The sequence below is a fragment of the Gemmatimonadota bacterium genome (assembly GCA_040388535.1).
Taxonomy (GTDB): Bacteria; Gemmatimonadota; Gemmatimonadetes; order Gemmatimonadales; family GWC2-71-9; genus Palsa-1233.
The window spans coordinates 516156-746841 of the sequence record JAZKBR010000002.1 but is presented as its reverse complement, the minus strand read 5'-3'; the positions used below and the strand labels follow the sequence as shown (position 1 = coordinate 746841).

The following is a 230686-nucleotide window of genomic DNA, read 5'->3' as shown; positions in this document are numbered from 1 at the left end:
ACGCCAACGGCGACTTCTCGGGTGAACTGGTCGACGTGGGTGCCGGTCGCGCGGCCGACTTCGAAGGGAAGGATGTCAAGGGAAAGTTCGTGCTCTCATCCGGCTCGACCTCCGCCACCTACGCGCAGGCGATCCAGCGCGGCGCGGTCGGCGTGCTCGGGATCAGCGCGATCGGCTTCCAGCGCACCGTCGATTTCCCGACGCAGATTGTCTCGTCCACGGTGAATGCCCAGCCCAACACCGTGGCCTGGTCGGTCACGCCCGAGGTGCGGAACAACCTTGCGGCAATGCTGTTGCGCGGCGACAAGATCACCATCCGCTCTGTCGTCAAGAGCGTGCAGGTTTCCTACCAGGCCGAGTACGTCCACGCCGAGATTCCCGGCGATGGCAGCACGACACAGGAAGTCGGGATCAGCGGGCATCTCTACGAGGGGCTGATCAAGCAGGGGGCCAACGATGACGCCAGCGGCTGCGCACTGACGCTCGAGATCGGTCGCGCCTACCTCAAGCTGATCGCCGAAGGGAAACTCCCGCGCCCCAGGCGCACGATCAACTTCCAGTGGGTCCCGGAGATTTCGGGCACCAACGCCTACCTCACCGCCCATCCCGAGAAGGAAAAGAGCATCATCGGGACGCTGAACTTCGACATGGAAGCGATTCGCGTTGCCGACAGTCGCAGCTACTGGGTGCTGCAGCGCACGCCGGACACCTTCCCGTCGTATCTCAACGACATCGGCCAGTCGATGATGGAGTACATCGCCGACATCTCGCGCGAGCGCGTCCGTTTCCGTCGCTCGGGCTACGCACCGTCGCAACCGGTCGAGTCGCCGCGCGGCAGCAAGGATGCCTTCTACATCAAGATCGACAAGCACTACGGCTCGAGCGATCACGTGACCTACATGCAGCACGGCATCCCCGCGCTGATGTTCATCACCTGGCCCGACATGTGGTACCACTCATCGGAAGACACCCCCGACAAGCAGGATCCGACGCAGTACAAGCGCGCCGGCGCTGTGGGCCTCGGTGGACTGGCCGTGCTCGCGACCGGCACCGATGAAGTCGCCGCGCGCGTTCTGGCCGACAACCTCGGTCGCGGCCTCTCGCGCATGGGCGAGTCGCATACCAAGGGTCTCGGCTACCTGGCGGACGCCACGACTGAAACGTTGCCCCGGGCCTATCAGGAGGCGCGCAACGCCATTCAGCATCAGGCCGAAGTCGAGAAAGGCGTGATCCGGTCGGCGAGTGTGCTCTGGACCAATGTCGACGATGGCAAGAAGAAGACGGCGGCGTTCCTGCCGCTGGTCGACCAGCGCGCGAATGCGTTGCTCAACGAAGTGAAGGCCGCGTATCAACTCGCGGCGATGCAGCGCGGCGTTGCGGCAGCTGAGCCGGTAATGACTGCCGAGGAAAAGGAAGCCGCCGGCTTGATGATCGAACCGGTGGCGCGCACGGCCGCCGCGCCCGGTGCCGCCGGCGCTCGCCCGCCCGCAGCTGGTGGTGCGCGCGGAGCGGCAGGCCCGGCGCTTCCAGAGGAGTACGGTGCCGAATTTTCGCTGCTGCTGAACAAGGGAATGACAGCGCTCGAAGTGCGCGATTTCCTCTCGGGTGAGTTCACGCCGCTCCCGCTCGCCGATGTCATGACCGTGCTTCGTGCCCGTGAAACGGCCGGGTCGCTCAAGCTGGTGCCACGGCCGACCACCACGAAGAAGTCCAAGGGGAAGTAACGTGATCGAACGGATTCGTGCGGCACTCGCCGACCGGTACACCATCGAGCGCGAGCTTGGGCAAGGCGGGATGGCCACCGTCTATCTCGCCGAAGACCTCAAGCATCATCGCCAGGTGGCGATCAAGGTGATGCGGCCCGAACTCGCCGAGTCGGTTGGTGGAGAGCGATTCCTGCGCGAAGTGGAGATCGCGGCCAAGCTGTCGCACCCCAACATTCTCCCGGTGTTCGATTCGGGCGAGGCATCGGGTTTCCTCTACTACGTGATGCCACTGGTGGAGGGCGAATCGCTGCCTGATCGTCTCAAGCGCGAGCGGCAGTTGCCGGTAGGGGAAGCGCTGCGCATCGCACGCGAGGTGGCCGAGGCGCTGGCCTATGCGCATCAGCGCGGCATCGTGCACCGCGACATCAAGCCCGCGAACATCCTGCTCAATGAAGGGCACGCGATGGTGGCCGATTTCGGCATCGCGCGCGCGGCCAGCACGGGTGGTCAGGCACTGACGCAGACCGGCCTCGCCATCGGCACACCGCAGTACATGAGCCCCGAACAGGCCAGTGGCGATCCGAACATCGATGGCCGCACGGATATCTATGCCCTCGGCTGCGTGCTCTATGAAATGCTCGCCGGCGAGCCGCCATTCACGGGGCCCACGGCGCAAGCCATCATCGCGCGTTCACTCACCGAAACGCCCCGCCCGTTGCAGCAGACCCGCGCGACGCTGGCGCCAGTCATCAGCACCGCGGTGTTCACCGCGATGGCGAAGGCCCCGGCCGATCGCTTCGCGAATGCGCGCGATATGGCCACGGCCCTTACAACTGCCGAAGATCAGTCGCGATTCAACAGCGGCTCGGCGGTGGCGAGCACCGCAACGAGCGGCTCGAAGTGGAAGATCGGCATCGCGGCCGTAGCAGTGCTCGCGCTCTCCGCGGCCGGATGGAAGTTCCTGGGCAACAGAACAGCGAGCGGCGGGCCCAAGAGCGTTGCCGTGCTGCCCTTCGAGAATCAGGGACCCGCCGATCAGGCCTATCTCGCTGACGGCATCGTCGACGAAGTGCGGGACAAGCTCTCGCGGCTGCCGTTGCTCACGGTCACGGCCTCGGCCAGCGCGAACCAGTACCGTGGCAGCACCAAGACCGGCAAGGAGATTGCCGACGAACTGCACGTCGACCAGGTCCTGATGGGGAAAGTGAGCTGGGGCCAGGGCGCCGACGGCAAGCGGCAGATGCGCGTCATCACGGAAATGGTCGACGGCAAGACCGGCAACGTGAGCTGGCGCGACAAGTTCGACGCCGACAGCGCCGGTGCGTTCTCGATCCAGGGGCGCATCGCAACCAGCGTGGCGGTGGCCCTCGGCACCGTGCTCGGAAAAAATGATGCAACCAACCTCGCCGGTCGCCCGACCCAGAACGCCGAGGCGTACGACCTCTTCCTCAAGGCGAACGCCGTGCGCAGCAACTCGGCGACCGAGATGCGCGTCTCTGCGAACTACCTCGAACAGGCGGTGGCCCTCGATTCCAATTTCGCCCGGGCATGGGGTGGGCTGGCAGGCTCATTGTCCGTCCTCTTCTTCAACGGCACCCGAGATCCGGCGGTGGCCCGCCGCGCCAAGGAGGCCCTCGGTCGCCTCCTCCGGCTCGCCAACGATTCGGCGATCGCGCACGTGGTGGCAGCCAACTATTACACCAACGTCGAAAACGATCCGATTGCCGCTCGTCGCGAAATCGAAAAGGCGATTGCGCTCGATTCCAACAACGTCTCGGCGTTGGTCAGCGCAGCCAACTCCGACTTCGCGGCTGGGCTCTACCAGCCAGCACTCGACCGCATCTCACGCGCCCGGAAGCTTGACCCTCGCTCGAGGGGGGCGCTCGTCACGCTGATCCAGTCGCAGATCTACCTCGGCCGCTACGATGACGCAGTGGCTTCTGCCGAAGAATTGATGGCGATGCCTGAGCTCGGCTACGGTGCGATGGAATGGGTCGCGGTCGCACACCTGGCGCGCGGCGACACCGCTTCCGCGAGACGCGCGGTCGTCGAACTCCTCAAGCGGGCACCGGTCACGGAGATCGTGACCTACTTCGCCGGATATCAGGAACTTGCCTTCGTACTGCCACCCGCCGAACGCGACCTCCTCTTCCGGATGACGCCGGCCGCCTTCGACAACGACCGCGCCTGGTGGGCACAGAGCCTTGCGACGGCAGCCAGGCAGCAAGGCGACCTGAAGCGCGCTCGGGCGTACGCCGATTCGTCGTTGGCCACCTCGAAGCAGCAGGTCGATGCCGCGCCGAAGGATCCCCAGTTGCGGGTGATCTATGCCGTGATGCTCGCCTACGCCGGCAAGGCCGCCGACGCGACCCGCGAAGCGGAGCAGGCGATGTCGGATGCGGTCGCCGCCAATCCCAAGGACCCGAACATCCCCTACTTCCGAACCCAGGCGGTGCGGGTGCATCTCGCCAACGGCGACAAGGAGAGGGCGATCGACGAGATCGAGAAGTTGCTGAAGAGTCAGTATTTCGTATCGCCGGGCTACCTCAAGACTGACCCGACCTTCGCGCCGCTCCGCGGCAATCCGCGTTTCGAGAAGCTGCTGCTGCCGGGCGTGAAGGTGCCGACGGGATGACCGCTCCCGGCGCCACGCTCGGGCGATATCGTCTCGTCGACCGACTCGGCGCCGGTGGGATGGGCGAGGTCTGGCGCGCCCACGATGCCAACCTCGATCGCGAAGTCGCCATCAAGGTGCTTGCTCCCGGCGCTATTGGTGATTCCGACACCCAGGCGCGTTTTCGACGAGAGGCGCTGGCCCTGTCGCGGCTGTCGCACCCCGGGATCGCCACCATCTTCGATTTCGACGCACACGCGGGGATCTCTTACCTCGTGATGGAGCTGGTCGCCGGCGGCTCGCTCGAATCGCGAATCGCGGCTGGCCCGATGCCCGAAGACGAGGTCCGCCGCATCGGGGCAGCGATCGCCGATGCGCTCGACAACGCTCACCGCAACGACATCGTCCATCGCGATCTCAAGCCTGGCAACGTGGTGCTCACCCCGGCCGGCCAGCCGAAGATCCTCGACTTCGGCATCGCGATGTTGCTCAGTGACAAGGGCTCGGCCAAGCTCACGCAAACGGGGATGATCCTCGGATCACTCCCGTACATGGCGCCCGAGCAACTCACTGGCGATGCCGATTCGCCGCGCACCGACATCTATGCCCTGGGCGTGCTGCTCTTCGAGATGCTCACCGGCCGCAGACCCTTCCAGAAGGAACGGGCCGAGGCGTTGATGTTCGAGATCTTCGGCAGTGCGCCGCCCACGGTGGCCTCACTCCGGCCGGACGCGCCAACCGACCTCGATGCGTTGGTGATGGCGTGTTTGGCCAAGGACCCTGCCCTCCGGCCGGCGACAGCCGCCGACGTTGCCACCCTGCTCCGCAGCGGCAGCAGCATGGTCTCCGGGCCCACCGCGCTTGCAGTGCCTTCGGTGCAACCGATTCGGTCGATCGCCGTCCTGCCGCTGCGCAACACCTCGGGCGATCCCACCCAGGAATACTTCGTCGACGGCATGACCGAGGCGATCATCGGCGACCTGGCGCGCATCAAGGCGCTCCGCATCATCTCGCGCACCTCCGCCATGCAGTACAAGGGGTCGACCAAGCCACTGCCGGAGATTGCGCGGGAGTTGAACGTCGACGCCGTGATCGAAGGGTCCGCGCATCTGGTCGGCAATCGCGTGCGCGTGAGCGTGCAGCTGATCGCTGCGCGCACCGACCAGACACTCTGGTTCGACCGGTACGACCGCGATCTCGGCGACGTGCTCGCCCTGCAGAGCGACGTGGCGGAGACTGTCGCGCGCGAGATCGCGGTGCAGCTCACCCCGGCAGAAGCGGGACACCTGGCCAAGCGGGCCGTGGTGAATCCCGAGGCACACCTCGAGGTGCTCAAGAGTCGCCACTCGATGTTTGCGGGCACCAAGGATGCGCTCGAGGTTGCGCTGCGTCACATCAGGCGCGCTCTCGAACTCGACCCCACCTATGCCCAGGCGTGGTCGGCCCTGGCCGACTGCCAGTTCATTCGCATCACTCGTGGCATGGCTTCGTCGGCCGAGGCAGGCCCGGAGGCTTACGCCGCAGCAGAACGGGCACGGGAGCTCGAACCGGATCTCGCTGAAGCGTGGTGTTCGATGGGCGTTATCGCCACCAATATGAGCGACATCGCCGGCGGACTTCGCCTGCTCAGGAAGGCCGTAGAACTGAACCCTGGCCTCGCCTTCAGTCACAACATGTATTCGCGCGTGTTGAGCGCCCTCGATCGTCAGGATGAGGCCGTGGCCGCCGCAGAGCGTTCGATCGAGCTCGACCCACTCTCATCGATCATTCGCACCGTGCTCGGTGACGCGCTCTACTACGCGCGGGATTTCCAGAAGTCAGTCTTCCACTACCGGATGGCCATCGAGCTCGACCCTCGCTTCGATGGCGCGCACACCGATCTCGCGCGTTCCCTCGAAGCCCTCGGGCGCATCGACGAGGCCCGCGCGGAGTATGAGGAAGGGCGTCGGCTCGGGGGTGGTATTGCCGGGCCGTCGTTCGGGCTCGCACATCTCGCGGTGGCTGCCGGGAACGAGGCCGAAGCACGCAGCATCCTCGCCGAACTGACGGCGGCGCGCTCATCGCGCTTCGTCTCCGCCTGGGGCATCGCAGCACTCCACGCCTCGCTCGGCGATGTTGACGACGCCTTCACCTGGCTCGAGACCGCGATCCAGGAAAAGGCCTCGGGGCTGATGTGGCTGCGAGTGCATCCGCGGCTTGATCCGATTCGGAAGGACGCGCGCTACTGGCCGATGGTGGAGCGGGTTGGATTGGCGCTGGCCCCAGGAGATACATGAGCACGCCATCGCTCGCGGCTGAAGCCGCGGCTCGGCTACCGCGGCTGAAGCCGCATCGAGACCCTCTGAACGGGGCGAGGAGCCGCCGCTTTAGCGGCAGTAGCCGAGCCGTGACTTTAGTCACGAGCTCGGGCGCGATTGCTTCCGTCACGAGCTCGCCACCCGGGTATCGCCTCGTCAGGATGTCGGCGATCCTGACTACAGACGTAATCCATGACGAGAGCGAGGGCGCGCGGGCTCACCGATGTGATACTGTAGCCCTTGGCCCAGCGCAGGTGATGCAAATTCGAGGCGGGCCCGCCATTGATCATGCGCGCAGTGCGTCCCTTCAACCGCTGCAAGAGTCGGGGCAACGGTGTGGAAGGGTGAATCGCAAGGAGAAGGTGGACATGGGTCGACACGATTCCCAGTGCCAGCATCCGGCATCGCTCGTAGTTCGCGATCAATGGCAACTGCTGTGCGAGCTGCATTGCGCGATTGTGGTCGAGACTCGGTGCCCGATCACGGGTGGTCCAGACAATGTGCACAATGAGTCGATGGTACATCCCGAAGAAAGGGCTCGGATCGCTCGTAGGACCGTACCAAACGAACGCACGTCGCGTCCTCTTCACGACATCGCGGCTGAAGCCGCGGCTCGGCTACCACGGTTGAAGCCGCATCGAGACCCTCTGAACGGGGAGAGCAGCCGCCGCTTTAGCGGCAGTGGCCGAGCCGTGACTTTAGTCACGAGCTCGGGCGCGATTGCTTCCGTCACGAGCTCGGGCGCGATTGCCTCGGCGACGAGCGCTCAATGACCATCGATCGCCTCACCGCCGCCCTCTCCGACCGTTACCGCCTCGACCGCGAGCTCGGCGCCGGCGGGATGGCCACGGTCTATCTCGCGCACGACGTCAAGCACGACCGCAAGGTCGCCATCAAGGTGTTGCGCCCCGAGCTCGCGGCGGTCATCGGCGCCGAGCGCTTCCTCGCCGAGATCAAGACCACGGCCAACTTGCAGCATCCGCATATCCTGCCGCTCTTCGATTCGGGTGTGGCCGATTCGTTCCTCTTCTATGTGATGCCGTACGTCGAGGGGATTTCGCTCCGCGACCGGATGACCCGCGAGAAGCAGCTCCCGATCGGCGAGGCGGTCCGCATCGCCAGCGAGATCGCCGCCGCGCTCGATTATGCGCATCGTCACGGCGTGATCCACCGCGACATCAAGCCCGAAAACATCCTGCTGCACGATGGTTCTGCCCTGGTGGCCGACTTCGGCATTGCGCTCGCCGCCAGCAAGGCCGGCACCCGGATGACCGAGACCGGGATGTCCCTCGGCACGCCGCAGTACATGAGTCCCGAGCAGGCGATGGGCGAGCGCGAACTCGATGCGCGCAGTGATGTCTACGCCCTCGGCTGCGTGACCTACGAGATGCTCACCGGTGAGCCGCCGTTCAGCGGACCGACCGCCCAGGCGATTGTGGCCAAGGTGATGACGGCCGAGCCGGCGACGGTCACTTCGCTGCGGAAGACGATCCCCGAGCACGTGGCGGATGCGGTGCACACCGCACTGCAGAAGTTGCCGGCCGATCGCTTCGCCAGTGCGGCGGAGTTTTCGATGGCGCTCAATGACAAGGTCGACGCGACGCGCAGTGCGACGCGCACCCGTGCCGTCCGCAGCGCGCCCGCCGCGACTTCCCGCTCCGTGCTGGCGGCTGGGTTCGCCCTGGTCGCGATCTCGCTTGCCGCGGGCTGGCTGATCCGCGGTGGCACATCGAAGGCCACGTCCGCTCCGCCGGTTGAATTCGCCTTCCGTCTCGGCGATGGCGGGCGGGACCGACCTTATGTGGCGATCTCCCCCGATGGTCAGCGCGTGGTGCAGGCGGTCCAGGACTCGAGCGGCGTCGACCACCTGGTGATGCGGACTCTGGGCTCCACTGCGCTCCGCGTGATCGCTGGCACGGAGAGCGGGGAGAACGCCGAGTTCTCTCACGACGGCAACTGGATCGCGTTCGCGAGGAACGGCAAGCTCTTCAAGGTGCCGACATCGGGCGGCCCTCCGACGGAACTGGTCGATTCGACCAATGCAGGATCGGCGTGGAGTCTCGACGACGCCTCACTGATCTACGCCAAGTCCGGCATCGGCCTCTGGCGCGTGGCGGCGACTGGTGGCACACCTACCCGGCTCACGACACTCGACACGGCACGCCGGGAGTTCAATCACTGGTACCCGCAGTCGCTCCCCGGTGGCAAGGCAGCGATCTTCACGAGCTACGCCACCCCGCTGGCGAGGGCGCGGATCGAGGCCGTGGAATTCGCAACCGGGAAGCGAACCGTGCTGGTCGAGGGTGCCGTGTTCGGCCGCTATGCCACCAGTGGCCACCTCCTGTACGCGCGCGATGGTGCCGTCTTCGCGGTCCACTTCGATCCCGCGAGTCTCAAGGTCATCGGCGCGGCAGTGCCGGTCGTCGAAGATGTCGCCTGGTTACCAACCGATGGTCAGGCGGGATTCGCCATCGCGGAGAACGGGACGCTGGTCTATCTCAAGGCCTCCGAGTGGGCCGTCAAGCGCCGGGTGGTGTGGGCGGACCGGGCCGGCAATCTGGAGCCGGCACTACGAGACAGCGGCTCGTGGGCGCAGCCCCGGCTCTCGCCCGACGGCAAATGGTTTGCACTGACCCAGACGGAGCCGAAGCGGGATCTCTGGCTCGTCGAGCGGAGCCGGAGTGTTGCGCGGCAGCTCACCCGCGCACAGGGCGCTGCCTTCAATGCGGTCTGGACGCCGGACAGTCGCGCCATCGTCTACACCTTCGAGGACCCCGTCTACGACCTGCATCGGCTTGCGATCGACGGTAGCGCGCCGGACGCCGTCGTATTCGCGACTCCGTTCGACAAGCGTGCTGCGTCGATTACGCCAGACGGTCAGACGTTGGCCTACACAGAAATTCCAAGCAATGACCGCCTCTTCCTGAGGCCGGTGGCCGGAGGCTCCTCCACCCCGGTTGATGACCAGCCGGGGTCACAGCGTGCCGCAGCGTTCTCGCCAGACGGTCGCTGGATTGCGTATGAGGTAACCAACGAAAACGAACAACCCCAGATCTACGTTCGCGCCGTCGACGGCCACGCCGGACGGATCCAGATCTCCACCGACGGGGGCAGTCAGCCGCTCTGGACCAAGGGTGGACGCGAGATCGTCTATCGGAAAGGCAACGCGCTGCTGGCGATTCCCTTCCAGCCAGCGACAGGTGAAGTCGGAACCGCCGTGTCGCTCTTCGGGATCGCGACGGCCGGTCGCCTCGACAGCCGCGCGACAGGATATGACGTCACGCCCGACGGCGCTCGTTTCCTGATGGTCATCCCGATTGTGAAAGCAGACGCGCTTCCGACGCACGTGATCCTGAACTGGTCCGACGTTCTCAAGCAAAAGGTGCCGAAGTGAGCGTCGAGCGCCTGACAATCAATCATTCATCTTCCTGCGCCGCCGGATGCTGGGCGCCACGACGGCGCCGAGTCACGCCGTCCTGGTCGAGAACTGGTTCGCGACCCTGCACGCATCGGCGAAGCAGTGACCCGGCATATGCGCGTCAGGGCAACCAGGTCGTGAGCTCCGTGGCAGGGCGGCGCGCCTTTGCCTCCGGCATCGCAGCCGGCTCGCCGACTTGAATGGTCGCGATGATGCGTTCTCCGTCGGGGATGCCGAGCGATGCCCGGACTCGGGGGTCATCCATCACGGCCCCGGTGCGGATATGAGTGCCGAGGCCGCTCGCGTGTGCCGCGAGCATCAGGTTCTGCACCGCCATCATCGTCGCGGCGTAATCCTCTTCACGAGTTTCCGGATTCTCGTTGACGGTGGTACTCACGGCCAGCATCGCCGGCAGCGCGACCTCGCCCGCGACCACCTTGTCGATCAGCGTCTGTGCGGCCGCCGGGTCCTCGATCTTCTTCGCCTTTCGGGCGCCGAGGGTCTCGCCATAGGCGCGACGCGCCGCCGGCCCGAGGACGTAGAAGCGCCACGGCTGGGTCAGCCGGTGGTTCGGGGCGGCAACGGCCGCCTCGAGGATGCGCTCCATCTCGTCGCGCGTGACGGGGCGGTCGGTGAACTGCCGGATCGAGCGGCGGTGGTGGATCGCGTCGAAGACATCCATTCAGCTGACTCACAGAGTTCGAGGAATCGAGACTCCCGAATCTGCACCGGCGAAGGCCGGGGAGCGAGGGGCCCACTGAAAAAGGTAACTTCGGGGTGCCGGCATGCTGCGCCTCTTCTCACCATTGAGGGACCCGCGTGACCGAGACGCTTGCTCGCCTCACCGCCGCCCTCTCCGACCGCTACCGCATCGAACGCGAACTTGGCGCCGGTGGTATGGCCACCGTCTACTTGGCCCACGACATCAAGCACGATCGGGATGTCGCCATCAAGGTCCTCCACCCGGATCTTGGTGCCGCGCTCGGCAGCGAACGTTTCCTGAGCGAGATCCGCACCACGGCGCGGCTGCAGCACCCGCACATCCTGCCACTGCTCGACTCGGGCGAAGCCGATGGCCTCCTGTATTACGTGATGCCGCTGGTCACGGGCGAGACGCTACGATCGCGGCTTGAGCGTGATCGACAACTTCCGCTCGATGTGGCGCTGCGTATCGCCCGCGAAGTAGCGGATGCGCTGGGGTATGCGCATGGCCACGGCGTCATCCATCGCGACATCAAGCCCGAGAACATCCTGCTGCAGGATGGCCACGCCCTCGTTGCCGACTTCGGCATCGCGCTCGCCGTCCAGAGCGCCGGTGGCTCGCGGATGACCCAGACCGGACTCTCCCTCGGCACGCCGCAATACATGAGTCCCGAACAGGCGATGGGGGAGCGCGCGATCGACGCTCGCAGCGACATCTACGCGCTCGGGGCAGTGACCTACGAGATGCTGGCCGGTGATCCGCCATTCGCCGGCTCGAGTGTGCAGGCCATCGTCGCGAAGGTGATGACGGAGCGGCCCTCGCCCATTCGCACGGTACGTGACACCGTGCCGGAGGACGTCGAGGACGCGGTGCTGACCGCACTCGCGAAGCTTCCTGCCGACCGTTGGCCGACCACCGCGGAGTTCGTCGCCGCGCTCGCAGGTCACGGCACGGTGACGCGGCAGCGTGGGACCGCGGCAGCACGCCCGGCCGCAAAACCTGCGAGCCTGGCTGCGAGAGTGGCGTGGCCCTTCGCGTTCGGGCTCGCCCTGGCGGCTGCGGTCTGGGGCTGGTCGACCCGGCCGCGCGCCGAGGCTGCGCCCGTCGTCCGGCTCGAATTGCAGCCGGTGATGGGCACCCGGATCGCGTACCCCGTCACCGGTGTCGCGACGCAGCTCGCCATTTCCCCGGAGGGCAGTCAGGTGATCTATGCCGCGACAGCGGCCACTGATGGCTGGATGCTTTACCTCCGGAGCCTGGATCAGCTGGTGTCGCGCGCCATTCCGGGAACCGGCGGTGCCTTCAATCCGGAATTCTCTCCCGATGGGAAGTGGATCGCCTTCCGGTCGGCCGACGGAAAGCTCAAGAAGATTGCGCTCGACGGCAGCGCGTTGACCACCCTCTGCGCAATCGACAACGGTGGCAGCGTCGGGGCGGGAATCAGCTGGATCTCCAACCAGGAGATCATCTTTGCCCGAGGCACCTACTCCGAAGGCCGCGGCCTCTGGCGCGTGTCGGCAGATGGTGGTGAGCCGGTGCAATTCTCGAAATTTGACAGCGCATCAAATGAACGACTGCAGCTCGCTCCGCATGCCATCGAGAACGGCCGGCTGATCCTCTACAGCAGCACCATTGCCAGCAACGCCGATCTTGCCATTGCGGTGATCGAAACCGCCACCGGCAAGTCGACGGTATTGAAGGCGCTCCGCGGCGCGCGCGCCATCGGCTTTGTCGACGGCCTGATTCTCTATGTGCGCAACGATGGCGCGCTGATGGCGGCGCCGTTCGACCCGAAGGCGCTGGTCGCGGGTGCGCCGATCCAGATTTCCGACAGTATCGCGGTGCCACCGTCTGCGTGGAGCACGCCGGTGGCCTTGTCGGCGAATGGTTCGCTCTTCTACCAGAAAGGCGGCATTGTCGGCCAGCTGGTGATGGTGGGCAAAGACAGCACACGCGTGCTGGTCGATTCGGCGCAGAGCTATCTCCATCCCCGCCTCTCACCCGACGGCCGGCGGCTTGCCGTTGAAGTCCAGGGCGCGACCGGAGCCGACATCTGGATCACCGATCTGGTGAACCATACGTCCGAGCGGCTCACGCGTCAGGGCTTCAATAACCGCCCCGAGTGGAGCCCGGACGGACGGGAAGTGCTCTTCACGTCGTCGCGCGCGCCCGCGAACGCTCTCTGGCTGCAGCCGGCCGATGGCAGCGCCGAGGCGCGGATGGTCGTCCGCGACTCCAACCCGATCCGCGAAGGCGTGATCACGCCGGACGGCAAGTCGGTCGTCTACCGGGTCGACACGCCGATCAACAATCGTGACATTCTCAGCAGGGAGCTCGTCGGCGACCATCGGGTGGTGCCGCTCCTGACCGGCATCAACGACGACAAGGAGCCGCGCGTCTCGCCCGATGGAAAGTGGCTCGCCTATGTCTCGAACGAAACCGGTCGAGAAGAGGTCTATGTCCGGGCGCTCTCGGCGGAAGGTGGTCGCGTGCCGGTGTCGGCGGGAGGGGGCGGTGAGCCACTCTGGTCGCGCGATGGCCATCAATTGATCTACCGGAGCGGCAATGCATTGATGGGGGCGACGATCGCGACCACACCGACGTTGGCGGTCACGACCCGCGAACAGCTCCTCAGCGGACCGTACGCCACCGAAGTGTATCACCCCAATTACGATGTGACCCTGGACGGAAGAAATTTCGTGATGGTGCGCCCGGTCGATCAGAATCGCCAGCTGGTGCTGGTCGTCAACTGGCTGCAGGAATTGCGATCCCGCACTGGAATGCAAAAGTGAGTCCCCTCGAACGACTCACCGCCGCCCTCGCCGACCGCTACCGCCTCGACCGCGAACTTGGGCAGGGCGGCATGGCCACTGTCTATCTCGCGCACGATCTCAAGCACGATCGTGATGTCGCCATCAAGGTGCTGCATCCCGACCTGGGCGCGGCACTCGGCAGTGAGCGCTTTCTCAGCGAGATCCGCACCACAGCCCGGCTGCAGCACCCGCACATCCTGCCGCTGCTCGACTCGGGCGAAGCCGATGGACTGCTCTACTACGTGATGCCGCTCGTGACCGGCGAAACATTGCGCGCCCGACTCGACCGCGAGCAACAGCTTCCGATCAATGATGCCATCGTGATTGCCCGCGAGGTCGCCGACGCCCTCGGTTACGCCCACGGCCTCGGCGTGATCCACCGCGACATCAAACCCGAGAACATCCTGTTGCAAGGCGGCCATGCGCTTGTCGCGGACTTCGGCATCGCCCTCGCCGTGCAATCGGCCGGTGGCGCCCGAATGACCCAGACCGGCCTCTCCCTCGGCACGCCGCAGTACATGAGCCCCGAACAGGCGATGGGCGAGCGCGCCATTGATGCGCGGAGCGACATCTACGCCCTTGGCGCGGTCTGCTACGAGATGCTCGTAGGTGAGCCACCGTTCACGGGGCCGAGTGTCCAGGCCATCGTCGCGCGATTGATTACCGAAGAGCCCCGCGCGATCGCCGCGCAACGCAAGGCGGTGCCGGAACAGATCGATGCCACCGTGATGCGGGCCCTGGAGAAGCTTCCCGCCGATCGTTTCGCGAGTGCCGCAGAATTCATCGCCTCCCTCGCGGGCGCAGTGGGAACGAGCAGCGTGACGCGCTCTACCCGGGCAGTGGTCGCACACGCCGGGCCGTGGCGTCGCATCAGCGCGCTCCTCGCTGTAGTCAGTGTAGCGGCGCTCGCAGTGGCGGCGTGGACGCTGACGCGAGGGTCAGGTGCGCAGGCCCCGCTGGTTTTCGATGCCGCGATGCCCGATACGGCCGCCATCAGCTTCGCCGCGAGTACCAACACCACCACGTTCGGCACGGGGAACACCAACCTCACCCTCTCGCCCGATGGGCGATTCGTGGTGTACCCGGTGGCGCGCGGCGACTCCACCGTGCTCTGGCACCGCGATCTGCGCGATGGCTCAGGTCACGCCATCCCTGGCACCGAGGGCGCCGGCGCGCCACGTCTGTCACCCGATGGGAAATGGATCGCCTTCGTCGTGAACGGCAAGGTGATGCTCATCCCGACCGCAGGCGGTCAGGCGCGGCGGCTGGTCGAGGAACTTGCGCCGGTCACGCTGGAGTGGATCTCCGCCACGCGCCTGATGATGATCCACAACCAGGGCTACCTGCTCAGCTGGGTGGACATCGATGCCGGCGCCTCGAAGAGTGTACAGATTCCCCGCTGCCTCTACGGCCGCTGGCTCGCCGATGAGAAGCTCATCCTCTGCAGCCAGAATGAGTCGGGGTCGCTGCTCGATCCGGCCACCGGGCAGCAATGGCCGATCCGGCGAGAGGCCTCGGACACAGGCGGCGGGGCGTTGTTCGGAGCGGCATTCCAGATCATCGACGGACGCTATCTGATCTATCTCTCCGCCGATGGCGACCTGCGTGCGGCGCCATACCAGCCGAAGAGCCACCTCGTGGGTCGATCGGTCACGCTCGCGACGGGAGTGCGCCGCGATCTCGTCGGTTCGGGTCAGCTCGATATCAGCGCTACGGGGATGCTGGGATATGTCTCCGGGAGCAACTCGCAGATCCGTCGGTTGATGACACTCTACGAAGGGAAGGCGCCGACGCCGCTTCCGGTGACCGCCGCGCCATTCCTCCGATTCGACCTGAGTCCCGATCGACGCTGGCTCGCCGCAGTGGTCCAGGCCACCGATCACCAGGAACTCCTGATCTACGACCTCCGCAATGGTCAGTCGTTCAAGTGGCTGCAGAGCGACCAGGTCCGGCACGCCCTCTGGAGCCCCGACGGCAAGCAACTGGTGACCCGGGTCCAGCGGGGGACTCGCGCCGCCCTGCTCATCGGCTCGCCATTCGCGACCACACCGATTGATACCCTCTTCGCTGCGGATAGCGCGGTTCGAGTCCCTGATCCCATGGACTTCACGCTCCCTGACGTGCTGATCGCGAACCAGCCAGGCAGCTGGCTCACCTTCCGGATCGATATCTCGACCCGTCCGATCCATATCGATACCCTCGCGAGCAGTGCGGCATTCGCGAGCGTCTCGCCCGATGGGCGCAGGCTGGTGTTCATGTCGGGAATGCTCGAGCGGGTGATGACCTCCTCCTTTCCGCCCGGCACGGCGCAGACGCAGGTCACCGTTGGCGGTGTCGAGCCGATGTGGCTCTCGGCCACCGAAGTGATCTATCGTCTGGGGATCGCCTGGTATCTGGTGCGCATCGATCCAGTCACCGGCGAAGTGATCGGAGCACCGACACTCTGGGGGCGTGATGTCCTCTTTGCCGATACCCCTGGCTGGTCCAACCGACTTTCACACGACCGCGGCGTCATCTATGTGCAGGGAAGCGATCCCGATCACGCCAACTCCATCCGCCTGGTCCCCAACTGGGTCTCGCAGATGAAGCGCGCGGTGGACGCGGCAAACAAGTGACAGCACCATCGTTCGTGGAGCTCGCGGCTGAAGCCGCGGCTCGGCCACAGCGGCTAAAGCCGCACAGCGATCTCACCTCATCGCGTGGCCGCCGCTTTAGCGGCAGTGGCCGAGCCGTGACTTTAGTCACGAGCTCGGACGCGACGACCTCAGCGACGAGCACCCAATGACCATCGACCGCCTCAACGCCGCCCTCTCCGACCGCTACCGACTCGAACGCGAGCTCGGCGCCGGCGGCATGGCCACCGTGTATCTCGCCCACGACATCAAGCACGACCGCAAGGTCGCGATCAAAGTGCTCCGCCCCGAACTCGCCGCGGTCATCGGCGCCGAGCGGTTCCTGAGCGAGATCCGTACTACCGCGAACCTGCAACACCCCCACATCCTGCCGCTGTTCGATTCCGGTGTCGCCGATTCGTTCCTCTTCTACGTGATGCCGTATGTCGAAGGCGTCTCGCTCCGCGACCGGATCACCCGCGAGCATCAGCTCCCGGTCGATGATGCGGTGCGGCTCGCGCGAGAAATCGCCGGTGCGCTCGACTACGCCCATCGTCACGGCGTGATCCATCGCGACATCAAGCCCGAGAATATCCTGCTGCACGATGGCCAGGCGCTGGTCGCTGATTTCGGCATCGCACTCGCCGTCAGCACGGCCGGCACCCGGATGACCGAAACCGGCATGTCCCTCGGCACGCCACACTACATGAGCCCGGAACAGGCGATGGGCGAGCGGGAGATCACCGCGCGCTCCGATGTCTACGCGCTCGGCTGCATCACCTACGAAATGCTCGTGGGCGAGCCACCGTTCACCGGCCCGACGGCACAGGCCATCATCGCGCGGGTGATGACCGAGGAGCCACGCGCGCTCACCGGCCAGCGGAAGAGTATTCCGCCACACGTCGAGGCTGCCGTCTTCACTGCGCTCGAGAAGCTGCCGGCCGATCGCTATGCCAGCGCCGCTGAGTTCGCGGCAGCGCTCACCAACCCCGGCGCCACGCTCGCGCGCACGGCCGCGCGGCCGGCGCCAGCGACCCGGCGCAACGGCCTGGTCATCGCCGGGGTCGGCGCGGTGATGCTCGCCGCGGGACTCCTCGTCGGTCGCACACTGTCGCGACCCGCCGCTGGCTATGCCGCACCGCTGGTGCGCGCGACCCTCGACCTCGGCGACAGCACCTCGATCCGCCCCGTCGGCAACATCCGGCTCGCGGTTGATCCAACCGGTCGGCGCGTCGCCTTCATCGGCAACGATGGCACCGACGCCGTCATCTGGATCCGCGACCTTGACCAGGACACCGCGAAGCCGCTCGCCGACACCAAGGGCGCCTTTGCGCCGTTCTTCGCGCCGGATGGCGAATCGGTCGGTTTCTTCAGTAATGCCGGCGGCCACACCTCGCTTCGCGTCATCCCGGTCGCTGGTGGAGTGGCACGCACGGTCGTGGAAGATTCAGTGTCGTCCTTCGGCGGCGCCGACTGGGGCGATGATGGCCAGATCTACTTCACCAACAGCCGTCGCGCGCTGGCCCGCGTGCTGGCGGCCGGTGGCGTCGCGACCCAGATCTCGCACCCCGATTCGGCCGCGGGTATCAAGGAGCACGATTACCCCGATGTCCTCCCCGGGAGCAAGCTCGCCTTCGTGATGCTCTGGAAGGGATCGATCGGCTCGAACGCCATCGGCGTCATCGACCTCAAGAGCGGAGAGACTACGGAGCTGGGTCCCGGCTCCTATGCCCGCTACCTCGCCCCGGGTCACATCGCCATCGGTGTCTCGAACGGCCGGATCCTGGTCTCACGCTTCGACGAAGCGGCCAGGAAACTGGTCGGTGCCGCCATTCCGACCGTGTCGGATGTGCAGGACGAGATCTCGAACGGCACCGTGCAATTCGGGATCACGGACAATGGGACGCTGATCTATCAGCAGCGGCACGGCGGGGACGTCAATGTCGTCTGGGTCGACCGGACCGGAAAATCTGTTCCGGTCGATACCACGCTCACGGGTGGTTTTTCCGGCGTCTCGCTGTCACCTGACGGGACGCGCATCGCCCTGGCGCAGAACGTCTCCGGCGGCAGCCAGATCTGGGTCAAGGACCTGATCAGTGGCGCGTACAGCCGGATCTCGCTCGACCTCGCTGATGCCGATCGCCCGGTCTGGACGCCGGACGGCCTGGATATCGGATTTCTCGCCACACGAAACACGCACCGCACTGCCTGGCTGCGCCGGGCCGATGGCAGCGACAGCGCGCGCGCGCTCGGCGGGGCTTCCCGGGACTTCGACGAAGTCGCCTTCGCGAAGGATGGGCGCTTCACCCTCTTCCGCTCGGAAGGATCGGCGCAAGGCACCCGGCACCTGCTGGTGATGGAGCGGGGGGTCGATACGGTTCCGCGCTCGCTGCTGCAGTCGCGCTATGACAATTTTGCGATGACGCTCTCACCCGATGGCCGCTGGCTCGCGTATGTTTCTGACGAGTCCGGGCACGCTGAGGTCTATGTGCGGCCTTTCCCGAACGTGGACTCCGCGAAGGTTGCCATTTCGTCGGCGGGGGGCGTGGAGCCGGTCTGGCGGCGCGACGGCAAGGAACTCTTCTATCGCAATCCCCGTGGTGACATCTATGCCACGACGATTACCGGAGGAGTCCGGTTTGAGCACACCGCACCCCAGCTACTGTTCAGTCGGCCCGAAATGGCTTTGCAGGAGTTCTACCGCAGCTATGACGTGCACCCCGATGGCAAACGCTTCCTGATGCTGAGCACCGGGGGCACGGAATCGCGGTCGCTCCGCGTAGTCCTCAACTGGGGGCAGTCGGTGACGCAAGGAAAAGCGAGATGATTCCGGAGCGGCTACTCGCAGCACTTGCCAGCCACTACCGCATCGAACGCGAACTGGGTCAGGGCGGGATGGCCACCGTCTACCTCGCCCACGATCTCAAGCACGACCGCAAGGTCGCGATCAAGGTGCTCCGCGAGGATCTCGCGGCCTCGATGGGCTCGGCACGCTTCCTCCGTGAAATCCAGATCGCGGCACAGCTTTCACATCCCAACATTCTCCCGTTGCTCGACTCCGGCGATGCGGACGGCTTCCTCTATTATGTGATGCCGTATGTGCCGGGGCCGTCGTTGCGTGAACGACTCGCTCGCGAAGGTGAATTGCCGGTGCACGAAGCAGTGCGGCTCCTCTGTGAAGTCACCGATGCCCTCGCCGAGTCGCACAAGCACGGCGTGGTGCACCGAGACATCAAACCCGACAACGTGATGCTCTCAGGCCGGCATGCGCTGGTCACGGATTTCGGCGTCGCCAAGGCCATCAGCGAGGCCACCGGTCGCAACACCGTCACCACGCTGGGAGTCGCGGTCGGCACACCCACGTACATGTCGCCGGAGCAGGCCGCGGCCGATCCGCACATCGATCACCGCTCCGACATCTATGCCGTCGGCGTGATGGCCTACGAGATGCTCTCCGGTCGTCCGCCCTTTACCGGCGCCACGCCGCAACAAGTGCTCGCGGCCCACGTGACCGAAGCACCCGATCCGGTGTCGAAGCGCCGACCCGCGATTCCTGCCGCACTCGAGCAGATCGTGATGCGCTGCCTCGCCAAGCGTCCGGCCGATCGCTACCAGACCGCCGAGGAATTGCTGCAGCTGCTTGAGGCGCAGGCGACACCGAGCACCGGCATCACACCCACGCAGACGCGGCCCGTCACGGCATGGAGTGACCCCGCGACCCGGCGAAGCTGGTTGGTACCCGCCGTGGCCGTGGCGGTGATTGCGATCGGAGGAGCCATTGCGTGGCGCGTGGCCCACCGGACCGGGAGTTCCCTCGCGGCGATCGCGACACAGCGTCAGGTGACCACCGCAGGCACCGTCGAAATCGCCGCACTCTCGCCCGATGGGCAGCGTGTTGCCTACGGGGAACGCGAATGCTCGGCCGCCTCGCGCTGCACCTACGCCCTCATCGTCCAGGACGTCGCAGGCCAGGGTCGACTGCGCGCGGCAGAGCAATTGCAGAGCATCTACGATGTCGAGTGGAGCGGCGATGGCCGGTCCCTTCGGTTCACCGGAACATCCAACGCTGGCTTGTTCGGCGACTTCCTGGTGCCGGCGCTCGGCGGCGCTGCGCCGCGATACCTGAGCGGGAGCACGACAAAGTTCCTGGGCAGCGGCGATTCCGTGATGATCGCCATGCTGGCGAACCCGACGCACCTGACGCTCCGCGCCGCCGGTGCGCTCGACCTGCGAAACGGCCAGAGCATCGTCATCGATCGACCCGGGCTCGCGCAGGTCACCTGGACGCCATCGCCCGACCGCCGCTGGATCGCCGTCGCGGCCCGAAGTGCGACGAACGGGCGCGGCTACCTGGTCATCTTCGATCGGACGGGCCGTGCCGTGGACTCGATTCCCTCGGAGAAGGCAGTGGGAGGAGGGTGGACCGATCCGCAGCATTTTCTGATCGCATCGGTGGATACACTGAGCCCAGGATCGCTGACCATCGTGGAGCATGCCCTGGGCACCGACGGCAAGGTGACCGGCCAGGTGCGCACCATCGTGGCCTCGCAACCGATGTTCCGGCCGATGGTTTCGGCCGGCGGCGTGGCCTTCCTCGCGGGCCAGCTCAACTCGGCGGCCTACGGCATGACCCGGCGCACACTCACGGACACCGTGCCGGTCACCACAGAACTCACCGGGTCCACCGCAGGATTGGGGCAGCTGATCACCGGCGACGGGGCGGCATTTGTCATCACTCGGACCAGCCCAGGCGCCGGCGGCAAGGACGTGCAACGCATCTCGCTGGTTCCATTCGGTGGTGGCCCGGAGCGCCTGCTCGCCGATGGGCTTCGCGATGTGCTCGACCGCTCACGCACCGTAGCGGGAGACGCACTGGTAGTCCTGCATCGCGAGGGGATCGCGACCCGGATCACCCGGCTCGACTTCGCGACAGCCGCCGTCGCGGAACTCGGCTCGATTCCCGACACCTCCGAGATCACCGGCCTCGAAGTCCTCCGGGACGGCACTCTCGCCTGGCGACGCGACGACGTCATGATGTCAATTCAGCTGCGCGACCCGGCCGGGGCAAGGCGTGAGATCAACACCCCGGGATTCACAGCAGAGCAGCTCGAGGATTCTCCCTCCGGCGACGGCATCGCCGGCTGGGGCTGGACCTACCCGGCAGGGGATTCCCTCATTGTCTTCCACGTTGCTCCCGGGGCATCAACTGCCCGTCGCGTCGTGACCATTGTCGTTGAAGGTGCCCCAGGGTTGCACTGGCTGACGGACGGCAGCATCGAAATCGGCTTGGCGGAGACCGCGGCGACCGTGGCGCTCTACCGGCTCGACATGAAAAGCGGCGCGATGCGTCGGCTGATGACACTTCCCAGGCCATTCATCACCGGCCTCTCCTTCTCTCTCGACGGATTGCGCATGGGAGCCCGTACGAACGAGCCGCGTCGGGATGCGTTCGTGGTACGGTGGTAGCCGTGTCCGGATGTAGATTTGCCTCACGACTGTTCCCGGCAAGGGCGTACATCTTTTTCGGAGTGAGCATGCGCAGGATTCTGTTTGGCTTGATGTTGCTCTGCGGTGCGGCCGCGTCGGCCAAGGCCCAGTCGGTGGCCGGCACCTGGGACGCCGGGATGAACACGCCCGGCGGCTCCTCCTCCTTCAAGCTGCTACTCCGCGTGAGGGGCGACACCGTTTCCGGCACGGTCTACCGTCCCAATGGCGAAGTCACCCTGACCGGCGCGGTACGGGGTGATACCCTCCGCTTCGGCTATACCATCATGTACAATGAATCGCCCTTCCCGTTGTCGGTCACGGCACGGGTATTCGGCGATTCGTTGGCCGGCGCAGTAGACTTTGATGGCAAGGGGTCGGCCCCATTCTGGGCCAAGCGCACCAAGCCAAACAAGTAGGAGCCTGCCATGGCTGTGATCGACATGCACACCGCCTCGGTCCCCGTCGCGCCCGGCCAGCGCCCGCGCGATGACGAGCTCGACCTCTTCGGGCTGACGCACGTCGGCAAGGTTCGCAAGACCAATCAGGATCACTTTCTGCTCTGCACCGTGCATCCGCAGGTGCTGGTGCACAACACGTCCCTGCCGAACCCTGAGTCGCTTCCCCTGCGCGGCGATCGCCTCGCGACCATCATGCTCGTCGCCGATGGTGTCGGCGGCCGTGCCGCAGGCGCCGATGCGTCGCAACTCGCGGTCGAGACGATCACCCGGTACGTCTCGTCGACGCTGCGCTGCTACCACGCCGCGGGGTCGGCCAATGAAGGTGAGTTCGAGGAGGCGCTGCGCACCGCCGCGATCAGTGCCCACGCTGCCGTTCGCGCCGAAGCGGCCACGGTCACCGAACACGACGGCATGGCCACCACACTCACGCTCTGCATCGTGATCTGGCCCTGGGTGTATGTCGTGCAGGTGGGCGACAGCCGCTGCTATCGATTCCTCAACGGCCGGCTACGTCAGGTGACGCGCGACCAGACGATGGCGCAAGCCTTGGTCGACCAGGGCGTCCTCCCTGCCGACAAGGCCGCGCAGACACCGTTCAGTAATGTGCTGGTGAGCGCCATCGGTGGCGAAGCCGCCACGCCGGAAGTCTCGCGCTTCGATATCCGCGATCGCGATTCGGTGCTGCTGATCTGCAGCGACGGACTCACCAAGCACGTCTCCGACGACGAGCTCGCCACGCACCTGGGTGCGATGACATCCTCGGAGCAACTCTGCCGTACGCTGCTGGATCTCGCCATGGATCGCGGTGGCACCGACAACATCACCATCCTGGCGGGTCGCGCGCCGAAGTAGCGCGCCCGACCTCTAGATCACGAGTTCCACCGGATCACCCACGCGCACGACCCCTTCCTTCAATACCTCGGCGTTCAGAGCCAGGCGCCCGCCGAAGCGATGCCCGATGTCCTTGAGCACCATCGGATCACGAACCAGCGTATCGGGGTCGACGGTCGTCATCGGGCAACGCGCTCGCAGCGAATCGAGCCTGATCACGGCGTCACCGATAAGCAGTTCGGCTTCTTCCCAGCCGCGCTCGGCCATGCCGATCACACCACCGATCAGGATGTTCGGGCGGAGCCGTCGAATGTCGCGGCCAAACTCCTGCACTGCGCCGTCGGTGGCGACCAGCAGCGGCAGGACATCAAAGCGCTCGACCCCCTCGTATGCCATCAGGCTCGCGTCGTCACCTGCGGCTTCACGGACGAGTGCCAGCGCCTCCGCGCTATCCCAGGGCAGACCATTGACCTTCGGCAGCCCATCTTCGCCAAGGGTCCCCCGGAGGCCGAGCATCCGATACTGCCGCCGCGACGTGCGGACTCCTTCCGGCCCCCGGACGTGGACAACCCGATCGCCAGGAATGCCGGTGGACGTCAGCGTTGCGACGTCCAGCGGCTCACCCGCCAACGACTTCACTGGGTACCGCCACAAGCCCGCGACTCGTAGTGGCGAGATCACCGCGGTTACCGCTTCACCGGCGCGAGCAGTTCGCCCGGCAACTGGCGCAACATCCGTCCGAAGACCGCGGTATCCGCCAGGGCGCCCGCCAGCACGAGGCCTCCCTCGATCCGGACGACTGCGTCCTCGGCCCGCATCCGTGCGGTCGATCGTGAGAGCCCCGCATCACGCAGCGGAGCGGCGACGGCCTCGATCCACTCCTCGAAGATCGCCCGCAGTTCGACGTGGAATTGCTCCCTGGTCTCTCCCACCACGAGGTTGCCGAGCAGGCACGCCTCGCGACCACCGCGGTAGAATGCGTCGAGCGTCTCGACCATGTCAGTCAGCCGGCGCTTCGGAGAGCCGGACTGACGCAGCGGCTCGAACAAGGCCCCACGCAACTCCACGCGGAGCCGCTCGAGTACCGCGCGTGTCATCTCGTCTTTGCCGTTCGGGAAGTAGTGGTAAAGACTCGACTTCCCGAGCCCCGTCGCCTTGGAGAGCTCGGTGATCGATGCCCCGGGGTATCCCAGGCGCCGCAGTGCACGCATCAGGCGGTCGATGACTTCGTCGCGCGAAAGCAGAGCCGGCGGCACGAGCAACTCCTGTTATTGTACCGATCGGTACAATATGACCGTTCCTCTTCATCAAGTCAACGCGGCCCGCTCCCCCAGCCCGAATCTCTCGACCGACAACCACGCTGTGACTTCCCTTCCCTGCTCGGGCGCCGCTATGCTTGGCGGATGCCCTTCATCTCCCGTCGTTTCGCAACGTTTGCCATGCTCCTGCTCCCCGTAACGGCCCTCGCCGCTCAGGAGCTCCCTCGCACGCTCGACACCCTCATCGCCGTGGCGTCGCGGGCACACGCCGGCGATGCCGCCCGCGCAGTCACCATCATCAGCCGCGATGATATTGCACGTTCTTCAGCGAGAAATGTGGCCGATCTGCTCGGTGTTCAACTTGGTGTCGATGTCTATGGCCGCTCTGCCGCCCAGGCCGACATCTCGCTGCGCGGCAGCACGGCCGAGCAGACGCTGATTCTCGTCGACGGGATCCGGATGAGCGATGCCCAGTCATCCCACTATGCCCTCGATCTCGGCGTCCCGCTCGCGAGCATCGAGCGCATCGAGATCCTTCACGGCGCGGGTTCTGCGCTCTATGGCTCGGACGCCATCGGTGGCGTGATCAACATCGTGACCAGGCGCGGCGCGCCGTCACTCTCGGGGCACGCGCGCGGCGGAGCCTTCGGGACCTACGGCGCCGGTCTCGCGGGCGGAAGCCACGCGGGCCGAGTGGCGCTCGCCAGTGCAGCCGAGTACGAACAGAGCAGTGGCTATCGCCCTGGCACCGACTATCGCATCGGACAGGCACGCCTCTCCGCCACCACGGGCGCCAGCGCCAACCGGCTCGAGGCAAACGTTGCCCTCGGCATTCGCGATTTCGGCGCGAACACCTTCTACGCGCCCTACAACTCGAGCGAGCGCACCGGAACATTCACCGCTGATGCCCGCTGGCGCACGCTCGCTGGCGGGTGGTCGTTCGCCACCACGGCCAGCACCCGGCGGCATTCCGACCGCTTCACCCTCGTGAAGGAGAATCCGGCGCTCTACCAGAACGAGCACACCAACTGGCAGAGTACCGGCGAAGTGGTCGCACGAACGACCGTGGTGGGGGCGCTGGTGGCGCTCGGGGCCGAGGCCAGCCGCGCGACGCTCACCAGCAACCGCCTTGGCGATCGCTCAGAGTCGCGTGGCGCCCTCTTCGCCGAGGTTGCCATCACTCCGACGCCGGCATCGCTCGTCTCCTTCGGAGTCCGAGGCGATCGCACGTCAACCTACGGTGGCTTCGTGTCGCCGTCGCTCGCCGTGGCACTGCCACTCACCCGGCGACTCGCGCTCCACGGCAGTGCTGGTCGCGGCTTCCGGGCGCCCTCCTGGACCGAGCGCTACTACAGTGACCCGACCAGCGTCGGGAATGCCGACCTCCTTCCTGAGGAGTTCTGGAGCGGCGACCTCGGCATCCGGCTCGCGAGCGAAAGGGCCGCAGGGTTCGACCTCACGGGCTTCGTGCGCAAGGCCGACAACCTGATCGATTGGGTCAAGGGAGCGAGCGCCCCGAACGGGTCGCCCTGGGTCGCTACCAACGTCGGCGAAGCACACTACCGTGGCGTGGAAGCGAGCATCTCCTATCCGCTCGCCGCAACGCTTCAGGCCTCGGTGAGTGGCAGTCTGCTGCACTTCCAGGATTCACAGGGCGACGGACTCGTGGGCAAGTACGCCCTCCGGCCGATCACCCGGCGCGCGACGGCTCAGCTGAGCTACGCACCGCGCGGCGCAATCCGGGCGTCCGTCGAGCTGGTCGGTGCCCGTCGTGCGACAGAAACCGGCTATCTCACCGCCAACACGCGGGTCGAGTATCGACCCGGTCGGATCGGATTCACACTGGACGTGACCAACCTCGGCAACGCCGAGTGGCTCGACGCCTCGGGCCGGTTTGTGGCTGGGCGAGCACTCTATCTCGGAGCGATCTGGCGATGACATCACGAATTTTTCATGTGGAATCGGAGGACGAATTCAGCCGTGCCTTCCCGGTGATCGTTCAACTGCGCCCGCGACTCGACCTCGCGATGTTTCGCGATCAGGTCCGCAAGCAGATGACCCAGGGCTACCGGCTCGTCGCGCTCGAGGAGGCTGGCGAGATCCGGGCGCTCGGTGGCTATCGCCTGCTCGACTACCTCTGGGTGGGGCGCGCGATGTACGTCGACGACCTCATCACCGATGAGCGAGTTCGCTCACACGGTCACGGCGAGCAGCTTTTCGGATGGTTGCGCGATCTGGCCACGGCCGAAGGCTGCCTCCAGCTGCATCTCGACTCGGGACTGCACCGTGCGCGGGCGCATCGCTTCTATTTCCGGCAGGGGATGATCATCGACGATTTCCACTTCGTCCTGCCTCTGGGCTGATCAGCGCACGACGAGCCGGATGGCAAGCAGTACCAGCACGGCTCCGGTGACAAGCGCGATGCGTTGACGGACAACGGCGCTCGCGAGCGATTCGGTGATGTGGGCGATTCCCCCCACGAGCACCAGCATCCAGGTGGCCGCAATGGTGAGATGGACCGCAGCGAGGAGCAAGGTCCGCCGCAGGAGATTGTCGCCGGGCGCCACGAATTGCGGGATCACGGTGAGATAGAAGACGGCCAGCATGGGATTCAGCAGCGAAGTCGTGAGTCCGGTGCGATAGACGCTCGTGGCTGGCGGCGGAATGGCGCCGCTGCCGCCATCGATCCGCCACGCCGAGCGCAGCGTCGTGAGCCCAAGCCACCCGACATAACCGGCGCCCAGCAGCTGCACCGCGCGGAGCACTCGCGGAAAGGTGAGCAGCAGGGCGGCCAGTCCGAGCGCCGTACTGACGGCATAGAGCATCGACCCGGTCAGCAGCCCGGCGATCACCCGCAACCCTCCCTCCTTGCCGCGCTCGACCACAGTTCTCGTGATCACCGCGGTTCCGACGCCTGGCGTAATCACGAACATGGTCGCGACCGACGCGAAGCCGAGGGTGCGGGCATCGAGCAGCATCAGGGGAGGTCGCGGATCGCCGCGGCGATCGGCGAGTCAGCGTATTCGCCTGTGGCGCCGGCCCCAGTCATGACCTGTGCGACATAGAGTTCGCGCTCGCGCCAGAGGACCTCGAGATCCCAGACGCAGACCGATTCGCTGCCCTGCGCCGGTCGCCAGTCATGGCCTCCGTGTTCGGACACGAAGACCCGCAGCGGCAATTCGTTCTCGCGATCCCACCAGGCGAGAATCACGTAGTCGACGCCCTGGCCCTGATGAAAGATCGTGATCGCAACCCCGGGCCGCCCCGGTGCCATCGCCGGAGCTGGCAACGCGCCGAGGAGCAACGGAAACGCCGCGGTGAAGCGCTCCTTCTCGATCGGCTCCCGCCGCACATTGATCGAATACATCTTGATCGCGAAGCCGAGCATCTCGCCGCGACCGAGCCAGCGAATTTCCCGCGGTGCGAATGGCTCCACCCACCCTCCCACTGATTCGTATATCCATTATCCATCATCTGTCATCTGTCATCCATCATCCCCCGCACCCTCGCCGCGTACTGCCGACTCGCCCGCACCTTCGCCCCGCCCCGCAACTCGATCGCGTAGCCACCACTCTCGAGCGCGCGCACAGAGCCCACCTGATCGACGGCCACGATGATGGAACGGTGAACTCGCACGAATCGTTTCGAGTCGAGATCCGTCTCCGCTTCCTTCATCGTGCCGCGCCAGAAATACACCTGGGTTCCCACGTGCAGCCGGACGTAGTTGTGTGCCACATCGAGCCACTCGACTGCGGCAACGGGTACGAACTGATGGACGTTTCCCTGACGCACCACGAATCGGGTCCGCGTGCCACGCTCGCGTTCGGCACGAGCGGCATTGGCCAGCAGCACGAGTCGCTCCGCGGCAGAGCGCTGTCCGATGCGCTCGCGGGCGCGATCGGCCGCAGCTGCGAAGCGAGCGGGCGTGACCGGCTTCTGGAGATAGTCGATCGCACCGACCTCGAACGCCTGCACCGCGTATTGCTCATACGCCGTGATGAAGACCACGCCGGGGAGTTCGGTCGCGTCGAGCGATGCGACGACACCAAATCCGCTCAGTTCGGGCATCTCGACATCAATGAAGAGGAGATCAGGAGTCTGCGCGGCGATCAGATCGAGCGCCTCCAGCCCGTTGGCGGCTTCGCCCACCAGTTCGAAATCCTCGTGCGCCCGGACCAATGCACTCACCCGTTCCCGCGCGAGCGGCTCGTCGTCCACGACCACCACGCGGAGGACGCTCACTCCCGTCCCACCAGCAACGGCAGGTAGGGAATGTCGATGGCGACACTGGTGCCGCCACCAGCGTGCGCGCCGACGACAAGCCGCTGGTCGCTCCCGAAAGCCGCCTCGAGCCGGGCCCGCGTGTTGCGCAAACCGATCCCCTCGACAAGGGCACGGTCCGCCGGCAATCCGACACCGTCGTCGGCCACTTCGAGCCGCAGCCGCTCCCCATTGCGGCGCACGGTGAGTGTGACGCGACCGCCACGAATCTGCCCACCAATCCCGTGAGTGAGCGCATTCTCGACCAGTGGTTGCAGCAGGAAGAGGGGAACGCGTGCCCCGGCGAGCTCGTGCGGGGCCTCGATCACCACCTGCAGCCGATCGCCGAAGCGGAGCTGCGAAATCTCGAGGTAGGTGCGCGCGTAGCGCAGCTCATCGCCGAGCGATACCAGGACCTGGTCGCGATGTCGCAGCAGATCACGCAGAAGATCACTCAACTTCAAGAGCATCTCGTCTGCCGCGACAGGGTCACGATGAATCAGCGTCGAAATTCCCTGCAGCGTGTTGAAAAGAAAGTGCGGCTGCAACTGTCCCGTGAGTGCGATCAATCGCTGCTCGGCAACCAGTGCGCGCAGCCGTTCCCGCTCCACCGTGAATCGCTGGCTGCGTCGGCGACCTTCGAGTCCAGCTACGATACCGGCTACCGCAATCCACGGGAGCAGCGTCTGCCGCAGCGCGACGGGGAAATATTCGCGCAGCCCCGGCCCCATCCCGGTGCCACCATAGATCACCTCGTATTGCATGATTGCCGTGCTGACGACGAGCAGGAGCATCACGGCGACGCTGATCGCTGCCGCGCGAAGTTGCCGATCGGTGTCGAGGCGTCGCGCGAACCAGAGCAGCAGGGGCACGGCGAGCGCTGCGGCATACCAGACGGTCGAGCCCACCCCGAGGAAGTAGAGCAACGCCGGGAGGTCCGGTGGCGCCGCCGGGACGCGTGGCAGGGAGAGGCCGTGGTTGCCGAACGGCAACTCGGGCGCCTTCGCCAGCAGACCGAGGCCGAGGGCAACGAGGCCAAACGCGGCCCATCGCAGCGCCGATCGAAGTCGTTCGGACGCGGGCTCGGGCAAGGTGGGCATCGTCACGCTGGAAGGTGGGGTCGGTGGCTGGTCCGGGGCAACCGCACGCATCACGGTTCACCCCCGACTTCCGTTCACCTGTCCCCGGCCCGCTGGAATGGGAAACCCTGTCCAGCCATCCTGCGCACAGTGCTCGACGCCGCCGCTTTCCCTCGCGACCAGGAATCGCTTCCATGCTGGTAACTCGCCTCGTGGCCACCCTCTCCCTCCTGACGGTCGCCTCGCTCTCAGCGCAAGCGACTGCGCTCGGTCGACCCACGGGCCGGCTTGCCGAGGAATTTTCGGACATCCGCGGCGCGCGCGAACTCAAGGATGGCCGACTCATCGTGAGCGACTACATCGATCAGCGCGTCGTCCTGGTCGATTTCGACAAAGGGACCGTGACTTCGCGGATCACCAGGGGTGGCGGGCCGCGGGAGGTACGTCTCCCGACTCGATTGACCGCACTCCCGGGCGACAGCACGATGGTCGCCGACCTCGGGAACAATCGCCTGCTGATTGTCGACGGGGAGGGGCGCGGTGTGCGCACCATTCCGGTAACGCAGGAAGGGGTCCTCGGCACCCGCGGCGTGGACGCGTCGGGCGCCTTCTATTTCGCCATCCCTGGCTGGGCCGAGCGCGACAAGGAGTTGCCCAACGACTCCGTGCGCATCGTCCGCTGGAACCCGCGCACAGGTGCGATGACCAACATTGCCGTGGTACAGGGCGAACGGATGCGCTCGGACATTCGCTCCCCCGCGATGACACCGCGCATTCCAACGGTGGGTTACGCCGCGCAGGACAACTGGATCGTTACCGATGCCGGCGTGCTGCGCATCGTGCGCGGCGGCAACTATCAGGTCGAATCGCGCGCGCCAGGTGCCAAACCGGTGATTGGTCCCTCGTATGCCTACCCCACTCGGCCGGTGACCGCTGCCGAACGCGCTGACTACGTGCACGATTTCATCGCCGGCTCCCCGACCAGCGGGAAGGGCGAGAATGGCGGGATGGGACAGACGCCCATGCCAAGCGACGCTGAACTGGCTCAGCTCACGAAAGGCACCGAATTCGCAACCCATCATCCGATGTTCGACCCTGGCGCACTGAAGGCCACACCGAGCGGCGAACTCTGGGTCGGCCGTCGGGCCGGGTCGGGCAACACGATGCAATACGACATTTTCGACCCCGCCGGCCGCCGCACCGCGACCGTGATTCTCCCGCCCGACCGTCGCGTGGTTTCGATTGGTCGGCAAGGTGTGTATGTCATCGCCGACGTAGACGGGATCCAGCGGCTGGAGCGTTATGGCAGGCCACAGTAGGAGAGCGCTGGAACGAATTCATCCTCAACACTTACATCCGGGCAGCCACCTCGAGCCCGGCGACGGCTAACTTCTCCGGATGAACTTGCCCACCCCTGGAGGAGCGATGGACCCCACGATACCCGAGCGACTCCACGCCTGGCGCGATGCCACCCCCGGCACCCGGGCCGTGACGCACCTCAATTCGGCGGGGGCATCCCTGATGCCGCAGCCGGTCATCGATGCGATGGCGGCACAGCTTCATCACGAGGTGACGATGGGCGGTTATGAGGCCGAGGCCGCTGCTGCTGCCGACATCGCGACCACGTACGCGACGCTCGGCGAGCTGGTCGGTGCCGAGGCCCGTAACATCGCACTGGCGCCGAGTTCGTCGCAGGCATTCCTCAATGCGATCGCTTCGGTGGACTGGTCGCCGGGTGAAGTCCTGCTCACCTCCCGACTGGATTACACCTCGCAGCAGATCCTCTACCTCTCGCTCGCGCTCCGGCTGGGCGTTCGCGTCGTCACCGCGCCTGACCTTCCCGAGGGTGGTGTCGACCCCCAGGGCGTCATCGAATTGCTCGACGATGAACGACCGCGACTGGTCGCGATGTCCTGGGTCCCCACGCACGCAGGCACCGTGCAGGATCTGCCCGCGGTTGGTCGCGCCTGCCAGGCCGCAGGCGTCCCCTTCATCGTGGATGCCTGTCAGGCAGTTGGGCAGTTTCCGCTGGATGTCGCCGAACTCCATTGTGACTATCTCTCGAGCACCGGTCGTAAATGGCTGCGCGGTCCGCGCGGCATCGGCTTTCTCTATGTCTCCGATGCAGCGCTCGCCCGGGGAGATGCGCCACTTCACATTGACATGCGTGGTGCGACCTGGGCGACGGCGAATGCGATGACGCTTGCGCCGGATGCGCGGCGCTTCGAAGAGTGGGAACACTCGTGGATCAACGTCCTCGGTCTGGGCGCTGCGGCGCGCTATGCCCTCGACGTCGGGCTCGATGTCGCCCGCGATCGCGCCCGCGGCTTTGCCCGTGAGCTGCGGAGTTGGGCCAGCGAGATTGATGGCCTGCGTCCCATCGATCGCGGCAGCGACCTGAGCGCGATTGTCACCATCGAGGTCGCCGGACGCGAGGCGGCGCCGATCGTCCTGCAGCTGCGCAAGGAAGGCATCAACACCAGCGCAACGCTGCAGTGGTTCGGGCTCGCCGACCTGGGGCCCCGCGGAATCGAAAGCGCCATCCGGGTATCGCCGCACTATTTCAACACCGAAGCCGAAGTCAGCCAGTTCAAGGAGGGATTGCTGGCGGTGATGGGTGGTGGGTGATGGAGAAGGGGGAAGGGGGAAGGGGGAAGGGAGAAACCCTACCGTGTCGGGCGAAGAAACCCCGGCGTGCTCGCGCCGTATCAGATGCATTGCCTCCCGGAGATTGAGCCATCGTGGTGCACTTCATTCCGCTGGTCGTAGCTCTGACTGCCGCCGTTGCTCCCTGCACCGCCACCGCCACGCGCTCAGGCTACGCCATGACCTGGGATGCCGATCACAAACAGGTGGTGATCTTCGGCGGCGAAGCGCCTGGCGACGTCCTCTCGGCAGACACCTGGGGCTGGAACGGCACGGCCTGGACCTGCATCGCCGGGACAACGCCGTCGGGGCCGCGGCCGCGCAACGCCGCGATGCTCGCCTATGATGCGCGGCGCCACGTCCTCGTCCTTTATGGTGGGCGACTCGGTGGTCGAGAGGGTCTGCGCGATACCTGGGAACTCGGCCCCACCGGCTGGACGCAGCGCGATTCGCTGGGCCCGACGCCTGATCCGCACGGCGTCATCGCCTGGGATGAAGCCAGTGGGAGCGTCCTCCTCTACCACAGCAAGGGCGATGATGGGCCGGGTCGCGCGACCTGGCGCTGGAGCGGCAATGAATGGACCAAGGTGATCGACGGGCCCGACGAGGAATTCCCCAACGCGCTCTTCGCGAGCACATCTATCAGCCCGGCAACGCTCATCACGGCGAAGCGCACCGGCACAAGAGACTCGTTCGAAGCGGTGCTCTATCAGTGGCAGGGGAATCGTTGGGTGCTGACGCCGGCGACCGGCACGGTCCCGCTCTTCTCGCCCCAGGCCCCCGCCGCACGCACGGCGAGCGGTGCCATTCTCTATGCCGGCTTCGAACCCGACCGGACCGCAAAGAGCTGGGTACTCGAAGGAGTCCAGTGGCGCAGTGTCAGTGGCGCGCAGCCACCGCGTCGCAAGGGCGCGCAGATGGTCTTCGATCCGGTACGCCGTGTCGCGATCCTTCACGCTGGCGACGACGGTCAGCAGCTACTGAGCGATACGTGGGAGTGGAATGGATCGGCGTGGCGGCAGGTGCGCTGAAAAACAGGATGATGGATGACGGATGATGGATGGCGGATACGCCCGATCATTTGCTCGGAGCTAAACGGCGACACCTCTGTCATCTGTCATCCATCATCCATCATCCATTACTTCACCACCGCCTTCTGCAATCTTTCCATCGTCTTCCGCAGCGGAATCGATCCCTTCCCCGGCAGGATGTTCCAGCCGTTGAAGACCACCAGCAGGTCCTGCGACGGGAAATACATCGGCAGCTGTCCGCCGAAGCCGGAGCCACTCCAGACCAGCTTGGTAGCGTCGATCTGATCGGGATAGAGCCACCACTTGAGACCGTACTTCGGCGACGTCGGGCCGGAGCCGACGGCAATCTGTGGCGAGGTCGAAGCGGTGATCCATTCGTGTGACACCACCCGCGTGCCATTCCACATACCGTCGAGCGCGAACAGCTGCCAGACCCGCGCAAGATCGCGCGCTTCGAGATAGAGCCCACCCTCTGTGTCGGCGATCCCATTCGGCGTCCGCTTCCAGTACCAGCGCTCGATGCCGATCGGCGCGAAGAGATACTTCGCGGCGTATTCCTCGATGTCGACGCCGGTGGCCTGGCGGAAGATGTGCGCCAGCAGCGCGCTCTCGCCGCTGCTGTAGTTCCAGGTGGCACCGGGCTCGCGCGCCATCGGTCGATCAATGACGTACTGAATCCAGTCGTGGCTCCCTTCCATCACCACGGCCGTGTTGCGCGGATCGACGTAGGGCAGGTTCTCGTTCCAGTCGAATCCCCCGGTCATCGTCAGCAAATGCTTGACTGTCATTCGTCGCTTGCGTGCATCGATGTTCGCGACGTGCGTGGTGTCGAAGAAGTTGAGCACCGGCGTGTCGATCGAAGGAAAATCACCGCGCGCAATCGCCGCGCCGATGATCACGGACGTCACGGTCTTGGTCACCGACTGCAGCGTGTGCAGGTCACCGCGCCGGTAGGTCGGGTGCCACCAGGGGGCGTAGTAGTTGTAGGGTCCCGTGGGGTCGCCAGGGTTCAGTGCCGACTTCACTCGAGCCGAATCACCGTAGGCCTTGTCGTAGTCGTGCGGATAGCTCGCATCGAAGGCGATCTTGCCATGACGGATCACCAGCATCCGGTCGACGTATCCGTAGCGGCCAGCCTTGATCTCGCTATCCAGCGAGTCGAGCACCGCGCGATTGAGGCCGAGGGCCGCTGGAGTTGCGATGGGCCAGCTCTTGCCCGGTGCGGTACCCTGCGCGCCAAGCGAGAGAGCCGTTGTAGCGACCAGCGTGATCAGGACAGCAAGGCGTGAAACCCGCACGGGAAGCTCCTGGTAATTTGTCCACCATCTGCCATCTGCCATCTGTCATCCGTCATCTGTCACCCGTCACTTCCGTATCCGATACACCCTGATCACCGGCACATCATCGGCCTCGGCAACGACATACACCCGGTCACGCGCCCAGTAGGTACTCTCGACCTCCCTGAACGGCGCTGGCACCTTGCCAAGAAGCGCCCCACTCGCGGCGAAGACATCAAAGAATTCGCCATCACCACTTGGACCGGCGCGAAGCACCCAGAGATTGTTCTCTCCGTCGGCAATGAGATTGGTCCAGACCGGAAACGTGGTGGGAATGTCCTCGAGTTTCGCGATGGAGAGGAGCCATTTGGCATCCTTCACGGACTCGGCGAGGGTTGCACGACGCAGAGAGTCGGAAATCGGCAGCGCCTGCGCGATCCCTTCGACGATCAGCGATGTGTCCTTTCCGTTCCGCGAGAAGATCAGCCGGTAGCGTCCCTGATTCCCGGAGACCATTCTGCCGGCGCGATCGGTGATGGCGACCTGATCGGGCACGAACGGCACCAGCATTCCCAGGTCCTGCGTCTTCGTTTTCAGGCTCCACGTCTTCGGCTCCGGTGCCGAAGGATACCAGAGCGAATCGGCCACGGTGCCATCGGCGTGGAACCGAATCAACCCTTGTCCGCTGTTGATTCCACCTTCACCGAGTCGCACCCCGGTCGGCACCCGGCCACTATCGTCGGCGACTTGATCGTTGGCGTAGCGCGACAGCCCCGGCCAGCTCCGGATGAACGCGCCGGCAGCCGTGAATGCACTCATCCTTCCCTGTGAGGGGTCGAGGTGCACCAGCGTGTCGTTCACGATGTAGAGCCAGCCGTAGTCCTGATACTCACCGGGCCCACCGCCCGCCCGGCCGATCAATCCACCAAATGAGCCGTCGGCGTTGAACCACTTGATCTGGCCCGGTTTGCGGTCGAGCACAAAGACACGACCCGAATCATCGGCGACGATGGCGCGGGGTCCGCTGAGTGCACCAGGCGAGCCCTCGGCCGGATGAATCGTCCGCTCGAGCACCAGCTTCCAGCCACTGGTATCGGTCCAGGCAGTGGGGCCGAGATTCTTCACTACCCGCATGCCGCCCGGGAGCGTTTCCATGGTCGGCGATGCCAGGTGAGCATACGGATCGGAAGGTGTGCAGGCCGCAACCAGCAGGAGTCCGAGCATCGCGGCATGGAACACGGGTTGGATCTCCGTGATGTGACTCATGTGATACGGTGGTCGTTGCGGCCCGGCCCCACTTCCCCCCGGATTCGCGCGAGCAGCGGCGCTTCCCGCCGCCCGAAGAATGAGCCCCGGGGATGAAAGAGCTTCGCCTCAACACCGAGTTCCTCCAGCAACGATGGCTCGGCGCCTTTCGCGATGGCGCTACGGTACCAGATCGTCAGCAGTCGATAGTGGAATCGCCAGCACCAGCGGAACACCAGCGCATAGAGCGGCAGCACGACCAGCAACCAGATCGGCGACCGGAACGAACTCGCGAGGATGATCCCAAGGAGAAGGCTTCCAGCAATGCTTCCTGCGAGCGCGAGGAGGACGGGTGTGACCACGGCCCGCTTTCCCGCTTCGATATGTCGACGGTGGGCGACGAGCAGTGCTTCGAAGTCAGGATCCACTTCCGCCGGTGCATGCATCGCTTGGCCTCGCCTCATCCCTTCTCCATCATCCATCATCCATCATCCATGGCCCATCGCTGTATGATTAATATCTACTTTCCCTTTCCGCTCCCGGAGTCCTGCCATGCGTCGTGTCGCACCCTTCGTGCTGCTTGCGGGCCTGGTGGCCTGTTCTCCTGCCGAGAAGGCGGCGCCGGCCAGCGACCCCGTCAAGGCACCGGTGCCGGCCGAGCTGCTTGCTGCGGTCGATACCGCGACCATCATGAACCACATTCGGGTGCTCAGTGCCGACTCGCTGATGGGGCGGATGCCAGGGAGCGCGGGCGAGGAGAAGAGCGTGACGTATCTGGAGGGCCAGTTCAAGGCGATGGGGCTCAAGCCGGGCAACACCGATGGCACCTATATCCAGAAGGTCCCGCTGGTCGGCATCACGGTGCAAGGCGCGCCAACGTTGACCTTCACCAAGGGCGGCAAGACGACCACCCTCAAGTGGCGCGACGACTATGTCGCCTGGACCAAACATGTCGCGCCGGGCGCTGCGCTGAACAACTCCGAGCTGGTCTTCGTGGGATACGGCACCGAGGCACCCGAATTCGGCTGGGATGATTTCAAGGGTGCCGACGTGGCGGGCAAGACGCTGGTGATGCTCGTGAATGATCCGCCGCTCACCGACACCGCCCAATTCGGCGGCAACCGGATGACCTACTACGGCCGCTGGACCTACAAGTACGAGCAGGGGATGCGTCACAAGGCCGCCGGCGTGTTGCTGATCCACCAGACCGACCGCGCGGGCTATCCCTTTACCGTGGTGCAGGGCAAGACCGCCGAGCAGTTCGACCTGGTCACCCCCGACAAGAACATGAGTCGCGTCGCCGTCGAGGGGTGGATCAGCCAGGATCAGGCCAAGGCGCTCTTCGCGATGGCCGGGCAGGATTTCGACACCCTCTCTGCCCACGCAGCCACCAAGGAATTCAAGCCGGTACCGCTCGGCGTCACGGCCAGCGTGACCCTCACCAATGCGTTGCGCACGATCGATTCACGCAACGTGCTGGCGAAGCTCGAGGGAAGTGACCCGGCACTCAAGGATCAGTACCTCATCTACACCGCGCACTGGGATCATTTCGGCATCGGCACCAAGGTCAACGGCGACTCGATTTACAACGGCGCCTCCGACAACGCGAGCGGCACCGCCGGACTGCTCACCGTAGCGAAGGGGTTCGCGGCTCTCAAGACGCCGCCGAAGCGCTCAATTCTGTTCATCGCGGTCACTGCCGAGGAACAGGGCCTGCTCGGCTCCAACTACTACGCTGTTACGCCGGTGTATCCGCTGGCGAAGACCGTGGCAAACATCAACATGGATGGGCTCAATACCTGGGGCGTCTCGAAGGATCTCGCGGTGATCGGTCTCGGTGCGTCAGAGCTCGATGACTACGCGACCGCCGCCGCTACCGAGCAGGGCCGTGTGCTCATTGGCGATGCCGAGCCGGAGAAGGGCTTCTACTATCGCTCGGATCACTTCTCCTTCGCGAAGCAGGGCGTTCCGGCGTTCGATCCCGAGTCGGGCAGCGACTACATCGGCAAGCCAGCGGGCTACGGCAAGCAGAAGCGGGATGAATACACCGCTCACGACTACCACCAGCCGCAGGACGAGATCAAGCCGGACTGGGACCTCAGCGGCGCGGTGCAGGACCTGCAGCTCTACCTGATGATGGGGTACCGCATCGCCGAAGCGCCGAAGAAGCCCGAGTGGCGCGCGGGGAATGAGTTCCGGGCCACCCGGGAGAAGTCGCTCACGGCGCCGTGATGGCCTGAAACCTTGTGAGGGCGCTCGTCATACGGATGGCTCGTGATTCAAGTCACACCAACCCATTCCTGTGCCCGAGCGCCCGATGCGACCTGTACCAGCTTTTTGTTGGACCACGTTGTTTGCCTGTCTCACCACCCAGGCGGCAGTGCTCACCGGACAGCAGCCTGCAGCGCCGGTGATATTTGCGGAGGGGATCGTCTCGACGGGCCACGAGTTCACGGTGACGTTCACCCGTGATGGCCGCACCGTCTACTTCACGCGCAGCGACACGGTCGCGCGACGCAATCACCTGATGCAATCGGTGCGAGGTGCTGGTGGATGGGAAGCCGCGACACCACTCCCATTCGCCAACGGCGCGTGGTCGGATCTCGATCCGGCACTCTCGCCCGATGGTAGGCAGCTCTACTTCATCTCGACACGGCCGCGCCCGAATGCCCCGGCAGACACCTCGGCCAATATGGATCTCTGGGTGGCGGTGCGAAGCGAAAAGGGTTGGGGAGAACCGGTCTGGATCGAAGCGCTGGCATCAAAGGGAAAGGAAGGCGCGCCGACCGTCGACCGACGTGGCACACTGTGTTTTTTCTCCGACCGTGGCGGCGTGGCCAACCAGAATACGATCTATTGCTCACGCCCTGCCGCGCGTGGCTACACCGCGCCGGAGAAACAGGGGCCTGAGATCAACGCCGGGCCGTCCGACACATCGCCCTGGCTGGCACCCGATGGCAAGACGATGCTCTTCTATTCGACCCGCCCAGGTGGTCGGGGTGCGGCTGATCTCTACCTGAGCCGCAAGCACGACAACACCTGGCTCCCCGCGGTCAACCTCGGTCCGATCGTGAACACACCGGAGTTCGAATACAACCCATCGGTCTCCCCCGACGGGAAGACACTCTATTTCGGGCGGAAGGGACGCGTCTGGGAAGTACCCGTGAAGGCCCTTGACCCGCAGCTCATCAACAGCCGGTGGTTCCGGTAGCGACCACGACTGGCTTGCCGTGATGATGCCAGTCGCGCGGGAATCCTGATCCGTGACGATCGCTGCTGGAACTCAACGTATTCCGGACCGGTGCATCTAACCCCGAGAGGTGCACCTCAAGGGCATCGGCCCGCAGGAGGTGCGGCAATCGACATCTCCGCGGACACCGTCCGGATCGCACCGGGCGGCACGGTACTCGACGCCAGCCGACTCCCGCGCGGGGCGTGGGTCTATGATTTCTCGGTCGTACGCGGCGATGGCAGTACGTCGATGGGGAGCCAGGTGCGCGTCGGCATCCGTGACACGACACTTCCCGAGGGTCCGGGCCTCGTCATCCGGCGGTTCTCAGAGACTAGCCGAGGACCAGTTTCGATCGTCTCGTTGCTGCTGGTCGCGGGGATGCGTCCCCTCCGCGAAGCCTATCAAGGGCCCGACGGTGAGGTGAACGCTTCGTGGATCGGCTCGACGACGGCGGGTCAGTTCTCGCCAGATTCCGCGGCATTCTCCGACATGCAGCTGGTCACGCTCTTTGGCTCCGCGACCGGCGGTGCGGCGAACTTCACCACGACGCGGGCGGTACTGAACCCGGGCCGTACCAGTAGCGGCTCTGCGACCGTGACGAGCAAGATGGAGAGCGGCAAGCGCATAATGACACTGAAGTCCGGCGAGCTGGAGTACGTCCTGACCTACCGTGCCGACGGATTGCTGTTCAGCCGGACCACACGGATGTTCGACGGCGGGACCATCACCGAGCAGCTGGTGGGCGGATAGCGCTGATGTCGCGCGCTTCAATCCCGACGTGGCAATCCCTCTGGCAGCGGACGTTGGAGGCTGGATCGCGCTGCGACAGCGCGACTAGCCCCGACGCCACGCCCGTCGGGCGGCTAGGATCGGGACGACCACTACACTCAACCATCCCAGTGCGAGCACCACGACCTCGCCGCGCGCGGGGAGCAATCCTGCGTGCGGGCCTGCCAGGATCATCACGACCCCGAACGCCAGAGCCGCCACCACGATCAAGGTCAGGAGATAAACCAGCAGGGTCCGCAAGGATCGCATTGCCTTCCCCACCAGTTGCAGGGTGTGCCAGATCGCCATTCTCGCAGTAGAATATCCGCGATCACCAACCCGACACCACCGACACTCATCCGGACCACGGCATCCTCCGCGATGCTGCGGCACGCCCGAGGCCATCGCGAATGACCTGGCTCACCTCGTTCCTTGTCGGAGTCCTCACCGCCGTCGTGGCGCTTTTTGTCACCGGGTTCGTCGCCTCCCTCGCGGTCGACTGGTACCGGATCTCCTCGTTTGAGGGGGGCGCGGGCTATTTCGTGGTCTTCCTCGCGCTCGGCGGGATGATCGCAGGCTTCATCGTCGGCATCGTGACGGCGAGGATGGTGGCGGCCGGCGCGCACCCTGGCTTCCTGCGTGCCCAAGGGTTTTCTCTGCTCGTCGTTGGAGTGCTGGCGCTCACCATTGGCGGCGTCGCGCGGCTGCTGGCCGACGTGCCACCCACCATCGACGGTGAAGAGGTGATGCTGGTGGTCGAGGCGCGCTGGCCTGCCGATCAGGGTGAATCGCCCGCCACCGTGCCGGGGCTCGCCTACCTCGAACTCGGCTCCGTCAATTCCTCACACGTGCAGCGACTCTCCAGACGCGGAGCGCTGTGGAAGGAAGATGCCCGTCTCATCGATGGTCGCTGGACCGTGACCGGCGCGATTCCCCTGTTCACGTCACGGGGAACGCCATCGCTCGATATCGCACTGAACGACTCGCTGCGCGCGGGATTCATCCTGCCGTTTACAGGGTCACCCTCGAAGAAGGCGATGGCGTGGTCGGAATGGCTCCCGCGTGAAGGCCGCGGCGGCCCGCCACGCGCGACCGGAGTCAATTACCGGTACCGGGTGCAGAAGATCTCGGAGCCGGTCCGGACGGAGAACTTCGGGCCCTTCGCAGTGAGCGCGATCATCAGCAGCTTCAGCTACGACGCGGCACCGGGCACCACCACCCTCGACGCCGACGCCACCTTCCGGCTCGCCTTTCAGGGCAAGCCGGCCCGCTTCGCGAGCGACTCCGCAGCAAGTGACACGCCGCGAGTCGACATGGTCGCCGCACTCGCCGGGGCACAACCAGCGCTGCTCGCTCTCGTCGCGCCCGAGAGCGCTACGGCGCATTGCAGCATCCTCCTCGGTGGCAGTGATGCCATGCGTGAAGTGCGCATCGGTGAGTGCAGTCAGGGCTTCGTGCCGGAGGAAATCACCAATGACAACGCCCGCTTCCTGACCGCCCGCGCACCGAAGGTGCCGCGCGGTCGCCTCGACCGGCAGACCTGGTCGAGCGCGACCTGGCTGCTCTTCCCGAATGACGTGCTCGATACCCGCAGCATGACGCTGCATCACTTCACGGCCACGACCGACGCCTCGATCATCCCCGCGGTGCCTCCCCTCGGCATCTCGCCCGACGAGCGCAGTTTCGTTCGGTATACCCTCGGCTACACCGGCGGCGAATCGGAGCCCCTGCTCCGGGTCACCGATGTCGTGGCGGATCGCGCCTACCAGGTGCGGGTGGACCCGATCCGGATGCGCTACCCCAACCTCGAATCGCTCGACCCGAACTGGCTGGCGCACCACTTCCGCTGGCAGCGCGGCCACGACGGCGTCGATTCGCTGGTGGCGCGCACCGATTTCGTCCCGATCCCGTACCATGGCGTCGTGACCACCGACACCGCCGGCCTCCACGACTACCGCATCGAGAAGGCCGGACCCGCGGTGAGGCAGGTGCTGGTGGAGTTTCTTGAGAAGTCGTTCAAGGGCGAGCGCCAGCCGGCGGACAGCGGCGCGTACGAATTCCCGATGAAGATCGATGGGCAGACGGTCAACATCGCCAACAGCGGTGACTTCGATTACGTGCTCGTGTCACTCGCGAGGGAGGAGAAGCCCTCCGACCTGGTGCTGCGGATCGCCAAGGCGTTCGACGCCGCGCTCGCTACCGGCCGGTACGACGCCGCGTTCGTTCCGAAGTCCTCCTCACCGTGACGCCGCCGTGGCGAAGTAGGCCATGAGTCCGCCGACAACGACAACTGTGATCAGCAACATCGCCATCCGGCGGCGCATGGCGCGCACCGCCTCCCAGCTCAGCTCGTCGAGATACCAGCCGCCGCTGCTGGCTTGCCGTACCACGGCGCGCTGCTGCAAACGCCGGAAGGCGAAACTCTCCTGATTCACCTGCATCGACGAGAGACTCCGCGCCGTCTCGGCACTCGTGGCCCCGACTTCTCGCAGATGTGCGACCAGCTCCTTCTCTTTGCGGACGATGACGGCTGCGGCAGCGGCGCCCATAGGGTGCTCCTGGGTGCGGGTAGCGAACAAAAGAGGTGCATGTCAGCGCCCTGAGTCAGGGTCGCGGAGAACGGCAGACATTGTTCTGGCACTGCGACGCCCACCAGGGCCCGGGCGTAGACTGCTCTGGAGCCGAGCCTCCGGCGAGGCGGTAACTCACGGCTTGATTTACAACCTGGGCCGCAGGAATGCCATTGAGCGTCGCCGGGGAAAAAACCGACTCCTCGATTGCCCGGATGGAAGGTTGCACAAACGCCGGATCGCTGAAACTGGTGATGAGAATCGAACTGGGCTCAACTCGGCCGTCGCAGCGTACCACGAACAGCATCGCGACCCTTCCGGAAATCATGCGACGCTTCAGCTGTGGTGGGTAGGTCGGTGCGCTGCCACGTAGATACTGCACCGGTGTCACTCCCGGCGGAGGCACTCGTTGCGCGCTGTCGTAGGGAATGAGAGGACAGCCCGGCACACTGTAGTTCAGCAGGCTGTCCGCCTGCGCCAGCGATACCGCCGTGCCATCGCGCGTGTGATACCCGGCAGCCGCAAAGGTGACGCGCTGCAACACGCGCATCGCGACCTTCTTGCCATTGGAAGTTGCCGGGACAAATTCCGTCTTCGCCATCGCAAGCAGCGCTGGTGCGATGAAAGCGCTATCGGACGCGCTGTTCACCACGATCGAGGCCGAGTCAACCCTGCCGTCGCACCCAACCACGAAGCTCAGCTCGACCTTTCCGCCGACAGCCCGGAGCCTGCCATTCTGCGGCATCGCGGGCACTGGTCCCTGCAGGTACGTCGGCGGCTTCGCGCTCGCCGACTCGGTCGTAACGCTGTCGTCCTGATTGATGAGGCGGCACGACGTCGATTGCGCCGCGAGCGGAACCGCCACACCGACGAAGCAGAGTGTCAACCATCCAGGAGCGAACCTCATGGGCGGACGCACCCGCCCGGCGGGCACTGCGGTGTCCACCACGGCAGCGCACGCCCACCCAGCGACCCGATCGCGGTCTTGAAACTGATGCGTTGCTCGATCCGCATCGCGACGCGCTGGCCATCGACCGTCGCCGGAGCAAACCGGGTACCGAGGGTTGACGCGACGGCCGGCGCAGCGAACAGGGAGTCGGTGGCACCAAGCACCACCACCGAGGCCGAATCGACCTGGCCACTGCAATTCACGACGAATTGAAGCAGGGCATATCCCGGGGTGTTCTTGTTGAGCATGCCGGCGGGATACCGGGGCATCGGGCCACGGATATACCGAGGAGCGACAACACTGGAGCCCGACGCCGACGTGTCCGGGGTGAAGCTCCGGCACCCGGAAGCCTGGGCGGCCAACCTTGGAGCCACGATGAGCAGCCCGGCCGTAGCAAGCAGATGGATACGAGTCAGAAAATCACCCCCGGGGGTCAGGGTCCTGAAGTGGCGCAGTATGACGAGTGAGCCGGGAATCTAGCGCGGGCCCATCCCCCCGGCCCCATCCTCTCCCTTCTCGGTACTGGTACAGTTTGGGCAATCGGCCTGTAATGCCGTGGCACGGTGGGGGTTAGGTAATTGCGATGCTCCGAAATGTTATGGCGCAATAAAGCGATTCAACATTGAATCACTTTCCTAGCGGGATTTATTCAATTCTTTGGTTTTCCAATTTCCAGCCGAAAGTTACTATTCGTGACGAATAAACAATTAGTCACGTAACGTCACGTCGGCGTGTGTCACTAGGAACGTTGCCCACTCGTCACCCGTTAGGAGTGACGTGACAAAGAATTGATCAATTTTCTCAGAATTCGGGGAATATTCGCCCAATTCTTGCGAGTCAGTTTTTCAGGATATGGAAAAGTCAAAACTGGTAATTGCCTAAGTCCCTGTAACGCAAGGGTTTAGCTAGTTACGCGTACTGTGCTAGCAGGCCGCTAGCGTGTCGCTAGCACAACACTTTGTGACACAGGTCAACAAAACGACACACGTAGTATTTCGGGGATTATTCGGTTTCCCCGCGCTGGACTTAGAAAGGAGAACGATATGGCAAAGCCACTGACGCCTACCCCAGCGGTTAAGGGGAAGCAGGCCACAAAAATCCAGAATGAACTGCGGCGGGGCACGCCGGACACCGAACAGCGTATTCGGCAGATTGACCGCGCCGACCGTCTTTTCAAGCTGATTAACGACCGCAATTCGTCCAAGCGGGTCTAGTCTGGCGATCGACTTCGATCGGCTGGATATTCAATTATTGCCCTCCGGGTTTGTTGTCCCGGAGGGCTTTGCTTGTGAAAAAGCCGATATGAACGAATATCTCGCCGAAGATGCTGAGCGGGATATGAGGGCCAATGTGACCCAGACCTACCTGGTCTGGTACGAGGGCCGCCTCGTTGGGTACTTCTCCCTGCTGGCCGACTCGATCAGACTCCAATTCAAGGAACGACCCAAAGACGTTCACTACCCCTCCGCGCCTGCCCTGAAACTGGCTCGGTTGGCCGTCTGCGCATCCCAGGTTCGGCAGGGTATCGGGGAGGCGCTTCTCGACTACGTCGTGGGGATCGGGCGAAATATCGCGGGCAGTGTGGGGTGTCGGTACATCACCCTAGACTCGCACGTTGATAAGGTTCAGTGGTATATGAAATACAAGTTTGTCGCGAACAAAGGGGAGCGGCAGGCGCAAAAAGTCATTCGGAAATACGTCCAGAACCAGGAAGAACCACCCGAAAACCTCAGTATGCGATACGACATATTCAAGCAAACCGAAATTGGGGTGGCCGAAGAGTTCGACGAAGCCCTGCCGCTGGGACCGATCCTAAAAGAGAAGGGGAAGAAACGGTCCAAGAAAGACTAGGCGGTTACCCCAGCAAACCCACCACCTCTTCCAGCTTCCATACGTGATCTGCAACGCCAGCCGCCATCGCTGGCGTTGTGTGTATCCCGCCCTTGGCCTTGGTCAGTGTCTCATGCTTCCGGCAGAAGTTGTAGTACATGTAGTGTAGGGCGATAGCGTGGCCGTGGTTCTCGATCTTCTTGCTATGGCCGTTGGTGAGGCGCGTCAGCCGACGCACGTTCATCCGCATGGTCAGATTCTGGCGCTCAACATGGCTAGTGCTGACGAGTTCCGCGTCGGGGTTTCCCATGATGCGCTCCGCACGGGCGCCGACAACCGCCGCCGGTGAGTAGCGGTGAGTGCCGGTGATAGCGGGGCCGTAGATCTTTTGGAGCATCGCGTAGTCGATCTGGCCCCAACCGAACGCGCCTTCGACAGCCCGGAGATACTTCCGGAAACCATCGGTCGTCAGCTGAACCCGATGCGACAAGCGCGACGCAAGGTCCTCCATGAAATAGGCGGCCGCCGCCGCATCCCGCGCTCCGATGTGCCAGCACGGCACCAGCTTCGACTCGGAGTCCAACGCCACCCAGATCCACGCATCGCCACGGCCACGACCCTTCTCGTCATCTGGCACGTTCGCCTGCTTGCAGTGAACGAACGACCAGATCTCGTCACACTGAATCACCTTGCAATTCAGGTTGACGAACGTTGCCCGCTGGTACTCCAGGCACGCCTCTCCGATCTCGGCCAAGAGCTTCAAAATCGTGACCTTGCTCGCGCCGGTCTGACGGGCAGTCGCATTGACTGACGCCCCTTCGCAGAGGGCGGCAAGGATCTGGGTTCGGCGGGCAGTGGACAGGCGGTTCATGGTCTCGCTCAGTTATTGTAACTGAACTAATATGCTTGATGGTTTACCCAAAGTCAATGGACCACTTGGGGGCGGTTTGGGGGCGGTCGAAGACGGGGGACTTGCGGCGATGGGGGCGCTTCGCTTGATTGGTACTCAAGGGTACAACGCACGAAGGCTCCGGGGCGTCTTTTCGAGGGAAGCCCAGAGCCTTCGTGAAATCAGAGAGGAGGGTACTGATATGAAACCGTAGGCGGCGCTGGTTTGCCGCTCTCCTCGTCGCTGCCATCTCTGGCAACGGCAGTAAGCTAACCACGTTTGGCCCGAGGGAGTAGATCACCATGAACCACGATGATCTGGCCGAGAATCTGGCGCAGTGGCGCGACCAGTACGCCAAGATCGGGAAACTGATCGCTGCCGCCGAGGCCATCCTTGGCGAAGGCGATGGGTTTGAGGACGACGACGAGTTCGGGGAGCCTGCCGGACCCGTAAAGCGGTCCTCCTCCGGAGGCGGGAGCAAGAAGATCGCCCCAGATGAGTTCGTCGGCATGAGTGCAACCGACGCGGTCCGGGCCTACCTCGACAAGATGGGCAAGGGCAACCCGCAGGGGCCTCAGGACATGGCCCGCGCCTTTGTTGAAGGTGGCCGTGAACATGACGCGGCCAAGGCTTACAACAACGTGCGCGAGGCCCTGAAGCGCCTCAGCAAGAATCGGCAGATCAAGCAGGTGCGGCGGGGGATGTGGGGTCTGATGTCCTGGTATCCCAATTCCGGATCGGCGGCGGCGCCCAAGAAGGCCCCGGCCCCGTCGAAGCCGGTCACCGGGAAGAAGGCCACCGTACCACTTCCCGGCAAGCCGAAGAAGGCGAAGCCAACCTTGAGCGAGGTGCTGGGCGACGACGAATAGACGAACGGCCAGAGGGAGACCCGTGGAAAGGTCCTCTGGCCGTTCGGGAACCCCAACAGAGCGGGAAGCCCCGTGGGAGGTGGTACATGCAAAAAGTAGTTAGCTAGCGCCCTTAGCGCCTCGGGCGCCTCCTCGCGGGGGCGCCCTTGGTGTTTCTAGCCTTTATCGTGCCATCGGGCGTCAGCGGCCTTCTTGGCGATGGCTTTCCGCTCCTCCGGCGTCAGCTTGGCCGACCGCGCCTCCCCCCGCTTGACGGCCTTCTGGTCCACCGTTGGCGACTCGTCCGACTCCTCGCCGGTCGAGATCGCTACGATGCGACGGGCTAGCTCATTTACGTCGGTCGGGCGGGCTGGCGTTGTACGACGTTTGGGCATGACAGAACATAGCACCACGCGAATCGTCAGCAACGGCGCCATTTCGTCAAACTGTACCAGTACCCCCTTCTCCCTTCTCCCTTCCCCCTTCCCGCTTCCCCCTTCTCGCTTCTCGCTTCTCGTCCGCCGCTTATCTTCCCCATCTATACGACTCTGACTGACTTTTCTCGCTTCAAGGATCCTTCCCTGCCGTTCTCGAACCTCAAGCTCAACCCGTCCCTCCTCAAGGGGCTGAAAGAGCTCGGATTTACTCGCCCCACGCCGATCCAGGCCGAAGCCATCCCGCAAGCGATGGCCGGCCGTGACGTCCTCGCCTGTGCCATGACCGGCTCCGGCAAGACCGCTGCCTTCCTGCTCCCGATCCTGCACCAGCTCATCGACAAGCCCCGGCGCACCACCCGGGCCCTGGTCCTGACGCCCACGCGTGAGCTCGCTGCCCAGATCCTTGAGGATCTCAACTCGTTCGCGGTCCACACCCCCATCACTGCCGCCGCCGTCTACGGTGGTGTCGGCATGGGTCCGCAGGAACATGCGTTTCGTGCCGGAGTCGACGTCATCATTGCCACACCGGGACGCCTCCTCGACCACTTCCGCGCCTCCTACGCCAAGCTTCCGGGGATTGAATATCTGGTCCTCGACGAAGCCGACCGGATGCTCGACATGGGCTTCCTGCCCGATATCCGGCGCGTGCTGAAGCACATCCCGGCCAAGCGGCAGACCCTCTTCTTCTCCGCCACGATGCCGCCGCCGATCGCGCAACTGACGCGCGAGATGCTGATCAACCCGGCGACCATCAACCTGCAGCGCGTGTCGACGCCAGCCGTCGGCATCACCCAGGCGCTCTACCCGGTGCCGCAGGACCTCAAGTCACTGCTCTTCCTCGAGCTGCTCAAGCGCGGCGAGATGGACGAGGCGCTGGTCTTCACGCGCACCAAGCATCGTGCCGACCGGCTCTCCAAGTTCCTTGTCAAGAACGGGATCGAGGCCGACCGCATTCACGGCAATCGTTCGCAGGCGCAGCGCACTGCCGCGCTTGCGGCCTTCAAGAACGGCAAGACGCGTGTCCTCGTCGCCACCGATATCGTCGCGCGCGGCATCGACATCTCCGAGCTCGGCCACGTCGTGAACTTCGATGTCCCCGTGGCGCCGGAGGATTACATCCATCGCGTCGGCCGCACCGCGCGAGCCGAGGCCACTGGTGATGCCTTCACCTTCGTCGCACCGGAGGAGGAGGAGGATCTGCGGCGGATCGAGAAGGCCGTCGGCAAGCGGCTGCCGCGCGTGACGCTTCCCGATTTCGATTACAAGGCGAAGGTGGAAGGGAAGCTCGAGGTGCCGTTGGCCGAACGGATCGCCAAGATCCGCGCCGAAAAGGCCGAGGCGCGTGCGCGCACCAAGGCCAAGGAAGCGCGGCGGCAGCAGGCCGGGCAGCCGTCGGCGCCTCGGCCCAACACGCCCCGGCCAAGTGGCGGCGGCGCGTCGAGCGGTGGTACCAGCAGCGGTGGCTCGTCTCGTGGCGGGACCGGTGGCAGCTCACGTGGTGGTGGTGGTCGCGGCCGCGGGCGCGGACCGGCGCGACCAGGCTGAATCGCACACGAAAAGACCCCGGCCACGCGTGAGCCGGGGTCTTTCGCTGATTCTATCGTGCAATGGCGTCCCCCGGTTCGGGTGGCGCCATTTTGGCGTATTACAACGTGAAGTTGAGTCCTGCTGCGAGCGCTGCGGTGGAACCGTCACCGACGGTGAAGCGCATCTCGCCGAACGGATGCACCTTCCCCTTCAGCGATTCGGCGCCGAGGAAGAGGTTCAAGCCGGCATCACTGTGCGAACTGCCGTTGAAGCTGCGCCGGGCGATGTTGAGTCCGGTGCCGATGTAGAGCCACGAGATGTCGGCCTTGCCGATGCGGTACTTGAGGTCGGCGTTGATGCCGAGCAGCGAGCCGGCATCCACGAAGAAGACATCGACCGATGGATAGAACTCGAGGTGGTGCGCGACCGGCAGGCTGAGCTGCGCCCCGAGCCCGGCCGCTTTGGCGTCGAAGTTGTATGAGAGTCGGGGACCGAAATGGCTGCTGTGCGTCTGCGCCTGCGCAGTGGCGGTACTGCCCACGACCAGTATGGCAGCAACGAGCGCGGCACGAATGCGTTTGGTCATCTGTCTGTCCCTCCGATGTGCGGCCAGGCGGAAGCGCCGGACCGTTCGAGCGGGGGGACGACACGGACCGGATGGCTCACACACCGGAGTGAAACGTCGCCTGCAGGCACTCCACCCTTGGGACCAGGGATACCTTTTCCGTTTCCCGCAGCCGGACCGACTTCATGACGCTCGACCAGTTTACCGTGCAGTCCGCCGATGGCACGGCCGTGCCGCTCGACCACTATCGTGGTCAGGTGGTACTCGTGGTGAACGTGGCATCTGCGTGCGGCTTTACCCCGCAGTACGCCGGCCTCGAACAGTTGCAACGCAAGTATCAGGAGCGTGGCTTCTCGGTGCTCGCGTTTCCCTGCAATCAATTTGGCGAGCAGGAACCCGGCAGCGCCGAGGAGATCGCCCGGTTCTGCGAAACCAACTATCAGGTCTCGTTTCCGATCTTCGACAAGGTCGACGTCAACGGGCCCGATGCTTCGCCCCTCTGGACCTGGCTCAAGGAGGAACGCCCCGGCATTCTCGGCACGACCGCCATCAAGTGGAATTTCACCAAGTTCCTGGTGTCGCGACGCGGGGTGGTCTGCAAGCGCTTTGGCTCGCAAACCACCCCGGAAGAGATCGAACCCGAAATCGTCGCGCGACTTACGGACGATTCTTGAACGTGTCGTAGAGCTGGGTGTGCTTGGTCTCGAGGGGCACCGGCCGCCCGTCGATGAAGAGATACTTGGTATCGCTCCGGGCCTCGAGCATGTCGCCGTTGAGCACGACGAGGTTGGCGATCTTGCCCACCTCAATAGTGCCCAGCTTGTCGCCGAGTCCGGTGATCTGCGCCGGCCAGAGCGTCACGGCCTTGAGCGCATCCGCCTTCGACAGCCCGAATGATGCCGCCATCCCCGCCACGTACGGCAGGTTCCGGATGTCGGGATTCGGCTCACCCGAAATGATCGCGAAGCGCACGCCCGCGGCCGCGAGCTTCGCCGGCGCCGAGTAGTTCGCGTCGTAGGGATCGTCCTCGCGACTCGGCAGGTCCATCGTCGCACTGAAGAGCACCGGCACATCGTGCTGCTTCAGGAAGTCGGTGATCTTCGGTGCATCCCGCCCACCGATGATGATCGGCTTGATCTTCATCTCCTCCGCAAACGCGACCGCTTCCTTGATCTCGGCCGACGTGGCCGCATTGAAGAGCGCCGGCATTTCACCGCGCACCACCGGGAGCAGTGACGCCAGCACCAAGTCACTCTTCGGCCGCGGAAGCGTCTTGTCCTTGGCGTAGGCGTCGAGAGTCTTGCCGTAGACCTCGGCATCACGCAACAGCTGCTTGATCGAATCGGTTGGCGTCATCCGGCCCGGTGTGGCAGCTGCAGTGGCGGCCGGGGCACCGAAGCCGCCACCCTGCCCCCGTCCACCGCCGCGTGCGCTCGGCAGGTTGAACACCATGCCGGCCCGCGGCACCAGCGCCATCTCCGGCACCGTATAGCCCGCCATGTTGATGATGGCGGCCTGACCGGAGATCAGCCCACCGCTCGGCCGCGACATCACGTGAGTGATGCCGACCACGCGCGACACACCGATGTGGGCGCTGTGCGGATCGATCCCGAAGAAGGCCTGCACATTCGGATTGAAGCGACCAACCTCGGCATCATCGACCGTGGCATTGGCGCCTTCGGTGATTTCGGCGAGTCCGATCGCGGTGCCGGCCTCCATCATCCCCGGGAAGACCGAGAGGCCGGTGCCATCGATGATTTTCGCGTCGGCGGGCACGGCCACATTCGCTCCGACCGCCGCGATCTTGCCATCGACTCCGATCACGATCGTGCCATTGGCGATTTCGGGACCGGCCACCGGGACAATGTGCGCATTACGAATCACGTAGACGCCACGCGCGCCAGGTGCCGGATTGTAGCTGCCCAGCTGCGCCGAGAGCGGCGGGACTGCCGCGGTGGCGAACAGGGCAGCGAGACAGAACGTGCGGTTCATCACCGGTCCTCCTGAGGCGGGGTAGTGGCGGGCGGGCCAGTGCGTCCGGGACCACCACCACGCGCGGGCAGCTGGTTCGGTTCGGCCTTCTCGAGTTCGGCGCGTTCGAGCGCCAGCGCCTCGCGCATCGCCTTGTCCTTCGCCTTGTCGAAGAAGATCTCGCCATCGATGAAGGTCGTCTCGACCGAGGAGTACACCGACAGCGGATGACCATTCCAGATCACCACATCGGCGTCCTTGCCGACTTCGATCGACCCCACTTTATCCTGGATGCCGAGCTGCACAGCCCCGTTGTAGGTGATGGTCTTGAGTGCCTCGTCATCGGTGAGGCCGCCATACCGGATCAGCTTGGCGGCGTCGATGTTGAGGCGACGCGCCCGGCCATCGTCGTCCGAATTGATCGTGGTCACGACGCCGTGCCGCATGGCGATCGCGACGTTGTATGGGATCGCGTCGTATGCCTCGATCTTGTAGCCCCACATGTCGGCGAAGGTCGAGAGCCCGGTGCCGTGCTTCGCGATTTCCGAGGCGATCTTGTAGCCCTCGAGGCCGTGCTGCAGCGTCTGGACGTGGAACTTGAATTCGTCGGAGAGCTCGAGCAGCATCAGCATTTCATCGGCACGATAGGAATGCGCGTGCACCAGCCGCTTCCCTTCGAGCACTTCCACCAGCGGCTCGAGTTCGAGATCGCGGCGCGGTGCCACGAGATTCGGCTCCTTCTTCGCCACCCGGGCGCGGTACTCGTCCCAGTCGGCCTTGTAGTCACGAGCGCGCGTGAAGGCATCACGGAGCACTTCCTCCTGCCCCATGCGCGTGGTCGGATACCGGCGTGCAGCCTGCGGCTGCCCCACCACCACGACGTTCGCGCTGTTCTTGCGCGTGACGTTTTCGCCAAGGGCGAACTTGATCCCCGGCAAGGCTCCCGGGAAGACCATCTCTTCGCCTGTGCGGCCCCACTTGAGCTTCACGACGGTGTTCTGGCCGCCAATGGTATTGGCCGAGCCATGGAGGAGGTTGAGCGTCGTCGTGCCGCCGGCCAGCGCGCGATAGATGTTCGGTGCCGTGGGATTGAGGACATCACGGATCCGGACCATCGAAGTGACCGAAAGGGTCCCTTCGTTCAAGGCATCGATCATCATGTGCGAGTGCGGATCAATGATGCCGGGCATCACGAACTTGCCGGTAGCGTCGATGATCGTGGCGTTCGCCGGGGCCGTGAGGTTCTTGCCGATCTGCGCGATCTTGCCGTTGACCAGCAGCACGTCGGTGTTCGGCAGCGTCCCCTTCGTGACCGTGAGGACGGTGGCATTCCGGATCAGCACCGGACCCGGCGCGGCGGCAGGTAGGCGCCGCGCTTGCGCGGCGCGGTTCTCGCCGACGCGGAGAATCGGCGTCGCGCTCGACGCGACGCCAGCGGTCGCGAGGGCGAGTACCGCGAAAAGAGCGGAGTTCATGGCGTCCTCGAATTCGGCGTGCCGGTGGTCGGCGCCGGAATGGTGATCTGCTTGCCATCAACGAAGAGTTGCGTCACGCGCGCACTCTTGTCGAGCAGGTCGCCGCGGGTGATGGTGAGATTCGCGATCTTCCCCGCTTCGATGGTGCCGATGCGATCGCTCACACCGAACAGCTCGGCCGGGCCCAGCGTCATCGCCCGGAGCGCCTGATCGGCCGGCAACCCGGCGTCGACCGCGCGACGGACATTCGCGAGATATTCGGTGAAATTGGCCGACGACTGGAACGCGAAACGCACCCCGGCCGTGGCGAGACGCCCTGGCGACTTGGGCGCTTCCACGCGCTCCCGCAGCGTGCGCATCAGCTCCGGCTCGTCATCGGCCGGGGCACCACCGCGCCCGCCTCCGAATCCGCCGCCCGCGGCACCACCGCCTGCAGCGGTGCGTCTCGGAAAGTTCACCGAGAGCAGCACCGGCACGTTCTCCGCCTTGAGCCGATCGGTGACTTTGTACGCCTCGCTGCCGCCCGCGATCAGGACGCGGAGGTTGAACTCCTTGGCGAGGTCGAGGGCGCGGATGATTTCCCGTTCCGTGTTGGCGAACATCACCACCTGCTGCTGCCGCGCGAGCACGGGCTGCAGGGCTTCCAGCGACGGATCCCACGCTGGGCGCTGCAGCCCTCGCGGATTCCTGTCGTAGGCTGCCTTGAGGTCGTGATAGCGCTGGGCATCGAGCAGTTCCTGGCGCAGCGCCGCGAAGACAGCGAAGAGCGAGCCGGGAAAACCGCCGCCGCCACCGCCGCCCCCGAAGCCGCCGCCACCACGCGAAAAGCCGATGGACTGCGCCACGCTCGGCTTGAGGATCATCGCCGAGACGTCGGTGCCGTCGAGGTTGATGATCGCCGCCGTGCCCCGGAAGACACCGGTCGCGGTTGCCGTGAACGCAGCCGTGATTCCTGCGGCGTGCGCGGCAGTGAACGAGGACTCATCGGGGTCGAGCGCCTCGACCACCGTGACCTCGGGTTGCAGCCCGACCGCGTTGGTGGAATTGGGAGCCCCGGCCGGGCGGGCTGCAGTCGTCGCCGCAGCGGCACGGCCCGCAGCCCCGCCACCAGCGGCATTGCCCGCCGTCGCCGTGGGCAGGCCGAGAGAGCCGTAGGCATCGATGAAGCCGGGATAGACCGTGAGGCCATTGCCGTCGATGATCCGGGCATCGGCCGGAACGACGACGGTGGCGCCGACAGCGGCAATCAGTCCGTCGCGAATCACCACGGTCCCCGACGCGATGGTCGGGGCACCCACCGGGACGATCCGGGCATTGGTGATGGCGTAGGTCGCCGGGACATTGCGTTGCGCGGCCATGGGCACGGCAAAGAGGACGCCGACCACGACCGCCCACGCGGGGCGGAGCGAAAGTGCCATGAGAGATCTCCTGAGGGGTCGGACACGGTGGAAGCAGCGCGTCCGGTACGGATACGATAACCTCCCGCGATTCGTTGGGCGGGGCGTCCTCCTGCCGCTACAATTATCGGCATCCTTCCCACCCCGCCCCGGGGCGCAAATCGATGAGCCTGATCTTCCCGTTCAACCCCGACATTCATCGGGCCGCCACCATCCCGGCGCGGCTCTATGTCGATCCGGTGTACCTCGCCCTCGAGGAGGAGAAGATCTTCGGCCGCACCTGGCAGCTGGTCGGCCGCACCGCCCAGGTGACGGAGAGTGGCCAGTTCGCGACGGCGTCGATCGCCCAGGAGGCGATCGTGATCCTGCGCGACAAGGCGGCGCTGCGGGGATTTCACAATATCTGCCTGCACCGCGCCGGTCCGGTGGCGCAGGGATGCGGCACCCGCCAGACCCTCCAGTGCAAGTACCACGGCTGGACCTATCGTCTCAACGGCGAGCTGCTCCGCGCCCCCGAGATGGAATCCGCCGAGGGATTCCGGCCGGAGGAGATGCGACTGATGCCGGTGCAGGTCGCCAGCTGGGGCCCGCTCGTCTTCGCCAATCTCGACCTCAAGGCGCCACCACTCGAGCACTTCCTGGAAGACATCCCGGCCCGCACCGAACGCTTCCACCCCGACGCGATGCAGTTCGTGATGCGCAAGACCTGGACGATTGCGTGTAACTGGAAGGTGTACGTCGACAATTATCTCGAGGGATACCACCTGCCGATGGTACACCCGGGGCTCCACAAGGAACTCGACTACGACCAGTATCGCGTGGAGCCGCATCGCTACTGGTCACTCCAGCACGCGCCGCTGCGCCCCGTCACCAGCGCCGATCGTCGCTATCTCCCGAGCGAGGGCGACAGCGACGCGCAGTACTACTGGCTCTTCCCGAACGTGATGCTCAACGTCTACCAAGGGCAGATGCAGACCAACGTGGTCATTCCGCGTGGCACCGACCACTGCGAAGTGGTGTTCGAGTGGTATTCCACGCAGCCACCAGACGATGCGACGAACGATGCCAATTGGACCAGACTGGTCGCCTTCAGCGACGAGATCCAGGCCGAAGACATCGAGATCTGCGAGCAGGTGCAGCAGAATCTCCGGTCGCGTTCCTATGACCGCGGACGCTACGCCCCGACTCGCGAGAACGGCGTGCACCATTTCCATTCGCTGCTGCACGAGTTCCTGACCTGAGGACCTGGCAATGAGCTTCGATGTCGCGGCGCTGCAGCAACGCCTCGTGGCCGCCTATGCCGGCGAACTCGAGATCATCGAGTTGCTCGGCGTCGGCGGCTTCGCGGCCGTCTTCCGGGCCCATGACCCGGTGCTGCAGCGCGATGTCGCCATCAAGGTGATCGATGCTTCCTCGGCGCCGCACGCCGACAAGCAGGAGGAATTTCTCCGGGAAGCGCGGGTGGTTGCCACCGTGGAGGATCCGCACATCGTCCCGCTCTATGCGGCCGAGGTGCGACACGGACTGCTCTGTCTCACAATGCGGCTCGTCCCCGGCCAGTCGCTGGCCGAGCGGATCACGCGCGACGGCCCGCTCCCGGCAGCGGACGCAGCGCAGATCGCGCGCGAGGTGGCACAGGCATTGGCGAGCGCCCATGCGCACGGCGTGGTGCACCGCGACATCAAGCCCGAAAACATTCTACTCGATGGCCAGGGACACGCGATCGTAACCGATTTCGGAATCTCGCTCGTCACGGGACGAGCGAGTGAGCGTACCACGGGAATGGTGATCGGGACGCCGCAGTATCTCTCGCCCGAGCAGGCCCTCGGCGAGGAGGTCGATGGCCGTGCCGACATCTACTCACTGGGCGTCGTGCTCTACGAGATGCTGGTCGGTCGCCTGCCGTTCGAATCACCGACCACGGCCGGGATGCTGGCGAAGCAGATCCTGGAAACTCCGCCGCCGTTGCATCGGCTGCGTGCGGATATCCCCGATCCCCTTGTTGCGTTAACGACTCGTGCGCTCAGCAAGGCGCGCAACGAGCGGCCCGACGCCGAGACATTGGTCCGCGAACTCACGGCGGCCAGCACGCCGGAGGCGCTGCTCTCACCAGCGCTGGTCCGCCGACGCAAGCGCTGGCGTCGCGCCCGACGCATCGCACTTGCCGTGGTGGTCCTGGTTGCCGCGCTGGGCCTGGCGGTGTGGGCGGGCTACTGGGGCGCGATGACCTTCACCGGTGGGCGGCTGCCCGCCCTCAGCGCCACCCGCGACAATGTCCCTCCGGCACTGATCGCCGAGGCCCAGGCCGACGGCACGCTGCTCCCGGGAGAGGTGGTCGAGTACGCCTTCATCCCGGGGAATCTGAGCTGGAAGGAAGCGATGCTCGTGACCAATCGCGGCATCATCCGACGGACACCGACCGGGGCGCGCCGCTTCGATATCTGGCTTCACGAGGGCAATTCACTGACCTCGTTCCGCCGGGGCAGTGCCCGCGGATTCATCGTCATCGATCATCCCGGTGCCGTGCCCGATACTATTTACAGTGCCCTGTCGGGCGGAGAGCTGGGTGCGCTCTCCTCCGCGATTGGCGTAATCGCCGACGCACACCGCACCACTCCAGCCACTGCACCGGCACCTGCCGCACCCGCTCCGAGGACGCCATGATCCGATCCGCCCCACTCGTGCTCCTGCTCGCCGCCACGCTCGCCGTGACCGGTGCAGCACAGACCAATCCCAACCCGGTGCCGAAGGATCCGAGTGAATGGAAGCAGCACTCGCTCACGCGCCCGAAGCCGCCAGTCATCACACCGGGCGCGATGGGTTCGACCGGAGCTCCCTCGGACGCGATCGTCCTCTTCGACGGAACATCCCTCGATGCGTGGCGCGTCGCCGATACCGCGCTCAAGCCGGCACGGTGGACCATTGTCGATGGCGCGATGGAGGTCGCCCCCGGCACGGGCTCGATTCAAACGCGCCGTTCGTTCGGCGACGTCCAGCTGCACATCGAATGGATGACTCCCACGCCGCCGAAGGGCGAAAGCCAGGAGCGCGGCAACAGCGGTGTCTTCCTGATGAATCGCTACGAAGTCCAGGTGCTCGACTCCTACAACAACCCCACCTACGCCGATGGCCAGGCCGGTTCGATCTACGGGCAGTTTCCGCCCAAGGTCAATGCCACGCGCCCGCCGGGTGAGTGGCAGTCGTATGACATCGTCTTCCATCGCCCGCACTTCGACACCGACGGGCGACTCACCGTGCCAGCACGCCTTACCGTATTTCACAACGGCGTGCTCGTGCAGGAAGACCAGATGCTCCTCGGGCCGACATCGAACTCGGTTCGCTCTGCCTATCTCGCACATCCCGACGCCTTGCCGTTGCAGTTGCAGGATCACGGCGTGAAGGTGCGCTTCCGCAACATCTGGATCCGCGAGCTCGGCGATGGCTAAGATGGGAGTCGTCGTCATCGTGACCACCATCACCGGCGGCATCGGCTGGTATCTCGGCTCCCTCGTGGGCTTCATGACAGCGTGGATGCTGAGCTGCGTCGGGACGGCGATCGGGATCTACTACGCACGCAAGTGGGTGGCCGAATACCTCCCCTGAATCCCGTCCTCACCGAGGTCACCACTGGCGCCACCGGAGCTCTGCTCGGCGCGGTGGTGATCGCGGGAGTCCGTTCGTTGCGCCGCGCTGTGCCCCCCTCCCCTCGACTCGCCGTCTGGACCGCCGCCTTCTCCGCCTTCGCGGCGGCGGCCTTTCTTGGCACCATCGTCCACGCCCTCGACCTCGATCCGGCCCTGACCGACCTCCTCTGGCAGCCCCTCTATCTGCTGCTGGGTGTGGCGCTCGCGCTCTTTACTGTGGGGGCCCAGGCCGATTGGCGGGGGTGGCCGAGCGCCCGGCGCTGGCTCCCCTGGGCACTCCTGGCGGCCCTCGGCTTCTACCTGATGACCCGGCTGCAGCACGGGAATTACCTGGTATTTGTGCTGTTCGAGGGGGTCGCCCTCCTCTGGGCACTGGGGGTCTATGCCGCCCTGGCCAGGCGCCGTTGGCCCGGTGCGACAATGGTGGCACTAGGCTTGCTACTCAGTATTGTTGCGGGCGGGCTACAGGCGACGACTCTCGGATTCATCCTCGTCTGGCCGTTCGATCACAACAGCCTCTATCACCTCGGCCAGGTGGTCGGCGTTCTGGCCCTCATTCGCGGGCTGAAGCGGCTGTTGCGCACGTCACCCTGAGCTGGAGCTACCGACGCGATGCCCTGGTACCAGACCGCTGAACGGGCACCGACCTCGTGGCTGGTCATCAAGACCGTCGTCCACCTCACCGTGGTCTGGACCATCGGCCTCTACCTGCTGCCGCACCTGATCATCTCGTGGCAAAGCGCGATGGAACTTCACGAACTCTTCTTCGAACCGGAGCAGAGCCTCGCCGTGGCCGTGATGGTGCTCGCGAGCGTTGTCTCGCTCTGGAGTGCACTGCTGCTGGCGGTGAAAGGGCGCGGGACGCCGGCACGCGTGGATGCACCGCGACACCTCGTCATCGATGGCCCCTACGCCTGGGTCCGCAATCCGATGGTGGTGGCCGGGTTGGCGCAGGGTATTGCGGTGTCACTCTACACGGGCTCCGCCCTCATCCTCATCGTGCTCGGAGCGGCCGCCCTCTTCTGGCACCTGGTACGCCGCCGCGACGAGGAGCACGACCTGCAGCGTGTCTTCGGGCGCAGCTATGAGTTGTATCGTCGGAGTGTGCGATGCTGGATGCCGCGCCGTCGGCGCTGGGCACCAGCAGAACCCGAGGCCTCGATCGCGGCCCAGACGCTGCGCGTCGCGTCATCGGGCCGCCGGCGCAGTCGCTCGCGCTAGCGTCCTAGCGAGACTTCAGGATAGAGGGTTCGCACCACGTCGTAGCCCTGGTGCGATGACGCGAAGGCATCCCGGAAGAATTGCGACGTCAGGTCAATAGCGAGGGCCAGTCCGCGTGCGCCATCGATGCTGCCGAAGCGCGGGCGCCGGCGATCCGGCGACATGGCCGTGCGCGGAACCAGGGCCGCATCAAGAAAATTCCACTGGTGCATCCCGGGAAGGCGAACGCGCTCCGGGCGCCGCGAACCGCCCGACAGTTCGTCCCACTGTTCCCCACGCCGCCGCTCGCTCCGATCCTCACTCCAGCGATCCACCGGCACCCGCGCCATGGCGAGTGGTTCCGTCGTCGCGAAGAGGATGGGCTGCCCGATCACCGTCTTCTCGAAGCCGAGCAGCAGGTCACCATCGAGATTCGCAACCGCGGTAAGCGTGGTGTCGCGCGCTGCCGCGCGGACGGCCGCGGCGCCACCGACTCCGTGCCCGAAGACACCCACCGAGCCGAGCGCGAGCCGTTGATGGAATCGCGAGTCGCGGTCGTTGTTGAGCACTGCCACCTGCTGATGCAGGAAGGCCAGATCCGTCGACAGCCGTGACACGGTGCCATCGTCAGGAATGCGCGGCCGCACGATCTCGCCGTTGGGCAGGCGCAGTGTGCCTGACTCGCCTGGCGCTGCGACCGCGATGACGACGAAGCCGTGGCTCGCAATCCCTTCGAGGAGGCTCGAATAGTCTCCTGGAAGCCAGCCCGCCGCGGGCGCGAAGAGCAGCACCGGAAAACGTTCATCCCACGGCGCGACCGGGGCATCGGCGCCGGCGCGCGTGTGCAGCGCGACCAGCCCGCTCGCGGCCGCGGGTCCAAGCTTGCGACCCAGTTCGTCGCGATGCAGGATCGCGTCAATCGAATCGCCCGCCACGACCTCACGGCGCGTGGTATCGAGCATGAGTGCCGGGTAGTACGTGGTGACCAGCAGCGTCCGGCCCCGGCTCGAATCCGTCCACGCCGCGCGCTCGCGACCGACATCGAATCCGCCGCGCCACGCGGGGAGCGTGAGTGCAGGGACCACGAACGGTGGCGAGGAGTCAACCTCGGGCGTGTCGCATCCGGTGGTGACACACAACAGGGACAGCAACAACGACCAGCGCACCGCCACGCGGAGAGGCTCCATTCATCTGTGGATCCTCTCCGGGGGCAACATCCGGACCAGCGACGCGAAGCCGCGCCAGATCAGGAGTCCTGATATCGGTGGCCTCGCCGGCGTGTTGCGACGAGGCCACACGATGGCGGCTCAGCGCCCTACTTTCGCGCCTCGAGTGTTTCACCGATGCGCGCGATGGCATCTGCCAGGTGGCGCCGGGTCGCCTCATCGCCACCACGCGCAAGTCGGGCCTGGATCGCGGTGCGCAGCGCCGCGAGCTCGCCACGCGCGAGCGGGCGCGCATCGGAGGTCTTCGGATCCGGGCCTCGGGTAGCGGGGGCACCGTCAGCGATCGCGAGGGTCCGCAACCGCTCCAGGTGAACCCGCTGCAGCTGCCGGCGCCACGGGTCGATCGATCCGCTGCCACCGAGTTCCTTCCAGATCGCGCTCCGGACATCGGCGAGCATCGCGATCGGCGTGTAGACACCTGCCCCGCCGAAGACGCTGTTCTCGTTCATCCGGCCGAGGCGCGAGGCATCGAGCAACTGGTTCACCACGAAGCTCTGCTGTGTGCGCACGCGCTCCATCGCACCGCCACCTTCGATCCGCGAGAGAATCGCCGGGTCGACCAGCCAGATCGGCGTGGTGAACACCATCTGGTCGAAGAACCGGATGGCGTCGCGCTGCTTTGCGGCCGGCACCGGTTCGAACACCGGACCGGCCTGGTCCGTCATCTTGGTGGTGCGGTAGACACCGCCGACCAGGGTGACCACGTGCCCGAGGTAGCGCGTGTAGCTCTGCACCAGTTCGCCGTAGAGTTCGCTGAGGTCGCTGTAGTCCTCTCCCGCCGTCGCTGTCCAGGTCGGCAGCATCGGCAGCACCCGCTTGAGGTTCGCGATTCCGAACGTCGAAGCGCGCACCGGATCGTCGCCGATGTCTTCCGTCTGCGCTCGCGGATCGATCCCGTCACCGCCGGCAAAGCGATACATCGGGTCACCGGCCTTCTCGCGAATCCAGCGGTCGAGGGTCGGCTTCTCTGCCTCGGAGGTCGGCGCGTTCGGCAGGACGCGGTAGCCCCAGTTGATGGCGTAGAAATCGTAGGGCCCCATCATCCGCACAAAGCGCGTCACCCCGTCGCCTGGCTGGGCGACGTAGTTCTGGCGCGCATAGTCCATGATCGACGGGCTCACACCGTGAGCCGATGTGAAGCTCGGACTGCGCAACGAGTCCACGGGAAACGACGACGAGCCGATCATGTTGTGCGGCAGGCCGAGCGCGTGGCCGATCTCGTGCGCGATCACCTCTCGCACCGTCTCACCGATCAGGGTGGCACCGGTGTGCAGCGAGCGTGCGTCCGCATTGGCCGCACCGGTTTCGACCATCAACCGGTTGCGGTACGACCGCAGATGGTTGTGATACCAGATGATGTCGCTCTCGATGATCTCTCCCGTGCGCGGATCGGCCACGCTCGGTCCCATCGCATTGCGGGTCATGTTGGCGACATAGCGAATTGACGAGTAGCGGACATCGTCCGGATCGAAATCGGGATCCTCCGCCTTGCTCGGTGGATCTCTGGCGATGATCGCATTCTTGAAGCCGGCGACCTCGAACGCCTTCTGCCAGTCCTGCACGCCCTGCTTGATGAAGGGGCGCCACTCGGTCGGCGTTCCCGGATCAAGGTAGAACACAATCGGCTTGACCGGTTCCACCAGTTCCCCGCGGGCATACGCCGCCGGATCCTTCGGCTCGAGCCGCCAGCGGTTGATCAGCGAGCGCGAGGCGGCCTTCAGTTCTTTCGAACCGAAATCGATCTGGTCGGTGGTGAACCAGCCCACCCGATCATCGGCCGCGCGCGGCCGCATCGGCTCCTTCGGCAGCAGCACCAGCGATTGCGCCACCTGGATCGACACCGTCGCGGAGGCACCCTGTGATGGCGGCTCCGCGGCATCGAAGGTCTGGACCTGGCGGACTTCGATGTTCAGTGGGAAGGACTTCACCGACTCCACGAACGAGCGGGCCGGATCCATGCGCCGCACCTTGAACTGCGTGCGCATGCCCGGGCCCATGCCGCTGATCGCGGCCACATCGTCGTCGAAGAACGACGTGACATCGATAACCACGGCGTGCGAATCCTTGGCGAAGGCCTCGATCTTGAAGCTCCGCAGGATCGGCGCAAAGGTGTTGGCCGCGACCGACTTCGCGATCGGCAGGCTGCTGTCGGCGACATAGCGGAAGGAGTAGCTGCGCAGCAGGATCCGGTCGCCTTCGCGCGACCAGCGCACCAGCTGCTCGTTGACGTTGGACCCGGCGTTCATGAACGGCGAGAGGTCCTCCGCAGCGGCGGCCAGCCGCGTGAGCCAGAGCATGTCGCGATCGAGCAGCGAATCGGGAAGCTCGAACAGCGTCTTCGCCTCCACCTTGTGCACCAGGAAGAGCCCCGGATCGCTCTTCGCTCCCTTCACCACCACCTTCTCGTAGGGCTGCGGCCCCGTCGGTGGGCGCGGTGGAGTGATCGCTGCGCCGGGCGCAGGCGTGGTTCCGGCCGGAGCGGCGGCAGGGAGTTGTGCCGGGGCCGGGGCAGCGACCGGCTTCGCCTTGGCACAACTGGCGAGCAGCAGCCCGGGAACGAGGACGTACGCGAGAAGGCGCATGGGAGGTCCGGAGCGGATGGAGAGTGAGGGAGAACGCGCGGCGCGAAATCTAAAAGGACGCCTTGCCTCTTCCCCAACGGGTGGCAAGCCGCCATCGTTTCAGCGCTCCCCCGCTGTGATTCCCGTCTGGAGTTCCCATTGAAAGACCCGGTCGGCCGTCTTCTCGCTGCCTGGCAACGACTCGCACCACTCCCCGGCGGGAAGTGGCTCTTCTCTCGACTGCTCGGGTTTGTGGCGCCGTACACCGGTTCGATCGGTGCCCGGGTCGAGTCACTCGAACCCGGGCACGTGCGCGTCTCCCTCCGTGACCGGCGCGCCGTCCGGCAGCACCTCGGATCCATTCATGCGGTCGCGCTCGTGAATCTCGCGGAGGTCACCAGCGGACTCGCGATGCTGAGCGCCGTCGGTAGCGGAGCCCGTGGTATCGTCACGGCATTGGGAATCGAATACCGGAAGAAGGCGCGGGGGACTCTTCTGGCCGAGAGTCGGGTGTCGCCGCCGCCGGTGCACGAACCCGTCGACGCCGAAGTGACGGCGACGATCACCGATGCGTCCGGCGACATTGTCGCGGTGGCCACCGTGACCTGGCGCCTCGCTCCCCTGTGACCGAGACTGCGTTCACTCGAGCGGTCGGCATTCGCGTCCCGCTCATCTGCGGGCCGATGTATCCCTGCTCCAATCCGGAATTGGTGGCTGCCGTGTCGGAAGCGGGCGGGATCGGTGTCGTGCAGCCCATTTCGCTCACCTATGTGCACGGCTACGACTTTCGTGAGGGGCTCCGCTTCATCCGCTCACGCACCGACAAGCCCATCGGCATGAACGCGCTGATCGAGCAATCGTCGCGCACCTATCGTGACCGCATGGAGAAGTGGCTCGGCATCGCCCTTGAAGAAGGCGTTCGCTTCTTCATCACGTCGCTCGGCAATCCACGCTGGGTGGTGGATCTTGTGGCGCCCCACGGCGGCGTGGTCTATCACGACGTGACCGAAGTGAAGTGGGCCGAGAAGGCGGTAGTCGGCGGCGTGCATGGGCTGATCGCCGTCAATCGCCGCGCGGGAGGCCATGCCGGGCGACTCGACGCCGCCGCACTGCTGACCGAGTTGGCCCACTTCAACCTGCCGGTCGTTGCGGCAGGCGGGGTCGGTGATGCGCCGGCCTTTCGCGAAATGATCGACCTCGGTTACGCGGCGGTGCAGTGTGGGACTCGCTTCATTGCCACCACCGAATGCACCGCGAGTGCACCCTACAAGGCGGCGATTCTGGCCGCCGATGCAGATGACATCGTCCTCTCCGAACGAATTACGGGCGTCCCGGTCGCCATTATCAATACGCCTTACGTTGCCCGGATGGGATTGCACGCGGGGCCCCTCGCCCGCGCGCTCTTGCGGGGCAGGCGCACCAAGCACTGGATGCGCACCCTCTACGCCCTCAAGTCGCTCTGGCAACTGAAACGATCATCGCTCGAGAGCTCCGGCAGCACCGAATTCTGGCAGGCGGGAAAGAGCGTGGCCGGGATCACTTCGCTGGAAGGGGCGGGGGATGTGGTCCGACGTTTCGAGGCCGCACTTCGGGGGTGACTCTTTCCTCATTCGCGATTCGTCCCCATCTTTTATCCAGTACCGGGGTTCCCCCGGGCATCTCCCCCGCTCCGCAGCTCCCTCTTTCTGAGGATCCACGCATGTTCCTGAGGAACGTTCGGGTCCACGGCCTCGCCTTGTTCGCATTCGCTGCGATCGGGGTCAATGCCGCGGCAGCGCAGTCCATGGGCACGGTTCGTGGCACGGTCACTCGCACTGGTGACAACGCGGCCCTGGCCGGCGTCCAGGTCACGGTTCGCGGGGTCGGTGTCGCCACAGTGACCAACGCCAATGGCAAGTACATCCTGCAGCGTATTCCCTCCGGTGCGCAGACCATCGTCTTCCGATGGCTCGGCTATGCCCCGGTGGAGAAGACCATCACCGTGAACGGCGAGTCCACCGTCGACGCGGCACTCGAACCGAAGCCGGTTAGTCTCGCTGACCTCACCGTTTCGGCCGTCTCTCGTGAGCCCGAGCGCAGCGTCGAAGCGCCGGCGGCCTCGACCTCGATCGAACCGCGGGTCCTGCAAAACACCGGTGCCACCGGTCAGGTGCCGCTCGCGCTGGCCCAGGCACCCGGCGTTGACCTCGTGCAGAGTGGTGTCAACGACTTCAACATCAACGCCCGCGGCTTCAATTCGTCGCTGAATCGTCGGGTACTGACACTGCTCGATGGTCGTGACCTCGCGATCGCCTTCCTCGGGTCGCAGGAATGGAGCTCGATCCCGACTTCCACCGAAGACCTCCGCGGCATGGAACTGGTGCGCGGACCGGGTTCGGCGCTCTACGGCGCCAATGCGTTCGCCGGCGTCATCAACATGACCACTCTCTCGCCGCGCGAAGCCGAAGGCGCGAAGATCTCGGTCAGCGGTGGTGAGCTGAATTCCTTCAAGGTCGACGGCCGTGCAGCCAAGACCTTCGGCGAGGGCCGCTGGGGCATTCGTGTCGGCGGTGGCTACGGCCGCAGCGACAGCTGGAGCCGTGCACGGACGCAGGTGGACTCGGTGGGCGCCGGTGGTGCCTTCACCTTCTCGATGCGTAACGAATACAAGGACGCCGTGAAGGCTGCCGATGACTTTGTCGTCAAGGCTGCCGGCGTCGAAGCGCTGCCGCTCCACGGGCAGACGCTGGCGGCCGGGACCCGCGCCCCGCTGGGCGACCCCGACCCCCTCAAGTCGGCGTACGGCAGCGCCAGGCTCGATCGCTACTTCACGTCGGGATCGGTGGTCACGCTGGAAGGCGGGGCCTCGCAGTCTGAAAACGAAACTCTGGTGACGGGCATTGGCCGGGTGCAGGTGCGCAAGGGATTCAAGCCGTATGCCCGCGCGGCCTTCAACAGCGAGCACCTCAATGTCTTTGCCTACGCCAACCGCCGGACATCCAAAGACACCACCGCGCAGTATTCACTCGCCAGCGGTGCGCAGCTGATCGAGCGCGCCACGATCACGCACGTAGAGGCGCAGGGCAACACTGCCTTCCTCACCAACGGCAAGGCGATCGTCGGCGCATCGTTCCGGCAGTACAACGTCAATACCGACGGCACGCTGATGCGCCCGGTCGACGATGACCGTCACGACAAGGTCTACTCGGCATACACGCAGCTCGAGTACAAGCTCTCGCCGAAGCTTCGCCTCGTCGGCGCGGCGCGTTACGACAAGGGTGATCTCTTCGAAGGGCAGTTCTCGCCTAAGGCGGCGCTGGTCTTCTCGCCCAGCCAGAACCACTCGTTCCGCGCCACCTTCAACAAGGCGTTCCAGACGCCGAACTATTCGGAGTTCTTCCTCCGCGCAGCAGCGGGCGTGCCAGCCAACTTCACCAACCTCGAGGCCGGACTCCGTGCGTCGGCGCTCGGGCCCGCCCTCGCTGGTGTGCCGGTCGGCACGCTCTTCACCACGTCGGCGGCCGTGCCGATCGTCGCCCGCGGCAACGCCGACCTCACGGTGGAGAAGACCAACGGTTACGAACTCGGCTACAAGGGCAGCCTGACGTCGAAGTTGTATGTCACGGTCGATGCGTACCAGAACAACATCCGTGACTTCGTCACCGACCTGCTCCCGGGCGTCAACCCGACCTTCGGCGCGTGGACCTCGCCGGCGGCTGTGCCGGCGCAGTTCCGCCCCACACTCGAAGCGACCGTGAAGTCGAACCTGGCCGCGGCCGGGCAGTCACTCGCAGCAGCCGGCCTCACGCGTCAGGAAGATGGCAACACGGCGATCGTGGTTTCGTACACCAACGCCGGCAAGGTTGACCAGAAGGGCATCGATGTCGGACTCGGCTATCAGCTGACCAACGAGTTCCGCATCGACGGCAGCTACTCGTGGTTCGACTTCAAGGTGAAGGAAGCATCGGCGGCAGGGGATCAACTCCTTCCCAACACGCCGAAGAAGAAGGGCACCCTCACCCTGGCCTATGAAGGCGCCCACAACGGCCTCGACGCCTCGATCTCGGGCCGCTTCGTTGCCTCGTATGACTGGGCCGCTGGCGTCTTCGTCGGCAAGGTCCCTTCGTCCGAGTCGGTCAGCGCCAACGCCGGCTGGCAGATGACCCAGCGCTACCGGGTCTTCGTCGTCGGCACCAACATCTTCGACCAGCAGCGCTACCAGCTCTACGGCGGCGCGGTGATTGGTCGTCGCGTGCTGGCGGGGCTGACGGCCGCCTTCTGAACTGAGGCAATCGGCAGTTGAGGCGGGGGCGGCTCCTTCGGGGCCGCCCCCGGTTCGTTTCCCCGATTATCCTTGCCCCGCGTGAGCACGCCACTTCCGTTACCGCTTCCCGTCGATCTCGGCGCTGGACCCACCCCCACACTTTGGCGCCTCGCCCAGGTACCGGGACCGGGCACCGCCGTGCGCGATATCCTGGTAGCACTCCCCCCAGGATATGCCGAGGGATCGAGTCGTTATCCGGTGGTCTATCTCCAGGATGGCCAGAACTGCTTCGACCCGGCCACCTCCTTCGCCGGGCACTGGCAGCTGCTCGAGACCCTCTCGCTCCTTGGCGCGCGTCGACCCGTGATTCTCGTGGCGATTCCGAATCTCGGCGTCGAGCGGCTGCACGAGTATTCACCGTTCGACGACATCATTCGCGGCCCCGGTGAAGGCGCGGCGTACCTCGCCTTTCTGTCGCAAACGGTGAAGCCGCTGGTGGATGCCTCCTTTCGTACCCTGCCCGATCGCGAATCGACCGGCATCGCTGGTTCATCGATGGGCGGACTGATCGCGCTCTACGGCGTCATCGCCGGCGCGGCAACGTTCGGTGTCGCCTGGTCGCTTTCACCGGCGCTCTGGTATGCCGACGCAGCGATCTTCGGATGGATCGCCGAGCAGCCCGCGCCGGTCGGGCGGATCTGGCTTGATGCCGGCGCGCTCGAGGGCGACGACGAGATCGCCGACGTGCGACGGATGCGTCAGCTCCTGGTTCGGCGCGGCTGGCGGCTCGACGATTCCCTGCGGGTCCTCGAGGATCCCGACGGTGATCACGACGAAGCGTCATGGGCGCGCCGGGTCCGGGCCCACTGGTCGACATTGGTGGGGATGCTGGCGGAGCGCCGTCCGATACGGTAGATCTGGGGCTCCCATTCTCTCCGCTGGAGCACCCCCATGACGACCCGATCTCTCCTCGCCTCCATCGCCTTTGCCGTCGTGGCGGCGTGTTCTCCTGCACCAGCCGCGGTAGGCTCGGCAGCCGATGAAACTGCGATCAAGGCGCTGGGCGCCGCATACGCAGATCTCTGGAACAAGCACGATGCCGCCGGTGTCGCGGCCCTCGTCGCCGATGACTACCACACCATCGACGCGACCGGCGCCGACATCCAGGGGCGCGCGGCCTTCCAGAAGGCCGCCGCCGATCAGTTCGCGATGAGCCCGGCGGGCCAGACGCTCACCATCAACACCGGCTTCATCACCTGGATCAACGCCAATGCCGCGACGGCTGGTGGTACCTGGAGTGCACCGGGTGGCCCTGCCGGCAGTCCCGACAAGGGCGCCTGGTCGAGCACGGTGATCAAGAGCGGCGGCAAGTGGCTCATTGCCAACTCGCTCTCCGCCAACGCACCTGACGCTCCGGCCCCACCGATGGCCTCTGATACGGCGAAAGTCGGCAAGTAGCACCTTGCTGCTCGACGCAACGACGCCCCGCGACCGAAAGGCCGCGGGGCGTCGTTGTACGAGAGACCAGTGCGAGGCTAGTGCGATGAGGGCGCCGGATCGACCGCCGGATGCTCGGCCGTCTTGGAGCGCCACGATTCGGTGTTGCCGACCCAGCGACTCGCGAACGTCGCGAAACGATTCCGCATCCCGTCCACGATTTCATAGAAGGTCGGGATCACCAGCAGGGTGAGCACCGTTGAGGTGATCACGCCGCCAATGACGGCGCGACCCACCGGCGCGTAGAAGTCGGCACCTTCACCACCGCCGATCGCCACGGGCAACATGCCGGCGATCAGCGCGAAGGTCGTCATCAGGATTGGCCGCAAGCGGATCCGGCCTGCCTCGATCAGTGCTTCACGCAGCGGGGTGCCCCGCTCCTCGCGCGACCACTTGGCGAAGTCGATCAGCAGGATCGAGTTCTTCGCCACGATCCCCATCAGCAGCATCACGCCCATCAGCGACATGATGTTCAGCGTGTCACCCGTCACGATCAGCGCGATCACCACGCCGATGAGCGAAAGCGGCAGCGAGATCAGGATCGCGATCGGATCGAGGAAGGATCCGAACTGCACCACAAGGATCAGGTACATCAGCAGCACGGCGATGCCGAGCGCCGTGAAGATGCTCGAGAAAGTGTCGTTCTGCTGCTGGTTCCAGCCGCCCTCGGTGACCTGGTAGCCGGGCGGAAAGGTGATCCCGGCGAGCTTCGCCTTCATCGCCTTGGTGACTTCGTCGAGCGGCCGCCCGTCTGTGTTGGCTTCGAGGGTGATCACCCTGCTGCGGTCGAGGTGGTCGATCTGGGCCGGCGCGCGCTCCAGCGTGATCCGCGCGACCTGGCCGAGCGGCACCGTGCGCTGGCGACCATCGGTGCCAATCACGGTGAGTGGCAACCGCTCGAGATCGGAGGGACTGCGCCGCGCATCGGGCGCGAGCCGGATGCGCACGTCGCGCGTCTTGCCAGTGCGATCGACCCAGTCGCCGGCATCGATGCCGGCAAACGCCACGCGCATTGCCTGACCCACCTGACCGACCGTGAGTCCGAGCGAGCCGGCGAGTCCGCGATCGATATCGACGGTGAGTTCCTCACGCGGACCACGCGCCGAGAGGCTCACGTCCACGGCCCCAGGAACGGTGCGCGTCGCGGCAAGCGCCTGCTCGCCGAGCTGCGCCAGTACAGTGGCGTCGGGTCCGCGCAGCTGGAGCTGCAACTCCTTGAACGCCCCGCCGAAGCCGCCGCTGAACACCGACACGTTCACGCCGCCGATTTGCTTGAACTCCTCGCGCAACTTCACGCCCATCGCCGCCGCCGAAATCTTCCGCTCCTTGGCGGGCGAGAGCTTCATGTAGATGTGCGCCTGGTCCACCCCCGGCGTCCGCAACGGCAGCGGCGTGCCCGCGGTGACATAGGTATAGAGCACTTCGGGATGCTTCCGCGCAATCGCGGCCACCGCCTCGGTACGCTCCATCGTGTAAGCGAGGTTCGCGCTTGCCGGCGCCTCGACAATGACTTCGAGCTCCGCGCGGTCGGAGAGCGGCACGAAGCCGGCTCCGCCGGCGACCGTTTGCAGCGCAATCGCCCCGACAAAACTCAGGAGGGCGAGCCCCACCATCGACCAGCGGTGATCGAGCGCCCAGGCGATGATCTTGCCGTACCGATCGGTCATCTTGTGGAACCAGACATCGAACTTGTCGAGTGCCCGGGTGACGAAGCTCTTCTGGTGCTCTTCGAGATGCGGATCGGTCCAGTAGGCCGAGAGCATCGGGTCGAGCGAGAACGAGACGAAGAGAGAGGCGATCACGGCGCCGGTGATGCTGAGCGCGAACGGCGCCAGCCACTGCCCCGACTGCCCCGATACGAACGCGATCGGCACGAACACCGCCACAATGGAGAACGTGGTCGCCGCCACCGCGAGCCCGATCTCGGCGGTCCCCTCGCGTGATGCGTCGTAGTGACTCTTTCCCATCTTGATATGGCGCACGATGTTCTCTCGCACCACGATGGCGTCATCGATCAGGATACCGATCGCGAGCGAGAGGCCGAGCAGCGACATCGAGTTCAACGTGAAGCCGAAGACCCAGACGCCGATGAAGCCCGCGAGCACCGAGACCGGTAGTGCGAGGCCGGTGATGACGGTCGAGCGCCACGAGTTGAGGAAGAGGAAGACCACCAGCACGGTGAGCAGTGCTCCCTCGACCAGCGTCTCCTTCACGTTGTTGACCGAGCCGGTGACCCGGACACCGGCGTCCTGGACGATCTCGAGCTTGGTGTTGGCCGGCAATGTCGCCTGCAGACGCTTGATCTCGTCACGCAGCTTGAACACCACTTCGTTGGTCGAGTAGCCCTTGGCCTTGAGGATGTTGATGCCAACTGCGCGCTTGCCGTTGAACGCGGCGCCAGTGCGCGACTCCTCGACGCCCTCGGTCACATCGGCCACATCGGCGAGGCGTACGATGGTGCCGCCACGCTCTGCCACCACCAGCTTCCGGAATTCGGTCGCCCCTTCGAGCCGGCCCTTGAGCCGGATCGCGTGCTCCTCGAGTCCGGAGTTCACCCGGCCCACCGGCGCGGCAAGATTCTGGCTCCCGACTGCGCGCACGATCTCATCGACGCCGACTCCAGCCGCCTGCATTGCCTCAGGGCGGAGCTGCACGGTGAGTTCCGGGTAGCTGCCACCCACCACGGCGGCCTGCGCAACACCAGGAATGGAGCGGAGTGAACTCACCAGGCTCGGGTCGGTGATCGTCGTCAGCGTCCGGGTATCGAGCGTCGTGGAGCTCACCGTGAGCGCCATGATCGGCTGGGCGCCCCAGTCGAAGCGCGTGATGATCGGCTCTTCGATTTCCTGCGGCAGGTCGCCACGAATCGTCGCGATTGCATCGCGCACATCCTGCGATGCCTCGGCCACCGGCTTGGTGTAGGCGAAGGTCACCGTGAACTGCGCGAAGCCGTCAACGGCGTTCGACGTGGTCAGCCGTCGCTCGACTCCGGAGAGGCCGAAGATCGCTTCTTCGATCGGCTCGACGACTTCACGCTCGACCGCGTCTGGCGATGCGCCCGGATAGGCGATCTGCACCATCACGACCGGCTGATCGAGGTCGGGGAACTCGTCGACCTTCAGGTTCATCAGGGCAGCGAGCCCGAACGCCACCACCGCCAGCATCACCGTAATGGTGATGATCGGGCGGCGGATCGCAAAATCCGAAATCCACATGGGTCAGTTCCTCAGCGGTCGCGGCGCGTGATGCGCAGCATCACCCCCGCAGGCGTTCCGAGCACGCCACCAATCAGCAGCGTGTCACCCTTCGACAATCCACTCAACACCTGCACCTGTTCGGCGAGCTCGTCCCGCAGGCCGAGGGTCACCGGCACCGACTCGACCTTGCCGCCGCGCACGCGCTTGACCGATGGTGTTGTCGCCGCCTGATCGATCGCCGTGAACGGAATCGCCAGTCCGTGGAGCGACTTCAGCGCCACACGTCCCTCGGCGAAGAGCCCCGAGACCAGTGCGTGGTCGGCGTTCGAGACGCTCACATAGACGCGCACCTGCCGAGTGGCCGGATCGACCGCCGGATTGATTCGCGAAATCTTGCCGGTGAAGGTCTTGTCGGCGCTTCCCTGGATCGTGAACTCGACCTTCGAACCAGCCTTGAGCGCGGCGATATCTTCGGCCGGCACCGATGCCTCGAGCTTCAGCAGTGACGGGTCGACCACGGTGAGCACCGGGCTCCCCGGCTGCAGCACATCACCCACGCTCGCTGGCCGCTCGCTCACCACACCGCTGAACGGCGCGCGTACCGTGGCGTTCGCGAGCATCTTCTCGGCCGACGCGAGCCGGCTGCGGGCATCGGCGAGGTTGGCATCCGCCGCCACCGCGCTGCTCTTCGCGGCCTCAAGATCGCGATCGGCGATGGCACCGGCCTGATGCAGTGCGTCGGAACGCTCGGCATTACGCTTCGCCACGTCGGCCGATGCCTGCGCACTCCGCAGCGCCGAGCGTGCCGACCGTGCCGATTCGGCAATTGCTGATGTGTCGATGAGCGCGAGTGCCTGGCCCGCGTGGACCGCGGCGCCCTGATCGACATAGAGCGCGAGCACTGCGCCACCGATCTGTGCCCGCAGCTGCGCGGCACGTTCAGCCTCGAGTGAACCCGAGAGTGCGGGGCCGCTTTCAAGGCGGCTGCTGTCCACCACGGTCACGTTGTCGGAAGAGACCTGCACCGGCAGCACTTCGGCCGGAGCGCCGCTCTTTGCCTTGCCGCCGCATGCAGCAAGCAGGAGGAGCACGGGGGCAGCGCGCAGCGCCGCACGAATGGTCGGACGATTCATCGTCATGGCTCGGTCGCTGCCCGTCGGAGTAAGGGTCGAGGTGGTCATCATCAATTGCCTCCCGAGCCGGCAATCCCGGTCCCGAAGGGGAGATCGCGCAACAGCGCGGCGCGCACGCGGGCAACCTGCAGGTCACGAGCCGCCTGCGCCCGGTTGGCCTGGGCCTGCTCGAGCTGGATCCGGCTGTCGCCGAGTTCGGTGAGCGTGGAGAGGCCGTTGCGATAGCGGACATCGGCAATGCCGTAGGCCCGCACGGCGAGTTCCGCCGTCCCACTGCTTGCTTCCCACGTCGCTTCGGCTGCGGACAGATCGCTCTGCATGTCGGCCGCTTCGCGCGCGGCATCTTCGCGCGCCTGCTGCAGCCGCAACTCCGAGGCATCGCGCGATGCCAAGGCGCCCATCTTGTCGGCGCGGAGCCGGCCGCCGGTGTAGAACGGCACGTCCATCCGCAGCACCACACTCCAGTCGGTCACGAACTTGTCGAGCCCGAAGACACGAGCCGGGAACGCGATCTTGGCGTACGTGCTCGAGAGCGAGAGCGATGGCAGCTTCGATCCGTTGGCGGCGCGAACCAGCGCCTCGCTCGCCGCAAGAGCGGCGGCGGCCTGGCGCACCGGAGCCCGTGCTGCCGTGCTGGTGTCGCTCGCGCCGCCCGCTACCGACGATGGCAGTGCTGTCCGGGTGGTGTCGCCGAGTGGTGTCGTGAGCGTGAGCGCACTTCCCGCAGGAAGGTCGAGCAACTGGCGCAACTTCAGCAGCGTGCGGTCGCGGGCCGCGCGTCGCTGAATCACGATCGGCCGCTGGTTGTCACGCGATACCGTGGCGCGCAGCAGGTCGAACTCGGCGGCGTTGCCGACATTCTTTTCCAGGCGCGTCTGGTTGAACGCCCGCTCGGCCTGCGCGAGCGTCGAGTCGGCAATGTCGAGCAGTCGCTGCGCGAGCTGGGCATCGAAATAGGCCTTCGCGACATCGAGCACCGACTTGGTGCGTTCGGCGACCAGCGCCACTTCGGCTGCTTCACGCGCCGATGCCGTCGCGGCGAATTGGCCGCGCAATGTCGAGTTGAAGAGCGACTGCGACGCCGAGAGGCCGAAGTTGTACGTGTTGGCCCGGCCGAACGGCAGATTCGAAAAGTCGACCCCCCCGCCGCCGTTCGCGGAACAGTCGAGTCCGCGCTCCAGCGAATCGAGCCGTTCGCCCAGCGGCAGCGTCGGGTTCGGTGTGAAGTGCCCGCAGTTGACCGGCGCCGGGAAGGTGTCGCTCGAGCTGCTGGCGAAACCGGCGAACTGGCTCTTGATCGTCCGGCTGTAGGTCGCGGAGCCGTTCAGCTGCGGCAGCAAACCCGATCGCGCCCGCAGGCGATCGGATTCGGCCTTGGCGACGTTGGCGCGCGCAATGCCCACCGATTCGCTCGCGGAGTCGGCGCGATTCAGGGCGTCGCTCAACGAGAGCGGTAGGGGCGCAGGTAGGGGCGCAGCATGCTGCGCCCCAACGACGGGCACCTGCTGCGCGCGAAGGCTGGTGAACGAGGCCATCATCACGAGAGCGGCCAATCTCAACCTCACGCCCCCTCCACTGCGCCCAGGGCGCGCAGGACAAGATCCACGAACATTTCCACGACCTCGGGTACGGTATGGGGTGGCGACAAGGGTCCCACGTCGCGCGTCATTGCATCCATGAAAACGGCATTCATCAGCATCACTGTTGCGGCCTCGAGTGAACCTTCGGCTCCGAGGAGTCCACCAGCGCGTGCTGCGGCGAGGTAGCGGGTGGTATCGGCAAAGGCCTTCATCCCGCCCTCACACACCACCGGGGCGAGCTCCGGATGCTCTTCCCACTCGGCCAGGCAGTTCCGGATGATCTGGCGTTTGGAACTGATTTCCGTGTGATGCGCCAGCGCCCACGCGACCAGTTCGCGACGTAACGCCTGCGGCACCTCGGGCAGGTGGTTGGTGCTCTCCTCGCGGGAGGCCGACTGGATCGACTCCAGGAGCAGTGCCTCCTTGGAGCCGAACTGCCGGAAGATCGTGACTTCGTTCACACCGGCCGCTTCCGCGATCCGGCGGGTGGTGGTCCCCCGCCAGCCGAACTCCGAATAGATGCGGGCGGTGACATCGAGCAGGGAGCTTCGAGTAGACATGAAGGAAACCTTAGCGTAGAAACACGGAGGAAGCAAGTAGGTACTTACAACGACTTCGGGCCATGGGTGATGGGGTCATGGCATTGGGGGATGGAGCCTGTCGCGTCTGGCCCCGCCGCCTATCGTTCCCATGACCCATCACCCATCACCCATGATTCTTTCGTCCCGCTTGACTCCTCGTCTCGGCTAACATAGTCTCTCTATGTAATGACTCCTTCCCGCGACCCCATCCCCCCCGGCACCCTCGACATGCTGATCCTCCAGACCTTGGCCCAGCGTGGCGAGGCACACGGATTCGAGATCGCCGAATCGATCCAGCGCCACTCGGCCGACGTCCTCCAGGTCGAAGAGGGCTCGCTCTACCCCGCCCTGCAGCGGATGCTGATCAAGGGATGGCTCGTGGGCGAGTGGGGCCGCACCGCGGAGAATCGTCGGGCGCGCTACTACCGACTCACCGCCGATGGCGAGCGCCGACTCGAACAGGAAGTCACCTCCTACCGCCGGGTCGCTCACGCGATCGGGCGCATCCTCCTTCCGGCCTGACCCATGATCATCGGCGAGTGGTGGCGGCGCGTCCGTCTCTTTCTCTTGCGCGATCGTACCGCCGATGAACTCGCCGAAGAAATGCGATTCCATCAGGAGCTGCGCGCCGAGCAATTGCGCCGCGACGGCGTGCCGCCAGATGAGGCGTTAGCCGCCGCCCATCGCCAGTTCGGTCACAACATCACCCTCCAGGAAGCGAGTCGAGCGATGTGGGGATTCGGCAGCATCGACGAAATCCGACAGGATCTGCGCTACGCCTCACGCCGTCTCCGGCAGCGGCCAGGGTTCGCCCTCAGTGTGGTTGGCGTGCTCGCGCTCGGCATTGGTGCCACCACCGCGATGTTCAGCGCGGTCGATGCGGCGATGTTGCGTCCGCTGCCGTTCCACCAGCCGGCACGACTCGCGGTCCTTCCCAACGTGCAGATCGGCTCGGACATGCGCGACGTGCGCTTCCCCGCCGACAAGCATCTGGTCTACATCGACGACGTGCGCGCGATGCGCGACCTCTTTTCCGACGTCGCGGCATTCGCGTCCGGCGGGCTCAATCTCTCCGACCCCGAGCGGCCCGTCCGCGTAAAGGTCGGCGTCGTGACCGCGAATCTCTTCAGCACACTCGGCGTCACACCAGTTCGCGGCCGTGCCTTCAACCCGGCCGAGGGCGCCCCCGACGGACAATCCGCAGTCATGCTGTCGTGGCGAATCTGGCAACAGCAGTACGGCGCCGCGCGAATGGAAGGGAAAACCATTCAGTTGAATGGGAAGCCCTACACCGTGGTCGGGGTGATGCCTGAAGGGTTCTCCTTCCCTTCGGAGAGCGATCTCTGGATTCCGCTCACGGTTCCCACCACGAGTTCCACGTATGAGCCGTTCCGCGGCTACTTGCCATCCGCCATCATCGCGCGGGTCATGCCAGCGATCGCCATGCAAGATGCGTCCGCCCGCCTGACGACACGCTGGGAACAGGCTGCCTTCGGTGCCTCGACATCGGGCCGCCGCAGCATCGCTGAAGACGTGGTCAAGGAGGTGAAGTCGACTGGTGCGGTCCTTCCCTTGCAGCGCGAACTGGTCGGCGATCGCCGTAATGCGTTGCTTATGCTCCTCGGCGCCACCGGGCTGCTGCTGCTGATTGCGTGCGCCAATGTCACCAACCTGCTGCTATCACAATCGGCAGCGCGCGGCCGAGAGATGGCCGTACGCGAGGTCCTTGGTGCGTCACGCGGGCGCGTCGTGCGCCAGTTGCTCACCGAGAGCGTGCTGCTCGCGCTCGGCGGTGCCCTGCTCGGGATCGGCGTCGCGCCGCTGGCGCTCGAGTTGATCGGCTCGATTACTCCCACTCAACTGGCCGGGCTCGCGCCGGCACGCCTTGATCTCCGCGTGCTCGCATTCGCCACGATCCTCGGTCTCACCACCGGGATCGCCTTCGGCATCTGGCCGGCCTTCGGCTCGACCCGCCGCGCTCCGGGAGAAATCATCAAGGCCGGGAGCCGCAATGCGACGGCCGCCGCCGCGGGGCGGCTTCGTCGCGTGCTCGTCGGTGCTGAAATCGCGCTGACGTTGATTCTGCTGGTGGGTGCCGGTTTGATGCTCCGCAGTTTCGGAGCGGTCATGCAGATCAACACCGGCATGCACGCGGAGCAAGTCGCCACCGTGCAACTCTCCTTCGCACGAAGCGAGGGCGGGCGGGCCGATCGACTCGGCCGAATCGAGCAGATGCTCCAGAACCTCGGCGCCACGCCGGGCGTTTCGCACGCCGCCGTGGTCAATGATCTCCCGCTCCGTGACAACGGCGGGATCTCGCTGAGTGTCGTGATTGATGGTGTCGTCCCCGCGAAGGGGAAGGAGATGCTCTTCGCGCGCTGGCTGCAGGTGTCGAACGGCTATTTCGCGACGCTCGGCATTCCGATGTTGCGGGGTCGCGACTTCACTGCCCTCGACGATTCGCTGGCACCGCGCGTGGCCATCATCAACAACGCGATGGCCAGCGAGTTCTGGCGCGGAGTCGATCCGATCGGTCGCACCTTTCACATGCCGGGCGACTCGGTGCCAGTGACGGTGGTCGGTATCGTCGCGGACGTGCGTGAGTCAGGCCTCGAAGACTCGCCGCGGCCGCAGATGTACCGGCCGGTCACCGAAACCACGCCCAGCAACCTCGCGCTCATCGCGCGCGGCAGCCTCGAGCCCGCCCAGCTGCTGGCGCAACTCACCGCAGCGGTGCGCGCCGTCGACCCGGCACAAGCCACCTACGATCTGCGGATGATGGATGAGGTGGTCGGTCGCTCCAAGGCGACCCGCCGCACCGGCACCCTCCTGATCACCGCCTTTGCCGGCCTCGCGCTGATCCTCGCCGCACTCGGCGTCTATGCCGTGGTGAGCTACGGTGTCTCGCAACGGATGCGTGAACTCGGCATCCGTGCGGCACTCGGCGCCACCGGCTACGATCTGCTGGGGCTCCTGATGCGCGAGATGGCGTGGGTCACTGCGATCGGTATCGCCGCGGGCCTGGCCGGCGCCTGGCTCCTGACCCGGGTGATCGCGTCGCAGCTCTACGGCGTCGAAGTCCACGACCCGGCCACCTTTGCCGTCGTGCCACTCGTCCTCGCCCTCGCCAGCGCTGCCGCAACCCTCGTCCCCGCTCGCCGCACCTTCCGGGTCAACCCGGCGGAGATCATCCGGAGCGATTGAGCGCACGAGCAAGGAGAAAGGAGAAGGGAGAAGGGAGAAGCGAGAGGGGAACCAGCCTGTCACCCTGAGCGAAGCGAGGGGGCGGAACTCCGGCTCCCTCGACTTCGCAGCCCTTTGGGCTGCTTCGCTCAGGATGACAGCTTCGGCAGCGCTTCTCCCTTCTCCCTTCTCCCTTCTCCCTTGAATCAGTAGCTTCACGAGTACCTCCTCCCGCCTCCTCCGGACGTCCCTCGATGTGGCAACGCTCGCAACACACCTGGGAAAGCCCAAGTCTCCTCGGTCGCCCGATGGAGATCGTGGTCATTGGCCACGCCGGGGCGCGGATGATGGTTTTCCCGACTTCGATGGGGAGCTGTACCGAGTGGGAAGACCGGCGAATGCCCGAGATGGTCGGGGAGTCGATCCGCCAGGGCTTGCTGCAGCTGTACTGCGTCACCAGTGCTGCAGATCAGGGGTGGTACGACGACCACGCGCCGATGCCCCAACGGGCAGTGTGGCAGGACCGGTACGACCAGTACCTCCATCGCGAAGTGCTGCCCTTCATGAAGCAGCAGAACGACAACCCCTTCCTGATCACTGCGGGTGCGTCGTTTGGTGGCTACCACGCACTCAACTTCGCCCTGCGGCACCCCGAGGAAGTCGGGCGCGTGCTCGCCATGAGCTCGATGATCGACGTCAAGCGTCTTACATACGGCTGGTCAGACGAGTTGACCTACCGGCATAACCCGATGGATTTCATGCGGAACGAGCACGATCCCGCACGGCTCGAGGCGTTCCGGCGCATGGATATCATCCTCGCCATTGGTGAGGACGATCCGCTCTGTCCGAGCAACCGCGAGTTCTCCGCCCTGCTATGGCAGCGGGGCATCGGCAACGCGCTGCGGATCTGGAAGGGCTGGGCCCACGACTGGCCGTACTGGGAAGATATGGTACGGCTTTACACCGCTGGACATGACTGAGGTCCCAATGAGCAACAGCAACGCTGCAGCAGGCGCCCCGAAGCGTATCGGCATTCTCGTCGGTCGCGAGTGGTCGTGGCCGCCCGCCTTCATCGAAGAAGTCAATCGCCGCAATGCCGGCGTGATCGCCGAGCACGTCTCACTCGGTGCCACCGGGCTCGACGACCACATTCCCTGGGACGTGGTCATCGATCGCATCTCCCACGAAGTGCCCTTCTACCGCACCTGGCTCAAGCACGCCGTGGTACGCGGGGTGAAGGTGGTGAACTCGCCGCTGATGTGGACCGCCGACGACAAGTTTTTCGGTGCGACGCTCGCCGAGGCCAACGGGATTCGCTCCCCCAAGACCATCGTGCTGCCCAACAAGGACTACGTCCCCGGGATCAAGCACGATGAGTCGCTGCGCAACCTCAAGTACCCGCTCGACTGGCAGGCGGTCATCGAGCACGTCGGCCTCCCCTGCGTGCTCAAGGACGCGCACGGCGGCGGCTGGCGCGACGTGTATGTCTGTCACACCATCGAGGAACTGCTCTACCACTACGATCGGTCGGGGCTGCTCACGATGATCGTGCAGGAGTTCATCGAGTGGGAAGAGTTCGTCCGCTGCGTCTGCATCGGACAGGAACACATTCTCCCGATCAAGTACGACCCGAAGGAACGGAAGTATCACGTGACCGATACCTTCCTCGCCCCGGCACTGCGCGAGAAGATCATTGCCCAGTCCCGCACGCTGGTGCGCGCGCTCGGCTATGACATGAACTCGGTGGAGTGGGCCATTCGCGATGGCGTTCCCTACGCCATCGACTTCATGAATCCCGCCCCCGATTTCGATATCAACTCGCTGACCGCGACGTACTTCGACTGGGCGATCCGGACGATGGCCGACTTCACCATCGGGCTCGCCCTCAAGGGCCGCGAAGCACCCGCACCCAATGCGCCAAGCCTGATGCAGAGCACCGGGAAGCGCAGCACGTGACCCTGGATCCGGTCGCGGCCTGGCACGACGGTCTCGATGAGGCGCTGGCGCAGGAATCGGCCGATTGGCTCGATCGGCGTCAGCGCGCCCGCGGGCTGGCCTTCGGCGAGCGCACCCTCTGCACCGTGCTCCGTCCGCGCTTCGTGCGGGCCGCGGAGTACGATGCCCTGCGCGCGATGTCGGCCGAACTGCTCGGTGCCTTCCGCGCGATCGGCGCGGCGGCGCTGGCCGACCCCACGCTCCGAGCCCAGTTCCGTCTCACCGACTGGGAAGAGTCGCTGCTCGCCTCGGCCCCGCGCCTCGATGTGCTGGCCCCGCTCTCCCGGATCGATGCCTTCATCGACCCCACCGACGGCGTCGCGAGGATCACCGAATACAACGGCGAGACGCCTGCCGGTGGCGGCTACGGCGATGCGCTCACCGACATCTTCCAGGCGCTTCCCGCGATGCGCCCCTTTGCCGAACACTGGGTGGTCCGTCCGCTGCCGAACCGGCCGAACATTCTCAACGTGCTGCTCGAGACCTGGCATCGCTTCCGTGGCATTCGCACGCTTCCCACCATCGCGATTGTCGACTGGGACGATGTGCCGACCACCAGCGAGTTTCTCCTCTGCCAGGAGTATTTCCAGGCGATGGGCGTCACCTGCGTGATCACCACGCCGGATGCCCTCCGCTACGAGGGCGGCAAGCTGCTCGATGAGCACGGCACCGCCATCGACCTGATCTACAAGCGCGTGCTGATCCACGAACTGGTCGAGCACGGCGGGCTGCAGCATCCGCTGGTGCGCGCCGTGGTCGATGGCGCGACCTGTCTCGTGAATCCCTTCTCCTGCAAGCCGCTGCACAAGAAGGCCTCACTCGCAGTCCTCTCCGATGAGCGGAATGCCAGGTACTTCACGCCGTCGCAGCGTGCGGCGATCGTGAAGCACGTTCCCTGGACCCGGGTAATCGAGGAGCGCGAGACCGCGGTCGACGGCGTCACGGTCGACCTGCTCCCGTGGATTCTCGATCATCGCGCCGAGCTGGTCTTCAAGCCCAACGACGATTACGGCGGCGCCGGCATCGTCCTCGGCTGGGAAGTCGGCGACGACGCCTGGCGCGCGGCAGTCACCCGCGGCCTGACGGCGCCGTCCATTGTGCAGCGCAAGATCGCATTGCCCAGCGAGCCCTTTCCCGCGATGATCGACGGCCGCTTGCAGTTCGATGACCGGATCGTCGACACCGCGCCGTTCTGCTATCACGGCGCGTGGATGGATGGCCTGCTCTCGCGAATCTCGACCTCGACCCTTGTGAATGTCACTGCCGGCGGCGGCTCGACCGTCCCGACTTTCGTTGTGGAGCCCAGATGAAAGCACCGTCACTCACCATCGGGATCGAGGAGGAGTACCAGATCATCGATCCCGAGACCCGGGAACTCCGCAGCTACATCACCGAGATCCTCCAGGAAGACTCGGTGCTGCTCGGCGAGATCAAGCCGGAGCTGCATCAGTCGATGGTCGAGGTCGGCACCCAGATCTGTCACACGCCGGCCGAGGTCCGGTCGGAGCTGGTGCGCCTGCGCGGCATGGTGATGGATCTCGCGGCCCGCAACGGGCTGGTGATCGCCGCCGCCGGCACGCATCCGTTCTCCTCCTGGATCGATCAGGAGATCACGCCGCTCGAGCGCTACATCGGCGTGAAGGAAGACCTGCAGGAGCTGGCGCAGTCGCTGCTGATCTTCGGCACCCACGTGCACATCGGCATCGAGGACCCGGAGTTCCGCATCGATGCGATGAATGCCTGCCGCTACTTCCTGCCGCACGTGCTCTCGCTCAGCACGTCATCGCCGTTCTGGATGGGGCGCAACACCGGACTCAAGTCGTATCGCAGCGTGGTCTTCCGTTCGTTCCCGCGCACCGGCATTCCGCGGACGCTCGCTTCGTGGGCTGACTACCAGCAGACCGTCGACGTGATGGTCGCCACTGGCTCGATCCCCAACGCCTCGAAGCTCTGGTGGGATGTCCGGCCGCACCACCTCTTTCCGACGCTCGAGTTCCGCATCTGCGATGTATGCACCAGGGTCGACGAGGCCGTCTGCATCGGGGCGATCTTCCAGGCCATCATTGCGAAGCTCTGGAAGCTGCGGCGTGACAATATGTCGTTTCGTCAGTATCTCCCCGCCCTCATCGAGGAGAACAAGTGGCGCGCAACGCGCTACGGCCTCGAGGGGCAGCTCATCGATTTCGGGCGCGAGAAACAGCTGCCCGCCCGCGAGCTGATCAAGGAGCTGATCGAGTGGTTCATCGGTGATGTGGTCGACGAACTCGGCTCCCGCAAGGAGATCGAGTACGCCTACCGGATTCTCTCGGAAGGGACCTCGGCCGACCGGCAACTGGCGACCTACCGGGAAACCGGCGATCTTCGCGCAGTGGTCGATCGACTGGTCGCGGAAACGGCGGAGGGTGTTCGCTAATGGTACGGAAGAGGCCCCTGATCGGGGTGACAACCCAGACACTGCACGCGATCGAGGGGATCCCCAGCGAGCTCCCGGTGTCGTGGGTCATGAACCAGCGCTATGTCCACGCCGTGATGGCCTCGGGCGGCGTGCCGGTGCTGGTCCCGCTGCTGGCCGAAGACCCTGCGACCCTGCGCGAGATCTACGAGCGGCTCGACGGGGTCCTGGTCCCGGGTGGGGTCGACATCGACCCCTCCTATTACAAGTCGGCTCGACACGACAAGCTCGGCCGGCTCGACCCCGCCCGCGACACCGCCGAAATCGTGATGGCGCGTTGGGCCGTGAAGGACGCCAAGCCCTTCCTCGGCCTCTGCCGCGGACTCCAGGTGCTCAACGTCGCTCTCGGTGGTTCGCTCTGGCAGGATCTCGCCGAGGAACGCCCGGATTCGCTCAAGCACGACTACTTCCCCAACGCCGGCTATGAGCGCGACCACCTCGCCCACGTGGTCGAGGTGCGCGCCGACTCCCGCCTCGGCGACGCAATGGGTGGCGGCCCCGTCCCGGTGAACTCGATGCATCATCAGGGCATCAAGCAGCTCGGCTATGGTCTCGTAACTACCGCCGTTGCGCCCGATGGACTCATCGAAGCCGCCGAAGTCCAGGATGGCTTCGCCGTGGGCGTGCAGTGGCACCCCGAAATGTTCGCCACCGGTGATCGCTCGGTGGGCCGCCTCTTCGATGCGTTTGTCGATGCGGCGGGCGGGGCGAGCAGACTTGCATAGAGACTAGAGACTAGAGATCAGAGACTAGAGGTGAAATGAAGGCCGGCATCGCAGGAGGATGTCGGCCTTCGTGTTTTCTCTAGTCTCTAGTCTCTAGTCTCTTCTGTCTATCCCCGCATTCGGAACAAGTAGCTCAGCTTCATGAAAAATCCATCGTTCACCCGATCGAACTTGAGCCGCCCGCGCTCGCCTGGTTCGTGGTAGCCACCACCGTAGCCGAGGTAGACCACGGTGCCAGGATTCGGGAAGTAGGAGAAGAGCAGGTCGGTGCGCAGGTTGCCGTCCCGGAACGCCGCCGCGCGCGAGAGTGAGCCATCGCTGCCGGCGTAGTAGATCGGCAGGTTGGTCCGCCCTTCATCGCGCAACGAGTCACGCGTCTCGAGCACATACTGCGACACCAGTCGCACCTGGAAGGCGCGTGACAGCTGGTACTCGACGCGTGCACGCGGCACGATCTGCAGCGAGACGCGCGATCCGTCGCTGATCCGGTTCACCGTCTGGTGGTTGTACGACAGGTTGATCCGCAACTGGTCGCTGGGACGGATCGTGGCGCCGCCGGTGATGAAGATGATGTTCCCCGACTGCCACTCGAAGAAATTCTCGTCCTTCCCCCAGAGAATGAAGCCGTTCATCTGGAAATACTTGGACTGCGGCGTGTTGCCTGATACCAGATAGTCGCGATTCGGCAGCCGCGGCTGCTCGGGGAAGGCGGTGTAGCTGCCGTCGTTCTGCTTGATCCGGTAGCTGCCGTAGATGCTCGGATCGTAGCCGAAATTCTCATCGAGCAGCGATGCACCGAGACCCCAGCCGCCCTTGAAGCGGGCGTTGAAGTTGAAATGCATCTTGCGATCCTGGATCGGCCCGCCGTCGATCAGGTCCTGGTAGCGCCAGGTGCCGTCGAGGACCACTTCACCGGTGAGCGATTCGAGGGTCTTCGCCGGGCGGAGAATCGAGTAGCTGTTGGAGATGTTGCCGTGCGCGATGCCCGGGCGCGAGATGAACCCCGAGCTGGTACGGAAATCTTCGTCGATGCCACTCATCTGCCAGCTCGACCGGAAGGCACGCCCGTTGAAGCGATACCCCGCGCTCCAGAGCGGCGCCGTCTTCACGACACCGAGACGCTCGTTGCGCGCCATCGCCCCCGAGAAGGTGAACGAGTGCACCTTGTTGAGCACAACGCGCCCGTCGATGTCGAGCACCCGGTTCTGGTCGTCGCCGTCGTGCTGTTCGGTCCAGAGGAAGCCGAGCCGGGAGCCGGGGCCGAGGTCGCGCGAGAGCCGCACGATCCCGAAGAGCGGATTCGTCCCGTTGCGCGATGCAGCTTCGTCATCGACCGCCGCAAGCACGCCGACCTGCGTCCCCGACACCTTGCCGGTGACCTTGGTGGCAAACACCGGCTGCACGATCCGGCGGGTGTAGATCAGGTTCGATGGCGCATCGAACTGCTCGATGCCGTCGAGGAAGAACGGCCGTCGCTCGGGAAAGCCGATCGCCTGGCGCGGGTCGAAGGAGAACTGCCCCACATCGCTTTCGACCTGCGAGAAGTCAGGATTCGCCGTGGCATTGAGGGTGAGGTTCGAGGTAATGCCGTAGCGGATGTTGCCGCCGATCTCCGGCTTTCCGCCGGTGTAGTCCCACTTGCCACTCGCCCCGGTCGGCCCGCCATCGACCCGCGAGGTCAGCGTGGGGATGATGTCCAGCGCCCGGCCGGCATTCAGCTCGCTCAGCCCTTCGAGCTTCCCCGACTGCGACAGGAACGACGACGCGCCGCGCTTGGTCATCGTCCAGGTCTGTTCCTGTCCCGAGCGCTGCACCACCCGCACGACGTTGATGCCCCAGGTCTGCGTCTTCGCCTGCTGGAAGCGGATGCTCTTGAACGGAATCCGCAGCTCCACCTCATAGCCATCAGGCGTGAGTCGTCCCTTCGATTCCCAGACAAAGTCCTGCGAGAGGTCGGTGCCCTCGCGTGTCTGCGTCGCGCAGTTGAATCCGCTGCACGAGGCGCCGCGACCACTCTCGTTCATCGCCCCGTCGCCCTGAATGCCAAAGGGGTTCACCGCGAAGACGCTCGCCTGGCGGCCATCATTGAAGGTCGAGAGCAGCACCTGCAGGTTGTCGTCGCTGAAGATCTGGTCGCGCTGTGCCAGCGTGGCTCGCACGGTGCCGCTCGGCGCGAAGGCCCGAATCCCGATATGCAGGTGCGTCGGGGAGTACCAGATCAGGACTTCAGTCGAGTCGGCCGCTGCCACGCCGTCCACGGGCGAGTACTGCGAGAAGCCGGTGAGGATCGAGGCCTGCTTCCACTGCGCCTCATCGAGGTTGCCGTCGACCACAATGGCGCCAGCCAGCCGGGGTGGTCGAACCTGCACCTGGCCCGCTCGACCGGAGTGAATGCCGGGATCATCGGGACCGAGCAGTGTGGCGAGCAATAACGAGGCGAGAATCACGGGATGTCCTGCGTTCGGGTTGGGGGACGGGTCTCGGTACGCGCCGAGGGGTGACCGGGTTTCGACTCGGATTCACCAGCGCAGAGGTGAATTACCTTCAATCCATTCTCTGACAACTCCGGGTCAATGATGCCGCTCACACGCGTAACTATCGCCTTCCTTCTCGTGGTCGCCCCGCTCTCGGCACAGCGTCAGTGGCCGGCAGTGCGGCGCGACAGCCGACTCGAGGCCTCGCTCACGGCACTCGCGCGCGAGGTCAATGGTGATGTCGGCATCTACGTGCGTCACCTCAAGAGCGGCCGTGGTGCCATCATCCGCGCCGATGAACTCTTTCCTACCGCATCGATGATCAAGGTGCCGATTCTCGCCACCACCTTCGATCGCATCGAGCACGGCCAGCTCACCTTCGACTCGGTGCTGACCTGGGCCGACTCGCTGCGCTACAAGGGTGAGGACGATCTCTTCGACAAGCTCCAGAGTGGTGCGAAGATTCCGCTCAATCAGGTCTCGCTGATGATGATCACGACCAGCGACAACGCGGCGGCGCTCTGGCTGCAGGCACTCGTGGGCGGCGGCACCGTCATCAACTCCTGGCTCGCGGCCAACGGCTTCGACTCCACCAGGATGAATTCCCGAACGCCCGGTCGGCGCGACAACTGGGTGGCCATGGGCTGGGGGCAGACGACCCCGCGGGAGATGGCCGAACTCGTGGTGAAGATTCGTGAGGGGAAGGCAGTCTCGCCCGCGGCCAGCGCCCAGATGTACCGCCACCTGACCCGGATCTACTGGAACGGTGAGGCACTCTCCCAATTGCCCCCGTGGGTCCAGGCGGCCTCCAAACAGGGCGCCGTCGATCGGTCACGTTCGGAGGTCGTGCTCGTGAACGCCCCGTCCGGAGACTATGTCTTCGCCGTGATCACCCGGAACCAGAGCGATACCAGCTATGCCCCGACCAACCAGGGCTACGTCCTGCTTCGGAAGGTCTCCGCCTTGCTTTGGAAGACCTTCGAACCGAAGCATCCGTGGACCCCACCAGCCGGGGCTGAGCGTTTCACGCCGTAACGTATGCTGTGTGTTTCACTTGCCTGCGGCTCGTCACCTGCCATTGTCGGTGCCTGGTGGCGCCGCCACACACTTACAAGGAGATAGCAGATGCGGAAGGCCATTCTCGCGGGCGCACTCGTTGCCCTCGTCGCAGTCACCGCCCCACTGACGGCGCAGTCCGGCAGCTGGGAGCTCGGGTTGGGCGGCGGAGTGACACTCCCGATGGGGAATGCCGGTGACTTCTACAAGACCGGCTTCAACGGCACCGCCCTGGTGGGTTACCGCCCGGCCAGTTCCAAGATGTGGGTCGGGCTCGACGCCTCGTACCATCACTTCAGCCAGAAGGACTTCGGCATCAATATCGAGGGTGACGGCGCCAACGCCTTCGCCGCCCTGGGCCGCCTGAGCTATGACGCCGGGACCAATCTCTACGTCCTCGGCGGGCTCGGTCTCTGGCGCACCGAGAACAAGACCAATTTCAACGGGACGCTGGTGAAGGAGACCGATTCGAACATGGCGATCGAGGCCGGTGCCGGCTTCCGGCTTGGCAAGAGCCTCTTCGTCGAGGGCAAGTTCGTGAACGTCTTCGTCTCGAATAACAACCAGATGTTTGTGCCGATCACGCTGGGGATTCGTTTCTAGCAGCGAAAGAGATGTGAGACTGGAGACTGGAGACTAGAGAACGCCTCGACAGGGTTCCCCTCTAGTCTCCAGTCTCTAGTCTCTAGTCTCCCCTCCTTCGCTGTTTGCCGGTACCTTTCCGGCTTGTCCAACTCCAGACCCGACCAGTCCCCCCCGCCTGACGGCGGTTTCTCGCTGGTACCCCGACACCGGGGCGACGGCACCTTCGACGACTTCGAGGTGACCGAGGCCCACGGGATCGTGCCGCAGCTGCTCCATCGGTCACTCGAGCAGATCGTCGGCCAGCCGCTCCGGGCGATCTTTCCGATTCCCCGGGTTGAAGAGTTCATCAACGGCTTCCGGCAGGTCCTCGCCAGCGGCGTGGCACGCGAGATGGAGTACCCGATTCTGTTCGGCACCATCGACGCGACCTGGATCTGGCAGCGCGCCACGCCGGTCGCCGGCACCCTCGTCGTCGACATTCGCGATCTCACCGCGCAGCGGCGGGCTGAGGTACGTCAGGCGGCGGCGGATCAGCAGTTTGATATTCTCTTCAAGCACTCGCCACTCCCGATCATTCTGCACGCGCCCGACGGCCGGATCACCGATGCGAATCAGGCCTTCGCAACGTTGGTCGGTGATACCCGCCAGTCGATCGAGACCAAGCGGATCCAGGAGTTCCTCGACGAGCCAGTCGGCATCCCGGCCTCAGGCGAGCCCGTGCGTCGCCTGCTCACGCTCGCCGATGAGTCGAGACATCCGGTGGTCCTGCACATCGATCAGTTGCCACACGGCTATTCACTGGTGGCGATTCGGGACGTGTCGGCCAATGAGGAACTCGAGCGCGTGCGAACGCACTCCGATCTCGCGTTGCGGGAGAGCGAGGCGCGATTCCGCTCCGCCTTCGAGCAGGCCGGCAACGGCATGGCCCTGCTGTCGCCTGCCGGCCAGGTCATCGGGGTGAACCTCGCCCTCGCGTCGATGCTGGGATACGACCTCGACGCCGCCCATGCACTGACCTGGCGCGATGTCCTTCATCCTGACGAGCACGATTCGGTCGCCATCAATCTGGCGCGCGTGTCCCGCGGAGAAGCCGAATCCACGCGGGCCGAACGCCGCGGCGTCCATCGCGATGGCAGCACCGTCTGGATGCAGGTCACCGTCTCGGGGGTGCGGACGGGGACCGGCGCACCCGCACATCTGCTGGCGCACATCGAAGACATCACCGAACGCAAGCGACTCAGCGCCGCGTTGCGTGACAGCGAGGAGCAGCTCCGACTCGCCCTCACGGTGACTCGCGATGGCATCTGGGATTATCGCATTCCGGAAGGCCGCTCCTACACATCGCCTGTCTTCCGCACCATGCTCGGTTACGCCCCCGATCTGGGCTTTACCCAGGATGATTTCATTGCACTGGTGCATCCCGACGATCGCCAGCGTGTTGTCGACACACAGCAGCGCCACATCACCGTGCCGCAGATGGATCCGTACGACATCGAATTCAGGATCCTGCGCGCCGACGGTGGCTACGCCTGGATCCGGTCACGCGGACAAGTGGTGGAGCGCGACCCCCGAGGTCAGGCGCTGCGGATGATCGGCACTCATTCGGATGTGAGCGAGCGACGGATCCTCGAGGAGCAGTTCCGGCAGGCGCAGAAAATGGAAGCCGTTGGCAAGCTCGCGGGAGGTGTCGCGCACGATTTCAACAACCTGCTGACGACGATTACCGCCACGACCGAACTGCTGATGCAGGATCTCCGACCCGATGACCCGCACCGCGACGACGTGCTCGATATTGCTCTCGCCGCCGACCGGGCCAAGACACTGACGCGCCAGCTGCTCTCCTTCTCGCGCCAGGAGGTCGAGCGGCTCGTGGTGGTCGAGCTCGATGCCGTGGTCGAGCGCGTCCGGCCGTTGTTGCAGCGGCTGGTCGCGGCCGAGCAGCAGCTGGTGGTCCAGGCGACCGCACCCAATGCGTGGGTCGAGTGCGATCCGGGCCAATTCGAGCTTGCCCTGCTCAATCTGGTTGCGAACGCGCGGGATGCGATGCCGGATGGCGGCGCCGTGACGGTGCGCACCGATGTCGTGGTCCTGCGCCCGGATGACCTGCTCGCCCTGCCGCAGCTCTCGCCGGGACGCTTCGTCACCGTCTCGGTGCGCGACACCGGGCTGGGGATGTCCGAGGAAGTTCAGCGTCACCTCTTCGAACCGTTCTTCACGACCAAGCCGCAGGGAAAGGGGACCGGTCTCGGGCTCGCGATCATCTACGGCTTCATCGAACGGATGCACGGCGCGGTGCTGGTACGCAGTGCGCCCAACGAAGGCTCATCGTTCACGCTCTATCTCCCCGCCGTCGCGGTCCCGTCGGTCTCACGCCATGACACGCCCGCCACAACACGCGCGGTGTCGCGCGGCCAGGAGCGCCGCGTGCTGATCGTCGACGACGAGGCGACGTTGCGTCGCACCACGCGTCGCCTGCTGGAGCGGAAGGGATATCAGGTGGTGGAAGCCGGCAATGCCGACGAGGCGATTGCGGTGCTCGATGCGGCGCCGGTCGGATCGATCCACATCGTCCTCACCGACCAGGCGATGCCGGGCCGCACCGGCCGGCAACTCGTGCAGGAAGTCAGTATGCGCTTCCCCGACATTCGCAGCATCCTGATGTCGGGCTACACCGGCGATCACGCCGTGCGGAAGGCGCTCGGTGGCAGTGACGGCGAGACCACCTTCCTGCCCAAGCCATTCACCATCGACGAGCTGACTGCGGCCCTCGAGGCGTAGCGGCTCAGCGGCGACGCTTGATCCCCCGGACGGCCGGGGCCTCGAGCGGATTCTCCGGCCAGTGGTGCTTGGGATACCGACCCCGCAGGTCCTTCCGCACATCGAAATATCCGCTGGCCCAGAAGCTCGCGAGATCCCGCGTCACCTGCATCGGCCGCCCCGCAGGCGAGAGCAGGTGGAGCATCAATGGCACCCGACCATTCCCCACGGTCGGTGTGGTGGAGAGCCCGAACATCTCCTGCAATCGTACCGCAAGCACTGGAGCCGACGGATCGCTGTAGTCCACCGCGATCTGGGAGCCACTGGGCACCTCGATGCGCACAGGTGCGATCGCGTCGAGCACCCGCCGCTGTTCCCATCCCAGCAGGTCGAGCAGCGCGGCGCCGAGATCGACGCGCGCGAGGTCGTCCAGCTTGCGGATTCCGGCGAGATGCGGCGCCAGCCACTCGTCGAGTGAGCCAAGCAGCACCAGCTCGGAAACATCGGGCCAGCCAGTATCGAGCGCGTGGGCGAAGGCGAGGCGCTGACGCACAGCAGTTGCGTCCGCCCGCCAGGGCAGCGCGTCGATGCCACTCCGACGGATCCCATCAAGCAGCGCGGCACGTACCAGCTCGGGATCCGGTGATGCGAGCGCCTTGTCGGCAAAGACGAGCGCACCGAGCGTGGTCCGTCGGCGGCTTTGCACCGCCTGGGTGCCATCATCCCAGCGGATTTCGTCCGTGGTCGTGACCTGCTCGCCCGCGCTGGCAATCAATTCGCCCGGGTCGAGTGCGGCCGCGAGCAGGATGCGCCCTTCGCGCCCCGCATCATCGACTTGCGCCGCCACCAGCCATGCGGACTGCGCCAGCGGATCGCCAGCAGGGAGTGTCGCGCCGCGGCCATTTCGCAGCAGGAAGCGCCCCCCTGTTTCGCGTCGTTGCGCCACCCGATCGGGGTAGGCCAGTGCGAGGAGCAGCCCCGCGTCATCGGCATCGTGGCCGCTTCCGTGCGGCGGCAGGTCGAGTCGCCGGCACCACTCGGCCGCGAGCTCGCGCACCTTGCTCAAGCCCTGGCGGTCAACCGTGGCCGCACCCACAGCGGCGGCGCCACCCTGACGCTCGAGCAGGTCGAGTCGCAGCGTGACATCGGATGCGGGTGGTCCACCCGCACCGCGCAGGATATCGCGCTCTTCGAGCAACGCCGCCAGCTGAGCCGCACGACGCCCGCTCGCGGCCCCGTGCTCGCGTGCACGCAACAGCAAGTGCGCCAGCCGTGGATGCGTACCGAGCGTGGCCATCGCGCGGCCGTGCGAAGTGAGGCGCCCTTCGGCATCGAGCGCGCCGAGCAACGTGAGCAATTCGCGGCCCTGCGCAAACGCTGCGGCGGGCGGCGGATCGAGCCACTGCAAATCCGCGGGATCGGCAAAGCCGGCGGCCGCGAGTTCGAGTGCCAGCGGGGCGAGGTCGGCATCGAGAATTTCGGCGCGGGTATACGGCACCAGTCCGGCATCTTCGGCCCCGCTCCAGCAGCGCCAGCAGCTACCTGACTCGAGTCGGCCGGCTCGACCGCGGCGCTGATCGGCTGCCGCACGCGACACCCGCATAGTTTCGAGCCGAGTCATCCCGGTGCGCGGCGAGAAGCGCGGAATGCGCATCAACCCACTGTCGACCACGACACGAATTCCTTCGATGGTGAGCGACGTCTCGGCAATGCTGGTCGCGAGCACCACCTTGCGTTTCCCCGCTGCCGCAGGAGCAATCGCGGCGTCCTGCTGCGCCGGCGGGAGCGACCCGTGCAGCGGGTGCAGCGAGACGTCCGGCGGCAGGCCGTCGGCGAGCATCCCCTCGACTCGGCGGATCTCGCCGGCACCAGGGAGAAAGACGAGCACCGATCCCGCTTCGGTCGCGAGCGCTTCACGTACCACCTGCGCCACGTGCCCTTCGATGCGGGCGTGGGGCGCAGGCGTACGATGTTGCGTCTGCACCGGATAGGCGCGCCCCTCGCTCCGGATCACCGGTGCGTGGTCGAGCAGCGTCGCGACGGCATCGCCATCGAGCGTTGCCGACATCACCAGAATGCGAAGATCGTCGCGCAGCAGGGCGCGGCTCGCGAGCGTGAGCGCGAGCCCGGTGTCGGCCGCGAGAGAGCGTTCGTGGAATTCGTCGAAGAGCACGGCACCGACCCCCTCGAGCCCCGGATCATCCTGGAGCCGCCGGGTGAGGATTCCTTCGGTTACCACCTCGACCCGGGTGCGTGGCCCGACGCGGTGCTCCAGCCGGATGCGGTAGCCCACCGTCTCGCCCACACGTTCGCCGAGCAGGAAGGCCATGCGCATGGCAGCGGCACGCGCCGCGAGCCGGCGAGGCTCGAGCACCAGGATCCGGCGCCCTGCGAGCCACGGCGCATCCAGCAAGGCGAGGGGGACACCGGTGGTCTTGCCGGCACCAGGTGGCGCGACCAGCACCGCCGCGGTCGACGCGGCGAGGGTGGTAAGGATTTCGGGCAGCACCGCGTTGATCGGAAGTGACATCGCCCTGAAAGTAAGATGACAATTCGATCTCGACGCCTGGGAGTCGAAACTTTCCCCGGTGGAACGCCATCTGGTGATCGCTCCCCATTCCATTTCGTTTCGTACCGGCCTACCCCGAGGCTCCATGACCCCCGTCCGCCGCGCCCTCCTCGCGTGCGCCCTCCTCCTGAGTGTGTCCGGCCTGCAGGCGCAGGAAGGCCCACCACCCCGTACAGCCCGGCCCGATTCCACTGAACAGCTGCGCCTCTTCCTCGACTGCGCCTCATCCGGCTGCGATTTCGACTATCTCCGTACCGAGCTGAACTGGGTCAACTACGTCCGCGACCGCACTGCCGCCCAGGTGCACGTGATTTCGACGTCGCTGGGTACCGGGTCGGGTGGCCAGGAGGTGACCTTCAAGTTCATCGGCCTCAGGGAATTCGCCGGCGTCGATGACGAAGTGCGCTACACCACGGCCCAGGGCGCCAGCAGCGACGACCAGCGCCGCGAATACACCCGGGTGCTCAAGCTCGGACTCGCGCGCTACGTGCTGCGAACGCCCTATGCGAAGAACATGACGCTGGCCTATCAGCCGCCGCGGGGCGCAGGACCCACCAAGGCCGCGCACGACCCGTGGAATTTCTGGGTCTTCAGCGTCGGGGCGAATGGCTTTTTCAGTGGCGAGTCACAATCGAAATCGAGCGACTGGAGCGGCAATTTCTCCGCGCGTCGTACCACGGAGAAATGGAAGTTCTCCCTGGGCTTCTCCGGCAACACCAGCAGCTCGCGATACGATTTCGGCGACGGCGATATCTTCACCGCCAACAGCCATAGCTACTACGGCAACGGATTGATGGTTCGCTCGCTCGGACCGCATCTCTCCGCCGGTGCCACCTTCAGCGGATACTCATCCTCCCAACAGAACGTCGATCTCTCCCTCAGCGTCTCGCCCACGGTCGAGTATGACTTCTTCAAGTACTCGGAATACACCCGCCGTCGGCTGGTGGCCGCGTACAGCCTCGGCCTGAATCGCTACAAGTACACCGAGTTGACGGTGTACGACAAGAACGAGGAAACGCTGGCGTCGCAATCGCTTTCGCTTTCCTACGCTGCGCGCGCGCCCTGGGGCAATGCCAACATCGGCATTTCCGGGTCGAATTACCTGAAGGACTTTCACAAGAACCGGATGTCGGTCTTCGGGGGAATGTCGGTGCGACTCGTGAAGGGGTTGCAGTTCTCCTACAACGCGTCGTATTCGCGCGTGCGCGACCAGGTCACACTGCCCAAGGGCGACGCGACCGACGAAGAGGTCCTCCTCCGCCTCCGGCAGCAGCGCACCAGCTACCGGGCCAACGGCTACTTCTCGCTCAGCTACACCTTCGGGTCGGTCTTCAACAACGTCGTCAACCCGCGGCTCGGCAGCAGCGGTGATGGCGAGATGTTCTTCTTCTGAGCGTCGGCGCGTCCGGATGCACGAAGGGCCCGGGAGCAATGCTCCCGGGCCCTTCGCACGTCATCGTCAGCGCTGGTGATCGTCGCTGACGCGCCGGCGACTAGAAGTGAATGCCGGCCTTGGCCACGAACTGGCTGCCGTTGCCCACTTCGAGCTTCGCTTCGACGAACGGCATCATCTTCGACTTGCCGAAGTTCAGGCCGCCGATCAGGTTGAGGCCGACGTCGCTCGAGCTGCAATCGATGTTCAGAAGGCCGCAGTAGTCGCTGTCGTAGCTGAAGTGGCGGTAGCCGACACCAGCGCCGACGTACGGCTTCATCGAGGCATCATTGGTCGCGATGTTGAGCAGCGCATCGCCATTGAGCGACCAGGCCTTCAGGTTGTTGCCCGGGAAGAAGTAGTCGAAGCCGATCCGGCCACCGATCGCCCGGTTGCTCACGTCAGCGAGGTGGAACTTGCCGAAAGCGCCAACGCCGAAATCCCAACTATCCGCGTACGACGCAGCCACACCGAACTGCATGCCCTGCGCCTCTGCCTTGTTCGGTGCGAGAACAGCGAAACCGAGCGCCATGGTGGCGCCCACCATGAGTCCACGAAGAGTTGCAGCCTTCATGCGTTGCCTCCGGAGTGAGTTGGTACGGCCTGCGGGATTGGAACAGTCACATTCATTCTGAAACAACAGCGGTAATGACGCTCAATTTGGTGATTTGGTTGCAATCCTGCCAGCCTTGACAACCAGTATATCCGATCATTCGAGTCGGGATTGTAACTCCTGACCCCAGTTGAAGATGATCGCCCGACCGGTGCGTCCGCTAGCTTCCGGAATGCCGACGTTGTGGGCCACCGACATCCATCTCGACCACGCCGGTCCGGAAGCGCGCCAGGGATTTCTCGCCGCATTGCAGGAGCAGCACGGCGAAACCCTTGTTCTCACCGGCGACATCTCCCTCGCCTCGCGCTTCGTTGACGACCTCACCGCCATTGCCGGCGCCGCTGGCTGCCCGGTCTATTATCTCCTGGGCAACCACGATCACTATGGTGCGGGGGTGGGCGAGGTCCGCGACCGCGCGACCGCACTCGCCGAACAACGACCCGATATCCAGTGGCTGCCACCTGCTGGAGTTGTGACACTGGCATCCGGCACGGCGTTGGTCGGCGTCGATGGCTGGGCCGATGGGCGGTTCGGCGATCCCCTCAATACTCCGCTCGTGCTCAATGACGACCGGCTGATCGCCGAGCTCGCGGTGCACGACTCGCGACGCGCCAAACTCTTCGTGAAACGCGCCCTGGCCGATGCCGACGCCGCCCGGCTCCAGACGCTGCTCGAACGCGCGGCGGCCGTGGCGAACCGAATCCTTGTGGCGACCCACGTGCCGCCGTTCCCGGAAGCGCTGCCGACCCGCGGCCGGTTGGCATCTCCGGCCTGGCAACCGCTGCTGGTCTGCGGTGCGACCGGGAGTGTGCTCCGCCGATTCGCCGCGGGACACCCTGAGCACGATCTCACCGTGCTCTGTGGTCACACCCACGTGGAGGCGAGCGCCGCGATCCTCCCGAACCTTCGCGTGCGGGTTGCTCGTGCGCGGTACGGCGCACCAGGAGTGACCACGCTCTAGATTTCCGGCCGAGTCTATCGCCCATCGCCCATCGCCCATCGAGCCACCATGCCTCGCCCCCTGTGGATTCTCGCCTCCTTCGCGCTCTTCGCCGCCACATCACTCTCCGCGCAGAGCCCGGCACTCATCGCCGACACGACTGTGCACGCCGGCGTTCTCCCCAACGGCCTGCACTACTATATCAAGCAGAACGCCACGCCGGCTGCCCGACTCGAATTGCGCCTCGTGGTCCGCGCGGGATCGGTCCTCGAGGATGACGACCAGAAGGGACTGGCCCACTTCGTCGAGCACATGGCATTCAACGGCACCACTCGTTTCGCGAAGAACGACCTGGTGCAATATCTCGAATCCATCGGCGTGCGATTCGGCGCCGACCTCAACGCCTCCACTTCCTTCGATGAGACCGTCTACATCCTGCCGGTGCCGAGCGACAAGCCGGCAATTGTGGAGCGTGCGTTCGACATCCTGCAGGACTGGGCGACCGGCGTCCGTTTCGACTCCAGCGAAGTCGTGAACGAGCGCGGTGTAGTTCTCGGCGAGTGGCGCAGCGGGCTGGGCGTCGGCTCGCGCCTGCGCGACAAGGAGTTCCCGCTCCTCTTTGCCGGATCCCGCTACGCCGAGCGGCTCCCGATCGGTGACACGGCCACGATCGGCCACGCGGAGCCGTCGCCGATCCGTCGCTTCTATCGCGACTGGTATCGCCCCGACCTGATGGCCGTGGTCGCCGTGGGCGATGTCCCTGTCGCGCAACTCGAGGCCCTCATCCGCGATCGCTTCAGCGCGCTTCGTTCGCCCGCATCTCCTCGGCCGCGGATCGACGCGCCGGTGCCGGAAGTCGCCGGCACGCGCTTCTCGATCGCAACTGATCCGGAGCTCACCAGCGAGTCGATTCAATTGCTGGTTCGGCGACCGAGCCTTCCCGCCTGGCGTCTCGAGTCCGATGAGCGTCGCCAGCTGGTGAGTTCGCTGGTCTCCAGCATCGCCGGGCAGCGCCTCTCCGATCTCGCGCGGAAGCCGGATGCGCCGTTCGTCGGCGCCTTCTTCGGCCCATCGCGCCTGGTGAGAGATATCGAAGTGTTCGCGCTCACGGTGAACGCGAAGGAAGGGAAGAGCAAGGAAGCCTTCGAGGCAGTGCTCACCGAGCGTCGACGTCTCGACGCGCACGGCGTGCTCCCGGCCGAACTCGAACGGGCCAAGGCCTCGCTGCTGCGCGGACGCGAGCAGTCAGCCGCCGAACAGGACAAGCAGTTTTCCGGCTCCTTCGTCAACCAGCTGGTTGATGCCTTCCTCAACGGCAACACCGTGGTCTCCGCCCGCACTCGCCTCGAACTCGCGCAGCGCCTGTTGCCTTCCATCACGCGCGATGAAGTGAACGCAACGATTCGCGGCAGCGCACGCGGAACCGATCGCTTCCTGGCCGTCCGCGCGCCCGAGAAATCCGCGGCGGCAATGCCGACCCGCGAACAGCTGCTCGCCATCCTTGATCGCACCGACACTGCGACCGTCGCGCCGTGGACCGAGACCACCGTTGCCGGCCCACTCGTCCCGGTGCAGCCGACTCCCGGACGCATCGTGAGCACCCGCCAGCATCCGACGCTGGGCATCACCGAATGGCGGCTCTCGAATGGTGCGCGTGTGCTGGTGAAGCCCACCGATTTCAAGGCCGACCAGATCGTCGTGGGCGGCAGTGCGCCGGGCGGCCTCTCGCTCCTCGAGGACAAGGACCTCATCAACGGGATGCTGGCGACTGCGATCGTGCAGCAGAGCGGCTATGGCCAGTTCGATGCGCCCTCGCTTCGCCGACGGATGGCGGGCAAGGTCGCCGTCACCTTTCCCATCATCTCGGAAACGACGCAGGAACTCGGTGGCCTCACCGCCCCGAAGGACCTCGCGACCTTCTTCGAACTCCTCTACCTCACGGTCACTGCGCCACGGCTCGACTCTGCGGCCGTGGCGGCATTCCGGAGCCAGGTCCGGACCGCACTCGCCAATCGCGACCTCCAGCCCGCGACCGCGTTCTCGGACACTGTGACTCTCACGATGGGAATGAACTCACCGCGGTCGCAGCCGATGACCCTCGCCCGCTTCGAGACGCTTGACGTCAATCGTGCCCTCGCGATCTACAAGGAACGCTTTGCCGATTTCAGCGACTGGACCTTCACCATCGTCGGTAACGTGAACCTCGACTCGCTGCGTCCGCTGGTTGAACGCTGGATCGGCGGCCTGCCAGCCAAGGGTCGTCACGAGAAGTGGCGCGATCGCTCGGTCGGGCCGCCCGCGGGGCAGATCACCAAACTGATTCACAAGGGGAAGGAACCGGTCAGCACCCAGGTTGTCTTCTTCACGGGCAAGGCCGAAGTCACAACCTCCGCCGAGGAGCTCGCGGCCGATGCGGTCGGGGAGATCCTGCAGACGCGATTGCTGGAGAAGTTGCGCGAGGCGATGGGAGCGACCTATGGCGTGCAGGTCAACACCAACGTCACCGCCATCCCGAAGCAGCAGTACCAGACGGTGATTTCCTTCACCTCGACGCCGGCTCAGGCCGACACACTCTGGGCCGCCGCGTTCGACGTGATCACGGCGCTCCGCGCCGATGGTCCGACCGGCGACGAGCTCCACAAGTATGTCGAACAGGCGCGGCGCAGCACCGAGGTCGACGTCAAGACCAATTTCTGGTGGTCAGGAATGATTGGGGACCACACCGAAAAGGGCGCGCCGCTCGAGGAGATCCTCGGCTGGGGTGCGCGCCTCGACGCGCTGACCCCCGCGATCGTGCAGGACGCGGCCCGGAAGTATCTCGACCCGACCCGCGTCGCCCGCTTTGTGCTGCTGCCGGAAAACAAGCCGGTACCGTAGCGAATTGTGCTGGCGCCGCGCCCTGCGCGGCGCAGATCATCGGACCGACGGAAGCCTGGGGGTTCGAGTGGGGGCGAGATCTGCGCTGCGCCAGGCGCGGCGCGAGCAACGGTCGGCCGTAAGATCGGTTTAACTTGAGCCATGCCCCGTCACCGCTCCCCGCGTCGCTGCTCGAGCACGCGATCGATGCGGCGCTGGCGCCCGGTGCGGCCGATACTTTGAAAGCGGAGACCGCGGTCTCCCCGAAGCGACTCGCTGGCGCCTGAGCCGGATCTGGAGTGAACAACTGCTTGGAGTCAAAGGAGACACCTGATGACGCATCGTCCCAACCTGCTCGTCGCCCTGTTGCTTGCCACTGTTGCGCCAGCGCTTGCCGCCCAGGTGCGGCCCCGCCCCGACCCGATGCCCGAACGCACCGCCGACTGGGGCATCGCTGGCGGGCAGGTCAAGCAGCTCCCCGCCCGGGCACCGCGCCGACCGGTCGCCGCGCAGTTCGACTCCCTCGGCCAAATGCCCATCGGATCGGTCGGCGACACCGTCACGCTCTTTCTCTTCGACAACGGCGCCACCCTCTCGCGCGCGAAGCAGGCCACCATCGCCTCGCGGCAACGCTTCGATCCGCCGCTGTCGTGGCGAGCCGCATGTGACGAGAAGGCGCACCCAGGCTGGCTCTTCGATCTCAATGCTCCGGCCACCTCGGCATTCGCCGTCGTGATCCCCGGCGCCCACGGAATGCCGACGCAGCGCACCCCACCACCACTCGCGCGCGCTGGTGGGTTCAGCTCCTACCGGCGCTGGGCCGACTCGGCATTCGCGCGGTACAAGACGGCGATCAATCCGAAAACCGAACGCGCTGCGGGCTTTCTCTTCTACTCGTTCTACTCCGATTCACTCGACGCCGGCTTCCGCAAGAAGCAGCTCTTCGGCGTCCGCGGCCCTGGCGGCTACAACCTCGCCGTCTACTCGGCCTGGCTCCGCGACGATTACGCCGACGGCACACCGAACACCACCGGCACCTGGATCATCGATGGCTGGGGCAATCCGATCGCCCGCAGCAGCGGCAACGTCGACATTTACGGCACCGTCGACGCCGACAAGGATGGCATCGACGAGATCATCACGTCGAGCGGAATGATTCGCTGGGATGGTACCCGCTGGAAGTTCCCGCCGGTGTATGCCGACGAGCCCTGTCTCTTCCACAAGGTGATGGCGCCGCCGCGGGGAGTGCGCCCATAAAGCCGCAGCGCACCGCGATCCTGCTGGCGTTCCTGACACTCTACGTCGTCTGGGGCTCCACCTACCTCGGCATCCGGATCGCGGTCGAGACCCTGCCACCCTTTCTCCTGGCAGGAGCACGATTCACGATCGCCGGCAGCGCCATGCTGCTCTGGGCCTGGAGCCGCGGAACGCGTCTGCCGACACAGCGCGAGTGGCTCGGGGCGGCAGGTGTTGGTTTCTGCCTGGTGACGCTGAGCAACGCCCTCATTGTCTACGTCGAAGAGCGTATTCCCTCCGGCGTCGTGGCGCTCTTCGCTGCCGGGTCGCCGCTGCTGATCGCGCTCTTCACCCGCCAGCGCACCGGTGTGCCGCTTGGCAATCGTCGCATCGGGGGACTCGCACTCGGCACCATCGGTCTCATCCTGCTCGGAAGCGCCACCCTCACCGCCGTGCACGATGTGCCGCGACTCGTGCTCATCGCGATCGCGATGATCGCCTGGGGTGTGGGAGCAACGTATGGTCGCGACTGGCCGCACGCGCCCGACCTGCTGATGAGCAGCGGGGCGCAGATGCTCGCTGGCGGATTGATTGCGCTCACGGCCGGGACCCTGCTCGGGGAGATCAGCGCGTTCGACCCGCACGCCGTGTCGCTGCGCTCCGTGCTGGCGTGGAGCTACCTCACCGTTTTCGGATCGATGCTCGCCTACACCGTCTTCCAGTGGCTCATGTCCCACGTCGACGCGACCGCGGTGGCGAGTTACACCTACATCAATCCCATCGTGGCACTCGGCCTCGGCGCCCTCTTTGCCGGTGAACGGATTGGCGGCCGTGTCGTGGCCGCGACGGCGTTGCTGGTGCCAGCGGTGGTGCTGGTGGTGACTGGTGGAGCCACCGCCACCGGGGCAGCAGACACGCATTCGGCCGACAGGTAAACAGCGAGTACACACCGCGTATCTGCCCGAAACCAGCCCCTGCTGCACCCGTAGAATTGTCGCATGTCCCCAGCCACACGATGGTACCGAACCGCGCTTGTTGCGCTGCTCGCTGCGGGAGCAGCTCCTGCAGCAGCACAGCGCGATTCCACGCCGGGTCCCCGCATCACTCATTCGCTCATCTATCACGACCAGCTTCGTCGAGTCATCCTCGTCGACGGCTACGCCTCGCCGCAGATGCCCGACTCCACGGAACTCTGGAGCTGGGACGGCGCGGTGTGGTCCCGACTTCCCGGCGCAGGTCCCACCGCACGCAGCGCGAGTGCCGCGGTCTACGACACCCAACGTGATCGACTCATGCTCTGGGGTGGCTGGGTCGGCAAGCAGGGCGGCCTGCGCAACGACACGTGGGAGTGGGATGGCGCCCGCTGGCGTGCCGGAAGCGACAGCACACCGCGGCCTCGGGGACACTTCGCGATGGCCTATGACGAAGCACGCGGAGTCACTCTGATGTTCGGGGGCGACGATCGCAGCGGACCTGCGTGGCCGAGTAATAGCTGGAGCTGGAACGGCATCAACTGGCGGCAGGTTGCCACCGCCGGCCCACCGGGCCGCGCGGTCACCGCGATGGCGTACGACAGCAAGCACAAGGTCGTCCTGCTCTTCGGCGGGGTCGGACTCTCACCCGCTGAAGGTCAGCCCCAGCCATCGTTCGGGGACACCTGGGTGTGGAACGGGCAGTCGTGGCTACAGCGAGCGGTGACTGGCCCGTCGCCGCGCAATCGTCACGCCATGACGTTCGACCGACGTGCCGGTGTCGTGCTCCTCTACGGCGGGAACAGCGGCGGCCGAGCCGGGATGTCGGAGGAACACGGCGACATGTGGCAATGGGATGGCGAGCACTGGACGGAAATTCCTCTCACCGGACCAACACCGGGACCGCGCTCACTCCACGCCATGGCCTACGATGCGGCGCGCGGCGTCACCGTACTCTACGGCGGGAGCAGCAACGGCGAGTTGATGAGCGACACCTGGGAATGGGATGGGCATCGATGGCAGAGAATCATTCCCCGATGATGCGAAGCAAGGTCACCGTCTCCCTGTTTCTGCTGACGGCCGTCGCACACGCTCCTGCTGCGCTGGCCCAGACCGAGGGCGCGCCGCCACACGCCTACTCTGCTGCCGGCGCCTTCGACCCTGCACGGGGTCTCGTCATCTTCGGCGGCTTCCTGCGCGGCGGATATAGTGGCGACACCTGGGAGTTTGCCGGCGATCGCTGGAGCCGTTCGACCAGGCCAGGGCCGAGCGGACGGAACGGGCCCGCGATGGTATACGACTCCTCCCGGCATCAGCTCGTCCTCTTCGGTGGCGATACCCGCACCACCGGACCGCTCGGCGATACCTGGCTACGTGACGGCGAGCAGTGGCGAGAGATCGTCACCGCTGGCCCACCGGCACGATCCGTCTTCGCGATGACGTGGGACAGCAAGCGATCCCGAGTGGTCCTCTTCGGAGGCGCCGGCACCGCCGGACTGCTCAATGACACCTGGGAATGGAATGGTGCGCAGTGGTCACGCCGAGCGACCGACGGCCCGTCGGCGCGCACCCTGCATGCGATGGCATTCGATCCGGTTCGCGGCCGCGTCGTGTTGTATGGCGGCGCCGCGGTGCTCGATCCTGAGGCTTCCGCACTCGATGACACCTGGGAATGGGACGGCACCACCTGGCGTGAGATCCGGGTGCGGGGACCCGGTGGCAGAAATCATCACGCGATGCACTGGGATCCTGCGCGGCGAGTGATCGTCCTCTACGGCGGGATGGGACCCGGTGGCGAACACGGTAACGAGACCTGGGGCTACGACGGCACGACCTGGCGTCGACTGCCGATCGATGGTCCGCGTCGCCGCTTCCCGGTCATGGCCCTCGATTCACGTGCGGGTTCGCTGTTGCTCTTCGGTGGCTTCGACGACCAGCCATCGAGCGATCTCTTCCGGCTCGGCGCGCGAGGGTGGTCGCTGCTCACGCCGAAATAATCGGCGTCACCCTGTTCGCCTCAGGACCTCACCACCCGCACCGGAATCCCACCGTTGGTCGTCCGCAGCGCCTCGTGCAACGGCAACCGCAACTGCGCATCAAGCATCCGGTCGGCGCTCAACATCGTGAGATGCCACCCCGGCCGCCGCTCCGCCATCACCCGACCGAGCGTGGCGTAGAGATCGCGCAACGCTGTCCGTTCACCGATCCGCGCGCCGTACGGTGGATTGGTCACCAGCCACCCTTCACCGTCGTCGGTTGGCAGTTGCGACAGTGATTGCCGTGAGAAGCTCACGTCCGCCGACACCCCCGCACGCTCGGCGTTGGCGATGGCAGCGGCGATGGCGCCGGCATCGCGATCGTATCCCGCGATCACCACGCGAGACAGTGGCAGCTCGAGTGCTTTGGCGTGCGCACGCTCGGCACTCCAGATCGCGGCCCGCCCGGTCGCCGTGGTGCCGATGCCGGGCCACGATTCGGCCGCGAAGCGCCGACCGCGCCCTGGCGCCATCCGGCGTGCCAGCAGCGCTGCCTCGATCGGAATCGTCCCCGAACCACAGAACGGATCCATCAGCGGACCGCGCGGCGATTCCTCGCCGCTCCACCCGCTCGCGGCAATGAGGGTGGCCGCCAGCGTTTCGCGCAGTGGCGCCTTCGCGACCGCCTGACGCCAGCCGCGCAGGTAGAGCAGCGCACCGGAAGCGTCGGCCGAGAGGGTGACCTGATCCCGGAAGACCCGGACGATCACCCGCTGCACCTCCGGCAGGGCAGCAACGTCATCCTCGAGTTCCTCGGCCACCGACGGCGCGCGAATCGCCGTCACGCCCGCCACTGCTCCCGCGACGCTCCGTTCGAGTCGTTCGGCAATGCCGTCCTGATGGTAGAGCTTCGATTTCTTCGAGGTCACCCGGAAATGCACCGCCCCGCCCGGCGTCACGACATCTCCCCATGCCACTCGCTTGGCGTGCTTCTCCAGTTCGGCAAACGAAGTCGCCCGGAACTCGGCAAGTCGCACGGTGATCCGGTTGGCGGTCCGCAACCAGAGCAGCGCCCGGGCGAGTTCGGCCGCGCTGGCGGTGAACTCCACCCCGCCCGGCTCAGAGGCGCCCGGCGTGAGGCCCAGACGCACGAGTTCGGCCGCTGTCAGCAGCTCGACGCCGGGCGCGGTCATCGCCCAGCAGGAAAGACGTTCGGGAAGAGGCACGCCGGAACGTAACGGGTGGCGCGGGGCGGCGGGGCGGGTATTTTCGTGACGGCCCGACCAGCGGGCCCACCAGTGCAGCGACAGCAGATCACGTGGGGAGGCGCAGTGTCCCAGTCGGGCCCGATTTCACAGTTCGTTCGCCATCACTACCGCCACTTCAACGCGGCGGCTCTGGTCGACGCGTCGACCGCATATACCGCCCACCTCGACGGTGGCGGCAAGATGATGATCACCCTCGCCGGTGCGATGAGCACCGCCGAACTCGGCCTCTCCCTCGCCGAGATGATCCGGCAGGACAAGGTGCAGATCATCACCTGCACCGGCGCAAACCTCGAGGAAGACATCTTCAACCTGGTGGCGCACGACTACTACGAGCGCGTCCCCAACTATCGCGACCTCACACCGGCAGATGAGCAGAAGCTGCTCGATCGTCACATGAACCGTGTCACCGACACCTGTATTCCCGAGATGGAAGCGATGCGCCGGCTCGAGACAGCGGTGCTCGATGAGTGGGTTGCGGCCGACAAGGCCGGCGAGCGCTACTTCCCGCACGAGTTCTTCTATCGGGTGCTGCGCAGCGGCAAGCTCAAGCAGTACTACCAGATCGACCCGAAGGACTCCTGGCTGCTGGCGGCTTGCGAGAAGAACCTGCCGATCGTGGTTCCCGGCTGGGAAGACTCCACTCTCGGCAACATGTTCGCGGGCCACGTCATCTCGGGTGATGTGAAGAACGTCCACACTGTGCGCACCGGCATTGAGTACATGATGGTGCTCGCCGACTGGTACACGAAGAACAGCAATGTCCCGGGCGGCATCGGCTTCTTCCAGATCGGTGGCGGGATTGCGGGCGACTTCCCGATCTGTGTTGTTCCGATGCTGCACCAGGACTTGCAGCGCGATGACATTCCGGTCTGGGGCTACTTCTGCCAGATCTCGGACAGCACCACCAGCTACGGCTCCTACTCCGGCGCCGTGCCGAACGAGAAGATCACCTGGGGCAAGCTCGCCATCGACACGCCCAAGTTCATCGTGGAAAGCGACGCCAGCATCGTGGCGCCGCTGATGTTTGCGTTGATCCTCAACTGGTAAGAGGAGAAGGGGGAAGGGGGAAGGGAGAAGGGAGAAGGGAGGAGCGGTTGTCATCCTGAGCGGAGCCCGCGAAGCGGGCGAAGTCGAAGGACCTCTCGCTTTCTCCACTCTCCCTTCTCCCTTCTCCCTTCTCCCTTCCCCCTTCTCCCTTCTCCTCTAGTCTCTAGTCTCTAGTCTCTAGTCTCTAGTCTCTAGCAAGGCATCCACCTTCCGCCCCACGTGCTTCAGTGCCTCGATCCCTTCGGTAATGCTGTTCGCGGCGATCTGGCCGGCGCGCAGTTTCATCAGGTCGAGTCGCAACGTCTCGAGGCCCATGATCGCGTCGATGCGATGCGAATCAGCCACGTCGAGCGCGCGCGCCGAGAGGCGATCAATCAGCCCGGGAACCTCAGCCAGTAGGCTCTGTTCGGCGGAGGGCAGCGCGTCGTAGAGCTCGTGGATCGCGCCGCCGAGGGCCAGCGCCGTCGGTTCGCCCGAGGAGGGGAGTTGGCGCACGCGGCCTTGCCCGAGCGTTGCGCCACCCCAGAACCAGCGTCCCACCCGCGTCCCGAGGAAGCGACCCCACCACGATCCCTTCACACCGTGGAGCTGCACCAGTCGGCGGACCGTCACCACCGGAGCAATCAGCGCCAACAATATGAAAATGATGGCGAACCAGTCATTGACTTTCACTGTGCCGACGATGCCGAGGAGCGTTGCGGTTACACCGAGGCCGTTCACGGCAACGGGTCGGTCCCACAATCCTCCGAGCCGGCCCGTGGGAACTCGAGACATCTCTTCAAGTTCACCATCGAGCTGCCGGACGGCTCGCAGTGCGGCCTCGCGCGAGTAGCCCGACTTTGCCAGTTGCCGGATTGCGGTCGCCTGCAGCACAAGCAGGATCACCGCCATTCCGGCTCCGAGCGCTGCGACGACCGTGAAGAGCGTGGTGGCGATGCCGAGGAAGTCGTGCCGGACCACCATGTCGATCATCAACGCCGCGGCCGCGGCGCTGCCGGCGCCACCGGCAACCGCGGTCATCCGGTCGCTATACTCAACGGCCTCATGTGCGAATTTGCGGAGCGACACCGGAAGCTGCGGCTCCAGTGCGCGTGCGGCGTGCAGCGCTGATGCAAACTCCTCGACCGTGGCCCAGCGTGAAGTCGGGTCCCGGGCGATCGCCCGATCGATGACCGCTGCGGATGCCACGGCCAGTGCTGGAACCAGCGTCCGGATTGACGGCGCGTCACTTCCTGCCTGCTGCGCCAGCAGCGCGCGTCCTTCGGCGCCCTCGAAGGGTCGCCGGCCCGCGAGCGCCGTGAACGCGGTGACACCCAGCGCATAGACATCCGCACGCACATCGGGCGAACCACCGAGCGCCTGTTCCGGACTCATGTAGTGCATTGTGCCGACGGCCGTGCCGGCCGGGGTATCGCCCTCGCCCACCGCAGCGATGCCGAAGTCGGTCACGACGGCGCGGTCGCCTCCCTCTTCGAGCAGAATATTGTCGGGCTTGATGTCGCGATGGATCACGCCGCGCGCGTGCGCGTGCGCGATGGCCCAGCTCACTTCCTGTGTCACTCGCAGCGCTTCGGCCATCGGCAACGCCCCGTGTGCATGGAGCCGCTCGCCAAGCGTTTCGCCCTCGACGTAAGCCATCACGAAGAAGACCAGCGCTTCCTGCGACTCGACCGCGTGAATCGGCACGATGTGAGGATGTGAAAGTTGAGCGGCGGTGCGCGCCTCGCGGAGAAAGCGATCCCGGAGCGAGGCGTTGGCAGCGAGGGCGGGAGGAAGCAGCTTGACGGCGACCAGTCGGTCGAGGGCGACTTCGCGGGCCAGAAAGACGACCCCCATACCGCCCCGACCCAGCTCACGGACCAGCGAATAGCGACCGGCGACGGCGGTCTGGAGGGCGAGAAACTCTGGGGACACCGATTCCGAGGCCATTGGGATTCCAGAATGAAACGTGAGGGGTCCCTACGGCGGCAACCCCTGGCTGTTTCGGGGCCCTCCCTTCCCCCTCCCCCCTTCCCCCTTCCCCGTCGGTCTTACGGCTGCGGCGGCTCTGGGCTCTGGGGTGGTCGACGGAACGTCGAGTCGCGACGGGGCCGGCTGGTGAAGCGGCCGATGCTGTCACGGAAGCGGCCCATATCCAGCTGCCATGTAGCGCCTGACGGCAGGTTCCTGAGGTCGCGCATCACCTCGAGCGCCTGCGCCATCCACGACCGGAATGGATCGAGATTGGTGGGGTTGAGTACCGCGTTGCTCGTGACCACCCGGTACCCGAACGACGAGCCCGGGGTAAGGGTCCGGATCCCGATGCGGAGGTAGGTCGAGTCTGCCGAAGACTGCGTGTGCGCGAGCCCGACCGTCACCAGCGCTTCCGCACCACTGAAATCGCTCTCCCGCATCCCCTGTACCCGCTCCGGCGTGATGACATCCCAGCCACCACTCGCGGAAATGCGCTTGGCGAATTCGCGCATTGCCGCCTCGTTGAGGGCGAGCAGCGCCGGATCGGGACTTCCGCGCGGCGGTGACATCACCACCATCACCCGACGCGGGCCGGTCACGAACACCGTTGGCGCACTGGGGGCGCCGGTCGTGGGCTTGCCGCCGACACCAACCCCGCCTGCGACCGAAGGACCGACACTCGCAATGGCATCGCCCACGCCCGGAATGCGCCGCAACGTCGCCTGCGAGGAGAACTCCGCGATCCGGATCCGTACCAGCGAGTCGGTGGTGGCCAGCTGCCGCTCGAGCGAAATCTCGGCGCTCGGCGCCTCGGTCGTCACCGCTCTCGTCTTGTACTTGGGATCCAGCTGCTCGAGTTCGGCGCGCAGTGCCTGCGCGATGCGCAACGAGTCCGCGTGGGTCAATGGCTTGGAGGCCGGCGACTGCAGCGGCGCGCCACTCGCGCCGGTGTCGCGCGGGGCAAGCACCGTGAGCGTGTCCACGCGTCCTGGCGCTGCTGGTGGCGTGCCACGTTGCGCATACCAGACACCACCCGCAACCAGCGAGATGACGGCGCCGGTGGCCAGCAGCAACGGCCACGGCGATGCCGGGACCAGCGCCCGCGCCGCCGTCTCACCCGAGGTGGAGCGATGCGCGTCGGCCGCGATCGCACCGGAGATCTTGTCGAGATCTGTCAGCACGCTCTTCGCATCGACCGGGCGATTTTCCTGGTCCTTGGCGAGGCAACGCTGCACCAGCGCCGAGAGCGCGGGCGGCACTTCCGGTCGCTGCAGATGCAGCAAGTCGGGCGTGCGTGTGAGCTGGGCGGTCATCGTTGCCGTCGGCGATGCGGCCGCGAAGGGGCTCGCACCGGTCAGCAGTTCGTAGGCGAGCAGGCCGACCGCATAGATGTCGACGCGATGATCGGCAGACGGATCCGCCGCAAGCTGCTCCGGCGCCATGTAGGCCGGTGTGCCGATCGCCATGCCAGACGTCGTATGTCCGGCAATCGGGCCCATCGGCATCGACGCCGAGAGCGCCTTGGCCACACCAAAATCGGTGACCATCGCGTGATGACCATCGGAGAGGATGTTGCCGGGCTTGATGTCGCGATGGATGACGCCACGGGAGTGGGCATACGCCAGCGCTTCAACTGTGTCGTGGAGCAGGCGCAGGGTCTCGGGAACGCTGAGCGGACCGGTGCGTTCGAGGCGCGTGCGCAGCGACTCGCCGGGAATGAACGGCATCGTGAACCAGAGCAGTTCGCCGTGTTCGCCCGCGTGCAGCAACGGCACGATATAAGGATGCGAGAGCCGGGCCGCGAGTTGCACTTCACGACGGAATCGTTCGCGATTGACGCCGGCCGCGAGCTCGAGTGGCAGGACCTTGATGACGACTTCGCGACCAAGCGCGTGCTCCATCGCGACGAAGACGCGACTCATCCCGCCCCCGAGGAGTTCGCGCTCTATGCTGTAGGCATCGCCGAGGGCGAGCTTGAGGTCGTCGAGAAGCTTGTCAGTCACCAGGAATCCGGGTGGTCGCCAGGTTGGTTGTGATCCTGCAATGTGTTCGGTCCAGACAATATACGGCTAGCTGGGGCTGCAGGATGAGACGCACGGCCGCCCCCGGCCGTTGCAGTACTTCCGGAGACCCCTACGGACGCCGTGGGCAGATAGATTTCACCGTGCATCCTATTTCCCGGAGACCCTCGATGCGTCGCACCCTCGCCCTGACCGCGATCCTGCTCGCCCCCGCCGCCGTCGGTGCCCAGCAGGCCGCTCCGACCCGGGTCGATGCCCGCGGACTTGGCTGGCAGGTCCGCTCCGACGGCAACAAGGAGATCTCCCAGCTGGCCTTCGTCGAGATGAAGCCAGGGTGGCACATCACCACCGGCAACGTCGCGGGGATCTTCTATCGCCCCGAGATGACCGGGGTCGGCGCCTACACCGCGACGATGAAGGTGTACTTCTTCGGCCCGGCCTCGGCCCACCCCGAGGCGTATGGCCTGATGGTGGGCGGGAAGGACCTTCCCGGGGCGACGCAACGCTATCTCTATTTCGTGATCCGCAACGACGGCAAGTTTCTCATCAAGACCCGCAACGGTGACGCGACGGCCGACGTGACTCCCTGGACCGCTGCCCCCGCCATCAAGACCATCGCGGCAACCGACACGGCGAATGTGCTCAACACGCTCTCGATCCAGGCGACGAAGGATGCAGTCCAGTTTCTCATCAACGGCACGATCGTGGCGGCGAAGCCTCGCAAGGATCTCGCGGTCGATGGGGTCGTGGGAATGCGTATCAACCATCAGTTGAACCTGCACGTCGCCGACCTCTCGGTGGTCGCCGCCAAGTGAGCGCCATCACGTCGCGTATCGCTGTCGCGGGGCTGGTGCTCCTCGCTGCCTGTGGCGGCGATACCGGTGGCATCACGCCGCCACCACCGCCGCCCCCGCCCCCAGCAGTGGATCATGTCGTCGTGGACCCGACATCCGCGACAATCAAGTCGGGCGCGACGCAGCAGGTGGTCAGCACAGCCTTCAACGCGACCGGCTTCGTTGTCAGCGACGCAACCTTCGCGTGGACGACGAGTGACGCGACCCGTGCGGTCGTGACCCAGACCGGCCTCGTGTTGGGTCTCGATCCGGGTGGGCCGGTGACCATTACTGCGACGGCCTCCGGCAAGAGCGCCAGCACCACGCTCACGATCATCCCTGCCGAGGTGAAGACGATCAAGGTGAAGCCGGACACAGTCGAGATGCTTCCCGGGGGCACGCGTGCGATGATCCTCTCGGCGATCGACGAGTTCGGCAATCCCGTCGCCAACCCGCAGGCGGTCTGGTCTTCGTTCAATCCGCTCGCCGCCACGGTCGATGCCACAGGCGTGGTGACCGGCGTGGCGCTGGGAGAATCCACCATTTCCGCCAGAATCGGGAACGTGATTGGTCAGGCACTCGTGCGGGTCACCCCGCTCGCGCAGGCGCGCTTCCGGATCGAAGTCACGAATAACCTGATGTACTCCGCCGAGATCATGCAGAATGGCGTGGTGGTCGGGACGGCCGGGGCGCAGGGCTCGACGACCATCGAACGCCCACTCACGCCGACGCTCACGCTGTCATGGCGCCTCATCCCGCCACTGGGTCGCGGCGAAACCATCACCGAGACCTTTCCGCCCATCCTCAACCCGACGGGCGCGGTACCGCTGGTGATCGACAACATCCTGAACGATGGTCGGGTCTATTTCAATCCGGTGCTGCACAACTTCAGTGGGAAGAAGGCGCGCGCGAATTTCCCGGTGGTGGTCGGCGCCGAAGCGTGTCGCTGTTCAATTACCACGAACGACAACAATCAGCCCGCATACGGCTACTGGCTGCTCACACCACAGTCGGTCCTGCAGGTCTTTGGCGAGCTGGATGAGGCGCTCAGTGGACCCTTCCTGAGCTTCCCGGTGCTCCCGGGGGCGGTCACCCCGTTGAGCGGGGTGTGGCAGTTCAACCTGCTTGCAGTGCCCTGACCGGGCTCAGTCCTTGTGGCCGGCGGCCCTGGCGGCGCCGTTGGCCACGATGAAGGTCACCACGAAGATGGCGAGGAAGGCGATAATCTGGCGCAGCTCGGAGAGCGGATTCACATTCACGGGATCACCCTGGTCACGGAGTCAGCAAAAAAGGTAATGCCGGGGTAGCGATCCGCGGCAGGCCTTCCCTCCTCCGTTCTCCCTTCTCCCTTCCCTCTTCTCCCTTCTCCCTTATTCGTGAAACTCCCCCAGCCGATTGGTATCCAGTAACGCCCAGCAACAGATCGCCACGTGACTCTCGTGCCCGGCGATCAGTCGGCGCACCGTCGGCTGGCGCATCCCCTTGAACACCACTCTTGCTGCGCGCATCACTCCGGCATCGCCCTCGGGCCAGACCTGGGCGTGGCCAAAGCCGAAGATCGCCAGCATCTGCGCACTCCAGCGACCGAATCCGCGCAACTTCATGATCTCGGTGAGCAGTTCGTCGGCGGAGAGCGCGGCCCAGCGCTGCCGGGGGTCGCCATCACTGAGAATGAAGCGGCCCCAGTGGGCGATGGCCTTCCGCTTGGCGCGTGAGAGCGAATGCATCGGCGGGGCATCCTCCGGGACGCTCATGGCCCAGGTCACGATACCGTCGATGTCGCCGTGCGCGTCGATCAGCCGACCCATGATGGTGCGCGCCGCAGGCGCCGAGACGAGCTGCGCCACGATGGTCCGCACGGCGAGGTGCGTGATCGGCCGCGCATCCGGGATGGTCCGTTCGAGCGGATGGGTGAGCTCCACCAGACGAGCCAGTCGCGGGTGGCGATCGCAGAGTTCCCGAGCCACCGCCGCATGCGGGTCACGACGGCGCTTGGTGCTGCCACCAAGTCGGGTGGGATCCTTCCGGGCCACGGCTACTTCTCGACGTGACAGGCGAGCGCTTTGCCGCCACGCGAGAAAGTCGCCGAATCGCCCTTGTTCCAGAACGTGGTCGTGGAGTCGCCGTACCGCGCACCCGATGCGGCGACCAGCTGCGGGAGATGCAGCCGCTCATCGCCCACGGCGAGCGCGACCTCGGACTTGCCAGCGGCATCGCTGCGGAAGAGCGCGAACACCTGCGAGGAATCGCTGCAGCGGAAGGCCGCGGCGACGCTCGGTGACGCGGGTGTTGCGGCCGTTGCGGGCTTCAAGGTGTCGGCCGCGACCTGATCGGCCTTGGGAGCCGGGGCGCACGCCGCAGCCGTGATGGCGATGGTGGCGGTGAGAACGATGCTGCATCGGGTCATGGGCTTGGGTCCGGTGGGTGATGATGGCGAAATCTACTTGCGGTCAGGCCGTCACCCGCCGCCAGTGGTCCCAGATCAGCACCATCGCCAGGGTGTCGAGTTTGCAGTACCGTAGCAACAGGGATTCCCAGCTCTTGCGAATCTCGGGATCAAGGCGTTCGGCACCATAGAGCATCGCGGTGTACGCCTGCATCGCCCCGGTGCCGTCGGCGACGTTCAGCTCCCGGGTTCCGATGACGACCGGCGGCAACGCCTCATACGGTCCGGTCGCCGCGTCGGCATCCGCAACGCCCATCCACTCGGCGTACCGTTCGCGCATGACCGGATCGGCCTTCCACAATGCGTCGAGCACGACCTTGATCGACACCCGGCCGCGCATACCAGGATGGAAGAACTGCTGTTCGCAAAGGCGGCAGAGATCCACGATGCGTTCGTCGACGACGCGATCGAGCCACTGTTCGAGCTCGGGATCCGCGGCGTTGTATCGAGCGAGCTGAGACCGGATCTCCCGGAGCACACTCCCTTCGTAGGGCGACCAGGTCAACACCGGGTCGCTCTCGCCGATTGCCTCGCGCAACGAATGCACAAACTCCGCGTTCGGCCAGCTCTCGCGAGTATTCAGCCATTCCCTATGCACCGGCGCGTCACCGGCCTGGACCACGGTGTGGCAACTCCACTGGAACGCCACCTTCTCGTAGCCGCGCATCCCCTTGTGATACGGCAGCGCCAGCAACGAGGTCTCGAAATCGATGAAGTGAAGTGGCAAGCGCAGCGCCTCAAGCGCTGGCCGAAGCCCATCCCCGATCCAGGGTCGATTGAGCCTGGTATGCTCGATCTGGATCAGCTGTCGCCGCGAGCTGGCCGTGGGTGAGCCGTCCTTCTTCACGAGATGCGTGCCATCCACATCATAGAGCGATGTCATGCCGTTCTGGATCATGACGTCGGCCAGCCGCGCGCCATCGTACTTCGTGGCGCCGAACTTGTAGAGCTCGAAGAGGTGGGGCGACGGTTCCGCGAGTCGGCCCCAGCATTGCGCAAAGCCATTCAACGGCTCGCCCGCGTCAACCCGGAATTCGCAATCGCGGCAACCCCAGTCAATCGCTCGCTGCTCCTTGACCGGTCCATCCTCACCGAGCAGCGTGGCGAAGTGATCGGCGGCCGTGCCTACCTCGTCGAGGAGCATCGCCACTTCATCGGCCACGTTGACCTGTGCCAGCAACTGATCTGCGCGCACTGCCGCAACATCACCGAGGAACTCCACCCGCAACTCCCCGCCATCCGCAGAACGCTCTACCCGGAACATCGCCGGCAGCCCTTCGATCCCGGTGCGTCGCGCCTGATCGACCAGCATCAGGTGCGGCACGATCTCGGCGCCGGGGTACAGACGCCGGAGCACGAACACCTGAAAGGCAACATCCTCGAGATACTCCTGGAACTTGGTGGTAATTCCGTGCGGCGCACGCTTGCCACGAAACGGACCCGCCGGGTTCTCTCGTGATTCGTCACTGTCGAAGGAGACCGATTTCACTTCGATGAGGTCGAAGCGATTTCCCGCGCGGCGCAGAATATCGACACGCGCAAGCAGGCGATCGGCGAGCAGCGTCGCCTCGAAGAGCGTGACCGGATCCTGCAGCAGGAGGTCGCGAGTACCCGCGGCTGAACCCACGGGATCGCGTCGGTCATACGGCGCAGCTACCCCGTCGGGAAACATCAACTTGGCGAGTTGTTCCACCATATACCCGCCCTCGGCGAGCATCGCGAGGTAGGGATTGTCGGCGGTATTCTGCGGAAAGCCGAGCTCTTTGTAGTAGAGCTTGGTGACGCATGAGCGCGCCAGCTTGAAGTCGGACTTGGAAAGCGTATGTCGCATGGAAATACCGGGAGGGAAACTAGTCTCTAGTCTCTAGTCTCTATTCTCTAGTCTCTAGAGTTCCTGCACCACACTCCCGATCAGCGGAATCAGCGGCACACCCGCCACATCGATCTGGCTCCCCCACACTTCGCCCGGCACCATTCCCTTGGCATGCGCGCGAACCAGCGCCTCCCATTCCCCGGCACTCGCGAGCGGCGCACCGCGATCCTTCATCTCGTCGGCGCCGAGGAAGCCGAGATACACCATCACCACCGGCACGCCGAGCTGCGCGACCTTCCACGCCCACGCGAAGCGACTGGCGAGCTGGTAGTGCGAGTCGATCCGGATCTCCCATGGCAACCCGCTCGCCGCCTGCAATCCGGCGCGGGCCTGCTCGATCGCGACGCCGATCTGGTGATGACTCGCGTCGCGCGTGGCCTGGTCACCCTGATTGCGGGTGTCGAGCTTGCGACCGGAGACCGTGTTGGCGAGCTCATTCTCGTGCGCCTTGGCTTCCACCAGCAGCAGGCCGCGACGGCCATCGATCGTGCAGCTGCTCGCGATGTCCCAGTTGGGTGTGCGGTCGGCGAGCCGTTCGCTGGGGAGCCACCACCGCGCGAGGCCGACGCGAACCACCGGCGTCAGCAGCTCGGGGGCGAGCGGCAACTCCGCTTCACTCGGATCTTCGAATCCTTCGGGAAGCCAGGAATCGGTCGGCGCGACACTCCCCCACACACCCATCAGCGCACTGAGTCGCGCCGCGACCTGCACCCGCGTCCCGTGCGTGAGCAGATGACAGCGCGGCTTGCTCCCGCGCTGCGCCTTGGCGGGCAGCGTCGCCAGGAGTTGCTTGATCTTCTTCGGGCTCGACGGCTTGGAATTCATCTGGTACAGATCCTTCGACTTCGCTCAGGATGATGTGCCGCCCAAGAGCGGCACCACCGGGGGCTCTCCCTTCTCCCTTCTCCCTTCTCCCTTCTCCCTTCTCCCTTCTCGTTCTTCTACTTCGGTTCCGTCTCCACCAGCACCGCCATCAACCCCGGCCACGCATCGGTGTTGTACAGCGCAATGGTATGGAGATAGTGACGGGCATCCTCGCCCTGTTGTTCCAGCAACGCGAGCGCCGCCTTCCGCACGGTTGGTACATCGGCAAACGGTGTCTTCAGGTCGTCCGGGATATTCGCCCCGTCACGTCGTACCCCGGCCAGGTCGAGGAAAGCGATCTGCAAGCCTGGCTCGAGTTCCACGTAGAGGGTCTGCAACAGCGTCAGCTCGTCCTGCAATGACTCGAGTCCGTGCCGGACGATCTCGCGGGCCAGCTGTTCCGGCGCCCATTCCCGCAGCTTCTCAGGCCGGAAGCCGCCACCCCGCGCGACGATCCGCTGGATATAGCTGTTCTTCGAATCACGGCTCGAGGAGATGTCGTGGGCCACCAGCCCGATGCGACGGGCCTGGGAGAGCGTGCGATAGGGAGACGGTTGTGGCATCGGGTCCAACCCTCAGAGGGGAAGCGTCAGGAGCGCATATGATACTAGGGTCCGGACGCTTCCGCCGCGATGGCTGGAACGGGCTACGCCTTGGGGGGCATATCGACGCCCCGCCAGGCGTTGCTGGTCCCGATGTCGGCGGCCCCCGCCGCCTTGGCATAGAGGAAGAGCTGGAGCTTGTAGGCCGGCAGCCAGCTGAAGGGCCCCCCGAGAATGGCGACCCCGAGCGGCGCTTTCCCCCGCCCCCCCGGCAGTGTTGCCTCCTGGTGCTCCAGCTGTTCCTCGGTCAGCCCGTCGAAGAACGCCTTGATCGCGGCCTTCTCCTCGAGCATTGCGGCCGGGAACTCCGCCGGGGTCAGCGACTTGGCGGCTTCCGCGGCGGCGCGGAACACCGACCAGTCGCCATCACGGAACACGCCCAGCGCCGTCGACATCGCGAAGGAGAGGTACTGCATCAGCTCGACCGTGTTCCGCTGACCCGGGCTCGGCCGATAGCCGTATCCCTCCGGCGTGAACTTGGTGGCCAGGTGAATGCAGACATCGCACTCGTGCATCATCGCATGCGCCAGCTGGTCCTTGGTGATCATCGCAGCACGTCCGCCCGAAATCGGTTGATCAATTCGTCCCCGGGGGAATGATACTGTACTTGATCCCCTACTCGCCCCGCAGTGCTTCCACCGGCTCGACCCGGCTCGCGCGCATCGCCGGCAGCAGGACCGATCCGGCCGCTACCAGCAGCAGCAACAGCGGAATGGTGGCGAAGGTGAACGCATCGATTGGAGCTACACCATACAGCAGCGAGCCGAGGTAACGCGTGAGCAGGAGCGCGCAGGCGAGGCCAACGCCGATTCCGACCACAGCCGGCGCCATCCCCTGCCGCAGCACCAGCCCGCGCACCGAATCGACGTCGGCGCCGAGGGCGAGCCGGATGCCGATCTCGCGCGTTCGCTGACTCACCGAGTACGAGATCACCCCGTAGATGCCGACCGCCGCGAGCACCAGCGCGAGCAACGCGAAGCCCGCCATCAGCGCCATCGTGAACCGTTGCTCCTGGGTCGCAGCACTGAGCACATCGTCCATCGTCGTGATCTGCGTCACCGGAACGTCCGGCGCGAGCCGCTTCGCGATCGCCGCGATCGGTCCGATCAGTTCCTTGGGATTGCCGCTGCTGCGGACGATCAGTGTCATCGCCCGGCGCGGCTGGCCGTAGGAGTTGCTCCATTGTTCTGCCGGGATGAAGAACGCCCGCTTGAACGTCGCGGTGAGGCCGTTGTGGTGATAGTTGCCGACCACGCCGACGATCACGCGCCAGGGCCGATCCTGTCCGCCCATCCGTACCCGCTGACCGATCGGGTTCTCGTTCGGGAAGTACTCCTTGGCGAGTGCTTCGTTGATCACCGCGACCTGTAAACCATCCTTGGTGTCGCTGTTGTCGATGTAACGCCCGGTGATCAACCGGATCTTCATCGCTTCGAAGTACCCGGGTGATGCCGCCTGCCAGTCGGCCTGATTGCCTGGCACACCGGCCGGCGTGGGATGCGATTCGATCGCGATTCCGGCATCACCCATTTCGGCCGCGAGCGGGAGCACCCGACCGAAGCCCGCGAACTGGACCCCGGGAAGTTGCCGCACTTCATCGCCGAAGTTGCGATAGAAGTTCAGGACCGCGCGCTCATCGGCGTAGGTGGCCGACGGCAGCGAGGTGCGCATCGTGAGCACGCCCCGGGTATCGAACCCCGGATCGACCTGCATCAGGTTGCGGAACGACTTGATCGTGAGCCCGGCCGAGATCACCAGCAGCACCGCAAGTGCCATCTCGGCCACCACCAGCAACGTGCGCCCGCGCTTCCGCTCTGCGCCGTCGCTCGCGCCGCGCGATCCGTCACGCAGTGCATTCGCGAGATCAAGCTGCGACACCCGCGCCACTGGCAACAGACCGAACAGCGCGCCGGTCACGAGACTCAGCACCAGGGTGAACGCCACCACGCGCCAGTCGACGTGCAATTCCGCGAGTCGCGGGATCGTGGTCGGCGCGCGGGCCACCAGGATGCGCACACCACCCCACGCGAGCACGAGTCCGAGCAAGCCGCCACCGAGACCGAGCAGCATACTCTCGGTAAGCGCAAGGCGCAGCAGCTCGCCTTTGCCCGCGCCGAGTGCGGCACGCACCGCGACCTCGCGACTGCGACTGTCGGCGCGCGTGAGCACCAGGTTGGCAACATTGGCACAAGTCAGCAGCAACAACAGGCCGACCGCCGCAGCGAGCACCAGCAGGGCCAGCTGCACGTTGCCGCTGACCTGCTCGATCATCGGTACCGAGAACGCCGTGAACTGCATTCCGACGGGATAGAGCCCCGCCTTCGTCCACCCCTTGGCGAGGTTGTCGAGTTCCGGCGTCACCATCGCAGCCGTGATACCGGGCTTGAGCCGCGCGACACCATACCAGCCGTGATTCCCTCGCGCGGGCGCCGCGCGATCCATTCGCGCTGGCTGAATGAGTTGTGCCGTGGTGCGACTCTGGAATTCGAGCGGAAACTTGAACTCCTTCGGCAACACACCTACGACCTGCTGCGATTCACCGTCGATCTGGATGATGCGATTGACGATCGACGGATCACGGCCGAATCGTTGCTGCCACAACTCGTAGCCGATCATCACCACGGGCGGCCCGTTGGGGATGTCTTCCTCGGGCGTGAAGACCCGGCCAGCCGCTGGCACCATCCCCACCACATCGAGGAAATTGGCCGTCATTTCGACCGCCGTGACGCTCTGCGCGCCCTCTGCTCCCGTGAGCGCTGCCTCGCCGTTTTCGTCCCACGCGGCCACATCGGTGAAGAGCCGGCTCTGCTTCTGGTAGTCGAGGTATTCGGCGGGCGAGAGCCAGGTCTTCTCGAAGTTCGTCCACTTGCTCCAGATCATCGCCAGTTGGCCAGGGTCCCGATATGGCAACGGCTTGAGCAACACGGCGTTGACCACCGAGAAGATGGCGCTGTTGGCGCCGATGCCGAGGCCGAGGGTCAGGACCACGACGGCGACGAAACCGGGCCGGCGAAAAAGCGATCGGAGGGCGAGGCGAACGTCCTGGCGCAGGTCGGGCATGGGGCACCTGGGAGAAGGGAGAGGTGGCAGACCCCGGATTAGATGAGATCACTCGCCAACCGGTTGCACGCCCCTTCTGGAATGTTTTTCACCCCGGCACAGGTGGCGATGAAGCGTCTCCTCCGACATAATCTGTTCCATGTCTATCCGTACTGAAGCGCCGGCGCCCTTCGTCGATCTCCCCCCAGAAGCGTTTCGCGCTCTGGGTCGCGAGGCCATCGACCTCATCACCGCCTTTTTCGTTGATCTGAAGGATGCCGCCCCGTTTCCGGCGCAGCAGCCAGCCGCGGTCCACGCCCTGTTCGACCTCCCGGTCCCCGAGCTGGGTGAAGACCCCCACGCGATCCTCGCCGACTGGACCAGCAAGATCGTCCCGAATTCGTCGTTCACGGGTCACGCCAAGTGGTTCGGCTTCGTCAACGGATCGGGCACCCAGATGGGCGCCATCGCCGACGCGCTCGCGGCCACCCTCAACGCCAACCTCGGCGGCTGGAAGGCATCACCGGCGGCCACCGAAATCGAACGCCGCACTATTGCCTGGCTCGGCGAGATAATCGGCTACGGCGCCGACACCGGCGGGATCTTCCTCAGTGGTGGCACCATGGCCAATGTCGCGGCGCTGCGCGCGGCCCTGGTCAACAAGGCGACCTGGGATATCGACGCCCACGGGCTGCAAGGCTCGGGCGGCGTCCGCCAGCTCACGGTCTATATGGCCGACCACGAGGCCCACGTCTCGTTCCAGAGCGCGGTCAATCTTCTTGGTCTCGGTCGCAATGCCCTGCGCAAGGTGCCGAGCAAGCCCGACTTCACCATCGACCTCGGCGCCCTCGAGCAGATGCTGGATGAAGACATCTCCAGCGGAAAGACGCCCTTCTGCATCGTCGGTCACGGCGGCTCGATCAACGTCGGTGCGCTCGATGATTTCGATGCGCTCGCAGACATCGCGGCGCGCCGCAATCTCTGGTTCCATGTCGATGGCGCCTGCGGATCACTCGGTGCGATCCTGCCGGAGCTCGCGCCGCATTTTGTCGGGATGGAGCGCGCCGACTCGGTGTCATTCGACGCCCACAAGTGGCTCGGCGCGCCATATGAAGCGGCCTGCCTGCTGGTGCGCAACCCGGAAGCGCTGCGCGCTGCCTTCGCGACCCAGGCGACTTACCTGCAGAGTTCATTGCCGAGCGAGTATGCCGGACTCAACTATTTCGACTACGGACCGCAACTTTCGCGTGGCTGGCGCGCGCTCAAGGTCTGGATGTCGCTGCGGTTGTATGGCGTCGAGGGATATCGCGCGATCTTCCGGCGCACCATCGCCTGCGCGAAGCATCTGCACGCACTGGTGGCGGCGTCGGATGATTTCGAGGTCGTGCAGCCGGAACCGGCGCTCTACATCTATTCGTTCCGCTACGTCCCGGCCGCGCTCAAGGGCAACGATGCGAAGCTCGACGAACTCAACCAGCGCGTGGCCGACGAACTGGTCAAGCGACAGATCGCCTTCACCATGACCACGCGCATTCGCGGCCGGGTGACGCAGCGGCTCTCGATCTGCTCGCACCGCACGACACTGCAGGATATTGACGAGACGGTGGCGGCGATGCGGAGTGTTGGCGCGGAGCTCATCGCGGCGGGATGAACTTGGGGGTGATGGGTCATGGGCGAGGGACGATGAACGATGGATGTTCGGAAAGGGCTTTCCGGTGGGGAGCCCCTTTGCGTTTTCCGACCTGAACGGCGCAGAGCCGGGGCCGGCAGTCGTAGTTGTTCAGTTGATCGGCGTGACCAGTACGGAATCGAGCGCGTGATTCATTCGATAGTGGATGGCGAATTCGCCAGCGAACTGCTTCGGGTCACGCGCGACGTAGGCGGTGTCGAGCTTGATCAGGACAATGCTCCTCGACGTCGTATCTGGTGCCCCGCCGAACCGGTTGATCGTTACGATCGCTTTGGCACAGACCGCGTCGTGCGTCACCACGGTGACCTTCGTGCTATCCATTGCGGGCAACTGGTACCCCTGGCGGCCCAGCACCGCGAGTTCGCCGGTGTCGGACACCATTTCCCGGAACTGGTACAGTTCCGCGGCCAGCAATGCGCTGTCGCGGACGCAGCGCTGCGTACCCATTGCGGGATACGCGGGAATGTGAGGTGTTGCGGCAGCAGCCGACAGGAGGACGGTTGCTCCGAATCCAAGCAGGTGTTTCATCAGAATTCTCGAGGTGCGCTGCGGCTCCCGAAATCGAGGGGAGAACCCGAACCAATCACTCCACGAACCGCGCGAGGATCGAGTCGCATCGGAAGTTCATGCGGTAGCTCACGCCGTACTCTCCTGCCCGTTCCGCTGGGTCACTCGCGATGTAGATCGTGTCGATCTTGATCAGAATCACCGATCGAGACGTCGAGTCAGGAACGCCTCGGTCCCGATTGATCGTGACAGCTGCCTTCGCGCAGACAGAGTTCGTCGCAACCAATTTCACCTGACGGCGTTCCACCTTGCTGATTTTGTAGATCAACCGCTGGTGCGCGTTTTCGGCCAGATCCGACGATGCAATCGCCCTGAAAAAACCCAACATGTTCGCGCTTTCATCGGCACCGGTAATGCACCCTTGGGAAAAGGACGCCTCCCGCAGGTGCGGTTGCCGGACCGCCGGGGCTCTCGTCACGACTAGTAATGTGGCGACGGAGATAGGAAGGGAAATAGAAAATTTCATCGTTGCGTTGGTCCTCCTATCGCGAACCTGCTGACGCAGGCGGTCTCGCGTGCACCTTTCTGAGACCTCCTCAACGAGAACCAGGGCCCGTGACCCCTGCCATTGTCGGCAGGGGTCCACGGGACAAAGGCTTCTAGTTTACGGCTCGGACTGGCCGCGCGAAGAAGATGATCGACTTCGTTCCGGGATACTCTTGACCGAGCACCCAGAGGAACCTTTCTCTCAGCTGCCCCCCCTCACGTCCCGGCTTGGAGACCGGTTGGGCGCGCGCGACAATCCATGCACTGTCCGCGGTCACCCTCAGTGAATCAATCCAGAGGACATTCTTCTTCCCGCCGCCAGAATAATCCTGCTGGCCCTTTTCGCAGCGTGAATCGAAAAGCACCGTGTCGGCATACGCCCGTGGAAAGAGCGGCCGCCCCGACATTCTCGGGGACTTGACGATATCCGTTGGAGCGACATCGGCAGGTGAGATCCCGCAGAGGACCAGAACTGTCGGTGTATCCACGATGTCAAATCGATGACTTAGGTAGCCGTTGAGCACTTCCCAAGGGCTAGGGTCTTTGAGCCCGCTCCGTGCCCTAGCGCTTTGCTGAGCCGATATGCACGACAGCGGTCCCAGGAGTACCACAAACAGCCCCAGCAGTTGGAGGCGATTCAAGGATGGGGGATAAGACATGAGTTAGGCCCCGCTACGTCGATGTACTTGAAGTACTCGTGGTTTTCGTAGTGCTCCGCGTCATCTTCACCGTTAGGCAGTCTGTGGTGGTCGGTGACGATGCCCGTTCGCGCGTGAACAGCTTCATGCATACCTGTCTGTAGAATCTCCCACAGATGCCCGTCCGATGGTGTGTTGTTTATTGCGAGGAAAAGCGGGTCATACGCTACGGTTGCCGTGGGTGGCGGTTCGTCCTTGGTGTTGATTGGAGGCCTGCTGGGACACACTCAAGCGAGCACAACCCAGCGCTACGCCCACCTTGCCAACGACCCGCTCTCCTTCGCTTCGGAACGAGCTGGGGCCGATATGGCAGCAGCACTTGGAAGTGGTGAGACGCCGGTCACCCCGCTCCGAAGGCCACGAGCAAGCTAGGGAACGGCAGCGCCGCGCTGGACCAGAGGTCATCCTCCTTTTCCGCGAGCTCTCGCTGCGTGCATGGGGGCAGGCAGACCAGATGACCCCGGCACGCCCGCCCCCCGACTCCTGAAACCCTTCTCGGATGGACCTGAGAAATCACGGAATCGAAATTCTTTCCAACTCACTCGCAGCTATACGATAGTTTCTCAGGCTTGACCGAAAAATGCCGCCATTGTAGCGCCATGGGCAGGAGATCATCGAGCGCGAAGTCGATGAAGTATGCTTCGGAGCCTGCCGTGCCCCCCCCGCCGAAAAGCAGGAGGGGACCGGCTGGCTCGTCCTACCTCCCAACGCTCGACAAGATCCGAGTCATTGAGGAGTCAATGACGTATGTCTTCGTCCATTCACCGGATTTCACTTTGGGATCCTCCGCGAAGAAGACCTCACCCGCCTTGACGAGGTATATCCGTCGAGCCGTGGATTCTGGTTCGTTCAGCACCTGGCTGATTAGAGCGCTGGCCCGAACACATAGCGAATCCACTGCTTCAATCCGCACTGAGGACGAATCTGCAGTCGGCACATGAAACTGATCCCGGAACCGCTGAAATGCGGGCAGGGAAACGAAACGCTTGGCATAAGCGGCAAGGGCGGCCGACTTGGGATGCGTCGCTTCACCACAAGCGCCACCGCTCTGGGAAGTCGCTCGTGCGACGGCAATCGTCAGTACGATCGCGCCGAAAACCAGGCCACGCCGAAGTGTTGTCACCGTGTCTTGCATTGAGATCCTCGAAAAAAATGTCATGGACGGCTGAAGCAGGTCAGAGTACCAACATTCCAGTAATCTGGCGCCGTCGGCGAACTGGAGGAGTCGAGCCGGAATACATGTTCCGGGTCCATCGTATACCACGGAAAAGTCGAGCCCGCCTGTGCCTGCCAGTCATTGCTCGAACCACCGCCGTTCAACAGTGCTGCGGCGGTATCGACCCTCGCTGTTCGATTGCAGGTCACCTGCTGACCATCAAGGTTTGGGTGGGTGTGAATAATCGCCACGACTCCCGGATATCCGATGCCTGGAAAATCCCAACCGCAATTGTCGGTCAGGGGCCCGCTGGGAAGACGGGCGAACTTGAGGGGTCCACCGGCAGTCTCGCGGTATACAACTGCGCCGATTTCAACCCTGCTCGTCTGCGGCTTGGGGCTGTTGAGTGGTCCATACGAATCCGTAAACATAGCCCGCATTGAGTCTTGGATCATTTGGCTGCCTAGGATTCCATCAACCTTCCCGGCCGAGGTTGTAATCCTGCGATCTGCTGACCAGCCCTTGCAAAGCGTATCTGTCGGGGCCAGGGTGACCGTAACAGTCGCAGTCCCAACAACCCCGTTGCCACCGACGAGCGCCGCTTGGATTGTCGTGGTTCCTTGACCGGAGAAGACGAATTCGCCCTTGTCTCCTGTGTGGGCGATGGAGGTATTGAAGCTCATCCAAATGAAGTCCGCCGCGTTCCGGGACTCGGTAGATCCATCATTGAATTTCAGCGTCGCCGTGAACCAAGCTGCACTTCCAAGTTGGTAGTTCTCCCCTGTAGGGGAGACCTGAATTTCAGTGACGTACCTACCACTCGGATTGTTCGGATCCGCGGGGGTCCCGCCAGAGCCCGATGGCGGGGGGGGCTCTTCGTTCGGGTTGGTAGTGCCAGGGTGCCAGGTCCCTAGATAGACGTCGACAAACTCACAAACACGGACATCCGCAGAGGTCGAAGCCGGTCCGGCTGGAACCCAATAATCGCCGTAGTCCACACCGTCATAGATCACCCGGACGTATCCAGCGTATGGGTTATTCGTATTAACGGCGGGTGTCGTTTGGGTGGTGCACTCTTGGTAGGAAAGCCACACCCACGAGTAATAGCCCATTAGGGCGTTCGGGCCATGCTGGGCGGCCTGTAATGCCGCTGCATATCGCTCCTCGGCAGCCGAAACCGAATCGCGATTCGCGGAGGAGCAGTCGAAAGCTGCCATTTTTCCATTTTGCCTTGTTACGGCAATAACTCCCTTGAAACCCTTTCCCTGAACAGGCTTGCACCCGATCGATGCGAAATAGCCGTGGGCATCAACCACAGCCACGGGGAGTTGGGGGACCAGCTCCCATCCTCCCGCCTCAGGGATACTCGGCATATCTGCTCCGCAAGCCGCCAGAATAGCGACTAGTGCGCCCGGTGCCAGCCATGTCACCAGTTTCCTTCCGATACTGCGCATTCGCATCGGTAATCCTCAGACGAAGAAGTGGAGGTTGCTCACACGCGGAGCCCCGAGCTAACAATCGGGGATCAACCAAGGCTCAAATGATTTTGAGGAATCGGTGCGTGTGGCGCGAAAAAGGAGCTGGCAGCCCCCGTCGCCTGTCAAGGAAAACGCAGAAAAGTCAGGGAAAACCCTGACTTTTTTGGGTCGCGAACGGGAAGTTGGTGCTTGAAGTGGGGGGCCGCGAATTGGGTAAACTCCACATCAAACCGTGGAGCGCAGTCCCCGCGGCTCCACCCCCGACCCGCATGAAAAGAAGGGGTCCTCATTCGAGGACCCCTTCACTGTTTCGTAGTGGCCAGAGAGGGAATTGAGCCGAAGGCGAGCGAGGCGACGCAGTCGCCGCAGCTCCACCCCCGTCACCGTTGATTTTCAGTCACACGTTACCGGAAACGAGCGGGGCCTCCCAACGTTGGGAGGCCCCAGTGGCCAGAGAGGGAATTGAACCCCCGACACCGTGATTTTCAGTCACGTGCTCTACCAACTGAGCTACCTGGCCGGACAGGGCGGGATTATAGCCCGCGGTGGGGGGGTCCGGCAACCGGGAACCCTGCCCCGCCGCCCCTAGGGCCGATCACTCACCAGCTTGAGACCGAGAATCCCGCCGACGATCATCGCGATGCAGAGCAACCGCAGCGCGCTGCGCGATTCCCCCAGCAGCGCGATGCCGAGAATCGCGGTGCCCACCGCGCCGATCCCGGTCCAGACCGCGTAGCCTGTGCCGGCCGGCAGCACCCGCAGTGCCTGCGCGAGCAGCCACATCGACATCACCATCCCGACAATCGTCAACGCGCTCGGCAGCGGCTTCGAGAACCCCTCGCTGTATTTGAGTCCGATCGCCCAGCCGACCTCGAGAAAGCCGGCCACCACGACATACGCCCAGGCGCGCGATTCGGTCAGCATTCCTGCCCTACCCCTCCGCGCCGAGCGAGAACCCCGCTTCGATATCCTTGCGCGAGTAGGCCCGGAACGCGATCAGCGTCTCGGTCCCGGTAATCCCCTCGAGCCGCACCATCCGTTCGGTCACGAGGTCGGCGAGATCCTCGTTGGCCTTCACCCGCACGATCGCGACGAGATCGAACTTCCCCGCGACCGAAAAGACGTCGCTCACCTCGGGCATCTCCGCGAGACGCTCGCCGACACTCTTGATATGCTGGCGCTGAACCGTGAGCAGGATGACGGCGGTGACCATACGCGAAGCTCCGATGAATAGCGAAGTTCAACTTAGAGAGACTAGAGACTAGTGACTAGTGACTAGAGACTGAAGCAGGGCGACGGAGTCCAGTCACCCTGAGCGAAGCGAGGGGGCGGAGCTCGGCCTCCCTCGACTTCGCAACCCTTCGGGTTGCTACGCTCAGGATGACGCGGCTCTAGTCTCTAGTCTCTAGTCTCTAGTATCGCCGTCGCGCCCATCGCCCCCACGCTCTTCCGCTCTCCCGTCGTCGCCCGCCGATGTCCATCGGCCTGCCCGAGATGGTAGCCAAGATGCGCGGTGAGATGCACTAGCATCAGGTCGGTGCGGATTCGATGGCCGCCCATCTCGAGCGGGAACTGTTCGGACAGCTTTGCTGGGTCGAACAGTTCGAACGCCCGCGCGATTTCGTCGCGCGTGACCGCCAGCAGCAAGTGCAGTTCGGCTCGTGACACTCCGCGCTTCGAGAATTCGAGATCGCGATCACGCACATAACTGCTGCCACCTATACCGGCGCCGATGAAATGGCGCAGTCCGCCGCAGACGTGCAGCGTGAGCGTGCCGGTGGAATTCGCGAAGCCGGGAAGGTCGGTCCACACCGCGGCATCGTCGGGATAGCCATCGAGTTCGGCCGCAAAACCATCGAGTTCGCGGAACATGCAGCGGCGGACTGCGTCGATCATCAGGCAACCTCACAGAGTGGACAACACCGCACCATCACAATCACCTACCGACCCGCGACGACCAGGTCGCGCGCCCGCTCGGCCTGCCAGAGATGCCGTCGCTGATGCGCGGTGGTGATCCGGAACATCGAGAAGAGCGAATACTTCACCCGGGCGTTGAACGGCGAAGTCACCCGCACCTGGGTGATGTCGATCCCGTCACAACGCCGCAACAGATCGAGCAGGGCAACCTGTGAGGCGTCAAAGGCCGCCAGCGTTTCGCTGCGTGATGCGCTGCCACCGGGAATGAAACCCGCCGCCGTCGGGAACTTTCCCCGCACCGGCGGCTCCATCGTGCGCGAAAGCACCCACCCCATCAGGTCGCGTCGCATGTGCACCGGCGCGGGCCGTGCTCGTACCTCATCGCGCGCGATGTCGGCGTTGCACGTCGGCAGGAACGCTTCCGTCGAAAGCGTGAGGTGCGCCACACATTCACTCATCGACCACGAGTTCGTCGCAGGACGTGTGGTCCAGGTGACCTCATCGACCGCGTCGGCGATCCGATGAGCGTCCGCCTGCGCCGCATGCAACTCCTGCTCGATCGCCGCCAGATCCTGGTGCACCACGCTCTCCGGTCAGGTCGTGCCGATTACATCGATGGCACGAACATGATGTGTGCCTTGGGAGTTCCCGGGTACATCACCCACGGGGCGCCGCGCACTGGTGCCGCCGGGATCCCCGACGTCGCAGGCGTCGCATACGGCATGTACACCACGTAGAGCGCGCGAGCGGCGGGCGTCACCTTCCCGGCAGCCATATCCACTACCGACGCATCGCCCGAAAGTGACCAGAGCGCGGCCTGCTTCGGCATCCGGATCTTGCCGGCCTTCACTTCCTTGAAGCGTACGCTGTCGACCTTGTCGCCGGTCACGCCGCTCGCGCGCAGCGCCCGGCCGCGTGCCATGAACGGTTCCATCGAGTTGTGATAGCAGGCGACGTGGAAGGCCTTCTCTTCCTTGGGGTCGTCGGCGAGACAGGTCATCGCCCCCTTCCCCGGGCGCAGCGTCACCAGCTTCCCCTCCGGCGAGTAGCCGAGGACGGTGGCATCGGCGCGGAACTCGGCCGGCAGCGGCAGCACCGCAACGGCGATCTGCTGATCGGCAGGTGGAATTGGCGCTTGCGCCACGACCGCAGCAGGGGCAACGGACACAAGCAATGCAAACGCGAAGGCGTGGCAGCGCATGAAGGACTCTGGGCGAGAGGAGACACAACGATGCCACGAGAGGCGCCGAGGCGCCAGCGTCAGTCGACGCCGATGGTTCCCGCGACGACGGTGAGCGGCCAGCGTACCTCGTGCGTACCGGCACCCCACGCCGCGGAGAGTCGTGGCTCGAGCTCGAGCACCGGATCGCGCCCTTCGGAGGTCCGGTAGCGTTGCGTTGCGGACCACGAACGGACGTAACCAAGCATCTGCGGCAGGGCCCACTCCTGCACCATCGCGAACCGTGGCGGCGCGAGCCGCTCAAACGGAAAGGCGAGGGTGGTGTAGCCGCTGTCGACGTGGCGCCGCTCGGCCGGCCAGAAAGGGCCCACTGTGCTGGTGTAGAAGTCGGTCAGCAGTGCATCCACCCTGGGCTCGGCCACACGCTGTGGCCCATAGCTCCAGGCAGCGATCAGCCCGCCGGGCCGGACCACGCGGCGGACTTCGGGCCAGAAGCGTGACAGGTCGAACCAGTGCAGCGCCTGGGCAATCGCCACGACGTCAACCGAGGCGTCGGGAAGCCCGCTCGCCTCGGCGGGTGCGACCTGCCAGATGGTGTGTGGTAAGGCCGGCGCGTGGGTGAGTTGCTCGGCACTCGCATCGGTCGCGATGACGAGCGCGAAGCGTCCGGCCAGCGCAGCTGTGGCCTGACCGCTTCCGCAGGCGCAGTCCCAGACCACGTCGCGACGCTGGGCCGCCAGGGCGACCCAGTCGAAGAGTGTTTCAGGATAGTGCGGACGAAAGGCGGCGTAGCCGGCGGCGACGCCGGAAAAGTGATCGGGGAACGCCGCGTCGACTACCGAACCGAGGCCCGGTGCGCCATGCCGTCACGCCAGACGCGGGTGACCGGCACGGGCTGTCGCGGCGAAAGCGTCATCTCCTGACGCAACACCGCGCCGCGCGGAAGATCGATCTCTTCGAGGGAGACAGGCGTGTGACCAGCCGCCGCGACGTGCAGCGTGAAGCGGCCGCCCGTGGGGATCAGGAAGGCGAACTCGCCGCCGACCCCGGAGATGGCGCGCAGGTTGAGTGGTAGCAGCGTCAACTCCGCGCTGCGAATCGCTCGACCAGAGGAATCCCGAACTACACCAGAAAGACGCGAAGTGAACACGGACGGAACCTCAGCAGGGGGGCCAGGAACCAGAAGTCACTCGTGAGATTACCCTGAACCCGTGCTTTGCGCTAGACCGTCGCGCAGAATGCGCCGCAACCGGCCTACTTCAGCTCCGATTGCTTCGAGATCACCGATCCGACGAGCCCGTAGGCCTTGGCCTCTTCGGCGCCGAGCCAGAAGTTCCGATGGGTGTCGTCAACGATCCGCGCCACACTCTGGCCGGTTTCCCGGGCGAAGATCTCGTTGAGCCGTTCCCGCATCTTCACGATTTCGCGCGCCTCGATCGCAATATCCGACGCCGTGCCCCCCATCCCGCCGGCCGGCTGGTGCAGCAGGAAGCGGGTATTCGGCAGGCAGAAACGATCTTCGCGCGGCACCGACACGTAGATCAGCGCGCCAGCGCTGGCCACCCACCCGGTTCCGACGATGCGGACCTTGGGCAGGACGTAGCGAATCATGTCGTGGATGGTATCGCCGGCCTCGACGTGACCACCCTGCGAATTGATGTAGATGGTGATCGGGGCGGTCGCTGACTCGGCCGACATCGCGAGCAGCTGCGCCGTCACCTTCTCGGAGAGTTCCTGGGTGATTTCGCCCGAGATGATGATCGTGCGGGCCTTGAACATCCGCTGGCCGATAGGATCGGGCGCAACGGTCGGGGTCGTCTTTTCAGTATCAGCCATGCTGAACGCTAGCCGATCCGTCGCGCAGGGACTACCCCGCCCCCTGTTTCGTTGCCGTCGGCGGGCGCGGCACCAGGGACGAGGTGTGGCCCACCAGGAAGCGCCACCCCGAGTCGCCATGGATCAGCGTCATCGACATCGCCCCGGCAAAGCCCCGCATGACTCCGGCGCTGTCGGTGATCTTCTGCGCGAAGCGGGTGGCCACGACGGCCACCCCGGGAGCGAGCGGCGTCACGACCGGGTCGTAATACGACAGCTCGATCGCCTTGAGCGACGGCACGAAGGCGCGGAGCGCCGCGGCAACCTCGGCCTTCGAGGAGTAGCGCAGTTCGCCGTCCTCGACCCAGCGAAAGCGCGGGTCGTCGGCATAGAAGCGCATCGTGGCATCGATGTCGCGCGCGGCAAACGCGGCGCGATACTCGCCGAGAGTGGCGGAGACGCTGTCGGCAATCGCGGCGCTGTGCGCCGGCGTGAGCGCAGAGGTCGGCGTCGCTACCGGGGCTGCGCGACACGCCGAGATCGCGATCAGGAATGCTGCGATCCGTTTCATGGCCGCTTGATCAGCCCGCCGAGGCCGCGCTTCAACTTGTTCGCGGCACCCTCCGCGGCACCATTGATCGCGTCGTTCTTCGCCTGATTCAAGGCATTCTTCATTGCGTTGTTGAAGGCAGTCGAAATCGAGAAGTTCTTGAGCGCATCGCACATCTGCTTCTGCTGCTCCGGCGTCATCTGCGCCTGCTGACCATTGCTCGCATTGCCGGACTTCGCCGCCATCTCGGCTTTTGCCTTGGCGATCGAGTCGGTCATCGCCTGCGACGCGAACTGCCCGATGAAGGCGCGCGCGCCCGAATCGGCGCGGGCGCGATCGAGATTCTCGGTCCACTTCACGTCCGCCGGAACCTGGAAGAGTGACGGATCGCTGCTGCGGCGCACGCTCGTCGCAGTCTGCTCGAAGTTCACGCACATGAAGGAGCCCGCGGAGTACAGCACGATCGGCGCCGACTTCATCGTGCAGAAGGAGAAGCTTCCCATCTCGGTCAGCTCGCAGCTTTCGCCCGCATAGGTACGGGTTCCCTTCTTCTCGCCATCGAACGGCATCCCGGGAAATGCGCGAGTCACGAACTGCATCATCTCCTTCATGTTCGAGGTGAAGCGGGCCTTCCCATCGCGATCGAGATCGTCATACGCCTTCGCCATCGATGGCAACGGATTCACCGACTTGAGGCCGGTCTTCTTCTCGAGATCGGCACTCCAGATGAAATCGCCGTCGGTCATCGACCAGGTCGAGGTCGTCGTCTGCTTGCCGAAGAACTTCCCCGTCCTCGTCTCGGACGACGCAAAGCGATCATCCGCCGAGCTGGTCTTCCCGGTTCCGCTCATGTCGCCGCCGTAGCTGTACTCCACGGTGTACGAGGGAAGTCCCTTGAGCTTGGCCCGGAACGGATTGGTCTGGGCCTGCGCCCCGAGCGAAACCAGGGCGACGAGGAGGGTCGACATGAGAAAGAGGCGCATGGAGGACTCTCGGTTGGCGTGGGATCAGAGAAGTATACGGTAGTGTCGACAACAGACCGGGGAAGGGAGAAGGGAGATGGGAGATGGGAGATGGGTGAGGGGTGAGGGGTGAGGGGAGAAGCGAGAAGGGGCGAGGTCGGGGGGCCGTCAGAGGAGGATCAATAGGGAGCGCGTCCGGGGCCGGCGCTCTGGCGCCGGCGGGCGATTCGCGAAGACGAGCCGCCGAACCGGGCGCGGGCAGCGCGCCCGGCGGCGGACTCGAGCGAATCGCGGACGCGCGGAATTTGATCCGACGAGGGCGGCCCCCTGACCGAAGCCCTCGAGCGCAGCGGAGACTGGCGCCGCGCAGGCTCGGCGCTTACGGGTGTCGGGCCGGTATCCCCATGGCTCCGTCATTGCGCCCCGCCGCCGCTGGCTAGACCTTATACAGCTATGCCTTCGTCTCCGCGCCGAGGCCTCACGGTCCTCGATCATCCCCTGATCCGGCACAAGCTCGCGCTCCTTCGCGACGCGAGCACCTCCTCCCGGGACTTCAAGCAACTGGTCGGCGAGATCGCTTCGCTGATGACCTATGAAGTGACCCGGGACCTCCGGACCGAGCCGGTCGAGGTCGTCACGCCGCTCGAGACCACGATGGGTGAGCGCGTGGCACCCAAGGTGGCGCTGGTGCCGATCCTCCGGGCAGGGCTCGGGATGGTCGAGGGGATCGTGCAGCTGATCCCGAACGCCCGCGTGGGGCACATCGGGCTCTATCGAAACCACGAGACGCTGCAGCCGGTATCGTATTACTTCAAGGTGCCGACTCCTGTGGCCGACCATCGCTTCTTCGTGCTCGATCCGATGCTGGCCACGGGCGGATCGGCGGTCGAGGCGGTCGCGGAGCTCAAGCGGGCGGGGGCGACCGACATCGCCCTGCTCTGTTTGGTTGTGGCCCCCGAAGGCGTGAGCACGTTTACTACAGCGCACCCCGATGTGCCGATCTATGCCGCGGCGCTGGACCGCGGCCTGAACGCCAACGGATACATTCTCCCCGGGCTTGGTGATGCCGGGGACCGACTCTTCGGGACCAAATGAGCGCACCTCGTACGCTGACCTTCTTTGGCGGCGCCGCCACCGCGACCGGCTCGATGATGCTGCTCGAAGCCGCCGGTGCCCGCGTCCTCCTCGACGCCGGTTTCTTCCAGGGCAACGTCGCCCAGGCCGACGCCAAGAATCGCGAGCTGCCACTCGACCCGAAGCGGGTTGACGCGCTCCTCCTCTCGCAGGCGGGACTCGCCTACGCCGGTCGCGTCCCACAGCTGGTGCGTCACGGCTATCGCGGGCCGATCTACGCCACACCAGGTAGTCGCGACATGGCCGCGATCCTCCTCGCCGAGGCGGCGCTCGACCTCGCGGCCGAGGGGGACAACGCACTCTACACGCTGGACGATGTCGTGGCGGCGCAGGAGCTCTTTGTCGGGCAGCCCTATCATCGGCCGCTGCACCTCCGTCGCAATCTCGTCTTCGAATTCTCGGATGCCGGCCACATTCTCGGCTCGGCGTCGATCGAACTCCGCACTGGCGAAGGCGGTTCGCACCGCATCGTCTACTCGGGTTGCGTCGGCCGTTCGGGATCGCCGCTGCTGCGCGATCCGGAATCGGTGCCGGGACAGGTCGACACCCTCATCGTCGGTTCGCCCTTCGCGCACGAAGAGCACGCCTCGTTCGAAGAGGCGCAGACCCAGCTCGCGGCGATCATCAACAACGCCGTGACCCGGGGCGGGCAAGTCATCGTGCCCGCGTCGTCGCTCGGGCCGATCCACGAATTCATCCGCGCGGTGCAGGCACTCTGGCGTGCTGGCCGGATTCCCGATATTCCGATCTGGATGGACACGCCGACCCCGGTCTGTCTCCCGACGATGATCCGGCTGCACCCCGAATCGATCGCCCGGGACGAGCGTACCTATCGCGATGAAGGCGGCGCCTTCGACAGCGCCCTGCTGCGGTACATCGGCGATGCGTCGGCCCGTGCTCGCCTCGACTCCCTCGATGGCCCCGCGATCATCGTGGCACCGAGCGAGACCGGCGACTCGGGTCGATCGGCGCATCACTTTCGTCGCTGCCTTGAAGACGTCCGCCACACCCTCCTCTTCCTCTCCTTCCTCGAGGAAGGCTCCGTCGGTCGCCTGCTCCAGGATGGCGCTGAACGGGTCACCATCGAGGATCGAGTGGTCGAACGGAAGGCCGCAGTCGAAACACTTGCCGCCTATTCCGGCCATGCCGGCGGCGAGGAGATGCGCGAATGGGTGCGTGCGCTCGGCGGGCCGATCAAGCGTGCCTTCGTCGTCCACGGCGATGATCTCGCGGTCGCGATGATGGTCACCATCCTCCGCGAGGAGGGCGTGCGCGACGTGATCGTGCCCCGCGAAGGGGAGTCGTTCCCCTTCTGACCACGGCATCGCGTCGCTGGCTCGCCGCGATTGCGATCGGGATCGGCGGGTTCTATCTCCTCTCATTCCTGGTCGTGCTGATCGTCTCGCGGCTCGATCAGCGCACCCCCGCCGATGCCATCGTCATCCTCGGCGCCGCGCAGTACGACGGTCGCCCGTCGCCGGTACTCAAGGCGCGACTCGACCACGGCGCCTCCCTCTTCCGGGAGGGCTACGCCGATCTCATCGTCGTCACCGGTGGCATCGTCGAAGGCGACCGGATGAGTGAGGCGACCGCCGGACAGCGCTACCTGGTGTCGCGCGGCATCCCCGCCGGCGTCGTAGTAGTGAAACCCCAGGGTCGCACTACCGCCGGGTCGATGGATGCCGTCGCCGAGTATCTCCACGGCGCCGGGAAGGAGCGGGTGATCCTGGTGAGCGACCCCTTTCATCTCGCGCGATTGCGGCTCGAAGCACACCGTCTCGGACTCACCGCGTTCACGTCGCCGACACACTCATCACCGATCTCGCGCTCGTTCTCCACTGAAATCGGTTATCTGCTGGCAGAAGGCGCCAAGCTGCCGGTCATCCTTCTGAGGGGAATCTTCCAATGAACGGACCAACTCTCACGTTCTGGGGTGCGGCAGGTCAGGTGACCGGTTCGTGTCATCTGCTCGAGTGGCGCGGCCATCGTGTGGCGCTGGACGGCGGCCTCTTCCAGGGCAAGCGCGAAGAATCCAATCGCCTCAACGCGACGCTCCCGTTCGATCCGCGCCAGCTCGATGCGATCATCCTCTCGCACGCCCACATCGACCACGCCGGCCGGCTGCCCCTCTTCGGGGCGCACCAGTACGACAACTGCATCTTCGCCACACCGGCCACGCGCGATCTCTGCGCCATCATGCTTGCCGACTCGGCGCACATCCAGGAAAGCGATTTCAAGTGGCTGCAGAAGAAGGGGCGGGCACTTCCCGGCTCGGCGCCGCTCTACACCCAGAAGGACGCCATCCGGGTGCAGGAGCTGATGGAGGGGCATCCCTACAACCGCCCTTTCTCTGCTGCCGGCGACCTGACCGTCACCTTCCGCGATGCCGGCCACATCCTCGGCAGTGCCAACGTCGAAGTGAAGATCGGCGGCAGCACGCCGCATCGCCTGGTTTTCTCCGGCGACATCGGGCGCTGGGGCCAGCCGATCATCCGCGATCCCGAGGGTCCGAAGGGCGCCATCGATACGCTGATCATCGAGAGCACCTATGCTCGAAAGAATCACGACACGCAGCGCGATGCGACGGCAAATCTCGCCGAGGTGGTGAACCGCGTCGCAGCGCGGGGCGGCAAACTCATCGTGCCATCGTTCGCCGTGGGCCGCACCCAGGAGCTGATCTACGCGCTGCACGAGCTGGCCGCAGAGAAGCGCATCCCCGAGGTCCCGATCTATATCGACTCGCCGCTCGCGGTCGAAGCAACCGACATCTTCCGGTTGCACCCCGAACTCTTCGACGACACCGAGGCGTTCATCCGCAATGACAAGCGGATCTTCGATCATCACCTGGTACGATTTGTCCGCAGCGTCGAGGAGTCGAAAGCCCTCAACCAGCTGCAGGGCCCGGCCATCATCATCTCCGCATCAGGAATGGCCGAAGCCGGCCGCATCGTGCACCACATTGCCAACAACATGGGCGACCCGAAAAACTGCATTCTCTTCGTCGGCTTCCAGGCGTCGTACACCTTGGGTGCCCGGATCCAGTCCGGCATCAAGGAAGTGCGGTTACTGGGTGAAATGCACACGGTCAATGCCGAAGTCGCCACCATCGATGGCTATTCGGCGCACGCCGGTCGCGACGAATTGCGGCAGTGGGTCCGCAACTTGGGCGGGCCGATCACCCGCGCGTTCTGCGTGCACGGCGAGCCGGAATCGCTGGTCGCGATGAAAGCACTCCTCGAAGAGGAAGGCGTCAAGGAAGTGCACATTCCGGCGCACGGAGAACGCGTCGAGCTTTAGCGCGCAATCGACGATCTCCCTGCCGAAACCGGTGGTGCCGCGCTCGCGCGGCACCGGTGTCACCCGACGGCGGAGTCGCGCGGGCATTGCATCGTGGGCTCCCTCTCCACGGCTGCATTACGCCGACGAACATTACGCTAGCGACGCCGTAGGCTCCGCTCGCGGCTTCATGAGGCCGCTCCGAGGGACCCACGATGCAACGCCGCCCACATCTGGCAGCCGCGGAGAGGGAGCCCACGGCGTCGTGCCCCCGGCGCGAACTGGCGCAGGCACGAGACCGATGCGGCCCCCGGACTCCTGCGACCGACAACCCGAATCCTCCCCCCGCTATTTTCGTAGAGTCCGCACCCTCCACAGCCCTCGCTTCTCGCCTCCGGGACTTCGTATGCGTTTACGCCTCCTCGTCGGCACCCTCCTCCTCTGCGGCAGCGCCTCGCTGTCGGCCCAGGGGATCAAGGTGCCTGCCACCGTCGACACCCTGCCGAACGGGCTCCGGCTCATCGTCCACGAAGACGCCTCGGCCCCGATTGTTACCGTCGATACCTGGTTCTGGGTCGGTTCCGGCTCCGAAAAACCGGGACGCACCGGCTTCGCGCACCTGTTCGAGCATCTGATGTTCATGGGATCCGAACACGCGCCCTATCCCCAGTTCGATCGCCTCCTCGAAGCGGCCGGCGCCGACAACAACGGCTCGACCACCGAAGACCGGACCAACTACTACGAAGCGGGTCCCGTCTCCGCGCTGCCGCTGATGCTCTGGCTCGATGCCGATCGGATGGGCTTTCTGCTGCCGACGATGGACACCCCAAAGGTCGACGCCCAGCGCGACATCGTGAAGAACGAGCGGCGGCAGAGCTACGAGAACCAGCCCTACGGCCTCGTCGCCGACGTGATGCCGAAGCTGATGTATCCGTCGACACACCCGTACAGCTGGCCAGTGATCGGCTCGATGGCCGACCTCTCCGCGGCGTCGCTCGAAGACGTCAAGGATTTCTTCCGGACCTACTACGCACCGAACAACGCGGTCATCACCGTGGCCGGCGCTGTGAAGCGCGACTCGGTGCTCGCGCTGGTCAAGCACTACTTCGGTGCGATTCCGCGTGGTCCGGCGATCGATCGTCCTGATCCGGTACAGCCGCAACTCCTGGCCGACACGACTGCGGTGCTCGAAGACCGCGTGCAGTTGCCTCGGCTCTACTACAACTTCGAGTCGGTGCGCGCTGGCGCATCCGATGACGCAGCGCTGCAGGTCGCGGCGTATGTCCTGAGCGGTGCCAAGAACTCCCGCCTCGATCAGCGACTCGTCTACACTGACCAGACGGCATCCGATGTCGGCGCCGGCCCCGACCACCGGAAGCTGGCCGGCACGTTCGGCGTCACCGCCACGGCACGTCCGGGTCACGCGCTTCCCGAACTGCAGCGCGCCGTCGACGATGAACTCCGCAAGCTGGCCGACAAGGGCCCCACCGAACGCGAATTGCAGCAGGCGCGCAACTCGCTCGAAGCCGGCTTTATCCGCCGCATCCAGACGGTGCAGGGCAAGGCCGACCAGCTCAACCGCTACTACTACCAGACCGGTGAACCCGATGGCTTCCAGAAGAATCTCGACCAATTGCGTGCCGTCACGGCCGATGACGTCCGGCGCGTGGTGAGCAAGTATCTCCTCGGGCCGCGCGCCATTGTATCGGTCGTACCGATGGGCAAGAAAGAGCTCGCCGCCGAGCGGAGGGTCACCCCGTGAACCACTTTCCCTTGAGCTTCCGCCGTGCCGCGGTAGTGACCGCCGTGACGCTGGGTACCGCGATCAGTAGCGTTGGCGCACAGGTCACGACCGCGCCGGCGCTCGGTGCCACGCCAACACTGACCGTGCCCGCCGTCCAGGAAGCCGTGCTCCCCAACGGCCTGCGACTGATGGTGGTACGCAACGCCGAAGTACCGCTGGTTGAGGCGCGCCTGATTCTCGACGGTGGTGCCCGCCTCACTGGTGTCGCCCCAGGCATTGCCGCTTTTGCCGCGACGATGCTCAGCGAAGGCGCCGGGAGTCGCAGCGCACTGCAGTTCTCCGAGGCATCAGATTTCATCGGCGCTCGTCTCGGCGCCGGCGCGGGGTGGGAGAACACCACCCTCACCTTGTCGGTACCGAAGCGCTCAGTGAGCGAAGGGTTCGCCCTGCTCGCCGATATGCTCCTGCGACCGGCCTTTCACGCAGCCGACGTGAAGCGCGAGCGCGACTTGCGCCTGGCCTCGCTCCTTCGCGCCAAGGATTCTCCGGGCCAGGTGGCCCAGCGGGTCTTCTTCCGCAATGTCTACCCCGCGAACCATCCGCTCCATCGTGACATCGGCGGCGATTCCACCAGCACTGCCGCGCTCGACTCGGCCGGTGTCCGCAACTACTGGCAGCGTGCGGCCGACCCACGTCGCGCGACGCTCATCCTCTCCGGCGACGTCACGCTCGCCGAGGCACGACTCTGGGCAACCAAGGCCATGGGCGGCTGGAAGGCGCCGGCTTCGTCGCTGACCAAGCCCGCAGCCGCAACCGTTGCCGCCGCGCCGTCCTCGGCCACGCACATCATTCTCGTCGACAAGCCCGATGCCGCGCAGTCAGTGATCTTCATCGGCGCGCCGGGGATGAGTCGCAGCAATCCCGACTACGCTGCGGTCCAGGTGATGTCCACCATCCTTGGGGGCTCTTTCTCCTCGCGCCTAAATGACATTCTCCGCGAGCAGCTGGGCTATACCTATGGCGCCGGGGCAGGATTCTCATTCGCACCGGTCACCGGACCGTTTCTCGCCAATTCGGCGGTACGCACCAACGTGACCGATTCGTCGCTCATCGTCTTCTTCCGTGAACTCAAGAAGATGGGCGCCGAACCTGTGTCACCTGTCGAGCTCAGTCGTGCGCGCAACTACCTCGTCCTCGGCTCGCTCGGTGACTACGAAACGGCGGGCCAGATCGCCGGCGCGCTCTCGACGTCGCTGCTCTTCCACCAGCCGCTCGCCGCGGTGAGCCAGGAGCTCGCCGCCATTCAGCGCGTTACGGCGGCGGATGTCGAGCGCGTGGCCAAGGCGCATATCGATACCGGCCATCTCACCGTGGTCATCGTCGGCGACCTCGCCAAGATCCGGCCGGGCATCGAGAAGCTGAAGCTGGGGCCGATAGAAGTTCAGAGCTACTAGAGACGAGAGACTGGAGATGAGAGACTAGAGAGGGCCGTGTCATCCTCTAGTCTCTCATCTCTAGTCTCTATCTTTCAGCATGACCCTCCTCTCCACTGTACGAGTCCACACCGGCCGCGTGGTCTCCCTCGACATCGACACGGTGCAGTTTCCGAACGGCAACGTGGGCGAGCTCGAGATGCTGCGGCATCCTGGCGCGTCGGCGGTCCTCCCCTTTCTCGATGATCCGGCAGACCCCGATCCGCGAGTGCTCCTGATCCGGCAATTCCGTCATGCCACCGGAGACTATCTCTGGGAGATTCCTGCGGGCCGGCGCGACAAGGACGAGCACCCCGACCAGACCGCCCATCGCGAGCTCGCCGAGGAGACCGGCTATCGTTGCGAACGACTCGAGAAGCTGACGCAGATCTGGACCACACCCGGTTTCACCGATGAGGTCATCCACCTCTACCTCGCCGCCGAGCTGACGCCGGGCGCCAACGCGCTGGAGGCCGACGAGGTGCTCGCCGTTCATCCGTTGCGCTGGTCGGCGGTGCTTGAAATGGTGCACGGCGGGGTCATCACCGACTGCAAGACCCTCACGGCGGTGCTCTTCGCCAACACCTTCGTCAGACCCCGGTAGACGCCCTTAGATTCGGGTATGCCCCGCCTCTCTCCCGACCAGCTGCGACGCGCCCTCGCCAAGGACGCCCCGGCGGCCGCGTACTATCTCCACGGGAGTGAAGCGATCCTCAAGGACGAGGCGCTTGCCCTCCTCCTCGACCGGATCCTCGACCCCGGGCTCCGCGACTTCAACCTGGACATCCTCTCCGCCCAGCAGATCGAACCGGATCAGCTCGCCGCGGCGTGCTCGACCTTGCCGATGATGGCCGACCGGCGCGTGGTCGTGCTGCGCGACGTCGAGGCGTGGAAACGCAAGAGCAAGGGGAAACAGCCGGCGGTGAAGTATCTCGAACGCCCGGCGCCGGAGACGGTTCTGGTCATCGTGCAGGGCAACGACGACGAGGCCGACGACGACCTCGCGAAACACTGCGTCTCCGTGAACTGCGCTGCGCTCGTCGGCGACGCGCTCGACGAGTGGCTCGACATCCAGCTGCAGGCCGCTGGCATCGCGCTCGCCACTGACGCCCGCGAACATCTGCTGCGTGCCACCGGCGGTGACCTCGGTATGCTGCGCGCCGAGACGGCCAAGCTCAGCGGGTTGCAGATCACCGGCCCGATCGACCGCGAGACCGTGGGCGACCTCGTGGGGGTGCGTTTCGGCGAGACGCTCGACGACTGGCGCGACGCGGTCCTGCGTGACGATACCGCAGCGGCCGTCACCTTGCTGCCGCGCATTCTCGATGTCAGCGGCAATTCCGGAGTCAAGCTGGTCACGTTGCTTGGTTCCTCGTTGCTGGTATTGCGCTGGGCCCGCGCCACGGCCGAAGCACGAAAGATCCGCGATCGTGCCTTGGCGGAAGCCACGAAGAAACTCTGCTTCGAACGGCGCCCTGGGGTCGGCAGCTACGATCCGTTCACCCGCCTCGTCGCCGAGGTCGTGGGTCGCTGGTCGTTGCCACGACTTGAGGCCGCCGTGTCGAACACACTCACCGCCGACGCCGCGCTCAAGAGCACGACCATTTCCGACGAAGTGGGCGTAATCACCGACCTGATTCTCACTCTCGCCGCCTCACGGGCGAAGAAGGCTGCATGAACTTTCACATCACTCGCACCCACTTGCTCGCTGCCGCGCTCCTGCTCGCACCAGTCGCGACGGTCGCGGCACAAGGCCCCACCAATCCGGCGTTGCAGGAGATCATTCGCCTGTCGCAGGACACTTACGGCGACTCCGCCCGCGCATTGATCACCAAGCTGCTGGCGAAGACCCCCTCCACGGACCCGCTCTATCCCGAAGCGCTTTACACTGCGGCGATGGTGGCGAAGACCGGGGAGGAGATGAAGATCCAGTTCTCGCGTGTCGCGATTGAATTCTCTTCGTCCGCCTGGGCCGACAAGGCGATGCTCCGTCTGGCGCAACTCGACTACGGCAGCGGCAACAGTGAAGCGGCCGTCAGCCGGATCCGTCGTCTCTTCACCGATTACCCCAATTCCGGCATCCTCCCCGCTGCCGCGCTCTGGGGTTCGCGCGCCGCATTCGACCGGAAGGAGGTTCAGCTCGGCTGCGAATGGATCGTCCGCGGCCTCGCACTGGTCGGCGATGATGTGGAACTGAAGAACCAGCTCGAGTTCTCGAAGCAACGCTGCAGCGTCGGGGCCGGCGTCGAGGTAGCGCCCTCGCGCCCGGACTCGCTGCGGAGCAAGCCCGTGGAATCCGCGCCGCCGCGCGCGGACTCGCTGCGCACCAAGCCGGTGCCCCCGGCGGCCGTGGCCACGAGCACCGCAGGTCCCTGGCGGATTCAGGTTGCCGCCATCAGTGACAAGGCCGCGATCCGGAAAGCCGTCGGCAAGATCGAGAAGGCCGGATTCAAGGCCTATCAGGTGGCCGGGCCGCGTGGCCTCACCAAGGTACAGGCCGGGCCCTTCAAGTCCCGGGAAGCAGCGGCGGCGAAGGTGGGGGCACTGAAGGCGGCGCTCGGCGGCGCACCCTTTGTTGTTCAGGTTCCGTAAGGCGCCCTTTCGTGCGGCGCGGCGCAGCGCCAGAATGGAACCCGGGGGATGCGCCAGCGTAGGAGGCGCATCCCCCGTTTCACGCCCGGTTGTTTGCCGATCTCTCCTTACCGAAGTGAGCCTGCCATGCGTTCGATGCCATTGCTCCCCGCCGCATTCCTGGTCGTGGCGCTGTTCACGCCGCAAGCGGCCGAAGCCCAACAGAGCTACGGACTGATCTCGCGACTGGGGCGCGATACCGTTGTCGTCGAGCGGATCACCCGGACCGGCGACAAGGTCGTTGGCGACATCATCGAGCGCTCGCCGCGAGTGGTGCAGCGTCATTACGAGGCCACCCTCAAGGGCGATGGATCGATCGAGCTCTACGTGCTCGACACCAAGGTGCTCAATCCGGATGCTGGCCGGCCCTCGTCGTCGCACCTCCAGGCGCACTTCGCCGGCACCGAGATGCACCTGAACACATCGAACAACGTCGACACGACAGTCAAGAGCAGCACCATTCCCTATACCGACGCCCTCGCGATGCCGTGGCTGCTCTACGGCCCCGGCTCCTACGAGATGATCTTCGCGGCGGCGCTCAAGCGCAGCGGCGACAGCATTCCCGTCGGTGCCTATTCCCCCGGCGGACGAGCCGTCTCGCACAATTTCATCAAGCGTCTCGCCAACGGCGGGGCCTCGATCGACTTCTTCGGGACCCCAATTGTCGCCAAGGTGAGCGCGCAGGGACAACTGCTCTCGATGTCGGCCGCGGCGACCACGATCAAGCTCGAAACGATGCGCCTTGCGAAGGCACCGGACATCGAGGCCATCGCAGCACGATTCGCCGCAACCGAAAAGGCGGCCGGCCCGGCCGCCGCGTTGAGCGTCCGCGACACCGCGCGTGCCACCGTCGGGACGGCAGCGCTGCTGGTCGACTATGGTCGCCCGCTCACGCGAGGTCGGACAATTCTCGGCAATGTCGTCCCGCTCGGCGAGGTGTGGCGCACCGGTGCCAACGCCGCAACCCAGTTCACGACGAGCACGGCGCTCACCATCGGTGGGCTCGACGTTGCGCCCGGCACCTACACACTCTGGACCCTCCCCACCGCGAGTGGTGTGCAGCTGATCGTCAACAAGCAGACCAAGCAATGGGGTACCGAATACCACGCTGAGCAGGATCTCGGGCGGGTAGCGGTAACCACCGAAAAACTCGGCGCACCGGTGGAGAAGTTCACGATGTCGATCGTGCCGGTTTCTGCCACCACGGGCAAACTGGTGATCGAATGGGATACCTTCCGGTGGGCCGCCCCGATCGTGGTGCGGTAGGGGCGCTCATAAGACCGGACGCGCGAGACAGGCGTCGGCGCAGGGGCGCAGCATGCTGCGCCCCTGCCACAAGACCCAACCTTCACGGTGAGATCCAGGTGCCAATCCGCGTCCTCTCGCTTCTCGCGCTTTCCCTTCTCGCTGCTCGTCTCGAGGCCCAATCGTACGGCTTCATCTCACGACTCGGCCGAGACACCATCTCGGTGGAGCGCGTCACCCGGAGCGCGACGCGAGTCGTGATTGACCAGGTCGAGCGTGCGCCACGCGTGATCCAGCGGCACGCGGAGATGGCGCTCGCCCCCGACGGCACGGTGCGTGACCTCACCGTCGATATCTCGACCCCGAATCCCCTCGGCAATGACCCGCGCACCATTCACGTGACGGCGGCGTTCGGACGCGACTCTGTCCGGATTGCGCACAAGACCGATGCCGGTACGCGGAACGTGACCTTGTCGAACTCCGGCTATCTCACGATGCCGTGGTCCACCTACATGTTCGGCAGTTACGAGTTGCTCGCCGCCGCGGCAGCGAAACGAAAGGGCAACCCGCTCCCCATCCGGCAGTTCATCCCCGGTCGCCTGATGCTCGACGAAGGCGCACTGCGCAAGCGCGGCAATGTCTGGGAGATCACGACCACCGCCCTCGCGGGCTTTGGCCAGATCCATATGGATCCGCAGGGGCGGATGAGCTCCTACTCGGGCGCGAAGACCACCTACCTCGTTGAAGTCGAGCGCCTGGCCTCGGCGCCCGACGTCGCCGCCATCACGCAGAGGTTTGCGGCGGCCGAGAAGAGCAGTCCGGTCGTCGGGATGTTGAGCGTGCGCGGGGCCGCGCAGAGCAAGGTCGGCAAGGCCACCATTACGGTGGACTATGGCCGGCCGATGGCCCGTGGGCGCGTCCTGGTCGGTGGCATCATTCCGTACGGCGAGGTGTGGCGCACCGGCGCCAACGCCGCGACACAGTTCACTACCACGGCCGCCATCAAACTCGAAGGGCTTGAGCTCGCTCCCGGCACCTACACGCTCTGGACCCTGCCATCGCGAGCCGGAGTGCAGCTGATCGTGAACAAGCAATTCGGCCAGTGGGGCACCAATTACGATCCTGCTCAGGACCTCGGCCACATCCCGCTCACTGTCGGAACCAACAAGGTTCCCGTCGAGCGCTTCACGATCACCGTGGAACCGGCGACGAAGAATTCGGGGAACCTCGCGCTTGAATGGGGAACCTTTCGGTGGACGGTGCCGATCGTGGTGAAGTAGAGACTAGAGACTAGAGACTAGAGAGGCCGAAGTCTCCCTGAACGCAGTGAGGGGGCGGGGCCTTCGGTGGAAGCGACGGTTCGGCCCCCTCGCTGCGCTCAGGGTGACAGCCCTCTCTAGTCTCTAGTCTCTAGTCTCTTCGGTTAGAATTGTCCCGTGTCCTCTCCCGCCGCCTCACCGCTCCTCGTCCAGTACCGCGAGATCAAGGCGCGTCATCCCGACGCGATCCTCTTCTTCCGGATGGGCGATTTCTATGAGATGTTCTACGAAGACGCGCAGGTTGCTGCGCGCGCGCTGAACATCACGCTGACCGCACGCGGCGACGGTGTCCCGCTCGCCGGCGTTCCCGTCAAGTCAGCTGCGGGCTATCTGCGACAGTTCGTCGCCCAGGGTTATCGCGTCGCCATCTGTGAACAGGTCGAAGACCCCCGGCTCGCCAAGGGAATCGTCAAGCGTGCCGTGGTCGAGACGGTGACACCGGGCGCCTTCCTCGATGAAGACTGGATGCCGGGGTCGCGGAACAACTGGCTGGTTGCCGTCACTACCGGTGAGCAGACCAACGGCGTCGCCGCACTCGACCTCTCGACCGGCGAGTTCCTGCTCGAGACCGTCGCGAGCGATGGGCTGGCCGAGGCCCTGGGGCGCCTCGCGCCCGCGGAAGTCATCGTGCCGAAGGACAGTGCCGTCCCGCTCGAAGACGGTGTGCTGCGCACCCCACGCGAACGCTGGGAATTCGACCCTGAACTCGCCGCCGAAGAACTTGCGCGTCGCCTGCAGCTCGCATCAATCGATGGCCTCGGCCTCGCTCCCGCTGATGCACCCGCCGTGGGCGCAGCGGGCGCGTTACTGCGGTATGTGATGGAGTTGCAGCCGCAGGGGCTGCCGCAACTCAGCCGCCCCACCGTGCGGCGCAGCGACGAACTCTGCTGGCTCGATGAAATGACGCGCCGCAACCTCGAGCTGGTCGAACCGCTGCGCGCCGGTGCGAAGGGTGTCACCCTGGTCGAGACGCTCGATCGAACCATGACACCGATGGGCGCCCGCCTGTTGCGGCAATGGGTCCTCTCGCCACTGCGCGACCCGGGCAAGATCAACGCGCGACTCGATGCTGTGGGCACACTCGTGGACGCCGGCCGACTGCGCGCCGAATTGCGGGCCGCCCTCGATGGCGTGCGCGACGTGGAGCGCCTCGCCGCGCGTGCGGCCGCGGGGCGGGCGAATCCGCGGGAGCTAGGAGCACTCCGTGACTCATTCGTCAGGCTTCCGGCCGTCCTCGCGGCGGTCCGCGTCCTTGTAGATGGCGATGCTGCGCGGAGCTCCAATGTTGGGGCGCAGCTTGCTGCGCCCGTAACGCCGGGGCTCCTCGAGCATGTGAGCCAGAAGCTCGACGTCCTCGCAGATCTCTCCACCACCCTGTCCGCGGCCCTGGTCGAGAGGCCGCCGATAAGCATTGCCGACGGCGGTGTGATCGCACCGGGGCACGACGCGGAACTCGATGAACTCCGCGACCTGCGCGACAACGGCAAGCAATCACTCGCGGGCATTCAGCAGCGGGAACGTGAGCGCACCGGGATCTCATCGCTCAAGGTCGCGTTCAATCGCGTCTTCGGCTATTACATCGAGATCACCAATGCCAACGCCTCGAGTGTGCCCGCCGACTACGAGCGCCGGCAGACACTCACCAATGCCGAGCGTTATGTCACGCCCGAACTCAAGGACTACGAGGCGAAGGTCCTCGGCGCCGAAGAGCGAATCGCCGAACGCGAGGGCGCGCGCTTTGCCGAGTTACGGGACCTCGTCGCCGTCGCGATCACGCGAATCCAGGACACCGCGCGCCTGCTCGCCCGCCTCGACGTGCTGGCTTCACTGGCGGAGACTGCGGTGGTCGAGCGCTATGTGCGGCCACAGGTGCACGATCGTTACGACCTGACGCTGGTGGCGAGTCGTCATCCGGTGATCGAACGGATGATGGCGCGCGAGCGCTTCGTACCCAACGACGTGCACTTCGATGAAGCCGCTCGAGTGCTCCTCGTGACCGGACCCAACATGGCCGGCAAGAGCACGATCCTGCGACAGATCGGCCTCTGTGTGCTGATGGCGCAGATGGGGAGCTTCGTCCCCGCGGAGTCCGCCAGTGTGGGCGTCACCGATCGACTCTTCACCCGCGTCGGGGCGAGCGACAACCTCGCGCGTGGCCAGTCGACCTTCATGGTCGAAATGAGCGAGACGTCGGCGATCCTCCACAACGCCACCGCACGTTCCCTGGTATTGCTCGACGAAATCGGTCGTGGCACCAGCACCTACGATGGCGTCGCTATCGCGTGGGCAGTGAGTGAGCATCTCCACGACCGTATTGGCTGTCGGACGATGTTCGCGACCCATTATCACGAGCTGATGCAGCTCCCCGAAAAGCTCGCGCACGCGCGCAATCTCAACGTGGCTGTTCGGGAATCCGGAAACGGGATCGTCTTCCTTCACAAACTCGAAGCCGGCGGCACCGATCGTTCCTACGGCATCCACGTGGCCCAGCTCGCCGGTCTCCCAGGCGGGGTCGTGACTCGCGCGCGGGAAGTGCTCGGCACCCTCGAAACCGGTCACCGAATGGTGCCGGGCGACGCCCCGCGTGATCCCGATCCGGCGCAGCCTTCGCTCTTCGATGCCCTGTCGCGGCCGGCCGAACCCTCGCCCGAACAGAAGCGATCAACGGCGATGGCGGCACAGCTCCGCGCACTCGACCCGAACTCGCTCACGCCGATCCAGGCCCTGCAGGAACTCGCCCGGATGCGCGACGAGCTGGAGGGATAGTGTCGACCGCCGGATTCGCCATCGACGGGCTGGTGCCGGAGCCGCACCGCGAGGCGCTCCGCCGCGGCCTGAGCGAGCTGTTCGGACCGAGCGCATCCGGAGTCCTCACTCCTCTCTCGGGAGGGCGCTCCGGTGCCCTGACCTTTCGGGCAGACTCCGGCGGTCGCTCTGCCGTGGTCCGGGTGGTGATCAATCCGCAGCCGTTCAATGATCCCGTGCGCCAGTTTGCGATGATGGCCACTGCAGCGGCGGATGGAGTCGCCCCGGAGGTCTACTTCGCCGACCCAGCGGCCGGGGTGGTGATTTCCGCGTTCATTCCAAGCGTGCCGGTCGGTGCCGCCTTCCGTGCCGACCACCGGCTCTTCGGCGAGCTCGGGGCGATGCTCCGGCGGCTCCACGACGGCCCCCCGGGACCGGAGTTCCTCGATGTCTTCAAGTGCATCGACGGCGGATTGCAGGTCATCGAGGCGGCCGGCCAGAAGCTCCCGCCGTTCATCGTCACCTACCTCGAGCGCTTCGCCGAAGTACGCGCCGCCCTCGAGCCCCACATGGTGCTCGGGGCCTCCCACAACGACCTGAATCCTGGCAACCTGCTGTTCGATGGCAGCCGCCTCTGGATCATCGACTGGGAGTCCGCCTGGCAGAACGATCCAATGCAGGACCTCGCCACCGTCCGGCACTGGTTCCGACTTCCGGCTGAAGCAGAGAGCCTCCTGGTCCAGGGGTATTTCGGCGGCGAGCCGAGCCCGTTCCAGCACGCCAAACTCGAGCTGATGCAGCAGGTCGTCTCGATCAATTACGCCATTCTTTTCATCCTGCTCGGGCTGCAGGACGGCGAGGGAATTCCGCCACTCGACCCCGACCCGGCGAACATTCCGACCTTTGCCGAGACGGTGGCGCAGCTCGCCCAGGGCCTCCTGCCGCTCGACACGGTGACCGGGAAAACAGAGTTCGCTTTGGTGCTGGCCAAGGACGCATCGGCCCGGATGGGTACTTCCGGTTTCCGGGCTGCTCTCACAATGGTGCAGCAGTAATAACCGCGTCGTGACTCATTGCGGTAATCATCAAAACGCTGTATGGTGATTACATGTCCACGTCGGCCGGCGTGCTGTGCCTCGACTTTATCCACCTCCCCGGAAACCCCGAGGAGTTCCTCGAGAGCGGCCCGCTCGACCCCCGAACCCATGTGGAAATCCGCCGTTTCCGCACCGCTCTGCAACGGCTACTCGACGCCGAGGCGCGCGGCATCGGCGCCCGCGAGAGCGACCTTGCGGCGCTCAACCGCATCCTCTCCGGGGCGGGTGGTCGTCGCGGTCTCAGGCCGACGGTGCGAGGCTACGGCTGGGGCTGGTTGAGCGAGGGGAGGGACGACCCCTCTCGCCTCCTCTGGCCGGTGGCCTGGTCGGCGGCGCGGCTCCTCGACTCCCCCAACCTGGCTCGGCTGAAGGCGTGCACCTGCGGCCGTCTCTTTCTCGATGAGTCCCGCAACCGTTCGCGGAGATGGTGCGACAAGGGCGAGTGTGGCAACCGGGCCAACGTTGCGCGTTTCCGTTCTCGCCAGCGCTGACCTCGCGCGCATCCCCCGGCGGTAGGAGTGTCCGATGCCGATTAGGTTCAACCCCATGACCCGGATTTTCACGTGTGCGGTGCTCGCCGTTCTCGCGGTCGGGTGCAGCAAGAAGCCGCCGGCGGAGGAGCCGATCACCCCGGCGGTTCCGATTGCGGGTCAACCCGAGATCCCCTATCCGGCCGAGCTCTTCAATCGCCGGGTCCAGGGTGAGGTGATGCTCTATGTGGTGGTCGACACCACGGGAACCGTCATCCGCGACTCGACCAGGATCGCCACCTCCAGCGGCCAGTCGGCCTTCGATGCCGCCGCCCTCACCGCCGCCCAGTCGCTCCGGTTTACCCCTGCCCGGAAGGGGGGCAAGCCCGTGGTCGCCCCGATCCAGGTCCCGATCCGCTTTACCCTCCCTGATTCTCTCCTGAGCCCCAAGGACTCCAGCTGATGACGTCGCCTCACCCGACGCCCTATGCCTCCGTGCTCGACACGATCGGCCAGACCCCGCTCATCCGGCTCGCACGAATCGGGGCCGGGATCCGCACCCCGATTTACGGCAAGGCAGAATACGCCAACCCGGGAGGGTCGGTGAAGGATCGGATCGGTCTCGCCATCATCGAAGGGGCGGAGCGGTCGGGCGAGCTGAAGCCGGGCGGGACCATTGTCGAGGGAACCGGGGGCAACACCGGCGTCGGGCTCGCCATCGCGGCGGCGATCAAGGGATATCGCTGCATCTTCACGATGCCCGACAAGATGAGCCAGGAAAAGGTCCGGCTCCTCAAGGCCTACGGCGCTGAAGTGGTGACGACCCCCACGGCCGTTCCGCCCGACCATCCCGAAAACTACATCATGAAGGCGAAGCAGATCGCCCACGACACGCCGGGCGCGATACTCGCCAACCAGTTCTACAACCAGCTCAATCCCGAAGCGCATTACGCCACCACCGGCCCCGAGCTCTGGGCGCAGACCGGCGGCAAGATCACGCACTACATCGCGGGCGCAGGCACCGGCGGCACAGTGAGTGGTGCGGGCAGGTTCCTCAAGGAACAGAATCCCGCGATCCGCGTCATCGCCGGTGATCCGGTCGGCTCGCTCTACACCGCCTATCACCGCACCGGCACCCTCGGCACCGATGGCGCGCCCTACAAGGTCGAAGGGATCGGCGGCGACAAGGTGCCCAGCGCGCTCTGGTGGGATGTCATCGACGAATTTCGGCAGGCTTCGGACAAGGATGCGATGGCCGTCTCACGTCGGCTCGCGCGGGAAGAAGGGATTCTCGTCGGCGGCTCCGGCGGCCTCAACGTCTTCCTTGCGCTGCAGGTCGCACGTGAACTCGACGACCCCAACGCCTGTGTCGTCACCATTCTCTGCGACACCGGCGAGCGCTATCTCTCCAAGCTCTTCAACGACGAATGGATGCAGGAGAATCAGCTGCTCGACACGCCGAAGCGCACGGTGAGCGACCTGCTCGCGCGCCGCACCGGCAAGGCGCCGCCGCTGGTGCAGCTGGCACCGGCTGCGCAGGTGCGCCAGGCGCTGAACCTGATGAGCACCTGGGATGTATCGCAGCTGCCCGTCATCGAGAACGGCGTCTGCGTCGGCTCACTTGCCGAAGCGCAGCTGATGACGCTGGCGCTGGAGCAGCCTGCGCTGCTCGATCGGTCCGTGCGCGAAGTGATGGAGGCGCCCTTCCCCACGGTCGACACCACCGTCACGGTCGATCACCTGGCGCAGATGCTCACCCGCGAAATGCCCGCGGCACTGGTCACGGAGCATGGCAAGCTGGTGAGCATCGTGAGCAGATACGATGTGTTGCAGTTGATGATTGGCAGATAGGATGACGGATGACGGATGACGGATGACAGATGGGCGAACCACAGGGTTGTCACCCTGAGCGAAGCGAGGGGGCGGAGCATCATTGTACTGTGAGCTTCGCCCCCTCGCTTCGCTCAGGGCGACAACTCGCGGGCGTTGCGTCGTGGGTCCCTCAGAGCGGCCTCATGAAGCCGCGAACGGAGTCTACGGAGTCGCTAGCGTAATGTCCGTCGGCGCAATGCAGCCGCGGAGAGGGAGCCCACGATGCAACGCCCGGTGCATGGTGATGTCGGCCAGAGATCCCTTCGCTGCGCTCAGGGCAGGCTCTTCGACTGCGCTCGCCTCCGGCTCGCTTCGCTCAGAATGACACGTCTTTTTCGCTTCTCGCTTCCCGCTTCTCGCTTCTCGAGCTTTTGTAAATCGTCACACTCACATCCCCGAAATTCTTCCGCATCGACCCGCTCGGCAACACGTGACTCGTCGCGTGCTCGACCACCAGCAGCCGGGCGAACGGCGTCGCTTTCCACATCTCGAGAATCCGGTCGAGCACTTTCGATTCGTACGGCGGGTCGCAGAAGGCAATGTCGTAACGATCGGCCTCGAGCAGCGCCGTGAACGGCACCGCATCCTTCTTGAAAATCCGGGTGCGCTCGAGCAGGTGCAGCGCGGCAACATTCGCCTTCAACGCGTGCAGAGACGCCGGCCGAAATTCCACAAAGTCCGCGGTCTTGGCACCGCGCGAAATGGCCTCGAGCCCCAGCGCACCGGTGCCCGCAAAGAGATCGAGAATGCGCGCCCCCTTCAGCTCCGGCTCCAGCAAGGTCAGCACCGCATTCCGGACCGGCTCGGCCGTGGGCCGCACCCGTTTGTCCGCCGGTGAGGTGAGGTGACGTCCCGCAAATTTCCCTTTGACGATGCGCAGTTGGAGCCTCGGCTGTTCGGGGATGGATCCCCCGCTGCGTGCAAGTTGGTCTATCTCCGTCGCCCCTGCTAGGATCCACGCATGACCACTCCTGCCCTCCGCATCACCGTCCTCACTGGCGGCTCGTCTGCCGAACGCGAAGTCGCCCTCGCCTCGGCCGGCCAGGTTGTCGCAGCCCTCCGTTCACGCGGCCATCACGTCGCCGTGGTCGACACCACCACCGGGCTGGTCGATGCCGCCAGTGAGGCCGCCCTCCTCGGAGCGAGGGTGGGCGCCAACCCGCCCGACGTGCGGGCGCTGGCCGCACAGGAGCAGCTGTACATCTTCGGCGGATTGCTCGCCCTCCCGGCTCTCCGCGAGGCGGATGTGGTCTTCCTCGCACTGCACGGCGGCCGCGGCGAAGATGGCACCCTGCAACACCTGCTTGATGTCGCCGGGATCCGCTACACCGGCTCCGGGGCCCTCGGCAGCGGCCTCGCGATGGATAAGGACATCGCCAAGCGCCTCTTCCTCCAGGACGGTGTCCCGACCGCTCCGTATGCAATGGCGCCGGCCACCGCCGACGAGGTAATGCAAAACCTTGGCTTCCCGGTCGTCGTAAAGCCTAGCAAGCAGGGATCCACCGTCGGGCTCACCGTCGTACGGAATCCGGCCGATCTGGAGGCCGCCATTCTCGAGGCCGAGAAGCACGACGACGAGGTGATGATCGAGGCCTTCGTCCCGGGGCGCGAACTGACCGTGGGAATCCTCGACAACGATGCCCTCGCCGTTGGCGAGATCATCCCCCAGCACGAACTGTTCGATTATGAGTGCAAGTACACCCCGGGGATGTCAGAAGAGATCTTCCCGGCCGATATTTCAGAGACGGTGGCGTGGGAAGTGCAGCGATTGGGCGTGGCCGCGCATATGGCGCTCAAGCTCAAGGGGTATTCCCGAGTCGACTTCCGGCTCTCCCCCTCAGGCAAGCTCTACTGCCTCGAGGTCAACACCCTGCCGGGAATGACGGCGACCTCCCTGCTGCCACAGTCGGCGGCGGCGGCCGGAATCGATTTCCCGTCGTTGTGTGAGCGGATCTGCGAACTGGCGTTGCAGTAACTTCGAAGATTGGAACGGAGCAGATGAACGAATCACCGCTGAGCCGCATCACTCCCTGGGTTGGTCGCCTCCTCGCGATCAACGCAGTCGTGTTGTTGCTGCAGCAGACGATCTTCACCTCCGAGACGCTGGCCGAACTGGTGACCTTCGCGCCGGGTCTCGCCTTCCAGCGGCCGTGGACCTTCTTCACCTACATCTTCGTGCACGGTGGCCTGCTCCACCTGCTCGGCAACTCGCTCGGCCTTTTTGTCTTCGGCCCGATCGTCGAAAACCGACTCGGCTCGACTCGCTTCCTGCTCTACTATCTCTACTGCGGTGTCTGCGGCGCGGTTTTCTCGCTGGCGCTCTACTACACCGGCTTCGTCACCGTCGCGCCCTTCGTCGGCGCGTCCGGCGCGATCCTCGGTCTGGCGTACGGCTTCGCGAAGTACCTTCCGGACGCCGAGCTGATGATCTTCCCGATCCCGTTTCCGATCAAGGCGCAACGGATGGTCTGGCTCCTCGCGGCCATGGATGTCATCGGCGCAATGATCGGCGGCGGACAGATCGCCCACTACGCGCACCTCGGCGGACTCGGCGGGGGCTGGCTCTTCTTCGCGCTCCAGGGGATCACACATCCCACGGAAACTCCCCGTTTGCCAATGATGCGGCCACGGGTCGCGGTCCCTTCACGTGGTGCCGAGGTCGGCCAGCAACCGGTACTGCAGACACGAAGCGAGCCGGTGGCTGCTGCTCCCACGCCCGCCGCGAAGGACAACAGCGAGGCGATTGAAATCGATCGCGTGCTCGACAAGATCAGCGCTACCGGCATCGCGTCACTCACGCCGGCAGAGCGGAAATTCCTCGATAGTGTTGCGGAGCGGAAACGGGGCGGGCAGAACAACTGAAGTCACAGGATGATGGATGGTGGATCTGAAGGCCGGTATCTCGATGAGGTGCCGGCCTTCGTCCATACGCAGGCGGAGTTTCGCGGGCGTCGCGTCGTGGGTCCCTCGGAGCGCCTGTCCTGAGCGAAGCGTGAGGAGCCTCATGCAGCCCCGCGCACCAGCTCTAATGTCGCCAGCTCGACGCGCAGTCGGGCCAATGCAGCCGCGGAGAGGGAGCCCACGATGTGACACCCGATGGGGCTCAATCGTCGGGCGAACTGTCTGTCGCTGGAGGGATCAGTGCCGCGCGAGCGCGGCACCCACATAGAAGCAACAGCCTACCCTGGAAGCACGCTCGCGACGCGCTGCAGCAGTTCCTCCCGCGTAAACGGCTTCTCGAGAAAGGTGATCCCCGGATCGAGCACACCTTGATGCACGATGGCATCCTCGGTGTACCCCGACATGTACACCACGGGAATGCCGGGACGGAAGCGCGTCACCGCTTCGGCGACCTTCCGTCCATTGGCCTGCGGCAGCACCACATCCGTCAGCAGCATGTCGATCTTGCCGGTGTGATCACGCGCCAGCGCCTCGGCCTCGGCCCGGCCATCGGCCGTCAACACCTGATAGCCCGCCCGCTGCAGCGTCCGGGCAATGAGCGAGCGCACCAGCTGTTCATCCTCGACCACCAGCACGGTCCCCTGCGCCGCGAGCCGCGGCGCGGGCCGAGCGGCGGGTTGCTGCTTGAGCGCCGACGCCATCGCAACCGGCAGGAACACCTTCATCGCGGTACCGATGCCGGGCTCGCTGTAGACGTGGATCTGCCCGCCGCTCTGCTTGACGATACCGAAGGTGGTGGCCAGCCCGAGGCCCGTGCCGCCACTCTCGCTCTTGGTCGTGAAGAACGGCTCGAAGATCCGCTCTCGTACGTCGGGGGTCATCCCGGCCCCGGTGTCGCTCACGACCAGCATCGCGAAATCGCCAAGCTCGAGCCCTTCATGCGCTTCGGCTGACGTGGCGTCGATCGTGATGAGACCGGTCTCGACGGTGAGACGCCCTCCTTCCGGCATCGCATCACGGGCGTTGAGCACCAGATTCAGCAGCACCTGTTCGATCTGATTCGGGTCGGCCAGTGTCAGCACCGGCTCGGCCGCGAGACGCACCCGCTGATCGATATGCTCGCCAACCAGGCGACCAATCATCATCGCCATCCCGTCGACCAGGTGTGACAGGTTGATCACCGTGGGCTGCAGCACCTGCCGTCGACTGAATGCGAGCAGTTTCCGCGTGAGCTCGGCCGAACGCGCCGAGGCGCGCTGGATCTCCTGAATGTGCTGGGCCGGTCGCGGATCGGTCACATCAAGCGCGAGGAGTTCCGCAAATCCGTTGATCGCGGTGAGCATGTTGTTGAAGTCGTGCGCAATGCCGCCCGCGAGTCGACCGACCGCTTCCATTTTCTGCGATTGCAGCAGCTGTGCTTCCAGCGCCTTGCGCTCGGAGATGTCGCGCTCCACCGCCACCCAGTGTGTGTACCAGCCGGTGTCGTCGGTCACGGGTGAAATGTCGAGCTCGATCCAGAACTCCCGGCCATCACGCGTGTAATTGCAGAGCTCGACCCGGATCGGCTTCCACGAGGCGAGCGCGGTGCGCACGCGGTCGAGGGTGGCGCGGTCGGTGCGCGGCCCTTGCAGGAAACGCGGCGATTTTCCGATCACCTCGCTCGGCCGCCACCCGGTCATCCGTTCGAACGCCGGATTCACGAAACGGATCGTCGGCCCTGGCGCCTCGATCGGTTCGGCATCGGTGATCATCACCGAGTCATTGAGGTTGTTGATCGCCGTCTGCAGCAATCGCAGCTCATCTTCGGTCGCACGGCGCTCTACCGCGATGGCGGCGAGCCCTGCCATCTCCTGAGTCAGTTCGAGCTCGACCGCAGTGGGGATCCGGATCTCGCCGTAGTACACCGCGAAGGTGCCTAGTACCGCGCCACGTGCCGAACGGAACGGAACCGACCAGCATGCCAGCAGGCCGTTGCCCAGCGCGATGTCGCGATAGTCCTGCCAGAGCGGATCCGTCGCGATATCGGCCGCAATCACCGTTTGGCCGCGCGCCGCTGCCGCTCCGCACGAGCCGACCCGTTCGCCGATTTCCGCGCCATCGATGGCGGCGACGAAGGCCAGGGGGAGACTGGGGCTCGCGCCATGCCGCAGATGGCGGCCATCGTTTGTCACCAGCAGGATTGAGCAGCGCGTGTCCGGCATGGCATACTCAAGACGACGTACGACCTGGTTGAGCACATCTGGCAAAGGAACTCCGGTCGCCAGGTCGCGCAGGATCCGTTGGTGCCGCCGATCCAGTTCTTCCTGGCGCCGGCGTTCGGTCACATCCACCGCCACGCAGTAGAGCAGCCCTTCGTCGACCGCCGGCGACACCGACCACGCAATCCACCGCCAGCTCCCATCCGCGTGCCGCAGCCGGTTCTCGAACTGGATCGTTGGGACGCCGCTACCGAGAGACGCCCGCTCCAGCTTCGTGCGCGGCAGGTCCTCGGGGTGAACAAAGTCTTCCCACGGACGGGACGTGAGCTCCTCGGCCTCCCGGCCGAGGGTCGCACAGAAGGCCGGATTCACCAGTTTGAAGTACCCGTCGAGCCCTGCGAGAATGATCCCGTCGAGCGATAGCTGGACCAGACGCTCCCAGTGCACTGTGTCGTTGACTTCGCGGAACGTCACGGCAAGTCCGGAATCGACCGGCGTCGCGCGCACCGCGAACCAGACACCGACTCGCTCATAGAAGACCGTGAACTCGACCGTGACCCCTTCGGTCATTGCCCGCTGGTACGCCTGGTACGACGTCGTCCCGACCGATTGCGGGAACTCTTCCCAGATGTGGCGCCCGAGCAGGTGCTCCCGGCTCTGGCTCAGGATCTTCTCGGCCGCGGCGTTCAGGTAGCGGAAACGCCACCCTGCATCAAGGAGGAAGACGCCATCCCCGATGACTTCCATCGCCTGCACCAGCGAATCTGCGACCGAGGGCATCGAGGGTCCGGTGCTTGGGGAAGTCGAATTGCTACGACGGTTCACTCAATAGTGCTTCCGCGCCTACAATTCGCAACCAAATGCCGCTTCACGATCTGGTCTCTCCCTGGGCCGCCGCCGCCGAGGCGGATGACGCGCCGCACGCGCGCACGCGCTTCCGTGCCCGGCATGCGACGTTGCTCGAGTCCCTGCGGCTGCAGCGCGCACCGCACGACCACGAGCTGGCACTCGCGCTCGACCCGGTCGTCCTGCACCGCCTTGCCCGTCGCGCGGCGGACCCGGAATGGCAGCAACGACTGCGCGACACGGCGGCGCGAGCGTCCTCCCTGGGAGCCACTGTCCCGGCGACCATCACTCTCTTTGCTGGCGATGGGAGCGGCGACGCCGCCGAGCCGATCCCGTCCGGCACGCCGGTCGCGGCCCTCTTCGTGGAGCGCGGGGATGAGAGTGCGCTCGATGTGGCACTCGTCCGATCGCTCGCCGCCATCACTCGCTGGCGCGCACCCGACTCTCACTCCGCCGTTCGGGTATCCGCTACCGACCCCTGGGATCGCTGGGAGTGCGCCAGCCGGATTCCGCTCGCCGAGTGGGCCTACCTCGAGGGGGTCAGCCTCCACCTCGCCGCCGCTCTCTTCCCCGTGTTCGAGCCGCACCAGCTGCTCGGCATCTCGCGCGGCACCCTGCACCGAATGCGGGAACGGGAAAAGCTGCTGCGCCAGCTCTTCCTGGCCGACCTTGAGCAGACCTCACTCGGCGCCGTGCTTCGCTGGCTGGCTCCTGGCGCACCGCCCTCGGCCAGAACGGTCGGTGACGTGGTGCTCCCACCTGCCACGGGGCGCTATCTCGCCTGGCGAATCAGCGCCGAACGTGTCGCCCGGGTCGGTACCGCCGAGGCACTGAGAATGCCGGTGGGCGCCTGACTAGAGACTAGAGACTAGAGACTAGAGACTCGCAGAATGTAAGAGGCCGGCATCTCGATCAGATGTCGGCCTCTCAGGTCTTCTCTAGTCTCTAGTCTCTAGTCTCTCATCTCTATTTCTTCTTCGTCCCGATCACCACCGGCGCATTCCTCGCTTCCATCACCTTCCGCCGCTCCTTCATGATCAGCCACTGCTGCGGCAACGAGACCATGTTCTGTACGGCGTAGTACAGGTTCAGGCCGGAGGCGAACTTCGAGAAGAAGATCAGCATCATCAGCGGCATCAGCCACGACATCATCTTGGTCTGCGGATTGGGCGGCATTCCCATCATGCCGATCTTCGAGACCGCGAACATCGACGACGCCATCAGCACCGGAATGATGTAGAGCGGATCGAACTGGGCCAGGTCGGGCATCCACAGGAAGCTCACGCCGCGCAACTCGATCGTGTTCTGCAGCACGAAGAAGACCGCCACCAGCATCGGATACGGCAGCAGCATCGGCCAGCAGCCGCCGAACGGGTTGACGTTGTTCTCCTTGTAGAGCTTGAACATCTCCTGCTGCAGCCGCGCGGGATCCTCCTTGTACTTCTCCTGGATCGCCGTGAGCTGGGGCTGGATCGCCTGCATCGCGGTCATCGACCGCATTGCCTTCTGGTTGAGTGGCCAGAGCACCAGGCGAATCATGATGCCGAACGCCACGATCACCAGGCCGTAGCCCAGCCCCAGTGCGTGATGCATCCAGATGAACAGATCGCGCAGCGCCACCGCGATCGGCCGAATCACCGGCCGGAGCCAGGCCCAGCCGTAGGGGTTCACGTCATCGAAATCGTGACCCATGTGGTTGAGGCGATCGTATTCCATCGGCCCGACATAGAACGTCACCCCGAACTTCCCGCTCGCCGGGACCGAGAGCGACGCCGCAATGCTGGCGCGGACCGGCTTCTCCGGGAGCGCATCGGGGGCGATCGCCCGCACACCACCGATCCGGCCGTTGAAGCGCTTGGGGCCAAGTGAGTCGTAGGCAAAGGCGCCCACCACGAAATACTTGCTCTTCACCGCCACCCATTCGAAGGGTCCGCTCAGCGTCGTCGGCTGGCGCGGCACCAGGGTCATGATTCGCGTGAGCTTGGTGCCGTCCTGCTTGGTGACGATGGCGCGTTCGCGATGATCCTCGACGAGATTCTTTTCTGAATCGCGAAAGCCATCGCCCAGCGAGACCAGCAGGGTGCCGCCCCCCGCCGAGAGTCCGGTGACTTCGCCGTCGACGTGCACCCGGAAATCATCCGGCGCGAAGTGGTAGCGCAGGGTGATGCCGTAATTACCGGACGTGCCGGTGAAGGTGACGATCTCGTTGCCGTCGCTCGGCGTGAGCGAATCGACCGACGCTGTGTAGGCCACGCGATCGAGCCGCAGCGTGTCGCCGGCGATGGCAAGCTTGGCATCCAGGAGCGACGTCCCGGCCGGCAGCAGCTCGAGGGTATCGGGCTTCCCGGTCGCGAGCGTGTCGCCGCGCGCCATCGACTTGTAGCGCAGGAAGCGCGACGAAATCATTCGCCCGCCATGCGTCGAGATGGCATAGCGGTAGAGCGGCGAGCGCACCACCACGGTGTCTTCGGCCACCACGGGCGCGGTGATTGCCGCGCTGTCGGGGGTGGCGGGCGCGGCCGACATCACCGGTGGCCCGGAGTCGCTCCGCGTGAGGGCGGGAGTCTGCGATGTATCCCCGGGGGCGACCGCCGCAGCATTCGGCTTCGGGGCCGGCTTCTTGAGAAGCAGCGAGGGAACCATCGCGATCAACATGATCAGCGCGATCGCAAAGAGCGGTCGGCGGTCGTTCACTGTGAGCTCACGTGTCAGGGTACCGGGTCATATCCACCCGGGTGCCACGGATGGCAACGTGCCACCCGCTTGAGACCAAGCCATCCCCCGCGAAGCGCGCCATAGCGCTGCACCGCTTCGAGCGCGTAGGCCGAGCAGGTCGGTGAGTACCGACAGGCCGGAGGAAGAGCCGGAGAAATGAAGCGCTGGTAGCCACGAATGAGGAGGGCGAGGGCCCGGGAAGGGAGCTGTTTCACGACTGGAACGTGCTGGCCCAGGCCGCGAGCTCCTCGCGCAGGGCGGCGAATGACGCCCCGTAAGCCTCTTTCCGCGCCCGGAAGACCACATCCGAAGCGGGCAGGCGCTGGGTCAGCTCGCGTCGCCAGAGGTCCTTGAGCCGCCGCCGCAAACGATTGCGGGCCACCGCGCTCTGCTGGAACCGAGGTACGATCAGTCCCATCCGCGAATGGCCCGCCACAGCTGGCGTCCAGAAAATGTCGAGGTGCGCTCGGCGGGAACGACGGCCGGTCCGGAGGACCAGGTGAACGTCAGACCCGCGGACCAGCCGGTGCGAGCGCGGAAGGCGCTCGCGGTCGGTCAGACGCGCGCGTGCTTCGAGCCAATGGACACGGACAGGCGCTTCCGCCCCTTCTTCCGGCGGCGCGACAGGACCGCACGGCCCCAGCGATCTTCCATCCGGTTCCGGAACCCGTGCTTGGCGATACGGCGCTTGTTGCGCGGCTTGTATGTCGGCATCATAACTGGGCACTCCCTCCAATAGAGCCAGACAAGCTACCCGTCAGTACCCCCGAATTCAAGGGTTTGACTTTTCCACATTCGGGACCTAGAATCGGCCTCCCTGAACGACCGACCTACCCGAAAAACCGTGCCCAATAGATGCCGCTGACCGCCAAAGATCTCTGGAAGCGTGTGCTCGAGGGAGCCAAGCGCGATATCCCCGAGGCCATGATCCAGACCTGGTTGGCGTCCAATGAAGCCATTTCCTTCGAGGGCGGTAGCCTCGTCGTCAGCACCCCTGACGACTTCGCGAAGCGCTGGAACGAAGAGAAATACGCCGTGGCCCTGACCTCCGTCGCGACCGAAGCCGCCGGCGAGCCCGTCGCCGTGTCGTTCCGCGTGGCCGCCGAGCGCCAGAAGCGGCCGCAGATGGATCTCTTCGTGCCGCAGGCCGTGGCCGAACCGGGTGCGATGCTCGCGACGCCGGCGAACCCCAGCGCCCAGCCGCTCAACGATCGCTATACGTTCAACTCGTTCGTCATCGGCAAGTCCAACGAACTCGCCGCCGCCGCCGCGCACGCCGTCGCCGAAGCGCCTGGCAAGCAGTACAACCCGTTCTTCATCTACGGCCCCACCGGCCTCGGCAAGACCCACCTGATGCAGGCGGTCGCGCACGAAGTTCTGGCGAAGAACCCCGGTGCGCGCGTGCTCTACGTTGGCGCCGAACAGTTCATCAACGAAGTGATCGAAGGGATTCACGGCCGCACGATGCCCGACCTGCGGCGTCGCTATCGCGCCGATGTTGATCTGTTCATCGTCGACGACGTGCACTTCCTCGAAGGGAAGGAAGCGACCCAGGAAGAGTTCTTCCATACCTTCAACGCGCTCTACGAGGCAGGCAAGCAGATCGTCCTGACCTCCGATCGCCTGCCGAAGGAAATTCCCGGCCTCGAGGCGCGACTCGTGTCCCGCTTCGAGTGGGGCATGGTGGCCGACGTCAAGCAGCCCGACCTCGAGCACCGGATCGCCATCCTGCGCAAGAAGCAGGAGCAGGATCACCTCGAGACGACCATTCCCGACGATGTCCTCCGCTTCATCGCGGAAAACGTTCGGTCGAATGTGCGCGAACTCGAAGGGTGCATCATCAAGCTGCTGCTCTATGCGTCGCTCCGGCATCGCGAGATCTCGATCGATCTCGCGCGCGAGGCCCTGGCCGACAAGATGCGGCCCAGCGACGAGGCCGATGCCCGGTCACGGACCCTGCCGACCATCGAGAAGGTCCAGGAGGTCGTGGCGCGGCGCTGGGGCGTGACCCCCGAGGGGCTCAAGTCCAAGGCGCGCATCAAGACGCTCACCGTGCCGCGGCAGATCGCGATGTTCCTGGCGCGCGAGCTCCTGCAGATGCAACTGGTCGAGATCGGTCAGGCCTTTGGTGGCCGCGATCACTCGACCGTCATCCACTCGGTGGACAAGGTCCAGTCGCAACTCGGCCGCGATCGCCAGTTCCGGGAGCGCGTAGAATCGGCCCGCGCGGAGTTGTTGACAGTCTAGTGCACACTGTGCATGACGTCATCGTGGATGACGTTGGCAGTGCGGATTGTCGTGGGGAAACCGGAGCGTGTTCCCCAACGTCAACGTGGTATCAACGTGGTTGCAGGGGCGTAGCTCGCTACGCCCTATGGAGTTGGAGAGTGGGTCCACAATTCCCCACCCTCTACGACTACTACTAGAGTCTTATTAAGTGTATTTAGCAGGAACTACAGCAACCCGGGGACGTCGATGAAGTTGACCATCACGCGTGAGCAGCTCCAGGAGGGACTCGTCGCAGTCGCGGCGGCTGTGCCATCCAAGACCACGCTGCCCGTGCTAGCCAACATCCTCCTCGAAGCGTCGAAGGATGGGCTGCGACTTTCCGGCACCGACCTCGACATCGCCGTCAGCACGCTGGTGCCCGCATCGGTCGATCAGGAAGGCGCCATCACGCTCCCGGCCCGCAAGCTGGTCGAGCTGGTGCGCGAACTGCCGAGTGCCGGCATCCGGCTCACCACGCAGGGCGAACAGCGTGTCACCATCGAGTGCGGCCGCTCGAAATTCAAGCTGCTCGGATTGCCGCGCGAAGAGTTCCCGGCCTTCCCGCAGGTGGCCTTCGATGGCTCGTCCAAGACCACTGCCCGCGATCTGCAGAAGCTGGTGGCGCACGTGGCCTTCGCCGCGAGCACCGAGGAGAGCCGCCCGATCCTCAACGGCGTGCTCTGGCAGCTGATGCCCGACCGGATGCGGATGGTCGCGACCAACGGACACCGCCTCGCCAAGATGGAAGTGCCGCTGCAGGGCATCGCCGGGCAGGAAGCCGAGCTCATCGTGCCGCCCAAGGCGCTGGAGCAGTTCCGCAAGCTCTTCGGACCCGACGATGAAATCGAGATCGGCCGCTCCGACAATCACCTCGGCTTCCGGTCCGCCACGACCCAGGTCTTCACGCGTCTCATCGAAGGGCCGTATCCGAACTACGAGCAGGTGATTCCCCGCGAGAACGACAAGGTCGCAACGGCCGAGAAATCCTCGCTGATGTCGGCGCTGCGCCGCATGGCGATCGTCGCAAGCGACCAGACCCACCGGATCCGGATGTCCTTCGGCGATGGTTCCTGCCGGTTGTCCGTGACCACGCCCGACCTCGGCGAAGCCCAGGAAGAGATCACCGTGTCGTACGATGGCGAGCCACTCGATATCGGCTTCAACGCGAACTATCTGCTCGAAGTGCTGAAGTACATGCCGACCGACGAGGTCCGTCTCACCTTCAAGGCGCCCGAGCGCGCCGCGACGGTGGAACCCGTGGGCTGGGACGATCCGGCCGCGTACCTGACGCTCGTCATGCCATTGAGGTTGCTGGACTAGGAGGGTGGTGTGGGTGCTGCGCTTGCGCGGCACCCAGGGCTCGCCTCCGCAGTAACCTCCGACCCGCGCCGCGCGTATGAACCCCGACTCGTTCTTCTCCGTCTCGACCGCACCACGAAGGAACCTCCCGATGCGCAATCGCTCCATCGCGTTCTCGCTGCTCACGGCCCTCGCGGCGTGCAGCGGCTCACGGCCTGGCAATTCTCCCGTCCCCAGCGGCGACAAGGTGGTCTGGCCCGACGAGGGTCCCCGCACCTGGGCCCCGCGTCCGACCGAAGCGGCAATCACCGCCAACGACCTGCGCACGCGGCTCTATCAACTCGCAGATGACTCGATGATGGGCCGCGAGGCCGGGACTCTCGGGAACTTCAAGGGCACCGAGTACATCGCGCGCGAATTCAAGCGCCTCGGCCTCCAGCCGGGCGGCGACAATGGCACCTGGTTCCAGGAGTTGCCGCTCGGGCCAACCGGCTATGAGCTGGCTCAGAGTCGGCTTGCCATCGGCGGTGCTGCGCTCGCGCCGGTCACCGACTGGGTTCCCACGGCGCCGTCGGCTCTCAACGGCCTCGCGGCAAAATTCACCGGCGATAACCTGCCGACGGTTTTCGGCGGACGCTGGGGCGACACGACGGTCCTCCTCGACCCGGCCCTGCTCCGTGGCAAGGTCGTGGTCTTCCTTCCCGCCGCGACGAACGCCTCGGCAACGGGAACGCGCGGCACCACCGCGGTGCGCGATAACCGCGCCCAGAACGCCGGCGCCGCAGCCATCCTCGTCGCCTCGCTCGACGGCATGAACCGCGCTCTGCTCAACGGCGTCTTCGCCGGCCGGATCGCGATGAAGCCCGCGACCCTCCCCGGCGCGAATGCCACGGCCGGTGGTGCCAACATTTCACTCGCCGCCGCGGCAAAGATCTTCGGCAAGCCACTCGACCAGCTCAGCATCGGCGCGACCGGACAGCCGGTGGCCGGCGCCTGGAGCTACGAGTGGCGGATGTCGAAGTACCCGGGGCGCAACGTCATCGCGATCCTGCCGGGGACTGACCCGACCCTCCGTGCGACCTATGTCCTGATCGGTGCGCACAACGACCATATCGGCATGAACGCGGCCGCGCCCGATCACGATTCGCTGCGCGCCTACAACCGGATCATCCGCCCGCAGGGCGCCAATGATGCGGCACGCACGCCGACCGCCACCGAGCAGCACCTGATCGATTCGATGATCGCACGGGCGCGCAGCATTCGCCCGATTCGCCGCGACTCCGTCAACAACGGCGCCGACGACGATGGCTCCGGCACCGTGGTCCTGCTCGAGATCGCCGAACGCTTTGCGACGCAGACGCCGCCACGCCGCTCGATGATCTTCATCTCGCACGTCGGCGAGGAGAAGGGCCTCCTCGGTTCGCGCTGGTTTGTCGATCATCCGACCGTCCCGCTCGATTCCATCGTCGCCGCGCACAACATGGACATGCTCGGCAAGGGTCGCGTCACCGACGTGCGCTTCGGTGGCCCCAACTCCGTGCAGATGCTCGGGTCGCGCCGACTCTCGGCCCAGTTCGGCGAACTCGTCGATTCGGTCAACGCCGTGCGTAGCGAGCCGATGGTCATCGACTACTCCTGGGATCGCACCAACGCCCTGAATCGCTTCTGCCGCTCCGACCAGGTCAGCTACTTCGCCAAGAGCATTCCGGTCACCTACTTCTCGCTCGGCTACGCGGTGGATTACCACCAGCCCACCGATGAGCCGCAGTACATCGACTACGATCACGGCGCCAAGCTCGGACGCTTCGTGCACGACATCGCCGAAGCCATCGCAAATCGGCCGACGCGCCTCACCGTCCTTCCGCCAGAGCAGCGCGACATGAGCGCACGCTGCGGCAACTAGGAGATTCGTCGATCGTTGACGGATGATGGATGATGGATGACGGATGACGGATCACGGACCCGAAGGCCGGCACCTCGATGAGATGCCGGCCTTTGTACTTGTCGTGCTATGGAGATTCGCGGGGAACAGAGAGGAAAGGGGCGCGGTGCGGGGGGCCGTCAGAGGAGGATCAGTAGGGAGCGCATCCATAGCCGACGCTGCTGGCGCCGGCGCGGCACCCACATAGGGGCAACAGCCTACTTGGGAATCGAATCCGGCGGTGCGGGTGGGATCACCTGGCTGTCCGGCCGCGCAGGATCCGGAATCGGCGACGGAATATCTGCCGGCTGGTCGGTCTCCTCCACCGGCACCTCCACCTTTTCGCCCCGCAGGCGACGAAGGATCAGGTTCCTCCTCCAGTTCATCCGACCAGAGCGATAGTTTGGATTGCTACTACGCGGAAATGGAAGCACGGCGGCCAGCGTGGCGGCCTGTTCCGGCGAAAGCCCGCGGGCCGACCGCCTGAAGTAGCGCTGGGAGGCCGCCTCGACCCCCCAGACCTCATCGCCCATCTCAGCGGTGTTGAGGTATAGCTCCATGATCCGGTCCTTGGAGAGCCAGAACTCGAGCCGCCAGGCGGTGACCGCCTCTTTCACCTTGCGCAGCGGATTCCGCGAGGGCGAGAGGTAGAGATTCTTCGCGAGCTGTTGCGTGATCGTGCTGGCCCCGCGGACCGAGCCCCGTTTGCTCCAGCTTCGCCTCACTGCCCGCGCGAGGTCTGCCCGATCGCGAGAATTGCCCAGGGCAAAGGAGTCGCGCGGATATCCCACCGCCTTCCGCATCTCGACAAAGTCGAAGCCGCCGTGCTCGTAGAACCGGTTGTCCTCCCCGATCATTACCGCTCGCTTCATCACCGGCGCGATCTGGCTCATCTCCACCGGGTCGTACTGGCGCTTTTCGGCGGCGGCCGGGTCGGCGTCACGACGCATCGCCATGAACGCGGTCTCGTGCGGGAAGTGCGCTGCGTACCAGACCGGGGGTGGCCACACCGCGAACAGCCACAACAGAAAAAGCCCCGACGCCGCAAAGACGCCGAGGATGATCTTTCGGGTGCGCGTTAGCGGCCTAGGGCCGCTCGGCACGCGCGGAGGTCGAATAGCGGAAGGTGGTCCGGCTGTAGCGCATGGTCGGGATTGTCTGCTTCACCGACGGGATGGTGATGAACTGCGCCACCGAGTCCTGCAAGACGGCACCATCGACTCTGCCATCGGCAGTGAGGTAGTAGTATCCGACGCGACTACCCTGCGCCGTCATCGTCATTTCGCGTCCCGCCTGCGATCCTTTGCCGAGCTGCTCGAACTCCTCGCGGACCCGGACCGGATACACTGACATGCCACCTCGATCGGTCCGTTCGCCAGCCGACCAGCTGCGTACTCGCTCTTCCTGGGCCCGGAAGACTTCGACCTGGACCGAACCAGACAGGGTGTCTTTCCAGCGCGTGCCCACGGGCGCCCCGCCCAGGGGAACCATCGGAACGAGGGCGCGCACGGCCGAGGTCAGGTCGTCGCCGAGTGGGGTGGCGCGGGAAATCCGCAGCCCTTCGATCCGCCCTGCACCGGTAATCCGGCCCGACCAACGCGTTCCGCGCGCGTCAGCGGCGGCTTCGACCGACGGCGGTTGCAGGGAGAGGGAATCGAGCACCGCCGTGAAGCTGTTGTTGCTGCCGATTTCCATCGTGAAGCGCGCCATTCGCCCGACGTGCTGGACCTGCCGAGCCCCATTGGGGAGTGTCAGCACCAGCGAGTCCTGCCGCTGCATCGTGACCGTGGCGCCCCAGCCGCTTCGCAGTGAGACCAGCGCCCGAGCGCCCGACGTCTCGGCGGCACGGGGTGCCGGTCGAGTGACCGGTTCCGGGTCGTGGCCACACCCTGCCAGGGTGGCGAGCGACAGCGCCAGGGCGAGGAAACGCAGATGTCGGGGAGGCATCATGGAAGGTTACCACCGCGCGCCGTGAGAGAGCAGGGGAGGAACGCACTTCGGGGTGTGTGACGTCGAGGACTCCTCGCATCACACACCCCGAATGGCCCTGCCGAGTAGCGCCTTAGTTGATCTGGCTAATCGTCACCGACGACACACCCTTCACCGGAATGGCATCCGACATTCCGGCCGGCACCACCGCCACATCGACGTTATTGGTGAGCGTCGCGCTCTTCACCGGGCCCTTGGCCGACGACGTCATCGAGCGGGCACCCTTTGTGGTCCCCGTCATCGCGTTCTGGCCGCCGTCCATGCTCATCTTGCCGGCGCTCACGCCCTCGAACATCATGGCTTCGCCCGCGCCGCCCTTCACCGTCCACATCGTGACCGACGACGTGTTGTTGGTGCCGGCTTCGCTGGTCGTGGTCGTCGTCGCGGTGTCACTGTAGGTGTCGCCCGCCTTGAGACCGGCCTTGGTGTTGCCGGGGAAGAGAATCGCCACAGCCTGGGCCAGCGACGTCAACGCGAGGTTATCGGCAATCGACGGCTTCGGCGTGCCCTGCACCTTGCCATTGACGACGTACAGGTGGAAGAAGCCACCCTTGGCGCCGGCGCCGAGCGAAGGATCGAACTGCTGCGCCATGGTGCCGGTCGGCGTCAGCGTCATCGAGTCCACAACCACGTGCGCCAGCTGACCAGCGCCGGAATCGCTCATCGTGACCGAGACGAATGCGACGATCCCGAGATCGCCAGTCATCTTCGCCTGACCCATCGCGGACAGGTCGACTTCCTGCGACGTCTTCATCTCGATCTTGTAGCGCAGCGGCGCGACCGGGGTGGAGACCACACCGAATGTCGTTGCCAGCGCCAGGAGACCTGCGAGCATGCATACCTCTGTGAAGTGGTGAGGAGCGCCAGTGCGATCCCCTTGGTGCTTTCGCCGCGTCTCCGTGAAGGCGACGCGGCACGGGTAAGACTGTAAGCCGAGTTCTGTTCGGTGTCGTTTGCACGGCACCGGATGATCATCTATCTGGGATGGTCGTCGCCGACCACCTCGAGCAGCCTACCCGCGGCTGTTAACGGTGCGGGCCGCACCTCGCCGCCTATTTGGCCTTGCTCCGACCGGGGGTTACCGTGCCCCCTCGCTTGCACGAGGAGCGGTGGGCTCTTACCCCACCGTTTCACCCTTACCTGTGCCCGATGCTTGTGCACCGGGTCATCGGCGGTCTGCTCTCTGTTGCCCTGTCCGTCGCCTTGCGGCGCCCAGGCGTTACCTGGCGATCTGCCCTGTGGAGCTCGGACTTTCCTCGATCCGGGTTGCCCCGAACCGCGATCATCGCATCCTACCCGCCCCTGAAAACTAGCGGCCCGGCCCCATACGCGTCATCCGGTGCCGCTGTGTCACCTCCGGCAGTACGTCCCCGGTTGAGTGTCGGTTGAGGGGGAGGCGGCATTCTGTCGGCGTCTCCAGCCGGAGGAATGCCGATGCTTGCCCCGATCCCCGCAACTCCTACCATCGCCGCAGTGCTCGATCCGCACGAACGTTCCCGCGTCGATGCCGCCAGCGGCGGCTCCTTCTCGGTGGTGCACCGCGAGACCGTGCGCGACGCCATCCGGGTGGTACGCGAACGACCGGTCGACGCCATGCTGGTATCGGTCCGGCGGTGTGCTGGTGAAGCCCCTGCCCTGCTCGAGCAGTTCACCCGCGCCTTCCCGGCGATCCCCACCGTCGCACTGGTGACGCAGCGCGAGCCCGGCGACGCAGAAGCGCTGCTGCGGCTCGGCGCCACCGGTGTCCGTCAGGTGGTGGACGCGACCGATCCGAGCGGCTGGAGACGCCTGCGCGAGGTCCTGGGTGCACCACCGGCCGAGCGGGCCCTCTCGGTGCTGGTCCCGGTCCTCGCCGCCCTTGGTCCGTTGCCGGGCAGCTCGCGTCGTTTCTGGGAGGAGCTGATTCGTACCGCCCCCGAAACCACCACCGTGCGCAAACTCGCTCGCAAGCTCGCCATCACACCGTCGACCTTCGTCTCGCGCTTCGTGCGCGCCGGATTGCCATCGCCCAAGGACCACCTCGTGGCTGTCCGACTCTGTCACGCCGCCAGGCTCTTCGACGAAGGCGACCTCACCGTGGCCGACGTCGCCTACCGTCTCGAATATGCCTCGCCGCAATCCTTCGGCAGACACCTGCGCGTCGTGCTCGGCATTACGCCGAGCGAGTTCCGATCACGCTATCCGTTCTGTGTGGTATTGGATCGATTTCTCGATCGGATGGTGAAGCCGCACGTGGAGACGTGGCGGACGTTCAAGCCGTTGGCGCCGGGGAAGGGATGAAGTGGCGCGAACTCCGCCGGCGGTCATCGCCTCGATGGCAGGACCGCAGTGTTGTGACAGGTCGTGATCCACCAGCGGCCGTCACGCTTCGTAAAGATCTCTACCATCCGTGTCTCGAGTGTTCCATGCCGTGTTGGCAGAATGCCTGGGGGTAGCGCCGCGAAGTTGGTGAGTGTGGTCAACAACTCGGCGGCAGCGCTATCCGGTGCGGTGAAGCGTAGCCGTTCGACCACGATGGCAAGGTGTGTCTGGGCGAATGGTCCCTGAAACATTGCGGCGTGACGCGCTTCGCATCCTTCGCGCGTCTCCCATCGCTGCCCCAGGATGTTGGTGAACCCCAGATCGGGTGCGCTGTCCGCGACCCAGCCGCGAGCATCTCCACGGTTCCAGGCCACGGCTTGCGCCGCGATAATCTGCTGGATCAACTCCTCGTCATCGATCATTTCGTTGCGTCGGCCTCATGAACACTTGCCGCGAGCAGCGCCCGTGCGGTCCAGCGGGTCACTTTCTCTGCCGCCGGAGCGGAGAGACCCCGCACGTCCTGAAGCAGAAAAAGTGAATCCATTCCGACACACGAAGCGAGCGCCGAGACCAAGCGGTCGAACTGTGATTTCCCCAGGCGCGTCTTCACCGGCGCCACGGCAGCACTGAGCCATTCGATCCGACGGTATCCCCGCGTGGGCTTCTCATCTCCCACACGACCAGCGGTCAACCGGATCATTGTCCTCAGCAACGGCTCGTTCTCCAGTGCCAACCGGTGCATCACTCCCACTGTTGCGTCGAGCCGTGCCTCCGCCTCCGCTACGTCGCCCAGCGGTTTCGGGTTGTCGGCGAGGGCGGCCGCGAGGGCGGCCTCCACTTCGGGACGCAGCCGCTCGAGCGACGCCTCCACCAGAAGCTGATCCTGCGTCGGGAAGTAGCGATACGCGGTACGGCGGGAAACGTCAGCGGCGTCGGCGACCTCTGCGACCGTCGGCACCGATCCTTCGGCCATCAGCCCGGCGGCGGCCGCCAGAAGCGCGGCACGGGTGCGGCGCTTCTGCCCATCGCCGCGAGCGTCGTCGGTTGTGGTGGGACCATTCCGACCGGTTTCCGGCGGTGGCTTGACAGTCATGGGGGCAAAGATAGATTGCCAGACGATGTCACACCAGTGACACGGTAGCACTCAAGTGTCACCACGGCATTTTTCCGACACTCAGGGGGACGGTATGACGTTGCATCGAGGGGGGTGGGTTTCGAGGGGCTTGGCGTGCACGGTACTGGCGGCGATCGGTGTCTGGGCTGTCGGGTGTAGCAGCGACAGCACCGGGTCCAACGCCCAACTGGCAACCACGTACGGGGCGGCCGTGGCACTCGGCAGCGGGAGCGCCCGTGCCTATCAGGTGACCGAGAACGGGACCCCGACAGAGGTCGGCGTGGCGCTGAGCGAAGCGGCACTCGACGGGCTTCCGAGCGCACCACAGATGGGTGGATACGAGTACGTGCTGCAGCTGCCAACGGGGAACATGACCCAGTACCAGACGGTTGGGCTGAACTGGAATCCGACAGGGCATCCGCCTTCGACGGTTTATACCCTGCCACATTTTGATGTCCATTTCTACATGATCGCGTCCGCAGAGCGAGGCGCCATCGATCCGTCCGATCCAGCCTTTGCGGCCAAGGCGGCCGCGCTTCCCGCCGCCGGCTACCAGGCCTCAGGTTACGTCGCCGACCCACCTGCGAACGTCATCCCGCATATGGGGCTGCATTGGACCGATTCCAACGCAGGAGAATTCCACAACCAGCCATTCACTCGGACCTTCATCTACGGTTCGTGGGATGGCCGGTTCGTCTTCCTTGAGCCGATGATCACGCGCGCCTACCTCTTGACACACCCCGATGAAGTCGTGCCGCTGGGGAGCCCCGTCCAGCACGCAATCAACGGGTACTATCCCGCCGGATACCGGGTGAGCTGGAATGCGGCCGCGGCAGAGTACCGCATCGCGCTGGCCAATCTTTCGAAGTAATCGGTGGCTGGGTACGGCCAGGAAAGCGGAGGGTTGTCGGGCGAGGGGATTTCGTTGTTCGGAGACTCTGGCCATGCCAGCGCGGCACCACCCGTGACTACCCGTCGATCATGAATCGACGGGTAGTCCGAGTTCTTTCGCCGACACGAGCGCATGTCGTAAGAGCGACCTCGTCAGATCACCGAGGATGCAAACGGCGGGCGAGGATTCGGCCGCCGTTTCGACTCCACCCTTCAGCCTTCCACTGCGCCCAGCGGAACTCAGGGCGCTGTCGACACGCCGGTTGCCTCGGAGACCGAGCGACGGAGCTCGTCCATGGTACCCATGCGGCCGTGTCCACCGACAATCGTCTCGACGTGCAGGTTCAGCTCGCGAAGCTTCTGGTCGAAGAACAGCGTGAGTGGCTCTGCCGGACCTAGGCGGCCCACCAGGCTTACCAGGAAGAGGTCGCTGACGAAGACGATCCGTTCCCGGGGCAGGTACGCCAGGACCATGTCGTCGGCATGTGGCGAGTTGCGGAGATTGTAGAGCTCGACGACATGATCGCTGTCGCTGAACACGCGCTTGGTGTCAAACACCTCGGTTGACAGTCCTCGTGGCTGGAGTGACAGCCGGTCCGGACTGAGGGGGTGGGCGATCGCTGCGAGTCGTTGCAGGAACGCGAGATTCCCTCGGGGGGTCACGATGGTGCTGCCCTCGGCAACATAGCCGCGGATGCCGCCTGAATGGTCGATGTGGTAGTGCGTGGGCACCAGATACCGGATCGGCTTCCCCGGGACGGTTTCCTTGATCTTGGCAATGATCGCCTGCGACACGCCGTCGTTGAGCGGGGCCTCGATGACCAGCACGTAGTCCTTGAACGCGACGAACATCGAACTGTAGAAAAAGATGCTGCCCGTTTCGACAGCATCGACATAGTACACATCCTTGGCGATCGGTGTGATGGTGATTGGTCGCCGCGCCCCCCCGACCTCGGGGCCCAGCGTGGCGTCTGCCGGTCGTTCGAAGTGGCGTGCATCCGGATGCTCATTGAATCGGATATCGTGATAGCGGACGTCGGCGCGGACAACGCCGTTAGCACGGGTGACCGCATGAAATGGAACCTGCAGGCCGTTCACGCGTCGATAGTCCGAGAAGCGAGTCTCGGTCGTCGTCGATCCGTCAAGAAAAGTATCGCTCAGCCCCTCGAAGGCAGTCAGCATTCCTGTCGCGGTATCGAAATACAGCGTGGTTTGACTGCCGTCCGATTCGGAGAACGTGATGGCATCCTCCCGGTCATGGCCCTGGGCCCTCCGACCCAGCCATCGGAGTGTACTGCCGCGGCTCGCCGCGGCCTGCAACTGCAGGAACGGAAAGGTGCGCTGGTTCGTCCGCTTGCTGGTAGCCAGTGCAGTGGCGCCAAAGGGGTAGAGGGCGTTCGCGCGCAGATCGACGGTAAAGCCGGCAGTCGGGGTCGTCACGACCGCGCTGCCGCGCTTGCCGCTTCCCAGATAGTGTGTCTCCCGCACCTGGTAGAATCGATTGTTGGCGAGATCAAAGATTCCCTCGCTTTCCAGGGGACGCAGGTAGGCGGAAGCGTCCGGGGAGGCGCTCTGCCCGATCTCCGGAATCGTGGCACTGAAGCTGAAATGGATATCGTCGACCGACTGAATGACGTTCATCCCCCCCATTGCCGTGATCCCGCGATCCAGGATGGCCCGAGCGTGGGTAGAGGACGATGCCGTCAGCGATGTCGGTCGCTGCGCCAAGAGGTGCGGATTCTCACGTACCAATAACAGGACGCCAAGGACAATTGCGGTTCTGCTCACTGGTTCCTCCGGAAGCGTGGAGAGGCGTGCCACGAATTCCCGACGATGCCCGGGACGATGCGCCCGATGCAAGGAAATGGTGGCGTCCGGTCCGGGGTTGGGGACGAACGGTCTGGAGAGGGTTGCGCTCTTGACTATCCCGGCGCGACCGGGACTTCATCCAGTATGTCCATCGCCGCCATCGACCCCGTCATCGTCCCGAAGCGAAAGGGTTCACGCGGCCGGCCGTTGCTCGTGGCGCTGGTGTGGCTGGTCGTGGCACTGGTGTTCACCACGCAGAATTACCTCGGTGTCGTCACACGTCACGAGCAGCCTGATTGGCTGATCGTGGCCGGTTTCGAGTTCGAATACTGGCTGACTTTCGCTGTCGCGAGTCCGTTCTTCGGCTCGATGGCGCGGCGGTTTCCGATTGGACAGGGGGAGACCGCACGAAGTCTGGTGGGGCACCTGGTTGGCGGGGTGTGCTTCGCACTCCTGCAGCCCGTGGCGGCGGACCTCCTGCAGGCCGCCACTGCAAGATGGGCATCGACGACTGCCGCTGATCGGTTCCTCGCGGGAATGGTGGCGCGCTATCCCGTCCTCGCGCTCATCGCATGGTGGAAGTATGTCGTCATTATCGGAGTCTATCACGCCATCCACTATCATCGCACCTACCGCGAACAGGAGGCTCGCGCCGCGCAACTCAAGGTGCAGCTCGCGTCGGCGCAGATGAACGCCTTGCGAATGCAGCTGCAGCCACATTTCCTGTGTAACGCCCTGAATGCCGTGGGTGCCTTGCTCGTGAGCACTCCCGAGCGCGCCCACGACATGCTGGCCGCATTGGGAGACATGCTGCGCGAGACCATGGATGCCGGCACCGAAGCCGAAGTACCGATTACCCGCGAGTTGGCGTTTCTCGATCGTTACCTCGGCATCGAGCGGATTCGATTCGAGGAGCGACTCGCCGTGCGATACCACCTCCCGGAATCACTCGAATACGCGCTCGTGCCAAGCCTCATTCTGCAGCCACTGGTGGAGAATGTCATCCACCACGTCGTGGCCCGCCGGGCATCGCCACAGACGCTCACCGTTCGGGCAATCGCCGAAGGCGCGCTGCTCCATCTCGAGGTGGAAGACGACGGTCCGGGGTTGCCCGTGGGCTGGAGCTTTGCAGGCCATGCTCGGGGTGGGCTCAGGAATGTTCAGGCCCGGGCGGACGTGGCCAACTCCGTCCCGCTTCCGCTCACATTTTCTTCGGGCGGTCGCGGCCTCTGCGTACGCCTCACGCTACCGTTGCACTACGCGAATGAAGGCGTTCGGCTGTGACGGCAACCAGTGGTACCAGCCGACCGTATCGTGCCCTGATCGTGGATGACGAACGATTGGCCCGGGTGGGACTGCGCGCGATGCTTCGCGAACATCCCGAGTTCGTGTGCGTAGGGGAGGCGTCGAGCGGGCCGGCGGCGGTGATTGCCATCAGGACCGCCCGACCCGACATCGTCTTTCTCGACATCGATATGCCCGGGCAGGACGGCTTTCGGACGCTGGCGGGACTTGAGCCGTCCATCCGGCCCGCCGTGGTGTTTGTCACTGCGCATCGGCAGTTTGCGCTGGACGCGTTCGGTGTCGACGCCATCGATTACCTGCTCAAGCCCGTCGGTCGACAACGCCTCGCACAGACTGCTCGTCGCGCGGTGCAGTTTCTTCAGAGGGCCCCAGCCTCAGGCCGTGCCGCGGGCACCGTGCGACCTGGCAGCAGCGGGGGCGGATCGGCCGAGCGCCTTCCCCTCAGGGACGGTGATCGACTGCTGTTCATCAGTCCGTCGGATGTCCGGTGGTTTGAAGTGGAGGGCAACTACCTCCGCGCCGCCGTCGGCCAGAATATCCTGCAGGTACGCAGCTCCCTGAATGCCATTATCCCGCAGCTGGGAGCTGGTGCGTTCGCGCGAATCAGCCGATCGGTGCTGGTGAATGTCGCGCACGTCGAGAGCGTGCGCCCGCGTCACAATGGCCAGTTCGACCTGACGATGTGCGGCGGGGGCCGTCTCTGCTCGAGCCGACGGTACCGCGCGGAGGTGCGCAAGCTCCTGAAACGGACGTAGTGCGCGCCGGGGTGTGCCGCCCCCTTCAGCCCAGACCCAGCTCCGCAGCCGAGATCAACGCGACGACGACGATTCCTGCTGCTTCGATCTTCTCCCGTCCACCGGCCTCGCGATCAACAACCGCGAGTACGCCGAGCACGTTGCCGCCCGCGGCACGGACCGCAGCGACAGCAGTGAGCGCCGAGCCGCCGGAGGTGATCACATCTTCGATCACCACCACGGAGTCGCCGGCGGCGAAGTTCCCCTCGATCAGCTTGGCCGTGCCGTGCTGCTTGGCTTCCTTGCGCACCGAGAAGGCATCGAGTGGTGTCGGATCATGCGCGCTCGCGGCCGCAATCGCGTAGCTCACGGGATCGGCCCCCATCGTCAGGCCGCCAACGCTGCGCGGCTGCCACCCCGCGGCACGCACCGCAGCGAGCCCGAGCCGGCCGATGAGAATCTGGCCACGCGCGGACATCGTGGTGAGTCGGCAGTCGATGTAGTAGGAGGACTTGGCACCACTGGCGAGTGTGAAATCGCCGAAGCGTACCGAACGCTCGCCCAGCAGTGCGACGAGCGCCGTGTGGTCGGCGCTCACCACGTCAGTTGCGGCTGAAGAGCGAACCGAAGAAGCCCTTCTTCTCCGGCTCTGCCGTGGCCGCGTCACAGAACGCCGCCGTGAAATCGCGGATCGTCTTCCAGCGCTTGCTGAGATCGCGCGACAATCCCTTCATCACGACCTCTTCAAGTCGCGGCGAGAACTTCAAGCCTTTCTCCGCCATGTTGAGCTGGATCGGATCCTGGGTCAGCAACTGCTGGAAGAGTTCGCGCGGGTTCTTGCCCGGAAACGGCGTCACTTCCGTCAGAAGCTGGTAAGCGATGACGGCCAGCGAATAGACGTCGGCCTGCTCACCCACGAGCTCGCCCGAAAGCGCCTCGGGAGCCACGTATTGCAGGGTTCCGACGAAGAATCCGGCGCGCGTGAGCCGCTCTTCCTGCGGCAACTCGGCGTCCCGCGCGATCCCGAAATCGAGCAGCCGGGCCGTCTGGGTTGCCGGGTCGTACATGATGTTCGCCGGCTTCAGGTCGCGGTGAATGATCCCGGCGCGATGCGCCTCGGTGAGGGCCGCGCCCAGCTGCTGGATCATGTTCGCGGCGACCGCCGTCGAGAGCTTCCCCGACCGTCCCAGGAAGGTCTCCAGCGGCTCACCCTCGGCCCATTCGAGGGCCAGGTACTGGACCCCGCCGGATTCGCCGAAGTCGAAGGTGCGCACCACGTTGGGGTGTACCACACGGGCGCCGAATTCGGCCTCGCGCAGGAAGCGCTTGACCGCGATCGGGTCGGTGGCAAGCCGGGGGCGAAGCACCTTCAGCGCGACCCTGCCGCGCTCCGGATGCTCAGCGAGATAAACCTGGGCGGTACCGCCTTCACCGACCGCCTTCTGGACGGTGTAGCCGGCAATCGTCTGACCGACGAGGGGATCTTGTGCCATGGGGATTCCACTAAGGTACCGAACGTCCTAGCACGCCTGCAAGCGCAAGCGAGTCCGGTTCGCTCGTCTTATACTGGTATATGCGCCTCATATCTCTCTGCCGCCCTCGTGCGGCCCGCGTCGTAGCGGCGTTTCTCCCCCTCCTTGCCGCCTGTACCACCTGGCAGCGGGTGGGCGAAAATCCGGCGTCTTCTCCTGAGCAGCAGCTCACCCAGCTGTTCAATCCCGCCGCCCTCTATACCAGGATGGGCCGCTTCGTCTCCACCGACCAGCTCTTCTACGTCGGCTCGATCGCCTTCGTCCCGGGTCGCGGTGACTCGACGCTCGCTGTCATCGGCCTCTCGCTCTCGAACCGCGAGTTTGCCTTCCAGCGCGACGGCGCCGGCTACACCGCAAAGTACCGAGTCGAGTACCAACTCACGCGCCCCGGCGTACCAACCATCCTGCTCGCGCGGGATGAGGCGATCCGGGTGGCCTCCTTCCAGGAGACGCTCCGGACCGACGAAAGCATCCTCCTGCAGCAGGAGACGCTCGTCGCCCCCGGTGATTATCAACTCACGGTGCGGGTCCGCGACATCGGCAACACCCAGATCGGCACCGCGACCCAGAAGGTCGTTGCCCCTCGCTTCGCGCCCGGCTCGATCACCGCGCCGATTCTCGCCTATCAGGTCCGCGGCCGCGGCAGCCGCAACGACTCGCTCACCATTGTCCTCAACTCGCGCGGCTCCGTCGCCTTCGGTGGTGACACGCTGCTGGTCTACCTTGAGGGCATCGGTTTCAAGAGCCGCACCACGGTCCCCCTCGAAGTGCGCGACGAGCGTGATACCGTGATCTACAGGACCAACGTGGTCTTCGACGGGGTGCGGGAAATCGAGAGTCAGGCGGTCCGCATCACCCCCGACTCGGCTCCACTCGGTCAGCTCGAAATCGTCGTCGGCAGTGGGGCCGCCGTCCAGCGCAACTCGGCCGTCGTGTCGTTCTCGCAGAACTGGGTGGTCACCAACTTCGACGACCTCATCTCGCTGCTGCGCTATTTCGGACAGGATCGCCGACTCGATGCGATGCGTCGCGCCAAGGCCGGTGATCGCGCCTCGCTCTGGCGCGAGTTCTATCGCGCCACCGATCCGAACCTGCAGACGCCCGAAAACGAAGCGCTCGATCGCTACTTCGGCCTGGTTTCGCTCGCGAACCAGCGCTTCCCCGGCGAAGGCGTCCCCGGGTGGCGCACCGACCGCGGCGAAGTCTTTGTCTCCCTCGGCGAACCCGATGAAGTGCTCGATCAGGGGCTGCAGCAGCAGGGGCGCTACGTCAGGTGGACCTACAACGACCTGCGACTCGCCCTGGTCTTTCAGGATGTCACTGGGTTTGGTCGCTTCCGGCTGACCCCCGCCTCGCGCTCCGATTTCGAGCGGGTTCGCGTCCGCCTGCAGGCTCAGGCACCGTCCACCGGTCCCTGAGCCGCAGGAGCGCGCTCACCACACCACGGCGATCTGGATCGGCAGGGCAATCAACATGACCGCGGCCTGATTGGTCGCAATCGCTGCCAGCAAAGCACCCCCCGCGATCAGCGGGGAGAAGAGCAGTCGGCGCACCGTTTTTCTCGGCACCGGGTCGGCGAGATGGACCCCGGTCCCCAGCAATAGCCCCTCGCCAATCGCCGCGCCGATGATCGCCCCCACCAGGCCACAGTCCTCACAGCCGCCTGTGTCAGTGGCGCGATCGATCGCGGAGCCGACGTAGGCACCGCCCACGAGTCCGATCCCACCACCCACCAATGCCCCGATGATCTTGCTGCCCGTGCGATCAACCGAATCCGCGCGAGTCGTCGGCCGATACCGGTGAATCGGCGTGGTCAGGGGCCGGGGAAAGCGATTCTCGATCCGCTGCGCCGGAAGCGGCCCCGCCGCCAACCCCACCAGCACCCCGGCCATCACGGCGCGCGTTATTCTTGAGCAATGCCGAATCACAATCCCCCCCAGATCTTCCTGATCGATGGTTACGCCTTCATCTACCGGGCGTTCTTCGCATTGATCTCTCGCCCACTGCGCACGGCCCGAGGCGAAAACACCTCGGCGGCGTGGGGTGTCACCAACTTCCTGCTGCGGCTCCGCGAGAAGTATCGCCCCGACTATCTCGTCTGGGTGAACGACGCCGGTGATTCATTCCGCACCCTCGAGTACGCGGAGTACAAGTCGACCCGCGAAAAACTTGATGACGAGTTGCAGGCCGACTTCGACACCGCCGTCGAGCGCGTGCGTGAACTGCTCGCGGCCTTCCGCATCCCGCTGATCGCGGTCGACGGCTACGAAGCAGACGATGTGATCGGAACCCTGGCTCGCCGTGCGGCACAGCACGGGCTGCAGGCCGTGATGGTTTCAGGGGACAAGGACTTCTATCAGCTGATCGGCCCGAACGTGGCGCTACTCAATCCTGGCCGCGGCGGCCCGGCCGGCGTCGAGGAGGTGTGGGTCAACGAAGCCAACGCCTCGGAGCGGCTTGGTGTCCCGCCGCACCAGGTGACCGACTATCTCGCGCTCGTCGGCGATTCGTCGGACAACGTTCCCGGCGTGAAGGGAATCGGCGAAAAGGGCGCGGTACAGCTGCTCACCGAGTACGGCAACATCGAAACCTTGCTCGAGAAGGCCGCCGAGATCCCCGGCAAGCGCGCCCGTGAAGCGCTGCTGGTTTCCAATGATGTGGCTCGCCTCTCCAAGCGGCTGGTCACGATCCAGACTGACGTGCCGGTCGAGCTCGACTTCGAGAGTGTACTCGCGCAACGACCCGACAAGAGCGCGCTCGCGCGCGTCTTCAACGAACTCGAGTTCACGTCGCTGATGGCGCGGGTCGAGAAACTCGATGGCGACGTGGTCGAAGCGGCGATTGCCGCTGGCAGCGAAGTGCCAGTCGTGGAGTCGCGCCCCGCGGGTCCCGCGCTCGACGTCACGATCGTCCGCGACCCTGCCGATCTCCCGGCCCTTGCTGCACGGCTGCGTCAGGCACCGTTGCTGGCATTCGACACCGAGACGTCGTCGCTCGAACCCCACGACGCTGAATTGATCGGCTGTTCCTTCGCCATCTCCCCGACGGAAGTGTGGTATCTGCCGTTCGGGCATCGTGCACCCGCCAAGGATCTCTTCGGCGGCAACGACGCTGCCACCGATGCCGATGGCAAGGCAAGCGACCCGACCGAGTGGCAGAACCTTCCCGCGATCACGTCACCGGCGTGCGCACCAATTGCCGAGCTGTTGCGCGATGCGAGCGTGCCCAAGGCCGGTCACAACATCAAGTACGACACCCAGGTGATGCGGCGCGCAGGCATTGAAGTTGGCGGGATCGCCTACGACTCCATGCTCGCCTCGTTCGTGCTCGATCCATCGCGCCGATCCCACGGCATCGATGCGCTTGCGCTCGAGTTTCTCGGCGTATCAATGACCCAGTACACCGATCTCACGGGCAAGGGCAAGGCACAAATTCCCTTCGCGGAAGTCCCGATCTCCCGTGCCGCCGCCTACTGCGGCGCCGACAGCGCCACCGTGCTGGCACTGCACGCGCTCTTCGAGCCGGAGCTCGAACGCACCTCGCTCCGGCCGCTGCTTGATACCATCGAGATGCCGCTCGTCCCGGTGCTGGTCGATATGGAATGGGCCGGCATCGCCATCGACGTGCCACGATTCGCTGAACTCGGCTCGGCGCTCGGCCACGATCTCGAAGTGCTCGAGCAGGAGATCCAGCGTGCCGCCGGCAACAAGTCGATCAACATCAATTCGCCGCGCCAGCTCGCGCAGGTGATGTACGAAGAGCAGGGGCTGCCGGTACTCAAGAAGACCAAGACCGGCGCCTCGACTGATGCCGAGGTTCTTGAGCAGCTCGCCGAGATGGGACACGAATTGCCGAAGCTGATTCTCGGCTATCGCGAACTGCAGAAGCTCAAGAGCACGTATGTCGATGTACTGCCGACCAAGGTCAACCGGGAAACCGGCCGGATCCACACGTCGTACAATCAGGTGGGCGCGTCCACCGGTCGGCTTGCGTCAACCGACCCCAACCTGCAGAACATCCCGATCCGCACGCCGCGCGGCGAAGCGATTCGGCGGGCCTTCATTCCCGCCCGGGGATGTCGCTTCGTGGTGGCCGACTATTCGCAGATCGAGTTGCGGCTGATGGCCCATCTCTCCGGTGATCCGGCGTTCATCGAGGCATTCCGCGCCGGCGCCGACATCCATCGGCAGACGGCGGCGATCATCTTCAACGTCCCCCTCGCCGAGGTCACGGGCGAGATGCGATCGCGGGCCAAGACGATCAACTTCGGAACCATCTACGGGCAGGGACCCTTCGCGCTCTCGAAGCAGCTCGGGATCCCGCAGGACGAAGCCAAGCGATTCATCGCCGAGTATTTCACCCGCTTCTCCGGCGTGCGCGCCTATCTCGACAAGCAAGTCGAGATCGCTCGCGAGCAGGGCTATGTCGAGACCCTGTTCGGACGCCGGCGCTACATCCCGGAGATCAACGACCGCAATTTCAATGTGCGCTCGTTCGGCGAGCGGCTCTCGCAGAACACGCCGCTGCAAGGCTCGGCCGCCGACCTGATCAAGATGGCGATGGTGAACATTCATCACGCGCTTCCCGCCGCCGGGCTCAAGAGCCAGCTCCTGCTGCAGGTGCACGACGAACTGGTGGTGGAGGCGCCGAGCGAGGAGGCCGATGCGACCGCACGCCTCGTCAAGGAGCACATGGAAGGCGCCGCCCAGTTGAGCGTGCCGTTGCTGGTCGGGATCGGGATCGGGGAGAACTGGGTCGACGCAAAGAGCTAGATCAATGTAGGTGCGGCGCTAGCGCCGCACCCACAAGGATCACTCCTTGGGTGGCTTCTTGTACCCCGGCCACCAGTTCCAGTCGCCGGCGATCTGCATCAGGCTCGGCACCAGCACCATCCGGATCACCGTGGCATCGAGGAAGACTGCCACCGCAAGCCCGAAGCCTACGAACTGCATCAGCAGGATCCGCGCGAACGCGAACGCGCCGAACACCGCGATCATGATGATCGCGGCGGAGGTAATCACCGACGCGGTCGCCGAGAGTCCCTCGCGGGTGGCCAGCGTGTTCTGACCGGTGCGGTCGAAGGCCTCCTTGATGCGCGACAGCAGGAAGACCTCGTAGTCCATTGACAGGCCGAAGACCACGGCGAAGACGACCACCGGCACCAGGACGTAGATCGCCGACGTCGGCCCATCGAGACCGAAGAGCTGCCCGCCGATGCCGTGCTGGAACACCAGGGTGATCAACCCGAACGTTGCCGCCACCGAGAGCGAATTCATCACCACAGCCTTGATCGGTACCAGCACCGATTTGAAGACCACCGCCAGCATCAGCGCGGTCACGCCAAGGATCAGCAGCACGATCAGCGGGAAGCGCGCGAGCAGCAGTTCCTGGAAATCGTAGGCGCCAGCGACATAGCCGCCCACTCGGATCTCGGCGCCCTTCAGTTGCTTGATCGACCCGGAACGCGCCATCTGCCGGACATCACGCACCACGTCCATCGCCGTGGTCAGCGAGGTGGTGTCGGAGAGGATCACGTCGATGAGCGTGGTGCGGTTGTCGCGCGCGAGATAGGCATCCAGGAAGTCGGGATAGCGCACCCGCACGGTGTCAGGCTCGCTGTAGAGCAGGGAATACTCGAGCACGCTGGTGCCGCGCTTGAGATCGACCAGCGACTTCACGTCACGAACGCGTGGATCTGACCGCAACGTGTCGGAAAGCTTGCGCAGGGCACGGAGCCCCGTGGCGCTCGTGGCGTCGGTGCCCTGGGGGAATTCCACCAGCAGCCGCACCGGCTGGATGTATCCCGACATTCCCATCCGCTCGAGCGTCGCGACTCCCGCCCCGGCCTCGGTTTCGACCGGCCACCAGTTGCGGCTCGGCAGTCCGACCTTGAGGAAAAGGACCGGGAAGGTGAGCACGCCGATGACGCTGGCGCCGATCGCGAGCGCGCGGTACGGGTGCCGTGACAGCGAGCGCGCCCACTTCTCCCAGATCCCGGGGCGGTGATACCAGGCGAGACGTCGGGCGAGCCAGCGCGGCCGGTCGATCGACCGGCCCAGGATGGCGAGCAACGCCGGGAGGAGCGTGGTCGAGAGCAGGACGGCCACCGCAACCACCACCAGCCCGGCAACACCCACGCTCTTCGTCTCGGTCAGAGGCGTGAGCAGCAGTGCCGCGAAGCCCACCACCACCGTGAGTCCGGAGGTGACCACCGCATGACCCGCCGTCGCCACGGTGCGGACCGCGGCGTCGCGCTGCCGCAATCCCGCGTTGAGTTCCTCGCGGAATCGGGTGACCACCAGCAGGGAATAGTCGATCCCGACACCGAGGCCGATCATCGAAATCATGTTGAGGACGAAGACCGACATCGGGACGAACTGGGCGATCACACCGACGATCGTCAGGGCGATGGCGATGGCCATCACCCCGACCACGATGGGGAGGAAGGCTGCTACCAGGGCCCCGAACGCGAGCACGAGGACGACCAGCGTGATCGGAATCAGCTTCCGCTCGTTGCGCTTGGCATCCTCGGCGCTCACCGTGCGGATATCGATGTCGAGCGGCGCCCGTCCGGTCACCAGGACCGAATAGGCGTCGCGGTTGGGGAAGCGGTTCAGCACCGCGTCGAACTTGTCGCGGAGCGGCTGAACTTCCCTGGCCACGGCATCGCCCCGGACACCCAGGGAGACCAGGAAGAAGGTGGTCTTGCCGTCCCGGGCCACGAAGGTTGAGTCGTCCTTGGTGGTCCGGACGGACAGGACCCCGGCGACCCCGGGCTCGGTCCGGGCCGCGTCGATGAGGGAGTCGAGCAGCTGGCCGGGCATCCCTTCGGTCATCCGGGTGGGGCCCTGGACGGTGACCGCGAAAAACTCGGAGACCGGCCTGGAAAAGCGGGTGGAGAGGAGCGAATCCGCGATCCGGGCCTCGGTGGTCTGGTTCGCACCACCGCGCAATTCCAGCCGTCCGACCGTGTCCCCGGCCCGATAGGCCGCAAGGATACCTATCGTCGCCCAGACGGCGAGAACTACCCATCGCCATCGGACGATGGCCCTTCCCAGGGATTCAAACACGGCACAATGGTAGGACCCCCCTCCCGCCGACGCTAGCGCACCCTCGCCAATCGGAGGTGGTTCAGCCGATATTCCTTGTCATGGCCCAGCGCATCCTGATCGGCATCCTCGTGGTTCTCGTCGCCCTGATCGGGGTGAGCAAGCTCCGTTCGCGCCAAGCCGGTGTGGCGGTGATGTCGTCGGTGCAGAGCACCACCGATTCCAGCACCAGCACCACCGCCGCGAGCCACCAGCCGGCCGGCCTCCTCCCCGGCGTCGACGCGGAGCCCGCAGGTGCACCGACGATCGACATGATGGCCCGCCTGACAATCCGTCGCCGGCTCGAGCGCGAAGGGAATCGTGTCTACCTCGACTCGCTGCTCGCCGAAACCGATTCGGTGCTCACACGCTGGGCTGATCGCACCGAACGCAGTTTCACGGTGTACTTCGCTGTCGATACCACGGTCGCAGGTTTCTCGGATGGCGCGCTCGACGATGCTCGCGCCGGCATGCGCACCTGGACAGGGAACGAAGCGGGGCTCGTGCTCAACGAGACTCGCGACTCGACATCGGCCGACATTCGCGTCGAGTGGCTTCCTTCACTTCAGGACAGCACCGAACTCGGCAGCACCAAGGTCAGCTGGAATCCTGGTGGCGCGATCGAACACGCGACGATCACCCTCTCGATTGGTCAGCGTCCGGGGACAGCGGTGCTCCCGTCGGCGCTGCGTCGTCGCGTTGCAGCGCACGAGTTCGGCCACGCACTCGGCCTGCCGCATTCCGGCAGTGACGATGACCTGATGTTTTCGACGTCGCCGGTCAACGGTCCGTCGCGCCGCGACCAGGCCACGCTGCTGCTGCTCTACGCCGTGCCGCCGGGATCGCTTCACGTCCAGTGAGCGCACGTTCGACCTTCCTGCTGGCGCTCGCACTCTGCATTGGTGTTGCACCACTCTCCGCCCAGCGCGCGACGCGTGGGCGGAAATTCGCTGAGATCGATCTCGCCATTCTCGACGGCATTCGGCAGGGGACGTACCCCGGTGCGGTCGTCGTCGTCGGTCGCGGTGACAGCATCCTCTACGCCAAGGGCTACGGCCGCATCACCTGGCGAACGATCGACAGGAAGCCCGATCCCGCCACTACCCTCTGGGACCTGGCGTCACTGAGCAAGGTTGTTGGCACCGCGAGCGCTGCCGCTGTGCTCGTCGATCAGGGCCGCCTGCAACTGGATGCGCCGGTGAGCCGCTATCTCCCCGAGTTCTCGGGTGGTGCCAAGGACAGTGTCACGGTGCGAATGCTTCTGAATCACACCAGTGGACTCCCCGCGTGGGCGCCGATCTGGCGAATGTCGCGCACACCCGACGAAGCACGCGCGGCGCTCTACTCCATCCCGCTGGTGCGCGCGCCAGGGCTGCACGCCGAGTACAGCGATCTCAATGCGTTGCTCGTCGGACTGGTGGTGTCGAAGGTGTCGGGGACATCACTTGACGCCTTCGCGCGCGATGCGGTGTTCGCGCCCCTGGGGATGGGGATGACGATGTATCAGCCGGAGGCGGCCGACCGCACCCGTGCGGTGCCGACACGAAAGAGCGAGGAGCAGAGCAAGCGTGGGATCGTCAACGACGAAAACGCGAGGGCCTTCGATGGCATTGCGGGTCATGCGGGAATCTTCTCGACCGGCCTCGACCTCGCGCGCTTCGCTCAGGGATGGCTCACCGATTCCACTCAGACGCGACTCGCGTGGTTGCATCCGATTGTCCGCGAGGAATTTCTCACCCGCTCTCCCAACGGCGGGTCTCGAGCGCTGGGCTGGGATACGCCGCGCGAAGCGAATGATGGCGGTCCGTCACTCTATGGTCGTTGCGCGACCAGTGGGACGGTCGGGCATACCGGCTGGACCGGCACGGCGCTCTGGATTGATCCGGCGGCCGATCTCTTCGTGATCCTGCTCACCAATCGGAGCTACGCGCCGCGCAATCCGGCGGCGTCGTTCGAGCAGATTCGCCTGATCCGCGCCCGCGTCTCCGACGCCGCGAGGCGCGCCTTGGGGGGGTGCAAGTAGGTGCGGCGCTAGCGGCGCACTCGCATGCACCGCGCTACGAGTCTCAATGCCCGAGGAAAGCCCTCACTCTCGGATCCATCCTCTCCGGCGTCCAGTACGGCTCCCACACCAACTCCACTTCGACCGCAGTGATCCCTTCGAGATCAGTGATCGTCTTGCGCACATCGTCCATGATCTCTGCGCCGGCAGGACAGCCTGGCGAAGTGAGCGTCATCGTGACGTGTGCCGCGCCTGCGTCGCTCACGGTCACGTCGTACACCAGACCGATGTCGATGATGTTGAGCCCGAGCTCAGGATCCTTCACGGCGCGCAGGGCCTTCCGCGCCAGTTCTCCAGTCACCACGCTGCCACCTCGTAATTCCGTTCGTGCATCAGGGCGAGCCTGCCGTTGTGTTTCCGGCGGACGAAGCAGCCGACCGCATCGCCGCCAGCAGGGTCTCGCCAAACTCGTGGGCCTGCCAGGCCCGCACTTCTGCAACACCACGGAGCTCTTCCAGGTTCTGCGGCTGAGTGCCGGCGATCCCCTCAAGGGTCCCGTTGGGGCAGAGCACCCCTGGCTGCAGCTGGTAACGATCAGCCAAGCTGTTCCGGGCACGCTTGAGGGCCTCCAGCCGAGCCTCGAACGCCGGGTCGGGAACTCGCCGGGGGCCGCGTTCCAGCCTCGGCAGGTCGGCGTCGGGGATCGCGAGGCCCCGCTCTATCGCGGCCAGAATTTCCGGACCGCGGCGGTCCAGCGTGTCTCGACCGATCCCCTTCACCCGGCCCAGCGCCTCAAGTGTCCGGACCGGATGTTCGGCCAACTGGAAGAGCACCTCGTTGCCGAGGACCCGGAAGGCGGCTCGATCCTGCTTGGCTGAGGTGGTCTCCCGCCAGACATAGACCTCACGCAACAGCGCCAATGATCGGCGGTCCAGTGCCTTGGCGCCCTTGAGACGCAAATAGCTCGAGGTCGGATCATCATGCGGCGCACCGGTCCAGCGCGTCCGTTCGAGCAGGACAAACTCTTCCTGAACCCAGCTCCAGCGTCCCTTCTCTTTGAGTTGGCTGAGTAGTATGTCACGCAACTCACAGAGGTTTACCGTATCCCCAGCGGCGTAATCAAGCATCGCCGGGGTCAACGGGCGCGCCGACCAATCGGCGCGCTGGAAGCGCTTGTCGGCCTGCACCGAGAAGTATTTCTCGAGCAAGGCCCCCAGGCCGATGCCGGGCTCCCCCAGAAACTGGGCCGCGATCCGCGAGTCGAAGAGGTTGCTGGCGTGGAAGCCGTACTGCTTGTCGAAGAGGCGGAGGTCGTAGTCGGCGTCGTGAAAGATCTTCTCGATCGACGGATCGCTGAGGATCGCACCAATGGGTGAGAGATCCCCGACGCCGAGAGGGTCGATCACGGCCGTGGTGGCGCGGGTCGAAAGCTGAACCAGATAGATCCGGTCGTGGTAGCGGTGGAACGACGCGGCCTCGGTGTCGAGCGCGATGAGTTCTGCCCCTGCCACCTCGGCCATCAGGGCCTGAAAGCTCTCCGGCTGGTCGACGAGTCGGACGCTCACTCAGTCCCGCCGCTTGGCGACTTGCTCAAGACCGAGAGCAATGTCCTCAAGTGCCTTGGCGAGCGTCTTGTAGAACTCCGGATCAGGCGCCTTCGCGGCCCCACCTATGCCGGCGTCGAGATAGATCTGTCGCGACAGCTTGGCGGCGTGTCGGATGTAATCGGTTGTCGGCGCCACTAAAGCCTCCGCGTGGTAGATGACGGAAACCTAGCGGGGGCAGCACCTCGACGCGGATGATGGATGATGGATGGTGGACGATGGATGGTGGATACTGGCCCGGCGGAAGGGCACCCCCAATCGAGGCTGTTATCCATCATCCACCATCCATCATCTGTCATCCCTTAGCTTTCCGCATGCCACATCCAATCGAGCTGACCGTCTACCCCGATCAATGCGACACCTTCGGGCACCTCAACCAGGCCTCCTACTTCGCCCTGTTCGAGCGGGCCCGCTGGGAGCTGCTCCGGCGCGGAGCCGGAATGGACCTCTTTACCAAGGCTGGTGTCTGGCCTGCGGTGCGGAAGGCAGCCGTGGAGTACCACACCGGCACCTGGCCTGGCGATGTGTTGCGGTTCGGACTGGAGATGACCCAGCGGGGGCGCACTTCGTTTACCCTGCGGCAGACTGCGACCCGGACTCGCGACTCAGTGGTGGTTGCCACTCTGGAATCGCTCTTCGTCTGCGTCGACAGGACGCAGCGGGCCGTGCCCATTCCGGAGGAAGTGGCGGCAGCCTTCGGGCCCGATGAATTGATGTTGCCGATGTGAAACGTCAGGGTGGGGTAAAGGCGGCTGCCAGGCTTTCCGGTGTGAAACTCGGACCTGGCTGGTTCGTCTTGAGAGATGGCGGGCCCGGTGGAACCTCTCCCTCTACCACCGCCATCAAGAAGACTGCCTACCTCTGAGTCGCTCCCGGGACCGCGGAAACGCGGAACCGGGGGCGCTCACTTTTCAGGCTACTTCTTCGGCCGCCCCGGCGGGGTGTCGGAATCGAAGATCTCCTTGTTCTTGGCGATGAAGGCCTGAAGGTTCGCCGGCACATCCTCTTCCGGGTAGATCGCGCTCACCGGGCACTCCGGCTCGCAGGCACCGCAATCGATGCACTCGTCCGGATGGATGTAGAGCTGGTCTTCGCCTTCGTAGATGCAGTCCACGGGGCAGACGTCGACACAGGCCCGGTCCTTCACGCTGATGCAGGCCTCGGTAATGATGTACGGCATGTATCGCTCCTCCGGGCGGTGCCGGGTGGGTTCGCACGATTGGGGGTTCGCGCTGGCGCAGAGCAGAGAGTAGGAAGTCAGGGCCGTAGTGCGCAAGGGGCAACGCCACACCCCTGCTGAGCGCCGCTGGCGCGCGACTACGTTTCGCGCAATGCTGCGGCGCGCTGCTCCCTTCCTCGTTGCTCTCCTGACTGCACCGTTGGCTGCCCAGCAGTCTGCGACGGGCAGCGCCTGTATATCGGCTCCGACGGCCCTGGTGCTGAGCGGTGGCGGAGCCAAGGGCTTCGCGCACATCGGCGTGCTCAAGGCGCTCGATGCCGCCGGCATCCGCCCAGACCTGGTGATTGGCACCTCGATGGGCGCCGTGATCGGTGCCCTCTACTCGTCGGGCCTCAGCGGCAGCACCATCGATTCACTCGCGCGCGCCAGCACCTTCACCAACCTGTTCAAGACGACCGCCGCGCTCGGACCGCGGGCCTGGGGCCCGCTGCTTCCCCTCGTGGTCTGGGAAAGCGGTGAGGGTGGCTTCGCCCTGCGGAGTGCGGCGCTGCGACAGGGTGATGTCAACGACCTGCTCAACGTCACGATGCTGCGGGGCAACCTGCTCGCCCGCGACGACTTCGATAGACTGCCGATCCCGCTGCGCATCGTGGCGACCGATCTGCGGGATCGCAGTGCCGTCGTGCTCAAGGGTGGCGATCTCGCGCAGGCGGTGCGCGCCTCCATCGCGATCCCGCTCGTCTTCGCCCCCGTGCGCGTGGGTCAGCGGATGCTCGTCGATGGCGGACTCTCGGCCAACATTCCTGTCGCGGCCGCGCGGGCGAGTGGCGCACACCGTGTCGTGGTCAGTGATGTGACCGAGCACCCCATCGACTCCCTCAACCTCGCCTCACCGCTCGTCGTTGCCGATCGACTGCTCAACTGGCTCTTCCGTCAGCCTGCCGACTCGCTCGTGCAAGGCGATCTCATGCTGCGCACGCCGGTCGAGGGTTTCGGGTCACTCGACTTCGCGCCGGCGACCATCGACTCACTCATCGGACTAGGTGAGCGCGCAGCCCGCAGCGGTATCGCCAATTGGAGCTGTCGCCCGCTTGCGCCCGTCACCGTGCCGACGCGTGCGGTTGCGTTGCCGCATCGCATGACCGCAGTCGCCGTAGCGACCGCCGACGATGAAGGCACCCGGCTCGTGGAGCGCGCGCTCGATCTGGCACCCGGCCGTCCTGTGGATCTCGTCAATCTGCGCAAGCGGATGCAGGATCTCGCCGATCGGGATGTCTTCCGCGAGATCTGGCTCTCGCCCAGCGGTTCAGGCGACTCGGTGACTTTCCGTCCTGTGCTCGTGCGCCAGCCGCGCCGTGTTGGGGGTCTTGGCCTGGCCTACGACACCGAACTCGGCGGTCGAGTCTGGGGTGGTCTGCTCGATCGACGCATCCCGCTCGTGCACGCCGAGGGCTCGGCTGTGGTGACTCTCGGTCGCTTTCGCCGCGACGGCGAACTCACTGTGCGGCGCCCGACCATGCTCGGTCTCCCTTCGTATTCGCCGGTCGGAATCCTGCACGCGAGCAGCGAGGAGTTGCGCCGGTTCAGTGCCACGGGACTTGAGCTTGCTGCAGCCGACTATCGCGACGTCGTGGCGACCGGAGGTCTCGAGCGCAACATCGGCAAGAGCATCCACCTCTTCCTCGGTGGCGAGTGGCGTACCTGGGACGCGACCAACCTGCTCACCGATGTCGCAACGACCGCCTCAAGTTATGGCCCGCGCGTCACGGCTGAAAAATTTGGCGCGTCACGCGATCGCGTCGCACGCGTCACAGTGGCCTGGACCACGCAGTACTCACTCGCGGCGCTTGAGATGAACATCGGGGCAGTATTCGCCGGCATCCGACTCGAACAACGCATTCGCCTGGGTGTTGGCGAAAAACTTCCGCCGGGGATCGCCTTTCCGCTCGGCGGCGACGAAGGATTTCCGGGGCTTCATCTGGGCGAGCGACGGGGTGATCGCGAAGCGTTCACATCGGTCGCACTCTCTCATCGGCTGATCGGACCGCTTCGAGTGCGGGTCATTGGCGCCTACGGTCGCACTGCATTCGGCAAGCTGCCGAACACGCTGGTCGGCAGCCAGCTCCTCCAGCCCATCGTGGTCGGCGATCTCTTCGGGCGTGGAGGGTGGATCTGGGGCGGGCGGGTTGGTGTCGGGAGCGACACGCCGCTCGGGCCGGTCCGCGTCGAATACGGCTGGAACGACGCGGGCCGTGAAGCGCTTTACCTCCGGGTCGGTCGCTGGTTCTAGCGTTTCGGTGCCGGCATGAATCGCACGAGCCCCAACTGCTCCTTCCGACCCGCGCACTCGTCCTCCCTCGCTTCGAGAAAGAATCCCTTCCCTTCAGCGCGCACGAAATAGCTCCCCGTCTCGGCGCATCGCGCCTCAACCCAGAGTAGTAGACCATCCTTCTGCTGGATCATTCCGAGAATTGGCTCCCCCGCCGGGACATTGATTTCGAATGAGCCATCCTCGTGGAACACGAAAGTGATATCCGGCGGAATCGGGCGGGTCGAATCACGGCCAGCGACGAGATAGGTCCCGGCTGCCAGCTTCAACGGCGCCGGAGTCGCGGCCGCCGGAGCGGCAGTCTGGGCGACGAGCGGGGTGGTCGCCAGGCAGCAGGCCAGAACCACGGCGAGGGTGGAGAAGCGCATTGGACGGGTCCGCGTGAGGGTGGGGAGGTACCGAGACGCTACCTCCCGGAATGCGAGGAGATAAGGGGCACGGCGACACGTTGCAGGTTGGCACAACGGCTTGGCGTCTTTAGTTCATACCAATCACTTGGTGTGAATTGACAATTCCGACTGTCGAACCTAGGATTGCCCCCCTGATGACGTCCATCGCCAACTATCGAGCTCCCGAGGCCTCGCAGGGCTCAGCACCCGTCGGCCACCGCGGCCCCCGGGGCTCAATCCTGCTGCACCTGAAGCGCACCGGGCAGGCCACCGCCGGTGAACTGGGTCAGGCGCTCGGCTGCTCCCTCAATGCGGTGCGTCACCACCTCAAGGAACTCGAGGTGGAAGGAGTCGTGGTGTTCGACCGCGAACAGCGCGCTGTGGGTGCTCCCGCGCACGCCTTCCGGCTCACCCCTCAGGGTCACGCGCTCTTCCCGGATCGCTACGAACGGGCCGTGGCCGACCTGCTCGATCACGTCGTCAAGAGCGAAGGCCGCGACGCGGCCGTCCGCTTCCTCGAGAATCAGTATCGCGCCCTCGCGGTGCGGCTCGAAGTCGAGACACGCGATGTCCCACCCGCGATGCGCGGTGAAGTCATCGCCCGCGCGCTCGACGCCGAGGGCTACATGGCGACCTGGGCCGAAGCGGCCGAGGGCGGACTATTGACCGAGCACAACTGTCCGCATCGTCTCATCGCCGAGCGTTTTCCCGAAGTCTGTGCGGCCGAGGAACGCTTCCTGGCACAGGTCTTTGGCGTTCCGGTTGAACGTCGCTCGCGGATCGCGGGCGGCTGTGGGACTTGCAGTTATCGCGTCGCCACCGGCGGCGCTGCCGTTGAGGAGGAAGGATGAGTTCGTCCGTCGAGGCTCTGGTCAATCGGGAGTACAAGTACGGTTTCGTGACCGATATCGAATCGGATACCATGCCGATCGGATTGTCGGAAGAGACCGTGCGTTTCATCTCGGCCAAGAAGGAAGAGCCGGAGTGGCTGCTCGAGTGGCGCCTGAAGGCGTACCGCCGTTGGCTCACGATGACCGAGCCGACCTGGCCCAATGTGCGCTACACGCCGATCGACTATCAGTCGATCGCCTACTTCTCGGCGCCGAAGAACAACAAGCCGCTGGCGTCGCTCGATGAAGTCGATCCCAAGCTGCTCGAGACCTACGAGAAGCTCGGCATTCCCCTCAGCGAGCAGAAGCTGCTCGCCGGCGTGGCCGTCGACGCGATCTTCGACTCGGTCTCAGTGGGCACCACCTTCAAGGCGACGCTTGCGAAGAGCGGCGTGATCTTCTGCTCCTTCGGCGAGGCAGTGCGCGAGCATCCCGAACTGGTGCAGAAGTACCTTGGCTCCGTCGTGCCGGCCTCCGATAATTACTTCGCCGCGCTCAACTCCGCGGTATTCAGCGACGGCTCGTTCGTGTACATCCCGAAAGGCGTCCGTTGTCCGATGGAACTCTCCACCTATTTCCGCATCAACGCCGCCAATACCGGGCAGTTCGAGCGGACGCTCATCGTGGCCGAGGAGGGTGCCTATGTCTCCTACCTCGAAGGGTGCACCGCGCCGAAGCGCGACGAGAATCAGCTTCACGCTGCGGTGGTCGAGCTGGTGGCGCTCGACGATGCCACCATCAAGTACTCCACCGTGCAGAACTGGTATGCCGGCGATGAGAACGGCGTCGGCGGCATCTACAACTTCGTCACCAAGCGCGGCAAGGCAGCGGCGCGGGCCAAGATCTCGTGGACCCAGGTCGAGACCGGCTCCGCCATCACCTGGAAATATCCGAGCGTGATCCTGCAGGGCGATGACAGCGTCGGCGAGTTCTACTCGGTGGCGGTCGTCAACGGCATGCAGCAGGCTGACACCGGCACCAAGATGATCCACATCGGCCGCAACACGAAGAGCACCATCGTGTCGAAGGGAATCAGCGCGGGACGCGGGCAGAACTCCTACCGCGGTCAGGTGAAGATTCTCCCCAGGGCCACCGGCGCACGCAACTACACCCAGTGCGACTCGATGCTCATCGGCAACAAGTGTGGCGCCCACACCTTCCCGTACATCGATGTGCAGAACTCGTCGAGCGACGTGGAGCACGAGGCCAGCACCAGCAAGATCGGTGAAGACCAGATCTTCTACTGCAAGCAGCGCGGCATGAACACCGAGAACGCCATCAGCGTGATCGTCAACGGTTTCTGCAAGGAAGTCTTCCGCGAGCTCCCGATGGAATTCGCGATCGAGGCGCAGAAGCTGCTCGGCGTGACGCTGGAAGGAAGCGTTGGATAAATCGATCATGGATCATGGATGATCATCCATCCTCCATCATCCATCATCCTCTGAACACACAGTTAACGGGAAGATCAATGTCTTTGCTTGATATTCGGGACCTGCACGCGTCCGTGTCCGACACCGAGATCCTCAAGGGGATTTCGCTCACCGTGAATGCGGGCGAAGTGCACGCCATCATGGGACCCAACGGTTCGGGCAAGAGCACGCTGGCGCAGGTGCTGGCGGGGCACCCGGCCTACGAAGTCACCAGCGGGACCGTCACGCTCGATGGCGCCGACCTGCTCGACATGGAAGCCGAAGAACGGGCCCACGCTGGCGTCTTCCTGGCGTTCCAGTATCCGGTGGAAATCCCCGGCGTCACCAACGCCTACTTCCTCCGCATCGCCTACAACGAGATCCGGAAGGCCAAGGGACTCGACGAACTCGACCCGATCGACTTCATCGACCTGCTCGAGGAGAAGCTGAAGGTGGTCGAGTGGGGCCCCGAGATCATGGAGCGCGCCGTCAACTTCGGCTTCTCCGGTGGCGAGAAGAAGCGCAACGAGATCCTCCAGATGGCCGTGCTCGAGCCCAAGCTCGCCATCCTCGACGAGACCGACTCCGGCCTCGACATCGACGCGCTCCGAATCGTCGCCGCCGGCGTCAACAAGCTCAAGAGCCCCGAGAAGGCCACCATCGTGGTGACCCACTATCAGCGGCTGCTCGACTTCATCGTACCCGACTACGTCCACGTCCTCGCGGGCGGTCGCATCATCAAGTCGGGCGGGAAGGAGCTGGCGCTTGAACTCGAGGCCAAGGGCTACGAGTGGTTGACGGGCGCCGTGGAGGAAGTGGCGCTGTGAGCGGAACCCTGACAGCGCCCGTCATCCCGAGCGGTGCGAGGGATCACTCCGCCATCAACCTCCCGACCTCCAAGGACGAGGAGTGGCGCTTCACTCCGCTCGGCGGGCTGCAGGCCATCGCGTTCGAGAGCCCGGCAGCCCCCGGTTACCTCGGTGACGCCGACCTGACCCCGTACCTCTTCGGCCATCCGGAATGGGCCACGGTGATCGTGGTCGATGGCCGCGTCGACCTGCGCGCCTCGAACTTCGCGACCCTCCCAGCCGGTGTCCGCCTCAGCTCGCTGGCGCAGGCCATTGCCGATGGTGACCCGGTGGTTGCCGAGCACCTGAAGCGGCACGTGACCCCGGCGGACACCCCGTTTGCCGAGCTCAACGCCGCGCTCAATGTCGATGGCGTGTGCTTCTACGTGCCGGCAGGTGTCACCGTGGCCACCCCGGTGCACGTGGTGCACGTGGCCACCAGCGCCGCAACCGGCGTGACCATCGCGCCGCGCACCCTCGTCCTGGTCGAGTCGAACGCCACGGCCACGCTGATCGAGAGCTTCGTCGCGGTGGGCCCTGTCGGCGCCTACTTCACCGATGCCTGCGCCGAGCTGGTGCTGGGAGCGAACGCCCGCCTCGAGCATATCCGGATCCAGCGTGAAGGCAGCGATGCGCAGCACATCGGCTTCACCCAGGTGGACCAGCAGCGCGATTCGCACTACCGCTCCTTCGTGCTGCACCTCGGTGGCAAGCTGGCGCGCCACAATCTGCATGCCAAGCTCAATGCGTCGAACATCGAGACGTTGCTCTACGGCCTCTATCTCACCAGTGGAGATCAGGTCGTCGACAATCACACGGCGATCTTCCACAACGAGCCGCACTGCAATTCGTGGGAGGTCTACAAGGGTGTGCTGGCCGACTCCTCGCGCGCGGTGTTCAATGGCAAGGTCTTCGTGGAACCGGTGGCGCAGAAGACCGACGCCAAGCAGACCAATCGCAACCTGCTCCTCTCCGATTCGGCGAAGGTCGATACCAAGCCGCAGCTGGAGATCTTTGCCGACGACGTGAAGTGCACTCACGGCGCGACTGTGGGCAGGCTCGATGAGTTGCAGCGCTACTATCTGCAGACCCGCGGCATCGCCGGCCAGACTGCGCAGGCGCTGCTGATCTGGGCCTTCGTCGCCGAAGTGATGATGGAAATCACCCTGGAGCCGGTGCGCACCGCACTTGAAGTGACCGTGCGCGATCGGCTGGATCGGATGATCGCGTGACCACCGTGGCGTGGGACGTGGCCACCCTTCGTGCCGAGTTCCCGATTCTCGAGACCACGTCGCGCGGCAAGCCCCTGGTCTACCTCGACAGCGGCGCCACCACGCAGAAGCCCCGTGCCGTCATCGATGCCGTCACCCGGTTCTACGAATCGGGTAACGCCAATATTCACCGCGGGGTCTACCAGCTCTCGGAGCAGGCCACCCTCGCCTGGGATGCGACACGGCGCACGGTTGCCCAGTTTCTCGGCGGCGTGCCCGATGAAGAGATCGTCTTCACCCGGGGGACCACTGAGTCGGTGAACCTGGTGGCGCAGAGCTTCATCCGGCCGACACTGCGCGCTGGCGACCGCGTGCTGGTCACCACGATGGAGCATCACGCCAACATCGTACCATGGCAGTTGGTCGGAGCCACGACCGTGGCGATTCCGATCACGCCTCGCGGTGAGCTCGATCTCGCTGCCGCCGAAGCGATGCTGGCGACGCACCCGCGGCTGCTCGCCGTGGTGCACGTCTCCAACGCCCTCGGCACCATCAACCCCATCGCCGAACTGTGCCGGATGGCGCGGGCGCACGGCGTGCCGGTGCTGGTCGATGGTGCCCAGGCGGTGAGTCATTTCCCGGTCGATGTTCGCGCCCTGGGCTGCGACTTCTACTGCTTCTCGAGCCACAAACTCTTCGGCCCCACCGGCTTCGGTGTGCTCTGGGCGCGGCGCGAGCATCTCGAGAAGATGCCGCCGGCGCAGGGCGGTGGCGACATGATCGACAAGGTCACCTTCGAACGCACCACCTTCGCACCGAGCCCGCAGAAGTTCGAGGCGGGCACGCCCCACATTGCCGGCGCAGTCGGTCTCGGCGCGGCGATCGAATGGCTCGAATCGCAGGATCGTGATGCGATCCACGCCCACGAACTCTCGTTGCTCGAGGCGGCCACCACGGCACTGCAGTCCGTGCCCGGACTGACCCTGGTGGGTACTGCCGCCGACAAGGTGGGGATCCTCACCTTCACGATGGACGGGATCCACCCGCACGACATCGCTTCACTGCTCGATGGTGAGGGGGTCTGTATCCGCGCTGGTCATCACTGCACCCAGCCGCTGCACACCGCGCTTGGCCTCGCCGCGACCGCGCGGGCCTCGCTGGCGCCCTACAACACGCTGGCCGAGGTGGAGACGGTGGTGAGTGCGCTGCATTCGGCGCGCCGGATCTTCGGCTGATGGCGACGCTCGCAGAGCTGTACCAGGGTGTCATCATCGAACACGACCGGTCGCCGCGGAACTTCCGCACCCTGGCCGCGCCGACGCATCGTGCCGAGGGGACCAATCCGCTCTGTGGTGATGAAGTGTCGCTGGAGCTGTCGGTGAACTCGGTCGGGCAGATCACCGACGTTGCGTTCCAGGGACGTGGTTGCGCGGTGTCGAAGGCGTCAGCTTCGCTGTTGACCACGGCAGTGCAGGGGAAGACGGTCGAGGAAGCGCGGGAACTCTTCGATGGCTTCCACGGGTTACTCACGGGTAAGCCGCTTCCGAATGTGAAGCTCGGCAAGCTCGCGGTCTTCGAGGGCCTCGCCGCCTACCCGATGCGGGTGAAGTGCGCGACCCTCGCGTGGCACGCGATGAAGCAGGCGCTCGACGAAACGAAGTAACGGTCCGAACTACCTATTACCGATTGGAGTTGGTCGAGATGGCATATCCGGAAATGATGGTCAAGCCGATGCGCGATGAAGTCACCCGGCTGGGTGTCACCGAATTGCGCACGGTGGATGCGGTCGATCAGGCCCTGGGCGACCAGCACGGCACCGCGCTTGTCTTCGTGAACTCGGTCTGCGGCTGTGCCGCCGGCGGCGCGCGCCCGGCCCTGGCCAAGGCGCTCACGTCCGCGGCCAGGAAGCCGACACACCTCTACACCGTCTTCGCCGGGCAGGACCTCGACGCCACGTCGCGCGCCCGCTCCTACTTCGGCGAGTACCAGCCCTCCTCCCCCTCGGCCGTGTTGTTGAAGGATGGCGAGGTGGTCCGCTTTGTTCATCGCCACGAGATCGAGGGCCGTTCGCCCGACCAGATCGCCGGCGAGCTCCTCAAGGCCTTCGAGAGCTTCTGCGCGTGAGCGGCCACGTCTTCCACCCCGGCCACGATGACCTCCACGGCATCACCGTGGTGGTGACCGGGGCTTCCGGCAAGAGCTACCTGGGGCGCTGGCACGAGAAGGGGAATCGCGGGGTGGTGATGAAGAACGTCGCTATCCACGACCCGGCCACCGGGCCGACCCTCGACGAGTGGCTTGCCAAGCAGGCCAAGTTCGGGATCGCGAGCACCGAAAAGATGTATATCGTCCCCTCCGACGAGTTCGCATCGGTCCGGTTGTTCGCTACGTAAGGTGTTGTAGTAGAATAGGTTAGGTATGCTATGCGCCCACTAAGCCCACAAGGTTGGTGGGCGTTTTTCGTGGGCGCCAGGTCAGGCCGAGAGGATGGGGGCTCGGTGCGGGGGGGCGGTCAGAGGAGGATCAATAGGGAGCGCGTTCGCAGCCGGCGCTGTTGGCGCCGGCGGGCGACCCGCGAAGACGAGCCGCCGAACCGGGCACGGGCAGCGTGCCCGGCGGCGGACTCGATCGGGTCGCGAACGCGCGGGATTTGATCCGACGAGGACGGCTTCCCCCGACCGAGCCCCGCCTGCAAAGGACTGCCGCGCAAGCACGGCAGCTACGGGTGGCTCAGGATGACAGCCGCGGGGTCGCCCCTCGCTTCCCGCTTCTCGCTTCTCGTTAAGTTCCGAGGCTGTCTCACTCACGGAGATCTCCGCAATGCCATCGCCTGCTGTCCGCGTCGAGCGCGTCACCAAGCGCTTTTCGGGGCACACCGCCGTCCGCGACCTCTCGATCGAGGTTCCTGCGGGCGGCATTTTCGGTTTGCTGGGTCCCAACGGGGCCGGCAAGTCGACCACGATCCGGATGATCATGGACATCATCGAGCCCGACGAGGGCACGGTCTCGCTCTTCGGCTCCAAGGAGCGGAGCCGGAACCTCTCGGCCAAGGTCGGCTACCTCCCAGAGGAGCGCGGGCTCTACAAGAAGATGAAGGTGCTCGACCAGCTGATCTTCCTGGGCGAGACCAAGGGAATCGCACGGAGCGAGTCCCGTCGTCGCGCCAATGTCTGGCTCGAAAAGCTCGGCATCGCCGACTGGGCGGTGAAGAAGGTCGAGGATCTTTCCAAGGGGATGCAGCAGAAGGTCCAGTTCGCTGGCGCGCTGTTGCACGACCCAGAGCTCGTGATTCTCGACGAGCCCTTCTCGGGGCTTGATCCCGTCAACTCCCAGGTGATGAAGGATGTCGTGGTCGACATTGCCAAGAGCGGCCGCACCGTGCTCTTCTCGACCCACATCATGGAACAGGCCGAGAAGATGTGTGATCACATCGTGATCATCGCGCGCGGGGAGAAGGTCGTCGATGGCTCGGTGGCGCAGGTCAAGGCGGACTTTGGCGGGTCGTTCGTCGCACTCGGTTTCTCGCACGACAAGGAGAAGGCTGAGCGCATTCTGGCCGATCGCGCGATGATCGAAAAGGTCGATGACTACGGTGCAACGGCCGAAGTGAAGATGGCCGCCGGCGCCGACCCGGAAGCATTGCTCGGTGCGCTGGTGCGCGAGGGTGTCGGCCTCAAGCGCTTTGAAATCGTGGAGCCGTCGCTGCAGTCGATCTTCATTGCGAAGGTAGGGCCGGAGGCTGCGGTCGCCGCACGCTCCGGGGCAACGATGGATGGGGGGCACGGCTGATGCAAAAGATCTTCGCAGTCATTCGCCGCGAATACACCGAGCGCGTGCGTACTCGCGCCTTCATTCTCTCGACGATCCTGCTGCCGGTGCTGATTGTCTTCACGTCGGTCGTGCCGGCGCTGATGATGAGCAGCGGCGATCGCACCTCACGCGTCGCACTGGTCGATGGCACCACCAACGGCGTTGGTGAGCAGGCCTTCGCGGCCCTCGCGGCGCAGAAGCTCAGCGAGAAGCCGGATGCGGCAGCGCGATTCCAGCTCACCCGCTTCGACGCGGTCGGTCGCGTCGCCGCGGTGCAGGACTCGCTCATCGCGCAGACCGGCTTCGACAAAGGCTCCAAGCAGCACAGCTGGGATGGTGTGATCGTCGTCACCGACGAGGCGGTGACCTCCGGCAAGCTCAACTACTACGGCAACAACGTCGGGTCGTTCGAGTCGATGGGTCGGATTCAGGGTGTCTTCTCGCGCGTCTTCGCGACGTCGCGACTTTCGAAGTCCGGTGTCGATCCCGCGCTGGTGATGGGTGCGATGACGCCCGCTGATCTGCAGACCACCAAGGTCACTGATGGCAAGGCGACGGGGCAGAGTGGCCAGACGTCATTCTTCATCGCCTACATCATGGGCTTCATCCTCTATCTGGGCATCATTCTCTACGGCCAACAGACGATGACGTCGGTGATTGAAGAGAAGACGTCACGCATCATGGAAGTGCTCGCATCGTCGCTCACGCCGTTCCAGATGCTGCTCGGCAAAGTGGTTGGTGTTGGCCTCGTCGGCCTCACGCAGATGACGATCTGGGGTGGCTCGGTCTTTCTTGTCGGCAGCAATCGCGACAAGCTCGCGAGCGTGTTCCACGTGAGCGCCGACGCGATCCAGAGCTTCCCGATCCCGACGATGGCGCCCGATCTTCTCGCCGTCTTCCTGGTCTACTTCGCGCTCGGCTTCCTGTTGTACGGCGCGCTTTACGCCGCGATTGGCTCGATGGTGAACACGGTGCAGGAAGCGCAGCAGACGGCAGTCTTTGTCACCGTCGTGATCATGATCGGCTTCTTCTCGGTCTTCGCGCTCATCAAGGATCCAGGCGGCTCGCTGGGTGTGACGATGTCGTTCATCCCCTTCTTCGCGCCCTTCGTGATGCCGGTCCGCTGGTCGCTCGCCTCGGTGCCGGCCTCGCAACTGGCGCTGTCGCTGGTGCTGATGGTCGCTGGCCTCCTCGCCTGCGTCTGGCTCGCCGGGCGGATCTATCGCACTGGCATCCTGATGTACGGCAAGAAGCCGAGCTTCAAGGAGCTCTTCCACTGGATCCGCGTTGGCTAATTGAATCGCGGTTCTGGTTGAAACGAGGCCGGAGCGAGGCGACTTGCTCCGGCTTCGTCGTTTCGGTAACTCATTATATGGTAATGGTTTGCCTACCACTGTGCGCTTTTGTTTCACGTGAAACACTGCGCAGGCACCGCCAGCGGCTTGCCTGCGCAGGCGCTCGGCGCGGGAGCCGCGTTCGTCGAATCAGGATCCGCGCGTCCGCGATTCGGTCGCGACCGGCGGCGGGCGCTGCCGCCCGCTCGGCGGTCGCTCCTGCGAATCGCTCGCCGGCGCGAGGAGCGCCGGCTGCGGACGCGCTCCCTACTGATTCTCCTCCCACGGCCCCCGCGCCGAGCGCCACCGAGGAAGTGCTTCTCGTCACATGCTCGGACGGGTTCGCGGGCGTTGAGTCGTGGGTGCCTCGGAGCAGACTCGCGGAGGCGCCGCGCACCAGCTCTAATGTCGCCAGCTCGAACCGCCGTCGGGACTCCGCTGGGCTGCGGAGAGACAGCCCACGAGCAACGCCTGCGAATGCCGGCCTGGCGATACGTTTACTCGCTCCTACGCCGTTTCACGTGAAACACACCCATCCGCGTTGTCGTCCGGGGCCGCTCGCGTCTATCTTCCTCGCGTTCCCCACCGCATCGGATCCAGAATGGCCCGTACCATCGCTATCGCCAATCAGAAGGGCGGGGTCGGCAAGACCACCACCGCCGTCAACCTCGCCGCCTCACTTGCGATTGCGGAGCGGAAGACGCTGCTCATTGATGCCGATCCGCAAGGAAACGCGACGTCCGGGGTGGGGTTCGAGAAGGGAAGCGTCGAGCGATCGCTCTATGACGTCCTGATCGAGGGGATGCCGGTAGCGGAGGCGGTGCGGCCCGACCCACAGCTCCCGTTCCTGCACGTCCTGCCAGCGACCCAGGACCTGATCGGTGCCGAGCTCGAGTTGGTGTCGCGGCCGAATCGGGAAACGATCTTGAGGAAGGCGCTCGCGGCGATCCAGGATGACTACGAGTTCATTCTGGTGGATTGCCCGCCGTCACTGGGCCTGGTGACGCTGAACGTGCTGACCGCCGCCAATGCGGTCATCATTCCGATCCAGTGCGAATACTACGCGTTGGAAGGTATCTCCCAACTGCTCAACACGATACGCCTCGTCCAGCAGAACTTCAATCCCGACTTCCAGATCGACGGCGTCCTGCTCACGATGTACGACGCCCGCCTCAATCTCTCGCGCCAGGTCGTCGGTGAGGCCAAGGAATACTTCGGGGCCAAGGTCTTCCGCACCGTGATCCCGCGCAACGTCCGTCTGGCCGAGGCACCCTCGTTCGGCAAGCCGATCCTGCTCTATGACCTCTCGTCGATTGGCGCCAAGAGCTACCTCTCGGTCGCGCAGGAGCTGATGAAGCGCACCGATGGGCTACGTCAGGAGGCACGATGAGCGAAAAGCAGCGACTGGGTCGCGGGCTCGAGGCCCTGCTCGGCCCGATCTCGCGCGAACAGGCCGAAGCGAGCGGCGCACTGCGTGAAATTGCCGTCGCGTCGATCTCGGCGAATCCGTTCCAGCCGCGGCGCTCCTTTGACGACACCGCTCTCGCCGAATTGACCTCGTCCATTGAAGCATCGGGACTGCTGCAGCCGATCGTGGTGCGCCCGGTCGGTTCGCGTTTCGAGCTCATCGCGGGCGAACGTCGCTGGCGCGCCGTGCAACGCCTCGGTTGGAGCAAGGTGCCGGCGGTCGTGCGCGACCTCGATGATCGCACCACGCTCACTCTCGCACTCATCGAGAACCTGCAGCGTGATGATCTCACCGGACTCGACGAGGCGATCGGCTATCAGCGGTTGATGGGCGAGTTCAATGTCGCGCAGGCGGAAGTCGCCCGGCTGGTGGGCAAGGATCGCTCGACCGTCGCCAACACGCTGCGGCTGTTGAAGTTGCCGGCGGAAGTGCAGGAACTGCTGCAGGCGCGGAAAATTTCCGAAGGGCACGGCCGCGCGCTGCTCGCCCTCGACGATCCCGCGGAGATGACCCGGGTCGCACGGGAAATCGTCACCCAGAACTGGTCGGTGCGCGAGGTCGAGGCGCTGGTGCGCGGCGAGTCGCCGGAGAAGGGCCGCGGCAAGATGATGAAGAAGCCGGCCGCGCAGAAGCCGGCGAGTGCCGATGCCCGGCGTGTGGAGGATGCCCTTCGCAAGCGTCTTGGTACTGACGTGCGCCTCACTGCGAAGCGGCGGGGACGCGGCCTGCTGGCGATTTCGTACTATTCCAATGACGACCTCGCCCGCGTACTCGAACTGATTCTCGGACAGCCTTTCGAAGGATGACCATGCGCGCACTCCTCCTTGCGCTGACACTTGCTGCAACCCAATCGCTCCCGGCCCAGATCGCAAAAGTCCCGCGACCCGAATTCGTGCACGGCATCTACGTGCCGATGGGCGCGCTGCGCACACCGGCAACCCGCGCGAAGCTGATCGAGTTGTCGTCGCGCGCCGGACTCAATACCTGGGTCATCGACATCAAGACCGAGGAAGGGACCACCTTTCGTCCGTCGAGTGGCGGCGGCGCGAAACATCTCGCCGACCTGACCTGGATCGTCGGCGAACTGCACAAGGCCGGGCTCTATGTGATGGGACGCGCCGTCACGTTCAATGATGGTGGTGCGGCCGAAGCGCACCCTGACTGGGCCATCAAGAACGAGAAGGGCGGTGGGCTCTGGCGCAATCAGAGTGGTCACGCGTGGCTCTCACCAACATCCACGGGCGCGTGGAACTACAACATCGCCATCGCCCTCGATGCCGGAGCGCAGGGCGTCGATGAAGTGATGTGGGATTACGTGCGCACTCCGGAGCCGTCACACAAGATCGGTCGACAGGTCTATCCCGGACCGGCGGGTGATCCGAGTGATGCCGTCGCCGGTTTCCTCAAGGCCGCAGAGAAGCAGCTGAACGGAAAGGGAATCGCGATGTCGGCAGCGCTCTTTGCGTGGTCGATGCACGTGCCCGATGGCTCGGGTGTCTACCAGCAATGGGAGAAGCTCATTCAGTCGAGCCCGACCCTGATCCCGATGGCCTATCCCTCGCACTACTATGGTCCGAAGGGCGCCAATCATCCGAATGCATTCCCTTACAAGACCGTGCACGGTTCGCTCACGCTCGGACTCAAGCGCCGCCAGGCGCTGATCGATGCTGGCAAGAAGCCCGGGAAGATCTTCCCCTTTCTGCAGGCCTTCGACGCGCCATGGGTCGATCGCACCACGCACTACGGCCCCGAACAGATCGCCGCCCAGATCCGGGCCGCCCGCGATCTCGGCATCAAGGAGTATCTCTTCTGGAACCCGAAGGGGATCTACTCGTCGATCGAAGCGGGCGTGAAGCTCGCGAGCGCGAAGCCCTAGCGATCGCCGCGGGCTGCCTCTCCGCAGCCCAACGGAGTCCCGACGGCGGTTCGAGCTGGCGACATTAGAGCTGGTGCGCGGCGCCTCCAAGGCTGCTGCGAGGCACCCACGATGCAACACCCCTCGCCCCTTGCAAACGCACACATAGCGGACACTCCGTTCCAACCGCTGTAGCTTTGAAGGGTCCACCGCCAGCGGGAGCGAGCATGCGCCGAGCAATTCATCTTGCCCTGACTCTCACGCTCACCGCGTGCAGTGCCAAGGCGCCCGCGCCCGCCCCAGGCGACTCGACGCAGGGAATGAAGGTCGCCCTCGTGACGCCCGGCAGCATCGCCGACGCAGCGTGGAACTCGGGCGCCTATCAGGGACTGCAGCAGCTACAGGATTCCCTGAAGGCGTCGATCTCCCATATCGAGGCACGCACCCCGGCCGAACAGGAGGAAGCGCTCCGTAGCTACGCGACTCAGGGATACCGCGTGGTCTTCGGTCACGGCTTCGAATTCCAGGACGCGGCCGAGCGGGTCGCGAAGGATTTCCCGAAAACCATCTTCGTGATCACCAGCGGCCAGCGGGTGGCGGGCAACGTGGTGCCCTTGGTCTTCCGGATCCACGAGGCGACCTACCTCTGCGGCATGGTGGCAGGCGCGCTCACCCGGAGCGGGAAGATCGGCTTCATCGGCGGGCTCGAGTTGCCGCCCATCAAGCTCGGCTACGAGGGGTGGCTGCAGGGTGCCAAGGCGACCCGCCCCGATGTGCAGAGCCGGCTGGTCTATCTCAACACTTTCGATGACGCCGCTGCCGGCAAGGAAGCCGCCCTCGCGATGATCCGGCTCGGCATCGATCAGATCCACCACAATGCCGACGCGGCGGCGCTCGGGATGTTTTCTGCGGCCAAGGAAACACCGGGCGTGAACGTCTACGGCGCCAATGCCGACCAGTCGTCCCTCGCGCCCGATCGAGTCGAGGCGTCGGCCGCGATCGATCTGCCGCGTGCCTTCCTGCTCGTCGGTCGCGAGGTGCAGGGTGGCACCTTCACGCCGCGGGTGGAGAGTTTTGGTGTCGCCAGCGGCGTGATCCGCTTCATTCCTAACACCGCGCTGCAGCCCAACTGGCCCGCCGGCCTCGCCGCGCGGGTGCAGGCGGCCGCCGACTCGATCGCTGCGGGTACGCTCATCGTTGCCGGACAGGTGGCCAAATGAGAACGGCACAACTCGACGAAGTGCTCGAATACCTCGACGAATTTCTCGACATCGACAGCATCCCCGACGCGGATGTCGCGCTCAACGGGCTGCAGGTTGAAAACAGCGGGGTGATCTCGTCATTCGTCACCGCTGTCGATGCGTCGCAGCAGACCATCGATCGCGTGGTGGCCGAGTGTGAGCGCGGGACCATGCTCATCGTGCATCACGGCCTGTTCTGGGACGGCAACGTGCCGATGGTCGATCGCCGCTATCGGCGCATCAAGTCGCTGCTCGATCACGACATCGCCGTCTACTCGGCCCACATTCCGCTCGACAGTCACGTCGACGTTGGGAATAATGCCGTCCTCGCACGGATGCTCGGGATTCTCGATCCGGTGCCGTTCGATCTCTATCGCGGAATGCCGTTCGGAGCAGCGGGACATCTCATCATGTCGCGCGATGCGCTCGCTGCACGGCTCACGGAGTTGCTCGGCGGCCGGGTGCACCTGATTCCTGGCGGCCCCGAGACGACCACGCGCGTGGGGATCATCACCGGCGCGGCAGGGAACCGGATCGAGGCGGCAGTCGATGCCGGACTCGACACCTTCATCACCGGCGAAGGTGCCCATCACACCACTTTCGATGCGCTCGAGCTCGGCATCAACGTGTTGTACGCCGGCCACTACGCCACCGAGACCGTGGGCGTGAAGGCGCTCGGGGAACACCTTGCCGAGCGCTTCGGCCTGCACGCGGTGTTTCACGATCACCCGACGGGGATGTGACGCTCCTCTCGCTCCAGCAGATCAGCAAGCGCTTTGGCAACACCCTCGCCCTCGACAACGTCTCCTTCGACGTTGCCGCCGGTGAAGTGCACGCGCTCCTCGGCGAAAACGGCGCCGGCAAGAGTACGCTGATGAATATCGCCTACGGGCTCATCCGCCCCGATAGCGGTTCCTCCTTCGCCTCGCCGGTTGCCGCGCGTGCCGCCGGAATCGGCATGGTGCACCAGCACTTCACCTCGATCGCGTCACTCTCGGTCGGCGAGAACATCGCGCTGGCCGCCGGCTGGCGTGACACCGGCAAACGTGCCGAACGGCGAGCCGCCGAGGCGATCGCCCAAGCCGGGCTGCCGCTCGACCCCGCAGCGCTCGCGGGGTCGCTCTCGGTGCAGCTCCGGCAACGACTCGAGATCGTCAAGGCACTCGCCGCCAATGCGCGCGTGCTGCTGCTCGACGAACCGAGCGCCGTGCTGGCCCCGCGTGAAGTGCAGGAATTATTGCAGACGATTCGCCGGTTCGCCGATCGCGGCGGTGCGGTCGTGCTGATCACCCACAAACTCGACGAAGTCTTCGCCGCCGCCGGTCGCGTCACCGTGCTGCGACGCGGCAAGGTCACGCTGACTGGTCCGATCGCCACAGAGACCCCCGCCTCTCTCGCGAAGGCGATGCTCGGCAGCGCGCTCCCACGGACCACACGGAGCGCTGCCGTTCCGGGCGACGTGCTCGTGCGCGGTGATTCGCTGCTGATCGGCGGCTCGCCGCAATCCTTCGAAATACGCGGGGGCGAGGTCGTGGGAATCGCGGCCATCGAAGGGAACGGACAGCGCGAGCTGCTGCGAGCAATCGCGGGAATTGTGCCGGCACGCGGCACACTCGAGGTTGCTTCGCCAGTGGCTTTCATTCCCGAGGATCGCAGCCGTGAAGGATTGATCCCTCCCTTTACGCTCACCGAGAACCTGCTCCTCGGCGTACTCGCACGCGCAGGTGCCTGGATCGATTGGCCGGCCTGGCGTACCCGCACGGCGCAGCTGCTCGAGCAGTTCGACGTGCGCGCCGACGGCACCGAGACGCTCGCCGTCCAGCTTTCCGGCGGCAATCAGCAGAAGCTGATCTTCGCCCGCGCCTTCGAGCGTGAGCCACGGGTGCTCGTCGCCGAGGATCCAACCCGCGGACTCGACATCCTCGCGACCCAGGCGATTCATGAGCGACTCCGTCTCGCCGCCGCTCAGGGGATGGCGGTCGTGGTGCATTCCTCCGACCTCGATGAAGTCCTCGCAATTGCAGACCGCGTGCTCGTCGTGGCGAACGGTGTCATCCGCGAGATGCCGGTCGATGCCTCCCGCGATGACGTCGGTGACGCGCTGCTCGGATTGTCGGGATGACAGCACCACGCTCTCAGTCAGCGGGGCCCGGAATCCTCGAAGCCGTTCTCGCGTTCGGCGTGGGACTCTTGCTGCTCGCGGCCTTCCTCGCCGTTGCGGGATTCGATGTCGGCGCGTCGCTGGCGGCCCTCTGGCGTGGCGCCTTCGGCTCGTGGTATGCGATCTCGTCGGCGACACTGGTTCGCGCGACGCCGCTCATCATCCTCGGGCTGGCATTCACGATCGCGAGCAAAGGGGGCGCGCTCAATATCGGGATGGAGGGGCAGTTCGCCCTCGGCGCCATCGCTGCAACGTGGGCCGGTCTCCACGTCGCAGCGCTGCCGCCGTATTTCGCGATCCCGATGGTATTGGGCGCCGGAGCGATCGCTGGCGCCGCCTGGATGCTGTTGCCGGTGGCGTTGCGACTCCGCTTCGGCGTAACCGAGGTGATCTCGACGCTGCTTCTCAACTTCGTCGCCGATGCCGCGGTGTCGTATGCGGTGACCGGACCGCTGCAGGAACCATCGCACATCTATCCGCAGAGCGGACCGATCGCCCTCTCGGCCCAGCTGCCCAAGCTGGTCTCGGGTGCCCGGATGCACCTCGGGCTGCCGATCGCCCTGTTGCTCGCGCTACTGGTCGGGCTGCTCTTCTGGAAGAGTCGCTGGGGTTTCCGGCTCCGTGCCGTCGGGGCCGGCGCCACCGCAGCGAAGGTCACCGGCGGGATCGCCGCCTCAGGCGTTCTGGCGACAGCCCTCCTCTGGTCGGGTGCCCTCGCCGGACTCGGCGGAGCCGTCGAGGTGAGCGGGGTTTCCTACGCCCTCTATCAGAACCTCTCGCCCGGATACGGCTTCACTGCGATCGCCGTGGCCCTCCTCGGCCGTCTCCAGCCGCTCGGAGTCGTGATCGCAGGACTGCTCTTCGGTGCGCTCGAGGCCGGCGCCGGCGCGATGCAACGTGACGCGGGTGTTCCAGCGGTGGCTGTTCAGGTGGTCGAGGCGGTCGTGATCCTGACTCTGGTCGTCCTCACCCGGCGGCAGGAGCGAGCGCTATGATCGGCGATCTGCTGACTGCGGCCGTCCGGGTGGCGACCCCACTCGCACTCGCCGCCATCGGCGAGACCGTAGTTGAACGTGGCGGCGTGATCAACCTCGGTATCGAAGGAGCCATGCTTGCGGGTGCTTTCGGCGCCGCCGTCGGCGCGGGCGCGGCCGGCACCGGGGCCGGGGTAGCCGCAGCGCTGCTGGCGGGAGTCGCAACGGCAGCCATTTTCGCGGCGATCGCCATCGGTGTCCGTGCCGACCAGATCATTACCGGAACCGCCGTTACGTTGGGAACGACGGGTCTCACTGGTGTCATTGCACGGCGGGTCTTCGGCGATGGCGGGGCCGGCCTCTCCCTCCCGACGCTCGCCAAGGTGCGTATTCCGGGGCTGTCGAACATTCCCTTGATCGGCGAACCCTTCTTTAATCAATCCTCGCTTACTTACTTCACCTACCTCGTCATCCCGTTGGCTGGCTGGCTCATCTTCCGCACCCGTTACGGGCTTGAGCTGCGGGCGGCCGGCGAATCGCCGCAGGCGGCCGCAGCGGTTGGTGTCCGGGTTGGTCGGGTGCAGACGGTCGCGATTCTCCTCGGCGGGGCGATGGCCGGGCTCGCCGGCGCCTCACTCGTCCTGGCGCAGGTCGGGACGTTCACCGAGCGGATGACCGGTGGTCGCGGCTTCATCGCCATCGCTATCGTCGTGCTCGGTCGGCAGCGACCGGGGCCTGTCGCTGCAGCGGCGCTACTCTTTGGCGGTGCGACAGCGTTGCAGTACGTCGTCCAAGCGAGCGGAAGCGGGGTGCCCTATCAGCTCTGGATTGCCCTGCCCTACTTGCTGGCGCTCGCCGTCGTCGCACGTCGTCGACCAGGTCGTAACTGAAGTCATCTCTCGGAGTACCGGAGTTCCCTATGCGCGCGATGAAATGGCTTCTCTCCGTCTGCGCGCTCTCCGCGGCCTGCACCAGCGAACGAACACTCGCCCCGATCTCACTGGAACCGATGTCGGTCATCGGCGCGACCGAGGGCGCCGGGACGATGGCGACCTGGCCGCGCGTCAGTGCCCATCATCCCGGCGGGTACCGGGTACTGGTGCCGCAGCCCGGCGGCGTCGCGTCGCTGCCACTCGCCTATAGCGACAGCGGCGCGTTTCTCGGACCGCTGGGTACTGCAGGCGATTCCGCCGACGGCTTTCGCGAGCCGCTCTTCGCGCGCATCGGCCTGGGCGACTCGCTCTGGCTCTTCGACAACGCGCAGCGCGCGCTGGTCTTCGCACCGAGCCGTACCTGGGTCCGCACCGTGCAGCTGCCGATCGGACCGTGGGACGCCGAGGTTGGGATGGATGGTCGAGTACTGCTGGCCTCATCATCGAGTGAGCGGCCGTTTCCTTTGCTGCTCCTCGCGCCCGACGGCAGCATCTCGAAGCAGATCGCCGGAGACAGCGCCGCACTCGCGATCCACTCGCCGCGGCGACTGGTTCGCGCCCCCGACGGTTCCTGGTGGACGATGCCGATGCAGTTCCGCTATCGTCTTGAGCACTGGGATAGCGCCGGCACGTTGCTGGGCGTGATCGAGCGGCAGCCCGACTGGTTTACTCCCTATGGTACCGCGAGTGCGCCGAGCAAGACCACACCACCGTCACCAATGCTCATGGATGCCTGGTTCGACGCAGCGGGTCGGCTCTGGGTGCTCGGCAAGGCTGCGGATGCCAAATGGAGCGCGGGATTGAGTGCGGCCGGTAGCGACAGCGCGGCCTCCCTCTCTATCAGTGACGCAGATAAAGTGTACGATACGGTGATCGATGTCCTCGATCCGGCAAGTGGCGCCCTGCTCGCGACGACTCGATTCGACGCGTCGTACCCGTTCGCCGTCGAACCCGGTGTCGTGATGCGTGTTCGCGTAACCGCCAACGGGTGGAATCAGGCCGAACTGATGCGTGTGGTGCTCGACACCACGAAACTGAACCGAGGCAAGCAGCGATGAGCGGATTCTTCCTGGGGTTGCGCACGGCCAAGTACAGTGTGGTCGATCTCGCCAAGGCCAAGGCGTGGTACGCCGAGGTCGTGGGCCATGCACCGTACTTCGACGAACCCTTCTATGTCGGCTTCAACGTTGGCGGCTACGAGCTCGGTCTTGTGCCCGATGGCGGCGCACCACTGCGTGCCGAGGCCGGGGTTGCCTACTGGGGCGTGAGCGACGCCGAAGCGGCCTATGCGCGACTGATTCTCCTGGGCGCGACGCCACAGGAACCGGTGCAGGATGTTGGTGGCGGGATCAAGGCCGGTGCCGTGCACGATCCGTTCGGCAACGTCTTCGGCGTGATCGAGAATCCGCACTTCACGCTCGACGCCTGAGCCACCCGGCGTGAACATGCGCGTCGCGGTGCTCGCGCTCCTCGCTGCGTGCGGCAAGCCGCCCGCCATTCCGGTGGCCAGCAACACGATCACAACCCGCGATTCCGCCGGCGTCGCGATCGTCGAGCATCCGGCCGGCGCACTGTCGCAAGCGCCACGCTTCCGGCTCGGTGCGCCGACAGTGACCATTGGCGGCTCCAAGGCCGACGCGCTCCGTGAGATGAGCTTCGTCACGTCGGCACTCTTTCTCGGTGCCGATCGATTCATTGTTGCCGATGACCGCGCGTATCGAGTGGTGCTCTTCGATTCTGCGGGTACGCCGCTCGGCAGCTACGGCCGGCACGGCGACGGACCTGGCGAGTTTCGCGATCGTCCGGCACCGCATCGCGCCGACGATGGCTCGATCTGGTTGCTCGACCGCCCCGCGCGACTCATCCGGCTCTCGCCGGAACTCCTCCTCCGCACCGATATATCGCTTGCCGTGTCCGCGAGTTCCGATCAATTGCTGCTTCCGGTCCGCGATGGTGCCCTGCTTGCCGTGAGGCGCGCTCCAATCCTGCCGACACAACTCGACGAATCGGTGCAGCGGAATCGCGAATTCCTGGTGCGGATCACCGCCACGGGGAGCGATACCCTCGCGTCGTGGCCGGGGCTCGACTGGTATCCGATCAAGGCCGGCGACAGTACCGCTGGTCTGCTCGGGTATCGTGATGTCGAATTCGGGCGGAAGACGATCGTGAAGCTCTGGGGCAATCGGCTGGTGGTCGGTACCAATCAGGGATGGGCCTTCGACGTTCACGACTCTACCGGCGTGCTCCGGATGCGCGTCGCGTTGGCCGAGCCCGCCCGCCTCGTGACCGAAGCAATGCGCGATTCGATCAAGGCGCGACAGCGCGCAGCCGTCGGCTCCCGGTTTGCCGATTCGGTGGCGCACTACGAAGACGTCATCGGAGCCGCCGACGGCGCACTCTGGGTGGCCGAGACCGTGGTGCCAACCGAGAATGTCCGCCGATTCGCGGTGTTCAACACCGCAGGACACTTGACCCGTCGCGTGGAAATGCCTGCGCGCTATCGCCTCCTCGCCGCCGATGGCGATCGCGTGCTGGTGCGTCGCCTCGACCAGAACGGTGTGGCTTACCTCGACCTCGCCCGGCTCATCGCGGTCTCGCCATGACCAGACTCACCGCCCCGCCGAGCGAGGCCGAACTCGCGCGCTTCCGCGGCCTGGCACGGGTCTGGGATGAGGCGATCCGCCTGCCGATCATCGGTCGGGTCGGCCTCGACGCCCTGGTGGGGCTCATCCCGGGGCTCGGCGATATCGCCGGGGGGCTCCTCGCTGGCTACGGGCTGATGATCGCCGCCCGGCTCAAGGCACCTCCGATTGTCCTGCTGCGAATGCTGGTGAACATTGCCATCGACACCGTCGGCGGCGTCATTCCGATCGCCGGCGACATCTTCGACTCGCAGTTCCGGGCCAACACTCGCAACCTCGCCCTGCTCGAAGCCTGGCTCGCCGACCCGCACGGCGTCCGGCGGCGAAGTGTGCTGGTGCTGATCGGAGTGGCTGCGGCCTTCTGCGCGCTGCTGACGCTCACGGTCTGGCTGGCCGTCCGGGCGATCGCGTGGATCTTCTCGATCTGAGCGGCGGTCCCTTCTCCCTTCTCCCTTCTCGTCGTTTCCGCGTTTCGCCCCTGAAACCGTATTCCCGTCACGCCAATTCGGAGGTAACGTTCAGAATGGCAACTAGCTCCGAGACGCTCTCATGGGGTGGCATCGGCATCCGCTGGGTGCTGGCCCTTCTCCTCGTTCTCATCACCTGGAACCCGACTGGCACCTCGTTCGTGCACTGGGCTCTGATGCCGGTCTTCGGCAGCGGGATCGGCGAACCCGGTGCCAACGCGCCGCTCAAGTTCCTTCTCGGCGTGATCCTCCTCGCCGGCTGGGTGCTCTACCTGCAGGCGACCCGCCGCTCGCTCGGTGCGGGAGGTGCGGTGCTCGTACTCGCCCTCTGCGCAGGCGTGGTCTGGCTCCTCGCGAGCTGGAAGGTGCTGGCCATGCAGGGTACCGCCATCGAGTGGATCGTCCTGGTAATACTCTCGATCGTTCTGGCGATGGGGATGAGCTGGTCGCACATCTCCCGGCGGATGAGCGGGCAGATCGATACTGATGAGGTCCAATAGGTAGGAGCGGCGCTAGCGCCGCTCCCACAAGCTCACTTTGTAGCGAACAACCACTCAACCCCGAGGCTCCAATGACCATTCTCTGGACCATCCTGATCGGTTTCATCATTGGCGTCATCGCCAAGTTCCTGATGCCGGGGAAGGACCCCGGTGGCTTCATCATCACTACCTTGCTCGGTATCGCAGGCTCCTGGGTTGGTGGCTGGATTTCCGGGATGCTCGGCGGCACCGGCACCGTGGGCTGGATCGGCTCGGTCCTGGGGGCGATGTTGCTGCTCTGGATCTACCGGATGATGAACAAGAACTGATCTCGAACACCCGAGGTATGTAGTGACGCGTCAATCGACGCTCCTCCTGGCGGTGCTGTCACTCGTGGCAGCACCGCTGGTTGCTCAGGACCCCAATGCCGATGGCGCGATTCAGGCCACTTTCAGTCGCTGGGTCGCCGAGCATCGCATCGTTGGAGTGGTCGCCGGCCGGATGACGGCCAAGACCACCTCCACCGTGACCGCGGGCACCCGTCACACCGGTCGCGATGATGCGATGACCGACTCGACGCTCTTCGAGATCGGCTCCATCACCAAGGTCTTCACCGGCACCCTGCTCGCCGATATGGTGCTCAAGCGCGAAGTCGCGCTCGATGACCCGGTCTCGAAGTATCTGCCGGGCTGGACCATTCCATCCTTCAACGGTCAGCAGATCACGCTGCTCGACCTGGCGACGCAGAGTTCGGGGCTGCCTTCGATCCCGGATGATTTCACACCGGCGAATCCGCTCGATCCGTACGCCGATTACTCCGAGTCACGGCTCGTCGCATTTCTCGGGCGCTATCAGATGAAGCGCGCCCCCGGTGCGCGATACGAATACTCCAACCTCGGCATGGGGCTGCTCGGCCGGGCACTCGCCGAGCGCGCGAAGAAGCCATACGAAGCCCTCATCCGCGAGCGCATTCTTGCGCCGCTTGGCATGGCCGACACGCGGATCGACCTCACCGCAGAGGACCTCGCGCGCGCGGCGGGCGGACACAACGACCAGCTGCTCAGCACCGCCGACTGGCACCTCCCGGCGTTCCTCGCGGCCGGGGCGTTGCATTCCACCGTGCCCGACCTGCTCCGCCTTGCTGCCGCTGTGCGCGACACCACGCGCGGTCCACTCGCCAAGGCACTCGCCTTCGCGATTCGCCCGCGGCGTCCGTATAACGGGGCCGACTCGATCGGGCTCGCGTGGCACCATCTGCATATCGACGGCAACGACGTCGTCTGGCACAATGGCGGCACCGGTGGCTTCCGCACCTTCCTCGGCATCAACATCACCTTGCAGCGCGCGGTCGTCGTGCTCAACAATGCCAATGTCCCGATGGACGGCATCGCGATCTCGCTGCTTCGTGGTCAGCCGCCACTGGCGCCGCCGGTGCGCGACATCGTCAAGGAAATCGCCCTTCCCGCCGCCGCACTCGGCCGCTTCGTGGGTCGCTACGAACTCGCGCCCAACTTCGTGATCGCGATCACCCAGGACGAGGAAGGGCTCTGGGCCCAGGCAACTGGGCAATCGCGGCTTCGCGTCTATCCCTCCGCGTCGGCGACCTTCTTCTTCAAGGTGGTCAAGGCCGAGCTGCAGTTCGAGGTCGATAGCACCGGTGCGGTGAGCGGCGTGACGCTACGACAGAACAACAACAGCATGCCCGGGCGCAGGCTGCCGTGATCGAGTTGCTGCTGGCGCTCGGGGCGGGACTCGGCCTCGCAGCGGCCTGCGGCTTCCGGGTGTTCGTGCCGCTGCTGGTGGCCGCCGTGGCGTCACGAAGCGGCCACTTGCCGCTCAGCAATGGCTTCTCCTGGCTCGCGACGACGCCCGCCATTGTCGCCCTCGGCTGCGCCACACTGCTCGAACTCGCGGCCTACACGTTCCCATGGGTCGATCACGCGCTCGACACCGTGGCGACGCCCGCCGCAGTTGTCGCGGGAATTCTTGCCTCCGCTGCGGTGATGGTTGACTTGCCGCCATCGTTGCGGTGGGCCGTGAGCATCGTGGGCGGGGGCGCCGCCGCCGGCCTGGTGCAAGGCGCTTCGGTGCTGCTCCGGCTCAAGTCCACCGCCTTCACCGGCGGGCTCGCGAATCCGCTGGTGGCGCTGGTCGAAGCCATCGGCGGGGTCGGCGTGGCGCTGCTGGCAGTCCTGCTCCCACTCGTGGCACTCATCGCGGTCGTTGTACTGCTGGTGGTAGTCTTCCGGGGTGCCGGTCGTGTGGTCTTCGGACGCCCGGCACATCCTCCACCGTCGAGCTGATCCGATGTACGAACATCGCACTGAGCAAGTCATTCCGATTCGAGAGTTCTGGCGCCGCATCGGTCGCCACTTTCTCTGGAGCCAGTTGCTGGTCGTCGTCGCGCTGCTGATCGGAACGGTCGGCTACAACCTCTCCGGATTCAAGCTGATCGATGCGTTCCTCAATGCTTCGATGCTGCTCGGCGGCATGGGCCCCATCGGCGACATCCCCACCACCGGTGGGAAGATCTTCGCCTCGTTCTACGCCCTCTTTGCCGGGCTGATCTTCATTTCCGTGTCGAGCATTCTCTTCGCACCAGTGCTCCATCGGGTGATGCACAAACTGCATCTCGATGAAGAAGCAGCGCGAACCACCCGGAAGAAATCGTGAGACCTGACCCCTGGGCGGTGGTGGACTTTCACGCACAGGCGGCCGCGCGCGGAAGCGCCGATGAACGGATGACCACCGAGCAACGGCTGGTGCTCTATACGTCGGCGGCCCCCGAAGTGATTGGCGCGACCCGGCTCCCTTCCAGCGATGCGCATGAATGGCGGTCAGCCCCGGTGCCCGGCTCGCCCTATACACTCACCTGGAACAACGCCGGCGAGATCTTCCTCGCATCGGAATCGAGCGCACGAGTGCGGAAGTGGGTCATCGGCGGGTTCCTCGGTGCCATCGTTTTTACCACACTTGCGCCGGAAGTCAGGTTCCTGGGGATTGTCCCCGCAGTACTGCTCGGAGCTGCCGCATCGCTGGTCGTCCAGCGTTACTGGCCTGCGTGGGCTCGCTACGGCAACGTGCAGGACTCAGCCGGGGCGCACCGTGCCATGGAAGCCTTCGTCGCCCGCTACGAACAGGACGTGCCAGCGCTTCCGCCGGCTGACGCGGAATGAATCCGCTCGGCTACCTCTGGGCGGCACCGGTGTCGCTCGTCGGCTGTGCGATTGCCGGCGCGGCGCTGGCCACTGGCGGACGCACTCACGTCGTTGATGGTGTACTTGAAGTCGAGGGTGGCCTTCTCACCCGGTTGCTGCCGCGCGTCGGCATCGGAATGTCACCGGTCGCGATGACTCTGGGCCACGTCGTGATCGCGATCGATGCCGACACGCTCGAGCGCACCCGACTCCACGAACGCGTGCACGTGGCGCAGACCGAGCGGTGGGGATTTCTCTTTCCCGCGGCCTACCTCGCGGCTTCGGCGCGGATTGCGTTACAGGGGGGAGATCCCTATCGTGACAATCCGTTCGAGGCCGAGGCACGAGCGGGCGAAACTCCTGCGAGGAACTCCACCTGATGCTTTCCCTGCTCGCCACGCTCTTCCTCACTTCGCCTGCTGACACCACGAAGCACCCCGTGGTGGTCATCGTTCGTCACGCCGAAAAAGCGAGCGAGACTGAGCGCGACCCGTCGCTCAGCGATCTCGGAAGGGCTCGCGCCGCTGCGCTCGATTCAGCGCTCGCCGATGCCCACGTCGTGGCCATTTTAGTGACGCAGTTCAAGCGCACCGCCGAAACCGCCGCGCTGGTTGCTGCGCGCCACCATCTCACTCCTGTTGTGGTCCCCACCGATGGCGGCGTGGCAGTTCACGCGGCGGCGATGGCCCGGGCCGCGCGCAACTTCGATGGCGTGGTGCTGATCATCGGGCATAGCAATACGCTGATGCCGATTGCCGCGGCCCTCGGTACGGCGAAGTTTCCCGATCTCTGCGACAAGAGTTACTCGCTCCTCTTCACAGTGGTCCCGGCGCCGGCGAATGCTCCGCTCCTGCGCGCCCACTTCGGCACACCTGATGCGCCAGGTACCGAGTTGTGCTCCGCGATGACGCCCAAGTGAAGACCGTCCGCGGATCGGCCGGTCCGATCGTGGTGGAGGACTACGGCAGCGGCGACCTCCCGCTGGTCCTGGTGCACGGGATGGCAGGCGATGCCGGATTCTGGCGCGATGCCGTCGAGGCTCTCGGCGGACGGCATCGAGTCATCATCCCCGAACTCCGCGGCCACGGACGGTCGGGCCCGGCCACCGATGGCGACTACTCCATCACCGCCTGCGCCATCGACCTGCTCGGCGTGCTCGACGCCCTCGAGCTCCCGCGCGTGGTGCTCGTGGGGCACTCGTTCGGTGGGAGCGTGGCGATGGCGCTGGCGAGCTCGGCGCCGGAGCGGGTCGCCGCCCTCGTGATTGTCGACGGGGCCGGCGAGTTCTCGCTGGTGCCGGCCGACGCCATCGCCGGCTTCCTCGCGGGGCTCGATAGCGACGATTCCTACCCCGATACCGTCGAGGGTGCCTTCGACGTGGCGCTCGAGGGGGCCCGATCCGACACCGAAGTCCGAGTGCGCGCCGCCATTCTGGCGGCCCCCTGGCCGATGGTGCGGTCGATGTATCGCTCGCTCTTCGCCTACCACCCCACCGAAGTGATCGACAGCTATTCCGGCCCCGTTTTGCTGGTCACGGCGCCAGTGAATGCCGCTTCATTTGCGCTCCACGAACTCAGGCCAAAGCTGCCGCGCGAGCGGGTGGAGGGCGTTTCCCACTGGATCATGATGGATGAGCCGGTCCACTTTGCCCGCCTGCTTGAGGGGTTCGTTTCGAAGGTGACTTGATCGCGCCTTGACCCCTGGCGCGAGAGTTGGGCACCACTCACACTCGAGGTCCGTATGCGCCGGTTCATTCTGGTCGCGCTCACCCTTTCGGCTGCCGCTCCCCTCCCCTCGCAGCAGGTTGTCCGCTGGCAATCCGCCGGATTCAGCTATCAGGGGAAGGTCGAGGCGGTGGCCACGAATGGCCAGGTCACGGTCAACAGAGGGTCAGACGCGCTGGTGCTGCTATCACCAGATACGCTTCCGAGCCTCGCCGTCAGGCACGGGGGGAAGCGCTCGCGCGGCAACAACGCATTGATCGGAATGGCTATCGGTGCCGTGATCGGCGGGGCCGCCGGCTTTGCGAGCGGCGACGATGAATGCGGAACTGGCCTGTTCGGCTGCCTCTTCACCTATACCGCAGAGCAGAAAGCGGGAATGCTCGCGGCCACCGGCGGCCTCCTTGGCCTGCTCATCGGGGCCGTGGTGGTGCCCGCGGCGCGGTGGGTTCCTTGGGAGAAAGGTGCCATTGTCGCTCGGGTTCATCCCGTTGGCGGGTTTAACGCGGCCGGCGAGCCGAAGCTCGGCCTCCAGATCTCGTTTTGATACGGATGCTCGACGGCTGGCGTCGTGTGAGGTTCCGGGCGATCCTTCAGCATCCCAATCCCGGGTGACCTCCATATGACCACTCGTCGAGAAGCGATCCGCCTCCTGGGCGGCGCGTGTGCCGTGCCGGCATTGGCGGCCCTCACTCCCGAAGACCTCTTCGCCCTGGGCGAGCGCACCCACGCCTCGCTTGGCGTCGCGCGGGGGAGCGGCTTCTTCGACATGCATCAGCTGCAGACCGTTGCGGCCGCGGCCGACCGGATCATTCCGGTCACCGACACGCCCGGCGCGCTGGCGGCCGAATGCCATCGCTTCGCCGAGAAGATCGTGCAGGATCACTACGACGCCGCGCGACAGAAGCGCTTCGTCGCTGGTCTCGTCGATCTCGACGCGCGGAGCGGCAAGGTGCGGCAGAAGCTCTTTGCCGATCTCGCCCCCGACGACAAGGACACCCTGCTTCGTGCAGTGGAGGCCGATGCGATCGCGGCCAACGCGAAAGAGGGTTCCTTCTGGCGCGACCTCAAATACCTCACCATCTACGGCTACTACACCTCGAAGATCGGCATCGAGGAAGAGTTGAAGACCAATTTCTATCCTGGTCGCTACGATGGCTGTGTTCCGGTGAGCGGAGGGACGAAGTAATGGCGCGCGCACCGTACGACGCGATCGTGATCGGCTCCGGCATCAGCGGCGGCTGGGCGGCCAAGGAGTTGAGCGAGAAGGGTCTCAACGTCCTGATTCTCGAAGCCGGCCGGAGCATTGATCCCGCGCGCGACTTCCTGATGAATGCTCCCGCCTTCGAGTTCGACTATCGCTACCTCGGCGATGTCCGCAAGCTCACCGCGCGGCAGTCGGTGCAGCGAAAGTGCTACGCCTGCGACGAAGGCGCGACGCAATTCTTCGTCGACGACGTCGACAACCCGTACACTACCGCCGACGGCAAGCCGTTCGACTGGATCCGCGGTCGGCAGATGGGTGGCAAGTCGATCATGTGGGGCCGTCAGTGTTATCGCTGGAGCGATCTCGATTTCGGCGCCAACGCGAAGGATGGTCACGGCACCGACTGGCCGGTGCGCTACAAGGACATCGCGCCCTGGTATGACTACGTCGAGGGCTACGCCGGCATCTCCGGTGAAAAGCTCGGCCTGCCCCAGCTTCCCGATGGCCCCTTCCTGCCACCGATGCAGATGAGCTGCGCCGAGCAGTGGGTGCGCGACGGCATCAAGACGAAATACAGTGGCAGTCGGGTGCTCACCATCGGACGGACGGCGAATCTCTCGGTCGCCCACAACGGTCGCGCGGCCTGTCACTACTGTGATGCCTGTCATCGCGGCTGCACCACCGCAGCGTACTTCAATTCTGTGCAGACCACACTCAAGGATGCCTTCGCGACGGGGCGCTGCACGATTCGTCCGTACAGCGTGGTGCACTCGCTGGTCTGGAATGAAGAGCAGGGAAAAGTCACCGGCGTGCGTGTCGTTGATGGCCAGACGATGGAGACACTCGAGTTCAACTCGAAGATCGTCTTCCTCAACTGCTCGGCCCTCGAATCGACGCGCATTCTGCTCAACTCGAAGAGCCGTTCGCATCCCGAAGGGCTCGGCGGCAACAGCGGCGTCCTCGGGCGCTATGTGATGGATCACACGATGCAGGCCGGGGCCGGCGGGAAGGTGCCGGGCTTTCTCGACAAGACCACCTACGGGTCGCGACCGAACGGCGTCTACCTCGCTCGCTTCCGCAACGTCACCGACCAGCATCCCGACTTCCTGCGCGGCTACGCCTACCAGGGCGGTGGCGGTCGGTCGGTGTCAGGGTGGGGGCGCGGTACCTCGACGCCGGGCTTCGGCGCCGACTTCAAGAATGCGCTCAAGCAGCCGGAGTATGGTGGCTGGGGGATGTCGCTGGGCGGCTTCGGCGAGTGCCTGCCCAACGTCGACAATCGGGTGAGCCTCAACCCCGACAAGGTCGACCGCTGGGGCGTGCCGGTGCTGCACATCGACGTGCAGTGGCGGGAGAACGAGCTCAAGATGCAGCAGGATGCGATGACTCAGGCCGCCGAAATGCTCGAGGCCGCCGGTGTCACCAATGTCACGACCTACAACAGCCACACCGCCCCGGGGCTCACGATTCACGAGATGGGCGGCGCCCGGATGGGGAAGGATCCCAAGACCTCGGTGCTCAACAAGTGGAATCAGCACTGGGATTCGAAGAACGTCTTTGTGACCGATGGCGCCGCCATGGCGTCTTCAGCGTGTCAGAACCCGTCGATCACCTATATGGCGTTCACGGCTCGCGCGGCAGACTACGCCGTCCGCGCCCTGAACCGGAAGGAGCTCTAGATGGACCGTCGAACGTTCGTAGGCGCACTCGGAGCAGCGGGAGCCGCATCGATGCTTCCCAGTGGCGGCAATCTCCTGGCGCAGGAAAAGCTCGAGAAGATCGGCGTCCAGCTCTACACGGTGCGCGACCTGATGAAGGTCAGCGTCGAGAAGACGCTCGCCGACGTGGCCGCCATCGGCTATCAGGAAGTGGAGTTCGCCGGCTACTTCAACCGGCCACCGCGTGCCATCAAGCAGCTGCTCGATCGCAACGGACTCAAGTCGCCGTCGGGACACATCGGCATCGACCTGCTGCGGGGGCCCTGGAACCGAACCCTCGACGAGTCGGCCGAGATCGGCCACAAGTACCTCGTGGTCGCCTGGCTCGACAACAAGGACCGCGCCTCACTCGATGCACTCAAGAAGGTCGCCGACCTCTTCAATCGCGCCGCCGAAGATGCCAAGCGCTACAAGATCAAGCTTGCCTATCACAACCACGACTTCGAATTCACCCAGGTCGAGGGACGCCGGATGTATGACGTCCTGCTCGAAGAGACCGATCCGAAGCTGGTGCAGATGGAGATGGACCTCTACTGGATCATCAAGGGCGGCGGCACGCCCGAGCAATATTTCGCGAAGTGGCCCGAGCGCTTCCCGATGGTGCACGTGAAAGACGGCGGCCCCGCGCCCGAGTACGCGATGACCGAAGTCGGCAAGGGGACTATCAAGTGGGCCGAGATTTTCGCGCGACACAAGCAGGCGGGCATCAAGCACTACTTCGTGGAGCACGACAACCCGAAGGATCCGATGCAGAGCATCGCGACGTCGTACCGATATCTCAGACAGCTGCGATTCTAGGAATTGGTGGGCGATGGGCGATGGGCGTTGTCATCCTGAGCGAAGCCCGCGCAGCGGGCGAAGTCGAAGGAGCGGAGTCTGGCGTGAAGGGATCCACCTCGACGGATAGACCAGCTCCTTCGGCTGCGCAGCCCTGCGGGCTGCTCCGCTCAGGATGACACTCCCCTCGTACGACGCCATCGTCGTCGGTTCCGGCATGTCGGGCGGCTGGGCCGCCAAGGAACTCGCCGAGCACGGCCTCCGCACCCTGGTGCTCGAGGCCGGGCGGATGATCACCCCCGAGCGCGACTACCTGATGGCCGCGCCGGCCTCGGACTTTCCCTACCGCCTGCTCAATGACCCGAAGGAAACCGCCGAGAAGTTCGCCATTCAGCGCCGCTCGGTCGGCTTCGGCGAAGACACCAAACAATTCTTCATCGACGACCGCGAACACCCATACACGCTCAGCGAAGGTTCGCAGTTCTCCTGGCTCCGCTCACGGGTGCTCGGCGGCCGCTCCATTCTCTGGGGCCGCCAGGTCTATCGCTGGAGCGACCTCGACTTCGAGGCCAATCTTCGCGACGGCGTTGGTGTCGACTGGCCAATTCGCTACGCCGACATCGCACCCTGGTACGAGTACGTCGAGAAGTTCGTCGGCATCTCTGGCGAAGCACTTGGCCTCTCCTACCTTCCCGACTCGCATTTCCAGCCTGCAATGCAAATGAGTTGCGCCGAAGAACAGGTGAAGGCCGGCCTTGCGAGGGCCTACGGCACCACCCGGGTGATGACCATCGGGCGCACCGCCGTACTCACCGCGCCACTCAATGGGCGTGCGCCGTGTCACTACTGCGATTCCTGCTCGCGCGGTTGCACCACCGGCTCGTATTTCAATTCGGTGCACGCCACACTGCCGGCGGCAATGAAGACCGGTCGCTGCACCATCCGGCCGTTCTCGGTGGTGCACTCGGTGATGTACAACGAACAGACCCGTCGTGCGACCGGGGTCCGGGTCATTGACGCCGAGAGCAAGCAGGCGATCGAGTTCAAGGCGCCGCTGGTCTTCCTCTGCGCCTCATCGCTCGAGTCGGCCCGGATCCTGATGAACAGCGCGACCCGCAGCCATCCGCACGGTCTCGGCAATTCCAGCGACCAGCTCGGTCGCAACCTCATGGATCACATCAAGGGATCCGGCGCGAGCGGTCGCGTCGAAGGGCTCGACGACAAGACCTCGTTCGGCCGCCGCCCCAATGGCATCTACATCCCGCGTCACCACAACCTCGATCCGAAGAAGCCCGATCCGAAGTTCATCCGCGGCTTTGGATTCCAGGGCGGCGCAACTGGGCGTGGGCCACTCTGGGGCTCGGCGATCAATCGCCCGGGGTTCGGCGCCGAGTTCAAGCACGCCCAGCGCGGTGTCGGTGGCTGGAACTTCTCGTTGGGGGGCTTTGCCGAATGCCTGCCGAATCCTGAGAACCGGATGCAGATCGATCCTGCCGTGAAGGACGCGTGGGGAATTCCGGGCGTCAGGATCTCGGCGAAGTGGCGTGACAACGAAATTGCCCTGCAACGCGAGATGGCCGATTCCGCGGCGGAAATGCTCGAGGCTGCCGGCGTGAAGAACGTGGTGGCCAACCGCGGCGCACCGCCGCCGATGGGGCAGACCAATCACGAGATGGGGACGGCGCGGATGGGACGAAGCCCGAAGAGCTCGGTGTTAAATAAGTGGAACCAGCTCTGGGACGTCCCCAATGTGTATGTCACCGATGGTGCCGCGATGGCGTCGTCGAGCTGCGTCAATCCGTCGCTGACGTACATGGCGCTCACGGCGCGTGCCGTGGATCACGCGGTCCGGCAGCTCAAGCAGAAGAAACTGTGACGACGCGGCGCGATTTCGTTGCTGCCAGCGCGGCGGCCTTGCTGCCGCTCAAACGGGTAGCTCCGCTCCCTCGGGCCCTGGAGGGCCCTCAGGACAGGCAGCTCGGCGACATCGGCCTCGCCACTATCACCATCGCCAAGGGGATGACCACCGACCCGGCCGCGACCCTCAAGGCGGTGGCCGCGATCGGCTACGCCACCATCGGTTTGTCGCAGCTCTACGGCCGCGATGCGCCCGAAATGCGCACGATGATCGAGGCGGCCGGGCTTCGCTGCCCTGTGCTGCATTGCACCTGGGCTGACATCGACAGCGCCCCGATGACCGTCGTGCTTGAGCGAGCCATGATGCTCGGTGCCACCTATCTCTACGTCCCATCCGTGCCGGCGGAACTGTGGCGCAAGGTCGGCGGCATCGATCGCCTCGCGGGTCGCTTCAATGTCTCGGCCGAAGTCGCGGCCAAGGTCGGCATCACCCTCGGTTTTCACAACCACGCCGATGAGTTTGCGTTGGTCGATGGCGAGCCCGCCATCGGACGATTCCTCTCACGGACCGAACCGAAGCGAGTTGTCGTCGAGCTCGATTGCTACTGGGTCACCCGCGCCGGCCACGACCCGGTGGCCTGGATGAATCGCTGGCCTGGCAGGATCCGCGCATTGCACGTCAAGGATATGGCGCCAGGCGGCGCCTTCGCCGATGTCGGTGCCGGCGTCATCGACTGGCGGCGAATCTTCCGCGAGCGGAAGCGCGCCGGCGTCGAGCACGTGCTGGTCGAGCACGACTCGCCCCGCGACGAACTTGCGACCGCCAAGGCGAGCTTTGAGTATCTCCGTGCGCTGCGGTTCTGAAGGTAGGCTGTTGCTCCTATGTGGGTGCCGCGCTCGCGCGGCACCGATGTCACCCGCGACGCATGGAGTTTGCTCGCGCCGCGCCTCGTGCGGCGCAGATCTCTCCTGCGACGGAAACTCGGCCGCGCGGCGGGGCTCAGCGCGAGAGGCCGCTGTCGTCGGATCAAATTCCGCGCATCCGCGACCCGCTCGAGTCCGCCGCCGCGCACGCTGCCCGTGCGCGGTTCGGCGGCTCGTCTTCGCGGGTCGCCCGCCGGCGCAACGAGCGCCGGCTACGGATGCGCTCCCTATTGATCCTCCTCCCACGGCCCCTCACGCCTCGCCCCGTTCCTCTTTCTGTTTGCCAGGAAATTCGCGGGCGTCGCGTCGTGGGTCCCTCGGAGCGGCCTAGCGCAGTCCCGCGCACCGGCTCTAATGTCGCCAGCTCGACGCGGAGCCTGCCCCGCGCATCCTTGGATAGCTTCGATCTCCAACTCTCGTCGCGGGGTCGGGCCAGGTGAGCCGCGGCGAGGGAGCCCACGGCGTGACGCCCGGTGCAACTCGACGCCGCGCATCAGGTCCTTCGACTGCGCCCGCGTTGCGGGCTTCGCTCAGGATGACAATCTTGCAGGTACCTTCTCGCTTCCCGGAGTCTCGATGCCCTCCCGCCGCACCTTTCTCGCGTCTTCGGCAGTGACACTTGGGGCAATGGCATCCGGAAACCCGGCCGCCGCGCAACGCACGGCGGCAGCGGGCGTGGGGGCGGCGATCCCAGGCCGCATTAAGCAGTCCGTCTGCCGCTGGTGCTTCGGCGGGATTCCCTACGACGACTTCTGCGAGATGGCGAAGCGCGTCGGCCTCGGCGCCATCGACCTGGTCGACCAGAAAGACTGGGCGCTGGTCCAGAAGCACGGCCTCGCGATCAGCACCTCCAACTCCACCTCGCGCCGCGACTTCATCCCGCGCGGACTCAATGACCGCGCCAATCACGAGCTGATTCTCGGCGAACTGAGCGCGGTCATCCCCGCCGCCGCGAAGGCCGGCATCCCCAACGTCATCGCAATGTTCGGCAACAAGGGCACCATCACCACCGAAGACGGCATCGCAGCGTGTGCCGAGGGGCTCGCGAAGATCGCGCCGCTGGCCGAGAAGGAAGGGGTGACGGTAATTCTCGAGATGCTCAACAGCCGCGTCGATCATCACGGCTTCCAGGGCGATACCTCGGCGTTCGGCATCGCCGTCGCCGAAAAGGTCAACTCACCGCGCGTCCGGCTGCTCTACGACATCTACCATATGCAGATCAGCGAAGGCGACATCATCCGCTCGATCCGCACCAATGGCAAATGGTTCGCGCACTATCACACGGCAGGGAACCCCGGTCGGAACGAACTGGCCGCCGATCAGGAGCTCCAGTATCCCGCCATCGCGAAAGCCATTGCTGACAGCGGCTTTACCGGCTGGCTGGCGCACGAGTTCATGCCGAAAGGAGACGCGGAGGCGGGGCTGCGACAGGCCGCTGCGGCGTGCACGGTCTGAGGGGAATCGCCTATCGGCGGCGCGCCTTGGCGACCAGGTCGTCGATGGTGCTCGCGAAGTCCACACCAAAGACATTCGTCACGATCTCACTCCGACGCCGAAGCTCCCGCACGTAGGCAGTATCGCGATAGAGTGACGCGGGTGGGTCCACCTCGGTCGTGACCGGACCGAGATAGAGTAGTGCATCGACCTGCTCGCCGAGCGGTGGAAAGTCAGCATCGGTGTAGTGCACCGGCGTCCGCTTTCCGTTCACCATTCGAAATACGGTGACCGACCCGAAGAGAACGCCGCTCGTTGTCGTGTCGAATGGTGTCTCCGCAATTGCCCGAATCGTACCCGGCTGCCACTTGCGGATCTGTTTCAGTACTCGTGGGGTCGAGTGGTCCACCGTCCAGATGAGGTAGGCTTTGCCGGGGTGCTGTTGCTGCAGCGCATCTCCCACACCAGCCTCACCAAGATCCGCCGGCTTGAAGTCGGAGACCGGGCTTCGTCGCGGCAGGTGGTGATTTCCAATAATGACGAGCGCCCGACGCCCTTGCGAGATTGAGTGCGTTTCGAGGATCCTGAACGTGTCGGGATCGCGGTAGCCATAGGCCCGGGGAAAGGTCTCCAAACTGGTCACCTGAGCCCAGTCGATTGGTGGGTCGCCCAACAGGACCCGCAGCTGCTTTCCACCGCGATGCTGGGAATTCTCGGCACGCACCAGGTCGAAAAACCGGCGGTAGAGTGGCGAGTCCCAGACCAGGAGCTGGGTCGTGTTTCTCCAGACCAGCTGGAGCGAATCTTCGGGAACGCTTCCGCCACCGACGTAGCGGTCGGCGAGGTCCTGGTACCGTGCGTTGCCGAATTCCACCACGATATCATCCACCCGCTGGCGGAAGCGTGGGTCCGTGATCAGGGCACCGAGGAATCGGTGGACCTGGGCGGAGCGGTGTATTTCGCCGATCACGACGACCTGGTGGTCGGCGAAGCGATCGATGATCGCGTCGACGGCCTGAATCTGTCTGCCCGCCGCAGGGGCCCGCGTCTGGGCCGCGGCTACCGGTGAAAGTGTTGCCACCAGCGCCGCGACGTGGGCCGCACAAGTCCGGATCCGGTTCGTACTGCTCATAGCAGCCCCGTGGAGTAGTTCGTTCCCATCAATTGTTCAGGGGAAGAAATACCTTCGTCGGCTGCAAGGCAAGAGGGCCCTTCAGGAGCCCCTGGTCAACCGCATCTCGAAAAACTGTGTCCAGCTCTTCCCTTCATCGCGCGACATGAACCCCTTTTCAACCCAGCGTCCCTGATTGTCGAACGCCATCTCGTACCGGATCATCCCGGCGCGCGGGTCGTTCATCTTCCAGGTGTAGCCATCGGGGCGGAGGGTGAACTCCGGGTCGATCCAGTTGGCGCCGAGGGAGACATGGGCGCGCATCATCGGGGTCAGGTGGTCGTGATCGAGGGTGATCACGGCGAAGGCGTCGTGCACGGTGCGGAGCGAGCCGTCGGGGAGCTTCTGCGTGCCGAGCCCCTTGATGGTGAACGCGGTGCCGCCAGCCACGGCTTCGACGGTCTCGCGCTGCTGAACGATCTGCTTGTTGTCGGGCCCCATCACCATCGACGCCTCGCCCTCCCAGACGCCCACCAGCTTGGTCATCAGGACGAGCTGCTGTGGGGTGCCCATCGCGACCGGGGCTTGAGCGTGCAACGCGACCGGAGCCGCGATCAGAAGCGAAGCAATGACAAACGAGCGCATGGAGCAACTCCACAAGTTGAGGTGTTGCCCCAAGATGACAGGCGCTGCGGAGGGAATCTTGAGAAAATCGGTCAGCGCCGGACCTGGTCGTGCTCCGTGGCGAGCACTCGCGAGCCGAACTCGACCGGTTTGAGCCCGGTGAGGTCGACGAAATCGTGATGCATGTGTGGTTGGTCAGCGTAGCCTGCGGTGGCGGCGATCTGACCCCAGGAGCCTACCCCGTCGACCGCGGCCCAGGTTGCCGCGAGGAGCCGACGGATCCGCGCGAACTGCTTCGGGGTGATGCCGGTGGCCCACTTGAAGCGTCGGAGCAGCGTCCGCTCGGAAGTCTGGAGTTCCCGGGCGAGCACGGCGATGGCAAGCTCGCCCCGGCTTTCCATCAGGCGGATCGCTGCACGATCGGCCAGCGGGTCTGGCATCGTGAGCCGGGGGATCTCGCCCCGGAAGATCTCCTCCATAAACGCCGCCGCAGCGTCGACGTCCGGGCAGCGCACCAGGGCGCCAACAAGTCGGCCAGCCAACTCGCCAATCATCGCCTCCGCTGGTGCACTCCTGTTCACCAACTCCTCCGGCACGACACCGAGCACCGTGCGAGCAGCACCCGGGCGCAGCCTGGCACCGAGGTACCGAGTCCCCGGGAAGACCGGGACCGAGAGGGGCTCGAGCCAGGGGCCGGTTACCAGGGCCATCCCGGCGATCGGGCCCGCCACCACCACGAGAATCGAGGTGCAGCCATCCGGCGGGACGTGGTGCATCGGCGGCGCCCCCTCGCGCACCTCGAACTCCCACCAAGTCGTGAACCACGGCAGCAGTGCGGCGCACGGGAGGCGCTCGGCGTATCTGAAGGGCATCTGGGTCATCGGAGACCAAAGCTACCGACGAGCGTGATGGGGTGATGGGTGAGGGGTCATGGCGTGAGGGGTCTTGTCACCCTGAGCGAAGCGAGGGGGCGGAGCTTCGTCTCCCTCGACTTCGCAGCCCTTCGGGCTGCTGCGCTCAGGATGACACCCCCATGACCCATCACCCCATCTCCCTTCTCCCATCTCCCTTCTCCTCTATCTTTACCTCCGTCCCACAGCGATCTCCCCTCTCACTTGGCTCCTCATGTCACTTCTCTCGATGCGACGCGACGTCTATGACGTCGTCATCGTCGGTTCCGGGGCTGGCGGCGGTATGGCCGCCTACGAGCTCACCAAGGCCGGCGCGACAGTGCTCCTCCTCGAAGCCGGGGGGATGTGGGACAACACCAAAGACTCCGACATGCTGGTCGCGCCGTGGGAGACCCCGCGCCGCGGCGGTTCCACCCCCGACAAGCCGTTCGGCGAGCACGACGCCTGTATCGGTGGCTGGAACGTGCCGGGCGAGCCGTTCACGACTGCGCCGGGGAGCCGCTTCCAGTGGTGGCGCGCCCGGATGGTCGGCGGCCGCACCAATCACTGGGGCCGCATCTCGCTCCGCTTCGGCCCCGACGATTTCCAGCACAAGAGCATCGACGGTCTCGGCGACAACTGGCCGATCACCTACGATGACGTGAAGCCCTACTACGACGAAGTCGACGACCTGATCGGCATCTTCGGCTCGCGCGAAGGGATGCGCAATCATCCCGACGGCAAGTTCCTCCCCGCGCCGAAGCCGCGCTGCTGGGAGATGCCGATCAAGAAGGCCGCCGACAAGCACGCTGTCACCTGCATTCCGTCGCGACTCTCGATCATCACCCGGCCGCACAACGGCCGCGCCGCTTGCCACTACTGTGGTCAGTGCAACCGGGGCTGCCGCACCAACTCCAACTTCACCTCCACCAACGTGCTCATCGCACCGGCGCTTCGCACCGGCAAGCTGACGATGCGCACCGATGCGATGGTGCGTGAGGTGAGTGTCGGCAAGGACGGCCTCGCCGACGGCGTGATCTTCATCGACAAGGTCAGGGGCGAAGAGATGAAGGTGAATGCCAAGGTCGTCGTGCTCGCCGCGTCGGCCTGCGAGACCGCCCGCATCATGCTCAACTCGAAGTCGGCGAAGTTCCCGCAGGGCCTCGGCAACAGCAGCGGCATGGTCGGCAAGTACCTCACCGACACCACCGGCACCGATGTCGGCGGCTTCCTGCCCGCGCTCGCCGATCAGCCGCGCCACAACTGCGACGGCGTCGGCGGTGCCCACCTCTACATGCCGTGGTGGCTCGACAACAAGAAGCTCGACTTCCCGCGCGGTTATCACATCGAGATCTGGGGCGGGATGGGAATGCCGGGCTACGGCGTCGGCGGCGGGATGCAGAACTACGCCGGCGGCGGTGGCTATGGCGCTTCACTCAAGAGCGATGTCCGCAAGTACTGGGGCACCGGCGTCGGCTTCTCCGGTCGCGGCGAGATGATCCCGAACGAGAAATCATTCTGCGAGATCGATCCGCGCGCCGTCGACCAGTGGGGCATTCCGGTGCTTCGCTTCCACTGGGAGTGGAGCGATTACGAGTACAACCAGGTCAAGCATATGCAGGAGACCTTCCGCACCCTGTTGCAGGAGATGGGCGCGGTGGTTCGCAGCAATATGCCGACCAAGGAACAGGGCTACGGCATCGCCACCGGCGGCTCAATCATCCACGAGCTCGGCTGCGTACGCATGGGGAGCGATCCGAAGGCGAGCGTGCTCAACGAGCATTGTCAGACATGGGACTGCAAGAATGTCTTCGTGGCCGACGGCGGTCCGTTCGTGAGCCAGGCCGACAAGAATCCGACCTGGACCATTCTCGCGCTGTCGATGCGCACCAGCCGCTACATCGCCGAACAGCGGAAGGGAGGGAAGCTGTGACCGACTCCTCGAAGTTCTCCCGGCGCGAGGTCGTCACCGGCCTCGCCGCCACTGCCGGCGCCTTCCTGATGCCCAGCGCGGCACGGGCGACGGAAGCAGCGAAGGTATCGACTGCTGCGCGAGGCGCAGCAGGAGCAGTGGGTACGGCCTACGCGCCGAAGATCTACACGGCACACGAGTATGCCACCGTGCGCGCGCTGGTCGACGAGGTGATTCCGAAGGACGCGAAGTCGGGTTCCGCCACCGATGCCGGCGTGCCAGAATTCATGGACACGATGCTCGATCTCGAGCCGAATATGCGCGTCGCCCATCGCGGCGGCCTCGCCTGGCTCGATCACGAGTGTCGTCGTCGCTATGCCAAGGATTTCGTCACCTGCACCACGGCCGAACGGCACGCGGTGCTCGATGACATCGCCTATCCGGCGAAGGCCAAGCCCGAATTCGCCGCCGGCGTCAACTGGTTCAACTCCTTCCGCGACTTCACCGCGACCGGTTTCTTCACCTCCGAAATGGGCGTGACTGACATCGGCTACATGGGGAACACGCCGGTGATGAACTGGGATGGCTGTCCGCCGGAGAATTACACGAGACTCGGTACGCAGAAGCCGTAGGACGAGAAGCGGGGATCGAGAAGCGAGAAGCGGAGGAGTGTCACCCTGAACGAAGTGAGGGGGCAAAGCACTGCTTCGCAACCAAGCTCCGTCCCCTCGCTACGCTCAGGGTGACAGGTCTTTCTCGCTTCTCGCTTCTCGATCCTCGCTTCTCGACAACACTTATCTCAGAGTCACCATGAAAATCCCAACGCGGTTAGGCGTCGGCTTCATCGGTTCC

The 230686-nt window shown here is 65.2% G+C and carries 207 protein-coding genes, 1 tRNA gene and 1 other RNA gene (2 of these 209 only partly in view); 130 read left to right on the top strand and 79 right to left on the bottom strand.

Translation table 11 applies throughout. The features are described from left to right. The 4 genes from V4558_06845 to V4558_06830 form a co-directional block, all read left to right on the top strand. A protein-coding gene (locus V4558_06845) for a M28 family peptidase (GenBank protein MES2305205.1) crosses the window boundary here: on the top strand, positions 1 to 1724 show its 3' portion. It extends 388 nt beyond the left edge of the window; only the last 1724 of its 2112 coding nucleotides appear in the window; its start codon lies off the left edge, out of view; the stop codon is at positions 1722 to 1724. A gap of 1 nt (position 1725) precedes the next feature. Then, positions 1726 to 4341: a protein kinase gene (locus V4558_06840; protein MES2305204.1), complete on the top strand. Its 2616-nt coding sequence runs from the start codon at positions 1726 to 1728 to the stop codon at positions 4339 to 4341. Further along, a complete protein-coding gene (locus tag V4558_06835) occupies positions 4338 to 6596 on the top strand; it encodes a protein kinase (protein ID MES2305203.1) in 2259 nt (752 codons plus the stop codon). The genes V4558_06840 and V4558_06835 overlap by 4 nt, the downstream gene beginning before the upstream one ends. Before the next feature lie 790 nt (positions 6597 to 7386). Further along, complete coding sequence (locus V4558_06830; GenBank protein ID MES2305202.1) at positions 7387 to 10011, top strand: protein kinase; 2625 nt, start codon at positions 7387 to 7389, stop codon at positions 10009 to 10011. Positions 10012 to 10156: 145 nt separating this feature from the next. Here V4558_06830 and V4558_06825 read toward each other — a convergent pair whose 3' ends face one another. Further along, entirely contained in the window at positions 10157 to 10717 is a 561-nt protein-coding gene (locus V4558_06825; GenBank protein MES2305201.1) for a nitroreductase, read from the bottom strand. A 137-nt stretch (positions 10718 to 10854) separates the two neighbouring features. Here V4558_06825 and V4558_06820 point away from each other — a divergent pair, with 137 nt between their 5' ends. The 6 genes from V4558_06820 to V4558_06795 all read left to right on the top strand — a co-directional run bounded on the left by V4558_06820 (position 10855) and on the right by V4558_06795 (position 22960). Next, positions 10855 to 13530, top strand: a complete 2676-nt coding sequence (locus V4558_06820) for a protein kinase (protein MES2305200.1) — start codon at positions 10855 to 10857, stop codon at positions 13528 to 13530. Continuing rightward, the gene (locus tag V4558_06815; protein ID MES2305199.1) at positions 13527 to 16166 is read left to right on the top strand and encodes a protein kinase; all 2640 of its coding nucleotides are present in this window, start codon (positions 13527 to 13529) and stop codon (positions 16164 to 16166) included. Before V4558_06820 ends, V4558_06815 begins: the two co-directional genes overlap by 4 nt. A gap of 166 nt (positions 16167 to 16332) precedes the next feature. Then, the gene (locus tag V4558_06810; protein MES2305198.1) at positions 16333 to 18990 is read left to right on the top strand and encodes a protein kinase; all 2658 of its coding nucleotides are present in this window, start codon (positions 16333 to 16335) and stop codon (positions 18988 to 18990) included. Next, positions 18987 to 21629: a serine/threonine-protein kinase gene (locus tag V4558_06805; GenBank protein ID MES2305197.1), complete on the top strand. Its 2643-nt coding sequence runs from the start codon at positions 18987 to 18989 to the stop codon at positions 21627 to 21629. The genes V4558_06810 and V4558_06805 overlap by 4 nt, the downstream gene beginning before the upstream one ends. A gap of 68 nt (positions 21630 to 21697) precedes the next feature. Beyond that, the gene (locus tag V4558_06800; GenBank protein ID MES2305196.1) at positions 21698 to 22066 is read left to right on the top strand and encodes a hypothetical protein; all 369 of its coding nucleotides are present in this window, start codon (positions 21698 to 21700) and stop codon (positions 22064 to 22066) included. A gap of 9 nt (positions 22067 to 22075) precedes the next feature. Further along, on the top strand, positions 22076 to 22960 hold the full coding sequence (locus V4558_06795; GenBank protein ID MES2305195.1) for a protein phosphatase 2C domain-containing protein: 885 nt from the start codon (positions 22076 to 22078) through the stop codon (positions 22958 to 22960). A gap of 12 nt (positions 22961 to 22972) precedes the next feature. Here V4558_06795 and V4558_06790 read toward each other — a convergent pair whose 3' ends face one another. Together V4558_06790 and V4558_06785 are read right to left on the bottom strand one after the other, a co-directional pair. Then, complete coding sequence (locus tag V4558_06790; protein MES2305194.1) at positions 22973 to 23620, bottom strand: MOSC N-terminal beta barrel domain-containing protein; 648 nt, start codon at positions 23618 to 23620, stop codon at positions 22973 to 22975. A 5-nt stretch (positions 23621 to 23625) separates the two neighbouring features. Next, complete coding sequence (locus V4558_06785) at positions 23626 to 24195, bottom strand: TetR/AcrR family transcriptional regulator (GenBank protein ID MES2305193.1); 570 nt, start codon at positions 24193 to 24195, stop codon at positions 23626 to 23628. A 147-nt stretch (positions 24196 to 24342) separates the two neighbouring features. Between V4558_06785 and V4558_06780 the strand changes: the two genes are divergently transcribed. Next, the gene (locus tag V4558_06780; protein MES2305192.1) at positions 24343 to 26136 is read left to right on the top strand and encodes a TonB-dependent receptor; all 1794 of its coding nucleotides are present in this window, start codon (positions 24343 to 24345) and stop codon (positions 26134 to 26136) included. Continuing rightward, positions 26133 to 26561: a GNAT family N-acetyltransferase gene (locus tag V4558_06775; protein ID MES2305191.1), complete on the top strand. Its 429-nt coding sequence runs from the start codon at positions 26133 to 26135 to the stop codon at positions 26559 to 26561. Before V4558_06780 ends, V4558_06775 begins: the two co-directional genes overlap by 4 nt. Here V4558_06775 and V4558_06770 read toward each other — a convergent pair whose 3' ends face one another. Genes V4558_06770 through V4558_06755 form a run of 4 tightly spaced genes read right to left on the bottom strand, consistent with a single transcriptional unit; the run spans position 26562 to position 29558 of the window. Further along, a complete protein-coding gene (locus tag V4558_06770) occupies positions 26562 to 27176 on the bottom strand; it encodes a LysE family translocator (GenBank protein ID MES2305190.1) in 615 nt (204 codons plus the stop codon). Continuing rightward, on the bottom strand, positions 27176 to 27634 hold the full coding sequence (locus tag V4558_06765) for a hypothetical protein (GenBank protein ID MES2305189.1): 459 nt from the start codon (positions 27632 to 27634) through the stop codon (positions 27176 to 27178). The genes V4558_06770 and V4558_06765 overlap by 1 nt, the downstream gene beginning before the upstream one ends. Before the next feature lie 41 nt (positions 27635 to 27675). Further along, positions 27676 to 28440 carry a LytTR family DNA-binding domain-containing protein gene (locus V4558_06760; GenBank protein MES2305188.1) on the bottom strand — a complete coding sequence of 255 codons (765 nt, stop codon included), beginning with the start codon at positions 28438 to 28440 and terminating at the stop codon, positions 27676 to 27678. Continuing rightward, positions 28437 to 29558, bottom strand: a complete 1122-nt coding sequence (locus V4558_06755) for a histidine kinase (protein MES2305187.1) — start codon at positions 29556 to 29558, stop codon at positions 28437 to 28439. The genes V4558_06760 and V4558_06755 overlap by 4 nt, the downstream gene beginning before the upstream one ends. Before the next feature lie 173 nt (positions 29559 to 29731). On the opposite strand from V4558_06755, the gene V4558_06750 reads away from it, so the two are divergent. The 3 genes from V4558_06750 (at position 29732) to V4558_06740 (ending at position 33214) form a co-directional block, all read left to right on the top strand. After that, positions 29732 to 30856 carry a hypothetical protein gene (locus V4558_06750; GenBank protein MES2305186.1) on the top strand — a complete coding sequence of 375 codons (1125 nt, stop codon included), beginning with the start codon at positions 29732 to 29734 and terminating at the stop codon, positions 30854 to 30856. Positions 30857 to 30935: 79 nt separating this feature from the next. Then, the gene (locus V4558_06745; protein ID MES2305185.1) at positions 30936 to 32165 is read left to right on the top strand and encodes an aminotransferase class V-fold PLP-dependent enzyme; all 1230 of its coding nucleotides are present in this window, start codon (positions 30936 to 30938) and stop codon (positions 32163 to 32165) included. 113 nt (positions 32166 to 32278) lie between these two features. Beyond that, positions 32279 to 33214: a hypothetical protein gene (locus tag V4558_06740; protein MES2305184.1), complete on the top strand. Its 936-nt coding sequence runs from the start codon at positions 32279 to 32281 to the stop codon at positions 33212 to 33214. A 107-nt stretch (positions 33215 to 33321) separates the two neighbouring features. Here V4558_06740 and V4558_06735 read toward each other — a convergent pair whose 3' ends face one another. The 3 genes from V4558_06735 to V4558_06725 form a co-directional block, all read right to left on the bottom strand. Then, positions 33322 to 34512: a serine hydrolase gene (locus tag V4558_06735; protein MES2305183.1), complete on the bottom strand. Its 1191-nt coding sequence runs from the start codon at positions 34510 to 34512 to the stop codon at positions 33322 to 33324. Between the two features lie 66 nt (positions 34513 to 34578). Beyond that, entirely contained in the window at positions 34579 to 35757 is a 1179-nt protein-coding gene (locus V4558_06730; GenBank protein MES2305182.1) for a hypothetical protein, read from the bottom strand. Next, entirely contained in the window at positions 35754 to 36200 is a 447-nt protein-coding gene (locus V4558_06725) for a hypothetical protein (protein MES2305181.1), read from the bottom strand. Before V4558_06725 ends, V4558_06730 begins: the two co-directional genes overlap by 4 nt. Positions 36201 to 36288: 88 nt before the next feature. On the opposite strand from V4558_06725, the gene V4558_06720 reads away from it, so the two are divergent. From V4558_06720 to V4558_06710, 3 genes are all read left to right on the top strand, one after another. Next, positions 36289 to 37968 (top strand): M28 family metallopeptidase, encoded by a 1680-nt coding sequence (locus tag V4558_06720; protein MES2305180.1) that lies wholly within the window; start codon positions 36289 to 36291, stop codon positions 37966 to 37968. A 118-nt stretch (positions 37969 to 38086) separates the two neighbouring features. Continuing rightward, entirely contained in the window at positions 38087 to 38947 is an 861-nt protein-coding gene (locus V4558_06715) for a hypothetical protein (GenBank protein MES2305179.1), read from the top strand. A 90-nt stretch (positions 38948 to 39037) separates the two neighbouring features. Then, entirely contained in the window at positions 39038 to 39718 is a 681-nt protein-coding gene (locus V4558_06710) for a hypothetical protein (protein ID MES2305178.1), read from the top strand. Positions 39719 to 39802: 84 nt separating this feature from the next. Here the strand turns inward: V4558_06710 and V4558_06705 are convergent, their stop codons facing one another. Then, positions 39803 to 40045: a hypothetical protein gene (locus V4558_06705; protein ID MES2305177.1), complete on the bottom strand. Its 243-nt coding sequence runs from the start codon at positions 40043 to 40045 to the stop codon at positions 39803 to 39805. A 101-nt stretch (positions 40046 to 40146) separates the two neighbouring features. Between V4558_06705 and V4558_06700 the strand changes: the two genes are divergently transcribed. Continuing rightward, positions 40147 to 41982, top strand: coding sequence for a hypothetical protein (locus V4558_06700; protein ID MES2305176.1), 1836 nt, complete (start codon positions 40147 to 40149; stop codon positions 41980 to 41982). Here V4558_06700 and V4558_06695 read toward each other — a convergent pair. Genes V4558_06695 through V4558_06685 form a run of 3 tightly spaced genes read right to left on the bottom strand, consistent with a single transcriptional unit; the run spans position 41974 to position 43524 of the window. Continuing rightward, the gene (locus V4558_06695; protein ID MES2305175.1) at positions 41974 to 42285 is read right to left on the bottom strand and encodes a hypothetical protein; all 312 of its coding nucleotides are present in this window, start codon (positions 42283 to 42285) and stop codon (positions 41974 to 41976) included. The genes V4558_06700 and V4558_06695 overlap by 9 nt on opposite strands. A 55-nt stretch (positions 42286 to 42340) precedes the next feature. Then, complete coding sequence (locus V4558_06690; GenBank protein MES2305174.1) at positions 42341 to 43213, bottom strand: TonB family protein; 873 nt, start codon at positions 43211 to 43213, stop codon at positions 42341 to 42343. Next, the gene (locus V4558_06685; protein ID MES2305173.1) at positions 43210 to 43524 is read right to left on the bottom strand and encodes an energy transducer TonB; all 315 of its coding nucleotides are present in this window, start codon (positions 43522 to 43524) and stop codon (positions 43210 to 43212) included. The genes V4558_06690 and V4558_06685 overlap by 4 nt, the downstream gene beginning before the upstream one ends. Positions 43525 to 44298: 774 nt before the next feature. On the opposite strand from V4558_06685, the gene V4558_06680 reads away from it, so the two are divergent. Continuing rightward, positions 44299 to 44469, top strand: a complete 171-nt coding sequence (locus tag V4558_06680) for a hypothetical protein (protein MES2305172.1) — start codon at positions 44299 to 44301, stop codon at positions 44467 to 44469. An 88-nt stretch (positions 44470 to 44557) separates the two neighbouring features. Continuing rightward, entirely contained in the window at positions 44558 to 45106 is a 549-nt protein-coding gene (locus tag V4558_06675; GenBank protein MES2305171.1) for a GNAT family N-acetyltransferase, read from the top strand. 4 nt (positions 45107 to 45110) lie between these two features. Here the strand turns inward: V4558_06675 and V4558_06670 are convergent, their stop codons facing one another. Beyond that, entirely contained in the window at positions 45111 to 45956 is an 846-nt protein-coding gene (locus V4558_06670) for an IS1 family transposase (GenBank protein ID MES2305170.1), read from the bottom strand. A 320-nt stretch (positions 45957 to 46276) separates the two neighbouring features. Here V4558_06670 and V4558_06665 point away from each other — a divergent pair, with 320 nt between their 5' ends. After that, the gene (locus tag V4558_06665) at positions 46277 to 46843 is read left to right on the top strand and encodes a hypothetical protein (GenBank protein ID MES2305169.1); all 567 of its coding nucleotides are present in this window, start codon (positions 46277 to 46279) and stop codon (positions 46841 to 46843) included. Between the two features lie 155 nt (positions 46844 to 46998). Here the strand turns inward: V4558_06665 and V4558_06660 are convergent, their stop codons facing one another. Then, complete coding sequence (locus V4558_06660; protein ID MES2305168.1) at positions 46999 to 47217, bottom strand: histone H1; 219 nt, start codon at positions 47215 to 47217, stop codon at positions 46999 to 47001. A 132-nt stretch (positions 47218 to 47349) separates the two neighbouring features. Here V4558_06660 and V4558_06655 point away from each other — a divergent pair, with 132 nt between their 5' ends. Continuing rightward, complete coding sequence (locus tag V4558_06655) at positions 47350 to 48804, top strand: DEAD/DEAH box helicase (protein MES2305167.1); 1455 nt, start codon at positions 47350 to 47352, stop codon at positions 48802 to 48804. A gap of 100 nt (positions 48805 to 48904) precedes the next feature. Here V4558_06655 and V4558_06650 read toward each other — a convergent pair whose 3' ends face one another. Next, positions 48905 to 49372, bottom strand: coding sequence for a hypothetical protein (locus tag V4558_06650; protein ID MES2305166.1), 468 nt, complete (start codon positions 49370 to 49372; stop codon positions 48905 to 48907). 164 nt (positions 49373 to 49536) lie between these two features. On the opposite strand from V4558_06650, the gene V4558_06645 reads away from it, so the two are divergent. Then, complete coding sequence (locus V4558_06645) at positions 49537 to 50025, top strand: glutathione peroxidase (protein MES2305165.1); 489 nt, start codon at positions 49537 to 49539, stop codon at positions 50023 to 50025. Here the strand turns inward: V4558_06645 and V4558_06640 are convergent. The 3 genes from V4558_06640 to V4558_06630 are packed head-to-tail and all read right to left on the bottom strand — an operon-like array spanning position 50009 to position 54215. Continuing rightward, the gene (locus V4558_06640) at positions 50009 to 51343 is read right to left on the bottom strand and encodes an amidohydrolase family protein (GenBank protein ID MES2305164.1); all 1335 of its coding nucleotides are present in this window, start codon (positions 51341 to 51343) and stop codon (positions 50009 to 50011) included. The genes V4558_06645 and V4558_06640 overlap by 17 nt on opposite strands. Then, a complete protein-coding gene (locus tag V4558_06635) occupies positions 51343 to 52797 on the bottom strand; it encodes an amidohydrolase family protein (protein ID MES2305163.1) in 1455 nt (484 codons plus the stop codon). Before V4558_06635 ends, V4558_06640 begins: the two co-directional genes overlap by 1 nt. Continuing rightward, complete coding sequence (locus tag V4558_06630) at positions 52794 to 54215, bottom strand: amidohydrolase family protein (protein MES2305162.1); 1422 nt, start codon at positions 54213 to 54215, stop codon at positions 52794 to 52796. The genes V4558_06635 and V4558_06630 overlap by 4 nt, the downstream gene beginning before the upstream one ends. Positions 54216 to 54358: 143 nt before the next feature. Between V4558_06630 and V4558_06625 the strand changes: the two genes are divergently transcribed. The 6 genes from V4558_06625 (at position 54359) to V4558_06600 (ending at position 59059) form a co-directional block, all read left to right on the top strand. Next, complete coding sequence (locus tag V4558_06625) at positions 54359 to 55435, top strand: SRPBCC family protein (GenBank protein MES2305161.1); 1077 nt, start codon at positions 54359 to 54361, stop codon at positions 55433 to 55435. 10 nt (positions 55436 to 55445) lie between these two features. Next, the gene (locus tag V4558_06620; protein MES2305160.1) at positions 55446 to 56858 is read left to right on the top strand and encodes a serine/threonine-protein kinase; all 1413 of its coding nucleotides are present in this window, start codon (positions 55446 to 55448) and stop codon (positions 56856 to 56858) included. Continuing rightward, on the top strand, positions 56855 to 57640 hold the full coding sequence (locus V4558_06615) for a DUF1080 domain-containing protein (protein ID MES2305159.1): 786 nt from the start codon (positions 56855 to 56857) through the stop codon (positions 57638 to 57640). The genes V4558_06620 and V4558_06615 overlap by 4 nt, the downstream gene beginning before the upstream one ends. Continuing rightward, the gene (locus tag V4558_06610; GenBank protein MES2305158.1) at positions 57633 to 57797 is read left to right on the top strand and encodes a hypothetical protein; all 165 of its coding nucleotides are present in this window, start codon (positions 57633 to 57635) and stop codon (positions 57795 to 57797) included. Before V4558_06615 ends, V4558_06610 begins: the two co-directional genes overlap by 8 nt. Before the next feature lie 77 nt (positions 57798 to 57874). Continuing rightward, entirely contained in the window at positions 57875 to 58432 is a 558-nt protein-coding gene (locus V4558_06605; protein ID MES2305157.1) for a hypothetical protein, read from the top strand. A gap of 18 nt (positions 58433 to 58450) precedes the next feature. Continuing rightward, positions 58451 to 59059: an isoprenylcysteine carboxylmethyltransferase family protein gene (locus tag V4558_06600; GenBank protein ID MES2305156.1), complete on the top strand. Its 609-nt coding sequence runs from the start codon at positions 58451 to 58453 to the stop codon at positions 59057 to 59059. On the opposite strand, the gene V4558_06595 is transcribed toward V4558_06600, so the two are convergent. After that, positions 59056 to 60225 carry a hypothetical protein gene (locus tag V4558_06595; protein MES2305155.1) on the bottom strand — a complete coding sequence of 390 codons (1170 nt, stop codon included), beginning with the start codon at positions 60223 to 60225 and terminating at the stop codon, positions 59056 to 59058. The two genes, V4558_06600 and V4558_06595, sit on opposite strands and share 4 nt — an antisense overlap. Positions 60226 to 60353: 128 nt before the next feature. Beyond that, positions 60354 to 62846 carry a zinc-dependent metalloprotease gene (locus tag V4558_06590; protein MES2305154.1) on the bottom strand — a complete coding sequence of 831 codons (2493 nt, stop codon included), beginning with the start codon at positions 62844 to 62846 and terminating at the stop codon, positions 60354 to 60356. A gap of 138 nt (positions 62847 to 62984) precedes the next feature. On the opposite strand from V4558_06590, the gene V4558_06585 reads away from it, so the two are divergent. From V4558_06585 to V4558_06565, 5 genes are all read left to right on the top strand, one after another. After that, positions 62985 to 63452: a hotdog fold domain-containing protein gene (locus tag V4558_06585; protein ID MES2305153.1), complete on the top strand. Its 468-nt coding sequence runs from the start codon at positions 62985 to 62987 to the stop codon at positions 63450 to 63452. Continuing rightward, positions 63449 to 64423 carry a nitronate monooxygenase gene (locus V4558_06580; protein ID MES2305152.1) on the top strand — a complete coding sequence of 325 codons (975 nt, stop codon included), beginning with the start codon at positions 63449 to 63451 and terminating at the stop codon, positions 64421 to 64423. The genes V4558_06585 and V4558_06580 overlap by 4 nt, the downstream gene beginning before the upstream one ends. A 101-nt stretch (positions 64424 to 64524) precedes the next feature. Further along, entirely contained in the window at positions 64525 to 67086 is a 2562-nt protein-coding gene (locus V4558_06575) for a TonB-dependent receptor (protein MES2305151.1), read from the top strand. 81 nt (positions 67087 to 67167) lie between these two features. After that, a complete protein-coding gene (locus tag V4558_06570) occupies positions 67168 to 67983 on the top strand; it encodes an alpha/beta hydrolase-fold protein (GenBank protein MES2305150.1) in 816 nt (271 codons plus the stop codon). Between the two features lie 36 nt (positions 67984 to 68019). Continuing rightward, the gene (locus V4558_06565; GenBank protein MES2305149.1) at positions 68020 to 68526 is read left to right on the top strand and encodes an SgcJ/EcaC family oxidoreductase; all 507 of its coding nucleotides are present in this window, start codon (positions 68020 to 68022) and stop codon (positions 68524 to 68526) included. A 77-nt stretch (positions 68527 to 68603) separates the two neighbouring features. Here the strand turns inward: V4558_06565 and V4558_06560 are convergent, their stop codons facing one another. From V4558_06560 to V4558_06545, 4 genes are all read right to left on the bottom strand, one after another. After that, positions 68604 to 71780 (bottom strand): efflux RND transporter permease subunit, encoded by a 3177-nt coding sequence (locus V4558_06560; protein ID MES2305148.1) that lies wholly within the window; start codon positions 71778 to 71780, stop codon positions 68604 to 68606. Between the two features lie 11 nt (positions 71781 to 71791). Continuing rightward, the gene (locus tag V4558_06555; protein MES2305147.1) at positions 71792 to 72946 is read right to left on the bottom strand and encodes an efflux RND transporter periplasmic adaptor subunit; all 1155 of its coding nucleotides are present in this window, start codon (positions 72944 to 72946) and stop codon (positions 71792 to 71794) included. Further along, positions 72946 to 74340 carry a TolC family protein gene (locus V4558_06550; GenBank protein ID MES2305146.1) on the bottom strand — a complete coding sequence of 465 codons (1395 nt, stop codon included), beginning with the start codon at positions 74338 to 74340 and terminating at the stop codon, positions 72946 to 72948. Before V4558_06550 ends, V4558_06555 begins: the two co-directional genes overlap by 1 nt. A gap of 116 nt (positions 74341 to 74456) precedes the next feature. Beyond that, a complete protein-coding gene (locus tag V4558_06545) occupies positions 74457 to 75035 on the bottom strand; it encodes a helix-turn-helix domain-containing protein (protein MES2305145.1) in 579 nt (192 codons plus the stop codon). Positions 75036 to 75242: 207 nt separating this feature from the next. Here V4558_06545 and V4558_06540 point away from each other — a divergent pair, with 207 nt between their 5' ends. The 7 genes from V4558_06540 to V4558_06510 all read left to right on the top strand — a co-directional run bounded on the left by V4558_06540 (position 75243) and on the right by V4558_06510 (position 83411). After that, on the top strand, positions 75243 to 75578 hold the full coding sequence (locus tag V4558_06540; protein MES2305144.1) for a PadR family transcriptional regulator: 336 nt from the start codon (positions 75243 to 75245) through the stop codon (positions 75576 to 75578). Positions 75579 to 75623: 45 nt separating this feature from the next. Then, positions 75624 to 78260 (top strand): ABC transporter permease, encoded by a 2637-nt coding sequence (locus V4558_06535; protein ID MES2305143.1) that lies wholly within the window; start codon positions 75624 to 75626, stop codon positions 78258 to 78260. 233 nt (positions 78261 to 78493) lie between these two features. Then, the gene (locus tag V4558_06530) at positions 78494 to 79219 is read left to right on the top strand and encodes an alpha/beta hydrolase-fold protein (protein MES2305142.1); all 726 of its coding nucleotides are present in this window, start codon (positions 78494 to 78496) and stop codon (positions 79217 to 79219) included. A 7-nt stretch (positions 79220 to 79226) separates the two neighbouring features. Beyond that, positions 79227 to 80195, top strand: a complete 969-nt coding sequence (locus V4558_06525; GenBank protein ID MES2305141.1) for a hypothetical protein — start codon at positions 79227 to 79229, stop codon at positions 80193 to 80195. Then, positions 80192 to 81544, top strand: coding sequence for a hypothetical protein (locus tag V4558_06520; GenBank protein MES2305140.1), 1353 nt, complete (start codon positions 80192 to 80194; stop codon positions 81542 to 81544). The genes V4558_06525 and V4558_06520 overlap by 4 nt, the downstream gene beginning before the upstream one ends. Then, on the top strand, positions 81541 to 82647 hold the full coding sequence (locus tag V4558_06515) for a carboxylate-amine ligase (protein ID MES2305139.1): 1107 nt from the start codon (positions 81541 to 81543) through the stop codon (positions 82645 to 82647). Before V4558_06520 ends, V4558_06515 begins: the two co-directional genes overlap by 4 nt. A gap of 26 nt (positions 82648 to 82673) precedes the next feature. Further along, complete coding sequence (locus tag V4558_06510; protein MES2305138.1) at positions 82674 to 83411, top strand: gamma-glutamyl-gamma-aminobutyrate hydrolase family protein; 738 nt, start codon at positions 82674 to 82676, stop codon at positions 83409 to 83411. Positions 83412 to 83518: 107 nt separating this feature from the next. Here V4558_06510 and V4558_06505 read toward each other — a convergent pair whose 3' ends face one another. Next, complete coding sequence (locus V4558_06505; GenBank protein MES2305137.1) at positions 83519 to 85858, bottom strand: DUF5916 domain-containing protein; 2340 nt, start codon at positions 85856 to 85858, stop codon at positions 83519 to 83521. Positions 85859 to 85984: 126 nt separating this feature from the next. Between V4558_06505 and V4558_06500 the strand changes: the two genes are divergently transcribed. The 3 genes from V4558_06500 (at position 85985) to V4558_06490 (ending at position 90304) form a co-directional block, all read left to right on the top strand. After that, a complete protein-coding gene (locus V4558_06500) occupies positions 85985 to 86920 on the top strand; it encodes a serine hydrolase (protein MES2305136.1) in 936 nt (311 codons plus the stop codon). A gap of 90 nt (positions 86921 to 87010) precedes the next feature. After that, complete coding sequence (locus V4558_06495) at positions 87011 to 87544, top strand: outer membrane beta-barrel protein (protein MES2305135.1); 534 nt, start codon at positions 87011 to 87013, stop codon at positions 87542 to 87544. A 123-nt stretch (positions 87545 to 87667) separates the two neighbouring features. Next, the gene (locus V4558_06490; protein ID MES2305134.1) at positions 87668 to 90304 is read left to right on the top strand and encodes a PAS domain S-box protein; all 2637 of its coding nucleotides are present in this window, start codon (positions 87668 to 87670) and stop codon (positions 90302 to 90304) included. 4 nt (positions 90305 to 90308) lie between these two features. Here the strand turns inward: V4558_06490 and hrpB are convergent, their stop codons facing one another. Next, a complete protein-coding gene (gene hrpB / locus V4558_06485; GenBank protein MES2305133.1) occupies positions 90309 to 92813 on the bottom strand; it encodes an ATP-dependent helicase HrpB in 2505 nt (834 codons plus the stop codon). Between the two features lie 124 nt (positions 92814 to 92937). Here hrpB and V4558_06480 point away from each other — a divergent pair, with 124 nt between their 5' ends. Then, the gene (locus V4558_06480; protein ID MES2305132.1) at positions 92938 to 94245 is read left to right on the top strand and encodes a hypothetical protein; all 1308 of its coding nucleotides are present in this window, start codon (positions 92938 to 92940) and stop codon (positions 94243 to 94245) included. A gap of 100 nt (positions 94246 to 94345) precedes the next feature. Here V4558_06480 and V4558_06475 read toward each other — a convergent pair whose 3' ends face one another. Then, the gene (locus tag V4558_06475; protein MES2305131.1) at positions 94346 to 94858 is read right to left on the bottom strand and encodes a hypothetical protein; all 513 of its coding nucleotides are present in this window, start codon (positions 94856 to 94858) and stop codon (positions 94346 to 94348) included. Between the two features lie 211 nt (positions 94859 to 95069). Here V4558_06475 and V4558_06470 point away from each other — a divergent pair, with 211 nt between their 5' ends. From V4558_06470 to V4558_06440, 7 genes are all read left to right on the top strand, one after another. Continuing rightward, positions 95070 to 95858 (top strand): metallophosphoesterase, encoded by a 789-nt coding sequence (locus V4558_06470; protein MES2305130.1) that lies wholly within the window; start codon positions 95070 to 95072, stop codon positions 95856 to 95858. A gap of 48 nt (positions 95859 to 95906) precedes the next feature. Beyond that, complete coding sequence (locus V4558_06465) at positions 95907 to 98714, top strand: insulinase family protein (protein ID MES2305129.1); 2808 nt, start codon at positions 95907 to 95909, stop codon at positions 98712 to 98714. A 134-nt stretch (positions 98715 to 98848) separates the two neighbouring features. After that, positions 98849 to 98980, top strand: a complete 132-nt coding sequence (locus V4558_06460) for a hypothetical protein (protein ID MES2305128.1) — start codon at positions 98849 to 98851, stop codon at positions 98978 to 98980. A 46-nt stretch (positions 98981 to 99026) separates the two neighbouring features. Beyond that, positions 99027 to 99950, top strand: coding sequence for a hypothetical protein (locus V4558_06455; protein ID MES2305127.1), 924 nt, complete (start codon positions 99027 to 99029; stop codon positions 99948 to 99950). Then, positions 99854 to 100864 carry an EamA family transporter gene (locus V4558_06450; GenBank protein MES2305126.1) on the top strand — a complete coding sequence of 337 codons (1011 nt, stop codon included), beginning with the start codon at positions 99854 to 99856 and terminating at the stop codon, positions 100862 to 100864. The genes V4558_06455 and V4558_06450 overlap by 97 nt, the downstream gene beginning before the upstream one ends. A 63-nt stretch (positions 100865 to 100927) precedes the next feature. After that, positions 100928 to 101941 (top strand): hypothetical protein, encoded by a 1014-nt coding sequence (locus V4558_06445; protein ID MES2305125.1) that lies wholly within the window; start codon positions 100928 to 100930, stop codon positions 101939 to 101941. Continuing rightward, the gene (locus tag V4558_06440) at positions 101938 to 102897 is read left to right on the top strand and encodes a kelch repeat-containing protein (protein ID MES2305124.1); all 960 of its coding nucleotides are present in this window, start codon (positions 101938 to 101940) and stop codon (positions 102895 to 102897) included. The genes V4558_06445 and V4558_06440 overlap by 4 nt, the downstream gene beginning before the upstream one ends. Before the next feature lie 20 nt (positions 102898 to 102917). Here V4558_06440 and V4558_06435 read toward each other — a convergent pair whose 3' ends face one another. Next, on the bottom strand, positions 102918 to 104102 hold the full coding sequence (locus tag V4558_06435; GenBank protein MES2305123.1) for a THUMP domain-containing protein: 1185 nt from the start codon (positions 104100 to 104102) through the stop codon (positions 102918 to 102920). Between the two features lie 105 nt (positions 104103 to 104207). On the opposite strand from V4558_06435, the gene V4558_06430 reads away from it, so the two are divergent. Continuing rightward, on the top strand, positions 104208 to 105191 hold the full coding sequence (locus V4558_06430; protein ID MES2305122.1) for a deoxyhypusine synthase family protein: 984 nt from the start codon (positions 104208 to 104210) through the stop codon (positions 105189 to 105191). Between the two features lie 177 nt (positions 105192 to 105368). On the opposite strand, the gene V4558_06425 is transcribed toward V4558_06430, so the two are convergent. Together V4558_06425 and V4558_06420 are read right to left on the bottom strand one after the other, a co-directional pair. Next, complete coding sequence (locus V4558_06425) at positions 105369 to 107120, bottom strand: serine/threonine-protein kinase (GenBank protein ID MES2305121.1); 1752 nt, start codon at positions 107118 to 107120, stop codon at positions 105369 to 105371. Positions 107121 to 107221: 101 nt separating this feature from the next. Next, complete coding sequence (locus V4558_06420; GenBank protein ID MES2305120.1) at positions 107222 to 109147, bottom strand: serine/threonine-protein kinase; 1926 nt, start codon at positions 109145 to 109147, stop codon at positions 107222 to 107224. 188 nt (positions 109148 to 109335) lie between these two features. Between V4558_06420 and V4558_06415 the strand changes: the two genes are divergently transcribed. After that, positions 109336 to 109980 (top strand): hypothetical protein, encoded by a 645-nt coding sequence (locus tag V4558_06415; protein ID MES2305119.1) that lies wholly within the window; start codon positions 109336 to 109338, stop codon positions 109978 to 109980. Then, complete coding sequence (locus tag V4558_06410) at positions 109977 to 111137, top strand: Ig-like domain-containing protein (protein ID MES2305118.1); 1161 nt, start codon at positions 109977 to 109979, stop codon at positions 111135 to 111137. Before V4558_06415 ends, V4558_06410 begins: the two co-directional genes overlap by 4 nt. A gap of 231 nt (positions 111138 to 111368) precedes the next feature. Here V4558_06410 and V4558_06405 read toward each other — a convergent pair whose 3' ends face one another. The 7 genes from V4558_06405 to V4558_06375 all read right to left on the bottom strand — a co-directional run bounded on the left by V4558_06405 (position 111369) and on the right by V4558_06375 (position 118843). Continuing rightward, positions 111369 to 112031 (bottom strand): hypothetical protein, encoded by a 663-nt coding sequence (locus tag V4558_06405; GenBank protein MES2305117.1) that lies wholly within the window; start codon positions 112029 to 112031, stop codon positions 111369 to 111371. A 2-nt stretch (positions 112032 to 112033) separates the two neighbouring features. Beyond that, positions 112034 to 112405 carry an MliC family protein gene (locus V4558_06400; protein MES2305116.1) on the bottom strand — a complete coding sequence of 124 codons (372 nt, stop codon included), beginning with the start codon at positions 112403 to 112405 and terminating at the stop codon, positions 112034 to 112036. A 43-nt stretch (positions 112406 to 112448) separates the two neighbouring features. Continuing rightward, positions 112449 to 114275 carry a DUF2779 domain-containing protein gene (locus V4558_06395; GenBank protein MES2305115.1) on the bottom strand — a complete coding sequence of 609 codons (1827 nt, stop codon included), beginning with the start codon at positions 114273 to 114275 and terminating at the stop codon, positions 112449 to 112451. A gap of 54 nt (positions 114276 to 114329) precedes the next feature. Continuing rightward, positions 114330 to 115142, bottom strand: coding sequence for a hypothetical protein (locus tag V4558_06390; protein ID MES2305114.1), 813 nt, complete (start codon positions 115140 to 115142; stop codon positions 114330 to 114332). Between the two features lie 116 nt (positions 115143 to 115258). Further along, positions 115259 to 115744 carry a hypothetical protein gene (locus V4558_06385; protein ID MES2305113.1) on the bottom strand — a complete coding sequence of 162 codons (486 nt, stop codon included), beginning with the start codon at positions 115742 to 115744 and terminating at the stop codon, positions 115259 to 115261. Positions 115745 to 115827: 83 nt separating this feature from the next. After that, positions 115828 to 116331: a hypothetical protein gene (locus V4558_06380; GenBank protein ID MES2305112.1), complete on the bottom strand. Its 504-nt coding sequence runs from the start codon at positions 116329 to 116331 to the stop codon at positions 115828 to 115830. A gap of 67 nt (positions 116332 to 116398) precedes the next feature. After that, positions 116399 to 118843 (bottom strand): ABC transporter permease, encoded by a 2445-nt coding sequence (locus V4558_06375; GenBank protein ID MES2305111.1) that lies wholly within the window; start codon positions 118841 to 118843, stop codon positions 116399 to 116401. 139 nt (positions 118844 to 118982) lie between these two features. Between V4558_06375 and V4558_06370 the strand changes: the two genes are divergently transcribed. Beyond that, positions 118983 to 120473 (top strand): pyridoxal-dependent decarboxylase, encoded by a 1491-nt coding sequence (locus tag V4558_06370; GenBank protein MES2305110.1) that lies wholly within the window; start codon positions 118983 to 118985, stop codon positions 120471 to 120473. Between the two features lie 129 nt (positions 120474 to 120602). Here V4558_06370 and V4558_06365 read toward each other — a convergent pair whose 3' ends face one another. From V4558_06365 to V4558_06295, 15 genes are all read right to left on the bottom strand, one after another. Continuing rightward, positions 120603 to 121040, bottom strand: a complete 438-nt coding sequence (locus tag V4558_06365) for a hypothetical protein (protein MES2305109.1) — start codon at positions 121038 to 121040, stop codon at positions 120603 to 120605. Between the two features lie 55 nt (positions 121041 to 121095). Further along, positions 121096 to 121545: a hypothetical protein gene (locus V4558_06360; GenBank protein MES2305108.1), complete on the bottom strand. Its 450-nt coding sequence runs from the start codon at positions 121543 to 121545 to the stop codon at positions 121096 to 121098. A gap of 1415 nt (positions 121546 to 122960) precedes the next feature. Then, entirely contained in the window at positions 122961 to 123398 is a 438-nt protein-coding gene (locus V4558_06355; GenBank protein MES2305107.1) for a hypothetical protein, read from the bottom strand. A 20-nt stretch (positions 123399 to 123418) separates the two neighbouring features. Then, positions 123419 to 124741: a hypothetical protein gene (locus tag V4558_06350; GenBank protein ID MES2305106.1), complete on the bottom strand. Its 1323-nt coding sequence runs from the start codon at positions 124739 to 124741 to the stop codon at positions 123419 to 123421. A gap of 603 nt (positions 124742 to 125344) precedes the next feature. Then, a tRNA-Phe gene (locus V4558_06345) sits at positions 125345 to 125417 on the bottom strand. A gap of 65 nt (positions 125418 to 125482) precedes the next feature. Next, entirely contained in the window at positions 125483 to 125821 is a 339-nt protein-coding gene (gene sugE, locus V4558_06340) for a quaternary ammonium compound efflux SMR transporter SugE (GenBank protein ID MES2305105.1), read from the bottom strand. Between the two features lie 7 nt (positions 125822 to 125828). Beyond that, complete coding sequence (locus tag V4558_06335) at positions 125829 to 126110, bottom strand: Lrp/AsnC ligand binding domain-containing protein (GenBank protein MES2305104.1); 282 nt, start codon at positions 126108 to 126110, stop codon at positions 125829 to 125831. A gap of 185 nt (positions 126111 to 126295) precedes the next feature. Then, a complete protein-coding gene (locus V4558_06330; GenBank protein ID MES2305103.1) occupies positions 126296 to 126793 on the bottom strand; it encodes a DUF664 domain-containing protein in 498 nt (165 codons plus the stop codon). A 44-nt stretch (positions 126794 to 126837) separates the two neighbouring features. Beyond that, complete coding sequence (locus V4558_06325; GenBank protein ID MES2305102.1) at positions 126838 to 127395, bottom strand: DinB family protein; 558 nt, start codon at positions 127393 to 127395, stop codon at positions 126838 to 126840. Positions 127396 to 127421: 26 nt separating this feature from the next. Further along, positions 127422 to 128015: a hypothetical protein gene (locus tag V4558_06320; protein MES2305101.1), complete on the bottom strand. Its 594-nt coding sequence runs from the start codon at positions 128013 to 128015 to the stop codon at positions 127422 to 127424. A 59-nt stretch (positions 128016 to 128074) separates the two neighbouring features. Next, positions 128075 to 128713 (bottom strand): class I SAM-dependent methyltransferase, encoded by a 639-nt coding sequence (locus V4558_06315; protein ID MES2305100.1) that lies wholly within the window; start codon positions 128711 to 128713, stop codon positions 128075 to 128077. Positions 128714 to 128829: 116 nt separating this feature from the next. After that, positions 128830 to 129144 (bottom strand): carboxypeptidase-like regulatory domain-containing protein, encoded by a 315-nt coding sequence (locus V4558_06310; GenBank protein MES2305099.1) that lies wholly within the window; start codon positions 129142 to 129144, stop codon positions 128830 to 128832. Between the two features lie 104 nt (positions 129145 to 129248). Beyond that, the gene (locus V4558_06305) at positions 129249 to 129830 is read right to left on the bottom strand and encodes an ATP-dependent Clp protease proteolytic subunit (protein ID MES2305098.1); all 582 of its coding nucleotides are present in this window, start codon (positions 129828 to 129830) and stop codon (positions 129249 to 129251) included. Between the two features lie 31 nt (positions 129831 to 129861). Then, positions 129862 to 130380, bottom strand: a complete 519-nt coding sequence (locus tag V4558_06300) for a nuclear transport factor 2 family protein (GenBank protein ID MES2305097.1) — start codon at positions 130378 to 130380, stop codon at positions 129862 to 129864. Beyond that, positions 130377 to 131342 (bottom strand): hypothetical protein, encoded by a 966-nt coding sequence (locus tag V4558_06295; GenBank protein MES2305096.1) that lies wholly within the window; start codon positions 131340 to 131342, stop codon positions 130377 to 130379. The genes V4558_06300 and V4558_06295 overlap by 4 nt, the downstream gene beginning before the upstream one ends. A 432-nt stretch (positions 131343 to 131774) precedes the next feature. Between V4558_06295 and upp the strand changes: the two genes are divergently transcribed. The 16 genes from upp (at position 131775) to V4558_06215 (ending at position 150305) form a co-directional block, all read left to right on the top strand. Continuing rightward, a complete protein-coding gene (gene upp, locus V4558_06290) occupies positions 131775 to 132416 on the top strand; it encodes a uracil phosphoribosyltransferase (GenBank protein MES2305095.1) in 642 nt (213 codons plus the stop codon). Continuing rightward, a complete protein-coding gene (locus V4558_06285; protein MES2305094.1) occupies positions 132413 to 133771 on the top strand; it encodes an MBL fold metallo-hydrolase in 1359 nt (452 codons plus the stop codon). The genes upp and V4558_06285 overlap by 4 nt, the downstream gene beginning before the upstream one ends. A gap of 74 nt (positions 133772 to 133845) precedes the next feature. Continuing rightward, the gene (locus tag V4558_06280; protein MES2305093.1) at positions 133846 to 134364 is read left to right on the top strand and encodes a YdcF family protein; all 519 of its coding nucleotides are present in this window, start codon (positions 133846 to 133848) and stop codon (positions 134362 to 134364) included. Continuing rightward, the gene (locus V4558_06275) at positions 134361 to 135752 is read left to right on the top strand and encodes an MBL fold metallo-hydrolase (GenBank protein MES2305092.1); all 1392 of its coding nucleotides are present in this window, start codon (positions 134361 to 134363) and stop codon (positions 135750 to 135752) included. The genes V4558_06280 and V4558_06275 overlap by 4 nt, the downstream gene beginning before the upstream one ends. Positions 135753 to 136137: 385 nt before the next feature. After that, positions 136138 to 137493 (top strand): pitrilysin family protein, encoded by a 1356-nt coding sequence (locus V4558_06270; GenBank protein MES2305091.1) that lies wholly within the window; start codon positions 136138 to 136140, stop codon positions 137491 to 137493. Beyond that, a complete protein-coding gene (locus tag V4558_06265; GenBank protein MES2305090.1) occupies positions 137490 to 138929 on the top strand; it encodes a pitrilysin family protein in 1440 nt (479 codons plus the stop codon). The genes V4558_06270 and V4558_06265 overlap by 4 nt, the downstream gene beginning before the upstream one ends. 79 nt (positions 138930 to 139008) lie before the next feature. Beyond that, the gene (locus tag V4558_06260; protein ID MES2305089.1) at positions 139009 to 139551 is read left to right on the top strand and encodes an NUDIX hydrolase; all 543 of its coding nucleotides are present in this window, start codon (positions 139009 to 139011) and stop codon (positions 139549 to 139551) included. A gap of 18 nt (positions 139552 to 139569) precedes the next feature. After that, complete coding sequence (holA, locus tag V4558_06255) at positions 139570 to 140625, top strand: DNA polymerase III subunit delta (GenBank protein MES2305088.1); 1056 nt, start codon at positions 139570 to 139572, stop codon at positions 140623 to 140625. Further along, positions 140622 to 141539: an SPOR domain-containing protein gene (locus V4558_06250; GenBank protein ID MES2305087.1), complete on the top strand. Its 918-nt coding sequence runs from the start codon at positions 140622 to 140624 to the stop codon at positions 141537 to 141539. The genes holA and V4558_06250 overlap by 4 nt, the downstream gene beginning before the upstream one ends. A 135-nt stretch (positions 141540 to 141674) precedes the next feature. Next, entirely contained in the window at positions 141675 to 142844 is a 1170-nt protein-coding gene (locus V4558_06245) for a DUF2911 domain-containing protein (GenBank protein MES2305086.1), read from the top strand. A 98-nt stretch (positions 142845 to 142942) separates the two neighbouring features. Next, positions 142943 to 144103 carry a DUF2911 domain-containing protein gene (locus tag V4558_06240; protein MES2305085.1) on the top strand — a complete coding sequence of 387 codons (1161 nt, stop codon included), beginning with the start codon at positions 142943 to 142945 and terminating at the stop codon, positions 144101 to 144103. Positions 144104 to 144259: 156 nt separating this feature from the next. Next, positions 144260 to 146908, top strand: coding sequence for a DNA mismatch repair protein MutS (gene mutS / locus V4558_06235; GenBank protein ID MES2305084.1), 2649 nt, complete (start codon positions 144260 to 144262; stop codon positions 146906 to 146908). After that, positions 146908 to 147942, top strand: a complete 1035-nt coding sequence (locus V4558_06230) for a phosphotransferase (GenBank protein ID MES2305083.1) — start codon at positions 146908 to 146910, stop codon at positions 147940 to 147942. Before mutS ends, V4558_06230 begins: the two co-directional genes overlap by 1 nt. 53 nt (positions 147943 to 147995) lie before the next feature. Beyond that, the gene (locus V4558_06225) at positions 147996 to 148475 is read left to right on the top strand and encodes a CGNR zinc finger domain-containing protein (GenBank protein MES2305082.1); all 480 of its coding nucleotides are present in this window, start codon (positions 147996 to 147998) and stop codon (positions 148473 to 148475) included. Between the two features lie 55 nt (positions 148476 to 148530). Continuing rightward, entirely contained in the window at positions 148531 to 148917 is a 387-nt protein-coding gene (locus V4558_06220; protein ID MES2305081.1) for an energy transducer TonB, read from the top strand. Further along, a complete protein-coding gene (locus tag V4558_06215) occupies positions 148917 to 150305 on the top strand; it encodes a pyridoxal-phosphate dependent enzyme (protein ID MES2305080.1) in 1389 nt (462 codons plus the stop codon). The genes V4558_06220 and V4558_06215 overlap by 1 nt, the downstream gene beginning before the upstream one ends. 337 nt (positions 150306 to 150642) lie before the next feature. On the opposite strand, the gene V4558_06210 is transcribed toward V4558_06215, so the two are convergent. Continuing rightward, entirely contained in the window at positions 150643 to 151200 is a 558-nt protein-coding gene (locus tag V4558_06210) for an RsmD family RNA methyltransferase (GenBank protein ID MES2305079.1), read from the bottom strand. A gap of 87 nt (positions 151201 to 151287) precedes the next feature. Between V4558_06210 and V4558_06205 the strand changes: the two genes are divergently transcribed. Together V4558_06205 and V4558_06200 are read left to right on the top strand one after the other, a co-directional pair. Continuing rightward, positions 151288 to 152301 carry a D-alanine--D-alanine ligase gene (locus V4558_06205; protein ID MES2305078.1) on the top strand — a complete coding sequence of 338 codons (1014 nt, stop codon included), beginning with the start codon at positions 151288 to 151290 and terminating at the stop codon, positions 152299 to 152301. A gap of 23 nt (positions 152302 to 152324) precedes the next feature. After that, positions 152325 to 153188, top strand: coding sequence for a rhomboid family intramembrane serine protease (locus V4558_06200; protein MES2305077.1), 864 nt, complete (start codon positions 152325 to 152327; stop codon positions 153186 to 153188). Positions 153189 to 153505: 317 nt separating this feature from the next. On the opposite strand, the gene V4558_06195 is transcribed toward V4558_06200, so the two are convergent. After that, on the bottom strand, positions 153506 to 156205 hold the full coding sequence (locus tag V4558_06195) for a PAS domain S-box protein (protein ID MES2305076.1): 2700 nt from the start codon (positions 156203 to 156205) through the stop codon (positions 153506 to 153508). An 80-nt stretch (positions 156206 to 156285) separates the two neighbouring features. On the opposite strand from V4558_06195, the gene V4558_06190 reads away from it, so the two are divergent. Further along, positions 156286 to 157125, top strand: a complete 840-nt coding sequence (locus V4558_06190) for a hypothetical protein (GenBank protein MES2305075.1) — start codon at positions 156286 to 156288, stop codon at positions 157123 to 157125. A 112-nt stretch (positions 157126 to 157237) separates the two neighbouring features. Here the strand turns inward: V4558_06190 and yidC are convergent, their stop codons facing one another. From yidC to rpmH, 4 genes are read right to left on the bottom strand one after another with little or no spacing between them, the layout of a single operon-like run. After that, positions 157238 to 158965, bottom strand: coding sequence for a membrane protein insertase YidC (yidC, locus tag V4558_06185; protein MES2305074.1), 1728 nt, complete (start codon positions 158963 to 158965; stop codon positions 157238 to 157240). 14 nt (positions 158966 to 158979) lie between these two features. Beyond that, positions 158980 to 159201 carry a membrane protein insertion efficiency factor YidD gene (yidD, locus tag V4558_06180; protein ID MES2305073.1) on the bottom strand — a complete coding sequence of 74 codons (222 nt, stop codon included), beginning with the start codon at positions 159199 to 159201 and terminating at the stop codon, positions 158980 to 158982. Beyond that, positions 159198 to 159545 carry a ribonuclease P protein component gene (gene rnpA / locus V4558_06175; GenBank protein MES2305072.1) on the bottom strand — a complete coding sequence of 116 codons (348 nt, stop codon included), beginning with the start codon at positions 159543 to 159545 and terminating at the stop codon, positions 159198 to 159200. Before rnpA ends, yidD begins: the two co-directional genes overlap by 4 nt. Next, on the bottom strand, positions 159542 to 159703 hold the full coding sequence (gene rpmH / locus V4558_06170) for a 50S ribosomal protein L34 (GenBank protein MES2305071.1): 162 nt from the start codon (positions 159701 to 159703) through the stop codon (positions 159542 to 159544). The genes rnpA and rpmH overlap by 4 nt, the downstream gene beginning before the upstream one ends. A 138-nt stretch (positions 159704 to 159841) precedes the next feature. On the opposite strand from rpmH, the gene dnaA reads away from it, so the two are divergent. The 3 genes from dnaA (at position 159842) to V4558_06155 (ending at position 164456) form a co-directional block, all read left to right on the top strand. Beyond that, entirely contained in the window at positions 159842 to 161233 is a 1392-nt protein-coding gene (gene dnaA, locus V4558_06165; protein ID MES2305070.1) for a chromosomal replication initiator protein DnaA, read from the top strand. A gap of 228 nt (positions 161234 to 161461) precedes the next feature. Continuing rightward, entirely contained in the window at positions 161462 to 162574 is a 1113-nt protein-coding gene (gene dnaN, locus V4558_06160) for a DNA polymerase III subunit beta (protein ID MES2305069.1), read from the top strand. 130 nt (positions 162575 to 162704) lie between these two features. After that, entirely contained in the window at positions 162705 to 164456 is a 1752-nt protein-coding gene (locus tag V4558_06155; protein ID MES2305068.1) for a M28 family peptidase, read from the top strand. A 236-nt stretch (positions 164457 to 164692) separates the two neighbouring features. Here the strand turns inward: V4558_06155 and V4558_06150 are convergent, their stop codons facing one another. The 4 genes from V4558_06150 to rnpB all read right to left on the bottom strand — a co-directional run bounded on the left by V4558_06150 (position 164693) and on the right by rnpB (position 167762). Beyond that, entirely contained in the window at positions 164693 to 165577 is an 885-nt protein-coding gene (locus V4558_06150) for a biosynthetic peptidoglycan transglycosylase (GenBank protein ID MES2305067.1), read from the bottom strand. After that, the gene (locus V4558_06145; GenBank protein MES2305066.1) at positions 165561 to 166424 is read right to left on the bottom strand and encodes a hypothetical protein; all 864 of its coding nucleotides are present in this window, start codon (positions 166422 to 166424) and stop codon (positions 165561 to 165563) included. The genes V4558_06150 and V4558_06145 overlap by 17 nt, the downstream gene beginning before the upstream one ends. A gap of 112 nt (positions 166425 to 166536) precedes the next feature. Continuing rightward, positions 166537 to 167298, bottom strand: a complete 762-nt coding sequence (locus tag V4558_06140; GenBank protein MES2305065.1) for a hypothetical protein — start codon at positions 167296 to 167298, stop codon at positions 166537 to 166539. 77 nt (positions 167299 to 167375) lie between these two features. Then, an RNA gene (gene rnpB, locus V4558_06135) (RNase P RNA component class A) lies at positions 167376 to 167762 on the bottom strand. 135 nt (positions 167763 to 167897) lie between these two features. Between rnpB and V4558_06130 the strand changes: the two genes are divergently transcribed. Beyond that, the gene (locus tag V4558_06130) at positions 167898 to 168743 is read left to right on the top strand and encodes a helix-turn-helix transcriptional regulator (GenBank protein ID MES2305064.1); all 846 of its coding nucleotides are present in this window, start codon (positions 167898 to 167900) and stop codon (positions 168741 to 168743) included. 23 nt (positions 168744 to 168766) lie between these two features. Here the strand turns inward: V4558_06130 and V4558_06125 are convergent, their stop codons facing one another. Next, a complete protein-coding gene (locus V4558_06125; GenBank protein ID MES2305063.1) occupies positions 168767 to 169186 on the bottom strand; it encodes an SgcJ/EcaC family oxidoreductase in 420 nt (139 codons plus the stop codon). Continuing rightward, positions 169183 to 169857 (bottom strand): helix-turn-helix domain-containing protein, encoded by a 675-nt coding sequence (locus V4558_06120; GenBank protein ID MES2305062.1) that lies wholly within the window; start codon positions 169855 to 169857, stop codon positions 169183 to 169185. The genes V4558_06125 and V4558_06120 overlap by 4 nt, the downstream gene beginning before the upstream one ends. Positions 169858 to 169987: 130 nt before the next feature. Here V4558_06120 and V4558_06115 point away from each other — a divergent pair, with 130 nt between their 5' ends. Next, complete coding sequence (locus tag V4558_06115) at positions 169988 to 170749, top strand: DUF5602 domain-containing protein (protein ID MES2305061.1); 762 nt, start codon at positions 169988 to 169990, stop codon at positions 170747 to 170749. A gap of 260 nt (positions 170750 to 171009) precedes the next feature. Here the strand turns inward: V4558_06115 and V4558_06110 are convergent, their stop codons facing one another. Beyond that, the gene (locus tag V4558_06110) at positions 171010 to 172557 is read right to left on the bottom strand and encodes an MBL fold metallo-hydrolase (protein ID MES2305060.1); all 1548 of its coding nucleotides are present in this window, start codon (positions 172555 to 172557) and stop codon (positions 171010 to 171012) included. Between the two features lie 165 nt (positions 172558 to 172722). Here V4558_06110 and V4558_06105 point away from each other — a divergent pair, with 165 nt between their 5' ends. Together V4558_06105 and V4558_06100 are read left to right on the top strand one after the other, a co-directional pair. Next, positions 172723 to 173862, top strand: coding sequence for a histidine kinase (locus V4558_06105; GenBank protein ID MES2305059.1), 1140 nt, complete (start codon positions 172723 to 172725; stop codon positions 173860 to 173862). After that, positions 173859 to 174638: a LytTR family DNA-binding domain-containing protein gene (locus V4558_06100; protein ID MES2305058.1), complete on the top strand. Its 780-nt coding sequence runs from the start codon at positions 173859 to 173861 to the stop codon at positions 174636 to 174638. Before V4558_06105 ends, V4558_06100 begins: the two co-directional genes overlap by 4 nt. 25 nt (positions 174639 to 174663) lie before the next feature. On the opposite strand, the gene pyrE is transcribed toward V4558_06100, so the two are convergent. Then, positions 174664 to 175215 carry an orotate phosphoribosyltransferase gene (gene pyrE, locus V4558_06095; GenBank protein ID MES2305057.1) on the bottom strand — a complete coding sequence of 184 codons (552 nt, stop codon included), beginning with the start codon at positions 175213 to 175215 and terminating at the stop codon, positions 174664 to 174666. 4 nt (positions 175216 to 175219) lie between these two features. Then, positions 175220 to 176110, bottom strand: a complete 891-nt coding sequence (locus V4558_06090; protein ID MES2305056.1) for a serine/threonine-protein kinase — start codon at positions 176108 to 176110, stop codon at positions 175220 to 175222. An 80-nt stretch (positions 176111 to 176190) separates the two neighbouring features. On the opposite strand from V4558_06090, the gene V4558_06085 reads away from it, so the two are divergent. After that, positions 176191 to 177567: a GWxTD domain-containing protein gene (locus tag V4558_06085; protein ID MES2305055.1), complete on the top strand. Its 1377-nt coding sequence runs from the start codon at positions 176191 to 176193 to the stop codon at positions 177565 to 177567. Positions 177568 to 177582: 15 nt separating this feature from the next. Here the strand turns inward: V4558_06085 and V4558_06080 are convergent, their stop codons facing one another. After that, positions 177583 to 178041, bottom strand: coding sequence for a hypothetical protein (locus V4558_06080; protein MES2305054.1), 459 nt, complete (start codon positions 178039 to 178041; stop codon positions 177583 to 177585). 24 nt (positions 178042 to 178065) lie between these two features. Here V4558_06080 and polA point away from each other — a divergent pair, with 24 nt between their 5' ends. Continuing rightward, a complete protein-coding gene (gene polA / locus V4558_06075; protein ID MES2305053.1) occupies positions 178066 to 180921 on the top strand; it encodes a DNA polymerase I in 2856 nt (951 codons plus the stop codon). Positions 180922 to 180960: 39 nt separating this feature from the next. On the opposite strand, the gene V4558_06070 is transcribed toward polA, so the two are convergent. Beyond that, a complete protein-coding gene (locus tag V4558_06070) occupies positions 180961 to 183219 on the bottom strand; it encodes an MMPL family transporter (protein ID MES2305052.1) in 2259 nt (752 codons plus the stop codon). Between the two features lie 80 nt (positions 183220 to 183299). Here V4558_06070 and V4558_06065 point away from each other — a divergent pair, with 80 nt between their 5' ends. Together V4558_06065 and V4558_06060 are read left to right on the top strand one after the other, a co-directional pair. Beyond that, positions 183300 to 184097: a matrixin family metalloprotease gene (locus V4558_06065; protein ID MES2305051.1), complete on the top strand. Its 798-nt coding sequence runs from the start codon at positions 183300 to 183302 to the stop codon at positions 184095 to 184097. Beyond that, positions 184094 to 185260: a serine hydrolase domain-containing protein gene (locus tag V4558_06060; protein MES2305050.1), complete on the top strand. Its 1167-nt coding sequence runs from the start codon at positions 184094 to 184096 to the stop codon at positions 185258 to 185260. Before V4558_06065 ends, V4558_06060 begins: the two co-directional genes overlap by 4 nt. Positions 185261 to 185303: 43 nt before the next feature. On the opposite strand, the gene V4558_06055 is transcribed toward V4558_06060, so the two are convergent. The 3 genes from V4558_06055 to V4558_06045 are packed head-to-tail and all read right to left on the bottom strand — an operon-like array spanning position 185304 to position 186981. Beyond that, entirely contained in the window at positions 185304 to 185600 is a 297-nt protein-coding gene (locus V4558_06055) for a metal-sulfur cluster assembly factor (protein MES2305049.1), read from the bottom strand. Between the two features lie 31 nt (positions 185601 to 185631). Beyond that, entirely contained in the window at positions 185632 to 186804 is a 1173-nt protein-coding gene (locus V4558_06050) for a ribonuclease D (protein MES2305048.1), read from the bottom strand. Further along, positions 186805 to 186981, bottom strand: a complete 177-nt coding sequence (locus tag V4558_06045; GenBank protein MES2305047.1) for a hypothetical protein — start codon at positions 186979 to 186981, stop codon at positions 186805 to 186807. A gap of 176 nt (positions 186982 to 187157) precedes the next feature. On the opposite strand from V4558_06045, the gene V4558_06040 reads away from it, so the two are divergent. After that, positions 187158 to 187571, top strand: a complete 414-nt coding sequence (locus V4558_06040) for a thioesterase family protein (protein MES2305046.1) — start codon at positions 187158 to 187160, stop codon at positions 187569 to 187571. Between the two features lie 188 nt (positions 187572 to 187759). Here V4558_06040 and V4558_06035 read toward each other — a convergent pair whose 3' ends face one another. After that, complete coding sequence (locus V4558_06035; protein ID MES2305045.1) at positions 187760 to 188023, bottom strand: ferredoxin family protein; 264 nt, start codon at positions 188021 to 188023, stop codon at positions 187760 to 187762. 151 nt (positions 188024 to 188174) lie between these two features. Here V4558_06035 and V4558_06030 point away from each other — a divergent pair, with 151 nt between their 5' ends. Beyond that, positions 188175 to 190313 (top strand): patatin-like phospholipase family protein, encoded by a 2139-nt coding sequence (locus V4558_06030; protein MES2305044.1) that lies wholly within the window; start codon positions 188175 to 188177, stop codon positions 190311 to 190313. Here the strand turns inward: V4558_06030 and V4558_06025 are convergent. Further along, positions 190310 to 190720, bottom strand: coding sequence for a hypothetical protein (locus V4558_06025; protein MES2305043.1), 411 nt, complete (start codon positions 190718 to 190720; stop codon positions 190310 to 190312). The two genes, V4558_06030 and V4558_06025, sit on opposite strands and share 4 nt — an antisense overlap. A gap of 176 nt (positions 190721 to 190896) precedes the next feature. Here V4558_06025 and V4558_06020 point away from each other — a divergent pair, with 176 nt between their 5' ends. The 38 genes from V4558_06020 to V4558_05835 all read left to right on the top strand — a co-directional run bounded on the left by V4558_06020 (position 190897) and on the right by V4558_05835 (position 225318). Next, positions 190897 to 191592 (top strand): helix-turn-helix domain-containing protein, encoded by a 696-nt coding sequence (locus tag V4558_06020; protein MES2305042.1) that lies wholly within the window; start codon positions 190897 to 190899, stop codon positions 191590 to 191592. Continuing rightward, positions 191589 to 193022: a Fe-S cluster assembly protein SufB gene (gene sufB, locus V4558_06015; protein MES2305041.1), complete on the top strand. Its 1434-nt coding sequence runs from the start codon at positions 191589 to 191591 to the stop codon at positions 193020 to 193022. Before V4558_06020 ends, sufB begins: the two co-directional genes overlap by 4 nt. Positions 193023 to 193099: 77 nt before the next feature. Then, complete coding sequence (gene sufC / locus V4558_06010; protein MES2305040.1) at positions 193100 to 193867, top strand: Fe-S cluster assembly ATPase SufC; 768 nt, start codon at positions 193100 to 193102, stop codon at positions 193865 to 193867. Beyond that, the gene (sufD, locus tag V4558_06005; GenBank protein ID MES2305039.1) at positions 193864 to 195120 is read left to right on the top strand and encodes a Fe-S cluster assembly protein SufD; all 1257 of its coding nucleotides are present in this window, start codon (positions 193864 to 193866) and stop codon (positions 195118 to 195120) included. Before sufC ends, sufD begins: the two co-directional genes overlap by 4 nt. Then, positions 195117 to 196334 carry a cysteine desulfurase gene (locus V4558_06000; protein ID MES2305038.1) on the top strand — a complete coding sequence of 406 codons (1218 nt, stop codon included), beginning with the start codon at positions 195117 to 195119 and terminating at the stop codon, positions 196332 to 196334. The genes sufD and V4558_06000 overlap by 4 nt, the downstream gene beginning before the upstream one ends. Then, positions 196334 to 196762: an SUF system NifU family Fe-S cluster assembly protein gene (locus tag V4558_05995; protein MES2305037.1), complete on the top strand. Its 429-nt coding sequence runs from the start codon at positions 196334 to 196336 to the stop codon at positions 196760 to 196762. Before V4558_06000 ends, V4558_05995 begins: the two co-directional genes overlap by 1 nt. A gap of 38 nt (positions 196763 to 196800) precedes the next feature. Then, positions 196801 to 197223, top strand: coding sequence for a BrxA/BrxB family bacilliredoxin (locus tag V4558_05990; GenBank protein MES2305036.1), 423 nt, complete (start codon positions 196801 to 196803; stop codon positions 197221 to 197223). Then, the gene (locus V4558_05985) at positions 197220 to 197492 is read left to right on the top strand and encodes a hypothetical protein (GenBank protein MES2305035.1); all 273 of its coding nucleotides are present in this window, start codon (positions 197220 to 197222) and stop codon (positions 197490 to 197492) included. Before V4558_05990 ends, V4558_05985 begins: the two co-directional genes overlap by 4 nt. A gap of 427 nt (positions 197493 to 197919) precedes the next feature. Next, positions 197920 to 198888, top strand: a complete 969-nt coding sequence (locus V4558_05980; protein MES2305034.1) for an ATP-binding cassette domain-containing protein — start codon at positions 197920 to 197922, stop codon at positions 198886 to 198888. Further along, positions 198888 to 200204 carry an ABC transporter permease gene (locus V4558_05975; protein ID MES2305033.1) on the top strand — a complete coding sequence of 439 codons (1317 nt, stop codon included), beginning with the start codon at positions 198888 to 198890 and terminating at the stop codon, positions 200202 to 200204. Before V4558_05980 ends, V4558_05975 begins: the two co-directional genes overlap by 1 nt. A gap of 640 nt (positions 200205 to 200844) precedes the next feature. Further along, positions 200845 to 201633 carry an AAA family ATPase gene (locus tag V4558_05970; GenBank protein MES2305032.1) on the top strand — a complete coding sequence of 263 codons (789 nt, stop codon included), beginning with the start codon at positions 200845 to 200847 and terminating at the stop codon, positions 201631 to 201633. Further along, the gene (locus V4558_05965) at positions 201630 to 202517 is read left to right on the top strand and encodes a ParB/RepB/Spo0J family partition protein (protein ID MES2305031.1); all 888 of its coding nucleotides are present in this window, start codon (positions 201630 to 201632) and stop codon (positions 202515 to 202517) included. The genes V4558_05970 and V4558_05965 overlap by 4 nt, the downstream gene beginning before the upstream one ends. A gap of 2 nt (positions 202518 to 202519) precedes the next feature. Then, positions 202520 to 203587 carry a putative glycoside hydrolase gene (locus V4558_05960; protein ID MES2305030.1) on the top strand — a complete coding sequence of 356 codons (1068 nt, stop codon included), beginning with the start codon at positions 202520 to 202522 and terminating at the stop codon, positions 203585 to 203587. A gap of 206 nt (positions 203588 to 203793) precedes the next feature. Beyond that, positions 203794 to 204786 (top strand): BMP family protein, encoded by a 993-nt coding sequence (locus V4558_05955; GenBank protein MES2305029.1) that lies wholly within the window; start codon positions 203794 to 203796, stop codon positions 204784 to 204786. Beyond that, the gene (locus V4558_05950; GenBank protein MES2305028.1) at positions 204783 to 205550 is read left to right on the top strand and encodes a Nif3-like dinuclear metal center hexameric protein; all 768 of its coding nucleotides are present in this window, start codon (positions 204783 to 204785) and stop codon (positions 205548 to 205550) included. The genes V4558_05955 and V4558_05950 overlap by 4 nt, the downstream gene beginning before the upstream one ends. Then, on the top strand, positions 205547 to 206929 hold the full coding sequence (locus V4558_05945) for an ATP-binding cassette domain-containing protein (protein MES2305027.1): 1383 nt from the start codon (positions 205547 to 205549) through the stop codon (positions 206927 to 206929). The genes V4558_05950 and V4558_05945 overlap by 4 nt, the downstream gene beginning before the upstream one ends. Then, positions 206926 to 207963 carry an ABC transporter permease gene (locus V4558_05940; protein MES2305026.1) on the top strand — a complete coding sequence of 346 codons (1038 nt, stop codon included), beginning with the start codon at positions 206926 to 206928 and terminating at the stop codon, positions 207961 to 207963. The genes V4558_05945 and V4558_05940 overlap by 4 nt, the downstream gene beginning before the upstream one ends. After that, a complete protein-coding gene (locus V4558_05935) occupies positions 207960 to 208832 on the top strand; it encodes an ABC transporter permease (GenBank protein ID MES2305025.1) in 873 nt (290 codons plus the stop codon). The genes V4558_05940 and V4558_05935 overlap by 4 nt, the downstream gene beginning before the upstream one ends. Positions 208833 to 208870: 38 nt before the next feature. Continuing rightward, positions 208871 to 209932, top strand: coding sequence for a hypothetical protein (locus V4558_05930; GenBank protein ID MES2305024.1), 1062 nt, complete (start codon positions 208871 to 208873; stop codon positions 209930 to 209932). Beyond that, on the top strand, positions 209929 to 210303 hold the full coding sequence (locus tag V4558_05925) for a VOC family protein (GenBank protein ID MES2305023.1): 375 nt from the start codon (positions 209929 to 209931) through the stop codon (positions 210301 to 210303). Before V4558_05930 ends, V4558_05925 begins: the two co-directional genes overlap by 4 nt. 10 nt (positions 210304 to 210313) lie before the next feature. Continuing rightward, on the top strand, positions 210314 to 211477 hold the full coding sequence (locus V4558_05920; protein ID MES2305022.1) for a hypothetical protein: 1164 nt from the start codon (positions 210314 to 210316) through the stop codon (positions 211475 to 211477). After that, positions 211474 to 211944, top strand: a complete 471-nt coding sequence (locus tag V4558_05915; protein ID MES2305021.1) for a DUF4112 domain-containing protein — start codon at positions 211474 to 211476, stop codon at positions 211942 to 211944. The genes V4558_05920 and V4558_05915 overlap by 4 nt, the downstream gene beginning before the upstream one ends. A 95-nt stretch (positions 211945 to 212039) precedes the next feature. Further along, positions 212040 to 212483 (top strand): DUF6524 family protein, encoded by a 444-nt coding sequence (locus tag V4558_05910; protein ID MES2305020.1) that lies wholly within the window; start codon positions 212040 to 212042, stop codon positions 212481 to 212483. Between the two features lie 71 nt (positions 212484 to 212554). Beyond that, positions 212555 to 212791: a GlsB/YeaQ/YmgE family stress response membrane protein gene (locus V4558_05905; protein MES2305019.1), complete on the top strand. Its 237-nt coding sequence runs from the start codon at positions 212555 to 212557 to the stop codon at positions 212789 to 212791. Positions 212792 to 212813: 22 nt separating this feature from the next. Then, positions 212814 to 214184 carry a serine hydrolase gene (locus tag V4558_05900; GenBank protein ID MES2305018.1) on the top strand — a complete coding sequence of 457 codons (1371 nt, stop codon included), beginning with the start codon at positions 212814 to 212816 and terminating at the stop codon, positions 214182 to 214184. After that, entirely contained in the window at positions 214181 to 214765 is a 585-nt protein-coding gene (locus V4558_05895; GenBank protein ID MES2305017.1) for a DUF4126 domain-containing protein, read from the top strand. The genes V4558_05900 and V4558_05895 overlap by 4 nt, the downstream gene beginning before the upstream one ends. 4 nt (positions 214766 to 214769) lie before the next feature. Next, positions 214770 to 215135, top strand: a complete 366-nt coding sequence (locus tag V4558_05890; GenBank protein ID MES2305016.1) for a hypothetical protein — start codon at positions 214770 to 214772, stop codon at positions 215133 to 215135. Further along, positions 215132 to 215638 carry a hypothetical protein gene (locus V4558_05885; GenBank protein MES2305015.1) on the top strand — a complete coding sequence of 169 codons (507 nt, stop codon included), beginning with the start codon at positions 215132 to 215134 and terminating at the stop codon, positions 215636 to 215638. The genes V4558_05890 and V4558_05885 overlap by 4 nt, the downstream gene beginning before the upstream one ends. Next, positions 215635 to 216039: a hypothetical protein gene (locus tag V4558_05880; protein ID MES2305014.1), complete on the top strand. Its 405-nt coding sequence runs from the start codon at positions 215635 to 215637 to the stop codon at positions 216037 to 216039. The genes V4558_05885 and V4558_05880 overlap by 4 nt, the downstream gene beginning before the upstream one ends. Continuing rightward, complete coding sequence (locus V4558_05875; protein MES2305013.1) at positions 216039 to 216578, top strand: histidine phosphatase family protein; 540 nt, start codon at positions 216039 to 216041, stop codon at positions 216576 to 216578. The genes V4558_05880 and V4558_05875 overlap by 1 nt, the downstream gene beginning before the upstream one ends. Next, on the top strand, positions 216575 to 217345 hold the full coding sequence (locus tag V4558_05870; protein MES2305012.1) for an alpha/beta fold hydrolase: 771 nt from the start codon (positions 216575 to 216577) through the stop codon (positions 217343 to 217345). The genes V4558_05875 and V4558_05870 overlap by 4 nt, the downstream gene beginning before the upstream one ends. A 54-nt stretch (positions 217346 to 217399) precedes the next feature. Further along, entirely contained in the window at positions 217400 to 217927 is a 528-nt protein-coding gene (locus V4558_05865; protein ID MES2305011.1) for a hypothetical protein, read from the top strand. Positions 217928 to 218002: 75 nt separating this feature from the next. Further along, the gene (locus tag V4558_05860) at positions 218003 to 218569 is read left to right on the top strand and encodes a gluconate 2-dehydrogenase subunit 3 family protein (GenBank protein ID MES2305010.1); all 567 of its coding nucleotides are present in this window, start codon (positions 218003 to 218005) and stop codon (positions 218567 to 218569) included. After that, a complete protein-coding gene (locus V4558_05855) occupies positions 218569 to 220266 on the top strand; it encodes a GMC family oxidoreductase (GenBank protein ID MES2305009.1) in 1698 nt (565 codons plus the stop codon). The genes V4558_05860 and V4558_05855 overlap by 1 nt, the downstream gene beginning before the upstream one ends. After that, positions 220267 to 221103, top strand: a complete 837-nt coding sequence (locus V4558_05850; protein MES2305008.1) for a sugar phosphate isomerase/epimerase — start codon at positions 220267 to 220269, stop codon at positions 221101 to 221103. A 154-nt stretch (positions 221104 to 221257) separates the two neighbouring features. Next, positions 221258 to 222958: a GMC family oxidoreductase gene (locus tag V4558_05845; protein MES2305007.1), complete on the top strand. Its 1701-nt coding sequence runs from the start codon at positions 221258 to 221260 to the stop codon at positions 222956 to 222958. Next, positions 222955 to 223803, top strand: coding sequence for a sugar phosphate isomerase/epimerase (locus tag V4558_05840; GenBank protein ID MES2305006.1), 849 nt, complete (start codon positions 222955 to 222957; stop codon positions 223801 to 223803). The genes V4558_05845 and V4558_05840 overlap by 4 nt, the downstream gene beginning before the upstream one ends. Positions 223804 to 224439: 636 nt before the next feature. After that, positions 224440 to 225318 (top strand): TIM barrel protein, encoded by an 879-nt coding sequence (locus tag V4558_05835; protein MES2305005.1) that lies wholly within the window; start codon positions 224440 to 224442, stop codon positions 225316 to 225318. A 10-nt stretch (positions 225319 to 225328) separates the two neighbouring features. Here V4558_05835 and V4558_05830 read toward each other — a convergent pair whose 3' ends face one another. The 3 genes from V4558_05830 to V4558_05820 form a co-directional block, all read right to left on the bottom strand. After that, positions 225329 to 226429, bottom strand: coding sequence for a hypothetical protein (locus V4558_05830; GenBank protein MES2305004.1), 1101 nt, complete (start codon positions 226427 to 226429; stop codon positions 225329 to 225331). 81 nt (positions 226430 to 226510) lie between these two features. Beyond that, positions 226511 to 227053, bottom strand: a complete 543-nt coding sequence (locus V4558_05825; GenBank protein ID MES2305003.1) for a hypothetical protein — start codon at positions 227051 to 227053, stop codon at positions 226511 to 226513. Positions 227054 to 227124: 71 nt separating this feature from the next. Continuing rightward, a complete protein-coding gene (locus V4558_05820) occupies positions 227125 to 227913 on the bottom strand; it encodes an AraC family transcriptional regulator (GenBank protein ID MES2305002.1) in 789 nt (262 codons plus the stop codon). 259 nt (positions 227914 to 228172) lie between these two features. On the opposite strand from V4558_05820, the gene V4558_05815 reads away from it, so the two are divergent. From V4558_05815 to V4558_05805, 3 genes are all read left to right on the top strand, one after another. Then, positions 228173 to 229855, top strand: a complete 1683-nt coding sequence (locus V4558_05815; GenBank protein ID MES2305001.1) for a GMC family oxidoreductase — start codon at positions 228173 to 228175, stop codon at positions 229853 to 229855. Further along, the gene (locus V4558_05810) at positions 229852 to 230466 is read left to right on the top strand and encodes a gluconate 2-dehydrogenase subunit 3 family protein (protein MES2305000.1); all 615 of its coding nucleotides are present in this window, start codon (positions 229852 to 229854) and stop codon (positions 230464 to 230466) included. Before V4558_05815 ends, V4558_05810 begins: the two co-directional genes overlap by 4 nt. Before the next feature lie 178 nt (positions 230467 to 230644). After that, on the top strand, positions 230645 to 230686 hold the 5' end (the start) of the coding sequence (locus tag V4558_05805; GenBank protein MES2304999.1) for a Gfo/Idh/MocA family oxidoreductase. The gene runs 1203 nt beyond the window's last position; the window shows 42 of its 1245 coding nt (coding positions 1-42); the start codon lies at positions 230645 to 230647; its stop codon lies beyond the right edge, outside the window.

Coding starts and splice junctions, on each gene's coding strand:
- V4558_06750 (MES2305186.1), top strand. CDS start 29,732: ATGCTGGTAACTCGCCTCGTGGCCACCCTCTCCCTCCTGACGGTCGCC.
- V4558_05825 (MES2305003.1), bottom strand. CDS start 227,053: ATGCGCTCGTTTGTCATTGCTTCGCTTCTGATCGCGGCTCCGGTCGCG.
- V4558_06400 (MES2305116.1), bottom strand. CDS start 112,405: ATGACCCGATGCAGCATCGTTCTCACCGCCACCATCGCCATCACGGCT.
- V4558_06675 (MES2305171.1), top strand. CDS start 44,558: ATGAACGAATATCTCGCCGAAGATGCTGAGCGGGATATGAGGGCCAAT.
- V4558_06645 (MES2305165.1), top strand. CDS start 49,537: ATGACGCTCGACCAGTTTACCGTGCAGTCCGCCGATGGCACGGCCGTG.
- V4558_05815 (MES2305001.1), top strand. CDS start 228,173: ATGCGACGCGACGTCTATGACGTCGTCATCGTCGGTTCCGGGGCTGGC.
- V4558_06725 (MES2305181.1), bottom strand. CDS start 36,200: ATGAGGCGAGGCCAAGCGATGCATGCACCGGCGGAAGTGGATCCTGAC.
- rpmH (MES2305071.1), bottom strand. CDS start 159,703: ATGATGCCGACATACAAGCCGCGCAACAAGCGCCGTATCGCCAAGCAC.
- V4558_06090 (MES2305056.1), bottom strand. CDS start 176,110: ATGGCACAAGATCCCCTCGTCGGTCAGACGATTGCCGGCTACACCGTC.
- V4558_05890 (MES2305016.1), top strand. CDS start 214,770: ATGTACGAACATCGCACTGAGCAAGTCATTCCGATTCGAGAGTTCTGG.
- V4558_05950 (MES2305028.1), top strand. CDS start 204,783: ATGAGAACGGCACAACTCGACGAAGTGCTCGAATACCTCGACGAATTT.
- V4558_06465 (MES2305129.1), top strand. CDS start 95,907: ATGCCTCGCCCCCTGTGGATTCTCGCCTCCTTCGCGCTCTTCGCCGCC.
- V4558_06080 (MES2305054.1), bottom strand. CDS start 178,041: ATGGCCGGGGTGCTGGTGGGGTTGGCGGCGGGGCCGCTTCCGGCGCAG.
- V4558_05880 (MES2305014.1), top strand. CDS start 215,635: ATGAATCCGCTCGGCTACCTCTGGGCGGCACCGGTGTCGCTCGTCGGC.
- V4558_06635 (MES2305163.1), bottom strand. CDS start 52,797: ATGAACTCCGCTCTTTTCGCGGTACTCGCCCTCGCGACCGCTGGCGTC.
- V4558_05925 (MES2305023.1), top strand. CDS start 209,929: ATGAGCGGATTCTTCCTGGGGTTGCGCACGGCCAAGTACAGTGTGGTC.
- V4558_06680 (MES2305172.1), top strand. CDS start 44,299: ATGGCAAAGCCACTGACGCCTACCCCAGCGGTTAAGGGGAAGCAGGCC.
- V4558_06155 (MES2305068.1), top strand. CDS start 162,705: ATGCGCAATCGCTCCATCGCGTTCTCGCTGCTCACGGCCCTCGCGGCG.
- upp (MES2305095.1), top strand. CDS start 131,775: ATGCCTTCGTCTCCGCGCCGAGGCCTCACGGTCCTCGATCATCCCCTG.
- V4558_06365 (MES2305109.1), bottom strand. CDS start 121,040: ATGAAACACCTGCTTGGATTCGGAGCAACCGTCCTCCTGTCGGCTGCT.
- V4558_06695 (MES2305175.1), bottom strand. CDS start 42,285: ATGGGCGCCGCTGCCGCAGCCGTCATCGTCCGCAAAGAGAAGGAGCTG.
- V4558_06270 (MES2305091.1), top strand. CDS start 136,138: ATGCGTTTACGCCTCCTCGTCGGCACCCTCCTCCTCTGCGGCAGCGCC.
- V4558_06720 (MES2305180.1), top strand. CDS start 36,289: ATGCGTCGTGTCGCACCCTTCGTGCTGCTTGCGGGCCTGGTGGCCTGT.
- V4558_06565 (MES2305149.1), top strand. CDS start 68,020: ATGACGACCCGATCTCTCCTCGCCTCCATCGCCTTTGCCGTCGTGGCG.
- V4558_05980 (MES2305034.1), top strand. CDS start 197,920: ATGCCATCGCCTGCTGTCCGCGTCGAGCGCGTCACCAAGCGCTTTTCG.
- V4558_06085 (MES2305055.1), top strand. CDS start 176,191: ATGCGCCTCATATCTCTCTGCCGCCCTCGTGCGGCCCGCGTCGTAGCG.
- V4558_06525 (MES2305141.1), top strand. CDS start 79,227: ATGAGCAACAGCAACGCTGCAGCAGGCGCCCCGAAGCGTATCGGCATT.
- V4558_06615 (MES2305159.1), top strand. CDS start 56,855: ATGATCCGATCCGCCCCACTCGTGCTCCTGCTCGCCGCCACGCTCGCC.
- V4558_06190 (MES2305075.1), top strand. CDS start 156,286: ATGCCGCTTCACGATCTGGTCTCTCCCTGGGCCGCCGCCGCCGAGGCG.
- V4558_06330 (MES2305103.1), bottom strand. CDS start 126,793: ATGATCGACGCAGTCCGCCGCTGCATGTTCCGCGAACTCGATGGTTTT.
- V4558_06500 (MES2305136.1), top strand. CDS start 85,985: ATGATGCCGCTCACACGCGTAACTATCGCCTTCCTTCTCGTGGTCGCC.
- V4558_06195 (MES2305076.1), bottom strand. CDS start 156,205: ATGCCCTCGGTCGCAGATTCGCTGGTGCAGGCGATGGAAGTCATCGGG.
- V4558_05940 (MES2305026.1), top strand. CDS start 206,926: ATGACAGCACCACGCTCTCAGTCAGCGGGGCCCGGAATCCTCGAAGCC.
- V4558_06335 (MES2305104.1), bottom strand. CDS start 126,110: ATGGTCACCGCCGTCATCCTGCTCACGGTTCAGCGCCAGCATATCAAG.
- holA (MES2305088.1), top strand. CDS start 139,570: ATGCCCCGCCTCTCTCCCGACCAGCTGCGACGCGCCCTCGCCAAGGAC.
- V4558_06020 (MES2305042.1), top strand. CDS start 190,897: ATGACGTCCATCGCCAACTATCGAGCTCCCGAGGCCTCGCAGGGCTCA.
- V4558_06105 (MES2305059.1), top strand. CDS start 172,723: ATGTCCATCGCCGCCATCGACCCCGTCATCGTCCCGAAGCGAAAGGGT.
- V4558_06745 (MES2305185.1), top strand. CDS start 30,936: ATGAACTTGCCCACCCCTGGAGGAGCGATGGACCCCACGATACCCGAG.
- V4558_05955 (MES2305029.1), top strand. CDS start 203,794: ATGCGCCGAGCAATTCATCTTGCCCTGACTCTCACGCTCACCGCGTGC.
- V4558_06830 (MES2305202.1), top strand. CDS start 7,387: ATGACCATCGATCGCCTCACCGCCGCCCTCTCCGACCGTTACCGCCTC.
- V4558_06595 (MES2305155.1), bottom strand. CDS start 60,225: ATGGAGCCTCTCCGCGTGGCGGTGCGCTGGTCGTTGTTGCTGTCCCTG.
- V4558_05930 (MES2305024.1), top strand. CDS start 208,871: ATGAAATGGCTTCTCTCCGTCTGCGCGCTCTCCGCGGCCTGCACCAGC.
- V4558_06555 (MES2305147.1), bottom strand. CDS start 72,946: ATGATGACCACCTCGACCCTTACTCCGACGGGCAGCGACCGAGCCATG.
- V4558_06300 (MES2305097.1), bottom strand. CDS start 130,380: ATGAAACGGATCGCAGCATTCCTGATCGCGATCTCGGCGTGTCGCGCA.
- V4558_06775 (MES2305191.1), top strand. CDS start 26,133: ATGACATCACGAATTTTTCATGTGGAATCGGAGGACGAATTCAGCCGT.
- V4558_06275 (MES2305092.1), top strand. CDS start 134,361: ATGAACGGACCAACTCTCACGTTCTGGGGTGCGGCAGGTCAGGTGACC.
- V4558_06610 (MES2305158.1), top strand. CDS start 57,633: ATGGCTAAGATGGGAGTCGTCGTCATCGTGACCACCATCACCGGCGGC.
- V4558_05875 (MES2305013.1), top strand. CDS start 216,039: ATGCTTTCCCTGCTCGCCACGCTCTTCCTCACTTCGCCTGCTGACACC.
- V4558_05855 (MES2305009.1), top strand. CDS start 218,569: ATGGCGCGCGCACCGTACGACGCGATCGTGATCGGCTCCGGCATCAGC.
- V4558_06625 (MES2305161.1), top strand. CDS start 54,359: ATGAGCCTGATCTTCCCGTTCAACCCCGACATTCATCGGGCCGCCACC.
- V4558_06475 (MES2305131.1), bottom strand. CDS start 94,858: ATGAAGGCTGCAACTCTTCGTGGACTCATGGTGGGCGCCACCATGGCG.
- V4558_05850 (MES2305008.1), top strand. CDS start 220,267: ATGGACCGTCGAACGTTCGTAGGCGCACTCGGAGCAGCGGGAGCCGCA.
- V4558_05820 (MES2305002.1), bottom strand. CDS start 227,913: ATGACCCAGATGCCCTTCAGATACGCCGAGCGCCTCCCGTGCGCCGCA.
- V4558_06690 (MES2305174.1), bottom strand. CDS start 43,213: ATGAGGTTCGCTCCTGGATGGTTGACACTCTGCTTCGTCGGTGTGGCG.
- V4558_05975 (MES2305033.1), top strand. CDS start 198,888: ATGCAAAAGATCTTCGCAGTCATTCGCCGCGAATACACCGAGCGCGTG.
- V4558_06030 (MES2305044.1), top strand. CDS start 188,175: ATGCTGCGGCGCGCTGCTCCCTTCCTCGTTGCTCTCCTGACTGCACCG.
- V4558_06455 (MES2305127.1), top strand. CDS start 99,027: ATGACGCATCGTCCCAACCTGCTCGTCGCCCTGTTGCTTGCCACTGTT.
- V4558_06755 (MES2305187.1), bottom strand. CDS start 29,558: ATGCCCACCTTGCCCGAGCCCGCGTCCGAACGACTTCGATCGGCGCTG.
- V4558_05960 (MES2305030.1), top strand. CDS start 202,520: ATGCGCGCACTCCTCCTTGCGCTGACACTTGCTGCAACCCAATCGCTC.
- V4558_06620 (MES2305160.1), top strand. CDS start 55,446: ATGAGCTTCGATGTCGCGGCGCTGCAGCAACGCCTCGTGGCCGCCTAT.
- V4558_06375 (MES2305111.1), bottom strand. CDS start 118,843: ATGCCCGACCTGCGCCAGGACGTTCGCCTCGCCCTCCGATCGCTTTTT.
- V4558_06370 (MES2305110.1), top strand. CDS start 118,983: ATGTCTATCCGTACTGAAGCGCCGGCGCCCTTCGTCGATCTCCCCCCA.
- V4558_06575 (MES2305151.1), top strand. CDS start 64,525: ATGTTCCTGAGGAACGTTCGGGTCCACGGCCTCGCCTTGTTCGCATTC.
- sufC (MES2305040.1), top strand. CDS start 193,100: ATGTCTTTGCTTGATATTCGGGACCTGCACGCGTCCGTGTCCGACACC.
- sugE (MES2305105.1), bottom strand. CDS start 125,821: ATGCTGACCGAATCGCGCGCCTGGGCGTATGTCGTGGTGGCCGGCTTT.
- V4558_06825 (MES2305201.1), bottom strand. CDS start 10,717: ATGGATGTCTTCGACGCGATCCACCACCGCCGCTCGATCCGGCAGTTC.
- V4558_06780 (MES2305192.1), top strand. CDS start 24,343: ATGCCCTTCATCTCCCGTCGTTTCGCAACGTTTGCCATGCTCCTGCTC.
- V4558_05905 (MES2305019.1), top strand. CDS start 212,555: ATGACCATTCTCTGGACCATCCTGATCGGTTTCATCATTGGCGTCATC.
- V4558_06445 (MES2305125.1), top strand. CDS start 100,928: ATGTCCCCAGCCACACGATGGTACCGAACCGCGCTTGTTGCGCTGCTC.
- V4558_06515 (MES2305139.1), top strand. CDS start 81,541: ATGAAAGCACCGTCACTCACCATCGGGATCGAGGAGGAGTACCAGATC.
- V4558_06250 (MES2305087.1), top strand. CDS start 140,622: ATGAACTTTCACATCACTCGCACCCACTTGCTCGCTGCCGCGCTCCTG.
- V4558_06130 (MES2305064.1), top strand. CDS start 167,898: ATGCTTGCCCCGATCCCCGCAACTCCTACCATCGCCGCAGTGCTCGAT.
- V4558_06545 (MES2305145.1), bottom strand. CDS start 75,035: ATGTCTACTCGAAGCTCCCTGCTCGATGTCACCGCCCGCATCTATTCG.
- V4558_06360 (MES2305108.1), bottom strand. CDS start 121,545: ATGAAATTTTCTATTTCCCTTCCTATCTCCGTCGCCACATTACTAGTC.
- V4558_06600 (MES2305156.1), top strand. CDS start 58,451: ATGCCCTGGTACCAGACCGCTGAACGGGCACCGACCTCGTGGCTGGTC.
- V4558_05835 (MES2305005.1), top strand. CDS start 224,440: ATGCCCTCCCGCCGCACCTTTCTCGCGTCTTCGGCAGTGACACTTGGG.
- V4558_05965 (MES2305031.1), top strand. CDS start 201,630: ATGAGCGAAAAGCAGCGACTGGGTCGCGGGCTCGAGGCCCTGCTCGGC.
- V4558_06650 (MES2305166.1), bottom strand. CDS start 49,372: ATGACCAAACGCATTCGTGCCGCGCTCGTTGCTGCCATACTGGTCGTG.
- V4558_06425 (MES2305121.1), bottom strand. CDS start 107,120: ATGGCCTCGGAATCGGTGTCCCCAGAGTTTCTCGCCCTCCAGACCGCC.
- V4558_06560 (MES2305148.1), bottom strand. CDS start 71,780: ATGTGGATTTCGGATTTTGCGATCCGCCGCCCGATCATCACCATTACG.
- V4558_06800 (MES2305196.1), top strand. CDS start 21,698: ATGCGCAGGATTCTGTTTGGCTTGATGTTGCTCTGCGGTGCGGCCGCG.
- V4558_06355 (MES2305107.1), bottom strand. CDS start 123,398: ATGCAAGACACGGTGACAACACTTCGGCGTGGCCTGGTTTTCGGCGCG.
- V4558_05830 (MES2305004.1), bottom strand. CDS start 226,429: ATGAGCAGTACGAACCGGATCCGGACTTGTGCGGCCCACGTCGCGGCG.
- V4558_06665 (MES2305169.1), top strand. CDS start 46,277: ATGAACCACGATGATCTGGCCGAGAATCTGGCGCAGTGGCGCGACCAG.
- V4558_06260 (MES2305089.1), top strand. CDS start 139,009: ATGACCCTCCTCTCCACTGTACGAGTCCACACCGGCCGCGTGGTCTCC.
- V4558_06395 (MES2305115.1), bottom strand. CDS start 114,275: ATGCGACATACGCTTTCCAAGTCCGACTTCAAGCTGGCGCGCTCATGC.
- V4558_06125 (MES2305063.1), bottom strand. CDS start 169,186: ATGATCGATGACGAGGAGTTGATCCAGCAGATTATCGCGGCGCAAGCC.
- V4558_06700 (MES2305176.1), top strand. CDS start 40,147: ATGACCTGGCTCACCTCGTTCCTTGTCGGAGTCCTCACCGCCGTCGTG.
- V4558_05865 (MES2305011.1), top strand. CDS start 217,400: ATGCGCCGGTTCATTCTGGTCGCGCTCACCCTTTCGGCTGCCGCTCCC.
- V4558_06770 (MES2305190.1), bottom strand. CDS start 27,176: ATGCTGCTCGATGCCCGCACCCTCGGCTTCGCGTCGGTCGCGACCATG.
- V4558_06305 (MES2305098.1), bottom strand. CDS start 129,830: ATGGCTGATACTGAAAAGACGACCCCGACCGTTGCGCCCGATCCTATC.
- V4558_06220 (MES2305081.1), top strand. CDS start 148,531: ATGACCCGGATTTTCACGTGTGCGGTGCTCGCCGTTCTCGCGGTCGGG.
- V4558_06670 (MES2305170.1), bottom strand. CDS start 45,956: ATGAACCGCCTGTCCACTGCCCGCCGAACCCAGATCCTTGCCGCCCTC.
- V4558_06035 (MES2305045.1), bottom strand. CDS start 188,023: ATGCCGTACATCATTACCGAGGCCTGCATCAGCGTGAAGGACCGGGCC.
- V4558_06480 (MES2305132.1), top strand. CDS start 92,938: ATGACCCCCGTCCGCCGCGCCCTCCTCGCGTGCGCCCTCCTCCTGAGT.
- V4558_06215 (MES2305080.1), top strand. CDS start 148,917: ATGACGTCGCCTCACCCGACGCCCTATGCCTCCGTGCTCGACACGATC.
- V4558_06285 (MES2305094.1), top strand. CDS start 132,413: ATGAGCGCACCTCGTACGCTGACCTTCTTTGGCGGCGCCGCCACCGCG.
- V4558_06705 (MES2305177.1), bottom strand. CDS start 40,045: ATGGCGATCTGGCACACCCTGCAACTGGTGGGGAAGGCAATGCGATCC.
- V4558_06590 (MES2305154.1), bottom strand. CDS start 62,846: ATGCGCCTTCTCGCGTACGTCCTCGTTCCCGGGCTGCTGCTCGCCAGT.
- V4558_06540 (MES2305144.1), top strand. CDS start 75,243: ATGACTCCTTCCCGCGACCCCATCCCCCCCGGCACCCTCGACATGCTG.
- V4558_05995 (MES2305037.1), top strand. CDS start 196,334: ATGGCGACGCTCGCAGAGCTGTACCAGGGTGTCATCATCGAACACGAC.
- V4558_06145 (MES2305066.1), bottom strand. CDS start 166,424: ATGATGCCTCCCCGACATCTGCGTTTCCTCGCCCTGGCGCTGTCGCTC.
- V4558_05990 (MES2305036.1), top strand. CDS start 196,801: ATGGCATATCCGGAAATGATGGTCAAGCCGATGCGCGATGAAGTCACC.
- V4558_06640 (MES2305164.1), bottom strand. CDS start 51,343: ATGAACCGCACGTTCTGTCTCGCTGCCCTGTTCGCCACCGCGGCAGTC.
- V4558_06320 (MES2305101.1), bottom strand. CDS start 128,015: ATGCGCTGCCACGCCTTCGCGTTTGCATTGCTTGTGTCCGTTGCCCCT.
- V4558_06835 (MES2305203.1), top strand. CDS start 4,338: ATGACCGCTCCCGGCGCCACGCTCGGGCGATATCGTCTCGTCGACCGA.
- V4558_05970 (MES2305032.1), top strand. CDS start 200,845: ATGGCCCGTACCATCGCTATCGCCAATCAGAAGGGCGGGGTCGGCAAG.
- V4558_06065 (MES2305051.1), top strand. CDS start 183,300: ATGGCCCAGCGCATCCTGATCGGCATCCTCGTGGTTCTCGTCGCCCTG.
- V4558_06385 (MES2305113.1), bottom strand. CDS start 115,744: ATGCCACAACCGTCTCCCTATCGCACGCTCTCCCAGGCCCGTCGCATC.
- sufB (MES2305041.1), top strand. CDS start 191,589: ATGAGTTCGTCCGTCGAGGCTCTGGTCAATCGGGAGTACAAGTACGGT.
- V4558_06225 (MES2305082.1), top strand. CDS start 147,996: ATGTCCACGTCGGCCGGCGTGCTGTGCCTCGACTTTATCCACCTCCCC.
- V4558_06470 (MES2305130.1), top strand. CDS start 95,070: ATGCCGACGTTGTGGGCCACCGACATCCATCTCGACCACGCCGGTCCG.
- V4558_05860 (MES2305010.1), top strand. CDS start 218,003: ATGACCACTCGTCGAGAAGCGATCCGCCTCCTGGGCGGCGCGTGTGCC.
- V4558_06140 (MES2305065.1), bottom strand. CDS start 167,298: ATGCTCGCAGGTCTCCTGGCGCTGGCAACGACATTCGGTGTGGTCTCC.
- dnaN (MES2305069.1), top strand. CDS start 161,462: ATGAAGTTGACCATCACGCGTGAGCAGCTCCAGGAGGGACTCGTCGCA.
- V4558_06380 (MES2305112.1), bottom strand. CDS start 116,331: ATGATCACCAAGGACCAGCTGGCGCATGCGATGATGCACGAGTGCGAT.
- V4558_06530 (MES2305142.1), top strand. CDS start 78,494: ATGTGGCAACGCTCGCAACACACCTGGGAAAGCCCAAGTCTCCTCGGT.
- V4558_06795 (MES2305195.1), top strand. CDS start 22,076: ATGGCTGTGATCGACATGCACACCGCCTCGGTCCCCGTCGCGCCCGGC.
- V4558_06630 (MES2305162.1), bottom strand. CDS start 54,215: ATGGCACTTTCGCTCCGCCCCGCGTGGGCGGTCGTGGTCGGCGTCCTC.
- V4558_06390 (MES2305114.1), bottom strand. CDS start 115,142: ATGAATTCCAAGCCGTCGAGCCCGAAGAAGATCAAGCAACTCCTGGCG.
- V4558_06025 (MES2305043.1), bottom strand. CDS start 190,720: ATGCGCTTCTCCACCCTCGCCGTGGTTCTGGCCTGCTGCCTGGCGACC.
- V4558_06295 (MES2305096.1), bottom strand. CDS start 131,342: ATGCGCCTCTTTCTCATGTCGACCCTCCTCGTCGCCCTGGTTTCGCTC.
- V4558_06040 (MES2305046.1), top strand. CDS start 187,158: ATGCCACATCCAATCGAGCTGACCGTCTACCCCGATCAATGCGACACC.
- polA (MES2305053.1), top strand. CDS start 178,066: ATGCCGAATCACAATCCCCCCCAGATCTTCCTGATCGATGGTTACGCC.
- V4558_05845 (MES2305007.1), top strand. CDS start 221,258: ATGACACTCCCCTCGTACGACGCCATCGTCGTCGGTTCCGGCATGTCG.
- V4558_06200 (MES2305077.1), top strand. CDS start 152,325: ATGAACGAATCACCGCTGAGCCGCATCACTCCCTGGGTTGGTCGCCTC.
- V4558_06205 (MES2305078.1), top strand. CDS start 151,288: ATGACCACTCCTGCCCTCCGCATCACCGTCCTCACTGGCGGCTCGTCT.
- V4558_06805 (MES2305197.1), top strand. CDS start 18,987: ATGATTCCGGAGCGGCTACTCGCAGCACTTGCCAGCCACTACCGCATC.
- V4558_05915 (MES2305021.1), top strand. CDS start 211,474: ATGACCAGACTCACCGCCCCGCCGAGCGAGGCCGAACTCGCGCGCTTC.
- dnaA (MES2305070.1), top strand. CDS start 159,842: ATGCCGCTGACCGCCAAAGATCTCTGGAAGCGTGTGCTCGAGGGAGCC.
- V4558_06120 (MES2305062.1), bottom strand. CDS start 169,857: ATGACTGTCAAGCCACCGCCGGAAACCGGTCGGAATGGTCCCACCACA.
- V4558_06495 (MES2305135.1), top strand. CDS start 87,011: ATGCGGAAGGCCATTCTCGCGGGCGCACTCGTTGCCCTCGTCGCAGTC.
- V4558_05935 (MES2305025.1), top strand. CDS start 207,960: ATGATCGGCGATCTGCTGACTGCGGCCGTCCGGGTGGCGACCCCACTC.
- hrpB (MES2305133.1), bottom strand. CDS start 92,813: ATGTCACTTCCGATCAACGCGGTGCTGCCCGAAATCCTTACCACCCTC.
- V4558_06245 (MES2305086.1), top strand. CDS start 141,675: ATGCCATTGCTCCCCGCCGCATTCCTGGTCGTGGCGCTGTTCACGCCG.
- V4558_06685 (MES2305173.1), bottom strand. CDS start 43,524: ATGCCCCGGTATCCCGCCGGCATGCTCAACAAGAACACCCCGGGATAT.
- V4558_06440 (MES2305124.1), top strand. CDS start 101,938: ATGATGCGAAGCAAGGTCACCGTCTCCCTGTTTCTGCTGACGGCCGTC.
- V4558_06660 (MES2305168.1), bottom strand. CDS start 47,217: ATGCCCAAACGTCGTACAACGCCAGCCCGCCCGACCGACGTAAATGAG.
- V4558_06730 (MES2305182.1), bottom strand. CDS start 35,757: ATGAGTCACATCACGGAGATCCAACCCGTGTTCCATGCCGCGATGCTC.
- V4558_06810 (MES2305198.1), top strand. CDS start 16,333: ATGACCATCGACCGCCTCAACGCCGCCCTCTCCGACCGCTACCGACTC.
- V4558_06415 (MES2305119.1), top strand. CDS start 109,336: ATGCGTCGCACCCTCGCCCTGACCGCGATCCTGCTCGCCCCCGCCGCC.
- V4558_05910 (MES2305020.1), top strand. CDS start 212,040: ATGGCAACTAGCTCCGAGACGCTCTCATGGGGTGGCATCGGCATCCGC.